Consider the following 201,675-nt stretch of genomic DNA (forward strand, 5'->3'; position numbering starts at 1 on the left):
AGTCTGTATCAACATCCGGATATACAGTTTCTTGCATAAAAGTCAGCATAATCTCCGACGAGAGCAAACCATTACTTATACCAGTACTTTGAAAATAAAACTGTGCTGCCAATAATACATGCAAAAAGAAAGCCCCAATAAATGCACCAATCCAAAGAGTTAATAATTGTTTCGTATTTGCAAAAATCATCGTTTCTTCTGCCACTATTTTAAGCTTAATATTGGTGTTCAATCTCATTAAAACAGGCTATTTTGAAATTGCAACTTTTTTCTTGACTGATTTTGTCATGTTTAATATGGTCTTCTAATGATTTTGTGACGTTGTCAAAATCATTCCTACTTGGCTGGCAAGTTTTAATCAGTGAGTCCAGCCTTTTTGTATTAAAAAATTTCAAAACAGAGAGGGGATGTTTAAAAGGGTTATGATGTGTTATGCAAATAAGACGAAAAAATATCTATAAAAGCTGTGTAATTTTAAGTGCATTATCGGTCTGTATACCTTCATTTGTTTTTGCACAAAATAAAGATGGAAGAGCTGTCACTGAACTTAAACCAATCCTTATTAAAGGAAAAAAAATAGAAGATGCTTCAAATTCAATAACCATTCTGACTGATCGTAAGACCAACAAGAATATTGATGAAAGACAAATAACTGATGTTTATGATGTGAGTCGTCTTAATCCTTCCGTATCCTATAACTCAGAAAATAACAGTTTCGTTATTCGGGGTTTAGATGCAAACCGTGTTCTTACGACAATGGATGGTATTTCTCTTCCATGGTTTAATGATATATTCCGTGGTGGAGGTGGAAACACAACTTTTGATTTCAATGCTCTTTCTACGTTTGATACTATTCAAGGATCAGATTCTAGTCTTTATGGTTCTGGCGCCTTAGGGGGAATCATTGCGTTGCGTACCCTTGATCCTGAAGACCTGATCGTGGAAGAAAAGAATTGGGGAAGCCTTATAAAAGGTGGTTATAATTCTGTTGATAACAGCTGGCGCATCGATCAAGCTTTTGCTGTGCGTAATTACCGGACATTTTTACTTTTTCAAGGATCTTATGTAGAAGGTCATGAGCGCAAAAATATGGGAACAGTAGAAGGGTATGAGGAACGCACGCGCAAAAACCCTTCTCACTTTGATAAAAATAACTTGCTTTTTAAAATTCATCAATATTTGAGTGATAATCACCGCCTTGGTTTTACCGCAGAGCGTTTTGGTCATAATAGTAACACACATGAATTAAATTCGTCTAAAAGATACGCTCCAGGTTCCGTTTATGAGCAGGATAATAAACTTCGTGAGCGCTTTTCTCTTTCTTATAATTATAATGGTAATGGTGATGCAGTTCTTGATGCGTTTAATGGGCAGCTTTATTGGCAAAGGCAATCAAGTCGTTACGTTATGACAGGCGTTCGTGTTTCAGCTCCCAAAGGGGATTATTTGAGAGATAATTTCTTGCGTAATATCAATTATGGTTTCAATGCTGATGCCCTTAAAAAAGTGGATTTTGGCACTATAAACCATACGTTAAAGTTTGTAATGAATGTTTCGTCATCTAAATTTCATCACTATTTGTTAGGTAAAGACAATTGTCATATAAAAGAATACGCTCGGGGATGTCTTTTTGTTCCTGCTAATCGATCAGATTCACCAGACACAAATGGTTACAATTTAGGTTTTGTTTTTGAAGATGAAATTGGGTTGGTTGATGATCGTTTTCGTGTAACACCAGGAATCCGGTATGATTGGTACAAATATGTTCCTCAGAAAACACCTTCTTATGAGAAAGCACTGATTTCTGATAAATTCCCTCCAGAAAGAAGTGGTTCACGCTTTTCTCCTAAATTACGCGTGGAGTGGGATGTTCGTAATCAAGTAACGCTCTATGCTCAGTGGGCACAGGCTTTTCGTGCACCACGTATTTCAGAACTTTACGTCTCTTATATCAAACCTTCTGCTTATTACGTGAAAGGGAATCCTGATCTTCAACCAGAAACAAGCAATGGGTATGATGTTGGTCTACGGTATGGAAATGTAAATTTCGGTGGTTCCTTCAATGCCTTTTTCAATCAATATAAGAATTTCATAGATACTGAGGATAGAGGGCCATCAGAGGAATTTAGATTTGCGCGTCGGCATTACATGAATCGTTTTCACGTGCAAATTTTTGGTGTTGAGACAAAAGCCCATTTAGTTCTTAAAAATGGTTTTCATAGCAATGTTGCTCTTGCTTATTCACAAGGAAAAGATCTTGATAAAAAGGAGTATCTTAACTCAATTCCTCCTTTGAAAGCAGTTATCGGATTAGGATATGCAAAAGAGGTTTGGGGAAGCGATATTATCCTTACTTTGGCAGCTAAACGTGACAAAGTAGCCGGAGAATCTGATTACCAAAAAATTCCAGGATATCATGTCGTTGATATGACAGGGTGGTGGAAACCATTCGGTGAAACGGGACCTATTCTAAGAGCCGGTGTTTATAATCTTTTCAATACAAAATATTGGAATGTATCTGAACTTCCTTCAGGTAAAAGTTCAACACCAAAAGATTATTATAGCCAGCCTGGTCGTAACTTTAAGGTGTCGTTTGTACAAAAGTTTTAGTCACTTCTGTTAATTATTCGGTCAATAAAATCGTATTGATAAAAGGATTAATTATTGTGTTTCTATTTTCAACATCTTTAAAATTACAAAGATTTGGTAGAAAAGTTTTAATTCTTTCTGTTTTATCGTTTTTTGATTGCTCAGCTGTTGGCGATAGAGTGTTATTTTGTGATAGATTGAACTCTTAAAAGAATTTAATTTATTGCCTTGGAATTGTAAAATTTGAAAGTTAGTTTTTGAGTTAAGTAACATAAGGTAAATTCATGGCACATACAGCTGAAATGATTCTTCGTTTGCGTGAAGAAAAAAAAGAAATGCGAAACCGCGATTTTGCGGTTTCGATTGGTATATCTGAAGCGGAGCTTATTGCGGCTTATTGTACCATTGGAAAAGCAAAAAGGCTACAAACTGATGTTGCTACTCTCTTGGAAAATGCACCTCGACTTGGAACCGTCATGGTCTTAACTCGCAATGAATATGCTGTTCACGAAATAACGGGACGCTTTGAAAAAATTGTTCAAAACGAACATATTCCTATCACACTTGGTGAAATTGATTTGCGTATTTTTACAAAACAATGGAAGTTCGGTTTTGAATATGATGTCGTTATTCTTGGAAAACCTACAAAAAGTCTGCAATTCTTTGATCAACATGGCGTTGCTATTTTAAAGGTCTATTCTAAAGATATGACAAATATGGAAGAGTGGAATAAACTTGTTGAAAAGCTCCTTCTTGAAGATCAGTCTCCTGTTCTTAACATTCTTCCCGTTTCTCTCCCAGCCCAATGTGACATAACAGAATTGGATATTGAGAGTTTTCGGGATCGTTGGCGGAAAATGACAGATGTACACCAACTTCACAAAATTATTTCCGAATTTAAAATTAATCGACATCATGCTGTAAAATATGTTGGTAATGAATTTGCCGATGAATTACAGGTAAATGCTGTTGAAATAATGCTTAACCAAGTCGCACAACAAAAACTGCCAATCATGTGTTTTGTTGGGAATAAAGGGTGTATTCAAATTTTTAGTGGGACTGTAAAAAATATTAAGCAAATGGGACCTTGGCTTAATGTTCTTGATCCAAGATTTGACCTTCATTTACTCACGTCCGGGATTGCTAGAGTATGGCATGTTCGCAAACCTACCCGTGATGGTTATGTCAGTTCACTTGAAGTTTTCGATAAAGATGATGAGATGGTTATTCAATTTTTTGGCGTACGCAAGGAGGGTCAAAAAGAACGTGAAGATTGGCGTTCTTTATTGAATAGTTTGCCATCATGCCAAGAAAACAGCAGTAACTAAGATAAGATAAGGTTAGACATGTTCATATCTCTTTTACATAGGTTATCAAACCTTTTTCTTACGTGTTTACTGCTCTCTCTTACTTGTTTTTCTAAACAAGTAATTGCTGAACCTGCAACGCGTTTTCCTGAAAATGCTCGAATTGTTTCTATCGGCGGCGCACTTACAGAAATTGTCTATGCATTGGGAGCCCAAGATCAACTTGTCGCTCGTGATAGTACAAGCGTCTATCCACAAGAAGCGCTCAAGCTTCCTGTGCTTGGATATATGCGTGCTCTTTCACCTGAGGGTGTTTTATCACTTGCTCCAGAGGGTATATTGCTTGTTGAAGGAAGTGGTCCCGCTTCAACAATTGATATTCTCAAAAAAACATCAATACCTCTGGTGATCATACCAGAAGACTACTCCCGTGAAAATGTGATAGAAAAGATTCGCCTCGTTGGTCAAGCCATTCATCGCGAAGTGCAAGCCGCGGCGTTAATTGAGAAATTGAAGCGTAATTTTTTAGACAACGATGCGCTTTTGGCGAAAGTAACAACACCAAAGCGTGTTCTTTTTGTTTTCTCTGTGCAAAATGGACGCGTCATGGCATCTGGAACAGGTACTGCAGCTGATAGTATGATCAAACTTTCAGGTGCTATCAATGCTATCACCGATTATAAAGGATATAAACTTCTCAACGGCGAAGCATTATTGAAATCAGATCCTGATGTTATTTTGCTTGTAAAACATGGTGCAAGATCAACCAGCATTGATAAGATTTTAGCCATACCGGCAATTCAAGCAACAACTGCAGCGAAAAATCATGCCATAAAACAGATGGATGCTATGTATTTTTTGGGATTTGGTCCACGTACTGCAGACGCATCAAGAGAGCTTATTGAGATACTTTATGGTGCACATCAAAACGGTAAGAGCTGATAAAAATGGTAGACGGTACATCTAGGATGCATTTACCTAAAGAAAAAGAAGGTAAAAAAATAAACCGTTCAAAGCAGGGGAAGATTTTATTATTAAGCTTAATAATATTCCTTATTTTCAGTATTTTTGGTGGGCTCTTGAATGGTGCAGCAAAGGTTTCTTTCGTTGATCTCCTCCATGTGATACTTACACAAGATTTTTCGGTAAGTAGTAAAACGCGTGATTACCTCGTGCTCATCGACATAAGGCTTCCCCGTGTTATCTTGGGATTATTGATTGGAGCAGCTTTAGCTGTCTCCGGTGTTCTTATGCAAGGGCTTTTTCGTAATCCTCTTGCAGATCCCGGAATTGTAGGTGTATCAGCAGGTGCTGGACTTGGAGCAGTCTTAGCAATTGTTGTCGGCATTGCTTTTCCTGTTTCTTTTGCACCTTTTCTAGAGCCTTATAAAGTTATCATAGGTGCTTTTTTTGGTGGACTTTTATCAACGATTATTCTCTACATAATAGCAACGCATAACAGCTTTACCTCTATTGCAACCATGCTGCTTGCTGGTATTGCTCTTGGTGCATTAAACAGTGCAGTTGTCGGAACATTGATTTTTGTCGCAAATGACCAACAACTGCGTGATATCACTTTTTGGAGTCTGGGCTCTCTTGCGGGCGCTACATGGTTGAAAGTATGGCTTGTTCTCCCTTTTATCGTTATTGGTCTTCTTTTCTCTCCCTTTTTATCACGAGCACTTAATGCCCTTGCTCTTGGAGAAGCTGTTGCTGGCCATATTGGTTTCCATATTCAACGCGTCAAAAATATTGCTATTCCCCTTGTTGCTCTTATGTGCGGTAGTGCTGTTGCTGTCAGTGGTGGTATTGGTTTTATTGGTATTATTGTTCCTCATATTTTACGTCAACTCATAGGTCCTGATCATCGCTATCTCATTCCTTGCTCTGCTCTCTTGGGAGCAGCATTACTTATTTTTGCTGATATGTTTGCACGCTTAATTGTTGCCCCCGCAGAATTGCCGATTGGGATTGTAACAGCACTTTTTGGTGCACCTTTCTTTCTATGGATCCTTATATGCAAACGAGGAACAGACTTTTCATGATTGAAGCGACAAATATTTGTGTTCAGCGCGGAAAGAAGCAGATTCTTAAACACATTAATCTTCAAGCTAAAAGTGGTGCTTTTACCATTATTATTGGTCCTAATGGATCAGGAAAAAGTACTTTTATCAAAGCTCTGAGTGGTGAAATTCCTTACAGTGGAAAAATAACCTTAAATGGTTATAATGTATGCCAAACAAAAACTCATGTAATGGCAAAAATGCGCGCTGTACTACCACAATCAACAACGCTCGTATTTCCATTCTTAGTCCATGAAGTTGTAGGGCTTGGCCTTTCTGTAAACCAATTTAGCATTGCCAAAGCCGAATTGCAAAATCTTATCCAGAAAGCTTTAGAGTGCGTTGACCTTTCTGATTATGGCAACCTGTATTATCACCAATTATCAGGTGGAGAACAAGCTAGAGTACAACTTGCCCGTGTACTTTGCCAAGTCTGGAAACCTGTTCATAATGGGATTCCTCGCTGGATGATATTAGATGAACCTATTGCTAGCCTCGATATTCAACATCAAATCATCGTTATGGATATTGCTAAACAATTTGCTCATTCTGGTGGCGGCGTTCTTGCTGTTCTTCATGACCTCAATCTCGCGGCACATTATGCAGATAACATGATCTTGCTCAAGGAAGGTGAGATTTATTGCGAAGGAAATGCAACTAATGTGTTGACAACACAAAATCTCCGTAATGTTTATCATTGTTCTTTAAACGTTTCTGAATTACCTAAAGAAGATATCCCTTTTATACTCCCTCAAACGACATCCTCCTATGAAATTAGATCTCTAGGCTATCGGCTTCAATCTAAAAACTAAAGTCCATAGCAAAATAAAACACGCAAATATTCAAGAATCTTTTTTATTTTTATATGAACTCCTTTTTGTCATCTATCATTAAAAAAGAAGACCAAGCACCCTAAAGATATTTTTGGAAAAAACTACCAGTTTAAAATCTTTCAAGATTTTACGTAACTAAAAACATGTGAAGTTTTGTTTTGCTATCAAACTGTTAGATAATACGAATTTATACAACATAAATATGCGTTTTCCTACTCTTTACTATCACTTTTATCTTTATAAAAATGATTCAAGAAATGCGTACAAATGCCTTTGTTATAATAACGGATGTATTATTATATCTTCTAAGGACCATATAGAAATCAAGTACCTTTCTCCCCTGCATAAAAGATTTATTTGTAGCTTTAATGGTAATGTTTTCTTTATAATACATATACTTTAGCTTATTTGTATAAATAAATATTGATTTACAATGATATTTTTACTTTTCTCTCTCTATTAAAAAATTGTTTATTGGCATATCACAAAGAATTAACCTATTGAATAAAAACTTTAAAATAAACTCAATAACGCTTTTTGTAAGCCCCCTAATGCAAAAACAATGCGGAATATAGGGATGAGGAGAGAGTATAGAAATAGCGTTTGTCTTCTGCTTCATAAGCATAATGATGATTCCACTCAAAGGGGAACTATCATTTACAGATAAAGCCTCCTACCATGGCAATGCAAAGAAATGAAATCGACAACAAGGTGAGAAATATATTTATAAGATGAATTAACTCATACAGGGGTATGCTATTTTTGCACAAAAAACGCTAAAAATATTGTACTTTTTTATGCCTCAGGTTGAATAATTTTATTACCTTCCCCTATCAAAACACCTTATGAAAAAATATATCTCCAGATCTCTTCACGGCACAGTTTAAATGATTTTTAAACATTTTCCCTATGTTATCATATAATTATAAAATAAATTATATCCTTAACTCTTTCTTTCAATCATTTTAAATTTGTTTTTTGACGCTCTCAAGTATTCTATTAACAATATAGATTTCCTTTTCATATGTATAGAAAATAACGCGGAATTGCTCCGCGTTAACAAAATTATCAAGGTGTATAGATTATTATTACTTAAACATACTCATGATTTTATAGCATAGACAACGGTTGTATTAACAGGGCGCGTTTCTGCCTCACCCGTATGGGAAAGAGTTACCTTGTGTGTATGTGCACCAGCAGAAGCTGTTCTCCCTTTCAGGGTTGCATTATAAGTATAATGATTCGGGAGTCTCCCAATATCACCAACGGGCCATCCTACCCCTTGATACTCAAAATTATGCGCATGCTCGCCTGCGTTTTCAATACTCCCAATATGCGTATGTGATTTTATGCTATCTTGTTGTTCATCTGCAAACTTTCTACCACCATCTAAACCCCGACCATTATCAAAGCCGCGTAAAAACATGCCTCTAAAATCAGGAACTTTAAAAGTTTTATTGCTGTCTTTTCCCCATTTATCACCTATTGCCTCGAATAACTGCGGATAATCTTCACGCTTATAGGCCTTACCATCACATAAAAGCCAACCATTTGGCACATTTTGCATAGCAAATGTTGCAATAAATCCAGAGGGGAAACTTTCTATCTTTGGTGGTGTAGGGTTTAATAAATACCAACCCTCATGCTCTTTTATTAAAACACCATTATTGTATACCATTTCATAAATGCCATCTGTTTGAAATTCTCCACCTTCTAATGGTATAACCCCCGTATCAGTGGCTTTATAGATAAGCTTTTCTCCTATATTATTAACAGTTATTGTTGTCACGCCAATATTTACACCACAAGCTTTAAAACGTATGACGATATCATTGTTGTATTTCTTTATAGGCGAAACTGTCTTTAAGGTAATTAATGTTGTTTTATCTTCCAAATTTACTATAAAGCTTGAATTAATAGATCCACCATTATCTGCAAGATATTCGCGCACGCGCTGCATCATCGCCCTTGCACTATCATTAACAGAACTAGGCGGCTGTCCTTCTGCCCAATTAATGATACTATCTGAATAAGCATTTTCATCAGCCTTTAGAGACCAATCATAGATATTAGACATTTTAAATCCCCCATTATTTTCATAGTTTTTCTAACAACTTCTCGTTCTGTGCACTAAAATGTGCTGCCGTTGTTTATTGGTACATCATAACCACTGCACCATCCTTATTTACGCATTTTATCTCTCTTCACTCCTTCCAATTTTATAACCTAAATTCACCAGACGCTTTTCATAACATTAGTATTAATGCTTTCTCTTCTAATGTATAATGTAACCACCTCATCTGATGTTACTTAATATCTTGTTTTGTTGCTTTGCTGTTGTTATATAATTATTTTTTCAATCTTGCATCTTGTTGCAAAATTTATAAATACTTCCAAAATTTTTCTTATTATGGATTTCATATAACCATTACTGAATGTAATAACTTATCATCCACATAGAAAGTTTCTGACTTAAACATTATCTTTTTTTATTTTTTTTCAATAGTTTAAATCTATCTCTTCGATATTTTATACCATATATTTTAAACAAAGAAATTCTATCTTTTGGCTATCATTTGTATTAAAACTTTAAAAATTAGCTTCAAATTTTTTGCATGCTTCATTATGTTTTTATTCACATGCAAATACTTTGTTCTATTTTATTCAATTGATTTCTGAAATTGTGTCACAAGATTAGCACCAATGTTTTTTTGAATAAGCTTTTGTTCAATCTAAATGTATCACAGAGAATATATTCAATATGGACATTTGCTCCACACTTTCATTAAACTGGAAATAAAATACTTTGAAATATTAAATATCACACACCTTCACAAAATTTGAAGGTTGTATTCGATCCGGAAAAAACTAAAAAGCATAACCCAGCCCCTCCCCCAATTTTTATGAACAATATCCTTGTTTATTAAACGCCCCATAACCAACTTTTCCCCTCCCACACTTAGCACATCCTCCTCTATATATTATTATATGTATATTTTTTTTGCAAGAACAATAAATCATTCTAAACAACATCTTGCAATTATTGGTGTTCTTCTTAATTCAAGGCAATATTATTTTTATAATAAAGATTAGGTATTGTTTCTCGCTTTTATTTATCGCATTCTTAATGGGAACATCCCCCTCATGAAGAATAGAATGCCCCAAACAAAATATAATGATATTGCATATTACGCACTTTTTAAGAAATATTGTTCAAAATATACTCCTTTCATTTTACGACAGCGCACGTCAATGATACAATAGCAAGCCATTATAGATCATCAGCTTTAAGCTTTTGAAGATACAAGTGGAATCCATCATACATTTTGTTGGCTCCCACGTTTTGACAGCCTCACTCTTAGAATGTTCATTAAATGACATTTGGCTTCCTTTCTTCAAGTGCTTTGCCCCATACGCTCCCACTTATGACGTGCAAGGAAGTGTTTTTATACGAAAAGATATATGATGAGAGGATCTTATGGTATTCTGAGTTATTATTTTAATATGAAAAAAATCTCAATCAAAGCCATAAACTATCTACTTTTCCCTGATAATCCGTTTTTAACTTTATTCTGGTTTATAAAAGCTTCAATATCATAGTTTATCACTTCATAATATCTATTTTCACTCTTAAAAACACACCAAAATCGTTTAAAATATATTTTTATGATTGACAATATAGATATTTAAGCCAACCATATTCGTATTAACAAAAATACTTCAAGTGGGAGGAGGCATGCAAATATTAGAATAGATATTGTATCAGTTTTTCAAAATAACTTTTCTTGAGCTGTATTGGGTTTTCTTTGCTACAAAGCAATACTATCCCTATTCATCTGAATGCTCGTGATTGATAATTTGAATACATCTCCATTAACATCGTAACTCCATTAACATCGCAACCTATTTTTGAACTCCGTGTCTATAAGGAAAAAGTTTGTGCAGAAAAATACTCCATCAATCAGTTGTAGCCCCTTTCCCGCTTCACGCAAAATTTATCAACAGAGCCTTCTCTTTTCTGATGTGCGCGTACCATTGCGTGAAATTTCACTGGCTGATGGCAGTGGTGAAAAACCTTTAAACGTCTACGATACTTCTGGCCCCTACACAGATAAAGATATGATCATTGATATTACAAAAGGCCTGCCAGCAATTAGCTTGCCTTGGCTCTCTAAGCGGGATGATACTGAAACTTATCCTGCACGATTAGTTAAACCTGAAGATAATGGATTGACTTCTGATAAAAACCTTACTCCAGCCTTTAAGCAAAAACGTTCTATTTTACGAGCAAAAAATGGCAAAGCAATTACACAAATGGCTTACGCACGCGCAGGCATTATTACCGAAGAAATGGAATATGTGGCTATACGAGAAAATGAAGGATTAGTAGTAAAAGAACGGCAGAATGTACCATCAAATGAAACATTTGCTGGATCAATACCAGAAATTTATACTGCGGAATTTGTGCGCAATGAAATTGCTTGTGGACGCGCCATTATTCCACAAAACATTAATCATCCAGAGTGCGAACCCATGATTATTGGGCGTAATTTTCGTGTTAAAATTAATGCTAATATTGGCAATTCAGCAGTAACTTCATCTATGGAAGAAGAAGTTGATAAAATGGTTTGGGCCATTCGCTGGGGAGCAGATACAGTTATGGATCTCTCAACAGGTCGAAATATTCATAATATTCGTGAGTGGATTATTCGAAATTCTCCTGTGCCCATCGGGACTGTTCCTCTGTATCAAGCACTCGAAAAAGTACAGGGTATTGCCGAAAACTTAACATGGGATATTTTCCGTGATACCCTTATTGAGCAAGCAGAGCAAGGTGTTGATTATTTTACCATTCACGCAGGATTAAGATTACCATTTATTCCTATGACCATTGATCGTGTAACAGGTATTGTTTCACGAGGCGGTTCTATTATGGCAAAATGGTGTCTCCATCATCACAAAGAAAGCTTTCTCTATGAACATTTTGATGAAATTTGTGATATTGCACGCACGTATGACATCTCTCTTTCATTGGGGGATGGATTACGCCCTGGCTCTATTGCCGATGCCAATGATGAGGCCCAATTTGCAGAGCTTAAAACCTTGGGAGAATTGACAAAAATTGCTTGGAAAAAGGATGTACAGGTTATGATTGAAGGACCAGGACATGTCCCAATGCACAAAATTAAAGAAAATATGGAGCAACAATTAGATCTTTGTCATGAGGCGCCTTTTTATACTTTGGGACCTCTTACAACGGATATTGCTCCTGGTTATGACCATATTACATCAGCAATTGGTGCCGCTATGATTGGATGGTTTGGAACTGCTATGTTGTGTTATGTAACACCTAAAGAACACCTAGGACTCCCCGATAGGAATGACGTAAAAACTGGTGTGATCACTTATAAAATTGCTGCTCATGCCGCTGACCTTGCTAAAGGTTTACCTAGAGCACAATTGCGCGATAATGCTCTTTCGCGTGCACGATTTGATTTTAGATGGCATGATCAATTTAACCTTTCTCTTGATCCAGAAACAGCCTGTGCCTTTCATGATGAGACAATGCCTAAAGAAGCCCATAAATTGGTGCATTTTTGTTCCATGTGTGGACCAAAATTCTGTTCTATGCGTATTTCCCATGATATTCGTGAGGCAGCCGCAATAAGAAAAACAAAAGGGGAAGGTATGATCGCCATGGCCGAAAAATATCAGAAAAATGGTGACCTTTATATGGAAATTGTTCCTCCTCAAAAAAAGAAAGTAAATAGTTGAAGAACATTCTTATCAAAGGTGCAGGTGTAGGCGGCTTAACAGTTGCCTTTATGTTACAGCAAAAAGGTGCTTCTGTTACTGTATCGGCCCCCCCTCATTCACCTATAGGAAGTGCTAGTTGGTATGCAGGAGGAATGCTTGCACCTTACTGTGAAAGGGAAAGTGCAGAACAAATTGTTGAAGATCTTGGTGTACAAGCTATACAATGGTGGCGTAAAACGCTCCCAAACCTTGTCATACAAAAAGGCACTTTAGTGGTTGCACCTACACGAGATAGAGGAGAGCTTGAACGATTTTCTGTGCGTACGCATAATCACAAAACCGTAGATAATACAGAAATAGCTCATCTTGAACCAGATCTTGCGGAACGTTTTAACTGTGCACTCTTTTATGAAAATGAAGCCCATATTGATCCTCGCAAAGCACTTATGGCTTTAAAAGAAAAGCTTCTCAACAATGGAGCCTGTTTTGTTGATGTAGAGAAGGCTGAAAAAAAATTTGATATTGTTATTGATGCGACAGGAATAGCACGTTTAGGAAAAGATAAAAATATACGGGGCGTACGCGGTGAAATGCTTCTCGTGCGCTGCACCGATATTAAAATTTCGCGTCCAATTCGTCTTCTTCACCCACGGTTTCCTCTTTACATTGTACCTCGACAAGATAATATTTTTATGATTGGTGCAACGATGATTGAAAGTGACTTTGATGGTGCAATCTCTGTAAGATCAATGATGGAACTGCTCAACGCGGCTTATACTTTACATCCTGCTTTTGCTGAAGCAGAAATTATTGAATCTGGCGTTGGTGTTCGTCCATGTTATCCTAATAACTTCCCTTCTGTGCATAAAGATGGTAACTTTATTTCTATTAATGGATTTTATAGACATGGTTTTCTGTTGTCTCCAGAAATGGCAAAACGAGCAATGGAATTGGCATTGGAATAAAACATGCAAATATTTGTTAATGGTGAAACAGTCCAAACAGAAGTTATGACTCTCGGTCTCTTGCTTGAAGAATTGGGGTATGAAGGAAATTGGCTTGCAACTGCTGTTAACGCTGAAGTTGTTCCCATAGATGCACGAAGCCAGTTTGTCTTGCATGAAGGAGATAAAATTGAAATTTTAAGCCCAATGCAAGGAGGCTAAAATTATGCTGAATCTTTATGGACGACAATTCTCTTCCCGTCTTCTATTAGGTACAGCGCAATATCCTTCACCAGCAATCCTTCGTGATGCTATTCATAAATCGAATACGGAAATTGTAACTGTTTCCTTGCGCCGTGAAACTGCAGGTGGAAAACAAGGTGGACAATTTTGGAAATTTCTTCAAGAACTTGGGGTAACAGTGCTTCCTAATACTGCTGGTTGTTATACTGTTAAAGAGGCCGTAACCACAGCCCAATTAGCAAGAGATCTTTTTAAAACAGCTTGGATTAAACTCGAAATTATCGGTAATTCAGACACCTTACAGCCAAATATTTTTTCCTTAATCGAAGCAGCTCAAATTTTAAACAATGAAGGTTTCAAAATTTTTGCCTATACAACGGATGATCTCATTGTTGCTGAAAAACTTTTTGACATTGGTTGCCGTGTTATTATGCCTTGGTGTGCTCCTATTGGTTCTGCCAAAGGACCTCATAATACTGATGGATTGCGTTCTATCCGTGCTTATCTTCCTGATGCTACTCTTGTTATTGATGCCGGCATTGGACGCCCATCACATGCCGCTATTGCGATGGAACTCGGTTATGATGCAGTACTGCTTAATACCGCAGTTGCTAAAGCAGGTGATCCTGTCTTAATGGCTGAAGCATTTTCTAAAGCTGTTCAAGCAGGACGTATGGGATATAAAGCTGGCATGATCGAAGCACGCAATGTAGCAGTCCCTTCAACACCAATCATTGGAAAAGCGGTATTTTCATGAAACTGGATCCATTTTACCTCATCGTTGATAACGCTGATTGGATTGAACGTTTGCTTCCTCTTGGTATCAAGCTCGTACAATTGCGTATGAAACATGAAAATCAACAAATAATCCGTCAACATATCAAGCGTGCAAAAAACATATGCAATAAATTGGGAGCACAATTAATTATTAATGATCATTGGGAAATAGCAATTGATGAAAAGTGTAATTTTATTCATCTGGGACAAGAAGACCTAAGCAATGCTGATCTTCACGCAATTCGTAAAAGTGGTATAAAAGTTGGTCTTAGTACACATGATGAACATGAATTGGATATCGCACTCTCTGCTAATCCTGAGTATATTGCACTTGGTCCTATTTATCCGACAATCTTAAAAAAAATGAAATGGATGCCGCAAGGACTAGAAAAAATCAAACAATGGAGAAAGCGGATTGGTGCTTTACCTTTGGTGGGTATTGGTGGTTTAACACCAGAACGCGCAGTGGGTGTTTTAAAAGCAGGAGCAAATAGTGCTGCTGTTGTGACTGATATTATCCTCCATAAAAAACCAGAAGAGCGTGTACAGCAGTGGATAAAAGTGACACAAACATGGCGTTGATACCTTCTATTCTTATTGTTGCGGGCACTGATCCAACAGGAGGTGCTGGTATTGTTCGTGATATAGAAACCTCTGCACATTTTCAAATAAAAGCAAATTTAGCAATTACTTGTGTTAACGTACAAGATGATAATCGCGTTGTCGAAATCATTCCAATGCGTGGAGACCTCGTCGCTGCGCAAATGCGTGCTGCCCTAGAAGCAAATCCAATAAGCGCAATAAAAATCGGTATGACGGGGACAAAAGCAATTATAGCAGCAATCTGTAACGTACTCAAAGACTATCCCCATGTTCCAGTTATTTTGGACCCTGTACTTGTCGCTTCATCAGGAGGAAAACTAATAACGGAAACAATCATCGACACGATGATCGATAAACTGCTTCCTCATGTTGATCTTTTAACACCGAATAGAGAAGAACTCGCTCTTCTTAGCAAAAGTCCATTGGCATCTCATGATAAGCAAGCAATACAACAAGCAAAAAAACTTTTGTCATTGGGAGCTCGCTCTATTTTAGTAAAAGGGGGACATGCAGAGGGGCCTCTTGCAATTGATAGCTTCATTGACAAAACTGAAGTCATAAATATCTCTACTCCACGTTTAAAAGGAACAATGCGAGGAACAGGTTGCATTCTCTCAAGCGCTATTGCAGCGCATTTAGCATTAAATGAACCTCTCATTTCAGCTGTAAAAAAAGCAAAAGCATATATCCACACATTGCTTTTAACCCATTGTAAAAATAGTTTATAACGTCTTAGTATTTTCTCATATAAAAGTAATATTTATATATTTAAATTAATATATTTAATATTTTTTAATAAAAGTTATTAAAAAATATAATAATATGAAATTTATAATTAATTTTATAAATAAAATACTACAAAATTCACTTTCATTAAGTATTAAATATAGAATATAATGATAAAAAATATTATCACACCACTTGCATTCAGTAAAAAATTCTTTTAGTATGAGTGAGTTTAGTCTGTTTAAAAAGTTGAAATAACGCAATTTAAACAAATTATACATTTAAAGATGCATATAATCGCGAACATTCGCATTTTACGATTTGCCTTTTTTGTGAAAAGAGAGAATCCTATCAGCGTTCTTATACATTAATGGCTAGCGAATACATTTAATAAAACTTGAAGGATAATTTTGTTTGATCTATAATCGCTAGATCATTAGAAAAAATAAAATGTTAAATCAAACACCATGCTCAATTTCCTATGAAGAACTTTTAAACTTTTATAAAGAAAGTGGTGCGGATGCCGTTCTGACAGATTTTCCTATTGATCGTTTTAAGCAGTCTGCTTGTTCAGAGAGAAAATTAATATCTGTCGTGAACATTTCTCATAATCAACAAGCATCTCCCAAAACATCTCCAACCGTAAAATTAGATCATCATCAGCTGCATAACTCTAGGACTATACAAAATGAATCCACAGCTATAGAGAGTGCAAAAAATGCAAAGACACTTGATGAATTAAAATCTGCTCTCCTTGCATTTAATGGCTGTTCATTAAAATTGACAGCAAAAAATACCTGTTTTTCAGATGGAACAGCAGGAAGCCCCCTGATGCTTATAGGCGAAGCACCAGGACGAGACGAGGATATACAAGGAATTCCTTTTGTGGGAAAAGCTGGGATGTTGCTTAATAAAATCCTCGCATCAATTGGCTTAACAAGAAATAATGTTTACATTGCCAACACTATTCCTTGGCGTCCACCAGGAAATCGTACACCAACACCAAGAGAAGTTACCTTGTGCCGCCCTTTTATTGAACGGCACATTTATTTAGCGCGTCCTCGTGTTCTTATAGCACTGGGAGGCGTTGCTGCACAGTTTCTTACCGGATCTCAAAATGGGATTATCCGAACAAGAGGTAAATGGCATATTTATGAAAGCGAGGATAATATAAAAATACCTGTTATGCCAACTTTCCACCCTGCTTACCTTCTTAGAACCCCTAGTCAAAAGAAGCTTACATGGATAGACTTTTTAGAAGTAAAAAATCGCCTCGACAGCCTTTTGTAATTCTTTAATCCTATATTGCTTCTAAAATTAACACACCCTTCTTTAACTCTTAAAATACAAATGGGAAAAAACTATGAAACAGCCAATAACATCTATTTATCGTTTGGAAGACTACCAACCAACCCCTTACGTTATCCCTAAAACACAACTTTCTTTCCAATTAGCACCGACAAAAACCTATGTTACAGCCATATTGTCTATTGAATCCCGTCACGATACAAAAGAATTAACACCTCTTGTTCTTTCTGGTGATGATCTTACTTTAATTTCCGTTTCTATTAATGATGAGATATTAGCCCCAAACACTTATAAAGTGACGCCTTCACGTTTAGAAATTACAACGCCACCAACGGCTCCTTTTACATTGAAATTGGTTACAGAACTGAATCCTGAAAGCAACCGCCAACTTATGGGGCTTTACCTTTCAAATGGTGTTTATTGCTCACAATGCGAATCGGAAGGTTTTCGTCGTATTACTTATTTTTACGACCGCCCAGATGTTCTTTCTACCTATAGAGTGAAAATTGAAGCAGATTCCCAAACAATCCCAATCTTGCTTTCCAATGGTAATCTGGTGGAAACAGGAACTTTAGAGAATAATCGCCATTTTGCCATTTGGGAAGATCCTTATCCCAAACCATCTTATCTCTTTGCTTTAGTAGGTGGAGATCTTGATAAGTTAGAAGACCATTTTACAACTGTATCTGGACGACGTATCGAGCTTGGTATCTATGTAGAAAAAGGAAAAACCGAACGCGCAACCTACGCAATGGATGCTCTTAAACGTTCCATGCGTTGGGATGAACAATGTTTCGGACGCGAATATGATCTTGATATTTTCAATATTGTCGCTGTGTCCGACTTTAACATGGGAGCAATGGAAAACAAAGGCCTTAACGTTTTTAATGATAAATATGTTCTTGTCGATCCTGAAACAGCAACCGATCAGGATTATAGAAATGTTGAACGTGTCATTGCACATGAATATTTCCATAATTGGAGCGGTAATCGTGTTACCTGTCGCGATTGGTTTCAACTCTGTTTAAAAGAAGGATTCACTGTTTATCGTGATCAGGAATTTTCATCAGATCAAAATGTACGCAGCCTACAGCGAATTGAAAATGTAAAAGCATTAAAAGCGACGCAATTTGCAGAAGACGCAGGACCTCTTGCGCATCCTGTACGTCCTCGTCAATATAGCCAAATTAATAATTTTTACACCACAACTGTTTATGAAAAAGGTGCTGAAGTTGTTCGCATGATACGAACTATTTTAGGTCCTACTCTTTTTCGTAAAGGCACTGATCTTTATTTTCAACGTCATGATGGACAAGCTTGTACAATTGAAGATTTTATTACCTGTTTTGCTGAAGTGTCTGGTCAAGACTTCTCCCAATTCATGCTATGGTATGAACAGGCAGGAACACCCAATGTAGAAATCGATAGTCATTATAGCGATGGTGTTTTAACAATTCATGCAAAGCAACATATTCCCGTTACCCCACAACAAAAAACAAAAAAGCCCATGTTTATCCCTATCGCTTTTGGACTCCTAGGACCTAATGGAGAAAACCTCACCTATGAAGCAGATACAGATATTCAATCAGATGTTATGCTTTTATCCAAGGAAAGCCAAACGTTTACATTAAAAGGACTGCGTGAAAAACCCGTTTTATCACTGCTGCGAGACTTCTCAGCACCAATTATTCTACACACGCCATTTAATGAAAATGAACTTATTTTTCTTGCACAACATGATGACAATCACCTTAATCGCTGGCAATCTCTTAATCATTTAATGACGCAAGCTTTGCTTCAAAGCATTCAAGATAAAACACAAGAAAAAGCAACTCTCCCTTCTGCTTTGCTAAAGCTGATTGAAACAATCATAACAGATGAAACCTTAGAGCCTGAATTTCGTGCCTTCTGTTTAAATTTACCTAGTGAAGTTGAGCTTGCTCATACAATTGGTAAAAATATTGATCCAGATCGTATTCATTACGTGCGCAATCAGTTTCTCGCTTCACTTGCACAAACACATCAAAAACTCTTAACAAAATTTTATGAACAAATGCAAACCCAAGAACCCTATTCACCAGACACTGTACAAGCCGGAAAGCGAGCATTAAAGAATATCATACTGGATTACCTTTCCATTGCTGAAGCCAATCCAAATCGAGCTGCTATACAATATGCAACAGCTGATAATATGACTGACCGTATGGCCAGTATCGCTGTTCTCGTGAAGCGTTTTAATGAAAATGAGCAGGCACAAAATGCCTTAAATGATTTTGAAAACCGCTATCGGCATGACCCTTTGGTCATGGATAAATGGTTTTCTATTCAAGCAATGGTTGCTGACACATCAACACTCGAGAATGTTCAAAAGCTCATGCAACATCCGCTGTTTTCACAAGATAATCCTAATCGTGTACGTTCTCTAATCGGTGTTTTTGCCTCTAACAATCTCACGGGCTTTAACAGGATGGATGGAGCATCTTATCATTTTCTTTGCCAAGTCATTTTGGAAATTGACAAAAAAAATCCACAGCTTGCTTCACGATTATTAACAATGATGCGCTCTTGGCGACAATTAGAACCTATTCGACAACAAAAACTTGAAACTGAATTAAAAATGATTGCTGCTGCGCCAAAATTATCAAGCGATGTTGCTGATATCATCAACCGTCTGCTTACTTGAAACAAAAAATTATTTTAAATCAATATGCTATAATATTTTTTAAAATAAATTCTATAAACTATTCGATCATCATTAAACCTATAAACAGGCAATCTAAGCCTGTTTATAGGTCACGTTTAAAGTACTTTTTTCTTTTCATATTCCAAAATCATAAAAGTAAAATTATTTTTTTAAAAAAAAGACTGGACAGAAGACTCCTGTTTTGATTCATTGCACTCGATGGGGTTACTATGAATATCGAAGCAGTTTTTAAATCACATTATTCCAGAATTAAAGGAACGCGAAATGGCTAAATTGGACGCATATAATGCGCCAAGGGAGATGTATGCTGATTCAAAATCAAGCGCTCAAAGTCGCAAGGAGCGGACAGAGCGTACCAATCTGTTTTCTGGTTCTGCCTATAAAAAACTTCTTTTTATTGAACCTTGGCTGCGACGTTCACTCCCATTTGTAATTCTTGCATTTCTTGTTATACTAGCAGCAATCCGTTTCCTATCAATCTATGATTGGCGCAACACAATTGATAAAAACACGCATTCTACCATCGCTCTCTTAGCTTCTCATATTACCAATACAATCGACCGTGACTTACTTGCCGCCACTCGACAAGGAAAAGCTGCTGCTCTTTCTCATAATCATTTACAAAATATCCTGACTAATTTTCGTAACAAAGGTTTTATAAAAACCAGCGCTGTTATTGCTATTGTCGATCAAAAAGGCAATGTCCTAGCTTCATCAAGTTCCGAGATTGTCTTAGGAAAACCCTTACAGAATTTTACCTCTGAAAGCATTACTTTACAAGCTCTAGGAAAACATGCTGGAATCATGAAAATTACAATAGGAAAAGATATTCCTGCTCTCGCTTCCTTTCAGCAAACAGAAAATGGACAATATGGGGTATTCATCAGTGAAAAAATGCAACATATTTACATGGAATGGCGGAAAGCTCTCTCGTTAAATATAACCATGTTCATTGGAACTAGTGGCGTTATCCTTGCTCTTCTTTATGCTTATTACAACCAAATTGTACGAGCACGCAAAACAGATCTTGTTTCAGAAAAAATTCAAAACCGTATTGATATGGCAATGATGCGTGGACGCTGTGGACTATGGGATTGGAATATGGCAAGTGGACGCGTCTACTGGTCACGAGCAATGTACGAAATGCTCGGCTATGTCCCTCAAGATGCATTGCTCTCAATTTCCCAAATTAGCGCCATTATCAATCCAAATGATGCGAATTTTTTTGACCTTGCTCAGGAATTAATGAGCGGTAAAAAAAAGCATATCGATATTAACGTTCCTATGCGTCATGCTGATGGTCATTATGTATGGATGCGCATTCGTGCCGAAGTTACTGAAGAAGAAGAACCCCATTTGGTTGGTATTTCCTTCGATATTAGTGAACAGCAACAATTGGCTGAACAAACAGCGCAAGCCGACCTTCGTATCCGTGATGCGATTGAAAACATTTCAGAATCTTTCGTCTTGTGGGATGCTGAAGGACGTTTAGTCATGTCCAACAGCAAATTTTGCGAATATGCCGCTATTCCTAAACAAATTCTCCAATCAGGTATCCAACGTGCAACCGTCGAAGCCATGGCACGCCCTGCACTCAGTGAATATCCCCTTAAAGATGATGGTACTGGTAACTTAACCAGTATTCGCCAAACGGCAGATGGTTGTTGGCTCAAAATTAACGAACGACGAACCCAAGATGGAGGATTGGTTTGTATTGGTACTGACATTTCTGAGCTTAAACAACAACAGGAAAAATTTGAAGACAGTGAAAGGCGTCTTTTCTCTTTCATTCAAGAACTCAAGCGCGCGCGAGGGAGTGCTCAACAACGCGCAACAGAAGTTGAAAAACTTAATAAAAGTCTGAAAGCAGAAAAAGAACGCGCCGAAAGTGCTAATAAGGCTAAATCAGAATTTTTAGCCAATATGTCTCATGAATTGCGCACGCCTCTGAATGCTATTCTTGGTTTTTCAGATATCATGTTGCAATCGACTTTTGGTCCTCTTGGTTCACAACGCTATAAGGAATATATGCATGATATTTACAATTCAGGAACCCATCTTCTAACCCTTATCAATGACATCCTTGATATGTCAAAAATCGAAGCAGGAAGATTTACGCTTGATTGTAAAAATACCGATCTTGAGCCCATCATTAGTGAAGCAGTACGAACACTAACACCTCAAGCTCAAGAAAAAAATATTGTTGTTACAACAAACATTACCCCAGAACTTCATGCTGAAGTTGATGGTCGTGCAATGAAACAGATTTTCCTTAATCTCATCTCTAATGCCGTTAAATTTACGCCTTCTGGCGGAAATATTGATGTCTGCGCTTTCAAGAAAAAAAATAACCTTATTTTTAAAATTACAGATACAGGCGTTGGTATTCCCCAATCAGCAATTAAAAAACTTGGGCAACCTTTTGAACAAGTCGAAAATCAGCTCACTAAATCTCATACGGGCTCAGGTCTTGGATTAGCCATTTCACGCTCCTTGCTAGAACTCCACAAAGGAAAACTTGAAATTACTTCAAAAGAAATGAAAGGAACAACTGTAACGATTATAATGCCCATCACACAAAGTTAAATTTTTCCATTTTGTTCCCGTTGTAGTAAAATCTGTTTCCGTTTTTCCCCCCAACGATACCCTGAAATAAAACCATTTTTACGCACAACACGATGACACGGAATGATAATAGCCAATTCGTTACGTGCACAGGCATGAGCAACGGCACGAAAAGCTTTCGGCATACCAATACGGCATGCTAAGATCTCATATGAAATTGTTTCACCACATGGTATATCACATAATACTGCCCATACTTGTCGTTGAAAAACTGTACCATTTATATCTAAGGGAAAATTATATTTTTTTACCAGCTTAGGTGTTTCTATCATGGCTATAATATGGGCAACTTCTCTCTTAAATGTATTGTCACCTACAACTTGTTGTACATCACCAAAGCGTATCGTAAACTCCTGTAATAATTGCTCTATAGTGTCTCCTAACGCTATATGACAAATCCCTTTTTGAGACCTAGCCACCAAAAGCTTTCCTATTGATACATCTTTCAGACAGAATACTCTCGTTTGGGAAATATTCAGCATTTTAGCCTTCTTTATATTTTAAAAAGTTTTGAACATCATCCATAAAGTAAAGGGAGAGTATTCACTATCTTTTAAAAACAAACAAAATCATTCTGAAATTATCTCCTTAGCCATTGTATTAAATACACTCTCACCTTTTTATGAAATGGAAAGATACATAGATTGACTTTCTTCCTACCCTAAGACGGAAACTTCGACCAGAGCTGATCTATCAACAATCTTGCTTTTTATATAACAGATTCCAACTGAACCCATTTGATATGGTTTATTTCATAAGCTCTCTACAGACAAATCCTGCTCTGAATTCTATCATACACTCTAACAAAAACACCTTAATGTGGTAAATTTTCATACCTTATATCACAACTCTAAACGGCAGTATTTTACGGAACAACACGATAAGCTTCCCATTTTATTTTACGAAATCCCATCGAACCATAAATAATAGCTTATGTTTTACAAGCAACAGAAAAAGCGCGTGCTCTCTTAAGCAAAAAACGTCATAAAACACAAAGAAAGTATGCCGGCAATGGATTGGAAAGATGTTCCGGCTTTTTATGCTCCACAGTATGCTTGAATATTCTAATTTGTTGGAGCACTGTTATTATTTTTTATCAAAGGTCATACTTTTGATAAACTGACGAGATGACTCAACTCAAAAAAGAAATTTATCTTCAATTTTATGAAAAAAAGCATGGAAAAGGTATTTTAATGCTTACTTTCTTTTTCACTTAACTTATAAAATGACGGTAGCCTCAGAACTAAAATATTTTGCCCGCAACAATCACACACAGATATTTGTCATAGGAAAAAGTCATGCCCAAACGCACAGATATAAAATCTATTCTTATCATCGGAGCAGGACCTATTATCATTGGTCAGGCATGTGAATTTGATTATTCAGGCACTCAAGCCTGTAAAGCATTAAAAGAAGAAGGTTACCGAATTATTTTGGTAAATTCTAATCCTGCCACGATTATGACAGATCCAGATCTAGCTGATGCAACTTATATAGAGCCCATTACTCCTGAAATAGTTGCCAAAATTATTGCTCACGAGCGTCCCGATGCCCTTTTGCCCACTATGGGAGGACAAACAGCCCTCAATACTGCTTTATCATTAAAGCGCATGGGTATTCTAGACCGCTATCATGTTGAAATGATAGGAGCCAATGCTGATGCTATTGATAAAGCTGAAGATCGTGCTTTATTCCGCCAAGCGATGGCAAAAATCGGTTTGGAAACGCCACGCTCTATGTTAGCCAATGCAACAGAACTGAAAGAAGAAAATCGCCAACAACACGCAAAAACGTGTGCTGAACTTAAAGCAAAACTTTCTGGTGCTGCGCTTGACAAAGCACTCGAAGAACTTGAGCGCAACTGGCGACATACCGAAGCTGATCGCAAACAACATTATATTGCTCATGCAACAGCAAAAGCAGTTCAAGCTCTTGATGTTGTTGGGCTTCCAGCTATTATTCGTCCTTCATTCACCCTTGGTGGAACTGGTGGTGGAATCGCTTATAACCGCTCTGAATTCTATGAAATTATTGAACGTGGGCTTGAAGCTTCACCAACAACAGAAGTATTAATTGAAGAAAGTGTTTTAGGGTGGAAAGAATATGAGATGGAAGTTGTTCGTGATAAGAACGACAACTGTATCATCGTTTGTTCTATTGAAAACATTGATCCAATGGGGATTCATACCGGTGATTCGATCACTGTAGCACCTGCTCTCACCTTAACCGATAAAGAATATCAATGTATGCGTAATGCTTCGATTGCTGTTTTGCGAGAAATTGGTGTTGAAACGGGGGGATCCAATGTACAGTTTGCTGTCAATCCTGAAAATGGGCGCCTCATTGTTATTGAAATGAATCCGCGTGTTTCTCGCTCTTCAGCGCTTGCCTCAAAAGCAACGGGGTTTCCCATTGCCAAAGTAGCGGCTAAACTGGCTGTTGGTTATACACTTGATGAATTAAAAAATGATATCACGGGTGGTGCAACACCAGCATCATTTGAACCTTCTATTGACTATATTGTGACAAAAATTCCTCGTTTTGCGTTCGAAAAATTTCCCGGTTCATCACCTGTCCTCACAACTGCGATGAAATCTGTAGGAGAAGTCATGGCAATTGGACGCACTTTTCAAGAATCGTTACAAAAAGCACTCCGTGGACTTGAAACAGGGCTTACGGGTCTTGATGAAATTGTGATTCCAGAGCATGCTGAAGGTGATGAAAAAAGTTCTATACGCTCAGCCATTGCCATACCAAGCCCTGATCGTCTACGCTATATTGCTCAAGCCATGCGCACAGGCTTACCCTTAAATGAGATTCACCAAATTAGCAAAATTGATCCGTGGTTTTTAGAACAAATAGCCTCCATCATTGAAATGGAGCAGCGTATCCGCATTCATGGATTACCCCAAGACGCAGATAATTTACGTATGTTAAAAGCTATGGGCTTTTCAGATGCGCGATTAGCCTCCCTTACAGGGAAAGAACCCGATTATATCGCAGCTTTACGTAAATCACTGAATGTTAAACACGTCTTCAAACGGATTGATACTTGTGCCGCTGAATTTTCTTCTCCTACAGCCTATATGTATTCAACATATGAAGTTCCCTTTGCAGGTGTAGAGCACTCGGAAGCACACGTTTCTGAACGCAAAAAAATTGCTATTTTAGGCGGTGGACCAAACCGCATTGGGCAAGGTATTGAATTTGATTACTGTTGCTGCCACGCTGCTTTTGCACTGCGTGATGCAGGATTTGAAGCGATTATGATTAACTGTAATCCTGAAACAGTTTCAACCGACTATGATACCTCTGATCGCCTTTACTTTGAATCTTTAACAACAGAAGACGTTATCGCTATTTTAGAAGCAGAACAGGAAAAAGGAGATTTGGTTGGAGTCATCGTCCAATTTGGCGGACAAACACCCTTGAAATTGGCAAGCGCTCTAGAAAAATACAATATCCCCATCCTAGGTACTTCACCTGACGCTATCGACTTAGCAGAAGATAGAGACCGCTTTCAAAAACTGTTATTTAAACTTAATTTAACACAACCTCAAAATGGTATTGCCCACTCCATTGAACAAGCACGCCTCATTGCCCACGAACTAGGCTTCCCTTTGGTTGTACGTCCCTCTTATGTTTTAGGAGGACGTGCTATGCAAATTATTCGTGATGAACGTAGCTTACAAAATTATTTACTTGAGAGTGTCCCTGAATTAATTTCAGAAGATATCAAAGTCCGTTATCCTAACGACACAACAGGACAAATCAATATATTGCTTGGTAAAAATCCGCTTCTCTTTGATACCTATTTAACAGAAGCAATTGAAGTAGATGTTGATTGTCTATGTGATGGTAACGAAACACTAATCGTTGGTATTATGGAACATATTGAAGAAGCTGGTATCCACTCTGGTGATTCAGCATGTTCTCTACCAGTCCATACGCTCTCAAATAAAATAGTTACTGAATTAGAGCGCCAAACCAAAGCATTAGCACAAGCACTTCATGTTCGCGGCTTAATGAATGTACAATATGCTATAAAAGATGACACCATTTATGTCTTAGAAGTCAATCCCCGTGCTTCACGTACTGTCCCATTTGTTGCAAAAACGATTGGTCGCCCTATTGCTAAAATGGCTGCACGTATTATGGCAGGAGAAACGCTTCATGATGCTCTTGAAGCTTATGGTGGATTACCTTCTTTGCAAAAAAAACAACATATTGCCGTCAAGGAAGCAGTATTTCCTTTTGCTCGTTTTTCAGGTGTTGATACACTTCTTGGTCCAGAAATGCGCTCAACCGGTGAAGTTATGGGACTTGACTATGAATTTTCGCTTGCTTTTGCTAAAGCCCAACTTGGAGCTGGTGTAAAACTCCCTAAAAAGGGAACTTTGTTCGTTTCTGTAAGGGATGAAGATAAAAAACGCATCTTAAATCCTGTAAAACGTTTAACTGAGCTTGGCTTTTCTGTTGTCGCCACAAGTGGAACACAAAAATTTCTCACCGAACACCACGTTGAAGCAAAAAAAATTAACAAAGTTCTAGAGGGACACCCCCATATTGAAGACGCTATTCGTAATCGCCAAATTCAATTGATTTTTAATACAACTAGCACTGCCAGTGCCATCTCAGACTCAAAATCATTACGTTATGCAGCACTCATGCAAAATGTTCCCTATTATACAACAATAGCTGGAGCCGAAGCCGTCGTAGAAGCGATCAAAGCACTCAAAAAAAGGCACCTTGAGGTACGTTCACTACAAAGTTATTTTAGTTGAATTTTTTTCTACTTAGCAAAATATACACTGTTTTCTTATTTTTTCTTTATATAAAAATTGATTAAGACTTGCTTTTTGTTCTAAAAACTTTTATAGAGGTTTCATCGAATTTTCGGTTACGTGACTTTCTTTCCTGTGCAATCTGCACTTTCGACGAAACTTCTCCCACCTAATTTCGATCTACAACCGTATTGAAGAAATGAAAGCTTCAATGCTCAATATAATTATATATTCTAAGGAGTTTCCTATGTCTACAGGAACAGTTAAGTGGTTTAATACAACAAAAGGTTTCGGATTCATTCAGCCTAGCGATGGTAGTGCAGATGTATTTGTACACATTTCTGCCGTCGAGCGTTCAGGTCTAAACAGTCTTAATGAAGGGCAAAAAATCTCTTATGATGTTCTTCAAGATCGTCGTTCAGGAAAATTTGCCGCTGGTAACCTTGCAGCACTTTAAAGTTTAAATTCTGCAATATTTTATTTAGAAATCTTCGTCTGTAAAGACGAAGATTTTTTTATTTTGTATAAAGCATTATTTTACCTTGTTAAAATAAAAGACTGCTTATCTCCTTTGCACAATTTATCAAACCTCTCTTATACTTCCTCAAAAACTTTCATAAAATCTACGAAGAGATTATCTTGTAAAATATCTCAAAAAAGAAGAATATAAAGCCCGTGTAAGAGTATTTTGGAAGTTTTTTATTGCATACAATATAATCTCTTATAGAATATCCTTAAAGCAATAACCATTTGTTGATATAATATAAGGATTTAAAATTATGGCTTTTATTGCCGACAAACTGTCTCGTATCAAACCTTCTGCAACAATTGCTGCTTCTCAAAAGGCCCGCCATTTAAAAGCATTAGGGCGCAATGTTATTGCTTTAAGTGCTGGAGAGCCAGACTTTGATACCCCAGACAACATCAAAAACGCGGCTATTGAAGCTATTCGAAGGGGAGAAACAAAATACCCTCCCATATCAGGAATTCCAGAATTGCGCCAAGCAATTTCTGCAAAGTTTAAAAGAGAAAATAATCTTCTTTACCAACCAGAACAAATTATTGTTGGTACCGGTGGAAAACAAATTCTCTTTAATGCATTCATGGCAACTTTGAATAAAGGAGATGAGGTCATCATTCCATCCCCTTATTGGGTTAGTTATCCAGAAATGGTCGCACTCAACGATGGTACGCCTGTCTTTTTAGAAACAAAAGCCGAATTTTCTTATAAACTCCAACCACAAGAGCTAGAAGCTGCCATTACCCCCAAAACCAAATGGTTCATCTTTAACTCTCCTTCAAATCCATCAGGTGCCGCTTATACACATAATGAATTGAAAAAACTTACAGATGTTTTAGTAAAATATCCTCATGTTTATATCCTTTCCGATGATATATATGAACATCTCACATATGAGGGTTTTACCTTTGTGACTCCAGCTCAAGTAGAACCAGCGCTTTATGAGCGTACACTCACAATGAATGGTGTTTCTAAAGCCTATGCGATGACGGGATGGAGAATCGGTTATGCAGGCGGACCACAAGAACTCATTAAAGCCATGGATACCATTCAAGGACAGCAAACATCTGGAACAAGTGTCATTTCACAATGGGCTGCGGTTGAAGCACTCAACGGGCCACAAGACTTTATTGCTAAAAATAAAAGTATTTTTCAAGCACGCCGTGATCTCGTTGTCTCCATGCTAAATCAAGCTCCTGGCATTCACTGTCCAACGCCTGAGGGTGCTTTTTATGTTTATCCTTCTTGCACCGGACTTATTGGAAAGAAAACACCCAATGGTCAACGTATTACGAATGATGAAGACTTTGCCATAGCGCTTCTAGAAACAGAAGCTGTTGCTGTCGTCCAAGGATCTGCTTTTGGACTTGGATCAACTTTTCGTATTTCTTATGCAACATCAGAAGAATTACTTGAAAAAGCTTGTATACGTATACAGCGTTTTTGCAACAGTTTAATTTAAAATTTTTAATATCATCTCTTGTGATTGTTTTTTGCCGAATGTTAGTATATCCGAGAAAATATCTGAAACTGTGTCATGGTCTAAATCTATCGATTCAGCAAAAATATCTATGAATAAACACAAAAATAGATGCTGTAGATAAAGATCAAAAAAATTTAGCTATCAAATAAATGAATCGGTCTATTATCATAAGAGATGACAAGCCTATTCTACTTTCTCCATTCAATTTATAACTCTAAAAAAGACCGAGCACTTTTAAACACAATTGCCCTTATAATCAAAGGCCCTTACAATAAAATCTCTTCTATTTCTCAGCTTCTTCTTCGTCCTAAAACGAAGAAGAAGCCACCTCCCATCGTTGTGTAAGCAATCCAGTTTCCTTTAAGTTCTATTTAATAACTACTTGATTTACTTCATAGGCTTTATGAACAAGACCTGCCTTAAATATTCACCTCACATTCTAATAAAAAGCACTTCATGTATAAGGTTTTAAATATTTTATATCACACCCCTAAAAGACAGACTTTTACAGTACAATAGAATATCCCCTCTCAAACTCCTCATTGAATTTTAGTATTCTTAAAAAAATTGTTGGATATCCACCAGTTTCGAAATTTTTTCTTTATCATCTTCCCATATATTGCAATTTCTAGGGACTCTTTCAAAAATTTAAAAAAAAGCCGGACATTTGTCCGGCAAATTTGGAAAATCCTCAGAGATAAAATCAATCTGATAGATCTTCGTAAGGGAACACTCAAGAAAACGAAACTGGGAGGCAACATAATCAAGAGATAGTATTCTATGTCATTTTATAAGGAAAAGCACAATAAAGACTTAAGCGTATCTGCTATGCAATAAACACATAGCTTTAAATTTGTCTCCATCATGTACCACTCTCTTTAATTAAATAGTAAAAATGTTAACTACACCATCACACGATTGTCCATTTTTCAATATATAATAACCCTCACGGTTGCTAGTATTCATAAAAAACATTTATCCCTCTTTTCAAAAATATTTACCCGTACGGACTCCCTCCACTTTTAATGTGCAACAAATAATTTTAATTGATTCAATATAGGCAAATTTGAAACGAAAGAATATTACGGGAGTCTCAAGTTGCAAAACAGCTAATTATTCCTTATAAATTAAGATATTAATATTAAAAAGACCACTGGCGAGCTTTTAAAAAAATATAATCTCGAAAAGCATTTAACCTTGCCAAATTCTTTAAATTATAAGGATAACAAAAAAAAGTATCAAAAGAAGGAATATCAACCATATCAGGAAAAAGACGCACTAAATGCTCATCATTATTGACGATATAATCAGGAAGCACAGCAATCCCAAGATCACGCATAAGCGCATTCTTTATTGAGATGATATTGTTGATTTGTAAAACTGAAACGCGCAATGATCCATCACTTCTACCAGCCTTTTCCAACCAATTTAAACCAGACAAATAAGGTGGAACAGGTTCACCGAACGAAATAATACGATGCTCATCGAGATCAGACAATTTTTCCGGCTTTCCATAATTTGCAATATACTTTTCCGAAGCATAGACATGCATATGAATTGTAAAGAGTTTTCTTTGTATAAGATCAGGTTGTTTGGGTTGATGTAAGCGAACAGCACAATCCGCATGACACATTGTCAAATCAAGCTCTTCATCGGAAAGCAAAAGCTGAACCTGCATATCAGGATAAAGACTAAGAAATTCTGGCATACGCTCTGCAATCCACCCTGCCCCCATTCCAAAGGTCGAGGTCACACGCAAGTGCCCCGTTGGTTTTGCATAGCTTTCACTTAATTGCAAACGCACACTTTCAAGCTTCATCAAAACATCATGAGCTGTACGATAAAGAGTTTCTCCCTGTTCTGTAAGAATCAAACCACGCGCATGACGTTGAAATAAGGATACCCCAACCTCTTGTTCTAAAGCCGAAACCTGTCGTGAAACGGCTGATTGAGATAAATGAAGTTTTTGAGCAGCATGCGTAAAAGATCCCGCTTCTGCTGCAGCGTGAAAAACCCTTAACTTATCCCAATCCAACGGTGGCGCCACAATTAATTCTACCTCTATATTCTCTATGTTCTCAATGAATGACTAACGCCTGGGTATATCCAAAAACCGTTCTGCTTCCAACGCTGCCATACATCCTCTTCCCGCAGCTGTTACAGCTTGGCGGAATGTTTCATCTGTCACATCCCCAGCAGCAAAAACACCAGCAATGCTTGTTGCTGTTGAGTCGGGTGCTGTCCATAAATAGCCGCCTCGTTTTTGTTTCAGCTGTCCTTCAAACAGAGAAACAGCAGGATCATGCCCAATGGCAATAAATATGCCCTCTGCATTCACTTTCATCTCGTGACCTGTCTTAACATTTTTCAGACGTGCCCCTGTTACAACAGCGCCCATTGAATCTTGAGCTGGCAGCCCCACAATTTCTTCAACCACATGATCCCAAAGAACACGCACATTATTACAAGCCAGCAACCTATCTTGTAAAATTTTTTCTGCCCGAAACTGCCCCCGCCTGTGAACCACGCTTACACTTTTAGCCAAATGCGATAAATAAAGTGCTTCTTCAACAGCCGTATTTCCTCCTCCCACGACAATAACGTCCTTATCACGATAAAAAAAGCCATCACATGTAGCACAAGCGGAAACACCTCCGCCCATAAAGGTCTGTTCACTTTCTAAACCAAGCCAGCGCGCTTGAGCTCCTGTTGCAATAATCAGTGCATCACAAGAATATTGTGTTCCTGAATCCCCATATAAGACAAAAGGATACTTCAACAAATCAGCCTTTATAATTGTATCATAAACAATTTTTGTCCCCATATTCTCAGCTTGTTTTGCCATTTGTTCCATCAACCATGGTCCTTGAATGGGATCTGCAAAACCTGGATAATTCTCAACATCAGTTGTAATTGTCAATTGTCCCCCCTGCTGCAAGCCCGTCACCAAAACCGGCTTAAGCATTGCTCTTGCTGCATAGACCGCCGCTGTATAACCAGCCGGACCTGAGCCAATAATCAGCAGACGAATATGCGATTGTACCATTAAATCCCCTTCACTTTATTATAAATTAATTATTCTATAAATGATAACGGAATGCAGCCTTTTAAAAAAATATTTTTCAAGAGCCCTAATTATGTTATGTATACTTCTTTTCAAGTTTTATGAAAAGGTCTGATTACTAATTCATCAAGGCACGCTAATGTTAAGAATTAATCCTTATCCTATAAAGAGAAAAATGTAACTTCTTATGAGCACAAAACCATAATAAAAAGAGATACAAAGATAGGGAACGATCATTTTTCAATTTATTATCAATGTCTGTGCACGTTTTGCCTTAATCATGGGAGGAGCAATGCTTTTGCCAATTTTTGTGGATTTGCACGACAACAATCGTAATTGGATAAGCTTTCTCTATTCTTGTGCCATAACCACCATGTTAGCAACGCTGATTCTTTTAGCAACTAAGGGAGCTACTTGTCGCTTTTCAGCACGGCTTGGCTTTATGCTCACTGTTTGTCTTTGGCTTACAGGAAGCATCGTAGGTGCCTTACCTCTTTATCTTTCTCCTCTTCCCATTTCTCTAGCAGGAGCCATTTTTGAATCTGTTTCTGGAATTACAACAACAGGCTCCACAGTCCTTTCTGATCTTGATAATTTATCGCGAAGTATTTTATTATGGCGTTCTCTTATATGCTGGATTGGGGGCATTGGTTTTATCGGTTTAGCCCTCTTAATTTTGCCTTCACTGCGTGTGGGTGGCGTGCGACTTTTTCATATGGAATCATCTGATAAATCTGAAAAAATATTGCCTCGCATCAACCAAATTGCTAACGGAATTATCATCGCTTATGTTGGGTTAACATTGGCTTGTATGCTTTCTTATTTTGCTGCAGGCATGAATTTATTTGATGCCATTAACCATGCAATGAGTACAGTAGCAACAGCTGGTTTTTCAACGCATGATGCTTCTTTTGGCTATTTTTCTGATACACCAGCCATCTTAATTATTTCAACAATCTTCATGTTGCTTTCTGCTTTACCTTTCGTACTTTATGTTAAATTAGTCCTTCCTGGACACTCTAAACGCTTCCTTGACCCACAAGTGATTGTTTTTCTCCATATCGTTCTCCTTTTCAGCTTTGCTTTAGCGGCATGGCTACGGTTTTATGATCATCGCGCGTTCCACTTGATTTTCCTTGATGTCATTTTTCACCTTTCATCCATTATTAGCACCACCGGTTACAGCGCTGAAGATTATCAACTTTGGGGACCGTTTGCGCTTGGAATTTTCTTTATTGTTTCTTTTACAGGCGGATGTGCTGGTTCTACTTCTGGTGGCATGAAAATCAATCGCCTCATTATTCTTTGGCGTATTACACAAACAAATATAGAAAAACTTCTTTCTCCTAATGTCGTTGTAAAAGCGCGCTACGATCACTCAAATATATCAAATGATGTTGCTCAAGCCGTTTTGTTTTTTGTCTGTCTTTATATGTTTTGCCTTGTTATCGGCACTGCACTTTTGCTTACAACCGGTCTTGACTTTACCTCTGCCTTTACGGGGGTCTTAACCGCACTTTCAAATGTTGGTCCAGGCTTTGGAGATATTATTGGCCCCACTGGTAATTTCTCTACAATCAACGATCATGCTTTATGGATTTTAAGTTTTCTAATGTTAGCTGGACGCCTTGAAATCATAACAATATTCGTCCTTTTTATTCCCGCTTTCTGGCGTGAACAATTCTAATGTATAGAGTATTTTATGCTACCATGATAAAAAATTGACAAGATAAAAAGGCGAGAACAGTATGCGTCATAATATTCACCCCTTACTCAATCCACTGAAGATTTTCTAAAATTTCCATACAAATCATCATATCAATGATATAAAAATAATTCAACAAAAACAATCAAATACCAATATTTTCAAAGCCATAACATATAAAACTTCACTTTATTGATCTTCTTTATCAAATAAAGTGGACGCATAGAACATTCTTTTTTAGGAATAATCTCTCATGCAAAAAATATGAATATTTGCTGATAAAAGTGTTTTTTCTCTTTAATAGAGTTACACCCTTATAGAAAAAAATGCTATTATATTACGAACTCACAAGCTTGTAAAAAACATCTCACAATACTCATCACCCCCATTTCACGACAGCCCTCATGAAAGATATAAAATGGGCACCATCATTTTTACTTAAATAACAATAAGGTGCAAGTCGGTACCAAAAAATAAGATATAAATTAGTACCACCATATTATTTTCTTTCTATTAATGTCGTAACAGCCTGCATTTCAGACAATTTATAAGAAATCTCTTTACACCCTGTCTTCAATAGTTTTTATCCACCACATGCCTTCTTCCAATTGTGATGTACAAGAAGATAGCTCTCATTGTTAATATCAACAGATTTTACATGAGAAAATCTTACGGTACTCAAAGCTCTTATTCAAATTGAAAAGGTAAATTATCTATAAAAATCATATATATATATTGATCTTAAATCCATCTTATTATGAATTTATTGAAAATATGTACGACTATTTTATCCATGGAGATACCATCATTATCTTTTTAAGACAAGAAAACGTTTTTTTTGCTATCTATTTAAGTCTTACAAAACCAACAATATCAGCACGACACCGTATAAGATAGTGCATAAATCCCCAGACTTGAGTTAAAGCATTATTTTCTTATTCTAAAATATCAATGAATAAAAGTAGCTTTCTTCTCTCGTAGTATGCTTTATCATAAACTACATATCGCTCTCAAGCGTATACATTTTTAATCTTTTATCCAAAATTTTGGGAACTTCTTATAGTGTTCTACTAAAGACAATATAAATTTTGTAAAATAACATTTATATCATTGAGCTGTTTTCTTAATGACTATGAAAAACCTTTAAGAAAAATACTTTTTATCATTCCTCAAAAAGATTTTTGATATAATAATCAAAGTGTTTTTTCTGCAAACAGTTCTTTGTAAACACTTCCAATCTTGCTTGCCTCTTTTTCCAAAGGAAAGTGAGTACGAACATGGGTTAAAGCTTTCTTTCCGGCTGCCAATGTTTTTTCTACATCAGCAAAATAAGGTTCAATTGCTGCTGTTAAAGCCGCTCCATCTCCTGCTTGAACAACCGTTCCTGTTCCCTCGACCACCAATTCTTTAAAAATTCCTACATCACTCGCCACTACAGCCGTCTGTGATGCCATTGCCTCCAATGGTGTCAGACCAAAACCTTCCAAACGAGAAGGAGTTACATAAAGTGATAAACGGCGATACCACACAGGTATATCAAGCCTTTCACCAAGAAAAATAATGCGGTCGTTTAAACCAGCTTCAGCAATCTTCTGTCGTAATTTCTTTTCAAAACCATAATGCTGTTCTGTAGTCCGACCAGCGATAAGTGCTGTCCATTCGGGATAGTCAGGCAATAATGCTATCATCGCGTCCACAAACAAATCAGTACCCTTTAAATAGCGCACGCGCCCAAAACATCCTACCGCATATTTTCCTGGTACCCCAGTTGCTGGAAAGTAATCATCAGGAATTTTTGGGGGTGAAAAACGCCTAATATCCACTCCATGCATAATAACCTTATGAGGCACTTCTAGATAGGTTCCCGTACATACACTAGTAGCGATAACTTTATCCATACGACGAAGCAACCATTTGGTAAAAGGCTTGTGTTCGCGTCGAGATGCCGAAGTAAAGATGAGTTTAAGCTTCATTCGCAAAACATCGCGTAAAAACACCCCGCAAAGCATCTCAATATTGCGTCGCGCATGCCAAATACGAAACGGCTTCCTTTTCGGACTTTTCCAAAGTCCGAAAAGGTCCCTAAAGGCAAGAGTTGGCAAAGTTCGTGGTAAACCAAACCCCAAAGTGGATATACGCACACCCTGTTCGCGTTGCAGTGGAATAAGCTGAATAATCGTAGATGTTACTCCCGACAAACGCCTTTTAAAGTGAGGCGCAATAATTTCAGTTTCGTCCAAAGATACACGCATAATAATCCATATGTTATTTAGATGTACTGAACCTTAATGATCTCGTAATTATGCGCACCACCTGGTGCATTCACCTCAATCACATCACCTTCTTGCTTGCCAATAAGTGCACGTGCGATAGGCGAAGAAATAGAGATTTTACCAACCTTTACATCAGCTTCTTGATCCCCTACGATCTGATACACTTTTTTTTCCTCAGTATCCTCATCCAAGAGTTTAATGGTTGCACCAAATTTTATTTTGTCACCTGAAAGACGCGAGACATCTATAACTTCTGCTCGTGCGATATAATCTTCAAGCTCATTTATACGCCCCTCATTATGACTTTGTGCTTCTTTAGCTGCATGATACTCAGCATTTTCAGATAAATCACCATGCGCACGCGCCTCAGAAATTGCTTCAATAATTCGCGGACGCTCCTGTTGTTGACGCCAACGCAACTCTTCTTTAAGACTCTCAAAACCAGCTGTAGTCATCGGAACTTTTTCCATAATCCGTCCCTTTCTATTACACGGAAGGTTTAATAAAAATACAAAAAACGGCTTCCAAAATTACTTTTGGAATCCGAAAACTACGATCTTTTTTATTATATAGTACAGTATCGCTGTTTTCCATATAAAAATAAATAAAGGAAACAAAACATGCACAAATAGTGATTAAAACATCTCATTTTGGTGTTTAAAACGTTAAACTTCACTCTTCTCTTTAAAGTGTCCTAAAGAAGAAAGAATTGTATTTTTTTCTGTTTTATCATAATCTAGTAAAAGAAATTATATAGAATATGAAGAGAGAAGGATAGAAAATCTCTAAAGAAATTCTTTACAGAAAAATGAAAAAAATCGTCATTTTTTTTATGTTTGGCTCTTTCTTTTTAGCCACAACAATATCAGAGGCAGCAGATGCTTTTGTTACGAGAAATCTTAATTTTAGAACAGGTCCCAGCACTCAATATGCACTTTGCGGCTTAATCTCTGCTGGAGAATTAGTTTTTGTTAAAAACTGTGAAGGAAATTGGTGCCATATCCGATATAACACTCAAATAGGTTGGGTGTCATCTCGTTATCTTTCATTTAAAGATGGAAATGATCTTTATCACACATATACAATGTCTTTAATGCCCAAACGTACCGATTATTCTCCATAACAGCCATAATAACTTATGCCCTCTTGAATATCATCATGGCAAAAATACAATAGTGTTCACGAACAACCACAAATATGCTCCTTCCAAAGAAATACTTCGAAGAATTTGTCTCATAAAAAACTTGATCAATATCCTAATGAAGGCTCCAATAAACCAAAACAAATCTGTTCAATAACGTTTTGCTGTTGTCGTAATAAATTTGTAAAAATTAGTATTTTCTTTAAAATCACCAGCACTTTTCTATCAAAGGATACAACAATGAAAAATGGTGTTACTGCAACAGTAGAAGCTCTTTCTGCTCTTATTGCTTCAGGTAATCCTCTTTTTAAGAATGGTGCATTATGGACACCTCACCGCCCCATTCGTCCTGAAAAATCTGAAGGTGGTATTCCATTTCAACTCGAAACATCTTTTAAACCAGCGGGAGATCAACCTCAAGCCATTAAAACTCTGGTTGAGGGAATTCAAAAAAATGAACGTACACAAGTGCTTTTGGGTGTTACCGGCTCAGGGAAAACCTATACAATGGCCAATATCATTGAAAAAACACAGCGTCCAGCTCTGATTTTAGCTCCCAATAAAACTCTAGCAGCGCAGCTTTATGGGGAATTTAAAAATTTTTTTCCCCATAATGCCGTCGAATATTTTGTTTCCTATTATGACTATTATCAACCAGAAGCCTATGTTGCACGCTCAGATACTTATATTGAAAAGGAATCCTCAATTAATGAACAAATCGACCGGATGCGTCATGCTGCAACACGCGCTGTCTTAGAGCGTGATGATGTTATTATCGTCGCATCTGTCTCCTGCATCTACGGAATTGGTTCCGTAGAAACCTATACGGCCATGACCTTCGAAATAGAAAAAGGGGACAAACTCAATCAACGAAAACTCTTGGCTGATTTAGTCTCTCAACAGTATTATCGACAAGATATCAACTTCGTTCGTGGTTCCTTTCGTGTACGAGGGGATACAATCGAAATTTTCCCTGCCCACCTCGAAGATCGTGCTTGGCGTATTTCGCTCTTTGGCGATGAAGTGGAAACAATTACGGAATTTGATCCTCTCACCGGACAAAAAACAGGCGATCTTCAATCAATTAAAATTTATGCCAACTCACACTACGTAATACCACGCCCAACACTTAACCAAGCGATGAAATCTATCAAAATAGAACTCGTTCAACGCCTCGATGAGTTGAACGAAGCTGGACGTCTTTTAGAAGCACAACGTTTAGAACAACGTACAGTTTTTGATTTGGAAATGTTGGAAACCACCGGTTCATGTCCGGGAATTGAAAATTATTCACGTTATTTAACAGGACGAAATCCCGGTGAACCACCCCCAACTTTATTCGAATATATTCCACTCAATTCTCTTGTTTTTATCGATGAAAGCCATGTAACCATTCCCCAAATTGGTGGTATGTACCGAGGTGATTTTCGCAGAAAAGCAACCTTAGCAGAATATGGTTTTCGCCTCCCTTCTTGTATGGATAACCGTCCTTTGCGCTTTGAAGAATGGGATGCTATGCGCCCACAAACGATTGCTGTCTCCGCAACACCTGGACGGTGGGAAATAGAACAATCTCACGGTACTTTTGCAGAACAAGTTATTCGCCCCACAGGGCTTGTTGACCCACCAACAGAGGTTCGTCCAGCCAAAAATCAAGTCGATGATGTTGTGAATGAAATTCGTAAAACAATTCAAAAAGGCTACCGCACACTAGTGACCGTCCTAACCAAGCGTATGGCCGAAGATTTAACGGAATATCTCCACGAACAAGGTATTCGTGTACGCTATATGCATTCCGACATTGATACATTAGAACGCATTGAAATTCTACGCGATCTTCGGCTTGGCACCTTTGATGTCCTCATCGGTATCAACTTGCTCCGAGAAGGCTTAGATATTCCAGAATGTGGTTTTGTTGCCATTCTAGATGCCGATAAAGAGGGCTTTTTGCGCTCTGAAACTTCCCTCATACAAACAATCGGACGTGCTGCACGTAACGTAGATGGCCGTGTTATCCTCTATGCAGATACGATCACTGGTTCCATAAAACGAGCCTTACAGGAGACACAAAGACGTCGACAAAAACAAATAGCCTATAATGAAGAACACCATATCACACCGAAAAGTATCAAAAAAAATATCGGAGATATTCTCAATTCAGGCTATGAAAACAACCATATTCGTACAAATATCCCTGATGTCATCGAGAAAAAAAATATGGTTGGCAACAATTTAGCATCTCATATTAAACACCTCGAAAAATTAATGCATGAAGCAGCTGCTGATCTTAATTTTGAAGAAGCAGCACACCTTCGCGATGAAATCAAACAATTACAAAAGATAGAACTAGAACTCGCGGAAAATCCCTTAACACATCATAGCGAACAATCCACCCATGAGCGCGTATTACAACCAAGTCTTTTCTCCAAACCAAACCTTGCACACATGGGACCAACCATGGACACTGGTATTTTGGAAAATCAAAAAGGAAAATCTCGTAAAAACACCCCTAATCAAGCAACAATAAAACGAAAAAAACGCAATCAATGAAGGAGCAAAAAATTTCAAACCGCATAAAATAATCTTCAGCTCTTCTAAAAAAAGACGAAAGCTCAAAAGTAAACAGCGTTATCCGAAAAATAGACAACCTCCAACATCAAGGGTGCTTCAATTTGTCTAAAACAACATGAGAGAGAACATTTTATAAAAAATTTCTAAAATATATTATCTTTATACAGTTATACTCTGATATCTAACTCAATATTATTTATCCTTACAAGAAAATATTCAAATAGGACACTGTCCTATAATACAAATAAAGTAAAATAAGACTTTATCATAGCACCATAAGCCTATGATAAAAAATGATAACTTTTATTCATATCCCTATTGTTCAATTCATATTGTACCAAACAATAAAAAATTATCCCTAAATAAAGAGTTTATATTCCATAGTAAAAAATCGTGGACTCTCAATACAAACTTATTAATTAACCTCAAGCAGAGTACATTAATTGAAATCAAAATTCTGTTATGATTTCATTTTACTGTCTCCGCGATAGATTTAACTAAATAAATTTTTATTTTTTTGTCACAATAAAGTCCAAAATTGTTCAGGCTCTATTCAGTTTGAAACGTGTAGGATGTGAAAAATACGAATTTACACAAGGAGCATCATTATGAAAAAAGTGATCAGGTTAGCGGTATTATCAGCAATGTCAACTGTGACCGTTTTGATGCCGCTAAATGCAACGCTTGCGGATATGGCATGGAATCGTAGTGACTCTATCTCGAGAGAAATAGATGATATGATGAGGAAGATGCGTAAAGAAACAGATGATGCGATAAGGGAAATGAGGAAGAAAGCTGATATTCTGCCTTGCGGTTTTTCTCGCTCCCATTGTTCTGATAAAAAACGTAGCTTTTTATCTGATGATTTCCAAAAGTTTGTTGATGATTTCCACAAGAGTTCTGATGACGACAAGAGAAGATTTAAAGCCAAACATGAAAGGTCTGTAGCCAAACATAGTAAGACGGAACAACAACAACACCATCATCACCACCACCACCATTATCATCATGTTGAAAACAAAACATATCATTACGTCGAGCGCAAAAAGACAAAACACAGTAATATTCATATAGATAACTCAGGAGATGCTTTAGCGGTGGGTATTCTTGGTCTTGCAACAGGTACGATTCTTGGTACAATTTTAAAAAAACCAGAACAGCCACAAGTGGTTTATCAAATAGTACCACAAAATCAGGTAATTTATCAAAAAGTTCCGCAAAATCAAAGAGTTTATCAAGTGCAGCAAACGGTGGCATATGAGCCACTCCAGCAATCATTAGAATCTGATTGGCTTAACTATTGCAAGAAAAAATACCGTTCTTTCAACCCTAAAACAGGAACTTTCCTAGACCGTAACGGTTTGGACCACGTTTGTTATGCCCCAATAAATTAACCTCTGTTCTGCCCTACTAAAAAGTCTTAAATGGCAAAAAAACGCTTCAAAGCGTTTTTTATTTGCTCATATATTAAAATCTTGAAGAAAAGGATTATTTTGGCGCTCATAGCCTATGCTACTTTTGGGACCATGCCCACAGATAAAACAAACATCATCGCCTAAGGGTAAAACTTTTTCTCGAAGAGATTGTATCAATTTTTCATAAGAACAGAAGGGGAAGTCCGTACGTCCAATAGAACCACGAAAGAGAACATCACCCAAGAGGGCTAAGCGCTCTTTTTCATTGAAATAAATAACATGACCAGGGGAATGNCGTCCAATAGAACCACGAAAGAGAACATCACCCAAGAGGGCTAAGCGCTCTTTTTCATTGAAATAAATAACATGACCAGGGGAATGTCCTGGGGTGTGAAAAACCTTAAACACATGTCCAGCAAAATGAACGCACTCACCATCTTCTAACCATTGGTCAGGAATACAGATGCAAGCATCAGTGATGCCATAATTTTTTGCGCTTTCGCTCACGGCATCCATCACAGGCTTATCATCGCGATGTGAACCGATAATTTTTACATTAAGCGCTTCTTTCACTTGCATTGCTGCTCCTACATGATCAAAATGACCATGTGTTATCCAAATAGCCTCAACGATAACACCATTCTTTTCGATTACGTCTTGAATTCGTGGCCAATCACCACCAGGATCAACGAGAACCCCCGTTTTACATTCACTATCAAAAAGCAAAGTGCAATTTTGTTGGAATGTCGTAACTGGAATAATATGTATATTAAGACTACCCATAATATCCTTTTCAAAAATAACTTTTTTAAATTTATAAATAAAACTTTCTTTCCTTTAAGGTAAAGGTGCTGCTCGACAGCTTTATACAACTTATGTAAACTTGCATTTTGTGTAAACTAAATTTTTATCAAGGTTTTTTTAAGAATGAGCAATCACGTTCAAGTTTTGTGTGACGATGCCCCTCACCTTCTTGTGATTGATGACGATACACGTATTCGCAATCTTTTATTTCAGTTTCTCATTAAAAATGGATTTCGTGTTTCAGTTTCAGCTAATGCGAATGAAGCAAGACGACTGTTAGTAAGTTTAGATTTTGATCTTCTTATTGTTGATGTCATGATGCCTGGCGAAAACGGTATTGATCTCACTCATTCACTCCGCCAAACAAAAGATGTCCCTATCTTTATGTTAACAGCTTTATCAGAAATAGACAATCGTATCCGTGGATTAGAAGCAGGGGCAGATGATTATCTGGCTAAGCCGTTTGACCCTCGTGAACTTCTCCTTCGCATCAACGCCATTTTACGACGTGGTTTTCCCCCTCACCAACCTAAAATTGAGCAAATAGTTTTTGGTCCTTATATATTTTCAATTTCACGACGCGAACTCAAAAAAGGAGGAGAAATTATTAAATTAACAGATAAAGAACAAGAAATGATGGTCATGTTTGCCGAAAATGCAGGCGATACAATTCCGCGCCATAAATTCGCGACCGATGACAGCAATATAAGTGAACGTGCCATTGATGTGCAGATCAACCGCCTTCGTCGTAAGATCGAAAAAAACCCAGCACTGCCTATATGGCTCCAAACCGTGCGAGGAATAGGGTATAAACTCTCTATTGAATAGGCACAAGAATGATCAAACCTTTAAGATTTTTTCTTCGATGGTTAACGAAAAAAATGCCTAAACGGCTTTATGCTCGCTCTTTGATCATTATCATTGCTCCCATGGTGCTTCTGCAAACGGTGATTGCTTATGTCTTTATGGAACGCCATTGGCAAATGGTAACGGAGCGTCTTTCAACGGCTGTCGTGCATGATATTTCAGCCATTATTGATATTCTTGAAACATATCCCCAACAAGATAACTATGAAGATATCAAGCGTATTGCACAACAACGTATGGGATTAAATATTTCTATTCTATCTCCTACCTCCTTACCCCCTCCAGGACCTAAGCCATTTTTTGCAATTCTTGACTATTTTTTAAGTGAAGAAATCACCCGCCAAATTAACCGTCCCTTCTGGATCGATACCGTAGGAGATTCTGATCTTGTTGAAATCCGTATCCACCTTGGTCACAACATTTTACGCGTCTTTGCTCCACGCAGCCAAGCCTATGCTTCCAATACTGCTATTTTTTTAAGCTGGATGGTAGGAACAGCTCTTGTTTTATTGCTGATAGCAATTTACTTTTTACGCAATCAAATCAAACCGATTCAACAATTGGCTGAAGCAGCAGAAAGCTTTGGACGCGGTCGTCCTTTACCAAAAGGATTTCAACCACAAGGAGCTGATGAAGTCCGACGTGCAGGCATCGCTTTTTTACGCATGCGTGAACGTATTGAACGCCAAATTGAACAACGTACCATGATGCTCTCAGGAGTAAGTCATGATTTAAGAACCATTCTTACACGCTTTAAACTTCAGCTGGCATTAGTAAATACTGACTTTGATATTAAACCGCTTGAGCAAGATGTAAGTGACATGCAAAATATGTTAGAAGATTATCTTGCTTTTGCTCGTGGTGAAGGAAGTGAAAGTGTCAAGACTTTTGATTTAAATGCTCTTATGCAAAAATTCTCCACCGATGCTCGTCTTCACAAACGTCAATTTTCTTACACTATTGAAGGTCCTACAGAAATACAAGTACGTCCCCGTGCTTTTACACGCTTGGTCAGCAATCTTGTATCAAATGCATTTTGTTACGGCACGACCGTTAAACTAACCGCTAACTCTCAACAAGAATCTTTTATATTAATAATCGATGATAATGGACCTGGAATTCATAAAAATATGCGCACAGAAGTTTTTAAGCCATTCTTTCGACTTGATAAAGCGCGAAATCAAGATGCAAGTGGAACAGGACTTGGTCTTTCTATTGCTCAAGACATAGCACGCAGCCATGGTGGCAATATACAATTAGATGAGAGCCCACTCGGGGGAGTGCGCGCTATTCTTGATGTCCCCCTATGAGCAATATTTCCGCAAACCGTCTGTAAAAATAACAGACTGTATATTTTAGGCATTCCCTACAGTTTCAAACAAAGTGTACTGTAGTGCCTTGTAAGCACTTTCTCCCGACAAAGCAACCATCTGAAATGCAACATAATGGCTTTCACAGGCTTTAAGTGCATGTATCAACAATGTTTCAACCTGTATATGAGATGGATGCATCCCACCAGCCAAAAGAAGACCTTGTCGATAAATAACTGAATTATTCCTTTGCCAGTAATCAAAATGTCCCAACAACAACTTTTCATTAATTGCTAGCAATAAGCGCTGTATTTCAGCTGTTCGAGCATTTTTAATAGAGAGATCAAACGAACAAGCTAAATGAAGTGCTTCATGCTCTTCCATCCATGAAAAAGCAAGACGATAGTTTGCGCGTTTTCCTTCCACACAAACGCTAATTTCATCTTGTGCATCCCGCTCAAACGACCAATCATATTCACAGGCAATCTGTTCGATAAAGTCAACAGGGTGCTCTTTTCTTTCTGTGGCGCAAAATGCAAGCCTCATCACAATCCTCAATCATCTTAAAACATTGTCAACAGAATATAAACCGTCTAAACTGTAACAATATTTTGCTACAATCAGAACCTTTACACCAAACAAATACACATAAAAACATCGACAGTACACAAACACCCAGAACACAATCGCGCTGTTTAGGGCAACCTGATAGTCATAAAACGAATCATCAAGTCTTTTCAGTGTATTGATACAATTTCATAGCGCCAGCCCCCCTGATTCAAAAAAATGTACTTTACCCCCAAAAAAAATCAAAAATAAACAAATGCTCCGCTCTAACAGACTCAAGATTAAGCATTTTTTAGTTTCACGCATCATATTGAAAAATTGGGGATATTTTTTTGAAGATTCTTTTTTTTAAACTATTTTACTTTTTTGTGTCTGCGTTTTTTTTAATCATCTTTTTTTAAATCATCAAGGCGTCTTTTCAAATCAGCGTTATCAGCATGGATTTTCAGCACCATCTCCTTAAAAGTCTCAAACTCTTCGCGAGAAACAAGATCAAGTTTGTTTGCTATCTTTTCAGCCTGCACACGAAAAGCTGTTCCAGCTTCACGTCGTATGCCTTGCGCAACGTCAGCAGCATCCGTTGCTAATTTTGCTAATTCATCAAGAATACGATTTGATCCATTACGCATAACCTTTTTCCTTAAATTTTAATTATTGACGCACGCATTATAGCGTATTCTCATAACATTTAGATACTGTAATTTGTTCCTTTTACTCTATATTTTACATACTGTGCAGATTTTTCATAATGATTTTGTTTAAGATTTTTTAATATTCCTTTTATCACCATATTTTTTACCGCGATAAATCAGTGGAAATCTATCTCCCTTTCTGACTAGCCTCCCTACTGACTTGACCATTGTGCATTCATCTGTCATTTCTGACCATCAGAGTCACTTCATATTCATCTCGTATAATGTAAAATGCTTAACTCATGAACAATCTGTCTTGTCCAGCCATTGCTTTTCCGTCTTTTCTTGATCCTGTCATTATCCAGCTAGGTCCCATAGCACTTCATTGGTATGGACTTGGTTACGTACTGGGTATTCTTTTTGCTTGGTGGTATGCGCAAAAATTATTAAAAAAAACATCTCTATGGTATAGAGACCACCCTCCTATGGATAAAGAAAAGATCGGAGATTTTGTTGTCTGGTCTGCCATAAGTGTTGTTATCGGAGGGCGTTTAGGACAAGTTCTTGTATGGGATCCCATTTACTATTTTAACCATCCAAGTGCTATCATTGCCGTATGGGATGGGGGAATGTCCTTTCATGGCGGACTTATTGGTATTATCATTGCTATGATTTGGTTTGCCCGTAAAAATTATATTAACATACGAGCCATGTTTGATATCATTGCTGCAGGTGCGCCTATTGGTATCGGCATTGTACGAATCTGCAACTTCATCAACCAAGAGTTATGGGGCAATATCACTACACATCCTTGGGCTGTTTGTTTTCCTCTCGATCCTTACTATTTACCGCGCCATCCAAGCCAGCTTTACGAAGCATTTATGGAAGGATTTCTTCTCTTCATCATCCTGTGTCTTCTTATTTTTGGGTTCAAAGCATTAAAACATCCCGGTACTGTATCAGGAACATTTATTATAGGCTACGCAGTAACACGCAGCATTTCTGAAGTTTACCGTGCGCCTCAAGAAGATCCAGAATGGTTTTCGACTCTTTTCCATTCTACTGGTTTTACCTATGGCATGGCTTTATCTCTTCCCATGCTTCTTGTAGGGTTTTATCTTCTTCTCCACGCCTTTAAATATAAATCGACAGAAAATGGCCAATCTCAAAGAAAAAATTAAAGAAATGATTGTCCTTAATGGACCAATCACTGTTAGCCAATATATGACGTTGGCACTCACCGATCCCCAATTTGGTTATTATCAAACACAAACCCCTTTTGGACGTGCTGGTGATTTCATTACAGCACCTGAAATAAGCCAATTATTTGGAGAAATGATTGGCATTTGGACTCTTGCAAGCTGGAAAGCTCAAGGGTGCCCTCACCCTTTTATTCTCGCTGAAATAGGTCCAGGACGAGGAACTTTGATGGATGACATTTTGCGAACCATCCAAAAGCTCTCTCAAACGGCATTTAATGCTGCTGAAATTTTTCTGATCGAAATAAGCAAAAAACTTGCAAAAGAACAAAAAAAGCGCCTTTTCTCTTATCAAAAACAAATCCATAGCATTGAAAATTTTAATCAAATTCCTTCAAATCCTCTCTTCCTCATTGCTAATGAATTTCTCGATACACTCCCTATCAACCAATATATTAAAGTCAATGGAGAATGGAAAGAGCGCCGCATTACAGTCAATCAAAATGGAGATTTCATCTTTATTGCTGCCCCGCATAAACTTCCCTCTTCTTGTCTACAAACCTATTGTTCTAAAGTGCCTGACGGAACAATTTTTGAACATGCCCCCTTACGGCATCAATTCATGCAACAAATCAGCCACCATTTAGTGCAAGTGACAGGTTCTGCTTTACTTATCGACTATGGTGCTTGTGAGCTTGCCTTTGGCGATACCTTGCAAGCACTCTCAAAACATAGATTTCGTGATGTTTTTGATGCCCCTGGTGAACATGATTTAACATCCCATGTTGATTTTTCTTTTTTAAAAAACATAGCTCTTGAACAGGGCTGTTTTGCTGAAATCTTAGAGCAAGGAGAATTTCTTTTTAAAATGGGGCTACTGGAGCGCGCAAACCAGCTTGGAGTTGGCAAAAGTGCTCCTTTGCAAGACAAAATCCGCCAAGACATCGAACGGCTCGCTAGTCCAGATCAGATGGGAAAATTATTTAAAGTTTTACATTTCAGTGATAAAAATATCTCCATACCTCCCCAATTTTAATGATCGGCGCTTTTGTCAATAAGCACATCATTATCTGAAATATTCATTGACAAATATGAACATCTCCATCCTCACTTTAAATAATCTCCATAAGGAACTTTTATGAAATCTATCCCTCATCCCATTCTTGCAAAAAATCTTTCTACTTTACACCCCCATGGAATAAAACATGGATTTTTTACACGTCAAGGTGGTGTTTCAAAAAATCTTTATCATAGTCTTAATGTTGGGAAAGGTTCAAATGATCAACTTGAATATATTGTACAGAATCGTCTTTTGATTGCCAATTATTTTTCTATTGAAGCGCAAAATTTAGTCACAGTTAATCAAATACACTCCTGTAACGTTGTCGTAGCTCATCAAGCAACTATCGGTGCACCTCCTCAAGCTGATGCTCTGGTTACAACCACCCCAGAACTCGTTATTGGGGTTCTTACAGCAGATTGCGGACCCATTCTGTTTGCTGATCCACAAGCTAGAGTCATCGCTGCAACTCATGCTGGCTGGCGTGGAAGCTTAAATGGAATTATCGAGAAAACAATTGCTGTTATGGAAAAACAAGGAGCCAAAAGACAATCAATAACAGCAGTCCTTGGACCTTGTATTGGCCCTTATCACTATGAAGTAACAAATGAATTTTACGACCAATTTATTGATTACCACAGCAAATACCAAAAATATTTTTTAAAAACAGACAAAATAAATCGCTTTTATTTTAATCTATGGGCATTTATTATAAACCAACTCAAAGAAGCAGGTGTTAATGCTTCTTGTGTAGAGCTTTGTACCTATCAAGATGAACAGCGTTTTTTCTCCTATCGCCGTGCAATACACCGCAACGAACCCGATTACGGACGGCAAATTTCTGCTATTATGCTGAAAAACAAAAGATGAGCCCCTTTTATGCTTGAGAACAATACCAAAACTGCAAAACTAAACTTTTTACCCAAATGGAAAAATAAACCCCATTGTACTTTGCTTTTTTCACGAAATTATCTACCAGCCCATAAAATATGATAGCCTTCGCTATGATCATTTTCAATGTTTGGTTATAATGATTGAAGGCAAGATGATACTTCTTTTTATTACTCCCCTTCATTCATCTTAAATATGAAACATTCCCCATATTGAAAGTATTTTTATAAAGTAATGACCAAAAAGCTTAATCAATATGTATTTCTTTGCCGCATGGAGAAAAAACTTTGCTCTAAAAGTAATAAACTTTTGGAAAAAGAGAAAACATACTGCATAGCTCTTTTATAATAATCGATAAAATTGTAAGGCTTTTGTAATTGCTCTCTTGCAATTTAATAAAAAGAAATTAAAAACCGTGTCGCATTCCCACCATGATGATTCAGAGGTTCTACTATGAAACTTTTCTGCGGAAATTCTAATCCACGCCTAGCTGAAGATGTTGCAAATTATTTGAACATCCCCTTAGGCAAAGCAACTGTAAAGCGCTTTGCTGATCAAGAAATTTTCGTAGAACTGCATGAAAATGTACGTGGACAAGATGTTTTTGTTTTGCAATCTACATCCTATCCCGCAAATGATCATTTGATGGAATTACTCATCATGATTGATGCCCTTCGTCGTTCTTCTGCGCGTCGTATTACAGCTGTTATCCCCTATTTTGGCTATGCCCGCCAAGATAGAAAACCAGGACCACGAACTCCTATTTCTGCAAAACTTGTTGCCAACCTCATTACTGAAGCAGGGGCCCATCGTGTTTTAACACTAGACCTTCATGCAGGACAAATTCAAGGTTTTTTTGATATCCCTACGGATAATCTCTATGCTGTTCCTGTCATTTCTCGCGATGTCAAAGTGCATTATTCTCTTGAAAATGTTATCGTTGTTTCACCTGATGTGGGTGGTGTGGTTCGCGCGCGCGCGCTTGCCAAGCGCTTGAACAGTTTGCTCGCTATTGTGGATAAACGTCGCGAAAGCCCCGGTGAATCAGAAGTTATGAATATCATTGGAGATGTATCAGGAAAAGATTGCCTTTTGCTTGATGATATTGTTGATTCAGGTGGAACTTTATGCAATGCAGCAAGTGCTCTGCTTAAACATGGTGCCAATAGTGTCACAGCTTATATCACGCACGGTGTTCTTTCTGGTAATGCAATCGAGCGAATTGCTAATTCAGAGATGAAAGAATTGGTTATTACAGATTCAATTATGCCAACACAAGCTATTGAGAAAACCCATAATATTCGTGTTTTGCCCATTGCCGACCTTATGGGAGAAGCAATAGCAAGGACAGCAGCAGAACAATCGGTTTCCAGCTTATTTGGTTAAAGTGGTTCCTTGGGGTCTCCCGGTGCTGTTTCAACACCAAGATCAGGAAAGGCAACAATACGTTGACCACTAAAATGCGTGTGAATAACAATAAGTCCACGCTCTTCAAAGTAGGTTAAAAGTCGGCGTGCACGGCTTAAAGAATGAGTCCCATAAAGACGTGCTAAAAATGCATCAGATGGACATGGCTTTCCCCCTAATGCGGCCTGTGCCACGTTCAAGAAGACTCCTTGAACATCTTCTTCCAAACCTTCTGATATCTGCAAAATATGTTTCCAATGTTCACTGACAGCCGTTTGTTCATCAACAAAAGCCTGAGCAATAGCCAATTTACGCCGAAATTGTGAAAGATTAAAAGGAACCTTTGACATCCCATGGATACGGCAACGAACTGAAAAATCTTGATAAAGCACCGCTGTTGAACGATAAAAAGCTTCAGAATCCTCAAGAATTTCCCGAATAATATGTTCTGCTTGCCCGTCACGCTCAACATCAGAAAGTTCAGGAAATAAACTTGGGTTTTCTTCTAACAACTCTTGTTTTTTATGCACGACCTCCTCTAACATCTCGTGCATTGACTTTTCCCTCATCGGCTCTCGTGTTTGTTTAAATGGCGTTAAAATTTCCTCTGGTGAAGCAGTAAAAACGAGCTCTTGCACATCATCCCGCTCTGTTGGAAGTGGCATTAATTTAGGGCTAGAAGAGCGTGCCAAAGTTTCAACAGAACCGATAATAATTGGTAAGGGACGTCGTGATAAAGCAGGGCCTAAAGCTATAAAATTTCCCCGTTCAAGATCTCTAAACATTTCCGCTTGGCGACGCTCCATCCCCAAAAGATCAGCGGCGCGCACCATATCAATATCTAAAAAAGTCCGCCCTATTAAAAAGTTTGAAGCTTCAGCCGCAACATTTTTGGCAAGCTTAGCCAAACGTTGTGTCGCAATAACACCAGCAAGACCACGTTTACGTCCTCGACACATCAGATTGGTCATAGCGCTCAAAGAAATTTTACGCGCTTCATCAGAAACTTCTCCTGCTGCAGTTGGAGCAAACAATTGTGCTTCATCGACAACGACAAGCATAGGATACCAATAATCACGTTCCACATCAAACAGTGCCCCAAGGAAAGCCCCTACAGCACGCATCTGTTGTTCAGTGTCCAAACCTTCAAGATTAAATACCACCGAAACCCGATGTTGTCGAATGCGATGCGCAATACGTGTCAATTCTAGTTCGCTCCGTTGAGCCTCTACAATAACATGACCAAATTTATCTGCCAAAGTTACAAAATCGCCTTCTGGATCAATTACACAATGCTGCACCCACTGAGCACTTTGCTCCAGAAGACGGCGTAAAAGATGTGATTTCCCTGAACCAGAATTACCTTGTACAAGAAGACGTGTCGCCAATAATTCTTCCAAATCAAGAAGTGCTGGCATCGATTTATGCAAAGCACGACTTTCTGACATCTCACCCAAGGCAATCTCAACCTTCATAACATCTCCAGTGTTTGATTTTGAACATATCAGTGCCAGCACATATTGGTTGATTCTCCATCCACACCGTAATTTGTAACATTTCCTCCTTTTTAACGGTAGAAATCATCGATTTTTCCCACAACTCTTGCATCTATGAATAGTTTGAACTATAGAACAAACTTCTGCGTAGACACCCTTGGAGGCAACGTAGAATGGAGTGATCGCTGTTGGTTAGCGCATATCTTCATATCCATGCAAAAACTATTACTGTTTTTGAAGGATCTCCAATCATGTAAAAAGGACTTAAATTATGAGCAAAAGCTACACTCTTAAGGCCGAAAAACGCGAGCGGGTTGGTAAGGGGTCCTCCCGTGAACTTCGCCGCAACGGTCTTATTCCTGCTGTCATTTATGGTGAAAAACAACCACCTTTGGCAATAACAGTTCCCTATAAAGAAATTTTCTACAAAATTCATGCTGGTGGCTTTCGCACCACCATTGCAACGATTATTCTTGACAAGCAAAAAATTATGGTTTTGCCAAAAGATTATCAATTAGATCCCGTGCGTGACTTTCCCCTCCATGTAGACTTTTTGCGCATTTCAGCAAAATCCGTTGTAGAAGTGAATATTCCTGTCCACTTCCTCAATGAAGATACGGCACCTGGACTTAAAAAGGGTGGTGTCCTCAATATTGTTCGGCACGAAATTGAATGTACAGCTCCAGCAAGTGCTATTCCTGAAGCTATTGAAATTGATCTCTCCAGCTACTCTATTGGTGATTCTATTCACATTTCAGCAGTGCAACTGCCAAAAGATGTGACTCCCATCATCCAAGATCGAGACTTTACCATTGCAACCATTGCAGCTCCTGCTGGCATGGATGTCAGCGATGAAACTTCTGAACAAGAAAATGATGAAGAAGACACACAAACTTCATAAAACTCAAAAGGCGGGAATTTTTCCGCCTTAATTTATGAGACATTACCCTTACTCATACTTTGACTGAAGATACACATGTGGCTTATTGCTGGTCTTGGCAATCCTGGTTTACAATATCAAAATAACCGCCATAATATCGGTTTTATGGCTGTTGATGCCATTTATCAGTCCTTCTCTTTTTCTCCATGGTCAAAGAAGTTTCAAGCAGAAATCTCCAATGGTTTCATAAATAATGAGAAAATTTTTCTTATAAAACCACAAACTTTCATGAATCTTTCTGGTCAAGCTATCGGTGAAGCTTTGCGATTTTATAAATTAGATTTAAAGAATTTGATCATCATTTATGATGAACTAGACCTGTCACCGGGGAAAGTTCGTATAAAAATTGGTGGAGGACATAATGGGCATAATGGCATTAAGTCTATTGATGCCCATTGTGGTACTGACTATTGTCGTATACGCATAGGAATTGGTCATCCTGGAAGCAAAGAACTTGTTCATCAACATGTCTTGGGGAATTTTACCAAATCTGATCAAGAATGGTTATCCCCTCTCTTAGAGACAATTGCAAAAAATATCGCTCTCCTTATAAAAGATGATAAATCCCTCTTTATGAATGAAGTTTCACAAACGATAAAACACAATCAGAACCATTAGCTTGCGTGCCCCTGTCGCGTGAAGAATATGAATAAGAACTCTTAAAAAAATCCTCTTATAAACTTTCTCAAAGGCAAAATCTGTTGGCAACGTGAGAAGCTAGAAAATAGAACAGAATACAAGCTTGTATACACCTTTGAAGAAGAAAGGCTTATATTCTCTTTTGAGAGAAAGAGAAGATTGAACAGCAAACACAGCTCTCTCCAATCTTCTCCCCTAAATTAAAAAAAATCATTTGGCTGAATGGTCGACTGTAGCGGATCGTAACCATTTGATTGTTGACTATAAACTGTAGGAATACTCCTATTGTTTTGCAATACCACAACACGCGAACCAATGGGAACACGATCATAAAGATCGATAATATCTTGATTAAGCAAACGGATACACCCACTTGAAATAGCACGCCCAATTGACCACGATTCGTGTGAGCCATGAATACGGAAAAGTGTATCTTTCCCATTTTTGAACAAATAAAGTGCCCGCGCACCTAATGGATTATCGGGCCCTGGTGGCATTCCTTTCCCAAGATGACCATAACGTTCTGGTTCTCGAGCCATCATAGCTGCAGTAGGAGCCCAATTTGGCCACCGACGCTTGCGCTGTATAACCCCCTCACCTTCAAATGCTAGGCCTTCTTTACCGACACCAATCCCATAACGCAAAGCTTTTCCATTTTCACCAATAAGGTAAAGAAAACACTCTTGCGTATCTATAACCAATGTTCCAGGCGCATAAGATGTATAATAAATCACCTCTTGTCGCCAATATTTTGGATCAATTGTCGCAAGATCAACAGCAGGTAACGAATAGGTCTCATTCGTTACAGGACCATACAAAGCCTGTATTTCTGGTGGAATGTATCGAACTTGTTGAAAAGGTACCGATGACATATCTGACTGACGTGTAGCACATCCAGCCAAAGCCAAAAGTGCTGCAATTAAAAAGGCACAACGAGATAACACTCTTCTATTTTCTCCGATTAATTATTTATGCAGATTTGCATACCATGAAAAACTTAGCACAATATTAACATTAATTCGAAGTTTTCTTATCCTTGTAACTAAGGAGAACAATAAGGTAAGAAGAACTAAGGTAAAAAAGTAGATACCTATTACTTTAGACTTTTTTCTCACTTATCGCAAGACCAGGACTATAACTCTTCTGAAAATATGCTATAAAAAGGAAGCTTTATCTTGACCATAAAATTAATAGAAAAGAAAGACTCTCATGGGCTTTAAATGCGGTATTGTCGGATTACCTAATGTCGGGAAATCAACTCTTTTTAATGCATTAACAAAAACAGCCACTGCACAGGCTGCCAATTATCCTTTTTGTACCATTGAACCCAATACCGGAGAAGTTGCTGTTCCAGATTTACGAATGGAAAAAATTGCATCAATCGCTGGTTCAAAAGAAATGATTCCTACACGCATTAACTTCGTCGATATTGCGGGGCTTGTGCGAGGAGCTTCAAAAGGCGAAGGTTTAGGAAACAAGTTTTTAGCCAATATTCGCGAAGTCGATGCTATTGTCCACGTTTTACGCTGTTTTCAAAATGAAGATATTACCCATGTAGAGGGACGTATTGATCCTGTTTGTGATGCGACAACGGTTGAAACCGAACTCATGCTTGCGGATCTTGAAAGTCTTGAGAGACGAATCATACAAATCCGTAAACGAGCAACCGGAAAAGACAAAGAAGCTCTCACAATTTTACCTATTATGGAAAAAGCATTAAACATACTGCAACAGGGAAACCCTGTCCGGTTATTACTCAAAGATATTTCTTCCGATGAACACCACATTCTTAAGAGTTTGAATCTTTTAACCTCCAAGCCTGTACTTTATGTTTGTAATGTAAGCGAAAATGACGCCGCTCGTGGAAATAGCTTTACCCAAACAGTTGAAAAAATGGCAACAGAGCAAAATGCGCAAAGCATTATCATTTCTGCTTCTATCGAAGCGGAAATTACACAACTGAGTGATGCTGAAGCATCAGAATATCTCAATGCGCTAGAACTCTTTGAACCGAGTCTCAATCGCCTCATTCGCGCTGGTTACCATTTACTTGATCTCATTACTTACTTCACCTGTGGGCCTAAGGAAACACGAGCATGGACAATTACGCGTGGTACAAAAGCTCCCCAAGCAGCTGGTGTTATTCATTCAGATTTTGAGCGCGGTTTCATTCGTGCCCAAACCATCAGCTATAATGACTATATTGCTCTGGGTGGAGAAAGCGGTGCAAAGGAAGCAGGAAAAGCCCGCGATGAAGGAAAGGAATACATTGTGCAAGATGGCGATATCATGTTATTTAAACATAATACTTAAATCTTCACTCTGTCTTAATAGTTTATCTTGAAAACTTTGATAATAGCTCCTTGGAATCTTGTCGCAAAAATTCTCAAGAGCTTTTAGAACAAAAAAACTGTTGCTAGCATATGATTGTGATAGCAACAGCTTGGTCCATTAAAGAATAGAAATATAAAATTAGCGTGTCCAACGCCCTTCGTATTTAAATGTTGGAGCGTTCTTTAAAGAATCTTTTGTCGCATTTGTAATAAGTTTCCATTTACCATAATCATTTGTCATCTGGATTGTTTCTGGAGAAACGACCACATAACTCTCGCCTATGCCAAGAAAACCACCAACAGCAATAACAAATCCTGCAATATTATTTTCACGTAAAATAATATCTTTTACTTCACCAATATTTTCATCTTCTATATTATATACATTGGCGCCTATAAGACTGGAAGCAACAAAATCCGTTGCTAAAGGTGTCACATAACGCACAGACTTATCTATCCCCACCTGTACAATACCCGTCGAAGAGATCATTTCAGGTTTTGAAGGCACTTCAAAAGACTGAGCATAAGTACTAGAAACCATCAAAATTGACATAAGAGTAGTACATGCAATTTTTTTCATTTTAACATCTCCATTTTTACTTTGCTTTTACTTTATAAAACCTCAATGCATCATAAAAAGATTTGTTCCTTATGCTCTTTATACTCTATACTCTTTTGAGCCTTATCGCTTTACCCTTTTCTCTTTATTTCGTCTTTTATTTCTTTCTCTAATTCTTCTTCTAAACCACACCAAATACGATTTTTTAAAATATAAACAAACCCTGCAAAAATGATTAAAAATAAAATAACACGAAAACCGGTTTTTTTACGAATTTCCATATGAGGATCGGCAGCCCACATCAAAAAAGCAGAAACATCGCGCGCATAATGTTCAATGATTTCTGGGGTTCCATCTTCATAAGCAACCATACCATCACTCAAAGGAGGAGCCATAGTTAAAGAATTACCGGCAATAAAATAAGGATTATACCAATAACCATTCGCAATTTTTATCTCCTTCGGTGCCTTCTGATATCCTGTTAAAAGAGCTGTAATATAATCTGGACCAGCTGTATCATAATGAGACAATGCATCAGTAATTAAAGCAGGAAACGGCAAAGATACCCCACGTGCACGTGCTATCAATGTCAAATCTGGAGGATAAGCACTATTCAAAATAAATCTTGCTTCTTCTTCATGTGAAAAGGGAGAAGGAAAACAATCCGTTGCAACCCCAGCACGTTTAAAAAATTTTCCTTCTCGATTAGGACCATCGCGCACTTCATATTGCCCCGCCAAAGCTTTGATCTGTTCTTGATCATACCCAAGATCTTTTAAATTGCGAAAAGCCACATATTTTAGCCCATGGCAGCTGGAACAAACTTGTCTATAAACCTTTAATCCGCGCCTCAATTGCGCCTTATCATAAAGCCCAAATGGACCTGAAAAACTCCATTCTTGTTTTTTAGGAACCTGTAAAGGAAAAGAAATAAATCCTTCTTCCTGATCAGAGGCATCACTCGCTAAACTCTGAGCAGAAAAACTCATAGCAACAATAACAACCAGCCCGACAAAAACATTTACCATAGTCTCTTTTTTTTCTGTTTTAAATCTTGCATAATTGAAGAAGGAAGAGAACAATTTTTTTCAAACGCTGGCAAAATCGGCAAAATAACCAAAAAAAATATAAAATAATAAACCGTAGCCAATTGTGTCCATAAAAGAATTTTGTCACTTATTTCTCTTGACCCCAACCAACCAAGAAAAACGACATCAATAACCAACGCCCAAAAGAAAATTTTATAAACAGGTCGATATCTTGCTGAACATATTTTAGAGCGGTCTAACCATGGCACAAAAATTAAAATGCAAATCGAACTGACGAATAAAACAAAGCCAACAAAGTTTGAAGAGAAAATACCGATATCAAAAGTTATAGCACGAAGCATCGCATAAAAAGGCAAAAAATACCATTCTGGAACCACACGAAGAGGTGCCTTTAAAGGATCTGCCACACTATAATTTTCAGCCTGCCCCATATAATCGGGCATATAAAACAAAAACCAGGCAAAGAAGATGAGAAAAACAGTAATAGCAAAAATATCTTTGATAAGCGCATAAGGCGAAAATGGAACTGTTTCCTTATCTGATTGTATAGCAAGACCCGTTGGATTGCCTTGCCCAACACAATGAATTGCCCAAATATGCAGCCCCACAAAAAGAAGCAAAATAAATGATAAAACATAATGGAAAACATAAAAACGATTCAACGTTGGTTGTCCTACGACATAACCACCCAGAAATGTCTCATGCAACCATGTCCCCACCAAAGGTATCGTTTTTAAAAGCCCTGCAATCACTGAAGCCGCTGAAATAGACATCATCCCCCAAACAAGCACATAACCAAAAAATGCTATTGCCATCATGATGATATAAATAAAAATACCTGTAACCCATACCATTTCTCGCATATTTTTATAAGAACCATAATAAAGTCCACGTGCTAAATGGATATAAACAGCAATAAAAAAAAACGAAGAGCCTACACAATGCCATGGACGAAAAAGCCAACCAAACTGCCCTTCACGCCGAAATCGTTCACTGGTTTCAAAAGCCAAATGAATATCCGGAACATAATGCATAGCCAAGACAATACCAGTCAAAAGCTGTGATAAAAGCATAATGGTCAAAATACCGCCAAATGTATAAAAGTAATTAAGATTACGCGGAACAGGAAAAATCACAAATGCATTATAAAAAAAACGAGGAAGAGGAAAACGCTTATCAAACCAACGGGCAAGTGCATTTTTAGGACAATAAGGAGAAAACCTTGTCATAACCTTATCCTATTTTGAGCAAAGTATCAGAAAGAAATTGGTAAGGAGGAATAGCCAAATTATAGTTAGCTGGACCCGACCGCACTCTTCCAGCTGTATCATAAACAGACCCATGACATGGACACAACCACCCTCCAAATTTCCCAGATTGCCCAAGTGTTATACAGCCTAAATGCGTACAAAGATTAATGACGATAAGCCAATTTTCACGTCCTTTACCTGCTGAACGTGCAAAATCCGTCGCTTCTTTTTCACCTTCAAGATTAGGATTGCGCGCTTGACGATCTTTTAGAAGTCTCAATTCAGTAGCGCGCGCATCAGCAATTTCTTTTGCCGTACGATTTCGAATAACAACAGGCTGTCCTCGCCACTTTACCGTTACTGACATCCCCTCTTCAATACCAGAAAGATCAACCTCAACAGAGGAAGATGCCAAAACAGCTTCATCTGGACGCAACTGACGGATAAAAGGCCACACAACCGCTCCCATTCCAACTGCTCCTGCAACAGCTGTTACCAAAAACAGAAAATCCCGCCTCGTTTGCTCACCCATGGCCTTAACTTAAAGAGACACTTTGCTAAAACATTCTTTTACCATACCCTCTCCCATTGTACAATGCTTGATCACTCCGTTACCTCAACCATAAAAACATCCCCGTAAAACACTCCTGCCATTTGTATGGTTTATACAAAAAACTGTTTTATAATGATAATTCATCGTTTTACAGAGTGAATGAAATCCCTAAACACCGTAAGGTTTTTTCATTTCAAACCTATTCATATTAATCAATCAAAATTACTCCCCCGCCCGTGAAAATCAGAGATAGCATGTAAATAAACACTTCTAAAGAAAGAAACATAGTCTTGTTATGACCATATCTCAGTAAACAAGTTGAGCTTATCGGTTATTTCTTTAACACATTTACAGCATCTCTCCCTCCCTCAATTCCAACTGGTTGCATGAGTATTTTTTTCGCTTCTGTTTTTGCATAAAAAGCATATTTTGTTGATTTTAATTAAAATTGATGATCTAATCTCATTAAATATCCCACTTTTCAACATAATGAGCCAAGTCATTTCATGGATTGCTCAATAAAAGGAAGTCCCTAATAGGGAGCTTCTCTCTGATCCCAAACAGACCTGTATACATAACTTTTCCCTGAAATTTAAAGGGAATAAAAATGAACCGTAAAAAACATGTATTTCTCAAAGCATATTTTTCGAATAAATTGTGGTGCTTCTTTACAAAGTCGAAAGAAAAATCATATTACAGAGAACATGACACTTCATATAGCTCTTTTCCAACCTGATATTGCTGGTAATACTGGAACGATTTTACGTCTTAGCGCTTGCTTTGGTTTACATGTGCACATTATTGAACCTGCAGGCTTTAATCTGTCGGATCGTAATCTCAAACGCGCAGGATTGGATTATCTCGAATATGCTTCCTTAGAACGACACATTGATTGGCAACATTTTATAAGCTCCATGAAACACTTTAACCGCCGCCTGTTGCTTTTAAGTACAAAAGCAAAAACATGCTATACGCAGATATGCTATCAAAGAAATGATGTTTTACTTTTTGGTCGTGAAACAGCTGGCGTTCCCGATTATGTTCATGAAGCGGCCGATTACACATTAAAAATTCCCATGCAACCACAGGCACGCTCTCTAAATCTCGCCATGAGCGTAGCCATAACAACAGGAGAAGCATTACGCCAAATTGGTTATCATGAAAGAAACTGTAATCTATAAAAACATAAATTATCACGAAAAACAATAATACAACATATAAAGAACAGTTAGAGCGTATAATGCCTATCATTTTCCAACAATTAAGTGCTGGTAAAATAAACATTTCTTAGTGCCCATCACATCCATTTCATATCACCTCATATCACCACCTATGAATGATTAAATACTCCTCATAGTAAAAATCCAGTGAACATCCCCCTCTTTATGGTCATACAAGGTGCAAACCGCTACCACTATTCTCTTTATTCGTTCTCATTTTCGAGAATCCTTATCTTTGAGATGATTCATAAGAGACATTTTTCCTCTCTGTAATCATTTTTCCTCACTTGTGACGTGTAAGGCAATAACTTTGATTGATGTAATATGAACAGGTTTGAAATAACCTTACAATATTGTGAACTCTTATTTCACATAAATAATGATTATTATAAATTAATATGTTGACTTAAAAAATATAAACAACAGTGAGTTTATAAACAGAAATATTATAAATCAATTTTTTCTAATAGTGCATGACGATCCATTAAAAATCCGCTTTCAATCCATATCATTTCTAGCTCTTTAAGCTTTTTTCCTAAAAGTACACCTTTTGTAAAACCTTTCTTTATTAAATCGTTACCATTAATAGGAAAAGTTGGAATTTGCCATTTTTGGGCAAATTGATAAAGCTTGACATAACCCTCTGCTTTTTGCAAAGCATCACTTTTTTCCAGATGATCAAGATGTGATGCAGCGACAGACAACGATAATTGATCTAAAACTGGCTGTCGTCCATGAAAATAAATCAGTTTTTGCACAAAATGATCAGAACAGTTTTGGTTTATTATTTCTAACTCTGCCCATTCTTTTAATCGCGTTGTTTCCTTAAGAGAAAAACGCAAGCGCTGTGCCATTTCATGAAGACGCATGGGATCAGGAGGAAGAAGGCTTTCTAGCCGTAACAATGGATCAACTTTCCAACCAAGATCCTGTTCTGTCTTCACCAATGCGTGAATTGCATCAATACCCCATCGTTCTGTTTCAGGAAAAATGAGTGCCAAAATTCTGCTTTGTCGCATCCATAAAAGAGCACGCGTTGGATCAAACGCCGCAAGAAGCTTTTTCATTTCTGCCCAAATACGTTCAGAAGAAAGTTTTTTTAAACCGTGTTTTAAACGAACACATGCCTTCAATCCTTGCACATCAGGTCGCCCTGCTCCATACCACGCAAAAAAGCGAAAAAACCGTAAAATACGCAAATAATCTTCGCCAATACGATCTTCTGCAACCCCAATAAAACGAACTGTTCGGCTAGCAATATCACTCAAACCTCCCACATCATCATAAAGGTTGCCAGCAGCATCACAATAAAGCGCATTTATCGTAAAATCTCGCCGTTCAGCATCTTTTTTCCAATCACGACCAAATGCCACTTTTGCATGACGACCATCTGTTTCAATATCGCAGCGAAGCGTTGTAACCTCATAAGAACATGAATGAGCAACTACTGTTATTGTACCAAAAGCAATCCCTGTAGGAATAGCTTTAAATCCTGCTTCTTCTACACGTGCAATAACCTGTTGCGGCAAACAGGTTGTTGCAATATCAATATCACTAATAGGCTGCCCTAGCAGTTGATTGCGCACTGCTCCCCCTACAATACGCGCCTCTTCCCCCTCCACAGACAAAACACGAAGAAGTGTTTGGATATCACTTTGTTGTAACCACGCAACCTGTTTGAAGTTCTGTCTTATATTCACCCTTTAACCTTTCAAAAAAGTTGTCTTCATTGCTTTAAAAAACTCTCTTCATAAAACAAATTTTTTAATACATCCCTTATAAAGCACGTCTATTCTTCCAAAGAAACTTTTCTCTTCTATACGAATATGAAAAAAAACGGCATATGATACTTCATTTCTTCTCATTTTCTGTTACAAACAATAAGATATCCATTATCATGCAGAGAAAATTACCATTTTTGCGACAAACGCCTTAAGGAAGAAATATGAGTCAACATGATCCATCATCCAATTCTATAAAAAAGGTCAATATCAATCATGAAGCTCAAGTCATTATTGATGATATTGATACGGCACACAAAGAATTGGATATTTTACAAAAAGAAATTGACAAAGTTATTTTTGGGCAAAATCAGGTAATCGAATATGCTTTAATCGCTATTTTTGCTGGTGGTCACGCCCTTCTTGTCGGTGCTCCAGGACTTGCAAAAACACGTCTTGTTGAAACATTGGGAACAGTCTTAGGGCTTGATGAAAAACGCATCCAATTCACTCCTGACTTAATGCCATCGGATATTATTGGTTCTGAAATTATGGATTCCGATAAAGACGGTAAACGTTCTTTTCGATACATTCAAGGTCCTATTTTTACGCAACTTCTCATGGCCGATGAAATCAATCGTGCTTCCCCACGGACACAGTCAGCCCTTTTACAAGCTATGCAAGAATATCATGTTACTGTTGCAGGTAACCGTTATGATTTGCCACAACCTTTTCATGTTCTTGCAACGCAAAATCCTCTCGAACAAGAAGGGACCTATCCACTTCCTGAAGCACAACTGGATCGCTTTTTGATGCAAATCGATATTGACTATCCTGACCTCACAACAGAGCGACGGATTATTTTAGAAACAACAAAAGAAAAAAAATCAAATGCAAAACCAATTTTATCCGGCAAAAAATTGCAAAAAATTCAAAATATCGTTCGCAAAATGCCTCTTTCAGAAAGTGTGATCGAAGCTATTTTAAAAATTGTCCGCTCATCTCGCCCTCATAAAGACAATAGCCTTGCTAATACTTATGTTTCTTGGGGACCTGGTCCACGGGCATCACAAGCCCTTTCACTTTGTGTTCGCGCCCGTGCTCTTTATTATGGACGCTTAGCCCCTTCACTTGATGATGTTGAAGCATTGGCCTATCCTGTATTACAACACCGCATGGCTCTTAATTTTTCTGCCCGTGCTGAAGATATAACCGTAAAAGATATTATTAATAACCTTGTGAAAGATGCTCTTTGAATGGCTCTTGGCAAAAAAGTTTTACAAAAGCCTCCATTGTCGCTGGCAAATGAACTGCATAAGGATACTGGCAAAATGCCATATTTCCTTTTACAAGCGCGTCATATCGCTAATACATTGATAACCGGATGGCATAGACAACGTAAAAGCGGTAATGGGGAAAACTTTTGGCAATTTCGTCCCTATATGGAAGGAGAATCCATTAGCCGCATTGACTGGCGTCGCTCAGCGCGTGATGAAAATACATATCTCCGTGAACATGAATGGCAAATGACACAAACCGTTTGGCTTTGTCCTGATCAGAGCGCATCAATGCATTACTGTTCGCGCTTTTCTAAAATCTCTAAAGGTAATCATGCCATTATTCTTACCCTTACCTTGGCATCCCTTCTTGCACGCAGTGGCGAACATATTGCTATTCCTAACTTAATGTCCCCCACAATGACATCCAATGTCGTAGAACGAATAGCCTTTGCTTTAGAAAATCATTCAGATGAAAATTTATTTCCGGATTTTTCAACGATTACACGCTTTTCACATGTCATTATAATGAGTGATTTTCTCGACTATCCTGAAAAAATCATCCAACATTTAACCGTTTTAACTACAAAACAAGTGACAGCGCATTTAATTGAAATTTCTGATCCCGCAGAAGAAAGCTTTCCCTACACAGGTCACACAGAATTTTTGGATCCCGAAACGAAAGAGAAACATGTTTCCACTAAAGCAGAAGATCTTCGTAAGAGCTATTGTAAACTATATCACGCAAGGCGACAAGAATTGGTAAATTTTTGCGCACGCCAAGGATGGTCTTATCACGTTAGTACAACAGATCAACCTTTAACAGAGACCATTTTTCATCTTGCAAATACAATGAGCGACTCTCCATTGCAAAAAAGGAGGGCACTTTGAGTTTTGCTGCTCCCTTTCTGTTACTAGGGCTTTTGTTCCTACCGGTCATTTGGTGGCTGTTGCGGATAACTCCTCCATCTCCGCGTAAAGAGCTTTTTCCCCCTTTTCGCTTCTTACCCAAACCAACTCATCAACAAGAAACAGCAAAACATACACCTTGGTGGTTGCTCTTGTTGCGTTTAACCATAGCGGCACTTGTTATCATAGCTCTAGCACGCCCCACTTGGAATCAAAAACCAATAAGCTTTTCCGGATCTCAACCCCTTGCACTCATTATTGATAATGGTTGGGTTTCTGTAAAAGAATGGAAACAGCGCATCTCTATCGCTGAAATGCTCCTTGCACAGGCAGAAAAACAGCAAAAAAATATTTATCTTGTTGCAACGGCTGAAAATAATATCTCCAATATAGAGCCCCAACCAGCCAAGATTATAAAACAGCATTTAATGCATTTGCAACCGCGTCCTTGGCCTGTCAACCGTGTGCATGCCTTCAAAAAACTCAGCGAAAGAACCAAAGGAAAACCTCTTGATATTGCTTATTTAAGTGATGGATTACAAACAAATGAAGATGAGCAAGCTTTTGCTCTTCTTGAAGAATTAAAACCTAGAAACTTCTTGTGGTATTTGACTGATATTTCCGATTTAACCGGCATAACATCCATAGAAAATAATAATGGAAACATGGGCGCGCGTATTATCCGCTCAACAACACACAGTAATACTCCCGCTATACTCAGCCTTTACGATTCAAATAATCAACTTCTCGGTCAATTTACGAACAAGTTCTCTGAAGGAGAAACAACAGCACTTGTTCCTTTTAATGTACCACTTGAACTACGCAATGATATCGCTTGGATAAAAATAAACAATCAAAACCATGCTGCTGCAACCTTCTTGGTAGATAGCCATAACAGGATAAGCCGTGTTGCTCTTCTCTCACCCGATACCAATGAAATGGCACAGCCTTTACTTGCTCCATTTTATTACATTATCAAAGCCTTACAAGGTCATACACAGCTTATAACAGCCGGTGGAAGAGAACTTTCAACGGATATTGATCATTTGCTTAAACAAAATCCATCTGTTTTGATTATGGGTGACATTGTTAACATACCCCCAAAAGCAGAAAAAAAACTTTCTGATTTTGTGAATAAAGGGGGAACACTCATCCGCTTTGCAGGAGAAAAACTCAGTAGCGCAGAACATTACGATAACCTTCTTCCGATACCACTGCGCCCAGGTCAACGTTCCCTTGGAAGTATTATGTCTTGGACAAAACCACAAAAGCTTGCCCCTTTTGCAAAAAATAGCTTTTTCTTTGGTCTTCCCTTTCCAGGAGATGTTACTGTCTCGCGCCAAATCCTCGCAGAACCAACCCCAGATCTTTTTGAAAAAACGTGGCTTAGCCTTTCGGATGGAACTCCTCTTGTTACCGCAGCAAAACGTGGTAAAGGAACCCTCATTCTCATTCATGTTGCTCCTGACCCAACATGGTCTAACCTTCCTCTTTCTGGCTTTTTTGCACAAATGCTGCAAAAATTAATCACATTAGGTTCTAACGAAAACACAAACCTAACACACAGAGAAAAAAGAACAGTGATACAAAACCCTTGGCGAACTATAGCCATTGACGGACAATTACAAGTACCACCCTCTGATGTTGTTCCTTTGATCTTTGACTCTCAAAATCCACCCCATCCTTCCTACCATACTCCCCCAGGACTTTATGGTGCCAAAAACAATTTTTATGCACTCAATCTCTTAACTCATTCGTCGCACTTGATGAAACAATCATCATTGCCAACTTCTCTTAATAAAAGCCCTTTATCTTACGATACAAAAGAAAAAAATCTTATCGGTCCACTTTTAGGATTAGCCATCTTATTATTCGCCTTTGACAATTTTCTCATTTTATGGATGGGAGATATTTTTTCTTTCATGAAACGGCGTAATATGTTTCTCGTCCCCTTTATAAGTCTTATTGCCTTGTTTTCATATGATCCAACTCTTCATGCACAAACGAAAGAAAATCATCATGATAGTGTACAAGCTGCTGGCGCAACACATCTTGCCTATGTTATAACCAATAATCATGAAATTGATACAACGAGTAAAAGTGGTCTAGAAGCGTTAAGTCAATTTATCGCAGAGCGCACAATGCTTACCCTTGGCTCTGTTACAGCACTTGATCTCGATAAAGATGAACTCTCTTTTTATCCTCTTATTTACTGGCCAATTGATGTTAAGAGTCCTATACCAACCCCCAAAAGCCTTGAAAAAATAAATAACTTTATGAAACATGGGGGAACAATTTTATTTGACACGCGCGATCAGATAAAGAGCAATCTTAATCTTGAAGGAGACGCTACTCCAGAAACGCAAAGATTACGAGATATCTTAAAAAAGTTAAATATTCCATCCATTGAGCCAGCATCAACAGATCATGTTGTTGCACGTTCTTTTTATATTATGCCAGATTTTCCTGGTCTCTACCGTGGTTCACCTTTATGGGTTGAATCCTCATCAACAAACAAAAAAAAATAAAAACTCTCTTGCCAACGGCGATAACGTAAGCTCCCTTCTCATCACCGCAAATAACTTTGCTGGGGCTTGGGCACTCGATGAAAAAGGGGCATGGAAATATCCCCTTGTTCCCAATGATCCAATGCAACGTCTATGGGCATTTCGTGCAGGTTTAAATATTGTCCTTTATGTGCTTACAGGAAACTATAAAGCGGATCAAGTGCATGTTCCAGCACTCTTGGAACGCTTTAAAAGAGAAAGAAGGCAATGATATCATTTTTCACTTTTCAGCCTTTTTTACCACTCTTTTGGATTCTGCTCTTAAGCGGAATATCGATTCTTTTTGTCGTTGTTGGTCTTGTTACGCTACGGCAAGGTTCTTTATTTCGTCTGATGGCATTAAGCGCCCTTATCCTTGCTTTGCTCAATCCAATGATCATAAAAGAACAGCGCGAACCACTGAAAAGCACAGTAGGCATTGTCATTGACCGCAGCAAAAGCCAATCATTTGGAACACGTACAAATGATAGTGATGAAGCGCGCAGGCAATTAGTCGAAACACTGGCGCATTATCCACAATTTGAACCACGCTTTATTGAAGCTGGGAAACTTGCTGATAATCGATATGCACCCTCAACGAATTTGTTTGAAGCTTTAACACAAGCACTATCTGATGTACCGTTCTCTCGTTATGCAGGAACCATTTTTATCACCGATGGACAAGTGCATGACATCCCTGACCTATCAGACCTTCATCATGAAGCACCTCTCAATGCCCTGATTACAGGATACTCAGATGAATTTGATCGCCAAATCAAGTTTATTTCTCCTCCACGCTTTGCCCTTGTCAACAAACCACAAACGCTCTCCATTTTGGTAGAAGATAAAGGCCCCGCCAAAAAAACAATATCAGAGAAAGCAAATATTACACTAAGCGTCAATGGACAAGACATTGGCCATTATTCTGTAACTCCTGGCGTGATTTTTCAAACTGAAATTACCCTTCCTCATGCTGAAAGAAATATTATCCAAGTTATAACTGATCCACACAAAGGTGAACTAAGCTTGGAAAACAACCGCGCCATAACAATTATTGAAGGAATCAGAGAAAATTTACGCGTTCTTCTTATTTCAGGTGCTCCTTATAATGGAGAACGGACATGGCGAGACCTTTTGAAAGGTGACTCCAATATTGATCTTGTTCACTTTACTATTTTGCGTCCCCCCACCAAAGCAGATAATACGCCCTCAAGCCAATTATCCTTAGTGGTCTTTCCCACAAGAAAACTCTTTGTTGAAGAAATTAATAACTTTGATCTCATCATCCTTGATGGCTACCAGCACTCTACTGTTCTCCCCTTAATCTATTATGATTATATCGCCCAATATGTACAAAAGGGGGGTGCATTGTTGATGGTAACAGGACCTGAATTTACCCAAAAAAACTCACTTGCGAAAACACCTTTAATAAGCATTCTACCGGCATTGCCCAATGGAACTATTATTGAAAAACCTTTTCGCCCCACATTAACCAAAGAAGGTGAGCGCCATCCTGTCACAAGGGGTCTTGCAACACTTAACCTTCCCGCTTCTCAATGGGGGCAATGGTTGCGACAAATTGCTATTCAAAACATAAATAACGGAATCGCCCTCATGAAAGGAGCGGATGAACAACCACTTTTACTTCTCTCCCATGTTGATAAAGGACGTGTGGGCATGTTGCTTTCTGATGAAAGTTGGCTTTGGGCACGAGGTTTCGAAGGCGGTGGTCCTTATGCTGCTCTTTATCGTCGTATTGCCCATTGGCTCATGAAAGAACCAGAACTTGAGGAAGAAAAATTAAGTGCGACTAGCAGCCATCATCATTTAACAATTCGCCGCCAAACTCTAAAAGACCATCCAGAACCCGCTGAAATAATCTTTCCCTCTGGAAAAAAAGAAAATATTACTCTGACCAAAGAGAAAGAAGGCCTTTTTACTGCAACTGTGACCACTGATGAGACAGGAATTTTTAACATTAAAAATGGCGGTTTAACAATACTTTCTTCTGTAGGGATGCTCGATAATCTTGAGTTGTTTGACTTGATTTCAACACAAGAAAAACTAGCCCCCATTATTAAGCACACTGGTGGCTACATCGGACGTTTACACCCTGAAGGAAAAGAAAACATTCATCTTCCTCCATTTAAGCTGATTCAATCAAAAACAAGTCCGTCCTCTTCCCCAGCACATTCAATTGTTCTGAAAGAAGCAACAGAAACCCGTTTAATCAATACCTTTTATTTTTCGATATTTTCTGGTTTTTTTGCACTGCTTGCTTGCCTTTTACTGTTGAGCAGCATGTGGTATTATGAAGGCCGTTAAAAAGTCTGAGATTTCGTATAATAGTTTTAAAATTCAGCTTATCTTTTTACGTATTTACTTGTCTTTTGTAATTAGATAACGTATTGATTTATAACTCAAAATACAGTGGAATTCTCCTTATTTCCAATATCCTCATATTAAAACAATAAAAAACATTCTCTTGCGTATTATTAGAAGGGATGCTGTATGGATAGAAACCATTGAAGAAAAGAGTGAAATACCTCTTATGAATCCTCTTAAAGCAAAGCAAGGATTTTCATAAAATTGGGGGAAAATAGTATGATGTTTTTTATTTGCACCTTGTATAAGTGTAGAGATGGTAGTGTACAGTAAGCCCTATATAGTTCACAGAAGCTTTCCATTATAATATCGAGTACCATCGTGAAATTAGCTCAAACGCATTGAGAAATGTTTTTTTTACAAATATGTGAATCTACAACACAATGATATTTTATTAGGGATATTCTATTTGGAACATTCCGCTTGAGACATTCTTTTTTGCAAGCTAATTTTCATTTTACAATCTTTCTTGCCTTTAAGCACTAACTTATCTTATGTTTATTCTTTAAATCGTTTTTAATACTTTACGAGCTTTTATGTTTTATCTTGCCCATATATCGGATGTACATCTTTCCCCTCTCCCGCAACCTTCCCTTTTTGAACTTTCTGGGAAACGTCTTACCGGTTATCTGAACTGGCAAAAAAAACGTAAGAGTCAGATGGCAACAGATGTCCTAGAAACTTTAATAGATGCCTTGAACAAAACAAAACCTGATCACCTTGTGATCTCTGGTGATCTTGTAAATCTTGCTCTCGATAAAGAATTTGTACAAGCTCATCGTTGGCTACTTAACCTAGGAAAACCTCAAGATATTTCTTTGACATTTGGAAATCACGATGCCTATGTCCGCGGCGCTTTACAAAAAGCATGCACTCTCTTTAAACCTTGGATTACAGGTGACATCCCTCAAAAAAGTGCCTTTCCTTATATGCGCATTCGCAAAGATGTTGCCATCATAGCAGCTTCTTCAGCCATTGCGACATTGCCTTTTCAAGCTTCTGGCTATTTTGGTAAAATGCAAGCGCAAACTTTACCGCTCTTTTTAAAGGAAGCAGCACAGCGCAACCTTTTTCGTGTCGTCATGATTCACCACCCCCCCTTTCCAAAGGCAACGTCTTGGCATAAAAAACTACGGGATATAAAACGTTTTCTAGACATTATCAAATACCACGGTTGTGAGCTTATTCTTCACGGACATACTCATTTACCCACATTGAATTACATTGAAGGACCAATTAAAAAAATTCCTATTGTTGGTGTTCCTTCCGCATCACAAGCTTTTGGTGATAAAAAACCGCCCGCAGGCTTTAATTTATTTTCCATTGAACGCTTACAAAATCAATGGCATTGCCAATTACAACGTTATAGCATTATCAACCCCAAAAACGAGATTGCATGTACTGAAAAAATTAATCTTTAAACACCTTCATAGTTGCCCAAACAACCAAAAATAAAAACATTTTTATTTCACATCCCTTTGGAAATCATAATTCTTATTTCCCTTTTTCTCCTTAAAAGATAAAGTTTCACCTTCTCTGTCAATAGATCAATTTTTCTCAGACAGTTCCATCTGCTGCCCCACTTATGTGACTAGCTTTTTACAAACTTATCGGTTTTCTTCCTTCCCGCTCTAAAGGACGAAAATTCTACCACATCTGATTTATAAATAATTCGGATTCTTGTCTCACGGGTTCCAGCTGCTAATTGCGCATGTGATTTACTTCACAAAGCTCTACACATAAACCCTGCTTTGAATTTCATCATCCACTCCTCCAAAAGCATCTAATGCCTAAAATCCTTATATTATTACAATGATGATATTTTATAGAATAATAGAGAAGCTCATTCAGCTTCTATACCTGAAAATCAATGGCTAAAAAAGCCAAATAATAACTAAAGTATATAATTTAAATAACCCAACCTACTTGTGATTCATAAACAAATGATGTTGATTGATTTATCGTAAATAGATTTGAAATGATCCATTACTATTTCACTCGAAATTTATTATCGTACATTAAAAAATTAGGAAAATAATAGATTATATTTCGATAACAGACATAGGTAATAATGTTTTTTATGTCTCAATAAATTCCTAATTTTCTCTCTATTTTTTCCTATAAATCACTTTATAATACTCTTTATAATTATTTTATTATTGAATTATATTGCGGATGTAATTTTACGTTCTTTAGAGTTTTTTTGCGAGCTTTTTGTTATTAAATAAAATATTTTACGATACCGCAAAACAGAAAAGTTGATTGTATGAAAAATCTTTCAAATAAAATAAAATGCCATTAGCTTGCCAATTCACATGTTGGTTTAAAAAAGCATCTTTTAAAGCACCCAAACCCATTTCCCGACGGTACCTATGAATGATGTAATGTTAAGTCCATTTAGCAACACCATCTTCACGTTTATGGAAAAGCAAGCTAGTATCAAAATCTCACACTTTGCCACCCCCTAATGTAGCGACAGCCTTTAGCACTTAAAATGGTTCATAAGAAGCATTTTTATTCTTTCTTTAATGTTTTTATCTCACGACGCCCCCTCTTTTTGACGTGCAAAAGACATGGTTTTGATCGGTTCAATTAAAATGAGAAAATCTTATGACACTTGGGTCTCTCACTCAACATGACAAAAAGTAATTTATGTTTACAAATCAAAGTATTGTTCGAATAAAATAGTAGCTCTTTTGAGTAAAGGATATTTACTAGAACATATCTGAAAAATAAAAGCCTCATTCGAAAATGAGACTTTTGAAGTGTTTAATTCTGCAAAAAATTAAAATTTATAAGCTACACCCACACGAAAATCATTTGTCTTGTAGCCCATTTCAAATTTATCCTGTATGAACTTCTTTTTGCCAAAATCTGAATAACGATATTCTGCACGTACAATAATATTATCAGTCATTGCAAAATCAATACCACCTCCAAGGGTATAACCAATCATGGTCTTTTTTTCATCATGCAACCAATCAGAAAAATCAACTTCTCCATTTTTGCTATCAGCTACTGCCGCAAAAATATTCTGAAGCTGCGTATAAGCAATCCCTCCAGAAATATAAGGCATCATACGCTCAATCGCAAAACCAACTCTCACCCGTGTAGCACCAGCCCATTTTTGTTTTAAAGTATGACGTACAGCTTTAATAGGTGTTGTCGAATCCTCCTCATGCAAATCTCTTGTTAGACTTGTTTTTTCTACAAGTTTTGGTGTTTCTTCAGTTGGACTTTTTTTCGGTAGATTGACATCTTTAGAATCCTTTTTACCAAACCACATAATATCTGTATCAATACCTATAATAAAACTATTATCGATATCAATATTGGAACCTGCATAAACTCCCCCGATAAAACCAGAAAGTTTAGGTAAATTCTCCTTTCCAATTGGATTCCATATCCCTGTCTCATGTTTTAAATAACTTGCAGTTGTTTTACCTGAAAAGTTACCAATCTGTCCTCCAAGATAAAATCCTGTCCAAGACAAAGCAGGTGCTGGAATAACAGGAACAGGTTGTTCAGGAATAACGATATCCGACGCCTGTACTACAGAAATTGAAATTAAAGAAAATATAGATGTTGAGGCTAAATACTTTGTAATCATAATTGCTCCCCTAAAAGCTAATGTGATACATAAATAATGGTAAATCGTTTCACAATTTTTTGAAAAAATCTATAGCAAAAATGACACAGTTAAAAAATTAAAATTAGTTTTAAATAAAGCTTAAATATTATTTATAATTTCCAGAAGCTATTAATCTATAGTAGCTTTTATAGCTTCATATTGATCATTATTACTTGGAATTATATAAATAATTATAATGTCAATTTTTTGAAAAAATGAGATAACGCTCATAAAAAATATGATTCACTAAATTAATCACTCACCGCTTTTTGTATAAAGAATGATACCTAGAATGGAGAATTTTTTCATCACACTTGAAAAAACAGTAGAGAACTTCACTCTAACCCTCTCAAGCGTCTATGAAATGAAAGACAAAAATTAATATATAAAAATGGAATTAATAATTTTTATTTATTCTTATAGAATTATTTTAATATTTCATGATTTTTGTAAAAACTGAACAGACCAATTGCCCAGTTTCTGCAATTAATTTTTCAACACGAAGCAAATCAGGTTCCCCAACACTATTCAACAAAAGGTCACTTAATCCAGGTGGCATGTCATTGGGATCAAGAGAATCATTTAAGCAAAGCCGTATAATTTGACTCAAATTTGTATAAAGACGATAGGCATAATGTAAATCAGCAATACATGACTGATTAAGAAAACTGTTTGGTAAGTGATCTAAAATATCCGCTGTCGTCGCTCCAATTTGAAACTCAATGACATGCGTAATAAGAGAAAATTGAGCAATAAACTCCAAATCCATAATGCCACCAGACATCGTTTTTAAATCCCATTGATTTTTTGGCGGCTTTTCTTTTGCAATCAAGGCACGCATTTCACATACTTCTTTTGCAACTTCCTTCTTATCACGAGAAATAGCAATAATTGCACACACTTCATTTTCTAGCTTTTGTAAAAAATCAGGGTCTCCTGCAATGCCTCGAGCCCTTGTTAAAGCAAGATATTCCCATATCCATGCTTCTTGGCGATAATACTTTTTAAAAAATGGAAAAGAAACAGCAATAGGTCCTTTATTGCCTAATGGCCGTAACCTTAAATCAACGACATAAAGAATACCTTGGCTTGTAAGAGTGGATAAAGCAGAAACGAGGCGCTGTGCTAAACGCGTATAATATTGAGAGATATAAAGAGGCTTTTCTCCATCAGATATTTCTGCATCATCATCGTGTTCATAAAGCAAAACGAGGTCAACATCGGAATCTGCTGTTAATTCGCGACTTCCAAGCTTCCCCATACCCAATATGCCAACACGCCCTCCTTTAATACGACCATGAAGACGAGAAAATTCCTCTTGAACGGTAGCAAATGTTTTTGTAATCATAAGATCAGCAAGCGCAGTAAAAGCAAAACCCGCTCTTTCTCCTGTAATTGTACCGTTTAAAATTCGAATACCAATCAAAAAACGTTGTTCATCTGCAAAAATCCTTAAATGATCAAGAATTTCCTCATAAGAAAGAACATTTTCAAGAAAATATTCAAGCCGTTTTTCTAAGTACGTTTTGGTCGGTAATTCTGAAAGAATATTCGGATCTAACATTCCATCAAAAACATGGGACCTGCGTGCAATAATTTCTGCAAGACGTGGAGCAGCCCCCATAATAAGGACAAGCATATCCAAAAGAGAAGGATTAGACTGCAAAAGACTAAAAAGCTGAATTCCTGAAGGTAAGCCCTGTAAAAAACCATCAAAACGTAACATCGCCTCATCAGCTCGTTTTGTCCCACCAAAAGCTTTCAAAAGAGCTGGTGTTAATTCCGTTAATCTCTCGCGTGCTTCGGCTGATTGCGTTGCTTTATAACGACCAAAATGGAGCGTGCGCATAATACGACAAATATCACTTGCTCTTTCGAAGCCTAAACGGCTTAACGTTATTAATGTCTCCGGATCATCTTCTTCACCGGTAAAAACTAAATTACCAATTTCTAAACCAAGTTCTTGCTCATTCTCAAACAGTGCAGCATAATGTTTTTCAACAATCTGAAGTGTTTTTAATAAATCACGGATAAAACTGCTCCTGTCTTGATAACCCATTAAATAGGCAACACTCGTGAATTGAGCAGTATCATTTGGAAGAAGATGTGTTTGTTCATCGAAAAGCATTTGAATACGATGTTCCACATTTCGAAGAAAAGCATAACTTTTTATAAGGCTATTTCTCGTTTTCTCACTGATCCAACCAAGCGTGTGAAGTTCTGCTAACATTGCAACTGTCTGACGTCCACGTAATTGAGGAAAACGTCCACCAGCAATGAGCTGCTGTGTCTGAACAAAAAACTCAATCTCACGAATACCACCACGACCTAACTTTATATTATGCCCATAAGCTGCAATTTGACCGTAATTTTTATGCGCATGAATTTGACGTTTGATCGAATGAATATCAGCAATAGCAGCATAATCTAAATATTTCCGCCACACATAGGGAAAAAGCTCTTTGAGAAAGTTAAAACCTGCCCTCTTATCACCAGCAACTGGACGTGCTTTAATCATGGCTGCTCGTTCCCAATTTTGCCCACGCCCTTCGTAATAACGCAATGCAGTCCTTACTGGTAAGGCCAAAGGGGTTGAACCTGGATCTGGACGAAGACGAAAATCAAGACGAAAAACATATCCTTCCGCAGTGCGTTCTTGAATGATACGGATTAATCGGCGTACCATTTTAGAAAATACGTCAACACTTTCAGAAAGATTACCAATATGAGGTGATGTTTCATCAATGAAAACAATAAGATCAATATCAGAAGAATAATTAAGTTCCCCTGCTCCTAACTTTCCCATCCCTAAAATAATTAAACCACAGTCTTTTTCTGGATTCTCACGGCTTAATAAATTGATCTTACCATGATCATGCGCTTCTCTTAATAGAAAACGTAGTGCTACACTTAATGCTGCTTCGCCCAAACGTGTCAACCAAGCACATGAAACTTCGTAAGTAAAAACACCACCCAAATCAGCTAAAGCAATAAGAACATGCGCTTCTCGTTTTTTGCGCCTTAAAGCAGCCATCAATGAAGTTTCATTTATAGCTTCATCTTTATCAATAGCTGTAATATCATCTATAATTTCGCTCAGCCTTGTTTCTATATCAACATTTAATAAAGCACTAAGATATGATGGGTTGGCAATTAAAACCTCACGCAAAAAAGGAGATAAGGTCATAACCGAACTGATAAAATCAATCTGCGTTCCACTCTCTGAAATGATGGAAACAAGCGATTCTAAACCTTCTTTCCTTGCTTGTTCTTCCATGTCTTTTAACCATTGGGAACCACTTTTATCGAGAGGACATAAAGGGAGAAGCTGTGTTTTTAAAAAAGCTTGTTTCATCTCTGCTCCCTTGAAAAGCATTTTGCTTTCCTTTCTATTGCTTTATACTTTTAAAATAGTTGTTACGTATGAAAGTGAAGAAAAATATCTTTAAGGAAATAACAAAACAGCCCTAAGCCCTGGATTTGCATTTTCAAGTAACAATTCACCCCCGTGAAGCTTCATAACCGCTTTTGCTATACTTAAACCAATCCCAAACCCAGGTTGTGTGCGGCTTTCTTCAAGACGAACAAATCGTTCTGTCACTTTTTCACGTTTATCCTCTGCTATTCCTGGTCCATTATCGCTCACAACAACTAATAAATGTTCATCACGATATTCCATTGATAAGCAAACCTTCGCTTGCCTTCCACCTTTAGGCGCATATTTAATTGCATTATCTATAAGATTAAAAATTGATTGTGCAACAAGCTCACGATTCAATTTTAGCTCTTTATCAAATATATCTCCCAACTGAAGTAAAACACCTGACTCTTCAGCAAAAGGTTCGTAAAGCTCAACAGCATCCTCAATAATCAGTTTCATATTCATCATTTCAAGATGTTCAATTGCACTGCTGGCCTCAATACGTGAAATCATTAAAATCGCATTGAACGTACAAATAAGTTGATCTGATTCTGCAATAACCCTATCAAGGACCTGACGATATTCAAGCTTTGTCTTATTTCCTGAAAGCGCTTCTTCAGCGCGATTTCTAAGACGCGTTAACGGCGTTTTCAGATCATGAGCAATATTATCTGATACTTGACGTAAACCAATATTTAATTCTTCAATGTGGTCTAACATAACATTAAGATTGGTTGACAATCGATCAAACTCATCCCCTACTCCAGAAACAGGTAAACGCCCACTGAAATCACCATCCATCAAGCGCTGTGATGCAGCCGTTACATGATCAATCCTTTGTAAAGCTCTCCTGCCAACAAAAAACCATATGAGTAAAGCGCCTCCAACCATTGCAGCAAGTGCAATGATCACAGCTTTGCGAATAACAACAGCAAAACGTTCTGGCTCATCCAAATCACGTCCTATAAGAATCTTCATAGCATTAGGTAAATCAACAATAACCGCCAAAGCGCGATGTTCACTTGTTTTGCCATGTTCTCCAAAACGGGAATACAAAAAAGAGGTAGAAATAAAACCACTCTGATTCAAAAGACCTAATTCAATACGTGCTACATTTCCTGCTAAAATACGCCCCATAGAATCTGTAACAAGATAAAGAAATGCTCCTGGTTGTCTTGAACGATAATCAATAGTGCGCATTAATAAGGATAATCCCCCATAATTATAAGCATTTTCAATATACTTTAATTCTTCATGTAAAGCCTGTTCAGTTTGCTCTGTTAACAATGAAGCAGAAAATGCCGTCATATAAATAGAAAGTCCTGTTGCCACCAATCCAAACAATAAAATGTAAAGTGCTGAAAGCCTTAGCGCCGTCGTGCGCATTATATTAATCAAACGATTCATGCTTTGTTATCTGGTACTTTCAGCATATATCCAGCTCCACGCACTGTATGGAGAAGGGGAACATCAAAATCTTTTTCAATTTTGGCTCTCAAACGAGAGATATGGACATCAATGACATTCGTTTGTGGATCAAAATGGTAATTCCAAACGTTTTCCAAAAGCATAGTGCGTGTAACAACCTGCCCCGCATAACGCATCAAATATTCAAGTAAACGAAACTCTCGTGGTTGCAATAGAATGTTTCTATCACCTCGTTTTACCGTATGTGCTAACCGATCAAGCTCAAGATTACCTACACAGTAAACAGTTTCTGCTTCTTTAGGATTTTTCCGCCGTTGTAAAACTTCAACACGCGCAAGAAGTTCAGAAAAAGCATAAGGCTTTGTCAAATAATCATCTCCCCCTGCACGCAGCCCCGTTACACGATCATTAACTTGCCCTAAAGCAGACAGAATAAGAACCGGTGTTTCATTGCCTTTAGCGCGCAATTCAGCAATAATAGAAAGACCATCACGATGCAAAAGCATTCGGTCAACAACCATAACGTCATAATTTTCCGTGGTTGCTAAAGCGTATCCCGTATCTCCATCATAAGCAACATCAACAGAATGCCCTACTTCCAAAAATGCTTTTTCGAGATAATGCCCCGTCTCATGATCATCTTCAATAACGAGTATCTTCATAAAACGTATCTCCATTATTTTATTATGTTGTAGGACAAATGTTTAATAAACATTTGTCCTACAACTAAAGCCTTATTTTTTGAAAATTGGAAGAGCAACGAAACGATTTTGATCATTTGTTCGCACTTGTAAGAGTATAGCCTTTCGTCCTAACTGCTGAGCATTTTTGATTGTGTTAATAATATCAGAGACTCGTTTAACTGGTTTATTATTTACTGTCACAATGATATCACCAGGGCGTATCCCTTTATCTGCAGCATCTGAATCGGTATCGACATCCGTTACGACAACCCCTACACCATCATCAGAAGGCATAACAATCAAACCATAATCTTCCAATGTTTCATCTAAATCACTCTGTCCATTTGAATATTTTGAAGTCTCTTTCTTACTTTCATCTTCAGACATTGAAGCGAGTTTAACCTTTATACTCTCCTCCTTACCTGATCTCCAAATCCCTATGGTTACCATTTCTCCTGGTTTAATATTTGCAATACGTTTCGCCAGCTCACGCGCATCAGCAACTTTTTCATTATTCACTGAAATAATTACATCACCCGCTTTAATACCAGCCTTTTCTGCCGGTCCTTTTAACGGATCAGTAACCAAAGCACCTTTGGCTTCTTTCAATCCTATTGAATCGGAAATCTCCTTTGTTACCGGCTGAATCTGAACACCTAACCAACCACGTTGAACTGAACCTTTTTCAATAAGTTGTTGTACAACCTGTTTTACAGTCGCTGCTGGAATAGCAAAAGCAATCCCAACATTTCCTCCAGAAGGAGAAAAAATTGCTGTATTAACCCCAACAACCTTTCCATTAAGATCAAACGTTGGACCACCAGAGTTCCCTCTATTAACAGCAGCATCAATCTGAATAAAATCATCGTACACACCAGTGCCAATATCACGTCCACGTGCAGAAACAATACCTGCTGTCACAGTTCCACCAAGACCAAATGGATTCCCAATGGCAACAACCCAATCTCCAACACGAAGCTTTGAATCATCACCAAAATCAACATAAGAAAATTTTCTTTTATCATTCACTTTTAATACGGCAAGGTCGGTTTTTGGGTCTTTCCCAATGAGCTTTGCGTTCAATTCTGTACCATCATCAAGAACAACAGTATAACTTGTTCCATCAGAAATCACATGATCATTGGTCACAATGTAACCATCAGATGAAATAAAAAAACCCGATCCAAAAGCAACAGGACGGAGTCTCTGCGATTGGTGCGGAAATTTATTTTTAGGTTTATCAAAATCATAAAACTCTTTAAAAAATCTTTTTAAAGGATGCTGATCTGGTAATTGATCAAGTCCTGGACCACTAAAAAAGTTGCTAAAGAACCTATCTTCTTTCTTTTTATTGCTCTTTACTTGTACTGCTACAACGGCTGGTTTCACTTGAGCAACAATATCGGCAAATCCCTGTTGTTGCATTAACGAAGTAAATACAGAACTTGCATGAGCCTTTGTCATCCACAAGCTTGATGTACATCCACTAAAAAACAGTGCACTTTCCAATATCGCAGAAAAACTCACTGCGACAAATGTTTTAAAGAAAGCCTTTTTAACCATTTATTCTATGCTCCTATTCAATCATACCTTTATTTCAATTCCGATCACTTATAAAATACCAGACCTTACCGTTTTCTGTCTAAATTATTAAAGTTTTGTAAGGTTTCAGTATTCCCTAATATAATTACAATAAGATTGTCTGCTCATTGCAGATGATCTGATTTTTTCTTTTATGTAACATTTTTTTTAATGCAATGACATTTTTGACTGTTCTTTTTCATTCACATAACTCATGATTATTTCGTTTGAAGTGGAAAAATATGATACTTACGCCAATGATAATAATGATCAAAGGCGAGAACCATAAAAACCAAGTTATCTTATTCAATGGTGGTTTCAAGAGAATAAATTCACCATATCGCTCAACAAGAAAGTCAGTGACTTGCTGATTACTATAGCCCATTTTTAGCCTTTCCCGAATTAAAAGCCGTAAATCACGTGCTAAAGCAGAATCTGAATCATCAATTGATTGATTTTGACAAACAGGACAACGTAAATGCGATGAAATATGGCGTGCTCGCGCTTCAAGAATCTTATTCTTTAAAATCTCATCCGGCTCTACTGCTATTGCTAATCGAAAAGGAAACGTTGCCATTAAAAAAAATACAATCCAAAGAATTTTTTTCATCTCAATGTCTTTTCCAAAAATTTAAAGCAAGCACTACCCTATTGTACATGCCAATGCGAAACCAATACCCCAAAAGAGAAAGACATCCTCCCATAGCCATCATGAATGCCCCTAACCAAATACATATTACATAAGGCTTCCACCATATGTGCACAACGAGACCCCGATTATCAATATGTCCCGGTACAATATAGAGCTGTGATAATCCATGATTTTTAAGACCAACTTCTGTTGTTGATGTATTTTGGCTTGAATAAAATCGCTTTGAGGCTGTTACATGACCTACAATGTTTTTATTTTCATATATTTTAAAATAAAACTCCATTGTCGAATAATTCGAACCAACACCATCATACACTGCATCAAAATGAAGCGTTTTATCCGCTATCGTCACCCTATCCCCTACGTTCATGATTAAAATACGTTCTTGCCCAAAACTTGCCACGCAAACAATACCAAATAATGTAACGCCTAATCCCATATGTGCTATTGCTGCACCAAAAGTAGACCATGGCAATCCAAGAAATCTCTTAACGCGTACTGAAAAAGCTCTCTTGCCATATCCACTCTTTCCCCATAGATCCGCTAAACTGCCTAAAAAAACAAACGCTGAAAGCCCAATCCCTAAAACTGCAAAAATATCACGCACAGATGTCGCGTAAAATATTATAAAACAGACGATACCAACCAATACAAAAACAAACCACAACCGTTCAAAAACTGCAAGAAAATCACCGCGTTTCCATGCCATCATTGTCCCAAACGGAACAAACAACAACAGCAAAACCATTAGCGGTCCACAGGTAAGGTTAAAAAAAGCAGCCCCTACAGAAATTTTTTGCCCTGTTAATATCTCAATAAAATAAGGATAAAGCGTACCAATCAATACTGTTGCTGTTATTGTTGTCAGTAACAAGTTATTTAAAACAATAAACCCTTCACGTGAAATTGGTTGAAAAAATCTTTCTGTTTTTAAAATAGGGGTACGCAAAGCAAAAAGAAGAAAAGCAGCTCCCGTAAAAAAAAATAAAAGAGCAAGAATTGCTTGCCCGCGTGCTGGATCAACAGCAAAACTATGAACAGAAACTAAAAGCCCAGAACGCACAAGAAAAGTTCCCATCAGAGAAAGGGAAAAAGTAAGCAGCGCTAAAAACAGAGTCCAACTTTTCAATATTTCTCGTTTTTCGAGAACAAGAGCAGAATGTAAAAGAGCCGTTCCTGAAAGCCACGGCATAAACGAAACATTTTCAACAGGATCCCAAAACCAATACCCCCCCCATCCTAGCTCATAATAAGCCCAATAAGAGCCAACCATAATACCCAATGTCAAAAAACACCAAGAAAGTAAAAGCCACGGACGAATCCCACGCGCCCAAATTCTATCAACATGTCCCATAATCAATGCCGCAACGGCAAAAGAAAAACAAAGTGAAAAACCGACATAACCTAAATAAAGTAGCGGTGGATGAATTGCTAATGCGATATCTTGTAAAAGAGGATTGAGACCATTTCCCTGCAATGCTGGTGGATTTACGCGTAAAAATGGATTGGATACAAAAAGAATAAATAAAAGAAAAGCAGTTGTAATCCAACTTTGGCAAATTAAAACAAGCGTCTTAAAATCTTCTGGCAAATGTTGGCTAAAAAAAGCCATCAATGCGCTAAAAAAAGCAAGACTTAAAACCCATAACAACATAGAGCCTTCGTGGTTGCCCCAAACACCTGTAATTTTATAGAGCATCGGTTTTTCTGAATGAGAATTCTCAACAACGTTCAAAACAGAAAAATCAGATACAACATAAGCATAAATTATCACTAAAAAAGATAAAAGCAGTAATGTAAAAGTAATATATGTTAGAGGAACAACTGTTTGCATTAACAAACGCTCTCTCCACCAAAAACCTAAAGCAGGTAAAAATGCCCCTAATAAGCTTACTGAAAATGCTGCAGCTAAAAAAATATGACCCAGTTCGACAAGCACAATCGAATTATTTCTCCATAATGTAATGTTTTTTCAAACGATCAGCTGTTTCTTTAGGCATATAAGTTTCATCATGTTTTGCTAAAATACGCATCCCTATAAAAAAGCCCTGTTTATCGAAATGCCCTTCTACGATCACCCCCTGACCTTCACGAAAAAGATCCGGTAAGGCACCATTGAAAACTACTTTTTCATGTTTTTTGTTATCCGTTACAAAAAAAACAACGCCTCTCTCTCCAACATATTGAACAGTTCCCTTTTCAACAAAGCCACCCAAACGCAAAGGGCGCTCCGTTAAAATATCTTCTCTTGTAATTTCAGAGGGCATTCTAAAAAAACTGACCGCATGACGCATTGCATACACTATGAGACTTGCTGCAATTGTCATAACCAAACAACATAATAATATGATCAGTAAGCGCTTTTTTTTTCGCTGCTCTAAAATAACCTTCCATGAGGCAGAATTCTTTAAAGATTGACTGTTCATAGACACTCTGCGAAAAAATTTTAAATACATTATAATTAAGTATCAATATTTTATTTTTTAAGAGCTTTGCACATCTTCTACATAGGTGCAAGATTTCTTTTCTTTGTATGCTTACTCGATAAATCACGTAACTGAATCATCATTTTTTTAACACGTGATTGTCCTGAAAAATTTTCAGGCATTGTATCAAGAAAGCTTTGTAAAAATTGCACTGCCTGTGCAGTTTTTCCTGCTTGATGCAATGCATCGGCTAACAATAAACGTGGATAAAAATCTGTTGGCGCTAAATCTGCTGCTTTTTGAAAAGCATTTTGCGCTTCTTGCGTTATCACTCCCCCTTCATAACCAACCAATGCTAAACCGTATCCTACAAGCCTTGGAGCTGTTTCTCCATTCAAACGAAGTGCATCTAAATAAGTATTCACTGCTTCTTGAAAAAGGCTTTCTTCGAGATACCCTACCGCTAACGCATCTGCTAGCTTGCCATCATGAGGTGCACGGAAAAAAAGCACTTGTAAACGAATAAGCTTTTCTTGCTTACTAAGAGTTTGAGGATCCTTATCCATTAATTCGCTAAAAAAATAACTTTTCACTTCTGGATTGCCTGTCAGCCCATAAATATTCCATGTCATAAGGAGAACAAACAAGATACTTAAAGCCTTAAGAATATTTCTTTTTTTATAATGCATATAAAGCTTGTTAAACTCAATCATACGCTTATGGCTTCTATAACCATCCACGGTTTGAACTTTCCATTCTTTTTTTATCTCATCATCAAAACGTAGTGAAAGAAAAAGAACACTTGCCAGAAAAATCAGAAAAAATGCTGCAAAAATCAATAAGAGCATATCGTTTTTTTCCAATACGAACAGAGAATAACTCGCTTACATTTTATCCTCTTCATGAGAAAAGTGATGTGAATTAATAAAAATTCATTTTTTCATGGAGAATATTATAAAATCTATTATATATATCAATTAAACAAAGAAACTAAAAACAATTGTTTCCCTACTCTTTGATGTATTATCTGAAAATACTGCTTTACAAACTTTATAGACATTTCTTGCTTAAGGAGAAAATATGTTATTCTCCCATCTTAGGTAATAAAACTTTTGCATACAACCCACCCAAATCAGAACGGGATAAAAAGAGATTCCCACCATATTCACTGACCATATCTGAAACAATTGCTAACCCTAAGCCTGACCCTAGTTTACTTTCATTAAACCGCCGCCCCCTTTTTAATGCTTCATCAATTTTGTCTTCTGTTAAACCAGGACCATCATCTTCTACAAAGATACTAAAATATTCTGTTTCTTCAGCATTTTCTTCTAAACAACAAGAGATCAAAACCTTTGCGCGAGACCACTGAGTAGCATTTTCAATCAAATTCCCTATAATTTCTTCTAAATCTTCCTTCTCTCCAGAAAAAACAATATCATCAACATCCATAATAAATTGAATTTGTTTTTCAGGATTAAGCTTTTTCATAACCCGCACCAAGCGTTCAAGCACACTGCGAACAGACGTATGATAGACAACACTATCGCATTGTGCTGCAATCCGCGCACGCTGAAGATAATGATTGATTTGAGCTTGCATTATTTGCGTTTGCTCTCTCAACAAACTAGCCTTTTCTCCGCGCATCTTATCTGTCTCATTCATAATCACGGATAGAGGCGTCTTCAATGAATGCGCGAGATTACCAACCTGTGTGCGAAATCGCTCGATAATACGCTGATTATTATTAATGAGAGCATTCATCTCTTGTACAAGCGGCATCACTTCGCTTACTAAATCCGTATTCACATAATGAACTCTTCCTTCGCGAATATCATTCAATGCATATCGAATAAGCTTCAACGGTTGAAAACTAAAGAAAATAATAGCAATATTAATAAGAACGCTCCCGATACCGAAACTCCAAAGAAAAATTTGCAAAGTTCGCTTAAATTCCTTTACCTGGGCATGAGCTTCATCGATATTCCCAACAAGCCGAAAACGTGCAATATGATTTTTATTATCAAGAACAACATCACTCTCAATCACTTGTAGCTTTTGACCATTGTTCCCCGTTATCCGATAAGAGCGAAAGAATTTATTGTCAAAAGGTATATCAACATCACTTGGTGTAAATATCTCGCCTGTTCCCAATGAGGGAGATGTCAATCTTCCTTTTAAATTATGGGATATCGCAACAACTTCCCAATACCATCCTGTTGTTGGATCAGAATAACGAATATCATCAATCCCAGCCCCTCCTATCAAAGTACCTTCCGATGACACCGTCACTGTTGCAATAAGACTGTAGAGTTGAGCAGAAAGGATACGCTCTAGGCTTTGTTCAGTCGAACGCTTATAAAATAAAATACTTACTGCAGAAATCGATAAAAGAGAAATAACAACCCATAATGTTGATAAGATCATAACACGTAAACTGAGAGATCGAGTAATTACAAAAAAGAACCTCCTATACCAATTATTCTCTTCAAAAACATTCATTAATCACCTCGCGTTCTCACGCGATATCCCATTCCTCGAATAGTTTCAATCAAATCCACTCCAAGCTTTTTCCGTAACCGACCTACAAAGACTTCCACCGTATTCGAATCCTTATCAAAATCCTGATCATAAAGATGTTCAGTAAGCTCTGTTCTTGAAATGACCCTATCACAATGATGCATGAGATACGAAAGCAGTCTGAATTCATAAGATGTTAGTTTAATCAATTGACCATCCACAAAAACACGAGACGTCTTTGTATCCAACAAAACATTTCCGCAACATAATGCACTTGTCGCATGTCCCGTAGTGCGACGAATTAATGCTCGCAAGCGCGCCATCACTTCCTCCAAATGAAATGGCTTCACAACATAATCGTCAGCTCCAGCATCAATACCGTGCACCTTATCAGACCAACGGTCTCGCGCCGTTAGCATTAAAACAGGCATGGAGAGCCCTTCTTGACGCCACTTTTCAACAACACTAATACCATCAATCTGCGGTAAACCTATATCAAGTATCACCGCATCGTAAGACTCTGTGCTCCCTAAAAAATAAGCCTCTTCACCATCGAAAGCACTATCGGAAACATATCCTGCACGTCTTACAGCTTCTGCTAATTGATGGTGAAGATTCCGATCATCTTCAACGATTAAGATACGCATCACAACACCATCTGCTAAAGACTAATCAGCAGGAACAAAAAACTCAACACGACGTAACTTTTCACCATTACGGGCTGGTACAACAACTACAATTGCACACATGTCCTTTCCATCCTGAACAACCGGTTTTGAACGGACGAGAACCCCGCTCTCTTGTGCGGCAGCCTTCTTACCTACTTCAGCACACCCAGAAGCTAGAACAGAATCTGCTCCTAAAAAAGCTGCTATTATTACGAACAAGAATTTTTTTTTCATCATAAATATTTCAATAACCCATCTCTTCTCTTCCTTGATAAAGGATAAAAGAAATAATGGTTTTTTTTAGTCGATTAAAAAATCACAAATGAAAACAATTTATCCTCTATCTTACAGAAGAACATATTAACATTACTCCAAATTTTTAAAAAATCAAAAAAATATTTTTAATAATGAGAATAAAATTTATTCAATAAAATAATAAAATATTAATATACTATCTTACAAAAAATGCATAATTCTAAAACAAATTCTTTCTCTGTTAGAACTATAGAAAAAAAATACTTCTACTCCATATAATTATTGTAGATTTGTTTGGTTGTATTGCTTTGCCATAGGCTCTCTTTAAATGTTTGATTTTTTTAAAAAAAAGAAAGGGCAACACCGTAAGCCATTTCATAGTCCTGCTCTCATTGAATTAGACGCACGATTAGACACAGCGCTTTATCACATTCGTTCTGCTAACAGTTTTTTCTGGAAAAAGGCAAAAATCGTCTCACAAAATTTTCATCTTCAAGGATGGAAACGTTTTATCGTTGAAGTTCTCGATGAAATACTGACATTAGGGTTGTTGGGATTTACTCTTTTCACTATTTTGGGCATTTCTGTTTTTGAACTGACCAAAACAGATTGGTCTTCTCCTAAAAACTTTTCCATTCTTTTTCTAGATCGCTATGGAAATTCCATTGGGCACCGTGGTGCACTGCCGGCAATCTCTGTCCCCGTTGAAGAAATGCCTGACACTGTTATTAAAGCGGTTCTCGCTACAGAAGACCGTCGTTTTTTTGATCATTGGGGCATTGATTTTCAAGGACTTACACGGGCAATTTCACAAAATATGCAAGCTAAAGGTGTGGTGCAAGGTGGTTCAACTCTCACACAACAATTGGCTAAAAATTTATTTTTAACAAACGAAAGAACCATAACACGTAAAATCAAAGAAGCTTATCTTGCTCTTTGGCTAGAAGCAAATTTTAGCAAAAAGCAGATTTTACAACTTTACCTTGACCGAGCCTATATGGGAGGAAACAATTTTGGTATTGCAGCCGCTGCAAAATTTTATTTTGGAAAAGATATCCGTCATGTATCTTTGAGTGAATCTGCTATGTTAGCAGGACTCTTTAAAGCTCCAACAAAATATGCCCCTCATAGTCATCTCTTTGCTGCTCAAACACGTGCCAATGTCGTCCTTTCTAATCTTGTTAATAGTGGCTTTATGACGAAAAGCCAGATTATCAATGCGCATCGCCACCCTGCTAGGGCCCTTCCCCAAAGAGAAAATAATCAGCCAGATTATTTTCTTGATTGGGCATTCGAGGAAGTCAAAAAAATGCGTAATCAACTTCCAAGCCATAGTTTAATTATTCAAACGACCCTTGATCCGAATATTCAAAAAGCAGCAGAAGAATCAATCGCATATCATTTACATCAATATGGTCAACAATATCGCGTAACCCAAGCTGCCACCGTTATACTCGATAATAACGGTGCCGTATGCGCAATTGTTGGAGGACAAGATTATAAAAAGAGCCAATTTAACAGAGCAACACAAGGCGGACGGCAAACTGGTTCTTCATTCAAACCTTATGTTTACGCAACCGCACTGGAACACGGACTGTCTCCCTCGACAATCGTTTTAGATGCTCCCATCAATTGGGGAGGTTGGACACCCAAAAATAATTCTGGTCGTTATCTGGGAAAAATTGACTTAGCAACAGCTTTAGCCTTTTCCATTAATACAGTCCCTGTTTATCTCACCTACCAATATCTTAACCGCGATACCCAACCTATCATAGATCTCATTAAAAATATGGGGATTAACGCGCATATTTTATCACACAAAACGATGGTTCTTGGCACTTCCAACATGACCCCCATGGATCAAGCTACAGGCTTTAATGTCTTTGCCAATGGAGGAATAGCGGGTAATCGTCATGGGTTTACGCAAATCAAAACAATTGATGGTCGTGTCGTGTGGGATTTCGAACATAACGGAAAAAAACTACACCGAGTTCTGAATGAACAATCAGCAGCTTATATGAATCAAATGATGGTGGGTGTCACAACACGAGGATCTGGTAAGCGTGCTGCGTTGCCCATGACTCTTGTCGCTGGGAAAACTGGAACATCACAATCTTATCGTGATGCTTGGTTTGTTGGCTTTACGGGAAATTATACGGGAGCGGTATGGATGGGAAATGATAATTTTTCACCGATGAATCGTGCTTTTGGGGGTGGCGTTCCTGCCATGATATGGCATCGCATCATGCTTGCTGCACATCAAAATATCATGCTCAAACAGCTCTATGGTGTTAAAGATTCTCTCCTTCCTTATCAGCCTCCAGTACTTTCCGCCCGTGTAGATTCTGAAGTTCCTTCCCCAATACCCTCTACGCTTTCTCCTGAAACATTAAATATCGTGCGATTGATTAACAAAGATCTGAAAAAAACATCTGTAATTTCTTTGAAAATGAAAACAACTGGAGATTCAACATTTTGAATTCAAGATATTCACTGATGTTTTTTAATATCACCATTTTCTTTTTTATCTTCGCTTTTTCCATTTTATGTGGAACACTGAGTGTCGATTATGTGCTCAATTCCTTTCCTCATTTTGGACTCTTTAGAATTGGAAAATGGAGTGCTTATCCACAAATGGGAACAGCCAATATGGATCCTTATACCCGCGCCCGCACCGCTAAACAAGGCATTGTTTCACTCGGACGAACTGAAGGTATTCAATTCCAGATTTGGCAAGATAACCAAGAGCGTCCACTTCATCATCACTGTCATTATTTACTCAAAGGCACCATCCCTGAAACCCGTCTTTTTACCCTTTATACAGCTGACAAATCCCTAAAACCTTATACTTCATCCAAAGAAATACCTTTTGAACTCCACACTGACAATATTATCTATGAGCATGATGGCTCATTGCGCATCAATATTTCACCCACACCGCAAGCCGGCAATTGGCTTGCAACAGTTAGTCAAAAAGAATTCGGGCTTATTCTTACTTTATATGATACCTCAATCATCTCTGCAACGGCATTACAAAAGCTCACAATGCCATCAATAGAACAAATCCCATCAGGACAAATAAATTGTGACTAGATTTATTTATATCGCACTTCTTGCAATCATTGGCGCTATTATTGTTCATATTTGCGTTCTCTTTCTGATCCCCTATTGGGCACAAGATAATATATGGACAACACTTAAAAAATCCGGAGCCCCTTATCAATTTGTTGCTTTTACTCCCGATAATCCTATTCAACAATCTGCTGATCCACTCTTTCTTCTTAAAGCCTGCAGATTTAATCTTGAAAATGGACCTGTTCATTTAAAAGCTTTGAAAACACGACAATTTTGGTCACTAGCAGCCTACACACACAACGGAATTATTTTCTATAGCCTTAATGACCGAACAGCCCCTGATGCGACACTCGATCTTATTATTGGAAAACCAATACAAATCATAGAACTCAAAAAATCAAAACCTAAAAAAAATGCCAATTCAGTTTTGGTTGCTAAAAATTTGAATGAAGGGTTTGTTATTTTACGTATTTTTGTCCCTTCTTCCCTTGCAAAAAAAGAAAGTGAAGCTTTTCTTTCATCTGCGACCTGTCGCATATTTTATGAATAAAAACGGACTAACCTCTCATTTGTACAATACCTTACTTTCTGTACAAAATACATAAAGCCTATCAAAATGGTTATCTTTTTTCTCTATTAATTGAATATTCGAATTCAGATTTGTCTGATTGTAGATCCCTCAATTTTTTATTGAGGTAGAATGAAATCTCTATTGCACATCATCATATCCTATTTGATTACGCATTATCACTCCCCGCAATCAGAAGAGAAAAATCAAGAGTAAAGTTCTAAAAATATATGCTGCTAACAACCGTAAAACTTGTTATTTGAGTTTACTTCTTTTTATTTACAAACATTCCCATAAAGTTCGCATCAATAACATGATAAACTATAGAAGAAATACTGATTACCTTCAATGAAGTGCTAAAATAACCACTGGAAACTTATAAGACATTACGTATCCTTGACCTCAAAAATAAGTGCTTTATTTTTGGTTTATGAGCAGAAGCTTTTTGTAAGGTAGCACACTGAAAAAACTTGGCTTATAATTTACAATTGAGGGGAAAAAACTTCATGAAGAAGAGATATGTTCGGTTCGTTTCAAGAGCAGCAGTATGGTCCCCTCGATTTGGTGGATTGTCGTTCTTTATTTTATTATTTTCAGTCATTTTACAACGTTTTTCCGTCATTAACGTAACTGACTTCATAATTTTGATCGGAATCTCTACTGGCTGTGTGATTATTTCTCTTTTTCTGGCTATTAAAGCACTTTACAGCTTATGGGTCTATGGAGCCCTAGGGGGAATGAAAGCTTTAAAAGGGATTATTTATTCGTTGATAACGGCTACACCACTGATGTTATTTTTTGGACTTTGGTTTACCTTACCGGCTCTTTACGATATTTCTACCGATACACAAAGCCCGCCAGCTTTTTTTCGCACAATACGTCCCAGCGATGCTTTACCGCTCAAAAGTGTTTTGACTGAACAAGCAACATTACAGATGTCACAATGGCCAGAAATATCGGGGCGCCGTTATGATGGTTCACCTGATCGTATTCGCGAATCTGTTCTCAATGTTTTAGCAGCCTATGATTGGCCTGTTGTGGCTCAACGAGAGTTTAAAGGTGAAGAAAATGCGCTTTATATTGAAACGAGAGTTAAAACTTTTTACCTTGGGTTTATTTCGGATATCGTGATACGCTTAACTGATGAAGGGGATACAACTTTTGTTGATATGCGTTCTGCTTCTCGTTATTTGCCAAGAGATTTGGGGACAAATGCTGCTTTTATTATCGATTTTATGGATGCCCTTGATACGGAAATCGCTTCCCTTCCTCTTTCACAAGACGATGAATAACGATCAAGAGCGAGAGAGAAGACACTTTATTTCATAAAAATTGCTTATTTTTCAATAAATATGACACATAAGAAGAGAATCACTTTTCAAAAACTATAAACTGACAATGCTTATACAAAAGACAATAATCTCAAAACAACTCATTCTTTAAATAATTAAAAAGATTCAAAAATAGGAAATAAAAAACAGAACTCTTGATGATAATGCTTGATATTTATTAAAGACACTGTCTCACTGTAATCAGTAAACATTTTTTTTAATATTAATAGTATATAAAAATAATAACTATGCAATTATTATAACAAATATATCTTAATAATAAAAAATAAGGTTTTACTATTTATTATTGAGATATAAAATTAATTTTATAATTTATTTTATACATTTAATATGCTATTAAATAAATTAAATTTATAGTATATATTCATAAAAATTATTATAAAAAAAATTACAAAAATTAAACCTATCACTAACAATAATATATTTTTTTTGTATTCTTTTTTATTATAATTTTTATATTTATTTAGTAATAATAAATAATATATAATTGTAACTACACTTATTATTGAAAATAACATATTTACAACAAAATTACTAAAATCTGTCCACATTAACCATACCAACTACAATAATCGACAATAAAAATATAAAATACATAGATATTTTATATGATATTAGTTTATAAAATAATAAAGTCCAAAATATATTATAAAGTATATTATAATTATAATAAATCCTAATTTAATAGACTTTTTCCAAGTAGGAAATTTTAATTTAGAGGAAAATATGCTTAAAAATAGAAATATATTTGTTGCAAGTAATGCATTTTTAATATTAAATAAAATATCACCCATAATAAATTCCACTTAAAATTATATAAAATAAATAAATATTAATTAAATTATATTAATATAAAACTTGAACTAGGGAAAATAGTATAAAGAATAATATAAAAAATGAAATTATTCTTATTAATGATTTTATTTTAATATTTTTTTCATTACATCCCTTAGATTTATAATACAATTCAAATAAATATATAAATATACTTAAAAAGCAAGCTAATAAAAATAATTCATTAATAATATTTAAAATATACATAATGTACAAATTTCCAACTTAATATAATTATAATTTAAATTATTACTAATAATATATTTTAGTTACAAATGTTTGTAGATATATTCACTAAAATATATCTACAACATCATTAACAATTTAAAAACTTATTAAAATATTATAATTAATAATAGCACGCGTTATACTGAGCATTTAAACCTATACCTACTCCTACCCCATAGCCAAGACCTGCACCGATTCCTGCACCGGTTCCTGCACCGAAAGCTATACCCAATGGGCCTGATGAAAAACCTCCGGCTATACCGCCTACAAATACTCCACCAGTTTGTCCTACATCTCTTCCCACCACTCCGTATGAATTTGCTGTAGAGAGATAATCTCCAACAGTACACCCAGGTCGTGATCCACTGCTTGAAAAATTAATTGATGAAATACCAGACCAAGCATTAGACAAACTATGAGACCAACCACTAAGCCAACTAAACATAAAAATTCTCCTTAATATTATTAAAATAACTGTATCACAACGATACAGTTAGAATTTCATTATTATTCATTTTAGCAAATGTCAAATATAATTTGTATAAATAACAATAAAAATACTGTTTAAATAATAAATACATTATGTTTATATTATATAATATAAAATGTATTTATTGTATAAATATAATACTATTTACAATACTGTTTAAATATGCGACATCAATCGCTCTTTCTCTTAAACAAAATCATAAATTCAAATGAGTCATTCACAAGAAAAACTAGTATCATTCTCTTGGTTTACAAGAACAACAAAGAAATATATCTATTATGTCATCGAACTTAGTTGCGTTGCTGTTGTTTTGCGTTTGCTGGGCTTGGTGAATCCTTTTATTTTTCAAGCGATTATCGACCGTATTCTCCCTTTTCAGCGTATTGAAAGTCTCTATGCTATCGTTGTCTTGATGGTTGCTATCATGCTGTTTAGCACGGCTCTTAGCACTCTATCAGGCTACTTAGGAGCTTATTTAGCCAATCGGCTTACACTAGAATTTGGGCGGCGCATTTACAGCCATCTGTTAAGTCTTTCCTTGCCTGTCTTACGCACTTGGCAAGTGGGAGAACTATTCACGCGAATCGGAGAGGTTGATACAATTCGCGGGTTTCTAACAGGAACCATCGCCACAACTGTTCTAAATGTTCTGTTCGCAATCATTTATCTTGCGGCACTCTTTTCCATTAGTCCGAAACTGACCTTTATTGTCCTTATCATTTTACCTTTACAAATGGGTTCTTTAGCGCTAGTCGGTCCCTTCTTGCGCCGCCAATTACGCCGTGCTTTCACTCTGCAAGCCGCCCATCAATCGCGCCTCATTGAAAGTTTTACCAATCTTGAAGCCATAAAAGCGCATGTAAAGGAGCCAGCTCATACAATACGCATGCAAGAAACTTTAGCCCGTAGTTTAGATCAAAGCCTTACAACCAGTAAATTGCATCTTCTCAATGGAGCCATGAGCCATATTTTTGGTGATCTTTTCACTATTTTTATTATCTTTTTTGGTGCTCAGGCAGTTCTTCAAAACCAGATTACACTAGGACAACTTATTGCCTTTCATCTCCTCGCTGGAAATGTTTCTGGTCCTATCTTAAGCCTTGCATCCCTATGGGAAGAATGGCAGCATTTGAAAATCTCTCGTCTTCGTTTGGGCGATATTCTTAACTCCCCTTCAGAATGGGAAGAAGAAAAGCCGCCTCTTCAACTCAGCGCTCCTCCTCATCTTGAAGCCAACGATCTCTGTTTTTCTTATGGAGATAAGTCCATTATCAATCATCTTAATGTCTGTTTACAACCTGGGCAACCAATTATGTTACTTGGTCCTTCAGGGTGCGGAAAAACAACCTTGGCGAAGCTCCTTTGTGGACTCTCCCCCCCAACAAGCGGAAAGATATTGATTAACGCCCAACCTTTACAGAATTTTGATGTCCGTAGCGTGCGTAAAACAATCGCGTATTTTCCTCAAAATCCTTGCCTTTTTTCCGGAACTATTCTTGAGAATATGCTTCTTGCTAAACCAGATGCCACTAAAGATGAAATCGACGCTGCACTATATGTTAGTGCTTGCCATGATTTGATTGCTCAGTTGCCTTTAGGACTCAATACTCAAGTAGGAGAGCAAGGTGGTTTTTTATCAGGTGGTCAGCGCCAACGCTTGGCTTTGGCTTGTTTCTTTCTGATAAACCCAAGCCTGCTTATTTTGGATGAACCTACTTCCGCATTGGATGACGCTGTCAGTGCACAAATTGTTGAGCATTTATATAAACTTTCACAAGATCGTATTGTTCTTGTTATTACCCACAAAAGTGACCTCTTTCCTCGGCATGCAACCGTCTTAAACTTTACTGATTTGGAGGCAAAAAATGGCAGATAAAGCTCCCTATTTGCGCCCTTTGTCACCAACGCTTCATATGGTTGTTGCTGTTTTGGTCACCTTATTTCTCTTTATTGTGATCGGCAGCTTTATCGCAAAAACAGAGATTGTTGCACGGGGGCAAGGAAGTGTTATTCCCACCGCTTACGTTCAGCTGGTCCAAGCGCAAAATACAGGACGCATTGAGAAAATTCTTGTAAAAGAAGGGCAATTTGTTCATCAAGGCGATCTCCTTATTCAATTAGATCCTCGTGAAGCCCTCAATGAGTGCGCACGTGTTCAAGCAGATATCGCGCAACAAACTCTTCAAGCACAAATCGCAACAGCTATTTTAACAGCTTTACATGAAAGTGATCCTTTGGATAAAGATTTTGTGACCAAAGGGCTTGCCTATCTGCCAGTTCCTCCTTCTGGCAACACGACTGCAAGAATAGAAGGGGAAAAACTCATTAGCGCTACCCTTCAATCTCTCCAAGATAAATTAAGAGCGCTAAAAGCACAGGCGGACCGCGTCGAGCGCAGCGGTGCAACACAACATGCGCAATTAGATAGGTTGGAAGATGATCGTCAATTAAGCCAAGGGAAATTAAAGGCTGCAAAAAGCCTAATGGAAACAAAAGTCATTAGCCAAGCAGTTTATTTAGAGCGTTTACATGACTTTAAAAATGTCGAGCATGAAATTTTAACCAATCAAAGACGTTTGGAAGAAAATGCCGCCGAAATAAACACCCTCCGCCAACAACGGAAAAGTCTCATTTCCGATGAAATCGCCCGCTATCGGCAACTTTCGCGTGAAACAGAACTGAATCTTCAAGGATTAAAAGCAAAGCTTGATAGCACTCAATACCATCTTGACCACTTATCACTTTATGCACCTGTTGATGGACGTATCGATGATTTAAGTATCCATACTTTGGGCGGCTTTGTAGAGGCTGGTAAAACTCTCATGCGCATTGTCCCTGGTGCCGGCGGACTCATTGTCGAAGCGTTTTTTGATAACAGCGATATCGGCTTTTTAGAAAAGGGCCAACGCGCTTACATCAAGTTTTCTGCCTTTCCGCCTGAACGTTTCGGTGTTATCCACGGTACAGTCGTTAATGTAGGCGCTACAGCACGCTATGATAAAGAAATTAATGGTGTCTACGCTGTTTTAATCAAAATTGACCAAGATCACATCACTTTGAATAACAAACAACTTAAATTTATCCCTGGCATGACTGTGACAACGGATGTCATTACCTCAAAACGGCGTCTCATTTCTTATTTCTTTGAACCTATCACCAAAATTTTAGAACAATCTCTAAAGGAAAGATAATGTCTGTAAATGAAAATCCATCACCATCACTCATAGATCCTCTTACAGCGTTAGGAGCTATGGTTGTTTTAATGCTTACATCTCCCTTATACCGCCGCTGGCGAATCTGGGATATCGAACGAAATTTAGGACCAGCTTTACAGACTGGGCAATATAAACTCTATAAAAATGAACGTGGAGAATTTTGTGCCTTTATCACTTGGGCTTTTTTAGATGAAAAAAATCATCAATCTATGCTTGAAAAGGGAGAGCTTTTGTCCGATGCGAATTGGCAAGGCGGAGAATATATGTGGTTTATTGATTGTGTGGCACCCTATGGACATGCTGCTGGTATGGTACGTGACATGCAGCGGCATGTGTTTCCTAATCAGCATTATTGCTACGCTGTTCGGCGTAATGAAGATGGTGGAATACGGAAAATCACCCGCTGGTGTTGCTATAGAGCAAAAAATCCAGTCAAATAGTTTTTCTAAAGCAAGTGCGCATAAATCATTTCCCCCTCGTCTTGTAGAAAAGAATCTTTTAAAAGAGCTCTTTAAGCGATAGCTATAGTAAAAGAAAACCTTACCATATTTAGAGCTAACCCACTATAAATAAGTGTTTCTCAACTTACCAGACTTGCTATGAATAGCAACACAGAGGTTAAGGGGATTGATCCACTCTCAAGCCGAACTTTTATTAACATTTTACCGGAACTGGCTGGGGTACCTGGATTCGAACCAGGGAATGCCGGTACCAAAAACCGGTGCCTTACCGCTTGGCTATACCCCAAAAAAACACGCTTTATAGCGACTCCTGCACCTTATAGCGATTCCTGTGATTGGACGCAATATCTGAAAATCAAAGACTTTACTTTTTTATCATAAAATTTCTGAGTCTTGTATGGCATTGCCATCGATACAAATTCGTAGCAGAAACTGATATACAGTTGTGATTTTAACATAAGAAGGAACCATTTATCCATCAATTATTTTGCTCTTTGTATTGATTTTCTAGGAACAGAAAATGAAAATCTTGCAGTTTACTCATGTATCTAATAAATTTGCATATGATTTACTTTTCTTGATATATTAAAATCCCATCTTTCTCAATTTAAGAAAAAAGCTGTCACCACATTGGCAACCGGTAAGTGTATGATAGTGCTGCTGTGCTCTTGCATTAAGCATAAAGATGATAATGTCCACTAATTTTTACATTATATTATTCATGGGTAGCACCATAAAATGAAATCAAGCACATTGAAAAATATTTCCTAAAAAATAACACTTAATATTCTGTTAAAAACATTTTATATGGTATTTGAAAAAATAGAGCTACAAAAACAAGGAATAATAGCTATTTCCATTTACTTTTTATTCAAAAGATAATGATATTTATTACCCACTCATAGATGTAAAAAAATCTTCAGAAGCAATCTTTATGTAGACCAATACCCTTTTTGATTGATGAATATACATTTCCTAAAAGCTTCTTTTACAAAAAGAGAGACATTAAAACTATTTCATACAAACTAGGTATTCAACATTTGCTTTTAAATGCGGTAAATGGCAAATTAGGCTTATGAAATAAGCTTAACAATTAGAATCGAGGAGATTTTTAAATGGCTTTTGAATTGCCCCCGTTGCCTTATGATTACGATGCCCTTTCGCCTTATATGTCACGCGAAACGCTTGAATATCATCATGATAAGCATCACCTTGCTTATCTTACCAACACCAATAATTTTGTGAAAGAGTTAGGCTTAGAAAATGAAAGCCTTGAAGATATTGTTAAAAAAAGTTTTGGAAAAAATATTGGTTTGTTTAATAATGCAGCACAGTATTACAATCATAACCATTTTTGGCTTTGGATGAAAAAAGATGGTGGTGGTCAAAAACTTCCTGAAAAGTTAGCAAAAGCTATTGACGCTGATCTAGGTGGTTACGATAAATTCCGCGCTGATTTTATTGCTGCTGCTGGTGCCCAATTTGGTGCTGGATGGGCGTGGGTTGCTGTTAAAGATGGCAAGCTTGAAATTATGAAAACACCTAATGGTGAAAATCCCTTAGTGCACAATGCTCACCCTATTTTGGGTGTCGATGTGTGGGAACATTCCTATTACATTGATTATCGCAATGCTCGACCGAAGTACCTCGAATCCTTTGTAGACCATTTAATTAATTGGGACTATGTTTTGAAACTTTATGAAGAATGTGAATTTTAAACTGTCTCAATAATTTTTTAGTGTATGAAAGTCTCTATAATCCAATAAATTATCGGAGACTTTCATACAGAGATATTATGGATTAGCAAAAGTCTTTTCCTGCTATCTTTAGAATATATGCATAGATATAGGCAACTTCTTCTAGCTTTGAAAAACGTCCAGCTGCACCAGCGTGCCCTGAATCCATATTAATACGTAATAAAATTGCATTATCGTCTGTTTTTAGGTCTCGTAATTTTGCCACCCATTTTGCAGGCTCCCAGTAAGTTACACGAGGATCTGTTAATCCTGCCATCACAAGTATAGGGGGATAGTTTTGAGCTTTGACATTATCGTAAGGGGAATAGGAAGCAATAAGCTTATAATCTTCTTCTGATTCAAGAGGATTCCCCCATTCGGCCCATTCTGGAGGAGTGAGTGGCAATGAAGCATCTAACATTGTCGCTAAGACATCAACAAAAGGCACATTTGCTACGATCCCAGCAAAATCCTGTGGAGCTATATTGGCAATGGCTCCCATCAACATCCCCCCTGCTGAACCACCATGAGCAATCAGCCGGTCGTGAGAAGTAAATTTATTGTTTACAAGATAACGCCCACAAGCAATAAAATCTGTAAATGTATTGTGCTTAAAGAGATGCTTTCCTTTCTCATACCATTCTACTCCCTTTTCTTTTCCTCCGCGAATATGAGCAATGGCATAAATAAAACCTCTGTTCACTAGAGAAAGTACATTACTATTGAAACTGGCAGGAATAGAAATCCCATAAGCACCATAACCGTAAAGCAGACAAGGCGCACCACCATCAAGGGGAGTGTTTTTGTGGTAAAAAAGTGAAATAGGAATCTTCTCACCATCGTCTGCTATTGCTGTAATACGTCGTGTTACATATGCATCTTTATTATGCCCAGAGGGAATTATTTGCGTTTTTAAAAGCATTCGTTTACAATTTTTCATCTCATAATCAAACACTTGATCAGGTGTTGTCATAGACGAATAGGAAAAACGAATAGTTGGACTGTTATATTCTGCAACTCCTTGCAGACCTAAAGAATAAGCCTCTTCAGTAAAAGCGATGGAATTAACTTGTTTAGTGGTACGTTCCATTACTTTTATACGTGGAAGCCCCTCAAAACGTTCGATCCAGACAAGAAAATCTTGATAAGCATCATGGGATAATATTAGGCACCCAAGCTGATGTGGGATAAACTCAGACCAATTTTCTGATTGTGGAGATGTATATGGCGCTACCATAATTTTGAAATCTTTTGCATTATCTAAATTGGTTAGAATATAAAAGACATCACCACCCTCTGTAAGTAAATATTCAATACCTTTTTGTCGTTTCCGTACACATTGGGGAACAGTAAAAGGCGCCTCAGCAGGAATTAACCAGATCTCGGATGTTTCATGATCATGAATATTAATATAAATAACATCATTAAGCTTAGAACCGCTTACATCTAAGAAAAAACCTGGATTGTCTTCACGAAAAATAAGCTTATCTTGTGATTGATCTGTGTTTAATTGGTGATAATAGAGCTCTGAAGGTCGGTGGTTTTTATCCATCTTAGTATAGAAAAAACCTTCAGACCTAGCATCCCATACAATTTGACCAGATGTATCAGTAATTATGTCCGTACAGTCAGATAATGTCTCAAAATTACGAATTTTAGCTGTATAGAACTCTGATCCTTTGTCATCATAGGTCCATACCACATGTGTATGGTCAGGAGATTCTTGAACTGAACCAAATTTAAAATATTCTTTGCCTTCTGCCAAGACATCACCATTAAGGTACACGTTTTTTTCTCCGCCATTCCTTGGTGTCCGAAAATAATGTGGTTGTTGGCCTCCGGTAACATAAGAGAATCCGTAAGCAAAAGGGCCATGTTTTATAGGAACAGAACTATCATTCTCTTGGATCCTGTTTTTCATTTCGGTAAAAAGCAAATCTCGTAATGGTTTTGTATCAGCCATTTGAGCTGATTGATAAGCATTTTCTTTTTCAAGATAATGTCGAATATTGGGATCAAGACAGTTAGGATCTTTAAAAACATCTTGCCAGTTAGACGCACGTAGCCAATGATAGGGATCATCACGAAAAATACCATGATATATTTCCTTATGAGTGATTCTAGATGCTTTGGGAGGAATTGCAAAAGTGCGAGTCATACACAATCCTATATTAAAATATGTTAATAGCTTCGTTTATATGTTAGAATCACAATGATTGATGCAAGTGTAAAAACCTATAAGTTCTATTCACTTGCAAAAATAGCACCATGATAATTTTTAAAACTAATACCTTTCTGTTCATTACATATCACAGCTATTGTTTTCTAGGGATATAACACCACTTTTATAATGAAAGTGACTGGTAAAACAATTAAACTATTAGAAAAAGAATTGATTTTTTTTGAAACAGTATAATCGCATAATTTTACAGAAAGGAATAAATATATCTAAAATATTATTATTACTGTATAAAAAATAAAAATGTCCTATCTCCTTTTAATGAATAGTTTTATATTATAAATAATACTATTATGTCATATTTATAATATATCATGTTTTTTATTATTAAATTTTATAAATATAAATAATAAAAACAAATTTAAAACTTATTAAACATAAACTTACTAAACTATAAGTATTCAAAACAAAATATAATAATTTATATATTATATTTTTATAATTAGTAATTTTATTTTTACGTTCTCAAAAAAAATAAATAAATTTTATCATATATTTTTTTATATTTGTGATGTATTATATATTATGTATGATATGTTATAGGGTAAAAATATATTTTAGCATGTAATAATTTCGTTTTTCTTATTGTATATTATGACAAAAAATAGGTATTTATTTGATTTTTTTGTGTTTTGGCAATTTTATAGAATAATTGAATTGACAAAAAAGATTTTTGTACAATATGAAACTCATGTGCATGAGATCTTTATATCATGAGTATATGCACTATATCTCGATTTTGAATTACTCAATTTTAAATTAAAGGAAACAAGAATGGAACATCGTGCAGTCTTAGAGACTGAAAGCAATTTAGTTATTACATTGGTTGCTGATATTGTTGCTGCCTACGTGAGTAATAATTCTATTCGACCGACTGAAGTGCCAAGTTTAATTGCTGATGTCCATGCTGCTTTTCGTAAAGCAGGGAATCTAGAGTTAACAGAAGTCGAAGTTGAAAAACAAAGGCCTGCCGTTAATCCGAAGCGTTCAGTATTTCCTGATTATCTCATTTGCCTTGAAGATGGAAAGAAGTTTAAATCTCTAAAGCGTCATCTCATGACACATTATGGAATGTTGCCAGAGGAATATCGTGAAAAATGGCAGTTAGATAGTTCTTACCCTATGGTGGCGCCTAATTATGCAAAAACACGATCGGCTTTGGCCAAAGAAATGGGGCTTGGACGCAAAAGCAAACGGAAAAAAACTAAATAATCTTATTTTGCGAAAAAATGGTTTCGTGCATAAAGTTGATTTTAGTATACATGTTTTGTGTGAAGCTTTTGTATATATAGCAATTTCTACCAAGGGGATTACATATAGCTTTCGTTACGAATCCGTTTAATCATTGATTTCAAACCATTTGATCGTTGTGGTGTAAGATTTTCATTTAAACCAAGTTTTTCAAAGAGCTCTTGAGCATCAGAATTGCGAATTTCAGAAGCTTTTTTGCCTGAATAAAAAGCAAGAAGTATGTAAATGAGTCCACGCACAATATGAGCATCGGAATCACCTTGAAACGTCAATATTGGATCTTTTGAGTTATTACGTGAAGATAGAAGCCACACTTGGCTAACACAACCAGGAACTTTGTGAGCATCGTTTCGAGCGCTTTCTGGAAAAGGTGGCAATTCATAGCCAAGCTCGATGACATAACGATAACGATCTTCCCAATTATCCAAAAGCGAAAAGTTCTCTATAATATTACCGATTGTTTCCGCCATTATTTTAGTCCTGTTTCGTTTGAATAATCATTCTTGAATACACTTATAAAAAATAAATATTTATTCTTCCTAACATAAATAACACGAAGAACGTTAAAAATCCTTATTTCAAGATAACATTGCATGGTTTTGTAAGAACTCTTGTATTTCGATTTTGTAAGAAACATTAGGGGAAGTCTCTGATATCATTTTTGTTTCCTAATATGTTCCCTAAATATTCATAAGCAGCTCTTGCACCGTAATATGCGCGCTCACCAAGTGAACTTAAAAAGGATTTTCCTACTTTGCAGGTTTTTATATTACGGTCACAAAATGCGCCTAAGTCATTTAAGGCTTCCTTAAAAGCAACAATCACATCGCTCGTTGTTGTCTCATTATTTTGGGGGCTAGAAGAATGGTTACTGCTTGGATCTGCTACAAAAAATGAAATAATGACAAAAATAAAAAATAAAAAAAATGATAATTTGATTAAAAAACGTATCATGGACAATCAATGTACCGCAGTGGTAAATACAATAAAAGAAGCATTTTATACACTGTTGCTTTATAAACAATTTATAAAATGTGCTTTTTATAAAATTGAGTATTCATGTATTGGATCTATATCATTGGCTTTTTTATAAATATGGCACAATTCCGCTGTATAAAATGGGATACATTGTCTATTCAGTAAAAAATTAACATCAAAATTATACACTTACAAGCTGGTCATGTTAATGAACATACTATGATAAAAAATGAGAGAGATAATCGTGTTGTGTACATAATTATTTTAAATAATAGTCCACCATCTTAGCTTAGTTGAAAAAGCTAAAAAGAGTAAACTCTGTTATTCTGACTCTAGTGTCGATAAAATATTTATATTATCTATAAAATTTTTACTGGAATGTTATGAAAATAGTCAACCTGTCAATAAAAACATCAAAAAATAACTGCATCTCTTATGATTACATCTCAAGCCAGTTTTTTCTATAACATTGTAAATATCAATTTAATTAATACTTATGAAAATTATTTAATAGAAGGAATTTATACCAAAATATAATAATATTAAGAGATAATTATTATTACCAAACCGTTTATGGATAAGTAACCATCTATATGTAAATTATAAAGAATAGATAATGATTGTCATCTTTTTAGCGTTATAGGCAAATATTTTCAATTTTATTTTAAATAATAGGCAAACATATGCCCCAAAATGAAGAATAACGTGGCATTATTGTTTAGATAATTATATGTGATAATGCAGTTTGCAAACACCAAAATGATCTTGAATGCTAATCATTTGGTGCTCTCTTTATACACATTAAAGATTTGTATAAAATAAAATGAATAAACGTTGATAAGAACTCTTGTTGATTTATCAACTTATAAATTGATATAATGAAGCCGCTCATTTTAGGAGTTTGAAAGGAAAAATCAATAATGTCAATGCACTTCTCTCTGGCTGGAAGTAAAAACTGATTCATATTCGTTTCCTAATTTATATTTGTTTCTTTGTAAAAAATAAACGCAACTGAAAATAAAAGTAATGGCAACAAAACGAAAGACCTACCGAAAAAAAACTGTAAAACACCGTAAATACTATAGTAGTATTGTTATAACACTTCTTCTTATAATTTTTCATTTTATTTTTTGGAGTGCAAAAACTCTTTATTTCTATACACGAAAAAATACTTTATTTTTTGTTGGATCTTTTCTTTTTAGCATTAGTTTTTTATTTATTTCATTTAATGCTTTATTTTCGCAAATGACAACGCATCAAAATATTTTAACTCAAATGAAATTTTCCTCTGTTCAAAGTATAGGTAAGAGCTCTACTTTATCGGAAAAAGAAGAAAAATCACAAGAACTCTCCCGTGTAACTTCTGTACATTCTCAAAGTCATAAGCACACAAATTCACCTTTACCCTCTCAATCAGCAAGCATGCTGGAAAAGCAAAAAGAACTAGCAAAATTAGGACTTTATGATGGACCATTAGATGGACTGGAAGGACCTAAAACACGCCGAGCCATCACTTTATGGAAACAGCAAACTGCTCAGAGAATGCAAAAGAATGTTCTATCTAATCCCGCAGCAGATGGAATCGCGATATTAATTAAGCAAAGCGAAATAGAAACAAACAATACAAAAAATATGACACACTTAAAAGAAGCTATTTTAGAGCCTTCTGTTGAAGATATTATACAAGTGCAAAAAGCTTTACATATTTTTGGGAATGAGGAGGTTATTGTCACAGGAATAGAAGATCAAAAGACGATAGAAGCCTTAAAACAGTTTCAAAAAATATTTGATCTTCCTGTAACAGGTAAAATTAATCACACAATTTTAATGAAAATGCGTGAAATTGGTTTATTAAATTGAAGCTAATCATAATAATCTCTTAATTTATAATGATAATTCATCTTTCGTTTGTTTAATGCTCCCCTCAAACATTCCTTCATCTCAAGCCCTCTTATTTTCAATCAATCAGAATGGTTTTCTTACACATTACATATTGAGCCGTATAATTTTCTTCAAAAAAACCACAACCGATTGCAGAAAAAAGAATATTGCAAAATAGCAAACGCGCTTATTCTAGCATTTTTATTGCCTCTGATGATAAAAGGACACGAAATTTTTGTAGTATCATGTAAACCTTTCATATTATCGAACCACGAATTGTCCATATATTATCGTCAATTTGATCTTTATAAATATGATGCAAAGAATTTGTGCAAACACCTGTAAGGATGAATAGACGTAAAGCTAATTGTGTTATGGTTGTTGTTTTGCAAAGTGTCTGATAAAAACCGGCACTTCTCTCTAATCTATTGCTGGAAAGTTATGTGTTTTATGACATTGTCTTCTTAAGAGAGCGTGTGCGTTTAGTATTGCCTATAAATCAACATCCAAACTTACCGCAGCAGTATGTTTGAAAAAAATGTTAAGACAGTTTAGTACTTCTCTCAGCTGTTATAGCTTTTATATGCCAAATGGAGGCAAGAATATTACGCATCTCTGTTTGTATAATCTCTTAAAACAGGAAAACAGCCTAATTTGGGAAAAATATGAAAAGTTAAGGTAAAAACCAGTTTTCATCTTTGTCATTTCCTTTTAATTCAGCTTTACGCCTTTCAAAGACATCTAAAGCAATATCTTTAAAATAACGGAAATTACCTATTGCCTCATGCTCTTACTTTATCACATGTCTTTTTGGTCTCACTCCCCCTCACCTAAAACAAAATGTCCCAAACGGAATATACTTGGATTGCCATTCACGGGCTTTCTTAAAAAACATCTCTAAAGCACCTAAAACCACTTCGCAACAACGCCCATGAATAATAATAGTAGTCCCACTGCACGCGCCGCGCATCATCTTTACGCTTTTTGTCAAGAAGCAAGCCGGCACCATTACACACTGTACCTACCTTCAATTTGTGACAGCTCTTGACACTTGAGACGTTTCATAAGAGGCATATCCTTGCTTTATTTTTTTATCTACAGACGCTCATCCCGCCTGTAACATACAAAAAACATGGTTTTGATTGATTCATTATAAAAGAAGTCGAAATAAGAAGATCTTATGATATTTACAGCTTTCATTCAACATGAGAAATAAAAAATTATCTTTATAAATCAATAGATTGTGTAACTTTGATATTCCTTTATAAATGTAAAGATGGGAGTGCATAATGGAGTTTATAAATTTTGGGAAGATTTTTATAAACTTACGGGGAGTTTTACATAATCCCCATTCCACGAATATCAATGTAAAATGGGGCATCCATTGAGAAATGTCTATCTCAAACAGCATGATGCGCAAAAAAAATGCATTTGTTTGGAGCATTCTATTTTGCGTGAGGAGCTCATTCCCCTATAAAAAAGCAAACGCGTAAATTGACTGCACAATAACACGTTTCTCTCTATCAAGAGGTTCGCCAATAAAAAGTGCATTAATAATACATCTTTGTCTATCCTGTGCTTTATATTTTCTCTCATAAACCTCTAAAAAAACACTTTCTCGCGTAACACAACTTATCGTGCATTTTAGAAGCATTTTTATTCCCTTTATTAAAGAAAATAAAAGAATATATAAAAATTTATTTCAGTAATAACGATACAACAAAAAATATTAACCCATTACATCCTTTTTGCTATTGCGGCCTGAGCTGCTGCTAAACGAGCAATTGGCACTCGAAAAGGAGAACACGAAACATAATCCAGGTTATTTTCTTCGCATAAAGCAATAGAGGCAGGATCGCCTCCATGTTCACCGCAAATTCCCAATTTTATTTTTGCACGCTTTGAGCGTCCACGCTGTGCAGCAATGGTAATAAGTTCCCCTACTCCATCACGGTCAATAGACACAAAAGGATCTTGCTCTAAAAGACCTTTTTGAAAATAGGTTGCCAAAAAAGGAGCTGCATCATCACGGGAAATCCCAAAAGTAGTTTGTGTCAAATCGTTTGTTCCAAATGAAAAAAATTCAGCAGTTTCAGCAATTTCATCTGCTCGAAGCGCCGCTCTTGGAAGTTCAATCATCGTCCCAACCATATATTGAATAGTGCTTCCCTTTTCTTTCATCACTTCCTCAGCAACCTGATCAATACGCGCTTTCACAAAATCGAGTTCAGATTTTAGTGCAACCAGTGGCACCATAATTTCAAGCATAACAGGAGATCCAGATTTTTGGGCAGCTTCTGCTGCTGCTTCAAAAATCGCCCGCGCTTGCATTTCTGCAATTTCAGGATAAGTAATAGCTAAACGGCATCCTCGTAATCCAAGCATAGGATTAAATTCGTGCAACTGCTGAGTGCGTTCAGCAAGCACTTCAGCAGAAACACCCATAGCTGTTGCAACATCAAGAATTTCTGCTTTCGTTTTAGGCAAAAATTCATGTAATGGTGGATCTAGCAAGCGGATAGTAACAGGTAAACCACACATAATTTCAAATAATTCACTAAAATCTGAACGCTGCATTGGCAACAGCTTATCTAGTGCTTTACGACGACCACTTTCATCATGACTTAAAATCATTTCACGCATGGCAACGATACGTTCATCAGAAAAAAACATGTGCTCCGTACGGCAAAGACCTATACCTTCAGCCCCAAAAGAGCGCCCCATACGGGCATCAGATGGTGTATCAGCATTAGCGCGAACTCTTATACGTCGCATCCCATCAGCCCATTCCATTAATTTTGCAAAGTCTCCGCAAAGCTGAGGCTGCAACATTGCAACTTTCCCTTTGAAAATTTCTCCACTTCCACCATCAATTGTGATAACATCACCTTTTTTTAAGCTTTCTCCTGAGGCAAACAACGTATTTGTGTTATAATCAATCCGCACACTGCCAGCACCAGAAATACATGGTTTTCCCATCCCCCGCGCAACAACAGCAGCGTGACTTGTCATACCGCCACGCGTTGTTAAAATTCCTTCTGCAGCATGCATACCATGAATATCTTCTGGGCTTGTTTCTACACGGACCAAAATAACTTTGCGACCTTCCGCCGACACAGTTTCTGCCTCTTCTGAAGTAAAAACAATTTCACCAGTTGCGGCTCCAGGAGAAGCAGGTAAACCACGTCCTATAACAAAACGTTCTGCTTTAGGATCAAGTGTTGGATGCAAAAGTTGGTCCAGCGACTTTGCATCAATACGCATCACAGCCTCTTCACGGTTTATTAACCCCTCCTCAACCATTTCAATTGCCGTCTTGAGAGCCGCACGAGCCGTGCGTTTTCCTGAACGAGTCTGAAGCATCCATAATTTACCTTTTTCAATGGTAAATTCGAGATCTTGCATATCCCGATAATGCTGCTCAAGCTTCTGCGCAATCTGACATAATTTCAAAAAAGCCTCAGGCATAATTTTTTCTAACGACGGTCTATTTGAACCAGCAACAATACGCGCACTTTCTGTAATATTTTGAGGCGTTCGAATGCCCGCCACAACATCTTCCCCTTGCGCATTAACTAAAAATTCACCATAAAGTTCTTTTTTCCCTGTCGATGGATTGCGTGTAAAAGCAACACCTGTTGCCGAATCTTCTCCCATGTTACCAAAAACCATAGCTTGCACATTAACTGCCGTTCCCCAACTTTCAGGAATGCTATGTAAACGGCGATAAGTAACTGCACGTGCTGTCATCCAACTTGAAAAAACGGCTCCAATTGCCCCCCATAACTGTTGTTCAGGATCTTGTGGAAAAGGGGTTCCTAATTTTTCTTCAACATAGGCTTTATAAGAAATAATAACATTCTTCCAATCATCTGCTGTCATTTCTGTATCAATAGTGTAACCATTGCATGCTTTTACTTCATCAAGAATCTCTTCAAAATACGAATGGTCTAGCCCCAAAACAACGTTAGAATACATTTGGATAAAACGCCGATAACTATCATAAGCAAAACGTTCATTATTGGCTTGTAAAGCAATTGCTTTTACAGTTTTATCATTCATGCCAAGGTTCAGCACTGTATCCATCATCCCTGGCATAGAAGCCCTAGCCCCTGAACGAACAGACAGCAAAAGTGGTCTTTGTTCATTCCCAAATTCACGTCCTGTTTGTTCAGCAACGTATCTTAGTGCTTGCTTAACAGATTCCTGTAGCTCTTCTGGATATGATTTGTCATGGGCATAATAAAAATTACAAACTTCTGTTGTCAGCGTAAATCCGGGTGGTACGGGCAAACCAAGATTACTCATTTCTGCCAAATTAGCCCCTTTACCTCCGAGAAGGTTACGCTCACTTGCACTTCCTTCTGCCTTTCCATCTCCAAAACTATAAACCCATTTTTTCACTGTACAAATCCTCCCATATCAGCTTCAAAACATCATTCAACCCAGGCTCACTTAAAAGCAATGATTTGATTCAAAATTGGCTCAACGATATCGCTTCATAAATGCATAATATTAATCCTTCCAAAAGAGATAATGACCAAAAGTATCACTATCCATCTTCTGGAAGATTAAGATTCAGTTTTTTAGAAAACTATCAATCACCGAAAAAAATTCTTCTACTTTCATGGCACCTTCATATTTACTACCATTAATAAAGAAAGTAGGTGTTGCTGTGACACCAAGCTCTTTACCGCGTTCAAAAGATGCATTTACTTCATCTAAAATGGACTGATTTTTCAAACACGCAGTAAAACTTTCATCTGTAAAACCAGCCATTAAGCCAATTTTCTTCAATGGTGTTAGAGCATTTTTTCCGAAAGCCCATTCATTTTGTTTTTGAAATAAAACTTCTATCAAAGGAAAATAGCGATCTTCCGGTGCACACCGTGCCAACATAAAACCTGCTGTTGCCCGAGGATCAAAAGCATATTCTCGGAAAATAAGTTTTACTTTTCCTGTTTTGATATATTTTTTACGAATTTGGGGAAGTATATCATTATAAAAATGCGCACAATGGGTACATGTCAACGAAGCATACTCAACAATGACGACTGGTGCATCCGCCTCTCCCTCAAAGCGATCCTTTACTTTACCCGATTGGAGAAGCTCTGCCATATCAACAGTTGCCACTGATTTGGGATCACGCGCTAAAGCAACTGTTACACTGTTTTGTACAATCGTTATGAAGAGAAAAATTATCCCGAAAGATAAAAAAGAACGATATTTTACCATAAATAATACTTTTCTGTTGTTATTAACGAATAGGAATCCAATGCTTTCTCATATATTAAAGAAAAATATATAAAATATCTTTCTATTTATTATTTTTTTCCAAAAAAATGCAACAGCCAAGTTGATAAAGTGCTTGGTGCAAACTTTTATCTTCAATTCCTTCAAGCATTTTTTCCACGCATTTTTTGTCTTGTTCACTCAAAGGCGGTTTTAGAGGCAAGTGATTCATAAAAACCGACATACTCCTTTGCTCAATCTTGATGCGATCAATAGCAATATAGCCAAAAAATCCGTTAATTCTATGAAGTAATTCCTCTGTTTCATGCATCAATTTTAACGCAGCAAATCCTTCACATGCGACAACAAGTGTTGCTGGCTGAAAAACTTCATCTTGATCTGCACGACGTTTCCAAATAATTTTAAGCGGCATTGTATGTTCACTGATATCATAGCCCGCAATCTGTGGCCAATGTTCTATAAGCGCTACATTAAGCCCTGTCCGTTTGCGTAAAACTGGATCAAGTATTTTGTATACCGCCTCAGAAAGAGAATAAAAGATACGTTTTTTAAGTTGTTTTCTCATTTTTAGATCATTGTTCAACCGCTTACTAAATTAAAATCATTTGTTTCATCTAAAAATTTTTGCCTCCTCAATTTATGAAATATCAACAAAATAAAAAGCCTTTTCTCACCAGAGCCTTGACAATAAAAGAGCAAAAAACATGAATTACAAAATAAATAATTTTTTCTTTTGCATTTTATATCTCCCTATGCTTGAAAGCAATCATGTATGAAATTTCTTCGCACCTCCTTGCTTGGTACGATCAAAATCACAGACATCTTCCATGGCGGATTACCCCCGAAAAGCAAAAACAAGGTATCCGTCCTGATCCTTATCAAGTTTGGCTTTCTGAAATCATGCTTCAACAAACAACCGTTGAAACAGTTAAGCCTTATTTTAAAAAGTTTCTAAAACTATGGCCTGATCTTTCCTCTTTAGCAAAAGCCTCCCAAGATGATATCATGAAAGCATGGGCTGGACTTGGTTATTATTCACGCGCACGTAATCTTAAAAAATGTGCGCGACAGCTTGTTGAAAACTACGCGGGACAATTTCCACAATCTGTAAAAGAATTGCGAACTCTAGCCGGTATTGGAGATTATACTGCCGCAGCCATTGCTGCGATTGCTTTTAACCACCCTGTAGCAGTGGTTGATGGTAATGTCGAACGTGTGGTAGCGCGACTTTTTGCTATCACTTCAATATTGCAAAAAGCAAAAGTTGAAATTAAAGAAAAAACACAAAAAATTACTGCTTTAAATCGTCCTGGTGACTTTGCTCAAGCAATGATGGATTTGGGAGCAACAATTTGTACTCCACGCAAACCATCTTGTTATACCTGCCCTCTTCAATGTTTATGCAAAGCAGAAAAGATGCAACAACCGGAGTCTTTTCCAGTTAAAGCCCCTAAAAAAGAACGCCCTTCAAAAACAGGTATTGCTTTTGTGGTCCTTAATAAAAAGAAACAAATTTATTTGGAAAAACGACAGACGCAAAAGCTCCTTGGTGGAATGACCCAAATTCCTAACAATATTGGCATAAACAACGAAAATGGGCTACAAAACGCACCCTTTACTGCCAATTGGCAATTCAAAGGACAAATTACGCATGTTTTTACTCACTTTTCTCTAAAACTTGATGTTTACTATACCGAAGATGTTCATGAAATGAATTGTGAAAATGGTTGGTGGTGTAACATTCAACATCTTGCCGAAGAAGCATTACCTACTGTTATGAAAAAAGCCATTTCCGTAGCACTTCCCAATTCTTTTAGATTTAAATAACCTTCCCTATTCATAAAAATGTTTTCTAATGGAGACTTTTGTATCTCTAGCGATCATTTATTAATCTGTAAAAGAAAAATTTTAAAAAATGAAATAACCAATTTTTTCTACAGACAAAAATTAAGGAGCGATAGAAACGCTTAGAAGCTTTAGATTTAAATTTCAGGATCTATCCTTTTTTCGCTTATGACGGAGCAAGTTAGCACCATCGTTATATTTACCAGCCCCCTCAACATCCCTTGGTACGTGAAACGGATTATAAGAGGTACTTTTAGTTCTTTCGTTAACAATTTTTATTCACACGCCACCCCCGTTTATGACATGCAAGAAAGTAATTTTCATCGATTCAATATGGAACAAATTTGAAATAAGAAAACTTGACGATATTCCGAGGGCAATTCGATATGAGTTGCGCTAAATTATCTTTATAATCAATATATTATATGCACTTTACAGATGTACGTATTCAAAAAAGCACTTAATTTTGAACTTCTGAATGAACCTTTTAATTCTGATATTTCATTTTTATAAGCTTATATTGAAATTTTACTGTTTTGGAACTAAAATGAGAACATAGATTGAAAATTTCTCATTTTAATTTCTTCTAAAAGAAGCATAAAATACTCGCTTGTCGCTTACAAGCGAGATTTAGTGTGTCAATAAAAAACATCTAAGAAAGACTAAAACACCCTCACGTCCATCTCAATCAAGATCAGGTATATTGGTGGTCAATAGAATGAAGCGATCAGCTTAGTTCATAAAACACCCGTTTTTAACATTTGTGAACGTATGATCATTCTTAAATGATCTATGGACTTCAACCGTCCATTTTCCTCATAATACCAAAAGGTCCAACCATTACAACTCTGCGAATCTTGAGCCTTTCTTCCCATTGCGTGAATTGAGCCCGCTTCACCACCATGCATAATCGTACCATCAGCTCTTACAATAGCAGATACTTGCTTCTTACGATCATACAGAACTTCTCCAGGATAGAGTAAACCTGCTTCAAGCAAACTGTTGAATGCTACGCGCGGTTCTGCTTTTTTTCTATCCAAAATCGCTAGTTCTGGTTGCGCTAAAGGTTGAACCGCCGCAATTCTCTCACATGCTGCATCGATGTAATCTTGCTCGCGTTCAATCCCAACAAAATCACGCCCTAAAAGCTTGGCAACAGCACCTGTTGTTCCCGAACCAAAAAACGGATCGAGAATAACATCACCAGGTTTACTAGAAGCCATAATAATACGCGCTAATAACGCTTGCGGTTTTTGTGTTGGATGTAATTTACGCCCCGAATCATCCTTTAAACGTTCAGCTCCAGTGCAGAGAGGGAAAAGCCAATCTGAACGCATTTGTAGATCTTCATTTGCCGCTTTTAAGGCATCATAATTAAATGTGTACTTTTTATCTTTTTGATCTCGCACGGCCCAAATAAGCGTCTCATGAGCATTTTGAAAACGGCGCCCTCGAAAATTAGGCATCGGATTATTCTTGCGCCAAATAATATCATTAAGCATCCAAAAACCTAAATCTTGTAATGCCGTCCCAACCCGAAAAATATTATGGTAAGATCCGATAACCCAAAGTGTTCCGTTGGGTTTTAATACACGACGACAAGCAAGCAACCATGCACGAGTAAAAGCATCATAAGCAGCAAAACTCTCAAACTGATCCCATGCATCATCAACCGCATCAACAAGCGAATGATCTGGACGGTATAAAGCTCCATCCAATTGCAAATTATAGGGTGGATCCGCAAAAATCATATCAACAGAATGTTTTGGAAGTTTTTCTAAAACGGAAACACAATCTCCTTTAAAAATTTTATTGCGCCATGGCATTTGTGAGGGAGTACGAAGGAAATCTTTTTGAAGCTGAATAACTGTCATGAAAAACCCAACAAAATTAACTGAATTTGCCCTATAATCAACCAAAATAGTTTATAGGCCCGCATTACCCATCTATATTTACAAAATAGCGTAAACGTATCGTTAAAGTTCTACAAAATTGATGATTGTTTTTGTTTTTTTAGTAAAAAAAACTTTCATATGAATGAAACCTTAATTTTTTTTTCAATGTACTGTTCCCATATCTTTTATTTCGTAAAAGAATTAAGAATCATTTTCAAAGCGTATTTTTATGAAATAAGATCTTCTCAATATCGTTTTCATGAAAGTTGTCCATCTCGTAACATGTAAAGGAATATCTTATGCCTCAGATAGATCTTATTATTTTTGATTGTGACGGAGTTCTCGTCGACTCTGAATATCTTGCAGCAAAAATTGGATCTCAATTGCTCAAACAAACAGGATATGAAATATCACCCGAAGAATTGAGTGAGCGTTTTGCAGGGCTTATCTTTCGCGATATTCTTAAACACGTTGAACAGGAAACAGAAAAACCTATTTCTGCTCATCTCATAGATCAAATGACTAATATTTTTCGTACACAAATAAAAACTAAATTACGGGCTATTGATGATGTAAGAGAAGCTGTAGAAATTATCCAAACACGCTATCCCTACTGTATCTGCTCTAATGCAAAAAGCGTAGATATAAAAGAGATGCTCATCACGGTTGATCTCTATGACCTTTTTGAAGGTAAAATATTTTCAGCACCTGAAGTTGGAACAAAAAGAACGAAACCGGCCCCTGATGTTTTCCTTTTTGCCGCACAACAATTACAGGCAGAGCCCCAAAACACTATCGTTATAGAAGATTCACTTCATGGTGTACACGCAGCCATAGCAGCAGGCATGCGTGTCATCGGCTTTACGGGAGGATCACATAGCTATCTTGGCCACTCTAATGCACTTGCAGAAGCTGGTGCAGAAACAGTTATTGCAAAACATGCTCATTTAGGAGAAGTCTTAGAAGCAATGGCAGTATGGCGAGATCTATTATAAAAAATCTCTTGAATATATCAATTTGTAAACTCTTGTAAGAAGCATTTTTATTCAAATGTCCTGCTCTTCTCGCTGCTCCTTTTATAATAACTTCAATAAATGCGTAATTCACGACACGGGTGAATTGCATCTCAATGTGAAGGAAAAATATAGCGCCTCATTGAGATCATAAGTCTGTTAACCATTGCACGTGCTTTAAAAAAAGCCAAAAACAGGAGTGCCAACTCATGAAAATTAAACCCTGCTTATCTATCTCAACTCCGATATCCCACTCCCAACCTCAGCAGCTCATCCTGATAAATTATTATATTTGTCAAAAAAGGAATATTACGATGCCTTGCTCGATAAGATGTGAGAATTGCTAGCCTCTTTCATCTGATCAAAAAAATCACATACTATGGTAAAATTGTAAGGGATGTGCCTATTGATCATGGAAAAAATATTAAAATTCGCGGAATCTATGGAACACAAGACTTTATTGAAAATGACAAATGCGTCCTTGTTGAGTTACAAAGGCTTATATTTACTCAATCCAAATCTCATAAACTTGTTGAAGGCTTATTTACTTTGCTGCTTAAATAGTATTTTAACAGCATCAATTGGTACAACCTCCCTAAGATTACAAAAAACAAAAAGAATACACTCTTATGAAGATGTGCATTTTATAAAAAATATTTCATACCAAGTAATTTACAGACAATATATTGATTTATAATCATAATTTATCATGATTCAAATTAAGCAAAAAAACCGAATATTGTAAGATTCTCTCATTTCAAACCTAGATATGCTGAATTAAATAAATAAAGAAATAAAAATGCCTTTTAATGAATCATCTCAAAAGGCAAAAATTGTAGCAACATTAGGAGCGAGAAAAGTGTATGGCAATGCCATCTTTCTTCTTTATAAACGTCAAAAATTCTGATGCCCTAAGAATTTTATATTATGGGGGCTTTATCATCATATCTATCATTGCAAAATAGGCTTGAGTACCTTGAGAACGGTTTCTTTAAAAAAGCACATAAATATGAAACATATAATCATGTTAAACAAGCGACAGCGATACCAATAGTTGCTTAAAATTTTCCGAAAGCACTTAATAGCCTTTTTAAATAAGCAATGAAATCAGATCTTTTCAAAAGTAATCCACTTTCTAAAAATAAAAGCGGCTTTTCAGTTTGGAAAGAAGAAAGTGTTGAAAATATTATCTAATGCTGATCTTTCGGCACTCATAAATATGTCTAAATTATATTCTTCTATACACTGCCTTGCATCATAGTAATATGCTGTTCACATTGGCAATAAAAAGATAATATCATTTATCTCTATCCAATTCGAGCTCTACTTTACACTATGAGAAAATTGTACATTTTTTAGTATCTATAACATATTATTATCTATAAGATAAATGTATATATTTAATAGTAAAGTAAGAATTATTATTCTGCTATCACGATGCAATTAAATAACCATTGAATAATAATTTAATAATATCTATAGAACACACATTCTACAATAATGACTATCTATAATAAATACTATAAATAATAAAATTTTAGCGTGTCCATTCATATTTTAATTGTTAATAATATTTTTATAACCACATCATAATTTTCATTTTTTCTATTATACTATCGATAATAAATAATTTTTTATATATTTAATATGTAAAAATTTTGATCAATTTTATTATCTATAAATGTATTTAAAAAATATATTAATGTCATTTTATAAAAATTATACGATAACCATATGTTATTTTATATATAACACATAATAAAATATTGTATAAAGTTTTTAAAAAATATAATTTGTAATTATGACTGTTACTTTTTTACAATAACGTTTATAAAAATTATAGTTATATTTTTATATGTATTTTTATTATTGACTAAAAATACATATTGAACTATATGGCTTGTATATAGTGTGATATACATAAACATTATGTATATTTCTTACATATATAACTTAAAAATATTTGAGGTAAAGTTATGGTAAAAATATTTAAAAATTATATTTTAAGCATTTTTATAGTGAGCACTTTTTTTATTTCACAAACTGTAAATGTTAATGCAAACTATTTGAAAAACGATACTCCAAAAGAGGAATTTTCTGTTTTCCCAATGGAACAAGTAAAATATGCGAAATCCGATGTAGTTTCTACGACTGCTTTCTATGCTCCGTCTGTAAATTATCAAACAGAACATGGAACAATAGGTGAAGGAAAATTTGAAAAGGTCGTTGAGCCTATGACTATAGGAATGGGGCTATTGTTTACTGGACATGTAATGAGCTTTATAGGATCGATAATAAGTTGGATAAAGGACATAGTATTGATGTTCAAATAATTCAACCTCGTCTAGAACTCTATAATAATAGCTTTATTATGTGGCTATAATTCATTGTAAATAATTACATAATGAAGCTCATTATGCTACAAAATATAAATGTTGTAGATTACATCCAAATATCCAAAGTATAAATTAAGTATAAATTTACGCATATATATTGAATAGTATAAATATTTGAGGTAAATTATGATTAAATTATTTAAAAATCATATATTAAGTATTTTCATTATTTCTGCCTTTTCTCTTTCTCAGGTTGTAAATGTGCATGCAAACTCTTTACAAAATAGTACTCATCGTGAGAATATTTTTGTTTCTGCAATAGAACAGAAAAGAAAGGATGCAGTCCATACCGTTTCTCTCTATAGACCTAGTCTAAATCGTGGAGTGGGTAATGAAGCTACTATTGAAGGAAAATTTGAAAAGGTTGTTGAACCTCTTACACTCGGGGCTTTTGGTATGGGGATGGCACTTGGATATGCATCAAGTACGATAGGCATGTTTTTAGGATGGATAATAAGTAAAATAATATTGTATTTTAAATCTCGTTAAAATTGAAATTTCATCAGAATAAGACCTTCTCATATGAAATATAAACTATGAACATATTCCGTGTTTATCCATTGTTGATGACAAAAACTAATGAATTATCACACTAAGAGTGAAAAAAGCTTTAAATGCTTCTGTTTCTCTCAATGTGCACTAATTCTGCCGATGCATCTATTCAATTCAGATTAAAATAAAAGTATTGGTGGTAAACTATGATTAAAGTATTGAAAACTTACGTATTAAATATTTTTATAGCAGTTGCTTTTCTGCTTTCACAAGTTATAAATGTTCATGCCAATCATTTGAAAAATGATACTCAATGGGAAACTGTCTCTTTAATAGAACAAGGAAAGAAAAAAGCTATCGATATAGCTGCTCTTTATGTCCCAAGTTTCACTCATAAAGCAAAAAGTGAATCTGCCTTTGAAGGAAAATTTGAGAAAGTGTTTGAACCAATTACGCTAGGAGTTTTTTCTACAGTAGGAGCTTTGGGTTTTGGATTCTTGACTGGATCTGTTATGGCCATATTTAGCGGGATAATCGGATGGGCAATAGGAAAAATTAAAGGCAAATAATTCAAAGATACTTAGTTATTTTTTTCTATTTAAAATGAAAATACTTTACAGCCTGCTTCCCATCATTTAGCAGGCTGTTGTATGTTTTCTATGGATAAACTTTAGGTTACCATACTGTATAGCACAAATATAATATCTATTATTATACAAAGTGATAAATTAAGCTAAAAAAGATTATTCAAAGTATAGATTTGCGCACGAAATGCCATAAAATTACCTTATAAATCTTCCAATGTGAGTTCTGAGATGTATCATTTTAACATTCAGTTTAGCAGATTTAATTGTTACAAAGTATTAAGAGCATAAAATAACTATGAATGATTGAGTTTTATACAAAAGTTCTTCAATAAATACCATTCTATCTATTTAATTTTATTATTTAAGAAGGTGTACAAGTGAAGATACGTTGTAAAATTTAAGTGAATGAATAATAGAGAAAAAAAATTTGACTGTAACAGATTTTCTGTGAACATTTGGCGTTTATATCTCAAAAATAAAAATGCTTAAGGCTATTTCCTTTCATTATTGAATTAAAAAGAAGAAAAGAAGCTCTATCCATTTAATAATTTAAATATTATGAAAAACGTGAAATAAATAACTTCATCAATTTGCCAGAAATAAAAAAAGGATAAGACTTATGGAATATATCAGCACGAGAGGTGAAGCTCCTGCTTTAAGCTTTACGGAAACAATCATGACAGGGTTGGCAAGTGATGGGGGACTTTATTTGCCAGATAAATTTCCTCAGCTATCATTTGATGCGTTACGAGCACTTCGTGGTCAGTCCTATACAACAATTGCTAAAACTATTCTGTGGCCCTTTGTGAATAACGAAATCGAATATACAGCTTTTGAAAATATGATCGCTGAATCTTATGCAACCTTTCACCATCCAGCAATCTGTCCGTTACGACAAACTGGAGCAGATGAATTTATCCTTGAACTCTTTCATGGTCCTACTTTAGCTTTTAAAGATGTAGCAATGCAGTTTCTTTCTCGACTGATGGATTATGTTTTGACTGAAAAAAATAGATGTGCAACGATTATTGCTGCAACATCAGGTGATACAGGAGGAGCTGCAATACAGGCTTTTGCTGGAAAAGAACACTCAGATATTTTTATTTTATTTCCTAAAGGACGTGTATCGCCTGTTCAACAACGGCAAATGACAACCAATCATTGTTTCAATGTTCATGCCATTGCCATTGAAGGAAATTTTGATGATTGCCAAGCTCTTGTCAAAGCAATGTTTAATGACCACAATTTTCGTAAAAAAAGAGCACTTTCAGGTGTTAATTCTATAAATTGGGCGCGTATCATGGCGCAAATTGTTTACTATTTTTCATCTGCACTTTCTTTAGGAGCACCTGATAGAGCTGTTTCATTTACTGTTCCTACTGGAAATTTTGGTGATATTTTTGCAGGTTATGTCGCAGCCCGTATGGGATTACCCATTGCTCAACTGGTCATCGCAACGAATGATAACGACATCCTTGTACGTACATTGACCAGTGGTACTTACAAAACACAACCAATAGTCCATACAACATCACCTTCTATGGATATTCAGGTCTCTTCTAATTTTGAACGTTTGCTCTTTGAAAGTGGCAATCGTGATCCAATGTGGATTCGCAATGCAATGGAAAACTTGAAAAAAACGGGTCTCTTTACTCTTGATGAAAAGCAACTCAAAAATATTCGTTCCCTATTTTCCGCTGGAAAAAGCAACATGGCTGCAACAGCTCAAACAATTGATAGTGTCTATAAGGAAAGTGGCTATCTTGTTGATCCACATACAGCGGTCGCTCTTCGAGTAGCGCGTGAAAACAAAAAACCGCATATTCCAATGATCGTTCTTGCCACGGCTCATCCAGCTAAATTTCCTGATACTATTAAAAGTGCTTGTGGCCTTCATGCTCCATGGCCATCTCATCTCAATGATGTAATGAAACACGAAGAACATTTTATAAATCTTGCTAATGATGAAAAAATAGTAAAAGATTATATTTCTTTAAAATCGCGTGCATCTTATTAAAGTTAGCTGCATTAATTTAAATCAAGAATATTCTGATACCCTTACAATGAGGTATTTAGCTTATTTAATGGAGTTCTAAATACATGGATGTAGATATATGTCGCCTTAGTAATGGTTTGACTATCGCCACACATACAATGCAACAAATTGATAGTGTTGCCCTCGGAATATGGGTTAAAGTGGGCTCACGCAATGAAACCTCCACACAGCATGGTATTGCTCATCTTCTTGAGCATATGGCTTTTAAAGGAACCGAAAACCGTACTGCTTTTCAAATTGCAACCGATATTGAAGATGTTGGCGGTGAAATCAATGCTACAACCAGTATTGAAACAACAGCTTACTTTGCACGTGTTCTTAAAAGCGATATCCCACTTGCTATAGATATTTTAGCCGATATTTTAATGCATTCAAAATTTGACGACGATGAACTAGAACGAGAAAAACAAGTAATCTTTCAGGAAATTGGTGCTGCCCATGACACTCCTGATGATATTGTTTTTGATCACTTTACAGAAACAGCCTTTCGTCATCAATCCCTTGGACGCTCTATTTTAGGAACAGCTAAAACTATTCAATCATTTACATCTACTGATCTCCATGATTTCATCAATAAACAATATAGTGCAGATCGTATGATTGTCGTTGCTGCAGGAGCTGTAAAGCACGAAAGTTTCTTGCGAGAAGTTGAAAGTCGTCTTGGTACTTTTCGCTCCCATTCAACCGCACCTTTTACTAATCTTGCAAATTATGTCGGTGGCGACTTTCGTGAATATCGCGATTTAATGGATACACAAGTTGTTCTAGGGTTTGAAGGACGTGCTTATCACGCGCGTGATTTTTATGCAGCCCAAATTCTTTCTATCATTCTTGGTGGTGGTATGTCTTCACGTCTTTTTCAAGAGGTAAGAGAGAAACGTGGATTATGCTATTCTATTTATGCTTTTCATTGGGGATTTTCAGATACTGGGCTTTTTGGTGTTCACGCAGCTACCGGACAAGAAGGGCTCAAAGAACTTATTCCTGTGATTCTTGATGAACTTTCCAAGGTCAGCAAAAATATTCACGCCAACGAACTGCAACGAGCACAAACGCAATATCGTGCAAATCTGACAATGTCACAGGAAAATCCCTCTAGTCAAGCACATCTCATTGCTCGCCAAATACTCCTTTATGGTCGACCAATTCCAATATCGGAAACAATTGAACGCCTCAATCTCATCACTCCTAAAAGATTAACTGATTTAGCACATCGTCTTTTTACAAACTCCACTCCAACACTAACTGCTGTCGGACCTGTAGGACCCCTCATAAATTTTGATGATTTAACGTCAACTCTTTCATACAAGCTAAAGTAAAAACTTCTTTTCAAAGCAGCATCACAATAACATCACATATTTTATCATAAAATTTACCACAAAAGCTCTCCTCATTAAATAAGTTTTGGAAATATTGGGCAAATAGGCGTACAAAACTACCCAATTCATACTTCATGTGATAAAGATTCTAATAAGTGAAGGTATATCCGTGAAATCTGGAAATTCATGGTTTAACTTTGCCCTTTTAAAATATAAAACTTCATTCGCTTCAGGTTCCATTGAAGCAAATGGGTGTGTGGTCTATTTGTATATAAAATCACATAACTTAAGAAAAAGTGATAACAATTTATTATGTAAATAAATTATAAAAGGTGGACGTTTTTTCTCAAAAGTCGAAATGAAAATTAAACATCCTAAAATATTGAGAGTGGGACATTGTGAAGAGTTTGCGTAAAATAATTGACATCATTTTCATTGTAGTCGTTAGTTCTTTTGTCCATCTTACATCAGCACAAGCAATTGAACCAGTTAAAATTTCTTCTCAAGATGCTGCTCTTGATCTCTCAAAAGCAATTGAAATTCACCATACAAACAACTCTATTTTTCAAACAAGTACAGCACCAGGACCAGATGGTATTGTATGGCGTATTGAAGTGCAGGCAAAAAATGAAAAATTTTCCGGAAATTGGGCAGTTTTTTCTCTTGCAAATCCAACAGATGAACAAGTTGATCGTCTCATCGTTGCCCCCCATTACCGCATGGCACGTTCTGGATTTTTTTGGCCAGACCTTGGATCATCAAGGATTCAATCCATAACGCCAAGCGAAGGTTTTTCCCTCGATCGTCAACTTAGTGCAAACTCTGATATCTTTCGTATTACCCTTAACCCTGGTGCTGTTATTACATTTGTGGCCGAACTTAACTCTGCAAATCTACCGCAAATCTATTTATGGCAACCTGAAGCTTATAAAGATGCAATTAATTCTTATACGCTTTATCATGGTATTCTTCTTGGGATATCAGGTCTCTTAGCGCTTTTGTTAACTGTTCTCTTCGTCGTCCGTGGAACAGGGCTGTTTCCTGCAACAGCGGCAGTTGCTTGGGCAGTGCTTTTTTATATTGGTATTGACTTCAACTTTTTAAATAAATTCTTTGCAGTTACACTCACAACCCAACCAATCTGGCGTGCTGGTACAGAAGTAGCACTTACTGCTACACTCTTCATTTTTCTTTTTACCTATCTCAGCCTTAACCGCTGGCATTATCATTTTAGTTACGGTGCTATCGCTTGGACCATTGCGTTTTGCAGTCTAGGAGCCTTTGCTATTTATGATCCCATCAGAGCAGCTGGAATTGCGCGTTTGTCTTTTGGCCTTACCGCTGTGCTTGGTATAATATTAATCATCTATTTCTCAATCAGAAGCTATGACCGCGCCATTATGCTTATTCCAACATGGTTGCTCATTAGCTTTTGGTGCGTTGGAGCCTATGCCTGCATAGCTGGACATTTAAACAATGATATTATCCAGCCAGCATTAGCGGGAGGATTAGTGCTCATTGTTCTTCTCATAAGCTTTACTGTCCTGCAACAAACTTTTTCTAATGACGCTTTCCATGAAGGAATATTTTCCGACCTTGAACAACAAGTACTCGCAGCAAAGGGAGCTGGAAATATTATTTGGGATTGGAATATTGAGCGTGATCGTATTGTTGTACATCCAAACATGGCAACCCTTTTTGGTACTGAAATTCATAACCTCAATGGACCTATGCGCAACTGGATTTCAGCCTTGCACCATGATGATCGTGAACGCTTTCAAGCCGTATTGGATATCATTCTTAAAAATAAAAAAGGGCGCATTGATCAAATTTTTCGGCTTTCTTCCGGTGGTGGTTATTATCATTGGTTTTCTCTTCGTGCACGTCCGGCTATGCAAAAAGATGGAAAAATCACACGTGTCATTGGAACTATTGTCAATATTACTAACCATAAAAAATCCGAAGAACGCTTATTGCATGATGCAATCCACGACAGCTTAACTGGACTTCCTAACCAACAAATTTTCTTTGATAGACTACAAAATTATACCTCTTTAGCGAAAGCAAATATCAAAATTAGACCAACTGTCTTTATGATTGATTTTGACAATTTTCGCCAAATTAATCGCAAATTAGGCATAGCAGTTGGGGATACTGTACTGCTTATAATCGCACGTCGTTTAAATCGTCTCATTAACTTTCAAGACACCTTATCGCGTCTTTCAGCAGACCGCTTTGCAATTATTTTACTCAGTGAAACCGAACCACAAAAAATTGCAGCATTTGCAGATCATTTGCACAAAACAATTTCAGCACCTATTTCACTTTCAGAAAATAAAATAATCCTTTCAACCTCTATCGGATTGGTTACATGGAGTGAAAGCCGGTCGACGGCTAAAGATATTTTTAATGATAGTGAGTTAGCGATGATTCGCGCAAAACAAATGGGTGGGAACCATATTGAACCTTTTCGTCCTAATTTTCGCACTTTGGGTCTCGAACATAATACTCTGGAGAAAGATGTCCATTATGCCATAAAACGTAATGAGATGAAAATCCTCTACCATCCTATTCTTAATTTATCAGACGGACATATTATTGGTTTTGAAACAATTGTAGAATGGCATCATCCCACTTATGGAAATTTAAATGTCTCTGATTTCATAAAAATCGTAGAAAATGAACAAATTGTTATGGATTTGTCACAATTTATCATCGATAATGCCATTATTGATCTTATAAATGTACAAGAAAAGTTTTCCCAACAATCTTTCTTTATTTCAATTAATTTACCAAGCGCAGAAATGATTCATCCTCGTTTTATCAGTCAATTGCGTGCCGCTTTGCTTCGCCATCCGCTCCACAAAGGGCGTCTGATGATTGAAATATCTGAATTTGTCTTAAGAAATAATCCTGAACAATCAGCGCACTTTCTTGAACAAATTAAAACACTTGGAATGAATCTCGCACTCGATAATTTTGGAACAGGTTATTCGTCTCTGACCTATCTCGTACGTTATCCATTTGATATGGTTAAACTTGATCGTTCACTTATCTCAATCGACTCTCTTAAGAAGAAAATTGTTCTAAAGTCTATCATTAATATGGCAACAGATCTTAATTTGCAAATTATCGCAGAAGGTGTTGAAAATGAAAAAGAAGCAATCTTCCTCCGTCAAGAAGGCTGTAAATATGTTCAAAGTACACTTGTGACGAAACCGATTGCCATAGAAGAATTAATTACGCTCGTTCAGAGCCATTTCCCTTATAAAATAAAAACATAAGGGATAAAATAACGTGTAAAGTTAAAAAGCTTAGAAAAAACTCTACGCGTGTCCCATTTCAGAAGCAAGATAAGTTGGATCGATACCCATGCGTGTTAAACTTTTATCATACTTGCAGCTTAAATCGCTTTCAAAAAGAAAACTAGGTGATGTAGAACTGATTAGCCAACCATTTGTAGAAATTTCTGCCTCAAGTTGCCCCGCTTTCCATCCAGCATAGCCTAATGCGACCAGTGCATGTTGCGGACCTTGTTCGCAACTGATCGCTTTTAATATATCAATTGTCGCAGTAAAACAGATCTTATCCGCAATAAAAACAGTTTCTTCACAAGCATAATCATCTGAATGAAGGACAAAACCACGCGAAGGATCAACAGGACCACCATAGCGAACTGGAAACTGTTTTATTGGTTCAGAAAGACTTTTTTTTTGGCCACTGTCTATGATTCCTAAGTGAAGCAAAAGCTCTGGAAAATCAATGTGATGCAATTGATTGAGAATGATGCCCATCGCACCGGCATCAGAATGCGCACNAAAGCTCTGGAAAATCAATGTGATGCAATTGATTGAGAATGATGCCCATCGCACCGGCATCAGAATGCGCACAAATATAAATAACAGAACGAATAAAGCGTTTGTCATTCATCCCAGGCATTGCTATGAGTAATTGTCCACCTAAAAAGCCATTACACCGCTTCATTAATCTGTTATTCTCCATAATTGACATGATAAAAATTTGTTCATTTAGCACACTAGGAAAATAAAACTCCAATGAAAAAAAGTTATATATTTACAAATTTACAAAATATCGCAACTTTCTTTTATAAAAAGCTTTTAGTTACTTTAAGCTTAACATTCATAGTTTTAGAATTACTTAACATTCCTGTAAATGCTCAAACAGAACAAAAACTCCAGCTTTTCGCAACATCTTGGTATGAATCAGATGGTGGTCGTATCCGATTAGCGATCACTGAACCTTCTCTTTCTGGAATAAGAGAAGGCATTATTGAAATTGAGCTTAAACCAGGATGGAAAACTTACTGGCGTAATCCAGGTAATTCTGGCATGGCACCATTTTTTAATTTCAACCAACAGATTTCTTATGAAATCTTTTATCCTACTCCACAGCTTTTTGAAACAGAAAATGATTGGTCATTAGGTTATAAAGATAAAGTAATATTGCCCTTCAATCTTTCTGGTTCAAGCAAAAATTTAAGTGGTGCTTTCACTCTTGGATTATGTCACAAAATCTGTCTTCCATTTACTGTTAACTTTGATTTTTCGCCATCTGCTCTTAAAAATAAACAGCTTCCTGCTTCCTTCTTAAAAAAGGCGCAAAATTCTTTGCCCCGCATGACGCAGAATGCACTAAAAATAAGTGCTGAAAAAAATAATAGTACCCTTCTTATAAAAATACAAAATAACAACAAAACCACTCCTTCCTCTCTCTTTTTAGATGGAGGAGAAATGCAAATTGGAGCAGCAAGAAAAGTCAGTGATAACGCAGAATATACACTCTTCAGTGCTCCACTCTATTTCACACCAGAAGAAATAAACCAAAAAATTTTTTATACAGTTGCTTTTAAAGATCACGCCTTAAGTGGAACATTCATATTCCATACGCAGCCAACCCCTCTTGCGTCTCCGTGATAAAAGAAAAAGCTCTCAAAAAGCAATTATGCTGGAAAACGTCCATTTTCACGATATTGAGTAATTGCTTTGCGAGCAAGGGCATCTGCGCGTTCATTTTCTGGATGTCCCGCATGCCCTTTTACCCAGTGCCATCTAACTGTATGACAAGAACTAGCATCCTCAAGAGCTTGCCATAGCTCCATATTTTTAACAGGATTTTTTGATGCAGTGCGCCAATTATTCTTTTTCCAATCTTCAATCCACTTAGATATACCGTTACGTACATAAACTGAGTCTGTATAAAGATCGACCAAACAGGGCTCTTTAAGCGCCTTTAATGCACAAATTGCCGCCATGAGTTCCATTTGATTGTTTGTCGTATGGATCTTACCGCCATAAAGCTCCCGTTCATGACCATTCCAGCGTAAAATTGCTCCCCATCCTCCAACTCCAGGATTCCCTGAGCAAGCACCATCTGTATAAATTTCAACGACTTTTTGTTGAGTTGCCATAAAATTTAAAAACCTAATTCACTTAGCGAATTTACATTACTGAAAAAACAAAGCTTGTGCCAATACTCCCATGGATCTTTCTTAATAACAAAGCTATTAGGCGGTGTATTAAACCAATCATATAGACGTGTGAGTAAGAAACGTAGAGATGCACCACGAGCTAATAAGACCATCTTGTCCAATTCTAAAGGGATCAATGGTCTTATTTTTTGATAATTTTCCAATAACTTACGTGCTTTGGTAAGATTATAGGAATGATCAGGCTCAAAGCACCAAGCATTTAAACAGATCGCTAAATCATAAGCAAAAAAGTCATTACAAGCAAAATAGAAATCTATCATCCCAGAAAGACGATGATTCACAAAAAAAACGTTATCATTAAATAAATCTGCATGAATAATGCCTATTGGTAAATTACATGGCCAATTTTCCTGTAAAAAAGCCAATTCCAACTCAATTTTTTGTCCAAATTCTTTTAACAATGCATCTTCTTTGGTTTGACAACGTTGCCACAATACCTTCCAATCCATAACAGAAAGAGTATTTTTACGACTGAGTGTAAAATCCTGTCCTGCTAAATGTAATTGTGCTAACCCCGTCCCCACTTCGCCACAATGATCTATATTGGGCTGGCGGATCCACTCTCCTTCCAGAAAAGTAATAATAGCAGCAGGACGTCCTGCTAGTTCACAGATCATCATTCCATCATTTTGAATAACAGGTTGAGGACAAGGAATTCCACGCTGTCCTAAATGCTGCATCAAGCGACAAAAAAAAGGTAAATCATCTTTTGAAATACGCTTTTCATAAAGTGTTAAAATAAATCGCCCTTGTGTTGTCTCTAACATAAAATTAGAATTTTCAATCCCCTCTTCTATACCTTGATAAGACAAAAGTGATCCTATTGCATAACGTGTTAAAAACACTTTTAAATCATTTGGGTGAATATCTGTATAAACGGCCATTATTCTGCTTTCGTTGTAGACATGTCTGTATTCTGATTTTCATTTTTTGCATTATTTGCTTGACCATTAACGAAAGCCATATCTTGAGACGTTAAAATGACGTCGCGTAATTCGCGACTCACTAAAAATTTTTCCGTTTCTACCACTGTTTCAGCTAATTCTATTGTGACATCATAACGCTCACGAAATGCTGAAATAATTTCATCAATAATAATTTCAGGAGCCGAAGCCCCTGCTGAAAGACTGACTATAGAAAGAGATTTTAGGTTTTCAAAATTAATTTCATCAGCGCGCTGAACTAAAATAGCTTGCCGCGCACCAGACTTTTCGGCAACCTCTACTAAACGTCGTGAATTAGAAGAGTTTGGTGCTCCAACAATCAAAAACAAATCACTCCCCTTTGCCGCTGCTTTAACCGCATCTTGTCGATTCGTTGTAGCATAGCAAATTGATTCAGCCGCTGGTGCTGCTAATGTAGGAAAACGTTGTTGTAATATATCGATAATTCCTGCAGTATCTTCAACAGAAAGTGTTGTTTGTGTAACAAATCCTAATTTATCTGGATCATTGGGTTGATAATGCAAAGCATCTTCTATCGTTTCAATAAGCGTCACACCCCCTTCTTCAAGCTGTCCCATTGTCCCTATCACCTCAGGATGACCAGCATGACCAATCAATATAACATGACGACCATGACGTTGATGTCGTATCGCTTGTTTATGAACTTTCGAGACCAACGGACATGTTGCGTCGAGATAAAACAAATTATAGTATCGTGCTTCTTCTGAAACAGATTTTGGTACACCATGAGCAGAAAAAACAACTGGTTGATTGCGATGTTCTTCTGGAATCTCATTAAGTTCTTCGACAAAAACAGCACCCCGTTGCTGTAATCCCTCAACTACGTAGCGGTTGTGTACAATTTCATGACGAACATATACTGGAACACCATATTTTTTTAATGCAAGCAGAACAATCTGGATAGCACGATCAACCCCTGCACAAAATCCACGTGGACCACAAAGACGTATCGTTAAAGGGGGAAGTCCAGACATAAATCATCCTTAATCTCTATAGTTTTAGCTATATATTCAAACAACCTATTATTATACATGAATAAGCAATGTAAAAAAACGTGCAATATCATCTTTTGCATAAGAACACACTCTATCGTGTTTTCTTACAGCATTTTCTTGAAGAAAAGCTCTTTTAAAATTTGCTCTTTCATTTTACGCAACTAAAGAGCGATAAAATACCAAACAAGAGATTCAATCAAAAGAATTCCAAAGATAGCTGCCAAATAAAGTAACGAAAAGAAAAACGTTTTTTTGGCCATCAAAATAGTTTCATTATGTGTATCAGCTTTCCATAAACGATAGGCAAAATAAATAAAGATAATGCTTAAAATTGTTGAAAAAATACCATAAAAAATTCCGCCAAGACCAGTAAAGCAAGGAGCAGCAGCACACAATGCCATCAAAACAGTATAAAATAAAATCTGTTTTTTTGTTGAATGTTCACCTCGTACATTAGGCATCATAGGGATACCTGCAGCCTCATAATCAAGAGATGAAAATAAAGAAAGAGCCCAAAAGTGAGGGGGGGTCCACATAAAAATGATTAAAAATAATAAAAAGCTATCAATACTCACTGTCCCTGTTGTCACGGCCCATCCAATCATTGGTGGAAAAGCCCCAGAAGCACCACCAATAACAATATTTTGTGGTGTGATACGCTTTAACCAAATTGTATAGATAACGACATAAAAGAAAATCGTAAACGCAAGAAAAAATGCCGCAAACCAATTAATGAAGCTCCCCATAACCAATACCGAGAGCATAGAAAGAACCATGCCAAAAATAAATGCCTTTTGGGAGCTGATTTTACCCATGGGAATAGGACGCTTTTTAGTCCGTTCCATCACAGCATCAATGTCAGCATCATACCACATGTTCAGTGCTCCCGCACCACCGCCACCAGCAGCAATACATAAAATTGCTAAAAAACCATACCACGGATTGATAGGAACAGGCGATACAAGCAAACCAACCAGAGCCGTAAAGACCACAAGAGACATAACACGTGGCTTTAATAATGTGATGTAATCACCAATACCGGATTTTGGTGGCGTTGATTTACCATTCACAACCGATAACTCTTCTGAAACTGACATTCCACTCAAAGCCCTTTTCCATTTCTGTCATTCACAAATCCAATATTATCTGACAAATATTATCTAGCGTATGGAAATGACCCATTAAGACCAATCGTATTTTTGAGAAAATATGAAATATCTCTTTCGCACGTATCCCCTAAAAGTAAATGGAAATATTGGCAATAAAAATACATTTTTTCAATCAACGTTCTCTCCACATTACAAATGTATCATAAAAATATATCATATGAATTAATATATTTGGGTAAATACTGATTTTGTGTTATGGTTTTTTATGGGGAATTCATTTTTTTATGTAAATCTATGCATGGTTGTGGGTGTTGAGTCGGATAGGATTTTCTGTGATACTTTATAAATTACTCAAAAAAACTTTTTTTATTGGTGCTGTTCTTTACACGCTTTATAGTAGTTTTATCAGTCATGCATTTGCACAAACACCCTATGCACAAGATGTCCCTGCTCCGCAAACCTATGGTGCATGGACAAAAGTGTGTTCTCTACCACCAGGTACACCTAACATACAGTGTGAAGTTGTACAAAACGTTCACACACAAGGGCGTCAAGATATTACCTTGCGCGTTACATTTTATAAACTTCCTCAAAAGCAAGGTGCTTTGATGCGTGTTTTTGTTCCGATTCGCGTTGAATTACGTCCTGGCGTTGGAATTAAAATTGACGATAAAAATATGGGCAGAATGGAATATCGTCGTTGTCTTGGTGATAATTGTGTTGCTGAAGCCTTTCTTAAAGAAGACATATTGCAGCTCTTTTTAAAAGGAAAAATGGCAACCTATTTTATCTTTACAACTCCGGAACAAGGGATTGGAGGTTTTGTTGACCTTCATGGTCTTGGCGACGCCTATGCAACCTTACCGACATGAATGAAATCAATACATTTTAAACAATCAAAATCTCATCGTATATTTTGAAAGATTCTTAAAATTAGATTGATAAAAATCTTCTGAGCCCCCATAAAAATAGGATAATTCTTATGAAATCGCTGATTGATCATTTTGATATTGCTTCCTCTAAAGTGCAATCACTTATACAGGAAACACTTCATCATGCTGATGATGGTGAGCTTTACCTTGAGTACACAGAAAGCGAAGCTCTTTTATTTGATAATGGACAGCTTAAAAACGGCTCATTTCATCAAGATATGGGATTTGGACTACGCGTTGTTGCTGGAGAGGCTACTGGATATGCTCACTCTAGTGAGTTATCAGCTGCTGCACTCAAACGTGCCAGTGAAGCTGCTAAAGCTGTTACCTATAATAATCATGCAGGGACTTATAGCATAGCACCTCAACAAACAAACAAAAGGCTTTATCAACCGCATAATCCCCTTGATGCTCCATCATTTGAAGAAAAAAGTGCTCTTTTGCAAAAAATTGATGCCTATTTACGTGCTAAAAATGATAAATTGCATCAGGTGACTGTTTCTCTTTCCGGCTCGCTACAACATGTTGAAATTTTACGTGCAGATGGTTATTTGGTTCGTGATATTCGTCCCCTTGTGCGACTTTCTATATCTGTGGTCGCAGCTGAAGGCAATCGTCGTGAAAATGGTTTTTATGGATGTGGAGGGAGACAAGCATTTAACCAATTTATTCATGAAGACAATTGGAAAAAAGCCGCGGATGAAGCCTTACGTATGGCTTTAACAAATTTAGAAGCAGAAGCAGCACCTGCTGGATCTTTTGATGTTGTCTTAGCTAACGGATGGCCTGGTGTTATGCTCCATGAAGCCGTAGGTCATGGTTTAGAAGGTGACTTTAACCGTAAAAAAACATCGGCTTTTGCTGGACTTTTAGGACAACAAGTTGCAGCAAAAGGTGTTACAGTTGTTGATGATGGAACAATTCCACAATGCCGTGGCTCTCTCACTGTCGATGATGAGGGGACCCCTTCAGGATATAACGTTCTCATTGAAGATGGAAAACTCGTTGGTTTTATGCAAGACAGACTTAATGCACGGCTTATGGGAGGTAAATCAACTGGAAATGGACGGCGTGAATCTTATGCTTATGCACCAATGCCACGAATGACCAATACAATCATGCTAGGAGGAGATAAAACACCTGAAGAAATCCTTTCTTCACTTAAAAGTGGTATCTATGCTGTTTCATTTGGTGGAGGACAAGTTGATATTACTTCCGGAAAATTCGTCTTTGAATGTACTGAAGCATACCGAGTAGAAAATGGCAAAATTTGTGCACCAATCAAAGGTGCAACTCTTATTGGAAATGGACCGGATGCTATGAAACGTATCACAATGATTGGTAATGATAGTAAACTAGATAATGGTATTGGTATGTGCGGAAAAGCAGGGCAAAATGTCCCTGTTGGTGTTGGTCAACCTCATCTTCGAATCAATAATATGACAATCGGTGGAACTGCGCTTATAGAGGAATAAGCTTGCTCATTCCTTCCCAGTATTGCCTCCTTCTCGTCTATTATGACCATTTTGTGAGGGGGAGATTACAATGAATTGATTTATAAAGATAATCTAGCGTTATTCATATTGTATTAGAACCTTGAATACCGCAAGATTCTCTCATTTTAAATCTGTGTCTGTTGGATCAATCAAAATCATTCGTTTATACGTTACAGGCGGGGAGAGTTATATGGATAAAAACTGTACAAGAAAAGACTAAAGATTCCTCTTATGGGCCGTCTCAAGTACCAAGAGTTTTAAGAAACATTAGGGGATGGCAAATATAACGACGGCACAGGCTTATTCAGACACATCTTTTTCGTAAGATATTAGTCTTTTGTGTGGTTTTTTTGTGTGGGGTAACTTGTCTTTTATATTTCATAATAAAAAAGCTTAAAAGAAAAAAGCACTTTCTACATTCAGTGCTCTTAGCTCAACGAGAAAAAGGTTATTATTATAGATAAATTTTGGAGAAATTTTATAATAATACACAGGTCAACTTTTAAAAAATCTTCATAGTATTAAAAAACTTTCAGGCTAAAGTTTCCAACCTTTCTTTTTTTTCTTTTTGCTCAAAACAGCAACAACTTCGACATGTGGTGACCATAAAAATTGATCAATCGGTATGATTTTTTCTACTGTATACCCCCCTGCAACAAGAAGAGATAAATCACGAGCAAATGTAGTAGGATTACAAGAAATTGCCACAACACGTGATACTGTTGTCTTCGCTAATTCACGTACTTGTTGCTCTGCACCAGCACGGGGAGGATCAAAAACAACACTCTCAAAACATTCAAGTTCCTTTACAGAAAGGGGATGTCGGAAAAGATCACGTTTTTCACAAGTGACCGTTTTTAAACCAGTCGCAAAACGTGCTGCTGTATTTAGATTTCTTAATGCATCTTCATTATTTTCTACTGCATGAACATTCATCTTTTTTGCCATACGCAAGGTAAATGTTCCTACCCCTGAAAACAAATCAACAGCATTCTTTGCTTTTTTTAAATGAGTCAAAATAATATTGCCCATTATATTTTCAGCTTCACAAGTTGCTTGCAGAAAACCACCAGAAGGAAATTCAACACGGACATCTCCAAAGTAAATCTCTGGTTTTTCTCGTTCAACCAAAACTTCACCGTCAACAGATAAACGTATAATCCCATATGAAAGAGCAGCACTGATCATTCTCTGACGAAGTGATTCATGGTGTATAATGCAACCGCTTAAAGCAACATCTAAACCATTTTCAACACATGTTATCGTAACATGAAACCGTTTGGCAGAGCTCTTTAGAAAAGCACAGAGCTCTCTGATATTATGCAACTGAGAAATAAGCTCTGGACGGCTTACTGGGCATTCCTCAAGAGCTACAATCTCATGAGAGAGATAACGGTTAAAACCAACTTTTTGCCCCTGTGGGGTCATGGATGCTGTTAGAGTAATCCGCCGTCGGCTATAAGGTTTACATTCTATTAAAGGCGCAACAACATTATTAAGTCCATACTTTTTAAGCGCCTCAACAACCAATTGTTGTTTCCATACGCGATAAGCATCCATATGCCAATGCTGAAGAGTACACCCTCCACATTCTCCAAAATGCTGACAAAGAGTATCAATGCGTTCTGATGATTTTTCTTTTAATGTTATATATGTTGCATATTTTCCATGAACAGTAATTTCAGCACACTCTCCTGGTAAAGTAAAAGGAACAGAAACGAAGCCGTGAGACGTCTTAGCAATACCATAACCATTTGCTCCGATATGATCGATTATGACATTGTCATTCACTCTTGTTTTTCTCCGAATAGTAAATATTCCACGTTGCCATCACCACCTGTAATAGGGGAAGAAATTAAACCTTTTGCACTCCACCCTGTTTGTGTATTTAACCAAACAAAAAGCGCCTCAGCAGTTTCTTTAGCACTTGATGGACTTAATATTCCTCCCTTACTAAAGTGTTTACGACCAACCTCAAACTGAGGCTTTACCAGTAAAACAGCTTGGGCACCCTTCTTGGCTAAAGACAACACGGGAGGCAACGCAAGTTTGAGCGAAATAAAGCTAACATCTGAAACGATAAGATCAATTTCTCGCCCACCTAAATGTTCCTGTTTAAAATCTCTGACATTCAAGCCTTCTAATAACGTTATAGCACTGTTGCCCAATAAACGTTTATCAAATTGATGATGCCCAACATCAACGGCAATGACATGATCTGCTCCACGCTCTAAGAGAACTTGCGTAAAACCACCTGTTGATGCACCAACATCAATGGCTGTCACTTTGTCCGTTACAATTGGAAATGCATCAAGTGCAGCAATCAATTTTAACGCTGCCCGAGAAACATAATTCTGCGCTGGATCACAAACGGTAATCTCTGCATCATCAAAAACGATTTGCCCAGCTTTAAAAACGATTTCTCCGTTAACTTTAACAGTTTGGCGCATAATTGCATCACGTGCGCGTGAACGTGTCGTAAAAAAGTTTTTTTCAACTAAAAAAATATCGAGTCTTTTTCTGGAAGCCATCTCATACTCGAATTTTCTATCCTGTTCGAATCTCGCGTCCCAAAACAGCAAAAACCGTCTTTAAAATACCCATAGCGTCAAGTCCGACACGTGAAAGAACTTTTTCTGGTGAACCATGATTCAAATATTCATCAGGAAATTTTAGTGTACGAACTTTCAAACCATGCTCTAAGAGCCCTTCTTGCGCTAAAAATTGTAATATGTGCGCTCCAAATCCACCGATTGCCCCTTCTTCAATTGTCACCAATACCTCATGCTCACGTGCCAAACGACGCATCAAATCTTTATCTAAAGGTTTTGCAAACCGTGCATCTGCAACCGTTGTAGACAATTCTTCAGCCTCCAACGCATCAGCAGCTTGCAACACTTCTGACATCCGCGTTCCAAAACAAACCAAAGCGATTCTATTTCCTTCACGCAGAACGCGCCCTTTTCCAATTTCTAATAACTCACCACGTTGCGGTAAATCTATACCAATCCCCTCACCACGCGGATAACGAAAAGAAATTGGTCCCTGATCATAAGCTGCAGCTGTACGCACCATATGCATCAGTTCAAGCTCATCAGAAGGTGCCATAACAACAAACTCAGGAAGAGTGGCCAAAAAAACAATATCAAAACTTCCAGCATGTGTTGCACCATCTGCCCCCACAAAACCTGCTCGGTCAATAGCAAAACGTACCGGTAATTTTTGAATTGATACATCATGAATAATTTGATCATAAGCACGCTGTAAAAAAGTAGAATAAATTGCAACAAAAGGCTTATACCCTTCACAAGCAAGTCCTGCCGCAAAAGTTACGGCATGTTGCTCAGCAATACCAACATCAAACATTTTTTCAGGAAATTTTTCCGCAAAAGCATCAAGGCCTGTCCCTGTTGGCATCGCTGCTGTTATGCCAACAATCTTATCATCATGGCGAGCTTCTTCTATTAAAGCTTTAGAAAATACCTTGGTATAGGGTAGAATATTACTTGATGCTTTTACCTGTTTTCCTGTCGTGACATCAAAACGATTAACACCATGATATTTATCAGACGAGGCCTCTGCAGGTGGATATCCCTTTCCCTTATGGGTTACAACATGCACCAAAACAGGACCATTAGGATATTCACGAACATTTTTAAAAACAGGCAATAAATGCCCCAAATTGTGCCCATCTATGGGGCCAACATAATAAAAGCCAAGCTCATCAAATAAAGTTCCCCCAACCAAAAGGCCACGCGCAAATTCCTCTGAACGACGAGCTTTATCCAAAAAAAACTTTGGCAATTTTTCGCTCAACATCTTTACGCGTTCACGCAAATGACGATAAGAAGGACGAGACACTAATCGTGCAAGATGTGCACTCATAGCACCTGTAGGTGGTGCTATAGACATATCGTTATCATTAAGAACAACAATCAAGCGTGCATTCAAAGCACCAGCGTTGTTCATTGCTTCATAAGCCATGCCCGCAGACATTGCACCATCACCAATGACAGTTATGATATTGCGTCTTGTCTCTGCTTTCAAAGCACTTGCCACTGCCATACCAAGCCCCGCTGAAATAGAAGTAGACGAATGCCCCGCCCCAAATGGATCATACACACTTTCTGAACGTTTTGTAAAACCAGATAATCCGCCCTCTTGACGTAATGTGCGAATTTTTTCTCTACGCCCCGTTAAAATCTTGTGTGGATAGGTTTGATGACCAACATCCCAAATAATCCTATCCTCTGGTGTATCAAAAATATAATGTAATGCAACAGTGAGCTCAACAACACCAAGTCCCGCCCCAAGATGACCACCTGTTACAGAAACCGCATCAATTGTTGCGGTCCGCAACTCATCAGCCAACTGTACCAAATCAGACTCAGGTAATGCCCGCAAATCTTGCGGAAAACAAACACGGTCAAGCAATGGTGTTAAGACCTGAGACAAAAAAAATCCTTTCTATTATCTTAACTCAAGAAAACACAATGATAAAAATATATCTTCTCTACTCTTTTATTTACAGTTTTGCATCTTTTTTACTGAAAAATGCTCTTTTCTATTTGAGATGAGCTATAATTTCCTCATTTTTAACTTATTTTATAAAAAAGAAATCAATAAAACTTTCTGTTTATAAACTAAGGTTATTGCTTCTCTTAAGTCCCACAATAAATATCCAAAAAGATTTAAATTATTTAGCATCAAGTGGTTCCACTCCTTCTGGAAAACCTTCTTCTGAAAGCTGGATTTTTTCAACTTTAGCTTCAGCAACTCTTAAGAGTTTTTCACAATGCTTTTTAAGCGCTTCACCGCGTTCATAAATATCAATGGATTGTTCCAAAGGCACATCGCCACGTTCCAAATTTTCGACAATAACTTCAAGTTGCTTAAGCGCTTGCTCAAAGCTTAAGGTCGTAATATCCCCCTCTTGTATCTCTTTTTTCATATGAACCTCAAAAAATATCTGTTCTGGATATACGAACTCCAAAACCTTCCAAACCTACATAATGATGCTCTTTAGAAGCATAAACAATAACAGAGCCTATCCCTAAATATTTTAAAATTTGTGATCCTAAACCAATTTTGCGCCATTCTTCTTCGCGTTCAATCGCCTGCACATGGTTTTCTGAACTGTTTCTTGTCATGTTTTGAATACCAACAGTTGATTGTATAACAGATCCTTCACGCAAATAAATAAATACGCCACGTTTTTCTTTTTCCATCATACGCCGCATCATCACCATAATATCTGAAGTTTGACAAAAAACGTCACTTATAATGTTTTCATGATGTAAATGCACAGGAATATTCTCACCCTCACGGACATCACCAAAAACAATTGCAATATGCTGAACGACTTCCCAAGGGAGTTGATAACTTTGAACAATAGCGGGACCTACGAATGTTTCAATAGGCATTTCTCCAACATGCTTGATCAATATTTCCTTACGTTGGCGGTAAGCAATTAAATCTGCAACCGTTATAATATGCAACCGATGTTCTTGCGCAAATTTCATAATCTGATCGCCATGTTTAACGCTTCCATCATCATTAACTAACTCACCGATAACACCAACCGGCGGCAAATTAGCTAATTTACATAAATCAACAGCAGCCTCCGTGTGACCTGAACGCATGAGCACTCCCCCTTCATGCGCAATTAAAGGAAAAACATGCCCTGGACGAACAAAATCATCCGCACTTGCATTTGAATTCGCAAGATTACGTACAGCTAATGTACGGTCATGCGCTGAAATTCCTGTTGTTATGCCGTGTTTAAAATCAACAGTAACCGTAAACTGCGTCCCATGTGCAGAGTTATTATCTGGTACCATAGGAGAAAGATTAAACCGTTTTGCTTCTTTTTTTGGCATAGGTGTGCACACAATACCTGTTGTGTGACGAAGAATAAACGCCATCTTTTCTTCTGTACAATGCGCTGCAGCAACAGTTAAATCACCCTCATTTTCACGGTCATCATCATCTGTCACCACAACAATTTCACCGCGTTCAAAAGCTTTAAGTGCAGAAACAATTTTTTTTTCATCATACGCCATTGTTCACCTTTTCAATCACCCAACTTGACCGCGATGTCTTAGATAATGGTCAGCAATAGCACAAGCAACCATCGCTTCACCAACAGGAACGGCACGAATCCCAACACATGGATCATGACGTCCCTTTGTTATAACGTCTATATCATGACCATCAACATCAATGGAACGACGAGGTGTTAAAATTGATGAAGTAGGCTTTACAGCAAAACGCGCAACAATTGGCTGTCCACTCGATATTCCCCCTAAAATACCTCCCGCATGATTTGATAAAAAAAGCGGTTTTCCATCATTTCCCATTCGCATTTCATCCGCATTTTCTTCTCCCCTCAAGCGGGCTGCCGCAAAACCATCACCAATTTCCACACCTTTTACCGCATTAATCGACATAAGTAACGAGGCAATATCTTGATCAAGCTTTGCGTAAATAGGGGCTCCTAAACCTGCCGGAACATTTTCTGCAACGATCTCAACAACCGCACCAACAGATGTCCCCTCTTTACGGAGTTTACTGATATAGTCACTAAAAATTTGAACCATCTCTGCATCAGCTGTAAAAAAAGGATTATTATCGACCTCTGACCAATCCCAACGATCACGATTAATATTATGAGGACCAATTGCTATCACTGCTCCTCGTACAATCAAACCAGGAACGATTTTACGAGCAAATGCACCTGCTGCAACACGTGCTGCCGTCTCCCGTGCCGAAGCACGTCCCCCGCCTCGAAAATCACGAATGCCATATTTAATATCATAAGTATAATCCGCATGTCCTGGACGATACTGATGAGCAATTGCTCCATAATCTTGAGAGCGTTGATCTGTGTTTCGAATCAACAGAGAAATTGGTGTACCTGTTGTCACCAATGTCGTTCCATCGTCTTGAACAACAACTCCTGAAAGGACCTCTACTTCATCTGGTTCTCGGCGCTGCGTTGTATATTTTGATTGTCCTGGCTTGCGTTTATCAAGATAAGCTTGAACTTCTGCAAGAGTAAAAATAATTCCAGGTGGACAACCATCAATGACACAACCAAGAGCAGCACCATGACTTTCACCCCATGTTGTTACACGAAACAAATGACCAAATGTATTATGCGACATGAAAAAAGATCCATTTCTCTGTCAAATATATACAACGATAACGTATGTTGTGTGCTATACACAAGACAACTCTTTTCTCCCAAATACTCTTGGACACCTTAAATTTGGTCAAATTACTGCTGTCTAATAAAATCTTATAAACCAAACTTTATTCTTTAACGACAGAAATGTCTGGGGCATCAACTGCTTTCATACCTATGATATTATAACCCGAATCGACATGATGGACTTCGCCGGTAACAGAACGAGACAAATCTGAAAGAAAATAAAGCGCAGAATCACCAACCTCTTCAATTGTTACCGTACGACGTAATGGAGCATTATATTCATTCCATTTTAAAATATAACGAAAATCACCAATACCAGAAGCCGCTAACGTTTTAATTGGTCCAGCAGATATAGCATTAACACGAATATTTTGGGGACCTAAATCTACCGCTAAATATTTCACGCTCGCTTCAAGAGCGGCTTTGGCAACCCCCATTACATTATAATTGGGAACAACCTTTTCTGCACCATAATAGGTTAGTGTCAAGATTGAACCACCATCTGGCATCAATTTTTCTGCACGCTTCGTTAGAGCTGTTAGGGAATAAACGGAAATATTCATCGTCATCATAAAATTTGATTCGCTGATATCAATATAACGACCACTTAATTCATCTTTATCAGAAAAACCAATAGCATGAACTAAAAAATCAAGTTTTCCCCATTTCTTCTCTATTTCTCTAAAGACCGTATCAATAGAGACACTGTCAGAAACATCACAATGTCCACAAACAAATCCCTTTAATTCTTCAGCCAAAGGCTCGACACGCTTTTTCATTGCTTCACCCTGATAGGTAAAAGCAAGCTCTGCCCCTGCGCTACTTGCCGCTTTAGCGATTCCCCAAGCGATGGAGCGATTATTGGCCAACCCCAAAATTAAACCACGCTTACCGTACAATAAACCATTACCCTTAGCCATCAGCACTGCCCCATTGTTACTTAAAATTAGTATTATTCACCTGCCTATGACACAGGTCAACTTTTTCTTCAAGCAATTGGTTTAAAATCAAACAAAAACTACGCTTTTATATATAAAATTTTTAAAATTAATCTTGTTGCATTTGCAAAAACTGTTCTAGTGCGGCGGCATTTTCATCTCCCGGCAACATAATGCGAACATGCACATAAAGATCATCTCTTGTACCATTTTTTAAACGAAGCCCTTTCCCTTTCAACCGTAAAACGCGATCAGAACTTGACCACGCAGGAATCGTTAAAACCACACGCCCCTCCAACGTCTCAACTTCTTCTTTTGCTCCCAAAACAGCATGTTTAAGAGAAACTGGTAAATCAAGATGGAGTGCTTTTCCTTCAACCCGAAAACGAGGATGTTTTTGAATCTGAATGGTTATCAACGCATCTCCTGCTTGCCCGTGAGGTACCTCTTCTCCCTGACCTTTTAAACGAATAGTCTGTCCGTCTTCAATATAATCTGGAAGTTTAATTTTTAACTTTTTTCCATTTGGAAAAACAGCCTCCACCTTTTCTGCGCCAACCATCTGCTCTAATGTTATGGCAAGATTAGCACGAACATGTGCTCCTTGTTGGGGACGGTTATAGTGTGTGGAATTCGAAAAGCTACCTCCTCCTCCAAACAGATCCCGAAAAATATCACTCGCATCAAAACTTGCACCACCTGAAGAGGAAAAATCAAATCCCTTTGCTCTTCCTGAAAAGGGATTTTGTTTATTGCTAAAATTTTCACCAGCACCATAGGCTTGATAAAGCGGTTTTCCTTCCATATCAATTTCACCGCGGTCAAATTGTGCCTTTTTATCTTTATCACCTATAATTTCATAGGCTTGATTAATTTCAGCAAATTTCTCTTTAGCCTTTGTATCATCTTTATTATGGTCTGGATGATATTTCTTCGCTAATCTTCTAAATGCCGATTTAATCTCTTGCGATTTTGCGGTACGTGCCACACCCAGAATCGTGTAGGGATCACGCATATTGCCCTCTTTTCAATTTCTTCGTTTTCAAAATATCAACTGATACGTTGTTCAATATCCCTTATAGCTTCATTAGTCTATTCTAGAGAATAATTTCTTCTTTTCTCTTTATATGTCTATCAATAAACTAAAATACCAGATAAAATGAGACATTTATTTAATATAGCTCCTTGTAGTCTATGCTAAAGTAAAAAATAATTAAACTACCATAGAAATACACGATAGCATTGGCTTTTTGAAAATAAGAAAAAATAGTACTGTAACTTCTTGATGATCAAGTAAATGAGAAAATGCCTCACCCATGCTCACTGATATTTGGAGAAACTATGAGCACAAAAATACCAACAGATGATCATTTTATGAAAATGCAAAAACCTTTTGAACTTTTCGCAAAGTGGCTTGAAGAGGCAACGATAAGTGAAATAAATGATCCGAATGCTATGGCATTAGCAACAGTTGACGAAACAGGACTCCCTAATGTTCGTATGGTTCTCCTCAAAGACTACAGTCCCCAAGGATTCGTCTTCTATACCAATTATGAAAGCTGTAAAGGACAAGAAATTTTAAAATCAATGAAAGCATCCTTAGGTTTTCATTGGAAATCACTCCGTCGTCAAGTCAGAATTAGAGGAATCGTTGAAAAAGTAAGTCAACAGGAAGCCGATGCCTATTTCCAATCGCGACCACGTGGTAGTCGAATTGGTGCATGGGCCTCTAAACAATCTCAACCTTTAGACAATCGTTTTGTGCTCGAAAAAGCAATTGCTCAATATACTGCGCGTTATGCTCTAGGCAATATTCCACGACCACCTTATTGGTCTGGGTTTCGTGTTAAACCCCTTTCTATAGAGTTCTGGTGCGATCGCCCATTTCGTTTACATGATCGTTTGCTTTTTACACGGGATTGTGTTGAACACAGCGATTGGAAAAGACAAAAACTTTATCCCTAATCCTTCAAACTTCATCGTTATGAAGATTTTTTCTTCGCAATAATTAAACAAATATTTTTTATTCGAAAAATTCTAAAAGAAGATGATTTATTCTATTTAAATAGAAGAATTTTATTTTCACTGTAAAGGTTAATTGGTGATATTTTCTACTGTATTGCTTAAAAATAGATTAGCAACAAGCTTATTAAAAAAAACATACTGTATTCAGTAGAAACTATGATTTTAGCTAACTTATTTTTAGACCGCAGGATAAAATATCATCCATATACCCCCACATACTAAACCAGAAAAAATCACAAAACCAATAAGCGAATTAGATTTGAAAAGCCTGAGGCATTGTGAACTATCATCTATATCAATGACTTTAATTTGAATAAACATATGGATACTTGCCACAAAAATCCCCAAAAAACTAAGAACAGGGACTCCAGCTAAATAAAATGCTAGACTAACGAACATCACAAAACCACCATACAAAAATACTAAAGCACGCTTGGTTGCTTTACCAAAAAGAAGAGCCGTAGAACGGACACCAACAGTAACGTCATCTTCTTTATCTTGATGTGCGTAGATTGTGTCGTATCCTATGGTCCACAAAATTGATCCCACATAAAGCAAGATTGGTGCCCAGCTTAAACTTCCAAAGACAACAGCCCACCCCATTAATGCCCCCCAATTAAATGCAACGCCTAAAAAAAACTGCGGCCAATATGTTACGCGTTTCATAAAAGGATAAAATGCAACAGCTATCAATGACGAAATACCTAGAAAAAAACTAAACCTATTAAATTGTGATAAAACGACTAAACCAACAAAACATTGCACAAGGATAAAAACTCTCGCTTGAAACCGACTCACATGACCTGTTGGCAATGGGCGAGAACGTGTCCTTTCTACCTGAGCATCAATTTTATGGTCAATAAGATCATTCCAAGTACATCCTGCCCCTCGCATAGCAATAGATCCCAGAAAAAAAAGAAAAAGATACCAAACCCAATGAAGAAACATTGATAAAAGAGTATCGTAATGCATGTTATAAGAGAAAAAAGCCATTGTTGTTGACCAAAAACAAGGCCACATCAACAATTGCCAACCGATAGGTCGATCCCAACGCGCCAATTGCGCATAAAACCATAAAGAACGGGGAAGGAAGCTGTAGACCCATTGTTTGGAAGATGCATCCATAACCCGTCCTTGGCTATCATAGGACTGAACATGCGCGATATTTTTATTTTTTTTCATCAAATGATTTACCTTTGGTCTTGCGATAGAGACATTTCATTCTTATGAGAAGAGGATGAGATTAATTATCTTTTATGAGAGGAGCAAGCAATGAATATTCTTCTTATTGGCTCAGGTGGACGAGAACATGCTTTAGCATGGAAAATAGCAGCATCACCACTGCTAACAAAGTTATATTGTGCTCCTGGAAATCCTGCAACAACAGAATTTGGTGAAAATATTAATTTGAACATTGATGACCATCCCCTTGTTATTGATTTTTGTAAGGCACATTCTATTGATCTTGTAATTGTAGGACCAGAAGCACCCTTGGTGGCGGGTATAACAGACTCTCTTAATAGCGCTAACATCTGTGTATTTGGTCCTACTCAAAAAGCTGCTCAACTAGAAGGTTCAAAAGCCTTTACAAAAGATTTATGTCGGAAGAATAACATTCCTACAGGAAGTTACCAATGCTTTAATGATGCCTCTAAAGCTAAAGCTTACATTCAGCAACAAGGTGTTCCCATTGTTATTAAAGCTGATGGCTTAGCAGCTGGCAAAGGTGTCGTGGTTGCAACAACTATGGAAGAAGCGTTTAACGCAGTTGATGCCTGCTTCAAAAGTACATTTGGAGATGCAGGAAACAAAATTGTTGTAGAATCTTTTCTTGAAGGTGAAGAAGCAAGCTTCTTCTGCCTTTGTGATGGTAAAGTTGCTCTTCCTTTTGGATCTGCTCAAGATCATAAACGTGTAGGTGATGGGGATACTGGAGCAAACACCGGTGGTATGGGTGCTTATTCACCAGCGCCCATCATGACCCAAGAAATAGTGAATCGTACTCTCAAAGAAATTGTTGAACCAGCTTTAAAAAGCATGAAAGAAATGGGCGCCCCCTTTAAAGGTATTCTCTTCGTCGGATTAATGATAACGCAAAAAGGACCCGAATTAATTGAATTTAACGTACGATTCGGTGATCCTGAATGTCAAGTTTTAATGATGCGCCTCAAAGATGATATTTTGCCAATTTTTCTTGCTGCATCTCAAGGAAAACTTGAAAATAAGCCTCTTCGGTGGTCTGAAAAAACAGCTCTCACCGTTGTTATGGCTGCTAGTGGTTATCCAGACTCTCCCCAAAAAGGTACTGTTATCCGTAACGTTGATCAAGTAAACACTCTTCCCGATGTGAAAGTTTTTCAAGCTGGTACAGTGTTGCGTGATGGAGAACTCATTGCAAATGGTGGACGTGTACTCAATATAACTGCAACAGGAAAAACGATTACGCATGCACAAAAACGTGCTTATGAAGCTGTTGATTGTATTGATTGGCCAGAAGGTTTTGTTCGTCGAGATATCGGATGGAGAGCCGTTGCGCGAGAAAATTAAATCCTTTGAATATTCTTTTTTTACGATTTTCTTATTTTATATAAGAGCATGATACAAAAATTTTCTCACTGTTTTACGTTGACCATAACTTTGAAAAAATAAGTGTGCTTTCCTTTGAACAATCAAATATTGTAAATAGGATATCTACTCATGATAAAATAGGAAAATTTTCTGAATCTGAAGATGTAATATAAAATAATCATTTTACTGTTGTCTTTACTTTAAACGCATTTTCTCATCATTTTTATAAACACTTTCTTTCTTATAAAATCCTGAGGAAAAACGTATATACTATCATTCCTTTTATTTATCGCGTTTTTAGTGAAATTCCGCTTTTACGAAAAATAAAATGCCCAAAAAAGATAGTTATGTTATTCACATACAAATTCTTAAACAATATCTCTCATGCTTATCATTCCCATTTTACGACACTACCTGCAAATAGTATAAATCCATTCTGCCAGCTTTCTGGAATAAAAATAAAAACCTATACCATCATTGTATTTTCCAATTCTCAATATTACGATAACCCTTTCTATCTAAATGATTTTGATTATAAAAGAGAGATGAAATAAGAATATTCTGCAATATTCAAAGCTTTCATTCAACATGGAGAAATGATTTATAAAAAAAATTCAAAAACACTTCCAGTAATCTTCTGGTGTTTTTAATAATGTGGCAAAAACCCAAAATTATACCGCAAAAAAACAGTTTCTATTGTTATGAAAACCGTTTTTACCTCTCTGAAAAAAGCGTTTTACATCATCGATTCCTGCTGCCAATGTATGGTGTCAAAAAACTCTCATTTACAATCATTGACTTTCTCTTTGTTTTCAAGAACCAAAAGTCACACCAAATCCCGTCTGTAAAGGTCTGAATTCTCATTAAGCGGGTTCCTCTTGCTTCCCACTCATATGCTGCACTTACACAAAGACCTACAAGCAAACTTAAGAATATTCGCCATATCTTCTAACAACACTTCATGTGTGAAGTTTACATGCCTTATGTTACCTCCCCAAACAACGATGTTTTACAGCACAACAAGATAAATGCTGACGGTCGTACAAAAATGAATGCATGTTAATTTACTGGAGTGCAATTCGATTCGCAATCACCAAACGCAAGCCTAACGGATTGCTATAACGAAGTAAAAAATGCTTTTGTTTAGAATGTGCTGTTGTAGCAAAAAATCGATGTAAATCAGAACGATCTTTTACAACCAGAATGCGATTATCTTCATTGATCATAAGCATGGGAAGGCCATAAGTATCCGCCCATAACCGCCAATCCAGAAGAACATTATTCAAATCTCTGGAAACCAAAAGCGGTATACAAGCTTCCTCATCGGCATGAAGTAATTCTAATGCAACAGCTCTTTCTCCTGAACGCGTTTTTACGGTACGTGCTGCAATTCCTTGAAAATGATAAGGGGGTATTAAATGCGATAAGCTTGAAGGCATATCCGTTTTAAAAGAAACACCACGCTCATTTAACGAACAAATAACCTGATTACCCGTTTTGGATGAAAAATATGTCGTCGTTTGTGGCAAATGGCACGGATCTAACCGAAATTCAAGCACCGCTTTTGCCTGATTAAAGCATTGATTAGCCATATACATTATCCCAATTTATCTTAAATAACATACACCCTTTAGCAGCTTTTTCTCATTGGATTATTAAAAGTTTGAATAAAAAACAACTGGTTTCTTTTTTGGTTATTAAAATCTAAACAAAAATGCATGATCACCATTCTTGAATTATAATACTTTTCCAGGATTCATTATCCCTAAAGGATCGAGTGTTTTTTTAATCCCTTGCATAATATCCAATGCGACAGGCGATTTAAAAGAACGAAGTTCTTCGCGCTTAAGCTGACCAATTCCATGCTCAGCAGAAAATGCACCTCTATAGTCCACCACTAAACTATGAATGCGATGATTCATTGTTGACCATAACTGCAAAAACACTGTCGTATCAGCTCCTACAGGTTGTGTAATATTATAATGTAAATTTCCATCGCCCATGTGTCCAAAACAAATCACCTGTGCTCCTGGAGCAATATCTTCAACAATGAGCGCTGCCTCAGCAATAAAATCAGGAATAGAAGCAAGTGGGATTGCAATATCATGCTTAATGGACCCTCCTGCTAACTTTTGTGCTGATGATATACTTTCTCGTAATTGCCAAAAAAAATCTTGCTGTTTTAAAGATTGCGCAACAACTGCATCTTCTATCACCGCATTCTTTAAAGCTTCTTCTAAAATAGTACTCAATACCGATAACGCCTCATCATTGCCTTGCAACGATGAAATGTTCATTAATACATACCATTCATGTTTCCGCTGAAGAGGAGGCTTCTCACACATCTTATAATCTAAAGCCATTTGCAAACTGAGATTTCCCATGAGCTCAAAACCTGTCAACATCCCTCCTCCATATTCTTGAGCCAGAGATAAAAACTCTAAGGCCTTCGCCGGACTATATAATCCCACCAAAGCAACAGCTTTTCCTTTTATTTTTGGAAACATCTTCAAAACGGCTGCGGTTATAACTCCCAATGTGCCTTCTGCACCAATAAAAAGATCTTTTAAATCATAACCGCTATTGTCTTTTTTAACAAAACGCAAATCATCTAAAATACGCCCATCCGGTAAAACAACTTCTAAACCAAGACAAAGATCACGCATATTGCCATAAGCTAAAACAGCTGTCCCTCCAGCATTCGACGAAAGATTTCCTCCTACTTGGCAAGAACCTTCAGATGCCAAAGAAAGAGGGAAAAAACGACCTGATTCATCCACTTTTTTCTGTAAATCCTGTAAAATAACACCAGCCTCTACAACAACAAAATTTCCCTCAAGATTTATAGCTCTAATCTTATTTAATCGCTCCATGGATAAAAGAACGCTCCCTCCTCCTTCATCTGGTTGTTGTCCCCCCACAAGCCCTGTATTTCCACCCTGTGGCACAATCGGTGTGCGCGTTTTGCTCGCTAACTGCATAATCGATGAGACCTCTGCGCAAGAAGATGGACGTAAAAGTAAAGGTGTTTTTCCATGAAAAAGCCCACGCTCTTCAAGCAAATACGGTGCAATCAACGCTTGATCCGTTATAGCATGCTTAGCACCAACAATTTCCCTAAACCCTTCAATTAATTCCTGCTCCATGTTCATTTCTCCTTTGGAGCCGCAGCCCGTATAAGACGATCATTGATAGCCTCTCCTAATCCGTATGATGGAATAGGTTCTACTGCGATACATCTCACTTTAAATGAATCTAATTCCTTCATATATTGAAATAAATGAAAGGCTGCCTCTTCCAACTTTCCATCTTCGCTAAGGTTTAAAATAGAAACGGCATTTTCAGCCCCCATAACACGCTTTGAACCAAATGCTAAAAGCGCTTCACCATTTTCCACCTTTTCTACATTCAAACGAACCGTAGCATTGGGAGCATAATGCGATTTTAACATCCCAGGAGCTTCAATCGCCGCCCTTTGATCTATCCGTTTTAAAGGCTTCCCCACAACCTCTTCAATTTCATCAGCCGCAAGCCCGCCTGGACGCAAAAGATAAATATTTTCACCACAAATTTTAATAATCGTTGATTCCAGCCCTATTTTAGCAGGTCCTCCGTCCAATATCAAAGGAACAGATTCCCCCAAAGATGCAAAAACAGCCTCAGCTGAAGTAGGGCTAAGACGCCCCGATTGATTCGCACTAGGAGCAGCAAGTGGACGGCCAAAATGTTGTACCACTTCCGCAAAACGACTGTCTGGAAAACGAACAGCCAAGGTATTCAAACCAGAGGTTGTTAAAGGATGGATATTATGCTGTTCCTTTAAAGGCAAAACCAATGTCAAAGGCCCTGGCCAAAATTCTTCTATTAATTGGCGTGAAAGAAAGTCAATTTTAACATAACGTTCCGCCATTTCGATGCCGCTAACATGCGCAATAAGAGGATTAATTTGTGGACGACCCTTTGTAGAATAAATAGAAGAAATTGCCCTCCCATTGGTTGCATCGCCCGCTAATCCATAAACAGTTTCCGTTGGTAACGCTACTAACTTCCCTTGTTCAAGAAGCGCTATTGCCTCTCTTATCGAAGCACTATCGAGTGGTAGAATCGTCATGACACATCATTTCTATAACACTCTTTTAGTGGTGCAAAACTATAACGATGTAATCCTATAACTGGTCCATATTTATCAAGAGCTGTACGATGCGCTAGCGTTGCATAACCTACATGCTTCTCTAAACCATACCCTTTATAAACTTGTCCTGTACATTCCATCATCCGATCACGCGTTACTTTCGCAATAATAGATGCGGCTGCAATTGAAACTGAACGCTGATCGCCCTTAATCAATGCCATTGCAGGACAGGACAACTCAGAAGGAATATCACGCCCATCAACAAGGACATAGTGGGCTGGAATGGCTAATCCTATAATACAGCGACGCATTGCTTCTAACGTTGCTTTTCTAATATTAGATTGATCAATTGTACGAGCACAAAGACTGGCGACTGAAACCGCTAATGCACTTTGCAAAATTTCATGATAAAGTCTATTTCGTTGGAAAAAAGAAAGTTTTTTTGAATCATTTAACCCATTAGGAATACGATCTCTATCCAAGATAACGGCTGCTGTTACCACAGGTCCAGCGAGAGGCCCCCGTCCTACTTCATCAACACCTGCTATATGAAAAAAACCCTGTTTTTGCAAATCCAATTCGCACGAAAAATTTGGTTGAAGCGGCAAATTAAACATCTTTGATACATCACAAATACAACAAACATACATCTATTTCTGTAGCCTGATCATTTTTTGCAAGCATTACAGTTTTAAATGGCTCTTCAAACATTCCACGAATTCTTGCACAAAAAATAAAAAAACACATTTCTTTGGTTACCCTCTTTTATTATGTATAATAAAATCATGATAAAATAAAAGCTTTTATATTTATTTATCAAATATTTCCTAAAGTCATGATAGGTTTTACAAACCAATTTGGGTACATTGATTTGATAAAAAGAGCTGCTTGTTGCGCCGTTTGTTTATTTTTAAAAATGCCAAAGCAAGTTGCTCCCGTTCCAGACATACGGGAAAAAAGAGCCCCACATTCATCTAATATAGATAACACTTCAGCTAACTGAGGTGCTATTTTTAATGCAGGAGAAAAAAGATCATTACGCGTTTCTTGTAAAACTTCAACTAATGAATCAACACTCTTTAAAGCGTCTGTATTAATTTTTAAAGAAGGATTATGACGCTTCTCTAACGCTTTAAAAACAGCTTGTGTTGAAATCTCTTGTCCATGATTAACCAATACCATTGCTAATGAACAAGCTTCTTTTAGTCGTATCATCTCTTGACCAATTCCTTTAACCAAAAGCGGCTGCTGATACTCTAATGCACAAAGGCACATGGGAACATCAGCACCAAGAACTAAGCTCATTTTTGCTAATTCTTCGTAAGAGCAATCAAGATTCCACTGCCGACGCAACATGCTGATAACCCCAGCTGCATCACCTGAGCCACCACCAATGCCTGAAGCAACAGGTAATGTTTTTACAAGCCGAAAAAAAGCAGGTTGAGCACATTCCGGAAAAGTCTTATGCATAAAGTCCCTTGCGCGAATAACCAAATTGTCTAAATGAGAAACAAGCCCTTTTGCAAACGACCCCGTCAAAACAAACTGATTATTTTCACAAGGTGCATAGTGTAGACAATCACCGCTAAGACTAAAATAAACCAAACTCTCTATTAAATGATACCCGTCAGCACGTTGCCCTACAACATGTAGAGCTAAATTCAATTTAATAGGTGTAAATAAATAGGAATGTCTTTGGAACGAAGTTTGTACATTTGATATCATATGACGTAATATTCACTTACATAGGGTTCTTTTAAAAATTTCCCCCTTTTACCCATACTTTTAGCACGAGCCCTATAAACAGCTTGGAATATTCTTAATCGTTTTCTAAAAAACAATAAATATAAAGAGTTCTCATACAAAATAAACGACATGTTCTCATTCGTATCATTTCAAGCCTTTTTTCTTCTAGTATCTGTTTTTAGATAAAAATCTCTCTGGCTTGAATGATCCTTTCCATCACAAACCATAACGCTGCCAAAGAGCTCGCTCTTCTGCTGCCATCAATGCACTATCAACGACTGTATAGACCGTATGTGCCGTCACTCCTGAAGGCGTTTTAGGTCCTAAAAAACTTTTTGGAGGCATAATAAGTCGAAGTTTTGCATCATTACCAAAGCGCTCCTTAATAACAGAACGTACATCATTCAATCCATCAACCAGACCAAGCCCAACGCTTTGTTTTCCACTCCAAAACATTCCTGTAAAGAGATTCGAATCATCTGATAATTTTTCAGCACGCCGTTCTTTAACCAAATCGATAAAAGTTTGATGCACTTCAAGTTGGAGAGATTTCAAATGCTCAATATCCGCCTTTTTTTCTGGCTGAAATGGATCTAATGTAACTTTGTTCTTTCCTGCTGTGTATACACGCCGTTCGATACCAATTTTCTTCAAAAGTTCCGGAAAACCAAAGGAAGCTGAAACCACTCCAATGGAACCAACAATTGAAGAAGGATCTGCAAAAATTTCATCCCCTGCACAAGCAATCATATAACCACCAGATGCTGCAATATCTTCAATAAACACAAGAACCTTTTTATTTTTTTCTTCTGCCAAGTCACGAATGCGCTTGAAGATAAAACGCGATTGTACAGGTGAACCACCAGGAGAATTAATAATAAGTGCAACAACCGGTGACTTTTTGTGTGCGAAAGCCTTCTCTAAAAGATTTGCACACCTACTGAGGGAAAGGGTACGAGATATAGATGCTGATGAATCCATAATTGCTCCTTGAAGGCGCACCACAGGAATTTCAAGTTTATCGGAAGAAAAACGGCGTGGAATAAAACTTTTAATAAAATCCATCAAAACAAAATCTCCTTATAAATTAAGAACAATTAAATAGGCAAGGACAACAAAAAGGAAGAACGCGATACCATCCAAAAACGCCAATCAATCCCCACATTACAACCAGAAATATAATTTCATCCAAAGTCAAACCTCCCTAACAACAAAGTGTAGACTTTAAATAATAAACTAAAAAACACAAGATACTATTAGAAAAGTTCCCACAAGCTTATATATCCATTATTAATTGCATCAACTCGGGGTGAAAAAGTATGGTCATTACCTTCATGTATAACCAATGCCGGTAAAATAGATAAAGCTGCTCTGCTTCCTCGTTTTGCGTAAAATAAAAGACGAATTGCTGCTGTCTTTGCACGTGCATGCACAGGAACGATACAAATACCACCAAAGCGCCCTTCTAAAGCACGCAAAATATCTACTAGTGATTGTGGTCGTGCAATGAGCCCTAAGTATCCACCTGGCTTGACAATCGCTGCTGCACTCCGCAACCAATTATCAAACATCGCTTCAGGCATAACATGTGCTTCAGATTTTTGTTGATCAGGTGTCTTGCGATCAGTGGGATTATTAAAAGGTGGATTCATAATCGCAAAATCAAAGCTATTATCTATCAAACCTGCTTTTATACGGGCATTCCCTTTGAAGGTAACATCTGCTTCTAGCAAACAAATTCGGCTAGCAAATTGTTTATTTTGTTTTAGCATAAGCGTTTTTTGAGCATAAGATATCATAAAAGCCGAACGTTCAACTAAGGTAACATGAACTTTCAGACAACGCGAAGCAACAGCTAACCCTGCAGCTCCAGCACCAGCACCTAAATCAACAACCTTGCCCTTTAAATCACTTGGAACCAAACTAGCTAATAACATCGCATCCATTCCAGAACGATGACCATATTTATGGGGTTGAACCAAATAAAATTTCCCGCGGTGAAAACTGTCAATTGTTTCACCACTCTGATTCGCTGCTTTATCCATTTAAAAGCCTAATGCTCACCTTTATAAACTGCATTTTTGCCATTCAGCTGCTATTTTAAATTTTTTATTATTTTATAACAATAAGATTACACTCGCTAAAGAACATTTCTTGCCAATAACATTCCAAGCTAACACTTTTAAACGACATCAAAAGCTTGAGTCAAAACCAAACCCCCTTTATGCTAATGAATAAAGTAAATTTTATATATGTCCATTGCAATACTCTAGGAGTAAACACATTGAGTGCAGCTATCAAACCAAAACAAATAAGAAATAATCAAATTTCTCTTCAACCTCTTGTCAATCTTACTCAAAAAGATATGGATTGCGTAAATCAATTTATTCTCTCTATGGCAAAATCAGAGGTTGAGATGATCCCTGAAATTTCTAACCATCTTATTTCATCAGGTGGAAAGCGATTACGCCCAATGATTACGCTCGCTTCTGCTCATATGTTCGGTTATCAAAGTGACGGGCATATAAAACTCGCAACAGCTGTTGAATTTATGCATACAGCAACATTGCTACACGATGATGTGATTGACGAAAGTAATTTACGACGTGGAAAATCTACAGCACGGATGATTTGGGGGAATCAAGCAAGTGTACTTGTTGGTGATTTCCTATTGGGCCAGGCCTTTAAAATGATGGTCGATGTCGGTTCCATAGAAGCGCTCTCTGTCCTAGCCAACGCTGCTGCAATTATTGCTGAAGGAGAAGTTATGCAACTTTCTGCCGCAAAAAATATAAAAACCAGCCCTTCAGAATATCTCAAAATCATCGATGCAAAAACAGCAGCACTTTTTTCAGCAGCCGCTGAAGTAGGACCCATTATTGCTGGCTATGGAAATAAAGAGCGTTCTTCATTACGTGAATATGGAACATCCTTAGGTTTAGCTTTCCAATTAATTGATGATGCACTTGACTATAGCGGTAGTGCTCAAAACTTAGGAAAAAATATAGGGGATGATTTTAGAGAAGGAAAAATCACAATGCCTGTTATTCTCGCATATGAGCGTGGGAATATGGTAGAAAAAGATTTCTGGAAAAAAGCGCTTGAAGATGGCAATAATAATGATGAATCCTTCGCACACGCGCAACACTTAATGGAAAAGTATGATAGTATCACAGATACAATAGAACAAGCACGCATCTATGGAAAATATGCAATTGATGCTCTTGTTCCCATGAATGAAAATCTTGCTTATAATGCTCTCGTTGAGACTGTTGAATTTTGTATTGCGCGCGTAAACTGAATTCTTTGCAAGAATCGCAGTATTTCTCAACAAAGTAATGAGATATGATCTATAAACAACACCATCAATTGATTATCTTGAAAAGGATTAGCTCCATGTGCTCTGCAACGGTATCTCGACTTTTTGCCCTCTTTATCGTGGGTATCATGCTGATGCCATCCCTCACCTACAGTAAAATAAGTGCAGCAACTCATACAAGCTCATTTACAGGTGCTTATTTAGCTGGACGGGTTGCAAATCATGAAAATAAAACAGAACTTGCTATCAATTATTTTAAACAAGCACTGGTTTATCAACCTGATAACATTGAAACACAAAAAGAGCTCCTTGAAGCTATGCTCTCGGTCGGAAACTTTAAAGAAGCTATCCAACAAGCCCAAAAACTCAAAGAGAACGATGTTATAACTCCCTTTGTTTCCTTAACTTTGTCAGTAGAAAGTCTCATCAAAAAAGATTATAAGAATGCCAAGGCTCTTCTGAAATTAAAGGAACTTCCTACGTCCAATAATCCAATACCTGAACTCATCGGCGCTTGGATTACATTTGGATCTGGACAAAAATCTCAGGCAATCGATGATCTTAAGAAACTCAAAGGTCCTGTCTGGTATGATCTTTTTATATCTTATCATCTAGCACTTATGAGCGACCTTGCAGAACGGCCAAAGGATGCAAAAAAATATTTCATTAAAGCACTGAGTAACAAACAGGGAACTCTTATCGCTCCTAATACTTATGAGCGTATTATCATAGCCTATGCCTCATTCCAATTGCGCCATAATATGCGCAACCAAGCTCTTCAAACAATCCAGCATGGCGAACAAATGTTGTCAGGTCGAGAAGTCCTTAAAAATTTTCAAGAAAAAATTGAAAAAAATTCTTTCTTAGAGAGAGTTATTAAAACACCTCAACAAGGAGCAGCCGAGGTATTATATAATTTTGGAACAGCCCTCAACTACAAAAACTCAGGGCGAATTGCACGTATTTTTAAGCAATTATCTTTCGCCTTATACCCTCAAAATGACGCAACACTGTTTCAGCTCGCACACATTTCTGCTAAATTGAACGATCCACATCAAGCAATTAAACTTTATCGCGCTTTATCCCCTAAATCTCCTTATTATAAAGATGGACAACTTCATCTTGCATTCCTTCTTGCCAATAACAACAATTACAAAGAAGCAATAAAATTACTCACATTGTTAAATAAAAAATTTCCCAATGATCGTAATATTTTGATAACGCTCGTTGCTTTTTATATGCAGGACAATAAATTTCTTGAGGCCATTAAAACTCTAGACTACGCTATTACAAAGATAAAAAACTTTCAGCAGGACGATTGGAAACTCTTTTATCAGCGTGGTATTGCTTTTGAACGTTTAAAGCAATGGCCAAAAGCAGAACTTGACTTGCGAAAATCACTTGAATTTTTCCCAAATCAACCGCAGGTTCTTAATTATTTAGCCTATTCCCTTGTGGAACGTGGTGAGAAGCTTGAAGAATCGCTCCGTATGCTACAAAAAGCCTCTGCTTTACAAGCTCACAACAGTCATATTCTCGATTCTTTAGGGTGGGCTTATTATAAACTAAAAGAATATAATAAAGCAGTGCAAATATTAGAAAATGCTGTCAGATTACAACCTGAGGACCCAACACTAAATGATCATTTAGGGGATGCCTATTGGAAAGTTGGGCGTAAACGTGAAGCAATCTTTCAATGGAACCACGCAATTGACGGAAAACCAGAAAATTCTGAACAAATTCAAGAAAAGTTGAAATTTGGTTTGCAATAAACGATGCTTAACCATAAACCACATGAAATAATAAATAGAGAAACTAAAATTACTTTGTTTTTTGTTTAGTTCAATATAAAGAGTATAAAGCGTGAAACTGCCTGAACATCTTAACCCCAAACGTTCTTTTCAGGGACTAATATTAACTTTGCAAAATTATTGGGCACACTATGGGTGTGCAATTTTGCAACCTTACGATATGGAAGTCGGAGCTGGGACTTTTCATCCAGCAACAACATTACGCTCTCTAGGACCACGCCCTTGGAAAGTTGCTTATGTCCAACCCTCTCGACGTCCAACAGATGGCCGATATGGTAAGAATCCAAATCGTTTACAACACTATTATCAATTCCAAGTACTTCTCAAACCCTCTCCGCTCAATCTACAAGAACTTTATATAAAGTCGCTACAAGCTATCGGGCTTGATACAAAACTGCATGATATTCGCTTTGTTGAAGATGATTGGGAAAGTCCCACTCTTGGTGCTTGGGGGCTTGGATGGGAATGTTGGTGCGATGGAATGGAAGTCTCTCAATTTACTTATTTTCAACAAGTGTGCGGCATTGAATGCGCTCCAGTTTCAGGGGAACTCACATACGGTCTTGAGCGTCTAGCGATGTATATCCAAGGGGTTGATAACGTCTATGACCTTAACTTTAATGGTTTGGAGGGAGAAAACAAAATAAGTTATAGAGATATTTTTTTACAGGCAGAACAGGAATACTCATATTATAACTTCGAATTTGCTGATACAAAACTGCTCCATCAGCACTTTATCGATGCAGAACGCGAATGCAGCGCACTTCTTGATGCTGGAAAACCAAATAAAGAAAATGTATTCCATCGCTGTGTTTTTCCTGCCTATGATCAATGTATTAAAGCGAGCCATATCTTTAATCTTTTGCAAGCACGTGGCGTTATTTCTGTAACCGAACGACAAAATTACATTCTTCGCGTTCGTAATCTCGCGCGCCGTTGTGGGGAAGCCTTTTTACTCACAGAAGCTGGACAAATATATACTGGAGAAGCCTAATGTCTGATCTTCTTCTTGAACTTTTCAGTGAAGAAATCCCCGCACGTATGCAACGAAAAGCTGCTGCTGATCTTAAGAAATCTGTTACAGATCAACTTGTGAATGCTGGATTGATCTATGAAGCTGCTCGTGAATATTGGACACCTCGTCGGCTAACATTGGACATACGCGGACTTTCCACACGCTCCAAAGATGTCCATGAAGAACGCAAAGGTCCCAGTATAAAATCACCACAGCATGTAATTGATGGTTTTCTACGTGCAACAGGATTAAATGATGTTTCTGAAGCGCATATTGGACATGATGATAAAAAAGGGCATTTTTATATTGCTAAAATTGTTAAAAAAGGTCGAGCTGCAGAAGAAATTATTGCCGATATTTTACCGGATATTATCCGCAACTTTCCGTGGCCGAAATCTATGCGTTGGGGAAAAGATTCAGCACAAAGTGGTACTTTGAAGTGGATTAGACCTTTACAAAACATTCTTTGCATCTTCGGACCAGAAATTGGTGAAACACATGTTATTCCGTTTACAATTGGTTCTCTTAAAAGCAATAATTTAACTTATGGTCATCGTTTCTTAAGTGATGGAGAGCCATTTCAAGTGCGCCGCTTTGATGACTATGTTACTCAACTTGAAACCCATAAAGTCATTCTGGATGCCGAAAGACGAAAGAATATTATTTTAGCTGATGCCCAAAATCTCTGCTTTGCAAACGGTTTAGAACTGGTTCAAGATAATCCCCTCCTAGAAGAAGTTGCTGGTCTTGTTGAATGGCCTGTTATCCTGATGGGTGATTTTGACAAATCATTCCTTGATATTCCTCCAGAAATTATTCGCTTGACCATTCGAGCCAATCAAAAATGTTTTGTCACCCGCAAACAAGGAGAAAAAGTAAAACTTTCTCATCATTTTATTCTCGTTTCTAATATTCTTGCAAATGATGAAGGCAAAGAAATTTCGAAAGGAAATAGTAAGGTTGTCCGTGCCCGTCTTTCTGATGCACTTCATTTTTGGCAAACCGATCAGCATGATTTGCCTGATCTTCAACAATTGGAATCTTCTATAAAAAAATTTGAGCTTGATATAAAAAAACCTCTCGATCAAAGAATGGCGCGACTTGATCATTTGAATGTAACTTTTCATGCTAAATTAGGTACACAAGGAGCAAGGGTAGAACGCATTGCTGCACTCGCACAAGAAATTGCCCCTTTGATACAAACAGATCCTCTTTTAGCAAAACGTGCAGCCATCCTTGCAAAAGCTGATTTGCAAACAGAAATTGTCGGAGAATTTCCTGAACTACAAGGTGTTATGGGGCAAAAATACGCCCTTCTTCAAGGGGAAGATCCTCGCGTAGCTGTAGCAATCGAAGACCATTATAGACCTCAAGGACCAACAGATCGTCTTCCACAAGAACCACTTGCTATAACCGTTATGCTCTCCGACAAAATTGACATGCTCGTTGGCTTTTGGCTCATTAATGAAAAACCAACGGGCTCAAAAGATCCCTATGCGTTAAGACGAGCAGCATTGGGAATTATTAGGCTTGTACTTTCGCGAGATTGGAAAATCAATCTTATGCCGCTGTTCCAGTTAGCAACGAATCTTTTCTTACAACAAAAAAATAAATATGAAATCTCTCAAAGAGAAAATTCACAATTGCAGAATCTGCTTCCAGAAAAAACAGAATATATTTTATCAGATCTGTTATTCTTTTTTCATGACCGTTTGAAAATCTATCTAAAAGAGGAAGGCGCTCGTTACGATGCCCTTGAAGCCGTTTTAAATAAAGATTCTGATGATTTTTTATTGGTTGCACGTCGTGTCGAATCGCTTATCGCTTTCATCAATACCCACGATGGAATGAACTTTGTAGCCTCTGTAAAACGTACTGCCAATATTCTTGAAAATGAATTTCAAAAAAGCACAACAATAGCGAATAAAATTAATCCTGAGCTCTTTGTCGAGAAAGAAGAAAAGCAGCTCTATCATGCAATCTGTGAAGTAGAAAGAAAGGTTCTTGCTCCCATCAATGCAACAAATTTATCATTTGCACTCAGTGTGCTAGCGCCACTTGGAAAATTGATTGATATATTTTTTGAAAAAGTATTGGTGAATGATAAAAAAACTGATGTTCGTGCTAACCGTCTTGCTCTTCTCAAACGCACTCACATTGTTACACAATCGGTTGCAGACTTCTCAAAACTTGTCATTTAAAATCAAAATACCCTATTAACTGATAAAAACAATGAAGATAATTTTTTCTTTTTTATGACTTTTATTAATTAATATTGAGAAAATTATGTAACCAAAGAGACTGTTCTTTATCTCTCAAATATCATTAATTAAGATATGTTTTCATTTTGATAAATGATTCTTTCTCAAGAGACTCTTTGATAAGTTCATCTGCCTTGTTAGAATCTATTTCCCTTGCAATAAGGGTACGTGCTGTAGAAATTGCCAAATCAATCGCCGATGAAGAAACCATGCGTATTGCATCCGCTTCTGCTTGAGCGATTTTTTGTTCTGCCAATTTATTACGGTTTTTTACATATTCTTCTGCTTTTGCACGGGACTCAGCAATAATAGATTCAACTTCATGCTTTGCTGCTGCAACAATTTCTTGCGCATCTTTTTCTGCTTCTGCATGTTTGCGTTGATATTCAGCTAATATTTCCTGTGCCTCTTCACGAAGACGCAGAGCCTCATCCAGTTCATCTTTGATACGCTTTGCACGCGCATCAAGATGGTGTATAACCCTTTGTGGAATTTGGAAATAGACTAAAAGAGCCAAAAAAAGAACTAACCCAACAAATGCCCAAAAAGTATCAGTCATCTTTGTCTTCCTCAATAATCCGCAGTTTTAACAACTGAACGAACAGCCTCTTTGCTAATATCAACGTCAATCAATTTTTTCACAATTTCAAGAGCTACTTCTTCAGCGATAGAACCAACATTTTGCATCGCTTTATCCCGAATTTTTGCTATCTGTTTTTCAGCATCTGCGAGTTTTTTCTCTAAACTCTCTTCAATTTCTTTCCGTTCAAGCTCTGCCTTTTCTTTTAATTCTTCACTAGCTACCTGCGCTATAGCCTGCGCATTCAAACGCGCTTCTGCTAATTTCCGCTCATAAGTTTCAACGACAATGTCTGCTTCCTGCTTCATGCGCATTGCCTGATCTAAATCAGATGCGATTCGATCTCGCCGTGTTTCAATAACACCACCAATACGTGGTACAATTACACGAGAGATAAAAAGATAAAAAAGACCGAAAGAAATTGCCAACCAGAAAAAATGCGAACCAAAATGCACAAAATCAAAAGGCGGAAACACACGATTTGCATGCTCTGCCACCTTTTTAATATGTTCTATCGACGTTTCAGTGTTCTGTGCATAAGCGCTTGAAACAAACATCTTCTTTCATCCTTTAAATAGCTTATTAAAGCCCTCTATAACCGATGATAACTGACTGACATCTCTCTGGCATCTCTCTGGTTAAGAGCTAAAAGGGTAAATCTTTCCTCATGCAAGAACAGATATACCCTTTTGATGATGATCAAACCCCAAAAAGAAGTAATAAAGCAATGAGCAATGAAAAAATTCCCAAAGCTTCTGTTACAGCAAAACCAAAGACGAGACGTCCAAACTGACTATCTGCTGCTGATGGATTTCGTAATGCACCAGAAAGATAGCTACCAAAAATATTACCAAGTCCTAAAGCTGTTCCAGCCATACCAAAGCAAGCAAGACCAGCGCCAATATATTTTGCTGCAAGCACCATTTCCATGTTATTCTCCTTTAAAGCGAAATTGCATTATTCGACGGAATAACCGCCAGTTTTATTAATGTCCTGGATGAATTGCATCATTAAGATACATACAAGTTAAAACCGTAAAGACGTAAGCCTGAAGGAATGCGACCAAAAACTCAAGTGCAGTAATTGCTACAGTCATAATAAGCGGTAAAACCGAACCACCCACACCTACGAGTCCTACCCCAATCATTGAAACAACAAACCCAGAAAACACTTTAAGCGTAATATGACCAGCAAGCATATTCGCAAAAAGACGAAGAGAAAGACTAATTGGACGGGAGAGAAAAGAAATAACCTCAATCATTGTCACCAGAGGCAAAACCACAACAGGAACTCCACTGGGAACGAACAGTTTCAAAAAACTGACCCCATGCTTATAAAAGCCATAACCAATCACCGTCAAAATCACCACCATTGCTAACGAAAACGTGATCATAATTTGAGATGTAACCGTATAAAAATAAGGAAAGAGACCAATAAAGTTAGCAACTAAAATAAAAGTAAACAGAGAAAAAACTAAAGGAAAAAACTGCATCCCCTGCACACCAGATGATTCCCGCAGAGTCGATGCTACAAATTCATATGCCATTTCCGAAAGAGACTGCATCCGCGTTGGAACCAATCCACGACTCGATGACGAAATGAAGAGAAAAATAGAAGTTACAACAACCGTAAGGACTGTAAACAATGATACATTTGTAAACGATAAATCCATATTTCCTATGGAAATCTTAATCAGCCTTGAAACCTCAAACTGATGAATAGGATCTGGAGCGTGCGTTGTCACTTCAACCTCATTTATCGGACCTCTCATTGGCCCCTTTATCTTGTTTTTGGCGCAATGCGCCTTTTTTTCCTAATTGACTGGAGGAAACATACCCCACAGACCGAAGAATACTCAATACACCAGCAGCAAACCCAAAGAAGAGAAAAAATACTAATCCCCAAGGCCATGAACCTGCTAACTTATCAAACCCCAACCCCAAAACAATACCAACTATAACACTTGCCAGAAACTCACTGGAAAGCTTAATTGCGCCTGCCATCCTTCCTTGTGATTTTTCCCGCTTATTCTTATGCTCCCGCTTCTTTAATGCTTGCTTGCGCACTAAAGCCACGCTTAAATTCCTACTACGACATTCCAAATCCTCTGAATGAAGACACTCTCCTTGCTTTTTCTCTTCAGCCTCCTTACGGCTCATAACGGGTTTCTCGCCCATCGCCATCATTGGCTCCTTAATTAAAAAGCAACGTAAGAATACATTTCATAAAACCGTGTGCATCATATTGTTCCCAAATTTATTCGTCAAGATACTAAAAGAAATCTATCACAAGTTATCGTATAAATTTTATTGCAGAAATAACGTATTTTTCAATTTACATGCTTTCTTAAAAAGATATTCTGAGCACCTAAACCGATTTCACGACAGCACCCGTGAATGTATAACAAAAGTTCCCGTGAATAATATAAAACTCATAGAACAACCATTTTTACGCTTAACGAAAGGTGTCAACTGATACCATCTTATTTTCCGGCTCCCAATGTTATATCAATCCTAGTTTTGAAAGAGAACATAGAAAGCTAAAAAACAGTATGAGAGCGTTAGTTTACACCTTTTATTCAAATAAACTTGCACTTTTTATTTTATGAAAATAATAATCAATGGTTTCTATATGATCCTATTCGCAAAGTATTTTACATATGCCATTACAGGCCCCATCACGAAATGAGCTTGAGGGTATTAAGAGAAGTTCCTTTAAATACAAGATATTAATAAATCTAAAATTTCAAATAGATTAAGCCAATAGAACACAATAAAATTTAAATACGATTACCATACCACTTTATACAATTTTAATCCACTTTTATGAACCTCGCTCTTTACAATTGAATATCGGTAGATTTAGCAAGTATTTTTGCTTTTTATTCAGACAAAACTATCGTAAGCAAAAGCGCTTATTCATAATCTTTATTTTTATGAAACGATAATCTAATACTGCTTTTCACACAAGCATCATAATTATATTCCCCTACCCTCATATTGCATCTACTCTTGCACTTAAATAACCCATTAAGAGGATTATGTACTCTTTCTTAAATACTCCCTATCACACTCTTCTCATGACATGCAAATAAATGATCATCAATAAAATTAAAACTTTAGCAAATAAAATTTTAATTTTATGAAAAGAAAGATCATTGAAAAAACTTACTTTTAAGATTCTTAAGTATAGATTTCATTCACTCAAAAAATTAAAGAGTTATCATTTCTTCTTGGAACGTGTCGCAAAAGGATTATCAGAGGCTCGTAATGATATGCGAACAGGTATACCAGACATATCAAATGTTTCACGTAACCCATTGACAAGATAACGCAAATACGACTGTGGCATACTTTTGGGACGCGAGCAAGAAATCATAAATCCAGGAGGACGTGTCTTAACCTGTGTGATGTATTTAACCTTAAGTCGACGTCCAGAAACCGCAGGAGGTGGATGATGTGCCACAACAGTTCCAAGCCATTGGTTCAATTTAGCCGTCGAAATGCGACGATTCCATACACGGTGCATCATCATGACATTTTCCATCAGTTTATCAATCCCTTGACCATATTGTCCTGATAAAGGAACGGCTCTCAAACCACGAACTTGAGGAAGAAATCGAGCACATTTTTCATGCAAATCAATCAATGTAGTCTGACTGTTTTCAATAAGGTCCCACTTATTGAAAGCAATAACTGGAACACGCCCTTCACGAATCACAAGATCAGCAATTTGTAAATCCTGCTTTTCAAAAGGTATCGTTGCATCAAAAACAATGACCACCACTTCTGCAAAACGAATAGCACGCAAAGTATCTGCAACAGATAGTTTTTCTAATTTTTCTTGAATTCTCGATTTTCGACGTAAACCTGCAGTATCAAAAAGTTTAATATGACGACCACGCCATTCCCAATCTACAGAAATAGAATCACGCGTGAGTCCTGCTTCTGGTCCTGTTAACAATCGCTCTTGTTTCAACATACTATTAATAAGAGTGGATTTTCCTGTATTGGGACGCCCCGCAATCGCAATCCTAATGGGCTTACTTTCATCGTAAATAAGCTCCTCTTCTTCCAAATCCTTTACATCATCACCAACAGATGCAGGCTGTATCATCCTATTTTCTTCTTTGTTGTTGCCAAAAGCATGCTCTGACCCAACAGCATCTATAATTGCATCACGCAGATCACTAAGTCCCAAACCATGTTCAGCCGATATTGGGCACGGCTCTCCCAAACCTAATGACCACGCCTCATACTCTCCTCCTGTTGCCGCTCTTGACTCAGACTTATTGGCAACAAGCACAATTGGCTTTCCTGATTTGCGAACCAATGAAGAAAAATTTAAATCACTTGGTGTTATTCCGCTCTTTGCATCAAATACAAATAAAATAAGATCCGCTTCATCAATTGCAACTTTTGTATGAGAACGCATACGCCCCTCGAGTGTATGATCACCTGCTTCTTCCAGCCCAGCCGTATCAATCACATCAAAACGTAGATCTTGAAGTTTTGCCGCATGAATACGCCGATCACGTGTTACACCAGGCTTATCATCAACCAAAGCCAATTTTTGCCCAACCAAACGATTAAATAGTGTCGACTTCCCAACATTGGGACGACCAATGATAGCAATGGTAAGGCTCATCGATTTATTCCTTATTTGCCTTGCCCTCAGCTTGTATAAGCTCAAGCATCATTCGAGCCCGATCTGTTATTTTTGAACCCAAAGCACCTTCTTCAGAATTTTTTTTAAAATAATAAACCGCCTCATCCATTTTATCCGCCTTATAGGCAGCTAAGCCTAAAGCTTCTCTTGCAGACATACGCATAGGATCGGTATCACTTGCCATATCTTTGATGCGCTTTTCAACATCAGCTAATGTCCCTGTATCAACCAGAATATAAGCCGCCCGAATTTTTGCAACTTTCTGCAAAATCTGCGGTGCTTTCTCATCCGCTGCAACAGAATCAAAGATCTCCACTGACTTAATAATATCACCTTTCTCCATGAGTAAAGAAGCCTCACGTAAACGAGCAAGAAAAGGATACCCCCCAAAATGAGAGGTTTTAACAGTTTCTAATTGCTTTATCGCTTTATCAAAATCACGTGTATTCGCAAGATCAAGACTCTTTACAAATGCATCACCAATATAACCAGCTTTCTTTATTTGCGTATGATGATAAACTTGATAAGCAACTATCATGAATATAAAAAGAATAACTGCTCCAATAATTGAAAAACCATACCGTCTCCAAAAAGCAAGCGCCTTTTCCTGACGAAATTCTGCATTCACTTCAGCAATAAAACTATCATACGACATATATCATACCTTGAAAAAAGTTACTTTATCTGTGCTTTTACGCATAAATGGATAAAGATGGTAGTCCTAATTAACTAAAAATCTTTAAATTGCTCGTTTATTTATTTTAAATCAACATGTAGCCAATTCAATCGGATTTTTGCAACAGTCTTAATCGAAAATGATATAAGCACCCTGTTTGTACATATTACAGCTTTTACATATATTGAGTCTTATGAAAAATTCACTGCCTTAATATTTATCATGATTGCCTATCATCTCAAGCAGATTTTCTCCCCATTATATAGAGAGATAATCTTTTAAAGTCTTCAACCGCAATCGTTGGTTGTATTGGATTATAGAATTATAATAGAAAAACCAATTCTTGAAAAAACTTGAATAAACAGTAAATTTCCATGAATATCTACTAAAACCAAATAGATAAATTTTTATCTGTATCAAAAATACCGAAGCGCCATGATTACAGTGTGGTATAATTCCAAATCTTCAGTTAAAGCTCTTTATATAAAGTATATCCCTTCAACTTATCTTCATACGATTAACAACCTTTTATAATTGATTCTTAAAGTTTCTAAAAATATCCTATTGTAAAGGCCAAACCCACATAAGCATTGGAACAGCAATAATAACGATCAACACCGCCAATGGAGCACCTAAACGTGGATAATCACTAAAACGATATCCTCCTGGCGCCATCACGAGCATATTACTTTGATGTCCAATAGGTGTAAGAAACTCACAGCCCGCACCAATTGCAACAGCCATCAAAAAAGCTTCAGGCTTATAATGAAGGGAATGAGCAAAACTTGACGCAATTGGTGCTACCATCATCACTGTTGCTGCATTATTCAAAAATGGCGTAACCAACATAGCTGTCACCAACATAAGCGCTAAAGCACCGGATGGCGGGAAAAATATTGCCAATTGGCTCAGCCATTGACCAATGAGATCCGTACATCCTGTTTTCTCTAACGCTTCACTCACTGGAATAAGAGCCGCTAATAGCACTAATATTGAGCCATCTAATGCCTGATACAGATCACGCGCGGGCAAAACACGAAAGATCACCATTGCAGCAGCAGCAGAAAAGAAAGAAAAAGCAACTGGAACAATATGAAAAGCTGTAAAAATAATTGCTATAAATAAAACAGCTAAAGAGATGAAACCATGTCGTAAATTTCCAAACACAATATTTCGTTTTGCTAGGGGCAAGCATTTCAATTCTCTTAATAAATTTGGAATAACTGCATCCTGTCCTTGCAAAACAATCACATCTCCAAGATGGAAAATAATATCATCAAGTCTTCCCCGCACCCTTTCATGTTGACGACTTAACGCAAGCAAATTTACATTATAGCGATCAAATAAGGAAAACTCTTTCGCACTAATACCGATAAGAGGTGAATTATGGGTAATGACTGCTTCAATAATATCAATATCACTGTCCTTATCACCTGCAACAATAGTTCGCCCCTTAGAAAACTCTAAACGAGCAGAATTCATCACGCTATCTAACCCTGTATGTGATCCTTCCAGCAAAATAATATCATTTTCAGACAAAACAAAATCTGGTAATGGTGAAATAGATACTTTGTTTCTGATGATTTGAATCACCATAACATCACCACTTGATGGCTTAACCAAATCAACAATATTTTTTCCCACAATCGGTGAATTTATTGGAATATGTACTTCTGCAACATAATTACGAATATCAATGGCATCATCAAACGATACACCTGAACGCACACGCACAGGCAAAAGCCAATAAAAACAGACCAAATATACAACACCAGCCGTCGCAATAACCGCACCAACTGGTGTAAAATCAAACATAGTAAAAGGTGTTCCTGCTAAACGTTCTTGCATCGCTGAAATAACAACATTGGGAGATGTTCCTATCTGTGTCATAAGCCCCCCCAACAAAGAACCAAAGGCCATGGGCATCAAAAAGACAGAAGGAGAAACCTGAGAACGACGTGCAAACTGAAAAGCTATCGGAAGCATAATCGCCAAAGCACCAATATTTTTAACAAACATTGATAATACGACAACAGAAAGAACCAAAAACGCTAATTGAAGACGCACCGATTTCACGTCTGGCCATATCCGTTGAATAATAAATTCCATTATACCAGAGCGAGATACAGCCGTACTGACAACAAACACACTCCCCACGATAATAACGATATCATTACTAAAACCGCTAAAAGCTTCCTTCGGACTGACAAGACCAAGGGCACAAGCTATTAATAAAGTAGAAATAGCAACAAGATCATAACGAAATCGATCCCAAATAAAAACAACCATCATGAGACCAATGATCGAAAAAGCCATTATTTGATTTTCTGTCATAACACTTACCTCTCCCCATTAAATTATAATGAACAAGAACATATTTTTTATGTTTTAAATATTCCTATAAACAGCAGCAAGATAAAAGCAGACATCGAAATATTTTAGGATAATTTTAAAGTGATAAAAAATTATGATGCGCATAAACTTGCCTCTCCTTATTATGCGTGCTTTTCTATAAAGTGCTGAACCCAAAGAAAATTGATAAAAGTTGATAAAGCTATATTGCAAAAAAGATGAGAATAACTCTAATATAGAGAGTAGATAATTGTTGAAACTGGTACACGCTATATTTAAACCTTTGTCGTTGCTTAAAAGAATTTATCTTCACTCTCAATTCAAAGAGTGATAAAAATGAAAGAAGAAAGAATGGTCAATCTTAATAGTGGGTATCAAAGTAACCTCAGATATTGGCTCACTTGCATTATTGGATTTGTTGCTATCTTGGCAATTATAATTGTTGGTGGATTTTATATTGCAAAACCCTATCTTGACAGTTTTGTAAGAAAAGAAATAGCCCGTCATTCCATAAAAGCCGAAACATCTGAAGTAAGCATTCTAGGTAAAATCAATTTGAAGAATGTGACAATACCTGTTCCAGCTGGTACATCACTTAAAATTGGTGCCATTTCTGCCCGTCCTCCTCTTTCCTTTATTCCCGGAACTTTTACATTTTATAATGTTGATTTAAAGTATAATAATATTCATGTGCAAATTCCCCAAATTTCTCTTCGGAATGTATCCTTAAAAGAAAAAGATAGAACGATAACATCACGTCTTTTACAATCAATGATGCGTATTGAGCTTTCCTCAATTATTGCTCCCAATATACAACTTTCTATAGAAAATAAAAATAACCGAACAGAAACGGTTGAAATCAAGAATTTCCAGCTTTCTGATTTTAGAAATAACCATATCCATTCAGTTAGTATCAAAAATATGGATCTTAAAACGGTCGTAGCAAATGGTGCCAAACAGATGCAACTTATGGCTAAAAGTAATACAATAAAAGCCCATGATATCGACATCAACTATGCCTACTCTATCATTTTTGGAAAAAACAATGCTCTCAATCAAGGTAAAACCGTTACTGGCCCCATTTCTTTGAATAATATAAGTGTCGATATTTTTGAAGAAGCAGAAAAAAACAGCTCTTTCTTCCTTGGGCAGTTTAAAACATCTGGTTTAAAGATGAAACCGCTTGAGCAAACTCCTGAAAAATTAATCAAAGCTTATCTTAATGCAAGAAAAGAGAATAATAAAATCGCTGAAAAAGTAGCACAAAATGGTCTTCTTCTAAACATACTGCTCGCCATTACCTCAGCGGATGCCAAAGTTGATAATATCACCGTTGATATACCGCAGTTGAAAGCAACGCTCGAATCATTCCAATTCAAACCAAGTTTGTGGAAACAACCTATCCCTAAAAAGCTTTTTCTTTCTCTCAATAACCTTTCCGTTTTACCTAAAAAAATGAATGAAAAAGACTTAGAGTTCTTCAAAAACCTGAACTTTGAGCGCTTTAATGTTTCAGGAAAAATTGATATTTCTTACGATGAAAAAAAACGTATGCTCTTTCTTGATACAATGTCTTTCAATATGAAAAACGTTGGATCTGGGAACATCTCGGCTAAGGTTATTGATGTTGATGAAAAGCTTTTTTCTGGTCAGAAAAATATAATGATTGCTGCGTCTCAAGACCTTGGCATCAATGAAATTGATATACAATATACGGATGCAGGTTTCATTGATAAGCTTTTTTCTTATCTTGCGCAAAATCTTAATGACAGCCAACATGATCTAAAAAAGGAACTTTATGACGATTTCTATCTAATGATGACGCAGACCCCAAAAATTCTGCTAAAAAATCATGACGAAGCAGAAAAAATTTCAAAATCCTTAGGAGAATTTGCTAAAAATCCACAAACATTGATCGTTAAAATTAAAGCAAACGATAATAAAGGTCTCGCAATAGTTGATCTCGAATCTGCTCTACAAAATGATCTATCTAAGGCTTTAAGCAAAGTACATCTCACTATTAAAAATGAAGCGTCGCGTTAAACATTTTGTGCTTTAAACATGATGATCTTGTCTATAAATTAAGAACTTTATTCCTCTTTTTTCTTTTGTATGATACAGAAGGTATCATACAAAGTCATTTATACAGAGAGTATAGAATCTAAAATTGACGATGCTTGGAGTTGTTCATGTCTGATTTATCTTCAAATCGCCTGCCTAATCGCGCTTCTCGTGTCACTAATCAAGCGCTTTCTGCTATCGAGCGTTTTCTCCATATTGAAGCTCTTAGTGGTGTTGTTCTTTTATTAGCTGCTGCTTCTGCACTTATTTTTGCCAATTCTAAATATGCTGCTTTCTATGAATCTTTTTGGCATACACCTCTTGGCTTTAATTTGGGTCATTTCACTCTTTCATGGGATTTACATTTCTGGGTTAATGATGCCCTTATGACTATTTTCTTTCTCGTCGCAGGAATGGAAATTCGACGCGAAATTCATGAAGGGGCTCTTGCCGATTTTAAACAAGCAATCTTACCAATTGTTGCTGCAATAGGGGGCGTTTGTGTTCCTGCAATTATTTACTTTATCTTCAATTTTAACGAGGGACATATCCGCGGTTGGGCTGTGCCAACAGCAACAGATATTGCCTTTGCTCTAGGTATTCTTGCTCTTCTAGGGAAAAAAATTCCCTCTAATCTTCATATTATTCTTCTATCATTAGCAATTATTGACGATATTATCGCTGTTCTTATTATTGCTTTTTTCTACTCAACAAACATTGATCCTAGCGGTTTAATGATTGCAGGAGCGGGTATTGCTTTGGTACTATTTTTTCAGTGGATCGGGCTTGCATCAGCATGGCTTTACATTTTACCTGGTGCAATCATTTGGTGGGGTTTAATGGTAACAGGCGTTCACCCATCGCTTGCTGGCGTAATCTTAGGGATGATGACTCCCGTTCTTCCTACCCGTACTCTTGTAGCGCCACTCACCATGCTCAGTAACGCTATGCAAATTCTTCAAGAAAAAAATACAAAAACAGATCTGCATCATATTTCAACAGCATTGAAAAAGATGCGCAAAGGACAACGGGCCATGATCGCCCCAGTAACACGTGTTCAAAAAGCATTGCATCCATGGGTTGCATACGGTATCATGCCAGTTTTTGCCTTCGCAAATGCAGGAGTAAGTTTTGCAAACTTTGATCTTTCTTCTGACAAATCATTCTTGATTGTTTTGGGTGTTGTCATTGGTCTTTTCATCGGTAAGCCTCTTGGTATTATCACTGCCAGTTATATAGCTGTAAAATCAGGGCTATGCCGCCTCCCCCCTCATATGACCTGGACAGGCGTTTTACTCATTGGTTTTTTAGCAGGAATTGGCTTTACAATGTCTATTTTTGTTTCAATGCTCGCTTTTAAAGATATTATTCTGCTTGATGCGGCAAAAATTGGGGTCCTTTGTGGCTCAGGTTTATCTGCCCTTATCGGTCTGGGATATGGATTTATTTATATTAAGCGCAATAAAGGAATTTCTCATAGTTCCTAACAAACTAACTAAAAATACATTTTTATGCAGAACTTTTAAAAAGCGATTTCGCTCATTTGTTGGGTTCGGACGATATTTAATGTAAAAGCTGTTGTCTCGCCTCATCTTTACACTTATGAAGGAGAAAACTAACATCATCATACTATTTACGAGCCTCTAATGTTACAACACCTTTGACTCTTAAGAAGACTTATAAGAGATATTTTTATTCCTTTCTTCAATATTCTTTTACTCATGCACCGGCTCCACTCATGGTGTGCACAAAAATGATTTTAATTGTTTCAATATGAAAGGCTTCGTGGTTTCAGAAAAGCTGCCTTTCGTCGGGACTATTATTCACTATAAAGAAAAAATTAATTATTATAAATCAATATCTTATGTTTAATCATACGAAACAGATAAGAATAAGCAAAATTCAATAATCAGTTAAGTAATTCCATGGTTTATTTTTTTTCAATAAACCACCCTCCTCGTTACTGATTTTATTGCGGTATTCTAAATAACTTTAATTTTTATCTTCTTAAAAGCACATTATTTTTGGATAAAAAATATTTGATTTATCATTATAAATCTTGAATGGAGTCTAAATATCGTATGATTTCCTCATTTCAAATCTGTACATGATGAATCAATCAAGACTATTCTCTTACACGTCACAAGCCGAGGAGAAGTATGGATTATTTGAAGAAAGAAATAAGAATGCTTCATCATATCCATATAAGCGCTGTTCAACAGGAAAACTAAAAATTAAATGATGACGACCAGCTGACACCTTTGATCTAAGTAAAGGAGATGGTGGTCCCCAATAAACTTTACGTTACGCCATCCACAGGCGCCATAATGTGGGGGCTTGGGGAGAGAGATATTTCTTCAAAACAAGCGCGTAAATTGGCACTATAATAGCGTTTTTTTTACGTGAAAGGCATATACGATTTAAATAACGCAATAAACAAAAATGTGAACCAATGTGTAATATCCATTATTTAAAAGATATTGCTGTCAATACCTTTGAAAATTGTAAAGCAGAATTAAAAGGAAATTGTAAAATGGAAGTTGGTTTTTACTTTTATGGCTTCATCTCACCCAATTAGGTTTTATCTCCATTTCAGAAATTACCCCACCAGGTATACGCAACATCCTTATTCCTATCTGGCATACAAAAACAGGAGTTGCTCGTAGGCCCCTTATCCGTCTCAATATACCATCAAATATGCATCTGCACTGACATTAGATATTGATACAGGTAACAAAAAACAAAAGATTTATTTGGAATAACAACGTCATAACATCACTACTAGATTGACAATGGAGTGGAAAAATATTCCCGTTTTTTATCATCGACACATCGCTTGTCTCACTCCATGAAAGAATTAAACTTGAAGCATGCTTCCACAGGGAGCACTCTAGTTTACGTAATTAACTCGCGGGAAAAAAGAAAATCCTAGTCATTTAGACTATTCTAAAACATATGATTGGTGGAAAAATAGAGCATATATATCGTTGTTCTCCCCTTTTTCCGCTCTTATTTGATATTTATTTTCTTTTTGTTTAAAGAGCTCGCTCTATATTTCTTGATATCATAAAATACTCTTCATAGATAATTTAAAAAGCAATATTTCCGAGACTTTCAAATTGTACAACGCTACATAAAATACAAGAAGGGTAAAATAATATGGCTATATTTCTCACAAGAAGAGTTTTGCTTACAAAGACCACCATTTGCAAAATATGTAAACATGATAAGAAACTAGCACGATATACTGAAAAAACGAAAGAATGTATTTCATGTGTGATTGGCAGTATGATACAGAAAATACTTATAATAGAGTAGTTAAGGGAAGAAAGTTAACCTAAAGAACATATGGAGATATCAAAAACTTTGAAAATCTTAATCATAATTCAAAAAAGAGAAATAGACATGAAAAAAATTTAAGTAATAAAATCATAAAAGCAACACACTGTAACATTATCATTAATTTTGATCTATATTTACATGATTTTATGAAAAGTACTTCTGAAGAAGCTATAAACGCATAAGACATGGTAATTTTATAACTTATAGTGCAACATAAATATTATCTATAGAGATATATTTTTTATTGCCTCGTAATACGGAAAAAATTAAATTTTCAAGATATACATAAAGTCATAAACAATCATTTGATGACAAACTAAACATCTCTAGAAAATACATCATCAATTCTATTTTGGTAATTCCGTCACTAATCCAATGAGCTCCCATTTCTCTAAGATTTATAATATTAAATCTGTATTCACGAGGCTGTCCCTCATGTAACATGCATTCTTTGAATAAACGCAGTGCATTGTTCCTTAGTTCTATTAAGGCTTATCGTAAAGTCTTCTCCATCTCACTCTATAGGCTCTAAAACGTTTATAGACGGCATATTTTATATCCCTTCTTAAACAGTTTTTTACCCAAACATCTTTCTCTTGTAATGTATAAGTGACCATTTTAAATTCATCATGAACAAGTTTAAAATGAGAGAGTCCTGCTGTATTAAATATTCCATTTAAGTTAAAATATAAATATCCTTAACAAAAATTATTAATATATATTAAAGCTTTACGTTATTGAAACTCTGTTGAAACTAAAAAATACTTATCCCTTATCAAGTGCATAAACAGCATGTAATGTTCTAACCGCAAGTTCAGTGTAAGCACTATCAATCAAAATAGAAATTTTAATTTCTGAGGTCGTAATTGCTTGAATGTTAATACCCTTTTCAGCCAAAGCCTTAAATGCTGTAGCGGCAACACCTGCATGGCTACGCATTCCAATACCAATCACAGATACCTTGGCGAGATCGCTTTCAAACTGGAGAACATCAAATCCAATTTCTTTGCGATTCTTTTCAAGAAGTGTAACGGCTTTTTCTACATCTGATGATGGTACAGTAAAAGTCATATCAGTTTTTGAGCCATCTTCAGAAATATTTTGCACAATCATATCAACATTAATGCTTTCTTCAGCCAAGGGACCAAAAATTGCTGCCGAAATCCCTGGACGATCGGCAAGCCGACGAAGGGAAATTTGTGCTTCATCCTTAGCAAAAGCAATACCAGTAACATTTTGTTGTTCCACAATTTCATCCTCATCGCAAATAAGTGTTCCAGAAGAACTCATTGGATCCTCCATGCCTAACGCATCAGGATCCTCAAAACTTGAACGCACAAAGGTACGAACCTTATGAACCATTGCCAATTCAACAGAACGAACCTGTAAAACCTTTGCACCAAGAGAAGCCATTTCTAGCATTTCTTCAAAAGCTACTTTTGGTAAACGACGCGCTTTCGGCTCTATACGTGGATCCGTTGTATAAACACCATCCACATCCGTATAAATATCACAGCGATCAGCTTGTACAGCAGCGGCTATAGCAACAGCACTTGTATCTGATCCCCCACGCCCTAAGGTAGAAATCCGGTTATCCGGAGATAACCCCTGAAAACCAGCAATAACGGCAACCTGACCTTCCTGAAAACACTCGATTAAAAAAGATCCATCAATATTAGTAATACGTGCACGGCCATGCGCATTGTCTGTATGAATAGGAATTTGCCAACCAAGCCATGAACGTGCATTCACCCCCATTTCTCGAAGTGTCAAAGCCAACAAACCTGACGTAACCTGTTCACCAGAAGCAACCACAACATCATATTCACGAGCATCTCTATGCATAGAGGAAGCATCACTTGTCCACTGAACAAGTTCATTTGTTTTACCAGCCATCGCAGATACGACAACGGCAACCTCATTGCCTGCATCAACCTCTCTTTTGACATGCCTTGCAACATTATGAATACATTCAATGTTTGCTACAGACGTTCCACCAAATTTCATGACAATGCGCGCCATTAATAACACTCTTACCTTTACATCTCTTATCTCAAACAGTAATGAGAATTAGATGCTGTATCAACTAACCATTTTCTCGACATAGCGAATATCTATCATTTGTGCAAGTTTCATTATGATTATATTAATTTCTCTTGACTTTGTATAAAATCTACTTGACCTGATCATTAAAAATAAAGGAAGGCAACATGATCGATGAAACACAAACAACTATTGATCAAAGTGAAATTGATCATTTTTCACGTATTGCTACAGAATGGTGGAATCCACAAGGAAAATTTCGACCTCTTCACCAATTTAACCCAACACGCCTTGCTTACATCAGAGAAAAAATCTGTTTAGAGTTTAATCGTGACCCTTCTTCACTTACGCCCTTTCACAATTTGAAAATTCTTGATATTGGCTGTGGAGGAGGCTTGTTATCTGAACCAATGGCACGTCTTGGTGCTATAGTTGTAGGCGTTGATGCTGCACAAACAAATATTGAAGTCGCAAAAACCCATGCAGCTCAAAATGATCTTTCCATTGATTACCGCACGACGACAGCAGAAGTACTTGCCAATGAAGGAGAAAAATTTGATATCATCCTTAATATGGAAGTTGTTGAACATGTCGCTGACGTTAATCTCTTCATAGAAGCTACAGCAAAAATGCTGAAACCACAAGGGGTGATGTTTGTCTCAACACTCAACCGCACATGGAAAGCATGGGGGCTTGCTATTGTAGGCGCTGAATATATTCTACGTTGGCTTCCTAAAGGAACCCATGATTATAAAAAATTCCTAAAACCTCTAGAACTTAAAAATTTCTTATCAAAAAACGCTCTGACTGTCATTGATGAGATAGGTATTACTTATAACCCATTAAACGACAGCTGGAATCGCTCAAAAGACATGGGCGTTAACTATCTCCTTCTTGCAAAACGGTCTTAAGAATATGTAATTTACAAATATCATATGCCTTGTAATAAAGAATTGAGCTTTCCCTCAGCCTCTAAAGCATAAAGATCATCACAACCGCCAACGTGATAATCACCTATGAAAATTTGTGGAAATGTATTACGTCCATTTGCACGCTGTACCATTTCTTGGCGAAGGGATGTGGAAGCATCAATATCTGTATACTTTACGCCTTTTTTATTAAGCAAATCACGTGCTTTTGTACAATAAGGACAGTTAGGGCGTGTATAAATTATTACCTCTTTCATAGTATTATCCTCCAATATTTTTTAATAATATTCATTTTAAATTCCTCTTAAGAAGAGGGAAAAATAGAATCTTCTTTGAGAACACGCGAAAATGTTAGCACATCAACCTGTCGTGCACCTGCATCTTTTAATGCAGCAGCTGCTGCTGTAACTGTTGCACCCGTTGTAAATACATCATCAATCAGCAAAACAGAACATCCTTTGAGATATTTTTTAACTTTATGCGAAACCTTAAAAGCATTTTTTACGTTAAGTTTTCTCTCTCTCGAAGAAAGACTAACCTGCGGACGGGTATGCCGACAACGAACAAGCCAACTCGGTTTTAAAAGCTTTTTTTGTGATGCTGCAATGTAACGTGCAAGCTCAGCAGATTGATTATAACGCCTCTCCCAAAAACGACGAAAATGCAATGGAATGGGAATAATAACATCACAATCATCAATAACCTCGCGTCCAGCAAACATCATCCAATTGGCCATAAATGATGCCAATTCTATATGATCACCATATTTTAAGCGCGTTACTAAAGTTCGTGCAAGCCCTTTATGAACAATGACTGAGCGAACACGTGAAAAAGGATGGGAATTACGGAGTGCTTCACCACTAAGAAAACCATCCCCCATATCACAAACAAAAGGAGTCCCCATAACAGGACAATAAGGTTTTGTGATAAATTGAAGATCTTTCCAACATTCGGAGCAAATCGTACCATAAGTAAAAACATTTTGCTTACATCCAGGACAAATTGGTGGATAAAGCATCGTTTTCAAGCGTTCAACGAACTTACTTAGTATATCTCCGCTATTTAACGCCGCTTCTCGAAAATACAACATTATAAATTTAGGCTTTTACAAGTTTCCCTCAGAACAAAAGTTCCTTTGTATTTCCTCAATTTATAATTTTAATTCCTTTAAAAACTCTTACCTTCTATAAATTTATTTTCTTTCATATTATAAACTTGACAGAGCTTGCACAAATAATGAACCTTTTTAAAATATATTCTTTCATAGATCGAAAGTGTTCTACAATATGTCGCATCCTTTAATTTTTGATCATAACCGCATTGAACAATTCCGAAAACGTGCCTTTCAAAAAGCAAAAAAAGGATGTGACTTTTTACTCTCTCACATGGCAGAAGATCTCTATAAACGCCTTAGCACTGTTGATCGCCTCTTTACATTAGCTCTCGATTTACACAGCCATACAGACCTTGCTGCGCAAGCTTTAATGAAATCTGGAAAAGTTTGTTCCATAGAACGCATTGAGACCGATACGCTTTATCAAAGCCATGATAAAAAATTTCATTTACGTCATCGAGAATTTCTTGATTTACCTCAAAGTTACTGTGACCTTATTGTTTCACTTCTTTCATTACAATTGACCAATGATACCCCTGGTGTTCTAAGCCAGATAAAAAATACTCTTAAACCAGATGGCTTATTTCTTGCTGTTATGGCAGGAGCTGGTACATTAAGAGAATTGCGCGAAAGCCTGCTGCAAGCTGAAAGTGAAATTTATGATGGAGCAAGCCCTAGAATCTACCCTTTTGCCGACATTCGTGATGCAGGCGCTCTTTTACAGCGTGTTGGCTTTGCCCTGCCTGTAGCAGACGTTGAAGATATCACAATACGTTATAATACAATGTTTGACCTTATGCACGATCTTAAAGCTATGGGAATGCAAAATGCACTCATCAATCGTTCACGACGCCCTGTATCCAAACGTTTTTTTCTCCGCGCAGCTGAAATCTATGCACAACGATTTAGTGATCCTGATGGACGTATTCGTGCACATTTTTCTTTCATCTGGCTCTCTGGTTGGGCTCCTCATCCCAATCAACAAAAACCGCTACAACCTGGTTCAGCGCAAATATCTCTTACAGATGTTTTACAGCCCCCAAAAATATAATCTAAAATTATTTTTTAAAAATACTTTTATCTGTTGTCCGTAATATTTGACTGGTGACCGTTCCAGCTATCATTGAATCGCTCACGTTTAGAGCAGTCCGTCCCATATCAATTAGCGGTTCAATAGAGATAAGTACAGCAACCAAAGTAACAGGAAGCCCCATAATTGGTAACACAATCAATGCAGCGAAAATAGCACCTCCCCCCACACCAGCAACACCAATAGAACTCAACGTTACAACACCAATAAGCGTAGCAATCCAAGTAGGATCAAGAGGATTAATACCCATAGAGGGTGCAATCATGGTCGCAAGCATCGCTGGATAAAGACCAGCACAACCATTTTGTCCAATTGTTGCCCCAAAAGAAGCTGCAAAACTCGCAATGGATTGTGGTACACCTATCCACTGTGTTTGCGCTTCAATATTCAAAGGAATACTTGCAGCACTTGAACGACTGCTAAAAGCAAATGTTAAAACTGGTAAAACCTTTTTGAAAAAACGAAAGGGATTAATCCCAGAAATACCAAGCAATACACCATGAATTCCAAAAATTAAAATAATACCGACATAAGAGGCAATGATAAAAACCAGTAAATTTAAAATATCTGTAATACGCGATATTGCTCCTACTTTCGTCATAAGTGCAAAAATACCATAAGGCGTCAAAGCAATCACAATACGGACTAACCGCATAATCCAAGCTTGTGCCACTTGAATAAATAAAAGCGCTTTTTCTCCTTTTTCTGGCTCATCTTTCTTTAAAAGAAGAACCGATGCACCTAAAAATGACGCAAAAATCACAACACTAATAATTGACGTACGTTTAGCTCCACTCAATTCAGCAAATGGATTTTTAGGAATCATAGACAAAATCATCTTTGGTATATTCATATCTCCAAGTTGAGAAATATGACCTTCAAGAATAGCAGAGACATTTTGCCCTTCATGCACCAAACCATTTGCTGTTAATCCAAAGAAATTAACCACAAACACGCCAACCAATGCTGAAAGAGCCGTTGTAAAAAGCAATATTGAAATTGTTATTATACTCATCTTTCCAACAGCATAAACAGAATGTAAATGAGCAACCGCTGAAACGATAGAGACAAAAACCAGTGGCATAACAATCATTTGCAACAATAAAATATAGCCTTCACCGACAATGTTAAACCATTCAACGGATTTCAATAAAGTGCCTTCACCCTCTCCATAAACAAACTGTAAAATACTTCCAAAAATCAAGCCAAGGATAAGCCCTAGCATAACACGTAGTGAAAGACTCCATTGCATTTTCTTACTTTGAGAAACCAACAATAAAAAAATAACAAATAGAAATAAATTGACGAAAAAATTAAATGTCATTGTCTATGCTCACTATTATTATGGTTGACATAAATAATCTGCATAATTCAAAATCAATGCATGATATTTAAAATTAACCTATAAAGCTTACAAGGCTTTTACAAAATCATTATTTTTTTAATTTATAGATTAAAAGAGAATTTTTTATCTACTAATAACTGTTTAAAGAAAATAAATAAAATTATTTTTTTATTCTTTAAATTTTCACTCTCATAAAATAGTTAAAAAAGAGAAATATAAGCAACATTCATTGCATCTTAATACTGAATAATTACAGCATATCTTATTCTATAAATCTCCTTACCTCTCTCTTTTTCTATTTGAACTGAAGCGAGCTTTCCAAGCAAGGATGAATTAACAATCGAACATTCATGATTTTTCTAGAAAATACACCAACAAGCTACTTCTGCTCATTTTATGGACTGCACTCTCAATAGCTTTGATCAGCACTTCAAATATAATTATTTTATTGAAAATACTTTTTATATATTCTTTCTTTGCTCTCAATGAAAGCTTTTTTATTTTTCAAAACTCTTTTTATAGTCATAAAAAGTCTTTGAAATACAACATGTTGATTTATAATCATAATTTACTGTTTTGCATATTAAATGAGAGTCCCGAATAACGTAAGATTCTCTCATTTCAAACCTGTTTATCTTGAATCAATCAAAATCATTTGCTTGCACGTCACAAGCAGGGCTGGCGTATGAGTAAAAATGTATAAGAAAGGAGTAGAAAGACCTCTTATGAAACATCTTAATGCAAGAGCTGCCGCAACATTGGAGGGCGGAGCTTGAGCAGAAAATATAAATAATATGATTGCTTTTTATAATAGCGCAGTAAAACGTTTTAACGATACCTATTCATATACTGATCGAACAACACGTGCACGTGCTATAGATAATTTTGTCACTTTAGATATAAAAAAGATAAGTTGGAGTTATAATGTTACGCAATAACTAATAAGAGGAAAGGTTTTTGAATTTGAAGAGGCATGCCTCACTCAGAGTTCATATCATCCTTTTACGCAACAGTGGTTTTATTATAATCGGAATCTCAACGATGGAATTTACCAAATGCCTCGTATAGTCCTGATAGGACAAAAAGTTGAAAATAGGATGATACAAATTACAGGCATAGGAGCACGAAGCGTTTTTTCTGTATTGATAGCTAAGAATTTGCCTAATCTAGATGCAATAGATACAGGTCAATGCTTTCCACGGTATCTTTATAAAAACGTTGAATCTCTGTAACTGTTCATGATGAAAAACAATCCCATTTGTTTGCAAATTCAATAAAGGAAAGAAAAACATCTGGTTTACAGAGGCGTGATGCCATTACGGATGAAGGACGAGCACATTTTAAAGCTGCTTATCCTAGTGGAGCATAACAAAGACGATTACAAATTTCTAGATAATGAAAACAATGGAAAAGACTGAGGATATATGATTACAATGAGAGGCTTTAAGCCTACAAATATTATAAATTTTATGAATAGTACAGTTTAAAGCATTAAAAGCAGTCTTACAGTAGATTTACAATGTATGGGGATAATTAATTGCCTATAATAAGTTGCGCTCATACTGATAAAGATTATTCTGCTATAGAAATGTTGTGCTTTTTTGAATTTTTGTGCGTATTCAAACACTCATTCGTTACAAGCTCAATCTCTTTATCTCGTGCCTCTTTATCAAGAGTAATAGTATTTTAATATAATACCCCTTTGCATACAAATAGTTATTTCTTATCTATGAATAGCTTATAATTTCATATAACTCTATGAAGATAATATTTTTTATTTATCAATATTTAATGATGTAATTAACACATTCATTATATATAATAATCTTTATTTCTATCTATTTACATAATATATTTCTTTTTTTTATAAAAATAAAATTGAGTTATACATACATAGATCTATCGGTATTTTTTCTACTGTCTTTTTAGCGCACTGAAAGATTGATATCGTAATTTTTGTATAATAAAATACTCTTTCATATAAGCATCGTATATTGAATTATAATAATTGACTATTAACCGCAAATTATATTTTTTATCCCTTTTAAAAGTAAAAAATATAATTTTCAGACCTATTCATAAGTAGGCTTAGCCAAGTGAATAAAAAATGTTTGATAATAAGCTTTATCTCTTATGAACTATCTTTTGTACAAAGGGACAACATTATGATTACAGAAATATCGTGATATTATTGGGTATAAAAATCACACTCCCCAAGAAATTTTTGTATTGTATCCTTTCCGTTATGAGAAATGTTAAAAGCAAGGTAGGATATGCTCTCTAGAGCAAATGAGTGAATGAACCACCACGGTTATATGCATTTTTAAAAAAGTAGGAAGTATCTTTACTTCAAATTTAATAGGCACATTCTAAAAATAAAGGTTCTACCGACTCATTCCAAATAGAATAGTAATGGGACAAAAATTTTTCAGCATCTGTTTGTCCCATTGCAACAACCTCTTCTAGAGGATTAAGAAAATTTGTTTCATCAAAACCATTCGTATCATACTGTTTGCGATTTTTTAAGCCTTTGCGAGCAATAGCGAGAGCTTGACGTGCTAACTCTAAAAGAATAGTTTGACGAAAAGGAGTTCTTAACCCTTCTTTAGGAACGCGTTGGCGCAACTCTAAAACTTCTTCAAAACACCAATCTTTTGTCAAAGCCTCTGCCTCATTAAGTGCTTCCCTATCATAAAGAAGCCCAACCCAAAAAGCCGACAACGCACAAATGCGCTTCCAAGAACCACAATCAGCTCCCCTCATTTCTAAAAATCTTTTTAAGCGGACTTCAGGAAATAACGTTGATAAGTGATTAATCCAATCTCCCATGTTTGGAATTGAATTTGCAACTTGTCCTTTTAATGCTCCATTCATAAACTGACGAAACGTTATGTGTGTACAATCATAATAACGACCATCACGCACAACAAAATACATTGGAACATCAAGGGCCCATTCAACATAATCAGCAAAACCAAAACGCTCAGAAAATACAAAGGGCAGAACGCCTGTCCTCTGATTATCAGTATTACGCCAAATTTCAGAACGCCACGATAAAAAGCCATTTGGGCGCCCTTCTGTAAAGGGCGAACTTGCAAATAATGCCGTTGCAATGGACTGTAACTTCATGGATACTTGCATTTTTCGCCGCATATCACTTTCAGATGAAAAATCAAGATTAACCTGAACTGTTGATGTGCGATACATCATATTAAGACCATTATACCCCACTTTAGGCATATAATCAGTCATAATCTGATAACGTGATTTAGGCATTCGCGGCGTTTCAGCTAAAGTCCACTTTGGACTAGCTCCAAGACCTAGAAAACCTATACCTAATGGTTCTGCAATTTTTTTGAGAAGAGTTAAATGCTCCATCAACTCGTAATATGTATGGCTTACTGATTTTAATGGTGCACCAGATAATTCAAATTGTCCCCCAGGTTCCAAAGAAATGGCTCCCTGATCAACTGATCCTACGAGCCCAATAATATTCTCTTCATCTAAAATAGGTTTCCATCCTAAGGCGCTTTGCATCCTCTCTAAAAGCGCTCGGATTCCCCTCTCTCCTTCATAAGGAACAGGGTGAAAACCATCTCTATAAAACGGAAATTTTTCATGTTCTGTACCAATGCGCCAATCATCTTCTGCTTTATACCCCCCTTGGAAATAGCTAACCAAAGAATCTAAGTTATAAATTTCACTTTCATCAGTTATATCAAGCGCCATAACTTACCGTATCCTATAATTGGTATCATTATCTTAAATAAATTGTTTAGAATGATTTTACAGATTTCTCAATCCATTGCCCAATCCCCCACGGTAGCATTAAGAAGAGCCAAAGCAGCAACAGCGGCAGTATCAGCGCGTAAAATACGCGGACCTAGTGATATTGGAACCACAAAAGGATGTTTTTTTAAAAAGCTCCGCTCTTCTTCACTAAAGCCACCTTCCGGTCCAATAAGAATACCAGGTGTTGTAACGTCACGCTTTTTAAAAGAAGGTAATGGATTATGCGATTTATGCTCTTCATCACAAAAGAATAAAGGCTGTGTCTCATCCCACTGTGCTAAAAGTTCTGCTAATGATAGAGCAGATACGCATTCAGGAAGAGATAAAATTCCACACTGTTCAGAAGCTTCAATAACATTGGCTTCCATACGCGCCATATTGATACGCGTAACCTGCGTATGATGCGTTATAACAGGCTGCAAAATCGATACCCCCATTTCAACAGCTTTCTGCACCATATAATCCAACCGCGCGTTTTTGAGTGGAGCAAAGCAATAAATAAGATTGGAATGCGTCGTTTGTAATCTTTCTTGATGGATAAGCTGAACCACAACAAATTTTTTCTTAACAATGATAAGTTTAGCAAGCCACTCACCATCCTGTCCATTAAAAAGTAAAATTTCTGCTCCTTCTTTCATCCGCAAAACATGCACAAGATAAAAAGCTTGTGCCCCCTCTATCTTTATTTCTTCATTCAAAGCCAATGTCTGTCGAATGAATAATCTTTTAAGTTTATAATTTATGCGCATAAAAATTTTGCCAATGCTCACTATCGTCATCGAGAAAATGAAGAAAAATATATAGCAAAAAGAAAAAATTATATCTATAGAACTATAATATATTAAAGAATTATAGAGTTTTTTTAGCTTTATGAGATAATAATAGGAACTTATAGATCCTTAAGTGATTCTGCTTTCATAAAAGTTTAAATAATGCACCATTCATCTTTGCATTCAGTCATTGATGCATCCGTGGAGGAAAAATATGTCTGCTAAAAAAGCTACAATTATTACGATTACAACCCTCTTAGCCTTTATTTTGATTACAGTGGGAATTGGTTCTGTTGGAGCAGATGGGAAGCATACAGTTACCAAAGATGGCTATGGTATTTCTTCTGAGATTCAATAAGCACTGACCGACATCCCTTAAAAATTTAGTGTAACAAAATATTGTTAGCAACCTTCTAAGACTTGCATCAATATTATGAATCTCTTGTATTTAAAAGATTTTATAAGAAGCGTTGTTCTTCCTCTCTTCACTCGTTTATCGACATACCAACCACGCTTATAACGTAGAGGACGATTTTTATGACTTTATCACGAATAGATTTAAAATGAGAGAATCTTACGATAGTGGAATTTCTTATTTAAGTTTAAAAACAACTTTAAATTGTAAACGGATGAGTTATAATTATAAAATAAAATGTTGTATAGACGAAAAATAATACTCAATCTGTATCAGTGTCTTTTGTAATTAAAAAATTACCACGATCTTGTCCTTTAGAGCTCAGAGAAAATGTAAAAGGCCATGCAAGGCTGTTAGCAAGGCATTGAACATCTTTACATAAAGTGTCTGATCTATAATTTTTTCGTAATTGTGCCTGTAGTATCAATTCATTCTGATTCCCTTGAGAAATAGCAGTTGCAATAGCTCCCTGAATGGATAAACTCAAGTTTGCTGTATGCATCAATGACTCTGTCACTTTCATCACACCTTCTGAAAAGCTTGTCTGGATATCCCAGTGATCAAAAGTTGTGGAGAGAGAATCATCATTTGTTAAAAGAAATTGTTGTTTGTTTGAAAGTCTTGTTTGTAATTCATTCAAATCATACCCTAATAGCCGACCAGAAGACATCTTTAATGTTAATTCACTCTGCATTTTTGTAAAAACTTCCATCCAAGAATCAGCCAGTGTCTGTATCGTTGCGGTAAAATTCGTTTTGCTTTGTATAAATGGAATAAATCCTAAAGCTTCTAGAGCTTCCTGCATATCAATAGAAGCACCTGAAATATTTCCTCCAATACGCACTTTCTGTCCAACTGGCGTAACTTCAATATTACTTTGAATGGATCCACCCCAAATATTCGCATGCCCAAGATCAAAAATACCATGCCCATTTTTTATTTGTATTGCAGCAGCTAAATTTGTGAGTGAAATATTCCCTATTTTAGTTTGTGGTGCAGAAAGTCGTACATCCACCCCAATACAATCAAAATTTGTCATATCAAAAAATGAATTTTTCTTTTTGCTTGAAAAAAACATTGAGCCCAAAGTGCTAGAATCTAAGTTATCAAATGCTAAAGAGCCCATAATATTTGGTACAGAATCTTGAAAATCAAGTTCTAAAGCCCCACGTGCATTAGTTTGCCCCATCGTAAAGGTAACATTGTTCATTTGGATATGCATTGGTTGCGCTAAAAAATGAGATTCCCATACAATGGGTATTTTTAATTTATGTCCCCAAAACTGATTCCCACCAATCCAAGACAATGTCTGATTCCATCCCGGAGAACGCATCGATACCTTTCCATCAAAAATATAATATTCAGATAACCGAGCCTGTCCTGTAAACGTTATTCCCCCACGCACAGAATTGAGACTTGCCTTAATCTGGCTTTTTCCTCCTGCAAGAAGCAGCAATGCTTGAGAAGCATCAATTGATAACTTTGTAAATTCTCCACGCCAACGAGCATCTGCACGCAACCGTACTTCCTGAGTCGATTCAGCCCAATCTAAAGTTGCATTTAATCCTGTTATTTTTTCTGCGACTCCCGAAAAACTATCGTGATACACAAGAACTCCATTTTCAATAACAATCCTCCCAAAAGGTTGTTTCAAAAGATGCTCTAGCTCTGGATGTTCAGGATTATTTTTTAATATTTCACGCGCATTGCGTATTGCCAATCCTAATGCACCTTGTGAGCGAGAAAACCGATCAAAAAAATCTGCTATTGTTTTAACAGGCTTTTCTATAACAAATTGAGGACGCATAATCCGCGTCTCTGAAAAAGAAATATGTCCCCAAAGAAGATCGACGACAGAAAGATCAACTTCTATTGATTCAGCTTCCATTAATGGCGCAACATCATCCATTTTTGATGTTAAAGTAACGCCAGAAAGAAATGCTTTAGGATAAGGAAAAAGATGTAACCGCGGTGGATCACGCAATTGCACATTGTAACCCGTCCATGCACTTAAATCCTGCGCTAAACGAATACGAATCGCATCTGTAGAAATAAGATAAGGTAAAACGAGAATCCCCACTCCAAATAAAAAGATAATTGTAATAAAAATTCCGCTCAAAAATTTTATTATTCTGATGCGCACAATATCCCTCTGCAGTTATCCCCCTATAACAGATTAAATACAAAATTAAATGATCGTTAAAAGGTTTTTTATATCCTTATAATTCGCCTTATATATTTATATCTTCATTATTTTTATTCTTTATCCAAAGTTTATTCAAACAGCAATGTTGCTGCTTCTTTATAAAGCAATTATTTAAAAGTCTTCTAAAACTATAAATCCACAACCTTATCAAACCATTCTTACCGTTATTGCTATAAAACTCTATCGTATCATTAGAAAATGCTTTACAAAAAAACAAACAGCCTTACCGAAAGGATCTCTGAATGAATAACATTATCGACGGAAAAAAACTTGCTGAAGAGATTATCATAAAAGTTAAGGCCGAAACAACAAAGCTCCGCCGTCACTATAATATACAACCTAGCATCGCTGTTATTATTGTTGGAGATGATCCCGCAAGTCAAGTATATGTCGCCTCAAAAAATAAAAAAGCCGAAGAATGTGGGTTTCTTTCAATCAAACATGTCGTTTCCAAAGAAACCCAAGAAAAAGAACTGCTACAACTTATTGCAACATTAAATTCTGATCCTAAAATTCATGGTATTTTGGTACAGCTGCCTCTCCCTACCCATATGAATACAAATCGCATAACACAAGCCGTTGCTTTCCAAAAAGATGTTGATGGTTTTCATTATATTAATGTAGGAAAACTCGCGGCAAATGCACTTGAAGATGCGATTATTCCCTGCACACCAGCTGGTGCCATGATGATGATTGAACAACAATGTGGACGAGATTTATCTGGACTTGATGCTGTCGTTGTTGGACGCTCTAATATTGTTGGAAAACCTATGGCTGCTCTTTTAACAGCAGCCAATGCCACTGTGACAATTGCCCATAGTCGCACCCGAGATCTTGATGATGTGTGTCGAAGCGCTGATATTCTAGTAGCAGCTGTAGGCCGCCCACAAATGATTAAAAAAGACTGGGTGAAAAATGGTGCAATTGTTATTGATGTCGGTATTAACCGCGTTGCTGCACCAGAAAAAGGTATAGGGAAAACACGTCTTGTTGGTGATGTCGATTTTGAAAACGTAAAAGAAAAAGCTGCTGCGATCACCCCTGTTCCAGGAGGCGTTGGACCAATGACAATTGCCATGCTTATGGTTAATACACTCAAAGCTGCTGCGCGATCACACAATCTTCCTATACCAAAATTCTAAGAATTGTAACAATTCATTTTGCATGGTTTCATTGCATATGATTTACCATTTTTACATTCGTCATGTCATAAAAACAGATGCCCCTTGATCTGCACGATTAACGGATTGACGAAACACATGAAAAAGTTCGCGTCCAACACCATATTCGTTTTTTGAAAGATCAGGAGGCGTGGTTGTTCGCGCGTTAAATTTTGCTAAATCTTCCAAAAGAGTTAATTTACCCCCATGAACATCAAGGAAAACAATGTCACCATCCTGCAAACGTGCAATGGGGCCATTATCCACTGCTTCTGGTGTCACATGGAGAGCAGCAGGAATTTTTCCTGATGCCCCTGACATACGACCATCGGTTATCAATGCTACCTTTTGACCGCGATCTTGTAAAACGCCTAAAATGGTCGTTAACTTATGAAGCTCTGGCATACCATTGGCTTTTGGTCCTTGATAGCGAATAACAGCGATAAAATCTTTATCATGCAACGCTCCAGATTTAAAAGATTTTTGTAGTTCTTCTTGATCATTAAAAACAAAGACTGGTGCTTTAATCTGCCAATACTCTGGTTTAACAGAGGAAACTTTTATAATAGCTGTTCCCAAATCTCCCGATAAAACGCGAATACCCCCTTCAGGCTGAAATGGCTCTCTCCACCCCGCTAACACCTTATAATCACCACTTTCCTTGAGAGCCGCTTCACGTACCACATGACCATCAGCAGAAAGCTTTGCTTCAATTGCATAAGCATTGAGATCTTTACCAAAAACCGTAGAAACATCTTCATGTACCAAACCTGCCTCAATAAGCTCGCGGATAATAAATCCTATCCCCCCTGCTGCATAAAAATGATTGATATCAGCCAAACCATTCGGATAAATTCGCGCTAAAAGAGGCACAACGGATGAAATTTCTGCAATATCATGCCATGTCAATTTAATACCGCAAACAGCAGCTATAGCAATCAAATGAATCGTATGATTGGTAGAACCTCCTGTTGCATTTAATCCTACAATAGCATTCACAAAAGAACGCTCATCAATGATCATTCCAAGTGGACTATAATGATCACCAAGATCTGTCATTTCAAGTACACGTTTCGTGGCTTCTTTTGTTAAAGCATCACGCAACGGTGTATTCGCATTAATAAAAGAAGCTCCCGGCATATGAAGCCCCATCATCTCCAGTATCACCTGATTAGAGTTAGCTGTTCCATAAAATGTACATGTTCCTGGCCCATGATAAGAACGTGCTTCCGATGCTAGAAGTGTTTGGCGATCTATTTTATTTTCCGCGTAAAGTTGACGTATCTTTGCTTTTTCATCATTACCTTGACCACTTGTCATAGGACCAGCAGCTATAAAAATTCCTGGTAAATGACCAAATGTTAGGGCACCAATCAATAAACCTGGCACAATTTTATCACACACCCCAAGATACAATGCTGCATCAAAGACATCGTGTGATAAGCTTATAGCTGTTGCCATTGCAATTACTTCACGCGAAAAAAGGGAAAGCTCCATCCCCGCATTTCCCTGCGTAACACCATCGCACATCGCGGGAACACCACCTGCAACCTGTGCAACACCACCAACCATACGGGCCGACTCTTTAATTAAGTGAGGAAATTTTTCAAAAGGTTGATGTGCTGAAAGTATATCATTATATGCCGTGATAATGCCAATATTCCCAACGATATTTCCCTTCAAACGCTCTTTATCTATTGCACCACAAGCAGCAAAGCCATGAGCCTGATTGGCGCATCCTAAAAAACTCCGTTTGGGGCGATGAACTTGTGCTTTCGCAATACGATCTAAGTAAATTTCTCGTGTTGATCGAGAACGTTCATAAATCCTTCGTGTAACTGTAGCAATTGTCTTGGAAAGTGCCATATTTCTCTCCCCCTTTCATTGTTTCTTCCCCTCATTCATTGAGAGAGATTACGTTTTATTCACCTTGTGTCGCATATTTTGATTCACTTATTTCATTTTCTGCAGGCGACCAATAAACCTGAACGAGATGAGGGGAATTACGCAAAATTGCCCGAATAGGCATTTCTGTTTCAGCCCCATCTTGACAAGCTTCCTCAAAACAATCGCGTTTCTGAAAACCCTCGAAATGGAGAATAATGCAACGAGATTGCATAATAACTGGCAAAGTTAGTGAGAGTCTTGGCTCAACAGCACTCTTAGCATGAAGGGGTAAAACAAGTGCTTGTGTTCGTAAATCAAGCGCTTGCTTTAAACGATCAGCATCAGGAAAAAAAGAAGCCGTATGTCCATCCTCCCCCATTCCTAAAACAACAACATCAAAGGGTTTAGGCAAAGTATTAACACGACTCGCCGCTGAAAAAGCAGCAAGTTCAGCAGTAATTGCTTTATGATAAAGCCCTACAAAACGTGCTTTTGCGGCAAAATTTTGTAACAAATGACACCGTACCATATGTTCATTTGAACGTTCATCGTGTGTAGGGACAAAACGTTCATCGACCAAAGTGATAATGATCTTTTGCCAATCAATATCTGCTTTTGACAAATAATGAAAAAACAATTCTGGTGTTTTACCACCAGACACCGCTAAAACTGCTCTCTTGCGCTCAAGAACAGATACACTAAGCTCTGCGGCTACTCGATCTGCTAATGCCAAAGCTAAAGTCTGAGGGGTTTCAAAGTCTAAACGATCAATATTCATTCTATACATACTTATTGCTCTAAACTAAATTGTTCCATATACGTCCATCACGTTCCATGAGGCTCATCGAAGCAGACGGACCCCACGAACCAGCGTTATAACTGTGAACAGGCTGTTTTATTGCTTCCCATCCCTCAATGATTGGATCAATCCAACGCCAAGCAGCCTCAACTTCATCACGACGCATAAACAGTGTTTGATCTCCACGAATAACATCCATTAATAAACGTTCATAAGCATCAGGATTACGTTCAGAAAATGCGGAAGCAAAACTCATGTCTAATGGAATGTGACGAAACCGCATACCGCCATAACTTGGATCCTTAATCATCAACCATTGTTTTACACCTTCATCAGGTTGGAGACGAATTACAAGCCGATTAGAAAAAATTTCATCTAAATCCACATTAAAAATATTATGAGGAATAGGTTTAAAAACCACAACAATTTCAGACATTCGCGTGAACATGCGCTTACCTGTTCGTAAATAAAAAGGCGTATTAGCCCAACGCCAGTTATCAATCTTAACCTTAAGTGCTACAAATGTTTCACTCTTACTCACTCTTCCTAGATCATCAAAATAAGACTCTACCGATATACCATTTGATAGACCAGAAAGATACTGCCCACGTACAGTATGCTGCCCTACATTATGGACATCAAGCGGTGTTAAAGAATGTAAAACTTTAAGTTTTTCATCGCGCACAGCATTAGCACTGTTGGTAAATGGTATTTCCATCGCAACCAAACAAAGTAACTGTAGCATATGGTTTTGAACCATATCGCGTAGAGCACCAGTGCTTTCATAGTATTCTGTACGCCCCTCTAACCCTAAAGATTCAGCAACGGTTATTTGAACATGATCAATATAATTGGAGTTCCATAGCGGTTCATAAAGTGTATTAACAAACCGCAATGCCATTAAATTTTGAACAGTTTCCTTCCCAAGATAATGATCAATGCGAAAGATCTGCTCTTCATTAAAGGCGCTTGCAAATACATCATTAAGTGAAATAGCTGTTTTTACATCGCAACCAATTGGTTTTTCAATGATAATCCGTGTTTGTGCTGTCACCAAATTATTTTTTCCCAACTTCATCGCAATATCAGCAAAAAGTGACGAACCAACAGCCAAATAAAAAGCTCGAATATCTGCTGAATCTTGTGACAGAAGGAGAGCTAAATCCTCCCACCCTCGATTTGAGGTAACATCAACAGAAACGTAAGTTAAACGTGCAAGAAAACGATTGAGTTCTGTTGAATTGAGATCTTTTGGATGGATATGTTTTTCTAAAGAAATGCGAACAAAATTTTGATATTCTTCACAACTTAAGGAAGTGCGCGAAACCCCAATAATACGTGTTGGCTCACTGAATTGCCCAGCACACTGACAATGATATAAAGCCAGCAAAAGCTTGCGCAACGCCAGATCACCATTGCCACCAAAAACAATACAATCAAAGGAAGAAACTGGAATAATTTTACGCACCATGAACTTGTTTATTTTTCTAATCGATTATGAAATTCCATATCACTTATAAAAGCTTTCATCATTAAAGCAGACAGATACTAAATAAGCCATTAATTTTCTTCATTTCAAGCAATGTTTCCATTAAAGGCGATCCATTAAAGAAAACCAACGCATTGCTAAAAATATAAGCGGATAACGCAAAACGCGTCCCCCCGGAAAAGATGAAATCTTTAAGTCTTGGAAATAGGAAAAACGTTCATATTTTCCAGTTAACCATTCTGCGTATAATTTTCCCACGAAAGGAGCCAACATAACGCCATGCCCTGAATAACCACCACAATAAGTTATCCTTGAGAAAAGTTGTCGAACATAGGGCATGCGCTCAACTGTGATGGCAACCGTTGCTCCCCACCGATGGCTTAAATTGATAGAATGTAAGTGAGGATAAATTTCAACAATTTGCCGTTTTATACGTTCATCTAAATTTAGAGGATGCTTATTATCATAACTTTCTACACCACCAAATAAGAGACGATTATCAATGCTTTTGCGAAAATAGCGAACCATAAAACGGGAATCATCAACCGATTCCCCCCCTATAAGAATTGAACTATGCTTTGGTAATGGGTCCGTTGCTCCAATATAAGAGCGAATAGAAACAATATTTTTTTCAATAAAACGCTCCAGACCAAGTTTATACCCATTTGTTGCAAGTAAAACATGCTCTGCTGTTACACTGCCTTTTTCTGTTATTACTTTCCAATGGTCTCCCTTGCGCCTTACGGTCGTTACTTGTGACTTCTCATAAAGCTTAGCACCAGCATCTTGGGCTCTTTTTGCTAACCCAACAATCAATTTTAAGGGGTTTATATGGCCGGTATCCGCATCATAAATACCACCACAATAAAAAGTTGATCCAAGTCGCTCAGATGTTTCAGCCTTATCCATAAAAGTAAGCGCGTGATAGCCATAACGCTGCATCGCCTCAATATGCCGTTGATAAGAGAAAAGCTCACGCTTTTTATGGGTTACAGAAAGCTGTCCTCCTATCAAATCACAAGGACAATTAGGCATCGCGCATAACGATAAAATATCTTTTTTAGCTTCTTCTGCTAAATCAAACAGAACCTTACTGCGCTCAAAACCATATTTTTTCTCTAATGTTTCTACCCACTGCCGTTGCCCCGTTCCTAATTGACCACCATTGCGCCCTGAAGCGCCATCACCAAAACGTGATGCTTCAAACAAAACAACACCCACTCCAGCTTTGGCTAAATGATAAGCAGCTGAAAGTCCCGTAAAACCGCCTCCAATAATGACCACATCACACTGTCTGTTTTCACAAAAAGAAGGATACGATGGACGTTCTCTTAAAGCATCTTCATACCAAGAAATTCCTGGAGAAATTAGATTATCATCAATCGTTGTCATAAAATTTAAACATTCAGCAGGAGATATTCACGCTCCCACGGACTAATTACTTCCATAAAAGTTTCAAACTCTTGTCGTTTGATTGCAGCATAAGTACTGACAAACACATCCCCTAAAATAGCACGTATTGCTGTATCTTGTTCAAATAAATTAACGGCCTCAATGAGTCCACGCGGCAACTCAATATTATCAGCGTTTACATTATTTGTCGCTGGCTCATCTGGCTCAATTTTTTGCTGTAAACCAATAAGACCACACGCTAAAGAAGCTGCAAGGGCTAAATAAGGATTCGCATCTGATGAAGGAAGCCTATTCTCGACACGCCGCGCTTGAGGAGCAGAACGGGGAACTCGAAAAGCTGTCGTCCGATTATCATATCCCCATCGCAAATTAACAGGAGCCGAATTATCAGGGACAAGACGTCGATAAGAATTCACATAAGGTGCAAGCATCACAAGTACCCCTGGCATATGTTTTTGCAATCCACCAATAAAATGGCGAAAACAGATACTTTCTTCACCATTTTCCTGTGTAAAAATATTCATACCGGTTTTCTTATCAACAACCGATTGGTGAATATGCATAGCAGAACCCGGCTGCCCTTGAATGGGTTTTGCCATAAAAGTTGCATACATATTATGTTTTAGTGCTGCTTCACGAATTGTTCGTTTAAACATAAAAACTTGATCCGCTAACTCAATAGGATCACCATGACGTAAATTAATTTCAAACTGACCTGCTCCTTCTTCATGAATGAGGGTATCAATTTCCAATCCTTGTGCCTCTGAAAATTGATAAATATCATCAATCAAATCATCAAATTCATTAACACCAGCAATGGAGTACCCCTGTCCACCACCAATTGAACGCCCAGAACGACCAACCGGTGGAACTAACGGATAATCAGGATCGGGATTTTTTTGTACCAAATAAAACTCAATTTCTGGTGAAACAACAGGGCTTAAACCCATTTTTGTGTAAAAATGAACCACTGTTCGTAAAACATTGCGTGGTGTGTAATCCACAACCTGACCATTTTGATACACAAGATCACAAATCACCTGTGCCGTAGGAGCATCTTCCCATGGAACAATGCTTAACGTAGAAAGATCAGGCTCAAGGCGTAAATCACCATCTGCTTTAGGATATTCAAAACCATGACCATCTTCCGGATAATCCCCTGAAATTGTTGCCATAAAAACTGCTGAAGGCAATGCCAATGATGTTTCCGATGTAAATTTTTTAGAAAGCATCATCTTGCCCCGTGGTACCCCTGCTTGATCAGGCGTAATACATTCAATATCCTCTACCTTACGGAAAGCAAGCCATTGTGAAACTTGTTCCCAATTGTGCACACCACGTAAACTTTTGAGAAAACGAGAAACAGGTTTAAAATTCTTACTTTTCGTTTGTTTACCATTTTTTACATCCATAACATACCAACTTTAAAAACAATCAAGTCCTATTCTTATTGTATCAGCCCATGCATAAACGACACGAAAAAAAATTATCAACTGATATTTTTGAAGAATACTATAAGATCCATCAAGGTAAAAGAACTTTGCGCTCAAAAAGCTATCCTATCATCATAGTGAAAAAATTGATATTGCACGCGATACATCGGTGCGAACCTTCTCCTTATATAAAACAGCGAGAAATACCATATTGTACGTAACCTAATTCCGATTCAAATAATCATATATAAGCAAACATTGGCGAGAATAATAAAGGCGAGATATTTAATTTCCTTTTGGTTGTAGCAATGCTTAATTAAAAGAAAAGAAACTTTTCTTTTAATATGAAGCAAGTTTTGTAACTCTATTGTTATCCACGTAGAAGTAAACACCCTAGGATGGTGAATAGCCTTTACAGCTGTGCTTACAAATACTCACCCCGCCGTAATATGCGTAAATGTATTTTCAGGATAAGACATACGCTCAGCATTTCCAATATGAAACTTAACCATCGCCTGCATAATAGAGCTATCAACCTTGTTCTGAGCGGATGGTACAAACTCTGCACTTATATCAATTTCCACCGCTTGACATTGCTCTTCGCACACAATATTTAGAGCTGAGAATCCAGTAGAGCATACCAAATCCAATAGATAGGAATTTTTGCTAATTGCGCCATGCGGGATCCAACATCTGATAGTCTCCAGCCCACTAGGAGATGTGTTATTTATATCTAAAAAGCCAAAAAATCAGGATATGAGAACACAATAATATCAATTTCCTTTGAACTAACGTCCTTTATCGTCGGTCTTCCACCATCGTAAATTTTTTTTTGTATCAGTTGCTTTCACATACTTTGACTTCTGACCTAGTGATACTGTGCAGATTGAGTACACATCCCCAGAGCCCAGATTGTAATTAAGTTCGTACCATTCTGCTCTTTTATAGAGCTAATATTTGAAAATAAATAACCATAATCTTTAGATATAACACGCCTAGGTTCAATAATTACCGTAAGCTTATGTAAACCACAACCCAATTGTGATAATGCCTCATAAATTTTACGAGGGTATTCGTCATTGATCGTCATGGCATCGCAGAACGCTGTGGAAGTCGGATATCCCCGCCTAAACTGATAAAACTTTTTTGATCCTTCAATGCGTAAATATCCTTTCCAGCTTTAGTTAAGGTGGATACTATTAACTCAGTCGAATTCAAATTAGAGCCCACATGAAAAGGCGCCCCATTAAGCCTAATCCTATTGGATTCTAGCAAAGATAATGCGGCACGTAACTCCGCCGCAGTCATACCAAAACGCGATCTATCCCCGTTTGCCAGTACATGGCACAATCTCAATGAGATTTTAGGTAGTATATCAAAATGGCGTGCAAGAGTGATGATGTCATGTAATTCGATAATATTATCACACTGGATATTTATATGTTTTCTAATAGGATAACTCTATCTCTTCTCGAAGTTTTACAGGGATATTAAAAAATGTATCTCTACCTTTAAAACCATCTTTTTGCGCTAATGATATCTCATAACCAGACGCAAATTCCAAGTCCCAGCAACATAACAATGATGCCCCGCACGTCCATTAAAATACCCTGCTTTTTCTCGCCCTAGGCATCCATAGCCCGACCACGTAAAACAGGATACCAATTGCAATATCAGACCATAAGGCTGCAAGAGAAAGTTCTTTTATAAATAGACATTTTTTTATCTTTCCATTACCTCTTAAACAAGCTCATCTGTTCATATAATGAGTTATATGTATAATACATATAACTTCTACAAAAGGAGGATTCATTATGTTCCGTGAAAATCTTTGGTAATACACTCGGATAATTGGATCACCAGTCGCCCGTCAATAATATAGTGCGCGTTAAGAAATTGGGGGAGATAAGCTATGCAACTCGTGGATCATCCTTTTGTGAAATTCGATCAACTCAAGCTGATTTACAACTTCACATATCCGTTATTTCGCACTATTTCAAATGAATTTTACGATTACCTAGACTTTAATAAACTAGCGCACAGTAAGCAGATTCCACAAGCGCATACTATTTCTCTTTATTTGCATATTCCCTTTTGTGAAACCATCTGTTCCTTCTGTCCCTTTCAGAAAGGGGCCTACAAGCACGTTAAGCAAATCGAATCTTATATGTCAGCGCTTACCACAGAGATCAGAAACAAAGGAAATTTCATTCGCTCGCTTAGAGGGCCCATCCGCAGCATCTATATAGGGGGCGGCACACCGTCGCTTTTGTCTGCAGATAATATCCGCCACATCGGAAAAGTATTGCATGCCGAATTTGAGCTCTCTTCCTTAACTGAGCTTACACTGGAAAGCGAACCGAAGAGCGTCACACGTGATAAACTTTATGCTGCCCGTGAGATCGGCGTTAACCGGATCAGCTTCGGTATACAGAGTTTCATTGAGCGTTTCCGATCATTGTTTAACCTCACCTCAACACGTGAACAAATCAACAATACCGTAGCTTGGTCACAAGAGATAATTGGACATGTCGGTTTAGACCTACTATATGGCATGCACAGCCAGCAAGCCGAAGAACTATTATACGATTTGAAGCAAGCCAGCGAGCTTCACCCTGAAACCATCAACCTCTATGCAATTAACAATCTGGCTATCACGTCGCAACTGCATAAGTCTTACGCACAAAAAGGGCTAAAGCCATCCAGCCTACAGCATCGACAGATGCTTCGCTTATTTAGCGACATCGTTATGCGCAGCTGCGGCTATGCGCCGTGTAATGGGCATTCCTATATCAAAATTGCCAATAACACTCCTCTAACGCTCGCTAAAACGAGTTCAGCTAATTATTTCCGCTATCACAAATATTTGCATGGTTATCATGACGATTATGTGGTTGGCTTCGGGGCGTCAGCAATGTCGATTCTCGGCTCACTCGTCACACGAGCCAATCCCAGTCGAAGCGGATACATTACCGACATACAACTTAAAGGCAAATCCAAAGTATACTACAATTGGGTATCAGCAGAGCAACAAGCCTCCAAGGCTTTGTGTATGAGGCTACCTTATAACGGTTATGCCAAAAAAGAAAGAATTGACTGGACCGCACTCCCCTCTTTCGTATACAATAACCTACAACAGCTCATAGGTGCAGGTCTCATCGCAGAAAGTGATAACAATCTCCAGCTGACTCAGCGTGGTTGGCAATGGTATTCCAACCTTATGTATTTTCTTCTACCTCAGGCAGATAGGAATATCTTGGACGGCTATGTCGCAAACATGCTGAATACAACCGCCGTACTTGATGGAACAGTGGAAACCTGTGTGGCATCTTAAGGAGAACAGAATGTTCACGCTTTTTTCCAACAAGAACATACGCTATTTTTGCCTAACCGTTAGTCTGCTCGCCTTACTCAGCGGTGCTTTGCGCACTGCCATCCCGCTATTAGCAAAACAATCTGGATATGGCGTAGTCGGAGTAAGTTGGGCGCAAGGTCTCTTCTCATTAGCGTGGCCAATTTTCGGCATCCTTGCAGGCGTTTTACTTGATCGCTGCGACAAAATAAAACTTGCCACCTCAGCTCTCTTCATCTTCATGCTACTGCATATTGTCCTGTTCATACTACTTATGATACAGATTACTCCAGCCGAACAAATTTTCTTCTATGCAACCATTGCTGGATTCATCGTCGTTTCTGCCGAAGCTTATATAATGACGATTCCACCACTTATCATGGAGGGAGAGCGATTGATGACCTTCTACTCTATTGTCTTGTTTTTAGATTTCGGGGTCTCCTATTTTCTTGCCCCTGTCATAACAAGCAGCATTTTAGCGCATAGCACCCTGCTATTTCTCGGCCTTTTAATCGTGCTTTTTATCGTATTGATTTTTACCGCTCGCCGTGCTGTTCCGACATCGCCAGCACTTGATAAAGAAAACATCACTTTCCGTTATATCATTGCCGGCTTTCGTTTCATTTTTTCAAATCGGCATCTTACCTCCCTTACATTACTCACATTCTTTCTATCGGTGGTATTTGGAGCATTCCTAACCTCATTCATCTTCTTCGTTACCGACAGTCGGTATCTGGGCCTACATAGCAGCCAATATGGCGTGATGTTTGCGGCCTACGCGCTTGGAACAATGGCAGGCGCCCTATTTGCACCGCGTATACGCTATGCACCGGTGCGCCTAGCTGTTCTCACTGACGGTTTAGGAACGGTTGTCTTGCTGCTGATTCCAGCCTTTTCAAAAAGTGCTGTCGTCGTATGGGGCGTCACCTTTATCGCTGGCGTTGGAGCAAGCTTATGGTTTATTGGTGTTACCGCCTTCAGGCAGCGCCTCACACCAAAGCAACTTCTCGGGCGAGCTAATTCTGCTTTTCGAGTGATAGGCTATGCTGGAACGCCGGTCGGAAGCTTTTTGGTCGGCGTCCTTGGTTCTTTTATATCATTGCAGTTTGCTGCCACCTTTATCGCTGGACTACTATTGGTGGCTATCGCGATAACGCTTCCATTTCTTTGGCAGGCTGATCATATAAACACCCCCAACCCTGCCACGAGGTAACAGCTGCTTTTAAAAAAAGACACGGTCAAAAAAGGCACACATACCCTATTACGCAATCGATTGATTTATTCTTTGGACGAGAAAATTATCACCATAATGGCTGATAGAGCCAGCGGCACTATAGAAGCAGCCAAACAAACGCTAAAGACAAAACAGCCCCTTTACGTTGCATTGGGCGATGATCCAACGCCTATATGAAAGATGCAGAGAGCTTATAGCGTACGGAGCGCGATTCTTAACTAAAAACTCCACCCTAGCAATGCCTACTTATACTCCAGTTAATCCGTCACCCGCTGGACATCAAATGCCTCACCCCTTCTGCTCCTCAAAATACATTTTGCTTCACTTACGCGCCGTATTCTTCCTTTGTAATTAAAAGAGCAGCCCTCCTTTCCTAGTTTAGGATCTCTGCCTACACAACGCAGCAACAGATACGACCATATATGCAATCACGCCTTAGGACCTGCATAGTAGAAAGCTTAGTTCGAGAGATTCATAAAGCCTATATCCCAATAAATTTGCCGCCCAATCCATCTTTTAAAAGGGCGGTTTTATATAAACCGTTAGAGCAAGCTATGAAATCCTTAGGTGTATTAGAAATAATTGGCGGTTTTTACCTCAGACCAATGTTGATTAACTTTTACTCGTACATATACGCAAGCGGTGCTACTCTTTTCTCAGATAGAAAGGACATAATCGTTACCATCTGACCTATTATTGTTTGAAAATAAAAAAAGTATCAGTGCGACTGATGATATTGAAGAGCTATCTCATTATGTGGCTGTACTTAATTACGGCATTGGGAAGCTAGACACGCAATCACCCATTTCTGCGCGCCTTCTGCATAATATTCATAAGATTTTATTACGCGGTAAACGCGGTACGTCCAAAAGCCTTGGCGAATTTCGCAAAGCACAAAATTAGCTTGGTGGTACACAACTAAAGACAGCGTCATTCGTGCCGCCCACTCCTACCACAGCCCCCCACTCTCTCTACCACCATCCCCCCCGCTTAGAATCGCGCCAACTCATCACCAGTGCCTCGTTAAACACCACACCAGTCTCAAGGGCGGTAAAATGCGCCTTGCCGCATTTAATCTTCAGCATTTCTTTAAGGCGCAAATCAAAATCGCTATTCGTTCCTTTTGTTTCCAGCACAAAGTAAAGCTTTTGTTCGCCATCCCTCTCTAAAAAACCGCCCAATCAGGCGTATAAGAACCAATGGGAGTGGCTATTTTTAAATTTCTTGGCAGTTTAAAAAACAATCTTACATCAGAGTCATTATCGAGATTTTGCGCAAACTCTTTCTCAATACGGCTCTCACAAATCTCATGATCATAAACACTTTTCTCATTGACCACCGTTGGCCCTATGATCGCCTTTTCCGACCTAATTTTACAGATGTAGAATCAATCTTATTATGATGCGCACATCCAGAGATTATTTTATCCTCTGCATTAGAACCAAAAACATGAACAATACGCAGAGGCTTCGGTAAGAAGGCCAACCGCTCAATCTCAACCTACACGAAAATGCATGTGCAGGCGAATGCCCTCCATAATATGCAATATTTCAAGCCCGTCCAGAGGGGTACCCCTTTTAAAAATTGTGCCTATGGCTTATAATAATCTCCAAAATATACATTTAGCCCTTGTCTGAAATAACTCAATTTTGGATTGATGAGAACGAAAACGCGCTGCGATAATCACGTTGTTCAGACCTTAGATAACACATTGATTTATAATGATAATATAGCGTTATTCATATTGAATTAGAATCCCGAATAACGTAAGATTCTCTCATTTCAAATCTGTTTATCTTGAATCAACTAAAACCACTCATTTGTACATAACAAGTGGGATGAGTGTGTGGATAAAATTTGTATAAGAAAGGACTAAAAATGGCTCTTATGAACCGTCTTAATGCAAGGGCTGTCGCAACATTGGGAGCTGGTAAATATAATGATGGTGCCGGCTTGTTACTTCATAAGCGTAAAGATGGAGGTGCTCAATGGATTTACCGTTTTACCATTCAT

The 201,675-nt window shown here is 37.1% G+C and carries 151 protein-coding genes, 1 tRNA gene and 5 pseudogenes (1 of these 157 cut by a window edge); 74 read left to right on the plus strand and 83 right to left on the minus strand.

Going from position 1 to position 201,675, the window contains the following annotated elements; translation table 11 throughout:
* A protein-coding gene (locus ACFIMS_RS05885) for an energy transducer TonB (RefSeq protein WP_375611295.1) crosses the window boundary here: on the minus strand, window positions 1-190 show its 5' end (the start). The gene continues 581 nt to the left of window position 1, outside the view; only the first 190 of its 771 coding nucleotides appear in the window; its start codon is at window positions 188-190; its stop codon lies off the left edge, out of view.
* Window positions 191-432: 242 nt separating this feature from the next.
* Here ACFIMS_RS05885 and ACFIMS_RS05890 point away from each other — a divergent pair, with 242 nt between their 5' ends.
* The 5 genes from ACFIMS_RS05890 (at window position 433) to ACFIMS_RS05910 (ending at window position 6,771) form a co-directional block, all read left to right on the plus strand.
* Complete coding sequence (locus ACFIMS_RS05890; RefSeq protein ID WP_375636261.1) at window positions 433-2,610, plus strand: TonB-dependent hemoglobin/transferrin/lactoferrin family receptor; 2,178 nt, start codon at window positions 433-435, stop codon at window positions 2,608-2,610.
* A gap of 263 nt (window positions 2,611-2,873) precedes the next feature.
* Window positions 2,874-3,917, plus strand: coding sequence for a hemin-degrading factor (locus tag ACFIMS_RS05895; protein WP_375696482.1), 1,044 nt, complete (start codon window positions 2,874-2,876; stop codon window positions 3,915-3,917).
* 18 nt (window positions 3,918-3,935) lie between these two features.
* On the plus strand, window positions 3,936-4,838 hold the full coding sequence (locus ACFIMS_RS05900; protein WP_375612957.1) for a hemin ABC transporter substrate-binding protein: 903 nt from the start codon (window positions 3,936-3,938) through the stop codon (window positions 4,836-4,838).
* 5 nt (window positions 4,839-4,843) lie between these two features.
* A complete protein-coding gene (locus ACFIMS_RS05905) occupies window positions 4,844-5,941 on the plus strand; it encodes a FecCD family ABC transporter permease (protein WP_375696483.1) in 1,098 nt (365 codons plus the stop codon).
* Complete coding sequence (locus tag ACFIMS_RS05910) at window positions 5,938-6,771, plus strand: heme ABC transporter ATP-binding protein (RefSeq protein WP_375629313.1); 834 nt, start codon at window positions 5,938-5,940, stop codon at window positions 6,769-6,771. The genes ACFIMS_RS05905 and ACFIMS_RS05910 overlap by 4 nt, the downstream gene beginning before the upstream one ends.
* Before the next feature lie 1,123 nt (window positions 6,772-7,894).
* Here ACFIMS_RS05910 and ACFIMS_RS05915 read toward each other — a convergent pair.
* Window positions 7,895-8,869 carry a tail fiber protein gene (locus ACFIMS_RS05915; protein ID WP_375611203.1) on the minus strand — a complete coding sequence of 325 codons (975 nt, stop codon included), beginning with the start codon at window positions 8,867-8,869 and terminating at the stop codon, window positions 7,895-7,897.
* A 1,862-nt stretch (window positions 8,870-10,731) separates the two neighbouring features.
* Here ACFIMS_RS05915 and thiC point away from each other — a divergent pair.
* The 9 genes from thiC (at window position 10,732) to ACFIMS_RS05960 (ending at window position 22,440) form a co-directional block, all read left to right on the plus strand.
* Complete coding sequence (gene thiC / locus ACFIMS_RS05920) at window positions 10,732-12,567, plus strand: phosphomethylpyrimidine synthase ThiC (RefSeq protein WP_375688906.1); 1,836 nt, start codon at window positions 10,732-10,734, stop codon at window positions 12,565-12,567.
* Window positions 12,564-13,514 (plus strand): glycine oxidase ThiO, encoded by a 951-nt coding sequence (gene thiO, locus ACFIMS_RS05925; protein WP_375696484.1) that lies wholly within the window; start codon window positions 12,564-12,566, stop codon window positions 13,512-13,514. The genes thiC and thiO overlap by 4 nt, the downstream gene beginning before the upstream one ends.
* 3 nt (window positions 13,515-13,517) lie before the next feature.
* A complete protein-coding gene (gene thiS / locus ACFIMS_RS05930; protein ID WP_273791115.1) occupies window positions 13,518-13,715 on the plus strand; it encodes a sulfur carrier protein ThiS in 198 nt (65 codons plus the stop codon).
* Window positions 13,716-13,719: 4 nt separating this feature from the next.
* Window positions 13,720-14,493, plus strand: coding sequence for a thiazole synthase (locus ACFIMS_RS05935; RefSeq protein WP_375629378.1), 774 nt, complete (start codon window positions 13,720-13,722; stop codon window positions 14,491-14,493).
* Complete coding sequence (locus tag ACFIMS_RS05940) at window positions 14,490-15,095, plus strand: thiamine phosphate synthase (RefSeq protein ID WP_375611199.1); 606 nt, start codon at window positions 14,490-14,492, stop codon at window positions 15,093-15,095. Before ACFIMS_RS05935 ends, ACFIMS_RS05940 begins: the two co-directional genes overlap by 4 nt.
* Entirely contained in the window at window positions 15,086-15,844 is a 759-nt protein-coding gene (locus tag ACFIMS_RS05945; RefSeq protein ID WP_375611294.1) for a hydroxymethylpyrimidine/phosphomethylpyrimidine kinase, read from the plus strand. The genes ACFIMS_RS05940 and ACFIMS_RS05945 overlap by 10 nt, the downstream gene beginning before the upstream one ends.
* 448 nt (window positions 15,845-16,292) lie before the next feature.
* Complete coding sequence (locus ACFIMS_RS05950) at window positions 16,293-17,132, plus strand: uracil-DNA glycosylase family protein (RefSeq protein ID WP_375640164.1); 840 nt, start codon at window positions 16,293-16,295, stop codon at window positions 17,130-17,132.
* A 73-nt stretch (window positions 17,133-17,205) separates the two neighbouring features.
* Window positions 17,206-19,833: an aminopeptidase N gene (gene pepN, locus ACFIMS_RS05955; protein WP_375696485.1), complete on the plus strand. Its 2,628-nt coding sequence runs from the start codon at window positions 17,206-17,208 to the stop codon at window positions 19,831-19,833.
* A gap of 285 nt (window positions 19,834-20,118) precedes the next feature.
* On the plus strand, window positions 20,119-22,440 hold the full coding sequence (locus ACFIMS_RS05960; RefSeq protein ID WP_375638080.1) for an ATP-binding protein: 2,322 nt from the start codon (window positions 20,119-20,121) through the stop codon (window positions 22,438-22,440).
* On the opposite strand, the gene ACFIMS_RS05965 is transcribed toward ACFIMS_RS05960, so the two are convergent.
* Complete coding sequence (locus ACFIMS_RS05965; protein ID WP_375611196.1) at window positions 22,437-22,961, minus strand: methylated-DNA--[protein]-cysteine S-methyltransferase; 525 nt, start codon at window positions 22,959-22,961, stop codon at window positions 22,437-22,439. The genes ACFIMS_RS05960 and ACFIMS_RS05965 overlap by 4 nt on opposite strands.
* An 816-nt stretch (window positions 22,962-23,777) precedes the next feature.
* On the opposite strand from ACFIMS_RS05965, the gene carB reads away from it, so the two are divergent.
* The 3 genes from carB to ACFIMS_RS05980 all read left to right on the plus strand — a co-directional run bounded on the left by carB (window position 23,778) and on the right by ACFIMS_RS05980 (window position 29,245).
* A complete protein-coding gene (gene carB, locus ACFIMS_RS05970) occupies window positions 23,778-27,263 on the plus strand; it encodes a carbamoyl-phosphate synthase large subunit (protein WP_375696486.1) in 3,486 nt (1,161 codons plus the stop codon).
* 247 nt (window positions 27,264-27,510) lie between these two features.
* Window positions 27,511-27,720: a cold-shock protein gene (locus ACFIMS_RS05975; protein ID WP_012754908.1), complete on the plus strand. Its 210-nt coding sequence runs from the start codon at window positions 27,511-27,513 to the stop codon at window positions 27,718-27,720.
* A 322-nt stretch (window positions 27,721-28,042) separates the two neighbouring features.
* Window positions 28,043-29,245 (plus strand): pyridoxal phosphate-dependent aminotransferase, encoded by a 1,203-nt coding sequence (locus tag ACFIMS_RS05980; protein ID WP_375612967.1) that lies wholly within the window; start codon window positions 28,043-28,045, stop codon window positions 29,243-29,245.
* A gap of 1,162 nt (window positions 29,246-30,407) precedes the next feature.
* Here ACFIMS_RS05980 and ACFIMS_RS05985 read toward each other — a convergent pair.
* Both ACFIMS_RS05985 and trxB read right to left on the minus strand, forming a co-directional pair.
* Window positions 30,408-31,313, minus strand: coding sequence for a LysR family transcriptional regulator (locus tag ACFIMS_RS05985; RefSeq protein ID WP_273791217.1), 906 nt, complete (start codon window positions 31,311-31,313; stop codon window positions 30,408-30,410).
* Between the two features lie 42 nt (window positions 31,314-31,355).
* On the minus strand, window positions 31,356-32,312 hold the full coding sequence (gene trxB / locus ACFIMS_RS05990; protein WP_375638079.1) for a thioredoxin-disulfide reductase: 957 nt from the start codon (window positions 32,310-32,312) through the stop codon (window positions 31,356-31,358).
* A gap of 310 nt (window positions 32,313-32,622) precedes the next feature.
* Between trxB and ACFIMS_RS05995 the strand changes: the two genes are divergently transcribed.
* A complete protein-coding gene (locus tag ACFIMS_RS05995; protein ID WP_375631664.1) occupies window positions 32,623-34,017 on the plus strand; it encodes a TrkH family potassium uptake protein in 1,395 nt (464 codons plus the stop codon).
* 1,211 nt (window positions 34,018-35,228) lie between these two features.
* On the opposite strand, the gene ACFIMS_RS06000 is transcribed toward ACFIMS_RS05995, so the two are convergent.
* Window positions 35,229-36,287 (minus strand): glycosyltransferase family 4 protein, encoded by a 1,059-nt coding sequence (locus tag ACFIMS_RS06000; RefSeq protein ID WP_375696487.1) that lies wholly within the window; start codon window positions 36,285-36,287, stop codon window positions 35,229-35,231.
* A 17-nt stretch (window positions 36,288-36,304) separates the two neighbouring features.
* Window positions 36,305-36,778: a transcription elongation factor GreA gene (gene greA / locus ACFIMS_RS06005; protein WP_007347010.1), complete on the minus strand. Its 474-nt coding sequence runs from the start codon at window positions 36,776-36,778 to the stop codon at window positions 36,305-36,307.
* A gap of 338 nt (window positions 36,779-37,116) precedes the next feature.
* On the opposite strand from greA, the gene ACFIMS_RS06010 reads away from it, so the two are divergent.
* The 3 genes from ACFIMS_RS06010 (at window position 37,117) to ACFIMS_RS06020 (ending at window position 41,414) form a co-directional block, all read left to right on the plus strand.
* Entirely contained in the window at window positions 37,117-37,431 is a 315-nt protein-coding gene (locus tag ACFIMS_RS06010; protein ID WP_375612971.1) for an SH3 domain-containing protein, read from the plus strand.
* A 258-nt stretch (window positions 37,432-37,689) separates the two neighbouring features.
* Window positions 37,690-39,999, plus strand: coding sequence for an excinuclease ABC subunit UvrB (gene uvrB, locus ACFIMS_RS06015; RefSeq protein WP_375696488.1), 2,310 nt, complete (start codon window positions 37,690-37,692; stop codon window positions 39,997-39,999).
* A 629-nt stretch (window positions 40,000-40,628) separates the two neighbouring features.
* Window positions 40,629-41,414 carry a BA14K family protein gene (locus ACFIMS_RS06020; protein ID WP_375696489.1) on the plus strand — a complete coding sequence of 262 codons (786 nt, stop codon included), beginning with the start codon at window positions 40,629-40,631 and terminating at the stop codon, window positions 41,412-41,414.
* Between the two features lie 66 nt (window positions 41,415-41,480).
* Here the strand turns inward: ACFIMS_RS06020 and ACFIMS_RS06025 are convergent, their stop codons facing one another.
* Window positions 41,481-42,218 (minus strand): MBL fold metallo-hydrolase, encoded by a 738-nt coding sequence (locus tag ACFIMS_RS06025; RefSeq protein WP_375696490.1) that lies wholly within the window; start codon window positions 42,216-42,218, stop codon window positions 41,481-41,483.
* 144 nt (window positions 42,219-42,362) lie between these two features.
* On the opposite strand from ACFIMS_RS06025, the gene ACFIMS_RS06030 reads away from it, so the two are divergent.
* Both ACFIMS_RS06030 and ACFIMS_RS06035 read left to right on the plus strand, forming a co-directional pair.
* The gene (locus tag ACFIMS_RS06030) at window positions 42,363-43,067 is read left to right on the plus strand and encodes a response regulator (protein WP_375638076.1); all 705 of its coding nucleotides are present in this window, start codon (window positions 42,363-42,365) and stop codon (window positions 43,065-43,067) included.
* 8 nt (window positions 43,068-43,075) lie between these two features.
* Window positions 43,076-44,416 (plus strand): ATP-binding protein, encoded by a 1,341-nt coding sequence (locus tag ACFIMS_RS06035; RefSeq protein ID WP_375611185.1) that lies wholly within the window; start codon window positions 43,076-43,078, stop codon window positions 44,414-44,416.
* Window positions 44,417-44,461: 45 nt separating this feature from the next.
* Here the strand turns inward: ACFIMS_RS06035 and ACFIMS_RS06040 are convergent, their stop codons facing one another.
* Both ACFIMS_RS06040 and ACFIMS_RS06045 read right to left on the minus strand, forming a co-directional pair.
* A complete protein-coding gene (locus ACFIMS_RS06040; RefSeq protein WP_273724125.1) occupies window positions 44,462-44,962 on the minus strand; it encodes a YbjN domain-containing protein in 501 nt (166 codons plus the stop codon).
* Between the two features lie 404 nt (window positions 44,963-45,366).
* Window positions 45,367-45,612 carry an accessory factor UbiK family protein gene (locus ACFIMS_RS06045; protein ID WP_273791228.1) on the minus strand — a complete coding sequence of 82 codons (246 nt, stop codon included), beginning with the start codon at window positions 45,610-45,612 and terminating at the stop codon, window positions 45,367-45,369.
* Between the two features lie 305 nt (window positions 45,613-45,917).
* On the opposite strand from ACFIMS_RS06045, the gene lgt reads away from it, so the two are divergent.
* From lgt to ACFIMS_RS06065, 4 genes are all read left to right on the plus strand, one after another.
* Complete coding sequence (gene lgt, locus ACFIMS_RS06050) at window positions 45,918-46,796, plus strand: prolipoprotein diacylglyceryl transferase (protein ID WP_375681171.1); 879 nt, start codon at window positions 45,918-45,920, stop codon at window positions 46,794-46,796.
* Window positions 46,771-47,850 carry a class I SAM-dependent methyltransferase gene (locus tag ACFIMS_RS06055; RefSeq protein WP_375645499.1) on the plus strand — a complete coding sequence of 360 codons (1,080 nt, stop codon included), beginning with the start codon at window positions 46,771-46,773 and terminating at the stop codon, window positions 47,848-47,850. Before lgt ends, ACFIMS_RS06055 begins: the two co-directional genes overlap by 26 nt.
* Before the next feature lie 102 nt (window positions 47,851-47,952).
* Complete coding sequence (pgeF, locus tag ACFIMS_RS06060) at window positions 47,953-48,744, plus strand: peptidoglycan editing factor PgeF (RefSeq protein ID WP_375612980.1); 792 nt, start codon at window positions 47,953-47,955, stop codon at window positions 48,742-48,744.
* 474 nt (window positions 48,745-49,218) lie between these two features.
* Window positions 49,219-50,151, plus strand: coding sequence for a ribose-phosphate pyrophosphokinase (locus ACFIMS_RS06065; protein WP_375606345.1), 933 nt, complete (start codon window positions 49,219-49,221; stop codon window positions 50,149-50,151).
* Here ACFIMS_RS06065 and ACFIMS_RS06070 read toward each other — a convergent pair.
* A complete protein-coding gene (locus ACFIMS_RS06070) occupies window positions 50,148-51,647 on the minus strand; it encodes a helicase HerA domain-containing protein (RefSeq protein ID WP_375696491.1) in 1,500 nt (499 codons plus the stop codon). The genes ACFIMS_RS06065 and ACFIMS_RS06070 overlap by 4 nt on opposite strands.
* A gap of 292 nt (window positions 51,648-51,939) precedes the next feature.
* Here ACFIMS_RS06070 and ACFIMS_RS06075 point away from each other — a divergent pair, with 292 nt between their 5' ends.
* Together ACFIMS_RS06075 and pth are read left to right on the plus strand one after the other, a co-directional pair.
* Window positions 51,940-52,569: a 50S ribosomal protein L25/general stress protein Ctc gene (locus tag ACFIMS_RS06075; RefSeq protein ID WP_375611180.1), complete on the plus strand. Its 630-nt coding sequence runs from the start codon at window positions 51,940-51,942 to the stop codon at window positions 52,567-52,569.
* 75 nt (window positions 52,570-52,644) lie between these two features.
* Window positions 52,645-53,226, plus strand: coding sequence for an aminoacyl-tRNA hydrolase (gene pth / locus ACFIMS_RS06080; RefSeq protein WP_375631640.1), 582 nt, complete (start codon window positions 52,645-52,647; stop codon window positions 53,224-53,226).
* 221 nt (window positions 53,227-53,447) lie between these two features.
* Here pth and ACFIMS_RS06085 read toward each other — a convergent pair whose 3' ends face one another.
* Entirely contained in the window at window positions 53,448-54,191 is a 744-nt protein-coding gene (locus tag ACFIMS_RS06085; RefSeq protein ID WP_375611178.1) for a L,D-transpeptidase, read from the minus strand.
* Window positions 54,192-54,456: 265 nt separating this feature from the next.
* Between ACFIMS_RS06085 and ychF the strand changes: the two genes are divergently transcribed.
* Window positions 54,457-55,560, plus strand: coding sequence for a redox-regulated ATPase YchF (gene ychF / locus ACFIMS_RS06090; RefSeq protein WP_375611177.1), 1,104 nt, complete (start codon window positions 54,457-54,459; stop codon window positions 55,558-55,560).
* Window positions 55,561-55,719: 159 nt separating this feature from the next.
* Here ychF and ACFIMS_RS06095 read toward each other — a convergent pair whose 3' ends face one another.
* The 4 genes from ACFIMS_RS06095 to petA all read right to left on the minus strand — a co-directional run bounded on the left by ACFIMS_RS06095 (window position 55,720) and on the right by petA (window position 58,970).
* Window positions 55,720-56,160 carry a PRC-barrel domain-containing protein gene (locus ACFIMS_RS06095; protein WP_375611176.1) on the minus strand — a complete coding sequence of 147 codons (441 nt, stop codon included), beginning with the start codon at window positions 56,158-56,160 and terminating at the stop codon, window positions 55,720-55,722.
* Between the two features lie 110 nt (window positions 56,161-56,270).
* Window positions 56,271-57,167, minus strand: coding sequence for a cytochrome c1 (locus ACFIMS_RS06100; RefSeq protein ID WP_375668220.1), 897 nt, complete (start codon window positions 57,165-57,167; stop codon window positions 56,271-56,273).
* Window positions 57,161-58,417, minus strand: a complete 1,257-nt coding sequence (locus ACFIMS_RS06105) for a cytochrome bc complex cytochrome b subunit (protein WP_375696492.1) — start codon at window positions 58,415-58,417, stop codon at window positions 57,161-57,163. Before ACFIMS_RS06105 ends, ACFIMS_RS06100 begins: the two co-directional genes overlap by 7 nt.
* Before the next feature lie 4 nt (window positions 58,418-58,421).
* The gene (gene petA, locus ACFIMS_RS06110) at window positions 58,422-58,970 is read right to left on the minus strand and encodes a ubiquinol-cytochrome c reductase iron-sulfur subunit (protein ID WP_375611173.1); all 549 of its coding nucleotides are present in this window, start codon (window positions 58,968-58,970) and stop codon (window positions 58,422-58,424) included.
* A gap of 725 nt (window positions 58,971-59,695) precedes the next feature.
* Between petA and ACFIMS_RS06115 the strand changes: the two genes are divergently transcribed.
* Window positions 59,696-60,172 carry a tRNA (cytidine(34)-2'-O)-methyltransferase gene (locus ACFIMS_RS06115; protein ID WP_375612986.1) on the plus strand — a complete coding sequence of 159 codons (477 nt, stop codon included), beginning with the start codon at window positions 59,696-59,698 and terminating at the stop codon, window positions 60,170-60,172.
* 485 nt (window positions 60,173-60,657) lie between these two features.
* On the opposite strand, the gene ACFIMS_RS06120 is transcribed toward ACFIMS_RS06115, so the two are convergent.
* The gene (locus ACFIMS_RS06120) at window positions 60,658-61,911 is read right to left on the minus strand and encodes a CCA tRNA nucleotidyltransferase (protein WP_375612987.1); all 1,254 of its coding nucleotides are present in this window, start codon (window positions 61,909-61,911) and stop codon (window positions 60,658-60,660) included.
* Between the two features lie 245 nt (window positions 61,912-62,156).
* On the opposite strand from ACFIMS_RS06120, the gene ACFIMS_RS06125 reads away from it, so the two are divergent.
* The 5 genes and pseudogenes from ACFIMS_RS06125 to ACFIMS_RS06145 all read left to right on the plus strand — a co-directional run bounded on the left by ACFIMS_RS06125 (window position 62,157) and on the right by ACFIMS_RS06145 (window position 70,470).
* Complete coding sequence (locus tag ACFIMS_RS06125) at window positions 62,157-63,188, plus strand: AAA family ATPase (RefSeq protein WP_375612988.1); 1,032 nt, start codon at window positions 62,157-62,159, stop codon at window positions 63,186-63,188.
* Complete coding sequence (locus ACFIMS_RS06130) at window positions 63,189-64,100, plus strand: DUF58 domain-containing protein (RefSeq protein WP_375638069.1); 912 nt, start codon at window positions 63,189-63,191, stop codon at window positions 64,098-64,100.
* Window positions 64,097-66,896, plus strand: a pseudogene (locus tag ACFIMS_RS06135) (DUF4159 domain-containing protein). Before ACFIMS_RS06130 ends, ACFIMS_RS06135 begins: the two are co-directional and overlap by 4 nt.
* A complete protein-coding gene (locus ACFIMS_RS06140) occupies window positions 66,893-68,989 on the plus strand; it encodes a glutamine amidotransferase (RefSeq protein WP_375681167.1) in 2,097 nt (698 codons plus the stop codon). The pseudogene ACFIMS_RS06135 and the gene ACFIMS_RS06140 overlap by 4 nt, the downstream one beginning before the upstream one ends.
* Before the next feature lie 596 nt (window positions 68,990-69,585).
* Window positions 69,586-70,470 (plus strand): metallophosphoesterase family protein, encoded by an 885-nt coding sequence (locus ACFIMS_RS06145; RefSeq protein ID WP_375612992.1) that lies wholly within the window; start codon window positions 69,586-69,588, stop codon window positions 70,468-70,470.
* 1,364 nt (window positions 70,471-71,834) lie between these two features.
* On the opposite strand, the gene ACFIMS_RS06150 is transcribed toward ACFIMS_RS06145, so the two are convergent.
* The 12 genes from ACFIMS_RS06150 to ACFIMS_RS06205 form a co-directional block, all read right to left on the minus strand.
* On the minus strand, window positions 71,835-72,659 hold the full coding sequence (locus ACFIMS_RS06150) for an outer membrane protein (protein ID WP_375612993.1): 825 nt from the start codon (window positions 72,657-72,659) through the stop codon (window positions 71,835-71,837).
* Between the two features lie 451 nt (window positions 72,660-73,110).
* Window positions 73,111-76,035, minus strand: coding sequence for a bifunctional [glutamine synthetase] adenylyltransferase/[glutamine synthetase]-adenylyl-L-tyrosine phosphorylase (locus ACFIMS_RS06155; RefSeq protein ID WP_375649373.1), 2,925 nt, complete (start codon window positions 76,033-76,035; stop codon window positions 73,111-73,113).
* Between the two features lie 90 nt (window positions 76,036-76,125).
* Entirely contained in the window at window positions 76,126-77,508 is a 1,383-nt protein-coding gene (locus ACFIMS_RS06160) for an ATP-binding protein (RefSeq protein WP_375696493.1), read from the minus strand.
* Entirely contained in the window at window positions 77,505-78,191 is a 687-nt protein-coding gene (locus ACFIMS_RS06165; RefSeq protein WP_273791552.1) for a response regulator transcription factor, read from the minus strand. Before ACFIMS_RS06165 ends, ACFIMS_RS06160 begins: the two co-directional genes overlap by 4 nt.
* Before the next feature lie 72 nt (window positions 78,192-78,263).
* Window positions 78,264-79,775, minus strand: a complete 1,512-nt coding sequence (locus tag ACFIMS_RS06170; RefSeq protein ID WP_375611163.1) for a Do family serine endopeptidase — start codon at window positions 79,773-79,775, stop codon at window positions 78,264-78,266.
* A 217-nt stretch (window positions 79,776-79,992) separates the two neighbouring features.
* Complete coding sequence (locus ACFIMS_RS06175) at window positions 79,993-80,403, minus strand: cytochrome c-type biogenesis protein CcmH (RefSeq protein ID WP_375675046.1); 411 nt, start codon at window positions 80,401-80,403, stop codon at window positions 79,993-79,995.
* A 1-nt stretch (window position 80,404) separates the two neighbouring features.
* Window positions 80,405-82,384, minus strand: a complete 1,980-nt coding sequence (locus ACFIMS_RS06180; protein WP_375696494.1) for a heme lyase CcmF/NrfE family subunit — start codon at window positions 82,382-82,384, stop codon at window positions 80,405-80,407.
* Between the two features lie 7 nt (window positions 82,385-82,391).
* On the minus strand, window positions 82,392-82,871 hold the full coding sequence (ccmE, locus tag ACFIMS_RS06185; protein WP_375611160.1) for a cytochrome c maturation protein CcmE: 480 nt from the start codon (window positions 82,869-82,871) through the stop codon (window positions 82,392-82,394).
* A 77-nt stretch (window positions 82,872-82,948) separates the two neighbouring features.
* Complete coding sequence (locus ACFIMS_RS06190) at window positions 82,949-83,719, minus strand: tetratricopeptide repeat protein (RefSeq protein WP_375652309.1); 771 nt, start codon at window positions 83,717-83,719, stop codon at window positions 82,949-82,951.
* A 235-nt stretch (window positions 83,720-83,954) separates the two neighbouring features.
* Entirely contained in the window at window positions 83,955-85,373 is a 1,419-nt protein-coding gene (locus ACFIMS_RS06195) for an ATP-binding protein (protein WP_375668225.1), read from the minus strand.
* The gene (locus ACFIMS_RS06200; RefSeq protein WP_375606371.1) at window positions 85,373-86,038 is read right to left on the minus strand and encodes a response regulator transcription factor; all 666 of its coding nucleotides are present in this window, start codon (window positions 86,036-86,038) and stop codon (window positions 85,373-85,375) included. Before ACFIMS_RS06200 ends, ACFIMS_RS06195 begins: the two co-directional genes overlap by 1 nt.
* A 21-nt stretch (window positions 86,039-86,059) precedes the next feature.
* Window positions 86,060-86,296: a hypothetical protein gene (locus ACFIMS_RS06205; protein ID WP_273723886.1), complete on the minus strand. Its 237-nt coding sequence runs from the start codon at window positions 86,294-86,296 to the stop codon at window positions 86,060-86,062.
* A 346-nt stretch (window positions 86,297-86,642) separates the two neighbouring features.
* Here ACFIMS_RS06205 and ACFIMS_RS06210 point away from each other — a divergent pair, with 346 nt between their 5' ends.
* From ACFIMS_RS06210 to ACFIMS_RS06225, 4 genes are all read left to right on the plus strand, one after another.
* The gene (locus ACFIMS_RS06210) at window positions 86,643-88,793 is read left to right on the plus strand and encodes a transglycosylase domain-containing protein (protein ID WP_375696495.1); all 2,151 of its coding nucleotides are present in this window, start codon (window positions 86,643-86,645) and stop codon (window positions 88,791-88,793) included.
* Between the two features lie 17 nt (window positions 88,794-88,810).
* Complete coding sequence (locus ACFIMS_RS06215; protein WP_375681164.1) at window positions 88,811-89,407, plus strand: DUF1214 domain-containing protein; 597 nt, start codon at window positions 88,811-88,813, stop codon at window positions 89,405-89,407.
* On the plus strand, window positions 89,400-89,939 hold the full coding sequence (locus ACFIMS_RS06220) for a hypothetical protein (protein WP_375680892.1): 540 nt from the start codon (window positions 89,400-89,402) through the stop codon (window positions 89,937-89,939). Before ACFIMS_RS06215 ends, ACFIMS_RS06220 begins: the two co-directional genes overlap by 8 nt.
* A gap of 524 nt (window positions 89,940-90,463) precedes the next feature.
* Window positions 90,464-91,249, plus strand: coding sequence for a DUF1499 domain-containing protein (locus ACFIMS_RS06225; protein WP_375696496.1), 786 nt, complete (start codon window positions 90,464-90,466; stop codon window positions 91,247-91,249).
* Window positions 91,250-92,492: 1,243 nt separating this feature from the next.
* Here ACFIMS_RS06225 and ACFIMS_RS06230 read toward each other — a convergent pair.
* On the minus strand, window positions 92,493-92,816 hold the full coding sequence (locus ACFIMS_RS06230; protein ID WP_375696497.1) for a hypothetical protein: 324 nt from the start codon (window positions 92,814-92,816) through the stop codon (window positions 92,493-92,495).
* Between the two features lie 253 nt (window positions 92,817-93,069).
* On the opposite strand from ACFIMS_RS06230, the gene ACFIMS_RS06235 reads away from it, so the two are divergent.
* The 3 genes from ACFIMS_RS06235 to ACFIMS_RS06245 are packed head-to-tail and all read left to right on the plus strand — an operon-like array spanning window position 93,070 to window position 96,516.
* Entirely contained in the window at window positions 93,070-94,737 is a 1,668-nt protein-coding gene (locus ACFIMS_RS06235) for a peptidase domain-containing ABC transporter (protein ID WP_375675038.1), read from the plus strand.
* Complete coding sequence (locus tag ACFIMS_RS06240; protein ID WP_375619329.1) at window positions 94,727-96,052, plus strand: HlyD family type I secretion periplasmic adaptor subunit; 1,326 nt, start codon at window positions 94,727-94,729, stop codon at window positions 96,050-96,052. The genes ACFIMS_RS06235 and ACFIMS_RS06240 overlap by 11 nt, the downstream gene beginning before the upstream one ends.
* Complete coding sequence (locus tag ACFIMS_RS06245) at window positions 96,052-96,516, plus strand: toxin-activating lysine-acyltransferase (protein WP_375619328.1); 465 nt, start codon at window positions 96,052-96,054, stop codon at window positions 96,514-96,516. Before ACFIMS_RS06240 ends, ACFIMS_RS06245 begins: the two co-directional genes overlap by 1 nt.
* Before the next feature lie 232 nt (window positions 96,517-96,748).
* On the opposite strand, the gene ACFIMS_RS06250 is transcribed toward ACFIMS_RS06245, so the two are convergent.
* A tRNA-Gln gene (locus ACFIMS_RS06250) sits at window positions 96,749-96,823 on the minus strand.
* Between the two features lie 829 nt (window positions 96,824-97,652).
* Here ACFIMS_RS06250 and ACFIMS_RS06255 point away from each other — a divergent pair.
* Complete coding sequence (locus ACFIMS_RS06255) at window positions 97,653-98,255, plus strand: superoxide dismutase (RefSeq protein ID WP_375668539.1); 603 nt, start codon at window positions 97,653-97,655, stop codon at window positions 98,253-98,255.
* Between the two features lie 82 nt (window positions 98,256-98,337).
* Here ACFIMS_RS06255 and ACFIMS_RS06260 read toward each other — a convergent pair whose 3' ends face one another.
* Window positions 98,338-100,431 (minus strand): S9 family peptidase, encoded by a 2,094-nt coding sequence (locus ACFIMS_RS06260; protein WP_375638056.1) that lies wholly within the window; start codon window positions 100,429-100,431, stop codon window positions 98,338-98,340.
* 855 nt (window positions 100,432-101,286) lie between these two features.
* Here ACFIMS_RS06260 and ACFIMS_RS06265 point away from each other — a divergent pair.
* A complete protein-coding gene (locus tag ACFIMS_RS06265; RefSeq protein WP_012754848.1) occupies window positions 101,287-101,724 on the plus strand; it encodes a MucR family transcriptional regulator in 438 nt (145 codons plus the stop codon).
* A gap of 98 nt (window positions 101,725-101,822) precedes the next feature.
* On the opposite strand, the gene ACFIMS_RS06270 is transcribed toward ACFIMS_RS06265, so the two are convergent.
* Together ACFIMS_RS06270 and ACFIMS_RS06275 are read right to left on the minus strand one after the other, a co-directional pair.
* On the minus strand, window positions 101,823-102,233 hold the full coding sequence (locus ACFIMS_RS06270; protein ID WP_375611146.1) for a SufE family protein: 411 nt from the start codon (window positions 102,231-102,233) through the stop codon (window positions 101,823-101,825).
* Window positions 102,234-102,341: 108 nt separating this feature from the next.
* Window positions 102,342-102,717, minus strand: a pseudogene (locus ACFIMS_RS06275) (DUF5330 domain-containing protein).
* Window positions 102,718-103,767: 1,050 nt separating this feature from the next.
* On the opposite strand from ACFIMS_RS06275, the gene ACFIMS_RS06280 reads away from it, so the two are divergent.
* Complete coding sequence (locus ACFIMS_RS06280; protein ID WP_375696498.1) at window positions 103,768-104,601, plus strand: peptidoglycan-binding domain-containing protein; 834 nt, start codon at window positions 103,768-103,770, stop codon at window positions 104,599-104,601.
* A gap of 1,758 nt (window positions 104,602-106,359) precedes the next feature.
* On the opposite strand, the gene ppdK is transcribed toward ACFIMS_RS06280, so the two are convergent.
* The 3 genes from ppdK to ACFIMS_RS06295 all read right to left on the minus strand — a co-directional run bounded on the left by ppdK (window position 106,360) and on the right by ACFIMS_RS06295 (window position 110,440).
* Entirely contained in the window at window positions 106,360-109,026 is a 2,667-nt protein-coding gene (gene ppdK / locus ACFIMS_RS06285; protein ID WP_375613012.1) for a pyruvate, phosphate dikinase, read from the minus strand.
* A 174-nt stretch (window positions 109,027-109,200) separates the two neighbouring features.
* Window positions 109,201-109,857, minus strand: coding sequence for a DsbA family protein (locus ACFIMS_RS06290; protein ID WP_375611143.1), 657 nt, complete (start codon window positions 109,855-109,857; stop codon window positions 109,201-109,203).
* An 82-nt stretch (window positions 109,858-109,939) separates the two neighbouring features.
* Window positions 109,940-110,440, minus strand: coding sequence for a DUF721 domain-containing protein (locus tag ACFIMS_RS06295; RefSeq protein ID WP_375638055.1), 501 nt, complete (start codon window positions 110,438-110,440; stop codon window positions 109,940-109,942).
* A gap of 203 nt (window positions 110,441-110,643) precedes the next feature.
* Between ACFIMS_RS06295 and mutY the strand changes: the two genes are divergently transcribed.
* Entirely contained in the window at window positions 110,644-111,702 is a 1,059-nt protein-coding gene (gene mutY, locus ACFIMS_RS06300) for an A/G-specific adenine glycosylase (protein ID WP_375620664.1), read from the plus strand.
* Window positions 111,703-112,457: 755 nt separating this feature from the next.
* On the opposite strand, the gene ACFIMS_RS06305 is transcribed toward mutY, so the two are convergent.
* Entirely contained in the window at window positions 112,458-113,546 is a 1,089-nt protein-coding gene (locus ACFIMS_RS06305) for a site-specific DNA-methyltransferase (RefSeq protein WP_375613050.1), read from the minus strand.
* A gap of 368 nt (window positions 113,547-113,914) precedes the next feature.
* Here ACFIMS_RS06305 and ACFIMS_RS06310 point away from each other — a divergent pair, with 368 nt between their 5' ends.
* The 7 genes from ACFIMS_RS06310 to ACFIMS_RS06340 all read left to right on the plus strand — a co-directional run bounded on the left by ACFIMS_RS06310 (window position 113,915) and on the right by ACFIMS_RS06340 (window position 124,762).
* The gene (locus tag ACFIMS_RS06310; RefSeq protein ID WP_375613014.1) at window positions 113,915-114,610 is read left to right on the plus strand and encodes an HAD family hydrolase; all 696 of its coding nucleotides are present in this window, start codon (window positions 113,915-113,917) and stop codon (window positions 114,608-114,610) included.
* Between the two features lie 1,994 nt (window positions 114,611-116,604).
* The gene (locus ACFIMS_RS06315; protein ID WP_375668543.1) at window positions 116,605-116,961 is read left to right on the plus strand and encodes a hypothetical protein; all 357 of its coding nucleotides are present in this window, start codon (window positions 116,605-116,607) and stop codon (window positions 116,959-116,961) included.
* A gap of 189 nt (window positions 116,962-117,150) precedes the next feature.
* On the plus strand, window positions 117,151-117,513 hold the full coding sequence (locus ACFIMS_RS06320; protein WP_375628296.1) for a hypothetical protein: 363 nt from the start codon (window positions 117,151-117,153) through the stop codon (window positions 117,511-117,513).
* Between the two features lie 209 nt (window positions 117,514-117,722).
* The gene (locus tag ACFIMS_RS06325; RefSeq protein ID WP_375613017.1) at window positions 117,723-118,085 is read left to right on the plus strand and encodes a hypothetical protein; all 363 of its coding nucleotides are present in this window, start codon (window positions 117,723-117,725) and stop codon (window positions 118,083-118,085) included.
* 637 nt (window positions 118,086-118,722) lie between these two features.
* Window positions 118,723-120,120 (plus strand): threonine synthase, encoded by a 1,398-nt coding sequence (gene thrC, locus ACFIMS_RS06330; RefSeq protein WP_375696499.1) that lies wholly within the window; start codon window positions 118,723-118,725, stop codon window positions 120,118-120,120.
* 83 nt (window positions 120,121-120,203) lie between these two features.
* A complete protein-coding gene (locus ACFIMS_RS06335) occupies window positions 120,204-121,478 on the plus strand; it encodes a M16 family metallopeptidase (protein ID WP_375681155.1) in 1,275 nt (424 codons plus the stop codon).
* 398 nt (window positions 121,479-121,876) lie between these two features.
* Complete coding sequence (locus tag ACFIMS_RS06340) at window positions 121,877-124,762, plus strand: EAL domain-containing protein (protein ID WP_375606401.1); 2,886 nt, start codon at window positions 121,877-121,879, stop codon at window positions 124,760-124,762.
* 42 nt (window positions 124,763-124,804) lie between these two features.
* Here the strand turns inward: ACFIMS_RS06340 and ACFIMS_RS06345 are convergent.
* Window positions 124,805-125,462, minus strand: a pseudogene (locus ACFIMS_RS06345) (YqgE/AlgH family protein).
* Between the two features lie 71 nt (window positions 125,463-125,533).
* Between ACFIMS_RS06345 and ACFIMS_RS06355 the strand changes: the two are divergent.
* Complete coding sequence (locus ACFIMS_RS06355) at window positions 125,534-126,412, plus strand: protein-disulfide reductase DsbD domain-containing protein (protein WP_375628302.1); 879 nt, start codon at window positions 125,534-125,536, stop codon at window positions 126,410-126,412.
* A 26-nt stretch (window positions 126,413-126,438) separates the two neighbouring features.
* On the opposite strand, the gene rnhA is transcribed toward ACFIMS_RS06355, so the two are convergent.
* The 4 genes from rnhA to cyoE form a co-directional block, all read right to left on the minus strand.
* Window positions 126,439-126,906, minus strand: coding sequence for a ribonuclease HI (gene rnhA / locus ACFIMS_RS06360; protein WP_375613021.1), 468 nt, complete (start codon window positions 126,904-126,906; stop codon window positions 126,439-126,441).
* A gap of 5 nt (window positions 126,907-126,911) precedes the next feature.
* Window positions 126,912-127,871 (minus strand): homoserine kinase, encoded by a 960-nt coding sequence (locus ACFIMS_RS06365; RefSeq protein ID WP_375613022.1) that lies wholly within the window; start codon window positions 127,869-127,871, stop codon window positions 126,912-126,914.
* Window positions 127,871-128,926 carry a 4-hydroxy-3-methylbut-2-enyl diphosphate reductase gene (ispH, locus tag ACFIMS_RS06370; protein WP_375696502.1) on the minus strand — a complete coding sequence of 352 codons (1,056 nt, stop codon included), beginning with the start codon at window positions 128,924-128,926 and terminating at the stop codon, window positions 127,871-127,873. Before ispH ends, ACFIMS_RS06365 begins: the two co-directional genes overlap by 1 nt.
* Before the next feature lie 182 nt (window positions 128,927-129,108).
* Window positions 129,109-130,044, minus strand: a complete 936-nt coding sequence (gene cyoE, locus ACFIMS_RS06375; protein ID WP_375613023.1) for a heme o synthase — start codon at window positions 130,042-130,044, stop codon at window positions 129,109-129,111.
* A 344-nt stretch (window positions 130,045-130,388) separates the two neighbouring features.
* Between cyoE and ACFIMS_RS06380 the strand changes: the two genes are divergently transcribed.
* Together ACFIMS_RS06380 and tldD are read left to right on the plus strand one after the other, a co-directional pair.
* Window positions 130,389-130,928 carry an invasion associated locus B family protein gene (locus ACFIMS_RS06380; protein ID WP_375628307.1) on the plus strand — a complete coding sequence of 180 codons (540 nt, stop codon included), beginning with the start codon at window positions 130,389-130,391 and terminating at the stop codon, window positions 130,926-130,928.
* A gap of 110 nt (window positions 130,929-131,038) precedes the next feature.
* Window positions 131,039-132,463, plus strand: a complete 1,425-nt coding sequence (gene tldD, locus ACFIMS_RS06385) for a metalloprotease TldD (RefSeq protein ID WP_375611127.1) — start codon at window positions 131,039-131,041, stop codon at window positions 132,461-132,463.
* 558 nt (window positions 132,464-133,021) lie between these two features.
* On the opposite strand, the gene ACFIMS_RS06390 is transcribed toward tldD, so the two are convergent.
* From ACFIMS_RS06390 to ACFIMS_RS06425, 8 genes are all read right to left on the minus strand, one after another.
* Entirely contained in the window at window positions 133,022-134,275 is a 1,254-nt protein-coding gene (locus ACFIMS_RS06390; RefSeq protein ID WP_375638051.1) for a class I SAM-dependent RNA methyltransferase, read from the minus strand.
* Entirely contained in the window at window positions 134,272-135,015 is a 744-nt protein-coding gene (locus ACFIMS_RS06395) for a TlyA family RNA methyltransferase (protein WP_375613026.1), read from the minus strand. Before ACFIMS_RS06395 ends, ACFIMS_RS06390 begins: the two co-directional genes overlap by 4 nt.
* Window positions 135,016-135,031: 16 nt before the next feature.
* Window positions 135,032-136,939 carry a 1-deoxy-D-xylulose-5-phosphate synthase gene (gene dxs, locus ACFIMS_RS06400; RefSeq protein ID WP_375696503.1) on the minus strand — a complete coding sequence of 636 codons (1,908 nt, stop codon included), beginning with the start codon at window positions 136,937-136,939 and terminating at the stop codon, window positions 135,032-135,034.
* Window positions 136,940-137,180: 241 nt separating this feature from the next.
* On the minus strand, window positions 137,181-137,435 hold the full coding sequence (locus ACFIMS_RS06405) for an exodeoxyribonuclease VII small subunit (RefSeq protein WP_375611123.1): 255 nt from the start codon (window positions 137,433-137,435) through the stop codon (window positions 137,181-137,183).
* 7 nt (window positions 137,436-137,442) lie between these two features.
* Window positions 137,443-138,546: a 3,4-dihydroxy-2-butanone-4-phosphate synthase gene (ribB, locus tag ACFIMS_RS06410; protein ID WP_375688813.1), complete on the minus strand. Its 1,104-nt coding sequence runs from the start codon at window positions 138,544-138,546 to the stop codon at window positions 137,443-137,445.
* A gap of 15 nt (window positions 138,547-138,561) precedes the next feature.
* Window positions 138,562-139,650, minus strand: a complete 1,089-nt coding sequence (gene aroC / locus ACFIMS_RS06415; RefSeq protein ID WP_375613029.1) for a chorismate synthase — start codon at window positions 139,648-139,650, stop codon at window positions 138,562-138,564.
* A gap of 148 nt (window positions 139,651-139,798) precedes the next feature.
* Entirely contained in the window at window positions 139,799-140,617 is an 819-nt protein-coding gene (fabI, locus tag ACFIMS_RS06420) for an enoyl-ACP reductase FabI (protein ID WP_273787904.1), read from the minus strand.
* 127 nt (window positions 140,618-140,744) lie between these two features.
* Window positions 140,745-141,650 (minus strand): DnaJ C-terminal domain-containing protein, encoded by a 906-nt coding sequence (locus ACFIMS_RS06425; RefSeq protein WP_375634213.1) that lies wholly within the window; start codon window positions 141,648-141,650, stop codon window positions 140,745-140,747.
* 326 nt (window positions 141,651-141,976) lie between these two features.
* Between ACFIMS_RS06425 and pdxH the strand changes: the two genes are divergently transcribed.
* Entirely contained in the window at window positions 141,977-142,600 is a 624-nt protein-coding gene (gene pdxH, locus ACFIMS_RS06430) for a pyridoxamine 5'-phosphate oxidase (protein ID WP_375611119.1), read from the plus strand.
* Between the two features lie 237 nt (window positions 142,601-142,837).
* Here pdxH and ubiA read toward each other — a convergent pair whose 3' ends face one another.
* A complete protein-coding gene (ubiA, locus tag ACFIMS_RS06435; RefSeq protein WP_375634211.1) occupies window positions 142,838-143,842 on the minus strand; it encodes a 4-hydroxybenzoate octaprenyltransferase in 1,005 nt (334 codons plus the stop codon).
* A 90-nt stretch (window positions 143,843-143,932) separates the two neighbouring features.
* On the opposite strand from ubiA, the gene purD reads away from it, so the two are divergent.
* Window positions 143,933-145,207 carry a phosphoribosylamine--glycine ligase gene (gene purD, locus ACFIMS_RS06440; protein WP_375638048.1) on the plus strand — a complete coding sequence of 425 codons (1,275 nt, stop codon included), beginning with the start codon at window positions 143,933-143,935 and terminating at the stop codon, window positions 145,205-145,207.
* Window positions 145,208-146,292: 1,085 nt separating this feature from the next.
* On the opposite strand, the gene ACFIMS_RS06445 is transcribed toward purD, so the two are convergent.
* From ACFIMS_RS06445 to ACFIMS_RS06475, 7 genes are all read right to left on the minus strand, one after another.
* Window positions 146,293-146,820 carry a DUF6101 family protein gene (locus ACFIMS_RS06445; RefSeq protein WP_375696504.1) on the minus strand — a complete coding sequence of 176 codons (528 nt, stop codon included), beginning with the start codon at window positions 146,818-146,820 and terminating at the stop codon, window positions 146,293-146,295.
* Window positions 146,821-146,964: 144 nt separating this feature from the next.
* Window positions 146,965-148,374, minus strand: coding sequence for an FAD-binding oxidoreductase (locus tag ACFIMS_RS06450; RefSeq protein WP_375696505.1), 1,410 nt, complete (start codon window positions 148,372-148,374; stop codon window positions 146,965-146,967).
* A 2-nt stretch (window positions 148,375-148,376) separates the two neighbouring features.
* Window positions 148,377-149,339, minus strand: a complete 963-nt coding sequence (locus ACFIMS_RS06455) for an L-threonylcarbamoyladenylate synthase (protein ID WP_375696506.1) — start codon at window positions 149,337-149,339, stop codon at window positions 148,377-148,379.
* Window positions 149,336-149,977, minus strand: a complete 642-nt coding sequence (locus tag ACFIMS_RS06460; protein ID WP_375638046.1) for a ribonuclease HII — start codon at window positions 149,975-149,977, stop codon at window positions 149,336-149,338. The genes ACFIMS_RS06455 and ACFIMS_RS06460 overlap by 4 nt, the downstream gene beginning before the upstream one ends.
* 199 nt (window positions 149,978-150,176) lie before the next feature.
* Window positions 150,177-151,085: a 4-(cytidine 5'-diphospho)-2-C-methyl-D-erythritol kinase gene (locus tag ACFIMS_RS06465; RefSeq protein WP_375629755.1), complete on the minus strand. Its 909-nt coding sequence runs from the start codon at window positions 151,083-151,085 to the stop codon at window positions 150,177-150,179.
* Window positions 151,086-151,322: 237 nt separating this feature from the next.
* Window positions 151,323-152,171, minus strand: a complete 849-nt coding sequence (locus ACFIMS_RS06470; RefSeq protein ID WP_375612095.1) for a S49 family peptidase — start codon at window positions 152,169-152,171, stop codon at window positions 151,323-151,325.
* Window positions 152,172-152,362: 191 nt separating this feature from the next.
* Entirely contained in the window at window positions 152,363-153,151 is a 789-nt protein-coding gene (locus ACFIMS_RS06475; RefSeq protein ID WP_375629758.1) for a tRNA1(Val) (adenine(37)-N6)-methyltransferase, read from the minus strand.
* 179 nt (window positions 153,152-153,330) lie between these two features.
* Here ACFIMS_RS06475 and ACFIMS_RS06480 point away from each other — a divergent pair, with 179 nt between their 5' ends.
* The 4 genes from ACFIMS_RS06480 (at window position 153,331) to glyS (ending at window position 159,452) form a co-directional block, all read left to right on the plus strand.
* Window positions 153,331-154,407 carry a polyprenyl synthetase family protein gene (locus ACFIMS_RS06480; protein WP_375629760.1) on the plus strand — a complete coding sequence of 359 codons (1,077 nt, stop codon included), beginning with the start codon at window positions 153,331-153,333 and terminating at the stop codon, window positions 154,405-154,407.
* Between the two features lie 95 nt (window positions 154,408-154,502).
* The gene (locus ACFIMS_RS06485; protein ID WP_375681152.1) at window positions 154,503-156,197 is read left to right on the plus strand and encodes a tetratricopeptide repeat protein; all 1,695 of its coding nucleotides are present in this window, start codon (window positions 154,503-154,505) and stop codon (window positions 156,195-156,197) included.
* Between the two features lie 91 nt (window positions 156,198-156,288).
* Window positions 156,289-157,230: a glycine--tRNA ligase subunit alpha gene (locus tag ACFIMS_RS06490; protein ID WP_375606430.1), complete on the plus strand. Its 942-nt coding sequence runs from the start codon at window positions 156,289-156,291 to the stop codon at window positions 157,228-157,230.
* On the plus strand, window positions 157,230-159,452 hold the full coding sequence (glyS, locus tag ACFIMS_RS06495; protein WP_375681151.1) for a glycine--tRNA ligase subunit beta: 2,223 nt from the start codon (window positions 157,230-157,232) through the stop codon (window positions 159,450-159,452). Before ACFIMS_RS06490 ends, glyS begins: the two co-directional genes overlap by 1 nt.
* A 124-nt stretch (window positions 159,453-159,576) precedes the next feature.
* Here the strand turns inward: glyS and ACFIMS_RS06500 are convergent, their stop codons facing one another.
* The 8 genes from ACFIMS_RS06500 to ACFIMS_RS06535 all read right to left on the minus strand — a co-directional run bounded on the left by ACFIMS_RS06500 (window position 159,577) and on the right by ACFIMS_RS06535 (window position 167,770).
* Window positions 159,577-160,071: a F0F1 ATP synthase subunit B gene (locus ACFIMS_RS06500; RefSeq protein WP_375663699.1), complete on the minus strand. Its 495-nt coding sequence runs from the start codon at window positions 160,069-160,071 to the stop codon at window positions 159,577-159,579.
* Between the two features lie 11 nt (window positions 160,072-160,082).
* Window positions 160,083-160,649 (minus strand): F0F1 ATP synthase subunit B, encoded by a 567-nt coding sequence (locus ACFIMS_RS06505; RefSeq protein WP_273790398.1) that lies wholly within the window; start codon window positions 160,647-160,649, stop codon window positions 160,083-160,085.
* 142 nt (window positions 160,650-160,791) lie between these two features.
* Window positions 160,792-161,022 carry a F0F1 ATP synthase subunit C gene (locus ACFIMS_RS06510; protein ID WP_005773968.1) on the minus strand — a complete coding sequence of 77 codons (231 nt, stop codon included), beginning with the start codon at window positions 161,020-161,022 and terminating at the stop codon, window positions 160,792-160,794.
* Window positions 161,023-161,077: 55 nt separating this feature from the next.
* Window positions 161,078-161,836 carry a F0F1 ATP synthase subunit A gene (locus ACFIMS_RS06515; RefSeq protein ID WP_273790444.1) on the minus strand — a complete coding sequence of 253 codons (759 nt, stop codon included), beginning with the start codon at window positions 161,834-161,836 and terminating at the stop codon, window positions 161,078-161,080.
* Between the two features lie 7 nt (window positions 161,837-161,843).
* Complete coding sequence (locus ACFIMS_RS06520; RefSeq protein ID WP_273790397.1) at window positions 161,844-162,275, minus strand: AtpZ/AtpI family protein; 432 nt, start codon at window positions 162,273-162,275, stop codon at window positions 161,844-161,846.
* A gap of 1,039 nt (window positions 162,276-163,314) precedes the next feature.
* Window positions 163,315-164,739 carry a ribosome biogenesis GTPase Der gene (der, locus tag ACFIMS_RS06525; RefSeq protein ID WP_273790396.1) on the minus strand — a complete coding sequence of 475 codons (1,425 nt, stop codon included), beginning with the start codon at window positions 164,737-164,739 and terminating at the stop codon, window positions 163,315-163,317.
* A gap of 4 nt (window positions 164,740-164,743) precedes the next feature.
* On the minus strand, window positions 164,744-165,415 hold the full coding sequence (locus tag ACFIMS_RS06530; RefSeq protein WP_375631016.1) for a tetratricopeptide repeat protein: 672 nt from the start codon (window positions 165,413-165,415) through the stop codon (window positions 164,744-164,746).
* A gap of 582 nt (window positions 165,416-165,997) precedes the next feature.
* Window positions 165,998-167,770, minus strand: a complete 1,773-nt coding sequence (locus ACFIMS_RS06535) for an SLC13 family permease (protein WP_375696507.1) — start codon at window positions 167,768-167,770, stop codon at window positions 165,998-166,000.
* A gap of 354 nt (window positions 167,771-168,124) precedes the next feature.
* Here ACFIMS_RS06535 and ACFIMS_RS06540 point away from each other — a divergent pair, with 354 nt between their 5' ends.
* Complete coding sequence (locus ACFIMS_RS06540; protein ID WP_375696508.1) at window positions 168,125-169,831, plus strand: hypothetical protein; 1,707 nt, start codon at window positions 168,125-168,127, stop codon at window positions 169,829-169,831.
* A gap of 146 nt (window positions 169,832-169,977) precedes the next feature.
* Window positions 169,978-171,336 (plus strand): Na+/H+ antiporter NhaA, encoded by a 1,359-nt coding sequence (gene nhaA, locus ACFIMS_RS06545; protein ID WP_375618444.1) that lies wholly within the window; start codon window positions 169,978-169,980, stop codon window positions 171,334-171,336.
* Window positions 171,337-173,956: 2,620 nt separating this feature from the next.
* On the opposite strand, the gene ACFIMS_RS06550 is transcribed toward nhaA, so the two are convergent.
* The gene (locus ACFIMS_RS06550; RefSeq protein ID WP_375650702.1) at window positions 173,957-175,213 is read right to left on the minus strand and encodes an aspartate kinase; all 1,257 of its coding nucleotides are present in this window, start codon (window positions 175,211-175,213) and stop codon (window positions 173,957-173,959) included.
* Window positions 175,214-175,401: 188 nt separating this feature from the next.
* On the opposite strand from ACFIMS_RS06550, the gene ubiG reads away from it, so the two are divergent.
* Complete coding sequence (gene ubiG / locus ACFIMS_RS06555; protein ID WP_375638029.1) at window positions 175,402-176,145, plus strand: bifunctional 2-polyprenyl-6-hydroxyphenol methylase/3-demethylubiquinol 3-O-methyltransferase UbiG; 744 nt, start codon at window positions 175,402-175,404, stop codon at window positions 176,143-176,145.
* Window positions 176,146-176,165: 20 nt separating this feature from the next.
* On the opposite strand, the gene grxC is transcribed toward ubiG, so the two are convergent.
* Window positions 176,166-176,420, minus strand: coding sequence for a glutaredoxin 3 (gene grxC / locus ACFIMS_RS06560; protein WP_375612081.1), 255 nt, complete (start codon window positions 176,418-176,420; stop codon window positions 176,166-176,168).
* 47 nt (window positions 176,421-176,467) lie between these two features.
* Entirely contained in the window at window positions 176,468-177,253 is a 786-nt protein-coding gene (locus ACFIMS_RS06565) for a ComF family protein (RefSeq protein WP_375621100.1), read from the minus strand.
* A 196-nt stretch (window positions 177,254-177,449) separates the two neighbouring features.
* Here ACFIMS_RS06565 and ACFIMS_RS06570 point away from each other — a divergent pair, with 196 nt between their 5' ends.
* On the plus strand, window positions 177,450-178,328 hold the full coding sequence (locus ACFIMS_RS06570; protein WP_375696509.1) for a methyltransferase: 879 nt from the start codon (window positions 177,450-177,452) through the stop codon (window positions 178,326-178,328).
* Window positions 178,329-178,335: 7 nt separating this feature from the next.
* Here the strand turns inward: ACFIMS_RS06570 and ACFIMS_RS06575 are convergent, their stop codons facing one another.
* Window positions 178,336-179,691: an L-cystine transporter gene (locus tag ACFIMS_RS06575; protein WP_375696510.1), complete on the minus strand. Its 1,356-nt coding sequence runs from the start codon at window positions 179,689-179,691 to the stop codon at window positions 178,336-178,338.
* Window positions 179,692-180,488: 797 nt separating this feature from the next.
* On the opposite strand from ACFIMS_RS06575, the pseudogene ACFIMS_RS06580 reads away from it, so the two are divergent.
* Window positions 180,489-181,072, plus strand: a pseudogene (locus tag ACFIMS_RS06580) (type ISP restriction/modification enzyme); the annotation flags it as partial.
* A gap of 995 nt (window positions 181,073-182,067) precedes the next feature.
* Here ACFIMS_RS06580 and ACFIMS_RS06585 read toward each other — a convergent pair.
* Window positions 182,068-183,441 carry a glutamate--cysteine ligase gene (locus tag ACFIMS_RS06585; protein ID WP_375612076.1) on the minus strand — a complete coding sequence of 458 codons (1,374 nt, stop codon included), beginning with the start codon at window positions 183,439-183,441 and terminating at the stop codon, window positions 182,068-182,070.
* Between the two features lie 68 nt (window positions 183,442-183,509).
* A complete protein-coding gene (locus tag ACFIMS_RS06590; RefSeq protein ID WP_375696511.1) occupies window positions 183,510-184,253 on the minus strand; it encodes a 16S rRNA (uracil(1498)-N(3))-methyltransferase in 744 nt (247 codons plus the stop codon).
* 235 nt (window positions 184,254-184,488) lie between these two features.
* Here ACFIMS_RS06590 and ACFIMS_RS06595 point away from each other — a divergent pair, with 235 nt between their 5' ends.
* On the plus strand, window positions 184,489-184,632 hold the full coding sequence (locus ACFIMS_RS06595) for a hypothetical protein (RefSeq protein WP_375606448.1): 144 nt from the start codon (window positions 184,489-184,491) through the stop codon (window positions 184,630-184,632).
* Between the two features lie 319 nt (window positions 184,633-184,951).
* On the opposite strand, the gene ACFIMS_RS06600 is transcribed toward ACFIMS_RS06595, so the two are convergent.
* On the minus strand, window positions 184,952-186,832 hold the full coding sequence (locus ACFIMS_RS06600; protein ID WP_375696512.1) for an AsmA family protein: 1,881 nt from the start codon (window positions 186,830-186,832) through the stop codon (window positions 184,952-184,954).
* 305 nt (window positions 186,833-187,137) lie between these two features.
* On the opposite strand from ACFIMS_RS06600, the gene folD reads away from it, so the two are divergent.
* Window positions 187,138-188,037, plus strand: coding sequence for a bifunctional methylenetetrahydrofolate dehydrogenase/methenyltetrahydrofolate cyclohydrolase FolD (gene folD, locus ACFIMS_RS06605; protein WP_375616355.1), 900 nt, complete (start codon window positions 187,138-187,140; stop codon window positions 188,035-188,037).
* Window positions 188,038-188,097: 60 nt separating this feature from the next.
* On the opposite strand, the gene edd is transcribed toward folD, so the two are convergent.
* From edd to ACFIMS_RS06640, 7 genes are all read right to left on the minus strand, one after another.
* Window positions 188,098-189,921 (minus strand): phosphogluconate dehydratase, encoded by a 1,824-nt coding sequence (edd, locus tag ACFIMS_RS06610; protein ID WP_375681146.1) that lies wholly within the window; start codon window positions 189,919-189,921, stop codon window positions 188,098-188,100.
* A gap of 55 nt (window positions 189,922-189,976) precedes the next feature.
* Window positions 189,977-190,729 (minus strand): 6-phosphogluconolactonase, encoded by a 753-nt coding sequence (gene pgl, locus ACFIMS_RS06615; RefSeq protein WP_375616357.1) that lies wholly within the window; start codon window positions 190,727-190,729, stop codon window positions 189,977-189,979.
* Between the two features lie 10 nt (window positions 190,730-190,739).
* Window positions 190,740-192,212 (minus strand): glucose-6-phosphate dehydrogenase, encoded by a 1,473-nt coding sequence (gene zwf, locus ACFIMS_RS06620; protein WP_375696513.1) that lies wholly within the window; start codon window positions 192,210-192,212, stop codon window positions 190,740-190,742.
* Between the two features lie 120 nt (window positions 192,213-192,332).
* Window positions 192,333-193,622 carry an NAD(P)/FAD-dependent oxidoreductase gene (locus ACFIMS_RS06625; RefSeq protein WP_375681145.1) on the minus strand — a complete coding sequence of 430 codons (1,290 nt, stop codon included), beginning with the start codon at window positions 193,620-193,622 and terminating at the stop codon, window positions 192,333-192,335.
* A gap of 5 nt (window positions 193,623-193,627) precedes the next feature.
* Window positions 193,628-195,055: a glutamine synthetase family protein gene (locus ACFIMS_RS06630; RefSeq protein ID WP_375681144.1), complete on the minus strand. Its 1,428-nt coding sequence runs from the start codon at window positions 195,053-195,055 to the stop codon at window positions 193,628-193,630.
* Between the two features lie 455 nt (window positions 195,056-195,510).
* Window positions 195,511-195,807, minus strand: a complete 297-nt coding sequence (locus ACFIMS_RS06635; RefSeq protein ID WP_375629834.1) for a class I SAM-dependent methyltransferase — start codon at window positions 195,805-195,807, stop codon at window positions 195,511-195,513.
* Between the two features lie 355 nt (window positions 195,808-196,162).
* Window positions 196,163-196,528, minus strand: a complete 366-nt coding sequence (locus ACFIMS_RS06640) for a hypothetical protein (protein WP_375681072.1) — start codon at window positions 196,526-196,528, stop codon at window positions 196,163-196,165.
* Between the two features lie 460 nt (window positions 196,529-196,988).
* Here ACFIMS_RS06640 and ACFIMS_RS06645 point away from each other — a divergent pair, with 460 nt between their 5' ends.
* From ACFIMS_RS06645 to ACFIMS_RS06655, 3 genes are all read left to right on the plus strand, one after another.
* Window positions 196,989-198,410 (plus strand): coproporphyrinogen-III oxidase family protein, encoded by a 1,422-nt coding sequence (locus ACFIMS_RS06645; protein WP_375668498.1) that lies wholly within the window; start codon window positions 196,989-196,991, stop codon window positions 198,408-198,410.
* A 10-nt stretch (window positions 198,411-198,420) separates the two neighbouring features.
* A complete protein-coding gene (locus ACFIMS_RS06650) occupies window positions 198,421-199,641 on the plus strand; it encodes an MFS transporter (protein ID WP_375696514.1) in 1,221 nt (406 codons plus the stop codon).
* A gap of 777 nt (window positions 199,642-200,418) precedes the next feature.
* On the plus strand, window positions 200,419-200,565 hold the full coding sequence (locus tag ACFIMS_RS06655) for a hypothetical protein (protein ID WP_273787870.1): 147 nt from the start codon (window positions 200,419-200,421) through the stop codon (window positions 200,563-200,565).
* Between the two features lie 68 nt (window positions 200,566-200,633).
* Here ACFIMS_RS06655 and ACFIMS_RS06660 read toward each other — a convergent pair whose 3' ends face one another.
* Window positions 200,634-200,843, minus strand: a complete 210-nt coding sequence (locus tag ACFIMS_RS06660; protein ID WP_375612065.1) for a hypothetical protein — start codon at window positions 200,841-200,843, stop codon at window positions 200,634-200,636.
* A complete protein-coding gene (locus ACFIMS_RS06665; RefSeq protein WP_375612064.1) occupies window positions 200,828-201,001 on the minus strand; it encodes a hypothetical protein in 174 nt (57 codons plus the stop codon). Before ACFIMS_RS06665 ends, ACFIMS_RS06660 begins: the two co-directional genes overlap by 16 nt.
* Before the next feature lie 539 nt (window positions 201,002-201,540).
* On the opposite strand from ACFIMS_RS06665, the pseudogene ACFIMS_RS06670 reads away from it, so the two are divergent.
* Window positions 201,541-201,675 (plus strand): annotated as a pseudogene (locus ACFIMS_RS06670) (DUF4102 domain-containing protein); the annotation flags it as partial.

Source organism: Bartonella sp. AP331QHHD (genome assembly GCF_042195905.1).
In the GTDB taxonomy this organism is placed as follows: Bacteria; Pseudomonadota; Alphaproteobacteria; order Rhizobiales; family Rhizobiaceae; genus Bartonella.

Coding starts and splice junctions, on each gene's coding strand:
- ACFIMS_RS05890 (WP_375636261.1), top strand. CDS start 433: ATGCAAATAAGACGAAAAAATATCTATAAAAGCTGTGTAATTTTAAGT.
- ACFIMS_RS05895 (WP_375696482.1), top strand. CDS start 2,874: ATGGCACATACAGCTGAAATGATTCTTCGTTTGCGTGAAGAAAAAAAA.
- ACFIMS_RS05900 (WP_375612957.1), top strand. CDS start 3,936: ATGTTCATATCTCTTTTACATAGGTTATCAAACCTTTTTCTTACGTGT.
- ACFIMS_RS05905 (WP_375696483.1), top strand. CDS start 4,844: ATGGTAGACGGTACATCTAGGATGCATTTACCTAAAGAAAAAGAAGGT.
- ACFIMS_RS05910 (WP_375629313.1), top strand. CDS start 5,938: ATGATTGAAGCGACAAATATTTGTGTTCAGCGCGGAAAGAAGCAGATT.
- ACFIMS_RS05915 (WP_375611203.1), bottom strand. CDS start 8,869: ATGTCTAATATCTATGATTGGTCTCTAAAGGCTGATGAAAATGCTTAT.
- thiS (WP_273791115.1), top strand. CDS start 13,518: ATGCAAATATTTGTTAATGGTGAAACAGTCCAAACAGAAGTTATGACT.
- ACFIMS_RS05935 (WP_375629378.1), top strand. CDS start 13,720: ATGCTGAATCTTTATGGACGACAATTCTCTTCCCGTCTTCTATTAGGT.
- ACFIMS_RS05940 (WP_375611199.1), top strand. CDS start 14,490: ATGAAACTGGATCCATTTTACCTCATCGTTGATAACGCTGATTGGATT.
- ACFIMS_RS05945 (WP_375611294.1), top strand. CDS start 15,086: ATGGCGTTGATACCTTCTATTCTTATTGTTGCGGGCACTGATCCAACA.
- ACFIMS_RS05950 (WP_375640164.1), top strand. CDS start 16,293: ATGTTAAATCAAACACCATGCTCAATTTCCTATGAAGAACTTTTAAAC.
- pepN (WP_375696485.1), top strand. CDS start 17,206: ATGAAACAGCCAATAACATCTATTTATCGTTTGGAAGACTACCAACCA.
- ACFIMS_RS05960 (WP_375638080.1), top strand. CDS start 20,119: ATGGCTAAATTGGACGCATATAATGCGCCAAGGGAGATGTATGCTGAT.
- ACFIMS_RS05965 (WP_375611196.1), bottom strand. CDS start 22,961: ATGCTGAATATTTCCCAAACGAGAGTATTCTGTCTGAAAGATGTATCA.
- carB (WP_375696486.1), top strand. CDS start 23,778: ATGCCCAAACGCACAGATATAAAATCTATTCTTATCATCGGAGCAGGA.
- ACFIMS_RS05975 (WP_012754908.1), top strand. CDS start 27,511: ATGTCTACAGGAACAGTTAAGTGGTTTAATACAACAAAAGGTTTCGGA.
- ACFIMS_RS05980 (WP_375612967.1), top strand. CDS start 28,043: ATGGCTTTTATTGCCGACAAACTGTCTCGTATCAAACCTTCTGCAACA.
- trxB (WP_375638079.1), bottom strand. CDS start 32,312: ATGGTACAATCGCATATTCGTCTGCTGATTATTGGCTCAGGTCCGGCT.
- ACFIMS_RS05995 (WP_375631664.1), top strand. CDS start 32,623: ATGCTTTTGCCAATTTTTGTGGATTTGCACGACAACAATCGTAATTGG.
- ACFIMS_RS06000 (WP_375696487.1), bottom strand. CDS start 36,287: ATGCGTGTATCTTTGGACGAAACTGAAATTATTGCGCCTCACTTTAAA.
- greA (WP_007347010.1), bottom strand. CDS start 36,778: ATGGAAAAAGTTCCGATGACTACAGCTGGTTTTGAGAGTCTTAAAGAA.
- ACFIMS_RS06010 (WP_375612971.1), top strand. CDS start 37,117: ATGAAAAAAATCGTCATTTTTTTTATGTTTGGCTCTTTCTTTTTAGCC.
- uvrB (WP_375696488.1), top strand. CDS start 37,690: ATGAAAAATGGTGTTACTGCAACAGTAGAAGCTCTTTCTGCTCTTATT.
- ACFIMS_RS06020 (WP_375696489.1), top strand. CDS start 40,629: ATGAAAAAAGTGATCAGGTTAGCGGTATTATCAGCAATGTCAACTGTG.
- ACFIMS_RS06030 (WP_375638076.1), top strand. CDS start 42,363: ATGAGCAATCACGTTCAAGTTTTGTGTGACGATGCCCCTCACCTTCTT.
- ACFIMS_RS06035 (WP_375611185.1), top strand. CDS start 43,076: ATGATCAAACCTTTAAGATTTTTTCTTCGATGGTTAACGAAAAAAATG.
- ACFIMS_RS06040 (WP_273724125.1), bottom strand. CDS start 44,962: ATGAGGCTTGCATTTTGCGCCACAGAAAGAAAAGAGCACCCTGTTGAC.
- ACFIMS_RS06045 (WP_273791228.1), bottom strand. CDS start 45,612: ATGCGTAATGGATCAAATCGTATTCTTGATGAATTAGCAAAATTAGCA.
- lgt (WP_375681171.1), top strand. CDS start 45,918: ATGAACAATCTGTCTTGTCCAGCCATTGCTTTTCCGTCTTTTCTTGAT.
- ACFIMS_RS06055 (WP_375645499.1), top strand. CDS start 46,771: ATGGCCAATCTCAAAGAAAAAATTAAAGAAATGATTGTCCTTAATGGA.
- pgeF (WP_375612980.1), top strand. CDS start 47,953: ATGAAATCTATCCCTCATCCCATTCTTGCAAAAAATCTTTCTACTTTA.
- ACFIMS_RS06065 (WP_375606345.1), top strand. CDS start 49,219: ATGAAACTTTTCTGCGGAAATTCTAATCCACGCCTAGCTGAAGATGTT.
- ACFIMS_RS06070 (WP_375696491.1), bottom strand. CDS start 51,647: ATGAAGGTTGAGATTGCCTTGGGTGAGATGTCAGAAAGTCGTGCTTTG.
- ACFIMS_RS06075 (WP_375611180.1), top strand. CDS start 51,940: ATGAGCAAAAGCTACACTCTTAAGGCCGAAAAACGCGAGCGGGTTGGT.
- pth (WP_375631640.1), top strand. CDS start 52,645: ATGTGGCTTATTGCTGGTCTTGGCAATCCTGGTTTACAATATCAAAAT.
- ychF (WP_375611177.1), top strand. CDS start 54,457: ATGGGCTTTAAATGCGGTATTGTCGGATTACCTAATGTCGGGAAATCA.
- ACFIMS_RS06095 (WP_375611176.1), bottom strand. CDS start 56,160: ATGAAAAAAATTGCATGTACTACTCTTATGTCAATTTTGATGGTTTCT.
- ACFIMS_RS06100 (WP_375668220.1), bottom strand. CDS start 57,167: ATGGTAAATGTTTTTGTCGGGCTGGTTGTTATTGTTGCTATGAGTTTT.
- ACFIMS_RS06105 (WP_375696492.1), bottom strand. CDS start 58,417: ATGACAAGGTTTTCTCCTTATTGTCCTAAAAATGCACTTGCCCGTTGG.
- petA (WP_375611173.1), bottom strand. CDS start 58,970: ATGGGTGAGCAAACGAGGCGGGATTTTCTGTTTTTGGTAACAGCTGTT.
- ACFIMS_RS06115 (WP_375612986.1), top strand. CDS start 59,696: ATGACACTTCATATAGCTCTTTTCCAACCTGATATTGCTGGTAATACT.
- ACFIMS_RS06125 (WP_375612988.1), top strand. CDS start 62,157: ATGAGTCAACATGATCCATCATCCAATTCTATAAAAAAGGTCAATATC.
- ACFIMS_RS06130 (WP_375638069.1), top strand. CDS start 63,189: ATGGCTCTTGGCAAAAAAGTTTTACAAAAGCCTCCATTGTCGCTGGCA.
- ACFIMS_RS06140 (WP_375681167.1), top strand. CDS start 66,893: ATGATATCATTTTTCACTTTTCAGCCTTTTTTACCACTCTTTTGGATT.
- ACFIMS_RS06145 (WP_375612992.1), top strand. CDS start 69,586: ATGTTTTATCTTGCCCATATATCGGATGTACATCTTTCCCCTCTCCCG.
- ACFIMS_RS06150 (WP_375612993.1), bottom strand. CDS start 72,659: ATGATTACAAAGTATTTAGCCTCAACATCTATATTTTCTTTAATTTCA.
- ACFIMS_RS06155 (WP_375649373.1), bottom strand. CDS start 76,035: ATGAAACAAGCTTTTTTAAAAACACAGCTTCTCCCTTTATGTCCTCTC.
- ACFIMS_RS06160 (WP_375696493.1), bottom strand. CDS start 77,508: ATGAATCGTTTGATTAATATAATGCGCACGACGGCGCTAAGGCTTTCA.
- ACFIMS_RS06165 (WP_273791552.1), bottom strand. CDS start 78,191: ATGAAGATACTCGTTATTGAAGATGATCATGAGACGGGGCATTATCTC.
- ACFIMS_RS06170 (WP_375611163.1), bottom strand. CDS start 79,775: ATGGTTAAAAAGGCTTTCTTTAAAACATTTGTCGCAGTGAGTTTTTCT.
- ACFIMS_RS06175 (WP_375675046.1), bottom strand. CDS start 80,403: ATGAAAAAAATTCTTTGGATTGTATTTTTTTTAATGGCAACGTTTCCT.
- ccmE (WP_375611160.1), bottom strand. CDS start 82,871: ATGAACAGTCAATCTTTAAAGAATTCTGCCTCATGGAAGGTTATTTTA.
- ACFIMS_RS06190 (WP_375652309.1), bottom strand. CDS start 83,719: ATGCTCTTATTGATTTTTGCAGCATTTTTTCTGATTTTTCTGGCAAGT.
- ACFIMS_RS06195 (WP_375668225.1), bottom strand. CDS start 85,373: ATGAATGTTTTTGAAGAGAATAATTGGTATAGGAGGTTCTTTTTTGTA.
- ACFIMS_RS06200 (WP_375606371.1), bottom strand. CDS start 86,038: ATGCGTATCTTAATCGTTGAAGATGATCGGAATCTTCACCATCAATTA.
- ACFIMS_RS06205 (WP_273723886.1), bottom strand. CDS start 86,296: ATGATGAAAAAAAAATTCTTGTTCGTAATAATAGCAGCTTTTTTAGGA.
- ACFIMS_RS06210 (WP_375696495.1), top strand. CDS start 86,643: ATGTTTGATTTTTTTAAAAAAAAGAAAGGGCAACACCGTAAGCCATTT.
- ACFIMS_RS06215 (WP_375681164.1), top strand. CDS start 88,811: ATGTTTTTTAATATCACCATTTTCTTTTTTATCTTCGCTTTTTCCATT.
- ACFIMS_RS06225 (WP_375696496.1), top strand. CDS start 90,464: ATGAAGAAGAGATATGTTCGGTTCGTTTCAAGAGCAGCAGTATGGTCC.
- ACFIMS_RS06230 (WP_375696497.1), bottom strand. CDS start 92,816: ATGTTTAGTTGGCTTAGTGGTTGGTCTCATAGTTTGTCTAATGCTTGG.
- ACFIMS_RS06235 (WP_375675038.1), top strand. CDS start 93,070: ATGAGTCATTCACAAGAAAAACTAGTATCATTCTCTTGGTTTACAAGA.
- ACFIMS_RS06240 (WP_375619329.1), top strand. CDS start 94,727: ATGGCAGATAAAGCTCCCTATTTGCGCCCTTTGTCACCAACGCTTCAT.
- ACFIMS_RS06245 (WP_375619328.1), top strand. CDS start 96,052: ATGTCTGTAAATGAAAATCCATCACCATCACTCATAGATCCTCTTACA.
- ACFIMS_RS06255 (WP_375668539.1), top strand. CDS start 97,653: ATGGCTTTTGAATTGCCCCCGTTGCCTTATGATTACGATGCCCTTTCG.
- ACFIMS_RS06260 (WP_375638056.1), bottom strand. CDS start 100,431: ATGACTCGCACTTTTGCAATTCCTCCCAAAGCATCTAGAATCACTCAT.
- ACFIMS_RS06265 (WP_012754848.1), top strand. CDS start 101,287: ATGGAACATCGTGCAGTCTTAGAGACTGAAAGCAATTTAGTTATTACA.
- ACFIMS_RS06270 (WP_375611146.1), bottom strand. CDS start 102,233: ATGGCGGAAACAATCGGTAATATTATAGAGAACTTTTCGCTTTTGGAT.
- ACFIMS_RS06280 (WP_375696498.1), top strand. CDS start 103,768: ATGGCAACAAAACGAAAGACCTACCGAAAAAAAACTGTAAAACACCGT.
- ACFIMS_RS06290 (WP_375611143.1), bottom strand. CDS start 109,857: ATGGTAAAATATCGTTCTTTTTTATCTTTCGGGATAATTTTTCTCTTC.
- ACFIMS_RS06295 (WP_375638055.1), bottom strand. CDS start 110,440: ATGAGAAAACAACTTAAAAAACGTATCTTTTATTCTCTTTCTGAGGCG.
- mutY (WP_375620664.1), top strand. CDS start 110,644: ATGTATGAAATTTCTTCGCACCTCCTTGCTTGGTACGATCAAAATCAC.
- ACFIMS_RS06305 (WP_375613050.1), bottom strand. CDS start 113,546: ATGCCATGGCGCAATAAAATTTTTAAAGGAGATTGTGTTTCCGTTTTA.
- ACFIMS_RS06310 (WP_375613014.1), top strand. CDS start 113,915: ATGCCTCAGATAGATCTTATTATTTTTGATTGTGACGGAGTTCTCGTC.
- ACFIMS_RS06315 (WP_375668543.1), top strand. CDS start 116,605: ATGGTAAAAATATTTAAAAATTATATTTTAAGCATTTTTATAGTGAGC.
- ACFIMS_RS06320 (WP_375628296.1), top strand. CDS start 117,151: ATGATTAAATTATTTAAAAATCATATATTAAGTATTTTCATTATTTCT.
- ACFIMS_RS06325 (WP_375613017.1), top strand. CDS start 117,723: ATGATTAAAGTATTGAAAACTTACGTATTAAATATTTTTATAGCAGTT.
- thrC (WP_375696499.1), top strand. CDS start 118,723: ATGGAATATATCAGCACGAGAGGTGAAGCTCCTGCTTTAAGCTTTACG.
- ACFIMS_RS06335 (WP_375681155.1), top strand. CDS start 120,204: ATGGATGTAGATATATGTCGCCTTAGTAATGGTTTGACTATCGCCACA.
- ACFIMS_RS06355 (WP_375628302.1), top strand. CDS start 125,534: ATGAAAAAAAGTTATATATTTACAAATTTACAAAATATCGCAACTTTC.
- rnhA (WP_375613021.1), bottom strand. CDS start 126,906: ATGGCAACTCAACAAAAAGTCGTTGAAATTTATACAGATGGTGCTTGC.
- ACFIMS_RS06365 (WP_375613022.1), bottom strand. CDS start 127,871: ATGGCCGTTTATACAGATATTCACCCAAATGATTTAAAAGTGTTTTTA.
- ispH (WP_375696502.1), bottom strand. CDS start 128,926: ATGTCTGGACTTCCCCCTTTAACGATACGTCTTTGTGGTCCACGTGGA.
- cyoE (WP_375613023.1), bottom strand. CDS start 130,044: ATGTCAGTTTCAGAAGAGTTATCGGTTGTGAATGGTAAATCAACGCCA.
- tldD (WP_375611127.1), top strand. CDS start 131,039: ATGAAATCGCTGATTGATCATTTTGATATTGCTTCCTCTAAAGTGCAA.
- ACFIMS_RS06395 (WP_375613026.1), bottom strand. CDS start 135,015: ATGGCTTCCAGAAAAAGACTCGATATTTTTTTAGTTGAAAAAAACTTT.
- ACFIMS_RS06405 (WP_375611123.1), bottom strand. CDS start 137,435: ATGAAAAAAGAGATACAAGAGGGGGATATTACGACCTTAAGCTTTGAG.
- ribB (WP_375688813.1), bottom strand. CDS start 138,546: ATGGCGTATGATGAAAAAAAAATTGTTTCTGCACTTAAAGCTTTTGAA.
- aroC (WP_375613029.1), bottom strand. CDS start 139,650: ATGTCGCATAATACATTTGGTCATTTGTTTCGTGTAACAACATGGGGT.
- fabI (WP_273787904.1), bottom strand. CDS start 140,617: ATGGCTAAGGGTAATGGTTTATTGTACGGTAAGCGTGGTTTAATTTTG.
- ACFIMS_RS06425 (WP_375634213.1), bottom strand. CDS start 141,650: ATGCGTGATCCCTACACGATTCTGGGTGTGGCACGTACCGCAAAATCG.
- pdxH (WP_375611119.1), top strand. CDS start 141,977: ATGAGCACAAAAATACCAACAGATGATCATTTTATGAAAATGCAAAAA.
- ubiA (WP_375634211.1), bottom strand. CDS start 143,842: ATGAAAAAAAATAAAAATATCGCGCATGTTCAGTCCTATGATAGCCAA.
- purD (WP_375638048.1), top strand. CDS start 143,933: ATGAATATTCTTCTTATTGGCTCAGGTGGACGAGAACATGCTTTAGCA.
- ACFIMS_RS06445 (WP_375696504.1), bottom strand. CDS start 146,820: ATGGCTAATCAATGCTTTAATCAGGCAAAAGCGGTGCTTGAATTTCGG.
- ACFIMS_RS06450 (WP_375696505.1), bottom strand. CDS start 148,374: ATGGAGCAGGAATTAATTGAAGGGTTTAGGGAAATTGTTGGTGCTAAG.
- ACFIMS_RS06455 (WP_375696506.1), bottom strand. CDS start 149,339: ATGACGATTCTACCACTCGATAGTGCTTCGATAAGAGAGGCAATAGCG.
- ACFIMS_RS06460 (WP_375638046.1), bottom strand. CDS start 149,977: ATGTTTAATTTGCCGCTTCAACCAAATTTTTCGTGCGAATTGGATTTG.
- ACFIMS_RS06465 (WP_375629755.1), bottom strand. CDS start 151,085: ATGATATCAAATGTACAAACTTCGTTCCAAAGACATTCCTATTTATTT.
- ACFIMS_RS06470 (WP_375612095.1), bottom strand. CDS start 152,171: ATGGATTTTATTAAAAGTTTTATTCCACGCCGTTTTTCTTCCGATAAA.
- ACFIMS_RS06475 (WP_375629758.1), bottom strand. CDS start 153,151: ATGGATAAAGCAGCGAATCAGAGTGGTGAAACAATTGACAGTTTTCAC.
- ACFIMS_RS06480 (WP_375629760.1), top strand. CDS start 153,331: ATGCTAATGAATAAAGTAAATTTTATATATGTCCATTGCAATACTCTA.
- ACFIMS_RS06485 (WP_375681152.1), top strand. CDS start 154,503: ATGTGCTCTGCAACGGTATCTCGACTTTTTGCCCTCTTTATCGTGGGT.
- glyS (WP_375681151.1), top strand. CDS start 157,230: ATGTCTGATCTTCTTCTTGAACTTTTCAGTGAAGAAATCCCCGCACGT.
- ACFIMS_RS06500 (WP_375663699.1), bottom strand. CDS start 160,071: ATGACTGATACTTTTTGGGCATTTGTTGGGTTAGTTCTTTTTTTGGCT.
- ACFIMS_RS06505 (WP_273790398.1), bottom strand. CDS start 160,649: ATGTTTGTTTCAAGCGCTTATGCACAGAACACTGAAACGTCGATAGAA.
- ACFIMS_RS06510 (WP_005773968.1), bottom strand. CDS start 161,022: ATGGAAATGGTGCTTGCAGCAAAATATATTGGCGCTGGTCTTGCTTGC.
- ACFIMS_RS06520 (WP_273790397.1), bottom strand. CDS start 162,275: ATGGCGATGGGCGAGAAACCCGTTATGAGCCGTAAGGAGGCTGAAGAG.
- der (WP_273790396.1), bottom strand. CDS start 164,739: ATGAGCCTTACCATTGCTATCATTGGTCGTCCCAATGTTGGGAAGTCG.
- ACFIMS_RS06530 (WP_375631016.1), bottom strand. CDS start 165,415: ATGTCGTATGATAGTTTTATTGCTGAAGTGAATGCAGAATTTCGTCAG.
- ACFIMS_RS06535 (WP_375696507.1), bottom strand. CDS start 167,770: ATGACAGAAAATCAAATAATGGCTTTTTCGATCATTGGTCTCATGATG.
- ACFIMS_RS06540 (WP_375696508.1), top strand. CDS start 168,125: ATGAAAGAAGAAAGAATGGTCAATCTTAATAGTGGGTATCAAAGTAAC.
- nhaA (WP_375618444.1), top strand. CDS start 169,978: ATGTCTGATTTATCTTCAAATCGCCTGCCTAATCGCGCTTCTCGTGTC.
- ACFIMS_RS06550 (WP_375650702.1), bottom strand. CDS start 175,213: ATGGCGCGCATTGTCATGAAATTTGGTGGAACGTCTGTAGCAAACATT.
- ubiG (WP_375638029.1), top strand. CDS start 175,402: ATGATCGATGAAACACAAACAACTATTGATCAAAGTGAAATTGATCAT.
- grxC (WP_375612081.1), bottom strand. CDS start 176,420: ATGAAAGAGGTAATAATTTATACACGCCCTAACTGTCCTTATTGTACA.
- ACFIMS_RS06565 (WP_375621100.1), bottom strand. CDS start 177,253: ATGTTGTATTTTCGAGAAGCGGCGTTAAATAGCGGAGATATACTAAGT.
- ACFIMS_RS06570 (WP_375696509.1), top strand. CDS start 177,450: ATGTCGCATCCTTTAATTTTTGATCATAACCGCATTGAACAATTCCGA.
- ACFIMS_RS06575 (WP_375696510.1), bottom strand. CDS start 179,691: ATGACATTTAATTTTTTCGTCAATTTATTTCTATTTGTTATTTTTTTA.
- ACFIMS_RS06585 (WP_375612076.1), bottom strand. CDS start 183,441: ATGGCGCTTGATATAACTGATGAAAGTGAAATTTATAACTTAGATTCT.
- ACFIMS_RS06590 (WP_375696511.1), bottom strand. CDS start 184,253: ATGCGCATAAATTATAAACTTAAAAGATTATTCATTCGACAGACATTG.
- ACFIMS_RS06595 (WP_375606448.1), top strand. CDS start 184,489: ATGTCTGCTAAAAAAGCTACAATTATTACGATTACAACCCTCTTAGCC.
- folD (WP_375616355.1), top strand. CDS start 187,138: ATGAATAACATTATCGACGGAAAAAAACTTGCTGAAGAGATTATCATA.
- edd (WP_375681146.1), bottom strand. CDS start 189,921: ATGGCACTTTCCAAGACAATTGCTACAGTTACACGAAGGATTTATGAA.
- pgl (WP_375616357.1), bottom strand. CDS start 190,729: ATGTATAGAATGAATATTGATCGTTTAGACTTTGAAACCCCTCAGACT.
- zwf (WP_375696513.1), bottom strand. CDS start 192,212: ATGGTGCGTAAAATTATTCCAGTTTCTTCCTTTGATTGTATTGTTTTT.
- ACFIMS_RS06625 (WP_375681145.1), bottom strand. CDS start 193,622: ATGACAACGATTGATGATAATCTAATTTCTCCAGGAATTTCTTGGTAT.
- ACFIMS_RS06630 (WP_375681144.1), bottom strand. CDS start 195,055: ATGGATGTAAAAAATGGTAAACAAACGAAAAGTAAGAATTTTAAACCT.
- ACFIMS_RS06645 (WP_375668498.1), top strand. CDS start 196,989: ATGCAACTCGTGGATCATCCTTTTGTGAAATTCGATCAACTCAAGCTG.
- ACFIMS_RS06650 (WP_375696514.1), top strand. CDS start 198,421: ATGTTCACGCTTTTTTCCAACAAGAACATACGCTATTTTTGCCTAACC.